Origin of the sequence: Rhizobium sp. MHM7A, from assembly GCF_005862215.1 — a bacterium.
GTDB classification, from domain to species: domain Bacteria; phylum Pseudomonadota; class Alphaproteobacteria; order Rhizobiales; family Rhizobiaceae; genus Rhizobium; species Rhizobium bangladeshense.
Map to the genome: position 1 here is coordinate 56,314 of NZ_VCHT01000003.1, position 222,721 is coordinate 279,034.

Annotated in this window: 221 protein-coding genes and 7 pseudogenes (2 of these 228 running past the window's edge); 91 read left to right on the forward strand and 137 right to left on the reverse strand. The window is 62.3% G+C overall.

From position 1 onward, the window contains the following. Both pepN and FFR93_RS13075 read left to right on the forward strand, forming a co-directional pair. Positions 1-1,444, forward strand: the 3' portion of a protein-coding gene (gene pepN, locus FFR93_RS13070; protein ID WP_138393536.1) for an aminopeptidase N. 1,205 nt of this gene lie to the left of the window's left edge; only the last 1,444 of its 2,649 coding nucleotides appear in the window; the start codon falls outside the window, past its left edge; the stop codon is at positions 1,442-1,444. Between the two features lie 190 nt (positions 1,445-1,634). Further along, a complete protein-coding gene (locus tag FFR93_RS13075; RefSeq protein ID WP_138393537.1) occupies positions 1,635-3,938 on the forward strand; it encodes an ATP-binding protein in 2,304 nt (767 codons plus the stop codon). Here the strand turns inward: FFR93_RS13075 and FFR93_RS13080 are convergent. The 12 genes and pseudogenes from FFR93_RS13080 to FFR93_RS13135 form a co-directional block, all read right to left on the reverse strand. Next, positions 3,935-6,892, reverse strand: coding sequence for a bifunctional [glutamine synthetase] adenylyltransferase/[glutamine synthetase]-adenylyl-L-tyrosine phosphorylase (locus FFR93_RS13080; RefSeq protein WP_064711085.1), 2,958 nt, complete (start codon positions 6,890-6,892; stop codon positions 3,935-3,937). The genes FFR93_RS13075 and FFR93_RS13080 overlap by 4 nt on opposite strands. Positions 6,893-7,028: 136 nt before the next feature. Continuing rightward, on the reverse strand, positions 7,029-8,441 hold the full coding sequence (locus tag FFR93_RS13085; RefSeq protein WP_138393538.1) for a HAMP domain-containing sensor histidine kinase: 1,413 nt from the start codon (positions 8,439-8,441) through the stop codon (positions 7,029-7,031). Beyond that, complete coding sequence (locus FFR93_RS13090) at positions 8,438-9,184, reverse strand: response regulator transcription factor (RefSeq protein ID WP_138393539.1); 747 nt, start codon at positions 9,182-9,184, stop codon at positions 8,438-8,440. The genes FFR93_RS13085 and FFR93_RS13090 overlap by 4 nt, the downstream gene beginning before the upstream one ends. A gap of 75 nt (positions 9,185-9,259) precedes the next feature. Further along, the gene (locus tag FFR93_RS13095) at positions 9,260-10,834 is read right to left on the reverse strand and encodes a Do family serine endopeptidase (RefSeq protein ID WP_138393540.1); all 1,575 of its coding nucleotides are present in this window, start codon (positions 10,832-10,834) and stop codon (positions 9,260-9,262) included. A gap of 129 nt (positions 10,835-10,963) precedes the next feature. Then, the gene (locus FFR93_RS13100) at positions 10,964-11,455 is read right to left on the reverse strand and encodes a cytochrome c-type biogenesis protein (RefSeq protein ID WP_138393541.1); all 492 of its coding nucleotides are present in this window, start codon (positions 11,453-11,455) and stop codon (positions 10,964-10,966) included. Further along, positions 11,452-13,446 (reverse strand): heme lyase CcmF/NrfE family subunit, encoded by a 1,995-nt coding sequence (locus tag FFR93_RS13105; RefSeq protein WP_138393542.1) that lies wholly within the window; start codon positions 13,444-13,446, stop codon positions 11,452-11,454. Before FFR93_RS13105 ends, FFR93_RS13100 begins: the two co-directional genes overlap by 4 nt. Further along, entirely contained in the window at positions 13,443-13,916 is a 474-nt protein-coding gene (gene ccmE / locus FFR93_RS13110; RefSeq protein ID WP_138393543.1) for a cytochrome c maturation protein CcmE, read from the reverse strand. Before ccmE ends, FFR93_RS13105 begins: the two co-directional genes overlap by 4 nt. Continuing rightward, a pseudogene (gene ccmI / locus FFR93_RS13115) lies at positions 13,913-15,074 on the reverse strand (c-type cytochrome biogenesis protein CcmI). The gene ccmE and the pseudogene ccmI overlap by 4 nt, the downstream one beginning before the upstream one ends. A 78-nt stretch (positions 15,075-15,152) precedes the next feature. Continuing rightward, complete coding sequence (locus FFR93_RS13120) at positions 15,153-15,578, reverse strand: hypothetical protein (RefSeq protein WP_138393545.1); 426 nt, start codon at positions 15,576-15,578, stop codon at positions 15,153-15,155. Between the two features lie 118 nt (positions 15,579-15,696). Beyond that, a complete protein-coding gene (locus FFR93_RS13125; RefSeq protein ID WP_064706664.1) occupies positions 15,697-17,100 on the reverse strand; it encodes a HAMP domain-containing sensor histidine kinase in 1,404 nt (467 codons plus the stop codon). Further along, entirely contained in the window at positions 17,090-17,761 is a 672-nt protein-coding gene (locus FFR93_RS13130; RefSeq protein ID WP_064706663.1) for a response regulator transcription factor, read from the reverse strand. Before FFR93_RS13130 ends, FFR93_RS13125 begins: the two co-directional genes overlap by 11 nt. 53 nt (positions 17,762-17,814) lie before the next feature. Then, on the reverse strand, positions 17,815-18,063 hold the full coding sequence (locus FFR93_RS13135) for a hypothetical protein (RefSeq protein WP_064706662.1): 249 nt from the start codon (positions 18,061-18,063) through the stop codon (positions 17,815-17,817). 489 nt (positions 18,064-18,552) lie between these two features. Between FFR93_RS13135 and FFR93_RS13140 the strand changes: the two genes are divergently transcribed. Continuing rightward, positions 18,553-19,776 (forward strand): MFS transporter, encoded by a 1,224-nt coding sequence (locus tag FFR93_RS13140; RefSeq protein WP_138393546.1) that lies wholly within the window; start codon positions 18,553-18,555, stop codon positions 19,774-19,776. Between the two features lie 172 nt (positions 19,777-19,948). Here the strand turns inward: FFR93_RS13140 and FFR93_RS13145 are convergent, their stop codons facing one another. Next, entirely contained in the window at positions 19,949-20,254 is a 306-nt protein-coding gene (locus FFR93_RS13145; protein ID WP_138393547.1) for a Dabb family protein, read from the reverse strand. Between the two features lie 53 nt (positions 20,255-20,307). Next, a pseudogene (locus FFR93_RS13150) lies at positions 20,308-20,960 on the reverse strand (hypothetical protein). A gap of 157 nt (positions 20,961-21,117) precedes the next feature. Between FFR93_RS13150 and FFR93_RS41900 the strand changes: the two are divergent. Continuing rightward, positions 21,118-21,249 carry a hypothetical protein gene (locus tag FFR93_RS41900; RefSeq protein ID WP_259663883.1) on the forward strand — a complete coding sequence of 44 codons (132 nt, stop codon included), beginning with the start codon at positions 21,118-21,120 and terminating at the stop codon, positions 21,247-21,249. A 38-nt stretch (positions 21,250-21,287) separates the two neighbouring features. Here the strand turns inward: FFR93_RS41900 and FFR93_RS13155 are convergent, their stop codons facing one another. From FFR93_RS13155 to FFR93_RS13170, 4 genes are all read right to left on the reverse strand, one after another. Beyond that, a complete protein-coding gene (locus FFR93_RS13155; RefSeq protein ID WP_064706659.1) occupies positions 21,288-21,848 on the reverse strand; it encodes a TetR/AcrR family transcriptional regulator in 561 nt (186 codons plus the stop codon). A 120-nt stretch (positions 21,849-21,968) separates the two neighbouring features. Then, positions 21,969-22,430 carry a nuclear transport factor 2 family protein gene (locus tag FFR93_RS13160; RefSeq protein ID WP_138393549.1) on the reverse strand — a complete coding sequence of 154 codons (462 nt, stop codon included), beginning with the start codon at positions 22,428-22,430 and terminating at the stop codon, positions 21,969-21,971. 78 nt (positions 22,431-22,508) lie between these two features. After that, positions 22,509-23,441 (reverse strand): pyridoxamine 5'-phosphate oxidase family protein, encoded by a 933-nt coding sequence (locus FFR93_RS13165; RefSeq protein ID WP_138393550.1) that lies wholly within the window; start codon positions 23,439-23,441, stop codon positions 22,509-22,511. Positions 23,442-23,499: 58 nt separating this feature from the next. Beyond that, positions 23,500-24,111, reverse strand: coding sequence for a glutathione S-transferase family protein (locus FFR93_RS13170; RefSeq protein ID WP_138393551.1), 612 nt, complete (start codon positions 24,109-24,111; stop codon positions 23,500-23,502). Positions 24,112-24,243: 132 nt separating this feature from the next. Here FFR93_RS13170 and FFR93_RS13175 point away from each other — a divergent pair, with 132 nt between their 5' ends. After that, complete coding sequence (locus FFR93_RS13175) at positions 24,244-25,137, forward strand: LysR family transcriptional regulator (RefSeq protein ID WP_064706656.1); 894 nt, start codon at positions 24,244-24,246, stop codon at positions 25,135-25,137. A gap of 9 nt (positions 25,138-25,146) precedes the next feature. Here FFR93_RS13175 and FFR93_RS13180 read toward each other — a convergent pair whose 3' ends face one another. The 3 genes and pseudogenes from FFR93_RS13180 to FFR93_RS13190 all read right to left on the reverse strand — a co-directional run bounded on the left by FFR93_RS13180 (position 25,147) and on the right by FFR93_RS13190 (position 28,170). After that, positions 25,147-25,515, reverse strand: coding sequence for a DUF983 domain-containing protein (locus FFR93_RS13180; protein ID WP_138393552.1), 369 nt, complete (start codon positions 25,513-25,515; stop codon positions 25,147-25,149). A gap of 178 nt (positions 25,516-25,693) precedes the next feature. After that, positions 25,694-27,093 (reverse strand): annotated as a pseudogene (locus FFR93_RS13185) (PLP-dependent aminotransferase family protein). A gap of 111 nt (positions 27,094-27,204) precedes the next feature. Then, positions 27,205-28,170 carry an SDR family NAD(P)-dependent oxidoreductase gene (locus FFR93_RS13190; protein WP_064711074.1) on the reverse strand — a complete coding sequence of 322 codons (966 nt, stop codon included), beginning with the start codon at positions 28,168-28,170 and terminating at the stop codon, positions 27,205-27,207. A 117-nt stretch (positions 28,171-28,287) separates the two neighbouring features. Here FFR93_RS13190 and FFR93_RS13195 point away from each other — a divergent pair, with 117 nt between their 5' ends. From FFR93_RS13195 to FFR93_RS13205, 3 genes are all read left to right on the forward strand, one after another. Beyond that, positions 28,288-29,235 (forward strand): AraC family transcriptional regulator, encoded by a 948-nt coding sequence (locus tag FFR93_RS13195; protein WP_138393553.1) that lies wholly within the window; start codon positions 28,288-28,290, stop codon positions 29,233-29,235. 144 nt (positions 29,236-29,379) lie between these two features. Further along, on the forward strand, positions 29,380-30,285 hold the full coding sequence (locus tag FFR93_RS13200) for a S1C family serine protease (protein WP_064706651.1): 906 nt from the start codon (positions 29,380-29,382) through the stop codon (positions 30,283-30,285). 102 nt (positions 30,286-30,387) lie between these two features. Continuing rightward, complete coding sequence (locus FFR93_RS13205) at positions 30,388-30,768, forward strand: VOC family protein (protein ID WP_138393554.1); 381 nt, start codon at positions 30,388-30,390, stop codon at positions 30,766-30,768. A gap of 7 nt (positions 30,769-30,775) precedes the next feature. Here FFR93_RS13205 and FFR93_RS13210 read toward each other — a convergent pair whose 3' ends face one another. Further along, the gene (locus FFR93_RS13210) at positions 30,776-31,738 is read right to left on the reverse strand and encodes a LysR family transcriptional regulator (protein ID WP_138393917.1); all 963 of its coding nucleotides are present in this window, start codon (positions 31,736-31,738) and stop codon (positions 30,776-30,778) included. A gap of 124 nt (positions 31,739-31,862) precedes the next feature. Here FFR93_RS13210 and FFR93_RS13215 point away from each other — a divergent pair, with 124 nt between their 5' ends. The 3 genes from FFR93_RS13215 (at position 31,863) to FFR93_RS40845 (ending at position 33,968) form a co-directional block, all read left to right on the forward strand. Then, positions 31,863-33,263: an MFS transporter gene (locus tag FFR93_RS13215; RefSeq protein ID WP_138393555.1), complete on the forward strand. Its 1,401-nt coding sequence runs from the start codon at positions 31,863-31,865 to the stop codon at positions 33,261-33,263. Between the two features lie 176 nt (positions 33,264-33,439). Beyond that, a complete protein-coding gene (locus FFR93_RS13220) occupies positions 33,440-33,757 on the forward strand; it encodes a hypothetical protein (protein ID WP_138393556.1) in 318 nt (105 codons plus the stop codon). A gap of 46 nt (positions 33,758-33,803) precedes the next feature. After that, entirely contained in the window at positions 33,804-33,968 is a 165-nt protein-coding gene (locus FFR93_RS40845; RefSeq protein ID WP_171049179.1) for a hypothetical protein, read from the forward strand. Here FFR93_RS40845 and FFR93_RS13225 read toward each other — a convergent pair. Then, on the reverse strand, positions 33,959-34,873 hold the full coding sequence (locus FFR93_RS13225; protein WP_138393557.1) for an SDR family oxidoreductase: 915 nt from the start codon (positions 34,871-34,873) through the stop codon (positions 33,959-33,961). The two genes, FFR93_RS40845 and FFR93_RS13225, sit on opposite strands and share 10 nt — an antisense overlap. Before the next feature lie 105 nt (positions 34,874-34,978). On the opposite strand from FFR93_RS13225, the pseudogene FFR93_RS13230 reads away from it, so the two are divergent. Further along, positions 34,979-35,431, forward strand: a pseudogene (locus FFR93_RS13230) (TetR family transcriptional regulator); the annotation flags it as partial. Between the two features lie 247 nt (positions 35,432-35,678). Here the strand turns inward: FFR93_RS13230 and FFR93_RS13235 are convergent. Continuing rightward, on the reverse strand, positions 35,679-36,155 hold the full coding sequence (locus FFR93_RS13235) for a YcgN family cysteine cluster protein (RefSeq protein WP_138393558.1): 477 nt from the start codon (positions 36,153-36,155) through the stop codon (positions 35,679-35,681). Between the two features lie 193 nt (positions 36,156-36,348). Here FFR93_RS13235 and FFR93_RS13240 point away from each other — a divergent pair, with 193 nt between their 5' ends. The 3 genes from FFR93_RS13240 to FFR93_RS13250 all read left to right on the forward strand — a co-directional run bounded on the left by FFR93_RS13240 (position 36,349) and on the right by FFR93_RS13250 (position 39,792). Beyond that, the gene (locus FFR93_RS13240; RefSeq protein ID WP_138393559.1) at positions 36,349-38,535 is read left to right on the forward strand and encodes a transglycosylase domain-containing protein; all 2,187 of its coding nucleotides are present in this window, start codon (positions 36,349-36,351) and stop codon (positions 38,533-38,535) included. Positions 38,536-38,663: 128 nt separating this feature from the next. Next, on the forward strand, positions 38,664-39,251 hold the full coding sequence (locus FFR93_RS13245; RefSeq protein WP_138393560.1) for a DUF1214 domain-containing protein: 588 nt from the start codon (positions 38,664-38,666) through the stop codon (positions 39,249-39,251). Then, a complete protein-coding gene (locus tag FFR93_RS13250) occupies positions 39,244-39,792 on the forward strand; it encodes a DUF1254 domain-containing protein (RefSeq protein ID WP_138393561.1) in 549 nt (182 codons plus the stop codon). Before FFR93_RS13245 ends, FFR93_RS13250 begins: the two co-directional genes overlap by 8 nt. A 41-nt stretch (positions 39,793-39,833) precedes the next feature. On the opposite strand, the gene FFR93_RS40850 is transcribed toward FFR93_RS13250, so the two are convergent. Then, the gene (locus tag FFR93_RS40850) at positions 39,834-40,001 is read right to left on the reverse strand and encodes a hypothetical protein (RefSeq protein ID WP_167358952.1); all 168 of its coding nucleotides are present in this window, start codon (positions 39,999-40,001) and stop codon (positions 39,834-39,836) included. Between the two features lie 946 nt (positions 40,002-40,947). On the opposite strand from FFR93_RS40850, the gene FFR93_RS13255 reads away from it, so the two are divergent. Next, positions 40,948-41,997, forward strand: a complete 1,050-nt coding sequence (locus tag FFR93_RS13255) for a DUF2336 domain-containing protein (RefSeq protein ID WP_171049180.1) — start codon at positions 40,948-40,950, stop codon at positions 41,995-41,997. Between the two features lie 18 nt (positions 41,998-42,015). On the opposite strand, the gene FFR93_RS13260 is transcribed toward FFR93_RS13255, so the two are convergent. The 4 genes from FFR93_RS13260 to FFR93_RS13275 form a co-directional block, all read right to left on the reverse strand. Further along, on the reverse strand, positions 42,016-42,360 hold the full coding sequence (locus tag FFR93_RS13260; protein WP_064706640.1) for a DUF1491 family protein: 345 nt from the start codon (positions 42,358-42,360) through the stop codon (positions 42,016-42,018). 61 nt (positions 42,361-42,421) lie between these two features. Then, positions 42,422-43,870, reverse strand: coding sequence for a methyl-accepting chemotaxis protein (locus tag FFR93_RS13265; RefSeq protein WP_138393918.1), 1,449 nt, complete (start codon positions 43,868-43,870; stop codon positions 42,422-42,424). A gap of 107 nt (positions 43,871-43,977) precedes the next feature. After that, positions 43,978-44,931, reverse strand: coding sequence for a peptidoglycan-binding domain-containing protein (locus tag FFR93_RS13270; protein ID WP_138393562.1), 954 nt, complete (start codon positions 44,929-44,931; stop codon positions 43,978-43,980). Continuing rightward, a complete protein-coding gene (locus tag FFR93_RS13275) occupies positions 44,903-46,444 on the reverse strand; it encodes a HAMP domain-containing sensor histidine kinase (protein ID WP_138393563.1) in 1,542 nt (513 codons plus the stop codon). Before FFR93_RS13275 ends, FFR93_RS13270 begins: the two co-directional genes overlap by 29 nt. A gap of 450 nt (positions 46,445-46,894) precedes the next feature. Between FFR93_RS13275 and FFR93_RS13280 the strand changes: the two genes are divergently transcribed. Next, complete coding sequence (locus FFR93_RS13280) at positions 46,895-47,383, forward strand: DUF5330 domain-containing protein (protein WP_138393564.1); 489 nt, start codon at positions 46,895-46,897, stop codon at positions 47,381-47,383. A 384-nt stretch (positions 47,384-47,767) separates the two neighbouring features. Next, positions 47,768-48,190, forward strand: a complete 423-nt coding sequence (locus tag FFR93_RS13285) for a SufE family protein (RefSeq protein WP_064706636.1) — start codon at positions 47,768-47,770, stop codon at positions 48,188-48,190. A gap of 373 nt (positions 48,191-48,563) precedes the next feature. Here the strand turns inward: FFR93_RS13285 and FFR93_RS13290 are convergent, their stop codons facing one another. Together FFR93_RS13290 and FFR93_RS13295 are read right to left on the reverse strand one after the other, a co-directional pair. Then, positions 48,564-48,995, reverse strand: coding sequence for a MucR family transcriptional regulator (locus FFR93_RS13290; RefSeq protein ID WP_011424588.1), 432 nt, complete (start codon positions 48,993-48,995; stop codon positions 48,564-48,566). A 456-nt stretch (positions 48,996-49,451) separates the two neighbouring features. Then, positions 49,452-49,667: a hypothetical protein gene (locus FFR93_RS13295; protein ID WP_064707049.1), complete on the reverse strand. Its 216-nt coding sequence runs from the start codon at positions 49,665-49,667 to the stop codon at positions 49,452-49,454. Positions 49,668-49,855: 188 nt separating this feature from the next. On the opposite strand from FFR93_RS13295, the gene msrB reads away from it, so the two are divergent. Further along, complete coding sequence (gene msrB, locus FFR93_RS13300) at positions 49,856-50,269, forward strand: peptide-methionine (R)-S-oxide reductase MsrB (RefSeq protein ID WP_138393565.1); 414 nt, start codon at positions 49,856-49,858, stop codon at positions 50,267-50,269. Positions 50,270-50,409: 140 nt separating this feature from the next. Here msrB and FFR93_RS13305 read toward each other — a convergent pair whose 3' ends face one another. From FFR93_RS13305 to FFR93_RS13320, 4 genes are all read right to left on the reverse strand, one after another. Then, positions 50,410-50,775 carry an SPW repeat protein gene (locus tag FFR93_RS13305; RefSeq protein WP_064706634.1) on the reverse strand — a complete coding sequence of 122 codons (366 nt, stop codon included), beginning with the start codon at positions 50,773-50,775 and terminating at the stop codon, positions 50,410-50,412. 15 nt (positions 50,776-50,790) lie between these two features. Further along, positions 50,791-51,039, reverse strand: a complete 249-nt coding sequence (locus FFR93_RS13310; RefSeq protein ID WP_138393566.1) for a hypothetical protein — start codon at positions 51,037-51,039, stop codon at positions 50,791-50,793. A gap of 66 nt (positions 51,040-51,105) precedes the next feature. Further along, a complete protein-coding gene (locus tag FFR93_RS13315) occupies positions 51,106-51,615 on the reverse strand; it encodes an Hsp20/alpha crystallin family protein (RefSeq protein WP_064706632.1) in 510 nt (169 codons plus the stop codon). 68 nt (positions 51,616-51,683) lie between these two features. Further along, a complete protein-coding gene (locus tag FFR93_RS13320) occupies positions 51,684-52,160 on the reverse strand; it encodes an Hsp20 family protein (RefSeq protein WP_138393567.1) in 477 nt (158 codons plus the stop codon). Between the two features lie 212 nt (positions 52,161-52,372). Between FFR93_RS13320 and FFR93_RS13325 the strand changes: the two genes are divergently transcribed. Further along, positions 52,373-52,594: a hypothetical protein gene (locus FFR93_RS13325; RefSeq protein ID WP_138393568.1), complete on the forward strand. Its 222-nt coding sequence runs from the start codon at positions 52,373-52,375 to the stop codon at positions 52,592-52,594. Between the two features lie 38 nt (positions 52,595-52,632). Here the strand turns inward: FFR93_RS13325 and FFR93_RS13330 are convergent, their stop codons facing one another. From FFR93_RS13330 to groES, 5 genes are all read right to left on the reverse strand, one after another. Continuing rightward, positions 52,633-54,843 (reverse strand): amylo-alpha-1,6-glucosidase, encoded by a 2,211-nt coding sequence (locus tag FFR93_RS13330; RefSeq protein ID WP_138393569.1) that lies wholly within the window; start codon positions 54,841-54,843, stop codon positions 52,633-52,635. A 14-nt stretch (positions 54,844-54,857) separates the two neighbouring features. Further along, positions 54,858-55,952: a glycosyltransferase family 4 protein gene (locus tag FFR93_RS13335; protein WP_138393570.1), complete on the reverse strand. Its 1,095-nt coding sequence runs from the start codon at positions 55,950-55,952 to the stop codon at positions 54,858-54,860. An 89-nt stretch (positions 55,953-56,041) separates the two neighbouring features. Beyond that, complete coding sequence (locus FFR93_RS13340) at positions 56,042-56,464, reverse strand: hypothetical protein (RefSeq protein ID WP_064711062.1); 423 nt, start codon at positions 56,462-56,464, stop codon at positions 56,042-56,044. A 95-nt stretch (positions 56,465-56,559) separates the two neighbouring features. Beyond that, the gene (gene groL / locus FFR93_RS13345; RefSeq protein ID WP_064706627.1) at positions 56,560-58,188 is read right to left on the reverse strand and encodes a chaperonin GroEL; all 1,629 of its coding nucleotides are present in this window, start codon (positions 58,186-58,188) and stop codon (positions 56,560-56,562) included. A gap of 50 nt (positions 58,189-58,238) precedes the next feature. After that, on the reverse strand, positions 58,239-58,553 hold the full coding sequence (gene groES, locus FFR93_RS13350) for a co-chaperone GroES (protein ID WP_064706626.1): 315 nt from the start codon (positions 58,551-58,553) through the stop codon (positions 58,239-58,241). A 277-nt stretch (positions 58,554-58,830) separates the two neighbouring features. On the opposite strand from groES, the gene FFR93_RS13355 reads away from it, so the two are divergent. Beyond that, entirely contained in the window at positions 58,831-59,103 is a 273-nt protein-coding gene (locus FFR93_RS13355; protein WP_064706625.1) for an usg protein, read from the forward strand. A 72-nt stretch (positions 59,104-59,175) separates the two neighbouring features. Here FFR93_RS13355 and FFR93_RS13360 read toward each other — a convergent pair whose 3' ends face one another. From FFR93_RS13360 to FFR93_RS13375, 4 genes are all read right to left on the reverse strand, one after another. Continuing rightward, entirely contained in the window at positions 59,176-59,877 is a 702-nt protein-coding gene (locus tag FFR93_RS13360) for a pentapeptide repeat-containing protein (protein ID WP_064706624.1), read from the reverse strand. Between the two features lie 121 nt (positions 59,878-59,998). Beyond that, positions 59,999-60,514 carry a GNAT family N-acetyltransferase gene (locus tag FFR93_RS13365; RefSeq protein WP_138393571.1) on the reverse strand — a complete coding sequence of 172 codons (516 nt, stop codon included), beginning with the start codon at positions 60,512-60,514 and terminating at the stop codon, positions 59,999-60,001. A gap of 109 nt (positions 60,515-60,623) precedes the next feature. Further along, positions 60,624-61,292, reverse strand: a complete 669-nt coding sequence (locus FFR93_RS13370; protein ID WP_064706623.1) for a hemolysin III family protein — start codon at positions 61,290-61,292, stop codon at positions 60,624-60,626. 158 nt (positions 61,293-61,450) lie between these two features. Continuing rightward, a complete protein-coding gene (locus tag FFR93_RS13375; RefSeq protein WP_138393572.1) occupies positions 61,451-61,870 on the reverse strand; it encodes a universal stress protein in 420 nt (139 codons plus the stop codon). A gap of 280 nt (positions 61,871-62,150) precedes the next feature. Here FFR93_RS13375 and FFR93_RS13380 point away from each other — a divergent pair, with 280 nt between their 5' ends. Then, a complete protein-coding gene (locus FFR93_RS13380; RefSeq protein WP_138393573.1) occupies positions 62,151-63,011 on the forward strand; it encodes a VOC family protein in 861 nt (286 codons plus the stop codon). 42 nt (positions 63,012-63,053) lie between these two features. On the opposite strand, the gene FFR93_RS13385 is transcribed toward FFR93_RS13380, so the two are convergent. Next, positions 63,054-63,392: a hypothetical protein gene (locus FFR93_RS13385; RefSeq protein ID WP_064706620.1), complete on the reverse strand. Its 339-nt coding sequence runs from the start codon at positions 63,390-63,392 to the stop codon at positions 63,054-63,056. A gap of 212 nt (positions 63,393-63,604) precedes the next feature. Here FFR93_RS13385 and FFR93_RS13390 point away from each other — a divergent pair, with 212 nt between their 5' ends. Both FFR93_RS13390 and FFR93_RS13395 read left to right on the forward strand, forming a co-directional pair. Continuing rightward, positions 63,605-64,771, forward strand: coding sequence for an AI-2E family transporter (locus FFR93_RS13390; RefSeq protein WP_064707046.1), 1,167 nt, complete (start codon positions 63,605-63,607; stop codon positions 64,769-64,771). A gap of 18 nt (positions 64,772-64,789) precedes the next feature. After that, positions 64,790-66,082 carry an FAD-dependent oxidoreductase gene (locus FFR93_RS13395; protein WP_138393574.1) on the forward strand — a complete coding sequence of 431 codons (1,293 nt, stop codon included), beginning with the start codon at positions 64,790-64,792 and terminating at the stop codon, positions 66,080-66,082. 56 nt (positions 66,083-66,138) lie between these two features. Here the strand turns inward: FFR93_RS13395 and FFR93_RS13400 are convergent, their stop codons facing one another. Both FFR93_RS13400 and FFR93_RS13405 read right to left on the reverse strand, forming a co-directional pair. Next, positions 66,139-66,948 (reverse strand): polysaccharide deacetylase family protein, encoded by an 810-nt coding sequence (locus FFR93_RS13400; protein ID WP_138393575.1) that lies wholly within the window; start codon positions 66,946-66,948, stop codon positions 66,139-66,141. A 101-nt stretch (positions 66,949-67,049) separates the two neighbouring features. Next, entirely contained in the window at positions 67,050-67,439 is a 390-nt protein-coding gene (locus FFR93_RS13405) for a DUF930 domain-containing protein (protein ID WP_138393576.1), read from the reverse strand. A gap of 256 nt (positions 67,440-67,695) precedes the next feature. Between FFR93_RS13405 and FFR93_RS13410 the strand changes: the two genes are divergently transcribed. Then, positions 67,696-69,804: a S9 family peptidase gene (locus tag FFR93_RS13410; protein WP_138393577.1), complete on the forward strand. Its 2,109-nt coding sequence runs from the start codon at positions 67,696-67,698 to the stop codon at positions 69,802-69,804. Positions 69,805-69,853: 49 nt separating this feature from the next. Then, the gene (locus FFR93_RS13415) at positions 69,854-70,372 is read left to right on the forward strand and encodes a DUF1697 domain-containing protein (RefSeq protein WP_064706615.1); all 519 of its coding nucleotides are present in this window, start codon (positions 69,854-69,856) and stop codon (positions 70,370-70,372) included. On the opposite strand, the gene FFR93_RS13420 is transcribed toward FFR93_RS13415, so the two are convergent. After that, positions 70,369-71,046, reverse strand: coding sequence for a TetR/AcrR family transcriptional regulator (locus FFR93_RS13420; protein WP_064706614.1), 678 nt, complete (start codon positions 71,044-71,046; stop codon positions 70,369-70,371). The genes FFR93_RS13415 and FFR93_RS13420 overlap by 4 nt on opposite strands. 220 nt (positions 71,047-71,266) lie before the next feature. On the opposite strand from FFR93_RS13420, the gene FFR93_RS13425 reads away from it, so the two are divergent. Next, positions 71,267-72,214, forward strand: a complete 948-nt coding sequence (locus FFR93_RS13425) for a homocysteine S-methyltransferase family protein (RefSeq protein ID WP_138393578.1) — start codon at positions 71,267-71,269, stop codon at positions 72,212-72,214. 22 nt (positions 72,215-72,236) lie between these two features. Further along, the gene (locus FFR93_RS13430; RefSeq protein WP_138393579.1) at positions 72,237-72,470 is read left to right on the forward strand and encodes a hypothetical protein; all 234 of its coding nucleotides are present in this window, start codon (positions 72,237-72,239) and stop codon (positions 72,468-72,470) included. A gap of 16 nt (positions 72,471-72,486) precedes the next feature. Here FFR93_RS13430 and FFR93_RS13435 read toward each other — a convergent pair whose 3' ends face one another. The 3 genes from FFR93_RS13435 to FFR93_RS13445 form a co-directional block, all read right to left on the reverse strand. After that, complete coding sequence (locus FFR93_RS13435; protein ID WP_138393580.1) at positions 72,487-73,938, reverse strand: MFS transporter; 1,452 nt, start codon at positions 73,936-73,938, stop codon at positions 72,487-72,489. A 385-nt stretch (positions 73,939-74,323) separates the two neighbouring features. After that, the gene (locus tag FFR93_RS13440) at positions 74,324-74,797 is read right to left on the reverse strand and encodes an SRPBCC family protein (protein WP_138393581.1); all 474 of its coding nucleotides are present in this window, start codon (positions 74,795-74,797) and stop codon (positions 74,324-74,326) included. Positions 74,798-74,835: 38 nt separating this feature from the next. Continuing rightward, positions 74,836-75,705 carry an NmrA family NAD(P)-binding protein gene (locus FFR93_RS13445; protein WP_138393582.1) on the reverse strand — a complete coding sequence of 290 codons (870 nt, stop codon included), beginning with the start codon at positions 75,703-75,705 and terminating at the stop codon, positions 74,836-74,838. Between the two features lie 103 nt (positions 75,706-75,808). Between FFR93_RS13445 and FFR93_RS13450 the strand changes: the two genes are divergently transcribed. The 5 genes from FFR93_RS13450 (at position 75,809) to FFR93_RS13465 (ending at position 81,802) form a co-directional block, all read left to right on the forward strand. Next, positions 75,809-76,702, forward strand: a complete 894-nt coding sequence (locus tag FFR93_RS13450) for a LysR substrate-binding domain-containing protein (protein ID WP_138393583.1) — start codon at positions 75,809-75,811, stop codon at positions 76,700-76,702. A 387-nt stretch (positions 76,703-77,089) separates the two neighbouring features. After that, positions 77,090-78,592, forward strand: coding sequence for a protein adenylyltransferase SelO (locus FFR93_RS13455; protein ID WP_138393919.1), 1,503 nt, complete (start codon positions 77,090-77,092; stop codon positions 78,590-78,592). Positions 78,593-78,749: 157 nt separating this feature from the next. Then, entirely contained in the window at positions 78,750-78,893 is a 144-nt protein-coding gene (locus tag FFR93_RS40855) for a hypothetical protein (protein ID WP_156665736.1), read from the forward strand. A 12-nt stretch (positions 78,894-78,905) separates the two neighbouring features. Next, entirely contained in the window at positions 78,906-81,245 is a 2,340-nt protein-coding gene (locus tag FFR93_RS13460) for a glucose/quinate/shikimate family membrane-bound PQQ-dependent dehydrogenase (RefSeq protein ID WP_138393584.1), read from the forward strand. Between the two features lie 92 nt (positions 81,246-81,337). Continuing rightward, positions 81,338-81,802 (forward strand): hypothetical protein, encoded by a 465-nt coding sequence (locus FFR93_RS13465; protein ID WP_138393585.1) that lies wholly within the window; start codon positions 81,338-81,340, stop codon positions 81,800-81,802. Positions 81,803-81,996: 194 nt separating this feature from the next. Here FFR93_RS13465 and bla read toward each other — a convergent pair whose 3' ends face one another. The 3 genes from bla to dmeR form a co-directional block, all read right to left on the reverse strand. Next, positions 81,997-82,902: a class A beta-lactamase gene (gene bla / locus FFR93_RS13470; RefSeq protein ID WP_138393586.1), complete on the reverse strand. Its 906-nt coding sequence runs from the start codon at positions 82,900-82,902 to the stop codon at positions 81,997-81,999. A 97-nt stretch (positions 82,903-82,999) separates the two neighbouring features. After that, positions 83,000-83,983 (reverse strand): CDF family Co(II)/Ni(II) efflux transporter DmeF, encoded by a 984-nt coding sequence (dmeF, locus tag FFR93_RS13475; protein WP_138393587.1) that lies wholly within the window; start codon positions 83,981-83,983, stop codon positions 83,000-83,002. A 94-nt stretch (positions 83,984-84,077) separates the two neighbouring features. Next, positions 84,078-84,350: a Ni(II)/Co(II)-sensing transcriptional repressor DmeR gene (gene dmeR, locus FFR93_RS13480; RefSeq protein ID WP_138393588.1), complete on the reverse strand. Its 273-nt coding sequence runs from the start codon at positions 84,348-84,350 to the stop codon at positions 84,078-84,080. Between the two features lie 319 nt (positions 84,351-84,669). On the opposite strand from dmeR, the gene FFR93_RS13485 reads away from it, so the two are divergent. Together FFR93_RS13485 and FFR93_RS13490 are read left to right on the forward strand one after the other, a co-directional pair. After that, entirely contained in the window at positions 84,670-85,164 is a 495-nt protein-coding gene (locus FFR93_RS13485; RefSeq protein ID WP_064711045.1) for a GNAT family N-acetyltransferase, read from the forward strand. A gap of 66 nt (positions 85,165-85,230) precedes the next feature. After that, positions 85,231-85,860, forward strand: a complete 630-nt coding sequence (locus tag FFR93_RS13490; protein ID WP_138393589.1) for a glutathione S-transferase — start codon at positions 85,231-85,233, stop codon at positions 85,858-85,860. A 23-nt stretch (positions 85,861-85,883) separates the two neighbouring features. On the opposite strand, the gene FFR93_RS13495 is transcribed toward FFR93_RS13490, so the two are convergent. The 3 genes from FFR93_RS13495 to FFR93_RS13505 form a co-directional block, all read right to left on the reverse strand. After that, positions 85,884-86,798, reverse strand: a complete 915-nt coding sequence (locus tag FFR93_RS13495) for a cytochrome c (RefSeq protein ID WP_138393590.1) — start codon at positions 86,796-86,798, stop codon at positions 85,884-85,886. A 192-nt stretch (positions 86,799-86,990) separates the two neighbouring features. Further along, entirely contained in the window at positions 86,991-87,431 is a 441-nt protein-coding gene (locus tag FFR93_RS13500; RefSeq protein WP_138393591.1) for a cytochrome c, read from the reverse strand. Positions 87,432-87,575: 144 nt separating this feature from the next. After that, complete coding sequence (locus tag FFR93_RS13505; RefSeq protein ID WP_138393592.1) at positions 87,576-88,211, reverse strand: LysE family translocator; 636 nt, start codon at positions 88,209-88,211, stop codon at positions 87,576-87,578. A gap of 129 nt (positions 88,212-88,340) precedes the next feature. Here FFR93_RS13505 and FFR93_RS13510 point away from each other — a divergent pair, with 129 nt between their 5' ends. Continuing rightward, positions 88,341-89,054, forward strand: a complete 714-nt coding sequence (locus FFR93_RS13510) for a YafY family protein (protein WP_138393593.1) — start codon at positions 88,341-88,343, stop codon at positions 89,052-89,054. A 74-nt stretch (positions 89,055-89,128) separates the two neighbouring features. On the opposite strand, the gene FFR93_RS13515 is transcribed toward FFR93_RS13510, so the two are convergent. Together FFR93_RS13515 and FFR93_RS13520 are read right to left on the reverse strand one after the other, a co-directional pair. Then, positions 89,129-89,974 (reverse strand): metallophosphoesterase, encoded by an 846-nt coding sequence (locus tag FFR93_RS13515; protein ID WP_138393594.1) that lies wholly within the window; start codon positions 89,972-89,974, stop codon positions 89,129-89,131. Between the two features lie 99 nt (positions 89,975-90,073). After that, the gene (locus FFR93_RS13520) at positions 90,074-90,676 is read right to left on the reverse strand and encodes a superoxide dismutase (protein WP_012483135.1); all 603 of its coding nucleotides are present in this window, start codon (positions 90,674-90,676) and stop codon (positions 90,074-90,076) included. Between the two features lie 213 nt (positions 90,677-90,889). Between FFR93_RS13520 and FFR93_RS13525 the strand changes: the two genes are divergently transcribed. From FFR93_RS13525 to FFR93_RS13535, 3 genes are all read left to right on the forward strand, one after another. Continuing rightward, positions 90,890-91,216 carry a hypothetical protein gene (locus FFR93_RS13525; RefSeq protein WP_138393595.1) on the forward strand — a complete coding sequence of 109 codons (327 nt, stop codon included), beginning with the start codon at positions 90,890-90,892 and terminating at the stop codon, positions 91,214-91,216. A 197-nt stretch (positions 91,217-91,413) separates the two neighbouring features. Further along, positions 91,414-92,067, forward strand: a complete 654-nt coding sequence (locus tag FFR93_RS13530; RefSeq protein WP_138393596.1) for a class I SAM-dependent methyltransferase — start codon at positions 91,414-91,416, stop codon at positions 92,065-92,067. Positions 92,068-92,126: 59 nt separating this feature from the next. After that, a complete protein-coding gene (locus tag FFR93_RS13535; RefSeq protein WP_138393597.1) occupies positions 92,127-92,858 on the forward strand; it encodes a sulfite exporter TauE/SafE family protein in 732 nt (243 codons plus the stop codon). A 12-nt stretch (positions 92,859-92,870) separates the two neighbouring features. Here FFR93_RS13535 and FFR93_RS13540 read toward each other — a convergent pair whose 3' ends face one another. Then, positions 92,871-93,221 (reverse strand): nuclear transport factor 2 family protein, encoded by a 351-nt coding sequence (locus FFR93_RS13540; RefSeq protein ID WP_138393598.1) that lies wholly within the window; start codon positions 93,219-93,221, stop codon positions 92,871-92,873. A 108-nt stretch (positions 93,222-93,329) separates the two neighbouring features. Between FFR93_RS13540 and FFR93_RS13545 the strand changes: the two genes are divergently transcribed. Beyond that, positions 93,330-94,592, forward strand: a complete 1,263-nt coding sequence (locus tag FFR93_RS13545) for a multidrug efflux MFS transporter (protein ID WP_138393599.1) — start codon at positions 93,330-93,332, stop codon at positions 94,590-94,592. A gap of 21 nt (positions 94,593-94,613) precedes the next feature. On the opposite strand, the gene nadE is transcribed toward FFR93_RS13545, so the two are convergent. From nadE to FFR93_RS13565, 4 genes are all read right to left on the reverse strand, one after another. Beyond that, the gene (nadE, locus tag FFR93_RS13550) at positions 94,614-95,447 is read right to left on the reverse strand and encodes an ammonia-dependent NAD(+) synthetase (protein ID WP_138393600.1); all 834 of its coding nucleotides are present in this window, start codon (positions 95,445-95,447) and stop codon (positions 94,614-94,616) included. A gap of 81 nt (positions 95,448-95,528) precedes the next feature. After that, on the reverse strand, positions 95,529-96,734 hold the full coding sequence (locus FFR93_RS13555; RefSeq protein WP_138393601.1) for an adenylate/guanylate cyclase domain-containing protein: 1,206 nt from the start codon (positions 96,732-96,734) through the stop codon (positions 95,529-95,531). A 29-nt stretch (positions 96,735-96,763) separates the two neighbouring features. Beyond that, positions 96,764-98,383 carry an MDR family MFS transporter gene (locus tag FFR93_RS13560; RefSeq protein ID WP_064706589.1) on the reverse strand — a complete coding sequence of 540 codons (1,620 nt, stop codon included), beginning with the start codon at positions 98,381-98,383 and terminating at the stop codon, positions 96,764-96,766. A gap of 73 nt (positions 98,384-98,456) precedes the next feature. Next, complete coding sequence (locus FFR93_RS13565; protein ID WP_064711037.1) at positions 98,457-99,671, reverse strand: HlyD family secretion protein; 1,215 nt, start codon at positions 99,669-99,671, stop codon at positions 98,457-98,459. Positions 99,672-99,806: 135 nt separating this feature from the next. On the opposite strand from FFR93_RS13565, the gene FFR93_RS13570 reads away from it, so the two are divergent. Continuing rightward, positions 99,807-100,709: a LysR family transcriptional regulator gene (locus FFR93_RS13570; protein ID WP_064706587.1), complete on the forward strand. Its 903-nt coding sequence runs from the start codon at positions 99,807-99,809 to the stop codon at positions 100,707-100,709. A 199-nt stretch (positions 100,710-100,908) separates the two neighbouring features. Here FFR93_RS13570 and FFR93_RS13575 read toward each other — a convergent pair whose 3' ends face one another. The 3 genes from FFR93_RS13575 to FFR93_RS13580 form a co-directional block, all read right to left on the reverse strand. Further along, positions 100,909-101,964, reverse strand: coding sequence for a methionine--tRNA ligase (locus FFR93_RS13575; RefSeq protein ID WP_281407903.1), 1,056 nt, complete (start codon positions 101,962-101,964; stop codon positions 100,909-100,911). A 14-nt stretch (positions 101,965-101,978) separates the two neighbouring features. Further along, positions 101,979-102,428 (reverse strand): class I tRNA ligase family protein, encoded by a 450-nt coding sequence (locus FFR93_RS41905; protein ID WP_281407904.1) that lies wholly within the window; start codon positions 102,426-102,428, stop codon positions 101,979-101,981. Positions 102,429-102,763: 335 nt separating this feature from the next. Continuing rightward, on the reverse strand, positions 102,764-103,651 hold the full coding sequence (locus FFR93_RS13580; RefSeq protein ID WP_138393602.1) for a branched-chain amino acid aminotransferase: 888 nt from the start codon (positions 103,649-103,651) through the stop codon (positions 102,764-102,766). A gap of 243 nt (positions 103,652-103,894) precedes the next feature. Between FFR93_RS13580 and FFR93_RS13585 the strand changes: the two genes are divergently transcribed. Then, the gene (locus tag FFR93_RS13585) at positions 103,895-104,938 is read left to right on the forward strand and encodes a zinc-dependent alcohol dehydrogenase family protein (RefSeq protein ID WP_138393603.1); all 1,044 of its coding nucleotides are present in this window, start codon (positions 103,895-103,897) and stop codon (positions 104,936-104,938) included. Between the two features lie 148 nt (positions 104,939-105,086). On the opposite strand, the gene FFR93_RS13590 is transcribed toward FFR93_RS13585, so the two are convergent. After that, on the reverse strand, positions 105,087-106,019 hold the full coding sequence (locus FFR93_RS13590; protein ID WP_064706582.1) for an AraC family transcriptional regulator: 933 nt from the start codon (positions 106,017-106,019) through the stop codon (positions 105,087-105,089). Positions 106,020-106,263: 244 nt separating this feature from the next. Here FFR93_RS13590 and FFR93_RS13595 point away from each other — a divergent pair, with 244 nt between their 5' ends. The 9 genes from FFR93_RS13595 to FFR93_RS13635 all read left to right on the forward strand — a co-directional run bounded on the left by FFR93_RS13595 (position 106,264) and on the right by FFR93_RS13635 (position 114,207). After that, positions 106,264-107,694 (forward strand): extracellular solute-binding protein, encoded by a 1,431-nt coding sequence (locus tag FFR93_RS13595; protein ID WP_138393604.1) that lies wholly within the window; start codon positions 106,264-106,266, stop codon positions 107,692-107,694. Between the two features lie 135 nt (positions 107,695-107,829). Beyond that, a complete protein-coding gene (locus FFR93_RS13600; protein WP_064706580.1) occupies positions 107,830-108,708 on the forward strand; it encodes a sugar ABC transporter permease in 879 nt (292 codons plus the stop codon). Further along, positions 108,705-109,538, forward strand: a complete 834-nt coding sequence (locus tag FFR93_RS13605) for a carbohydrate ABC transporter permease (RefSeq protein ID WP_064692241.1) — start codon at positions 108,705-108,707, stop codon at positions 109,536-109,538. The genes FFR93_RS13600 and FFR93_RS13605 overlap by 4 nt, the downstream gene beginning before the upstream one ends. Before the next feature lie 5 nt (positions 109,539-109,543). Beyond that, a complete protein-coding gene (locus FFR93_RS13610; RefSeq protein ID WP_171049182.1) occupies positions 109,544-109,747 on the forward strand; it encodes a DUF2160 family membrane protein in 204 nt (67 codons plus the stop codon). A 4-nt stretch (positions 109,748-109,751) separates the two neighbouring features. Beyond that, positions 109,752-110,792: an NAD(P)-dependent alcohol dehydrogenase gene (locus FFR93_RS13615; protein WP_138393606.1), complete on the forward strand. Its 1,041-nt coding sequence runs from the start codon at positions 109,752-109,754 to the stop codon at positions 110,790-110,792. Position 110,793: 1 nt separating this feature from the next. Then, the gene (locus FFR93_RS13620; protein ID WP_138393607.1) at positions 110,794-111,564 is read left to right on the forward strand and encodes an SDR family oxidoreductase; all 771 of its coding nucleotides are present in this window, start codon (positions 110,794-110,796) and stop codon (positions 111,562-111,564) included. A gap of 66 nt (positions 111,565-111,630) precedes the next feature. Beyond that, entirely contained in the window at positions 111,631-112,701 is a 1,071-nt protein-coding gene (gene ugpC / locus FFR93_RS13625; protein ID WP_138393608.1) for a sn-glycerol-3-phosphate ABC transporter ATP-binding protein UgpC, read from the forward strand. A 25-nt stretch (positions 112,702-112,726) separates the two neighbouring features. After that, positions 112,727-113,455, forward strand: a complete 729-nt coding sequence (locus tag FFR93_RS13630) for an SDR family oxidoreductase (protein WP_138393609.1) — start codon at positions 112,727-112,729, stop codon at positions 113,453-113,455. Positions 113,456-113,478: 23 nt separating this feature from the next. Then, positions 113,479-114,207, forward strand: a complete 729-nt coding sequence (locus FFR93_RS13635; protein WP_138393610.1) for an SDR family oxidoreductase — start codon at positions 113,479-113,481, stop codon at positions 114,205-114,207. 178 nt (positions 114,208-114,385) lie between these two features. Here FFR93_RS13635 and FFR93_RS13640 read toward each other — a convergent pair whose 3' ends face one another. Both FFR93_RS13640 and FFR93_RS42060 read right to left on the reverse strand, forming a co-directional pair. Next, positions 114,386-114,733, reverse strand: a complete 348-nt coding sequence (locus FFR93_RS13640; protein WP_138393611.1) for a YciI family protein — start codon at positions 114,731-114,733, stop codon at positions 114,386-114,388. Positions 114,734-115,093: 360 nt separating this feature from the next. Beyond that, positions 115,094-115,348 carry a DUF1127 domain-containing protein gene (locus FFR93_RS42060; protein WP_348640325.1) on the reverse strand — a complete coding sequence of 85 codons (255 nt, stop codon included), beginning with the start codon at positions 115,346-115,348 and terminating at the stop codon, positions 115,094-115,096. Between the two features lie 634 nt (positions 115,349-115,982). Between FFR93_RS42060 and FFR93_RS13650 the strand changes: the two genes are divergently transcribed. The 3 genes from FFR93_RS13650 to tam all read left to right on the forward strand — a co-directional run bounded on the left by FFR93_RS13650 (position 115,983) and on the right by tam (position 118,977). Then, positions 115,983-116,438: a cupin domain-containing protein gene (locus FFR93_RS13650; protein WP_138393612.1), complete on the forward strand. Its 456-nt coding sequence runs from the start codon at positions 115,983-115,985 to the stop codon at positions 116,436-116,438. 413 nt (positions 116,439-116,851) lie between these two features. After that, on the forward strand, positions 116,852-118,132 hold the full coding sequence (locus tag FFR93_RS13655) for a hemolysin family protein (RefSeq protein ID WP_138393613.1): 1,281 nt from the start codon (positions 116,852-116,854) through the stop codon (positions 118,130-118,132). 74 nt (positions 118,133-118,206) lie between these two features. After that, on the forward strand, positions 118,207-118,977 hold the full coding sequence (gene tam, locus FFR93_RS13660; protein ID WP_138393614.1) for a trans-aconitate 2-methyltransferase: 771 nt from the start codon (positions 118,207-118,209) through the stop codon (positions 118,975-118,977). 125 nt (positions 118,978-119,102) lie between these two features. Here tam and FFR93_RS13665 read toward each other — a convergent pair whose 3' ends face one another. The 7 genes from FFR93_RS13665 to speB form a co-directional block, all read right to left on the reverse strand. After that, the gene (locus FFR93_RS13665; RefSeq protein ID WP_138393615.1) at positions 119,103-120,140 is read right to left on the reverse strand and encodes an Ldh family oxidoreductase; all 1,038 of its coding nucleotides are present in this window, start codon (positions 120,138-120,140) and stop codon (positions 119,103-119,105) included. A gap of 13 nt (positions 120,141-120,153) precedes the next feature. After that, positions 120,154-121,335 carry an alpha-hydroxy acid oxidase gene (locus tag FFR93_RS13670; protein WP_138393616.1) on the reverse strand — a complete coding sequence of 394 codons (1,182 nt, stop codon included), beginning with the start codon at positions 121,333-121,335 and terminating at the stop codon, positions 120,154-120,156. 74 nt (positions 121,336-121,409) lie between these two features. Beyond that, entirely contained in the window at positions 121,410-122,207 is a 798-nt protein-coding gene (locus FFR93_RS13675; RefSeq protein ID WP_138393617.1) for an ABC transporter permease, read from the reverse strand. Continuing rightward, the gene (locus tag FFR93_RS13680) at positions 122,204-123,061 is read right to left on the reverse strand and encodes an ABC transporter permease (RefSeq protein WP_138393618.1); all 858 of its coding nucleotides are present in this window, start codon (positions 123,059-123,061) and stop codon (positions 122,204-122,206) included. Before FFR93_RS13680 ends, FFR93_RS13675 begins: the two co-directional genes overlap by 4 nt. Then, positions 123,058-124,092 carry an ABC transporter ATP-binding protein gene (locus FFR93_RS13685; RefSeq protein WP_064706565.1) on the reverse strand — a complete coding sequence of 345 codons (1,035 nt, stop codon included), beginning with the start codon at positions 124,090-124,092 and terminating at the stop codon, positions 123,058-123,060. The genes FFR93_RS13680 and FFR93_RS13685 overlap by 4 nt, the downstream gene beginning before the upstream one ends. 60 nt (positions 124,093-124,152) lie before the next feature. Then, entirely contained in the window at positions 124,153-125,235 is a 1,083-nt protein-coding gene (locus tag FFR93_RS13690; protein WP_064706564.1) for an ABC transporter substrate-binding protein, read from the reverse strand. A gap of 104 nt (positions 125,236-125,339) precedes the next feature. Further along, positions 125,340-126,398, reverse strand: a complete 1,059-nt coding sequence (gene speB / locus FFR93_RS13695) for an agmatinase (RefSeq protein WP_064706563.1) — start codon at positions 126,396-126,398, stop codon at positions 125,340-125,342. Between the two features lie 174 nt (positions 126,399-126,572). On the opposite strand from speB, the pseudogene FFR93_RS13700 reads away from it, so the two are divergent. Both FFR93_RS13700 and zwf read left to right on the forward strand, forming a co-directional pair. Continuing rightward, positions 126,573-127,439 (forward strand): annotated as a pseudogene (locus FFR93_RS13700) (LysR substrate-binding domain-containing protein); the annotation flags it as partial. Between the two features lie 185 nt (positions 127,440-127,624). After that, complete coding sequence (gene zwf, locus FFR93_RS13705; RefSeq protein WP_138393619.1) at positions 127,625-129,142, forward strand: glucose-6-phosphate dehydrogenase; 1,518 nt, start codon at positions 127,625-127,627, stop codon at positions 129,140-129,142. Between the two features lie 7 nt (positions 129,143-129,149). Here the strand turns inward: zwf and FFR93_RS13710 are convergent, their stop codons facing one another. From FFR93_RS13710 to FFR93_RS13720, 3 genes are all read right to left on the reverse strand, one after another. Further along, entirely contained in the window at positions 129,150-129,467 is a 318-nt protein-coding gene (locus FFR93_RS13710; protein ID WP_138393620.1) for a hypothetical protein, read from the reverse strand. A 119-nt stretch (positions 129,468-129,586) separates the two neighbouring features. After that, positions 129,587-130,042: an NUDIX domain-containing protein gene (locus tag FFR93_RS13715; protein WP_138393621.1), complete on the reverse strand. Its 456-nt coding sequence runs from the start codon at positions 130,040-130,042 to the stop codon at positions 129,587-129,589. Positions 130,043-130,128: 86 nt separating this feature from the next. Continuing rightward, complete coding sequence (locus FFR93_RS13720; protein ID WP_138393622.1) at positions 130,129-130,521, reverse strand: DUF937 domain-containing protein; 393 nt, start codon at positions 130,519-130,521, stop codon at positions 130,129-130,131. Positions 130,522-130,743: 222 nt separating this feature from the next. Here FFR93_RS13720 and FFR93_RS13725 point away from each other — a divergent pair, with 222 nt between their 5' ends. Then, entirely contained in the window at positions 130,744-132,303 is a 1,560-nt protein-coding gene (locus tag FFR93_RS13725; RefSeq protein WP_138393623.1) for a helicase HerA-like C-terminal domain-containing protein, read from the forward strand. 125 nt (positions 132,304-132,428) lie between these two features. Here the strand turns inward: FFR93_RS13725 and FFR93_RS40860 are convergent, their stop codons facing one another. Next, positions 132,429-132,647 carry a hypothetical protein gene (locus FFR93_RS40860; protein WP_171049183.1) on the reverse strand — a complete coding sequence of 73 codons (219 nt, stop codon included), beginning with the start codon at positions 132,645-132,647 and terminating at the stop codon, positions 132,429-132,431. Here FFR93_RS40860 and FFR93_RS13730 point away from each other — a divergent pair. Next, positions 132,634-134,232 carry an ABC-F family ATP-binding cassette domain-containing protein gene (locus tag FFR93_RS13730; protein ID WP_138393624.1) on the forward strand — a complete coding sequence of 533 codons (1,599 nt, stop codon included), beginning with the start codon at positions 132,634-132,636 and terminating at the stop codon, positions 134,230-134,232. The genes FFR93_RS40860 and FFR93_RS13730 overlap by 14 nt on opposite strands. A gap of 450 nt (positions 134,233-134,682) precedes the next feature. Further along, positions 134,683-136,209 (forward strand): ABC-F family ATP-binding cassette domain-containing protein, encoded by a 1,527-nt coding sequence (locus FFR93_RS13735; RefSeq protein WP_138393625.1) that lies wholly within the window; start codon positions 134,683-134,685, stop codon positions 136,207-136,209. Positions 136,210-136,348: 139 nt separating this feature from the next. Here FFR93_RS13735 and FFR93_RS13740 read toward each other — a convergent pair whose 3' ends face one another. From FFR93_RS13740 to FFR93_RS13750, 3 genes are read right to left on the reverse strand one after another with little or no spacing between them, the layout of a single operon-like run. Continuing rightward, complete coding sequence (locus FFR93_RS13740; protein WP_138393626.1) at positions 136,349-137,128, reverse strand: VOC family protein; 780 nt, start codon at positions 137,126-137,128, stop codon at positions 136,349-136,351. Positions 137,129-137,177: 49 nt separating this feature from the next. Next, a complete protein-coding gene (locus FFR93_RS13745) occupies positions 137,178-137,645 on the reverse strand; it encodes a DUF1579 domain-containing protein (RefSeq protein ID WP_064706554.1) in 468 nt (155 codons plus the stop codon). A gap of 43 nt (positions 137,646-137,688) precedes the next feature. Further along, entirely contained in the window at positions 137,689-138,417 is a 729-nt protein-coding gene (locus FFR93_RS13750; RefSeq protein WP_138393627.1) for a thioredoxin family protein, read from the reverse strand. Positions 138,418-138,505: 88 nt separating this feature from the next. Here FFR93_RS13750 and FFR93_RS13755 point away from each other — a divergent pair, with 88 nt between their 5' ends. Beyond that, positions 138,506-139,027, forward strand: coding sequence for a MarR family winged helix-turn-helix transcriptional regulator (locus FFR93_RS13755; RefSeq protein WP_138393628.1), 522 nt, complete (start codon positions 138,506-138,508; stop codon positions 139,025-139,027). Positions 139,028-139,423: 396 nt separating this feature from the next. Beyond that, positions 139,424-140,644 carry a cytochrome P450 gene (locus tag FFR93_RS13760; protein ID WP_138393629.1) on the forward strand — a complete coding sequence of 407 codons (1,221 nt, stop codon included), beginning with the start codon at positions 139,424-139,426 and terminating at the stop codon, positions 140,642-140,644. 419 nt (positions 140,645-141,063) lie between these two features. Here FFR93_RS13760 and FFR93_RS13765 read toward each other — a convergent pair whose 3' ends face one another. Further along, entirely contained in the window at positions 141,064-141,486 is a 423-nt protein-coding gene (locus tag FFR93_RS13765; RefSeq protein WP_064706550.1) for an organic hydroperoxide resistance protein, read from the reverse strand. 125 nt (positions 141,487-141,611) lie between these two features. Here FFR93_RS13765 and FFR93_RS13770 point away from each other — a divergent pair, with 125 nt between their 5' ends. Next, positions 141,612-142,100 carry a MarR family transcriptional regulator gene (locus tag FFR93_RS13770; RefSeq protein ID WP_138393630.1) on the forward strand — a complete coding sequence of 163 codons (489 nt, stop codon included), beginning with the start codon at positions 141,612-141,614 and terminating at the stop codon, positions 142,098-142,100. Between the two features lie 37 nt (positions 142,101-142,137). Here the strand turns inward: FFR93_RS13770 and FFR93_RS13775 are convergent, their stop codons facing one another. From FFR93_RS13775 to FFR93_RS13820, 10 genes are all read right to left on the reverse strand, one after another. Further along, a complete protein-coding gene (locus tag FFR93_RS13775; RefSeq protein ID WP_064706548.1) occupies positions 142,138-142,374 on the reverse strand; it encodes a hypothetical protein in 237 nt (78 codons plus the stop codon). Between the two features lie 126 nt (positions 142,375-142,500). Then, positions 142,501-142,737, reverse strand: a complete 237-nt coding sequence (gene rpsU, locus FFR93_RS13780; RefSeq protein ID WP_064706547.1) for a 30S ribosomal protein S21 — start codon at positions 142,735-142,737, stop codon at positions 142,501-142,503. A 56-nt stretch (positions 142,738-142,793) separates the two neighbouring features. After that, entirely contained in the window at positions 142,794-143,078 is a 285-nt protein-coding gene (locus FFR93_RS13785) for a hypothetical protein (RefSeq protein WP_064706546.1), read from the reverse strand. Between the two features lie 171 nt (positions 143,079-143,249). After that, positions 143,250-143,459, reverse strand: a complete 210-nt coding sequence (locus tag FFR93_RS13790; protein WP_064706545.1) for a cold-shock protein — start codon at positions 143,457-143,459, stop codon at positions 143,250-143,252. A gap of 257 nt (positions 143,460-143,716) precedes the next feature. Then, positions 143,717-144,451, reverse strand: a complete 735-nt coding sequence (locus FFR93_RS13795) for a L,D-transpeptidase family protein (protein ID WP_064706544.1) — start codon at positions 144,449-144,451, stop codon at positions 143,717-143,719. A 139-nt stretch (positions 144,452-144,590) separates the two neighbouring features. Further along, positions 144,591-145,397 carry a L,D-transpeptidase gene (locus tag FFR93_RS13800; RefSeq protein ID WP_138393631.1) on the reverse strand — a complete coding sequence of 269 codons (807 nt, stop codon included), beginning with the start codon at positions 145,395-145,397 and terminating at the stop codon, positions 144,591-144,593. Positions 145,398-145,534: 137 nt separating this feature from the next. Next, complete coding sequence (locus FFR93_RS13805; RefSeq protein ID WP_138393632.1) at positions 145,535-146,458, reverse strand: alpha/beta fold hydrolase; 924 nt, start codon at positions 146,456-146,458, stop codon at positions 145,535-145,537. A 118-nt stretch (positions 146,459-146,576) separates the two neighbouring features. Continuing rightward, a complete protein-coding gene (locus FFR93_RS13810) occupies positions 146,577-148,202 on the reverse strand; it encodes a cisplatin damage response ATP-dependent DNA ligase (protein ID WP_064711014.1) in 1,626 nt (541 codons plus the stop codon). Between the two features lie 171 nt (positions 148,203-148,373). After that, the gene (locus FFR93_RS13815; protein WP_138393633.1) at positions 148,374-149,384 is read right to left on the reverse strand and encodes a ligase-associated DNA damage response exonuclease; all 1,011 of its coding nucleotides are present in this window, start codon (positions 149,382-149,384) and stop codon (positions 148,374-148,376) included. 51 nt (positions 149,385-149,435) lie between these two features. Then, positions 149,436-150,239 (reverse strand): alpha/beta hydrolase, encoded by an 804-nt coding sequence (locus FFR93_RS13820; protein WP_138393634.1) that lies wholly within the window; start codon positions 150,237-150,239, stop codon positions 149,436-149,438. 122 nt (positions 150,240-150,361) lie between these two features. On the opposite strand from FFR93_RS13820, the gene FFR93_RS13825 reads away from it, so the two are divergent. Beyond that, positions 150,362-151,333: a glycerophosphodiester phosphodiesterase family protein gene (locus FFR93_RS13825; protein WP_138393635.1), complete on the forward strand. Its 972-nt coding sequence runs from the start codon at positions 150,362-150,364 to the stop codon at positions 151,331-151,333. 19 nt (positions 151,334-151,352) lie between these two features. Here the strand turns inward: FFR93_RS13825 and FFR93_RS13830 are convergent, their stop codons facing one another. Then, entirely contained in the window at positions 151,353-153,143 is a 1,791-nt protein-coding gene (locus FFR93_RS13830; RefSeq protein WP_138393636.1) for a PAS domain-containing methyl-accepting chemotaxis protein, read from the reverse strand. Between the two features lie 481 nt (positions 153,144-153,624). Here FFR93_RS13830 and FFR93_RS13835 point away from each other — a divergent pair, with 481 nt between their 5' ends. Beyond that, positions 153,625-154,347, forward strand: coding sequence for a LuxR family transcriptional regulator (locus FFR93_RS13835; protein ID WP_064706536.1), 723 nt, complete (start codon positions 153,625-153,627; stop codon positions 154,345-154,347). Positions 154,348-154,384: 37 nt separating this feature from the next. Here FFR93_RS13835 and FFR93_RS13840 read toward each other — a convergent pair whose 3' ends face one another. Beyond that, a complete protein-coding gene (locus FFR93_RS13840) occupies positions 154,385-156,682 on the reverse strand; it encodes an EAL domain-containing protein (protein WP_138393637.1) in 2,298 nt (765 codons plus the stop codon). A 251-nt stretch (positions 156,683-156,933) separates the two neighbouring features. On the opposite strand from FFR93_RS13840, the gene FFR93_RS13845 reads away from it, so the two are divergent. Further along, positions 156,934-158,301: a TIGR03808 family TAT-translocated repetitive protein gene (locus tag FFR93_RS13845; RefSeq protein ID WP_138393638.1), complete on the forward strand. Its 1,368-nt coding sequence runs from the start codon at positions 156,934-156,936 to the stop codon at positions 158,299-158,301. Positions 158,302-158,320: 19 nt separating this feature from the next. On the opposite strand, the gene FFR93_RS13850 is transcribed toward FFR93_RS13845, so the two are convergent. Together FFR93_RS13850 and FFR93_RS13855 are read right to left on the reverse strand one after the other, a co-directional pair. Beyond that, on the reverse strand, positions 158,321-158,785 hold the full coding sequence (locus FFR93_RS13850; protein ID WP_138393639.1) for a YbhB/YbcL family Raf kinase inhibitor-like protein: 465 nt from the start codon (positions 158,783-158,785) through the stop codon (positions 158,321-158,323). Positions 158,786-158,839: 54 nt separating this feature from the next. Beyond that, a complete protein-coding gene (locus tag FFR93_RS13855; protein WP_138393640.1) occupies positions 158,840-159,079 on the reverse strand; it encodes a hypothetical protein in 240 nt (79 codons plus the stop codon). A 236-nt stretch (positions 159,080-159,315) separates the two neighbouring features. On the opposite strand from FFR93_RS13855, the gene FFR93_RS13860 reads away from it, so the two are divergent. Beyond that, entirely contained in the window at positions 159,316-159,981 is a 666-nt protein-coding gene (locus tag FFR93_RS13860; RefSeq protein ID WP_138393641.1) for a glutathione S-transferase family protein, read from the forward strand. Between the two features lie 3 nt (positions 159,982-159,984). Here FFR93_RS13860 and FFR93_RS13865 read toward each other — a convergent pair whose 3' ends face one another. After that, entirely contained in the window at positions 159,985-160,881 is an 897-nt protein-coding gene (locus FFR93_RS13865) for a LysR substrate-binding domain-containing protein (protein WP_064706532.1), read from the reverse strand. 143 nt (positions 160,882-161,024) lie between these two features. Here FFR93_RS13865 and FFR93_RS13870 point away from each other — a divergent pair, with 143 nt between their 5' ends. Next, the gene (locus FFR93_RS13870) at positions 161,025-161,219 is read left to right on the forward strand and encodes a hypothetical protein (RefSeq protein ID WP_138393642.1); all 195 of its coding nucleotides are present in this window, start codon (positions 161,025-161,027) and stop codon (positions 161,217-161,219) included. Between the two features lie 67 nt (positions 161,220-161,286). Here the strand turns inward: FFR93_RS13870 and FFR93_RS13875 are convergent, their stop codons facing one another. Continuing rightward, positions 161,287-161,745: a DUF2231 domain-containing protein gene (locus FFR93_RS13875; RefSeq protein ID WP_171049184.1), complete on the reverse strand. Its 459-nt coding sequence runs from the start codon at positions 161,743-161,745 to the stop codon at positions 161,287-161,289. Between the two features lie 383 nt (positions 161,746-162,128). Here FFR93_RS13875 and FFR93_RS13880 point away from each other — a divergent pair, with 383 nt between their 5' ends. The 5 genes from FFR93_RS13880 (at position 162,129) to FFR93_RS13900 (ending at position 166,826) form a co-directional block, all read left to right on the forward strand. After that, the gene (locus tag FFR93_RS13880; RefSeq protein ID WP_138393644.1) at positions 162,129-163,007 is read left to right on the forward strand and encodes an SDR family NAD(P)-dependent oxidoreductase; all 879 of its coding nucleotides are present in this window, start codon (positions 162,129-162,131) and stop codon (positions 163,005-163,007) included. 175 nt (positions 163,008-163,182) lie between these two features. After that, positions 163,183-163,740 (forward strand): DUF2087 domain-containing protein, encoded by a 558-nt coding sequence (locus tag FFR93_RS13885; protein WP_138393645.1) that lies wholly within the window; start codon positions 163,183-163,185, stop codon positions 163,738-163,740. Between the two features lie 386 nt (positions 163,741-164,126). Beyond that, entirely contained in the window at positions 164,127-165,128 is a 1,002-nt protein-coding gene (locus FFR93_RS13890; protein ID WP_138393646.1) for an ATP-binding cassette domain-containing protein, read from the forward strand. A gap of 91 nt (positions 165,129-165,219) precedes the next feature. After that, positions 165,220-166,020, forward strand: coding sequence for an ABC-2 family transporter protein (locus tag FFR93_RS13895; protein WP_138393647.1), 801 nt, complete (start codon positions 165,220-165,222; stop codon positions 166,018-166,020). 2 nt (positions 166,021-166,022) lie between these two features. Then, positions 166,023-166,826 (forward strand): ABC-2 family transporter protein, encoded by an 804-nt coding sequence (locus FFR93_RS13900; RefSeq protein WP_138393648.1) that lies wholly within the window; start codon positions 166,023-166,025, stop codon positions 166,824-166,826. Positions 166,827-167,026: 200 nt separating this feature from the next. Here the strand turns inward: FFR93_RS13900 and FFR93_RS13905 are convergent, their stop codons facing one another. Further along, complete coding sequence (locus FFR93_RS13905; protein ID WP_138393649.1) at positions 167,027-167,647, reverse strand: glutathione S-transferase family protein; 621 nt, start codon at positions 167,645-167,647, stop codon at positions 167,027-167,029. A gap of 286 nt (positions 167,648-167,933) precedes the next feature. Then, positions 167,934-168,290, reverse strand: a complete 357-nt coding sequence (locus FFR93_RS13910) for a DUF4406 domain-containing protein (RefSeq protein WP_138393650.1) — start codon at positions 168,288-168,290, stop codon at positions 167,934-167,936. 138 nt (positions 168,291-168,428) lie between these two features. On the opposite strand from FFR93_RS13910, the gene FFR93_RS13915 reads away from it, so the two are divergent. Further along, positions 168,429-169,184 carry a DeoR/GlpR family DNA-binding transcription regulator gene (locus FFR93_RS13915; protein WP_138393651.1) on the forward strand — a complete coding sequence of 252 codons (756 nt, stop codon included), beginning with the start codon at positions 168,429-168,431 and terminating at the stop codon, positions 169,182-169,184. On the opposite strand, the gene FFR93_RS13920 is transcribed toward FFR93_RS13915, so the two are convergent. After that, the gene (locus tag FFR93_RS13920; RefSeq protein WP_138393652.1) at positions 169,185-170,192 is read right to left on the reverse strand and encodes an asparaginase; all 1,008 of its coding nucleotides are present in this window, start codon (positions 170,190-170,192) and stop codon (positions 169,185-169,187) included. Positions 170,193-171,254: 1,062 nt separating this feature from the next. Here FFR93_RS13920 and FFR93_RS13930 point away from each other — a divergent pair. After that, the gene (locus FFR93_RS13930; protein WP_138393653.1) at positions 171,255-172,466 is read left to right on the forward strand and encodes an MFS transporter; all 1,212 of its coding nucleotides are present in this window, start codon (positions 171,255-171,257) and stop codon (positions 172,464-172,466) included. A gap of 98 nt (positions 172,467-172,564) precedes the next feature. Here the strand turns inward: FFR93_RS13930 and FFR93_RS13935 are convergent, their stop codons facing one another. From FFR93_RS13935 to FFR93_RS13950, 4 genes are all read right to left on the reverse strand, one after another. Continuing rightward, complete coding sequence (locus FFR93_RS13935) at positions 172,565-173,563, reverse strand: NAD(P)H-quinone oxidoreductase (RefSeq protein ID WP_138393654.1); 999 nt, start codon at positions 173,561-173,563, stop codon at positions 172,565-172,567. 75 nt (positions 173,564-173,638) lie between these two features. Further along, complete coding sequence (locus FFR93_RS13940) at positions 173,639-175,456, reverse strand: EAL domain-containing protein (RefSeq protein WP_064706520.1); 1,818 nt, start codon at positions 175,454-175,456, stop codon at positions 173,639-173,641. A 159-nt stretch (positions 175,457-175,615) separates the two neighbouring features. After that, entirely contained in the window at positions 175,616-175,858 is a 243-nt protein-coding gene (locus FFR93_RS13945; protein ID WP_064706519.1) for a type II toxin-antitoxin system ParD family antitoxin, read from the reverse strand. Positions 175,859-176,038: 180 nt separating this feature from the next. Continuing rightward, positions 176,039-176,587 (reverse strand): HdeD family acid-resistance protein, encoded by a 549-nt coding sequence (locus tag FFR93_RS13950; protein WP_064706518.1) that lies wholly within the window; start codon positions 176,585-176,587, stop codon positions 176,039-176,041. 141 nt (positions 176,588-176,728) lie between these two features. Between FFR93_RS13950 and betI the strand changes: the two genes are divergently transcribed. From betI to betA, 3 genes are all read left to right on the forward strand, one after another. Next, entirely contained in the window at positions 176,729-177,364 is a 636-nt protein-coding gene (gene betI / locus FFR93_RS13955) for a transcriptional regulator BetI (RefSeq protein WP_246661311.1), read from the forward strand. A 1-nt stretch (position 177,365) separates the two neighbouring features. Continuing rightward, the gene (gene betB / locus FFR93_RS13960) at positions 177,366-178,829 is read left to right on the forward strand and encodes a betaine-aldehyde dehydrogenase (RefSeq protein WP_138393655.1); all 1,464 of its coding nucleotides are present in this window, start codon (positions 177,366-177,368) and stop codon (positions 178,827-178,829) included. Between the two features lie 213 nt (positions 178,830-179,042). Further along, positions 179,043-180,695, forward strand: coding sequence for a choline dehydrogenase (gene betA, locus FFR93_RS13970; RefSeq protein ID WP_138393922.1), 1,653 nt, complete (start codon positions 179,043-179,045; stop codon positions 180,693-180,695). Between the two features lie 12 nt (positions 180,696-180,707). Here betA and FFR93_RS13975 read toward each other — a convergent pair whose 3' ends face one another. From FFR93_RS13975 to FFR93_RS13985, 3 genes are all read right to left on the reverse strand, one after another. Beyond that, a complete protein-coding gene (locus tag FFR93_RS13975; RefSeq protein ID WP_064706514.1) occupies positions 180,708-181,178 on the reverse strand; it encodes a DUF6644 family protein in 471 nt (156 codons plus the stop codon). 9 nt (positions 181,179-181,187) lie between these two features. Further along, positions 181,188-181,574: a DUF6152 family protein gene (locus FFR93_RS13980; protein WP_138393656.1), complete on the reverse strand. Its 387-nt coding sequence runs from the start codon at positions 181,572-181,574 to the stop codon at positions 181,188-181,190. Between the two features lie 114 nt (positions 181,575-181,688). Then, positions 181,689-182,135, reverse strand: coding sequence for an Rrf2 family transcriptional regulator (locus tag FFR93_RS13985; protein WP_064706512.1), 447 nt, complete (start codon positions 182,133-182,135; stop codon positions 181,689-181,691). A gap of 421 nt (positions 182,136-182,556) precedes the next feature. On the opposite strand from FFR93_RS13985, the gene FFR93_RS13990 reads away from it, so the two are divergent. From FFR93_RS13990 to cysN, 3 genes are all read left to right on the forward strand, one after another. Continuing rightward, the gene (locus FFR93_RS13990) at positions 182,557-183,297 is read left to right on the forward strand and encodes a phosphoadenylyl-sulfate reductase (RefSeq protein ID WP_138393657.1); all 741 of its coding nucleotides are present in this window, start codon (positions 182,557-182,559) and stop codon (positions 183,295-183,297) included. Between the two features lie 111 nt (positions 183,298-183,408). After that, positions 183,409-184,362, forward strand: a complete 954-nt coding sequence (gene cysD / locus FFR93_RS13995) for a sulfate adenylyltransferase subunit CysD (protein ID WP_064692172.1) — start codon at positions 183,409-183,411, stop codon at positions 184,360-184,362. A gap of 1 nt (position 184,363) precedes the next feature. Beyond that, positions 184,364-185,860 carry a sulfate adenylyltransferase subunit CysN gene (cysN, locus tag FFR93_RS14000; protein WP_138393658.1) on the forward strand — a complete coding sequence of 499 codons (1,497 nt, stop codon included), beginning with the start codon at positions 184,364-184,366 and terminating at the stop codon, positions 185,858-185,860. A 204-nt stretch (positions 185,861-186,064) separates the two neighbouring features. On the opposite strand, the gene FFR93_RS14005 is transcribed toward cysN, so the two are convergent. Beyond that, on the reverse strand, positions 186,065-187,057 hold the full coding sequence (locus FFR93_RS14005) for an MBL fold metallo-hydrolase (RefSeq protein ID WP_138393659.1): 993 nt from the start codon (positions 187,055-187,057) through the stop codon (positions 186,065-186,067). A 137-nt stretch (positions 187,058-187,194) separates the two neighbouring features. On the opposite strand from FFR93_RS14005, the gene FFR93_RS14010 reads away from it, so the two are divergent. Continuing rightward, a complete protein-coding gene (locus FFR93_RS14010; protein WP_138393660.1) occupies positions 187,195-188,091 on the forward strand; it encodes a LysR family transcriptional regulator in 897 nt (298 codons plus the stop codon). 34 nt (positions 188,092-188,125) lie between these two features. Here FFR93_RS14010 and FFR93_RS14015 read toward each other — a convergent pair whose 3' ends face one another. Together FFR93_RS14015 and FFR93_RS14020 are read right to left on the reverse strand one after the other, a co-directional pair. Then, on the reverse strand, positions 188,126-189,025 hold the full coding sequence (locus FFR93_RS14015) for an alpha/beta hydrolase (protein ID WP_138393661.1): 900 nt from the start codon (positions 189,023-189,025) through the stop codon (positions 188,126-188,128). 224 nt (positions 189,026-189,249) lie between these two features. Further along, positions 189,250-189,987: a hypothetical protein gene (locus FFR93_RS14020; RefSeq protein WP_138393662.1), complete on the reverse strand. Its 738-nt coding sequence runs from the start codon at positions 189,985-189,987 to the stop codon at positions 189,250-189,252. Positions 189,988-190,099: 112 nt separating this feature from the next. Here FFR93_RS14020 and FFR93_RS14025 point away from each other — a divergent pair, with 112 nt between their 5' ends. The 3 genes from FFR93_RS14025 to FFR93_RS14035 all read left to right on the forward strand — a co-directional run bounded on the left by FFR93_RS14025 (position 190,100) and on the right by FFR93_RS14035 (position 194,228). Further along, positions 190,100-190,552, forward strand: coding sequence for a helix-turn-helix domain-containing protein (locus FFR93_RS14025; protein WP_171049185.1), 453 nt, complete (start codon positions 190,100-190,102; stop codon positions 190,550-190,552). Between the two features lie 138 nt (positions 190,553-190,690). Next, positions 190,691-192,979, forward strand: coding sequence for a PBP1A family penicillin-binding protein (locus FFR93_RS14030; protein ID WP_138393663.1), 2,289 nt, complete (start codon positions 190,691-190,693; stop codon positions 192,977-192,979). A 295-nt stretch (positions 192,980-193,274) separates the two neighbouring features. Then, positions 193,275-194,228: an NmrA/HSCARG family protein gene (locus tag FFR93_RS14035; protein WP_138393664.1), complete on the forward strand. Its 954-nt coding sequence runs from the start codon at positions 193,275-193,277 to the stop codon at positions 194,226-194,228. Positions 194,229-194,285: 57 nt separating this feature from the next. Here FFR93_RS14035 and FFR93_RS14040 read toward each other — a convergent pair whose 3' ends face one another. Further along, positions 194,286-195,206 (reverse strand): LysR family transcriptional regulator, encoded by a 921-nt coding sequence (locus FFR93_RS14040; protein ID WP_138393665.1) that lies wholly within the window; start codon positions 195,204-195,206, stop codon positions 194,286-194,288. A gap of 96 nt (positions 195,207-195,302) precedes the next feature. Next, on the reverse strand, positions 195,303-196,298 hold the full coding sequence (locus FFR93_RS14045) for a LacI family DNA-binding transcriptional regulator (RefSeq protein ID WP_064706502.1): 996 nt from the start codon (positions 196,296-196,298) through the stop codon (positions 195,303-195,305). Between the two features lie 547 nt (positions 196,299-196,845). On the opposite strand from FFR93_RS14045, the gene FFR93_RS14050 reads away from it, so the two are divergent. The 4 genes from FFR93_RS14050 to FFR93_RS14065 all read left to right on the forward strand — a co-directional run bounded on the left by FFR93_RS14050 (position 196,846) and on the right by FFR93_RS14065 (position 200,919). After that, a complete protein-coding gene (locus FFR93_RS14050) occupies positions 196,846-198,348 on the forward strand; it encodes a DegQ family serine endoprotease (protein ID WP_138393666.1) in 1,503 nt (500 codons plus the stop codon). A gap of 175 nt (positions 198,349-198,523) precedes the next feature. Beyond that, entirely contained in the window at positions 198,524-199,267 is a 744-nt protein-coding gene (locus tag FFR93_RS14055; RefSeq protein ID WP_138393667.1) for an SDR family NAD(P)-dependent oxidoreductase, read from the forward strand. After that, a complete protein-coding gene (locus FFR93_RS14060) occupies positions 199,264-200,172 on the forward strand; it encodes a sigma-70 family RNA polymerase sigma factor (protein ID WP_138393668.1) in 909 nt (302 codons plus the stop codon). Before FFR93_RS14055 ends, FFR93_RS14060 begins: the two co-directional genes overlap by 4 nt. Before the next feature lie 546 nt (positions 200,173-200,718). After that, positions 200,719-200,919: a hypothetical protein gene (locus FFR93_RS14065; RefSeq protein WP_064706498.1), complete on the forward strand. Its 201-nt coding sequence runs from the start codon at positions 200,719-200,721 to the stop codon at positions 200,917-200,919. 157 nt (positions 200,920-201,076) lie between these two features. Here the strand turns inward: FFR93_RS14065 and FFR93_RS14070 are convergent, their stop codons facing one another. From FFR93_RS14070 to FFR93_RS40865, 4 genes and pseudogenes are all read right to left on the reverse strand, one after another. Beyond that, positions 201,077-201,262, reverse strand: coding sequence for a hypothetical protein (locus FFR93_RS14070; protein ID WP_020920687.1), 186 nt, complete (start codon positions 201,260-201,262; stop codon positions 201,077-201,079). Between the two features lie 185 nt (positions 201,263-201,447). Further along, positions 201,448-201,876: a hypothetical protein gene (locus FFR93_RS14075; protein WP_064706497.1), complete on the reverse strand. Its 429-nt coding sequence runs from the start codon at positions 201,874-201,876 to the stop codon at positions 201,448-201,450. Between the two features lie 4 nt (positions 201,877-201,880). Continuing rightward, positions 201,881-202,741 (reverse strand): right-handed parallel beta-helix repeat-containing protein, encoded by an 861-nt coding sequence (locus tag FFR93_RS14080; protein ID WP_171049186.1) that lies wholly within the window; start codon positions 202,739-202,741, stop codon positions 201,881-201,883. Next, a pseudogene (locus tag FFR93_RS40865) lies at positions 202,737-203,363 on the reverse strand (hypothetical protein); the annotation flags it as partial. The pseudogene FFR93_RS40865 and the gene FFR93_RS14080, both read right to left, overlap by 5 nt. Here FFR93_RS40865 and FFR93_RS14085 point away from each other — a divergent pair. Further along, entirely contained in the window at positions 203,348-203,542 is a 195-nt protein-coding gene (locus FFR93_RS14085; protein ID WP_138393670.1) for a hypothetical protein, read from the forward strand. The pseudogene FFR93_RS40865 and the gene FFR93_RS14085 overlap by 16 nt on opposite strands. Before the next feature lie 90 nt (positions 203,543-203,632). Here FFR93_RS14085 and FFR93_RS14090 read toward each other — a convergent pair whose 3' ends face one another. Continuing rightward, positions 203,633-204,391, reverse strand: a complete 759-nt coding sequence (locus FFR93_RS14090; protein ID WP_138393671.1) for a hypothetical protein — start codon at positions 204,389-204,391, stop codon at positions 203,633-203,635. Positions 204,392-204,926: 535 nt separating this feature from the next. On the opposite strand from FFR93_RS14090, the gene FFR93_RS14095 reads away from it, so the two are divergent. Then, entirely contained in the window at positions 204,927-205,262 is a 336-nt protein-coding gene (locus FFR93_RS14095) for a hypothetical protein (RefSeq protein ID WP_138393672.1), read from the forward strand. Positions 205,263-206,014: 752 nt separating this feature from the next. Here the strand turns inward: FFR93_RS14095 and FFR93_RS14100 are convergent. The 13 genes and pseudogenes from FFR93_RS14100 to FFR93_RS14165 all read right to left on the reverse strand — a co-directional run. Then, a pseudogene (locus FFR93_RS14100) lies at positions 206,015-206,938 on the reverse strand (hypothetical protein); the annotation flags it as partial. After that, complete coding sequence (locus tag FFR93_RS14105) at positions 206,935-207,639, reverse strand: hypothetical protein (RefSeq protein ID WP_138393673.1); 705 nt, start codon at positions 207,637-207,639, stop codon at positions 206,935-206,937. The pseudogene FFR93_RS14100 and the gene FFR93_RS14105, both read right to left, overlap by 4 nt. A 122-nt stretch (positions 207,640-207,761) precedes the next feature. After that, complete coding sequence (locus FFR93_RS14110; protein ID WP_138393674.1) at positions 207,762-208,253, reverse strand: hypothetical protein; 492 nt, start codon at positions 208,251-208,253, stop codon at positions 207,762-207,764. Positions 208,254-208,387: 134 nt separating this feature from the next. After that, positions 208,388-208,924: a hypothetical protein gene (locus FFR93_RS14115; protein WP_138393675.1), complete on the reverse strand. Its 537-nt coding sequence runs from the start codon at positions 208,922-208,924 to the stop codon at positions 208,388-208,390. A gap of 796 nt (positions 208,925-209,720) precedes the next feature. Continuing rightward, a complete protein-coding gene (locus FFR93_RS14125; protein WP_138393676.1) occupies positions 209,721-210,287 on the reverse strand; it encodes a hypothetical protein in 567 nt (188 codons plus the stop codon). Positions 210,288-210,524: 237 nt separating this feature from the next. After that, positions 210,525-211,310, reverse strand: coding sequence for a hypothetical protein (locus FFR93_RS14130; protein ID WP_138393677.1), 786 nt, complete (start codon positions 211,308-211,310; stop codon positions 210,525-210,527). A gap of 21 nt (positions 211,311-211,331) precedes the next feature. Beyond that, positions 211,332-212,306: a phage major capsid protein gene (locus FFR93_RS14135; RefSeq protein ID WP_138393678.1), complete on the reverse strand. Its 975-nt coding sequence runs from the start codon at positions 212,304-212,306 to the stop codon at positions 211,332-211,334. Positions 212,307-212,321: 15 nt separating this feature from the next. Further along, on the reverse strand, positions 212,322-213,371 hold the full coding sequence (locus FFR93_RS14140) for a hypothetical protein (RefSeq protein WP_138393679.1): 1,050 nt from the start codon (positions 213,369-213,371) through the stop codon (positions 212,322-212,324). A gap of 36 nt (positions 213,372-213,407) precedes the next feature. Beyond that, on the reverse strand, positions 213,408-213,719 hold the full coding sequence (locus tag FFR93_RS14145; RefSeq protein ID WP_138393680.1) for a hypothetical protein: 312 nt from the start codon (positions 213,717-213,719) through the stop codon (positions 213,408-213,410). A gap of 15 nt (positions 213,720-213,734) precedes the next feature. After that, the gene (locus FFR93_RS14150; protein WP_138393681.1) at positions 213,735-215,825 is read right to left on the reverse strand and encodes a hypothetical protein; all 2,091 of its coding nucleotides are present in this window, start codon (positions 215,823-215,825) and stop codon (positions 213,735-213,737) included. Beyond that, on the reverse strand, positions 215,825-217,396 hold the full coding sequence (locus FFR93_RS14155) for a terminase (protein WP_138393682.1): 1,572 nt from the start codon (positions 217,394-217,396) through the stop codon (positions 215,825-215,827). Before FFR93_RS14155 ends, FFR93_RS14150 begins: the two co-directional genes overlap by 1 nt. Continuing rightward, positions 217,362-217,832: a terminase small subunit protein gene (locus tag FFR93_RS14160; protein WP_138393683.1), complete on the reverse strand. Its 471-nt coding sequence runs from the start codon at positions 217,830-217,832 to the stop codon at positions 217,362-217,364. The genes FFR93_RS14155 and FFR93_RS14160 overlap by 35 nt, the downstream gene beginning before the upstream one ends. Positions 217,833-217,849: 17 nt before the next feature. Then, positions 217,850-218,086, reverse strand: a complete 237-nt coding sequence (locus FFR93_RS14165; RefSeq protein ID WP_138393684.1) for a hypothetical protein — start codon at positions 218,084-218,086, stop codon at positions 217,850-217,852. Positions 218,087-219,695: 1,609 nt separating this feature from the next. Between FFR93_RS14165 and FFR93_RS14170 the strand changes: the two genes are divergently transcribed. After that, on the forward strand, positions 219,696-220,550 hold the full coding sequence (locus FFR93_RS14170; RefSeq protein ID WP_138393685.1) for a dienelactone hydrolase family protein: 855 nt from the start codon (positions 219,696-219,698) through the stop codon (positions 220,548-220,550). Positions 220,551-220,768: 218 nt separating this feature from the next. Here FFR93_RS14170 and FFR93_RS14175 read toward each other — a convergent pair whose 3' ends face one another. The 3 genes from FFR93_RS14175 to aac(3) all read right to left on the reverse strand — a co-directional run. Then, positions 220,769-221,314, reverse strand: a complete 546-nt coding sequence (locus FFR93_RS14175; protein ID WP_138393686.1) for a YidB family protein — start codon at positions 221,312-221,314, stop codon at positions 220,769-220,771. A gap of 174 nt (positions 221,315-221,488) precedes the next feature. Further along, positions 221,489-221,830 carry a hypothetical protein gene (locus FFR93_RS14180; protein WP_064706470.1) on the reverse strand — a complete coding sequence of 114 codons (342 nt, stop codon included), beginning with the start codon at positions 221,828-221,830 and terminating at the stop codon, positions 221,489-221,491. 107 nt (positions 221,831-221,937) lie between these two features. Further along, a protein-coding gene (aac(3), locus tag FFR93_RS14185) for an aminoglycoside 3-N-acetyltransferase (RefSeq protein ID WP_138393687.1) crosses the window boundary here: on the reverse strand, positions 221,938-222,721 show its 3' portion. The gene runs 32 nt beyond the window's last position; only the last 784 of its 816 coding nucleotides appear in the window; its start codon lies off the right edge, out of view — the gene reads right to left on this strand; its stop codon occupies positions 221,938-221,940.

The following is a 222,721-nucleotide window of genomic DNA, read 5'->3' on the forward strand; positions in this document are numbered from 1 at the left end:
CGGCCATGACGTCTTCAAGAAGGGTATGGATCTTTATTTTGACCGTCATGACGGCGAGGCCGTGACGATCGAGGATTTCGTCAAATGCTTCGAGGATGCGAGCGGGCGCGATCTCACGCAATTCTCGCTCTGGTACCATCAGGCCGGGACGCCGCTCGTCACCGCATCGGGCAGCTATGATCCGGTAGCCGGCACCTTCACCCTGTCGCTCGAACAGATGGTCCCGGCCACACCCGGCCAGCCGAAAAAGGAACCGATGCATATTCCGCTCAGCCTGGCGCTGTTCGGCGAAAACGGCGGCAAGATCGAGCCGAGCGCAGTCAGCGGCGCGGAATATGCCGGCGAGGTGCTGCACCTGACCGACCGCGCCCAGACAGTGGTATTCCACGGCATCGGCTCGCGCCCGGTTGTGTCGATTAACCGCAGCTTCTCGGCGCCGATCAACCTGCATTTCGATCAAAGCCCGGTCGATCTTGCCAGCCTCGCCCGGTATGAGACGGATCATTTCGCCCGCTGGCAGGCGCTGACCGACCTGGCGCTGCCGAACCTTCTCAAAGCCGCCCGCGACGCGCGTGAGGGCAAGTCCGTCGCATGCGAGGCAACCTTCGTCGAGGCGCTGATTGCGGCCGCCGCCGACGAGAGCCTCGAGCCTGCCCTGCGCGCACAGTCGCTGGCACTGCCGAGCGAAGCCGATATTGCCCGCGAACTCGGCAGCAACAACGACCCCGAGGCCATCCATGCCGGCCGGCAGGCGATCCTGAGACAGATCGCCGACGCCGGAAAGGATGTTTTTGCCAGCCTTTACGCTGCAACCACGTCATCAGGCGGTTTCAGCCCGGATGCCAAAAGCGCGGGCCTGCGCGCCCTGCGCAATAGCGCGCTTACTTATCTCTCGCACGCGGAACAGACGCCCGTCCGCGCCAAGGCCGCCTTCGACGCAGCCAACAATATGACCGATCTCAGCCACGCGCTGACGATCCTCGCCCATTATTTTCCCGAGAGCGCGCAGACGAGCGAGGCGCTGGCCGCGTTCCGCGACCGCTTTGCAGAAAACGCGCTCGTCATCGACAAATGGTTCTCGATCCAGGCCGGCATCCCAGGCGCCAAGGCCTTGGAAAGGGTTCGCACCCTGATGGAGAATTCGCTCTTCAAGCGGACCAATCCGAACCGGATGCGGGCGCTGGTCGGAACCTTCGCCTTTGCCAATCCGACCGGCTTTGGCCGTGCCGACGGCGAAGGTTACCGTTTCCTCGCCGATGAAATCCTCGAAATCGACGAGCGCAATCCGCAGCTTGCCGCTCGCATCCTTACCTCGATGCGCTCCTGGCGCTCGCTGGAGCCGACGCGCGCCGATCACGCCCGCGCGGCACTGATGAAGATCGAACAGGCGCCGAACCTTTCCACTGACGTGCGTGACATCGTGGAGCGCACGCTTAAAGCGTAATTTGCCGAACTGGCCGCCGCACAGGATGTGGCGGCCGGCTCGCCCGCGATTCGAATCGCGCAAAAATAACAGAATTTTAAATAGTTAACGGTTTTTTACCTTTGCCTCTGGACAAGGCGAATCACCCGTGATTCTCTAGCTCAGGTTCGGGCGAGCGGCGCGCGAATCACACGAGGGACAAGGCGAAGAGATGATGGACGTGCGGCGGGCAACCGTGGCCGGAGGACGGCTGCGTGTCGATTTTGACGGGCTGAGGGCCTGGCGAAACAGCCTTTCCCGTCAGGCGACATCGGAACCGCTCCTTCGTCATCTCCCGAAGGCGGAGCTCATTTTGAAGCGCACCATTCCGGCGCTGATCATCGCCTTCCTCTCCGTCGTCGCCGCCTCACATTTCTTCGGCATGATGAGCGAATATGGCCGGCTGGAAGCTTCCGCCCGCCACGCCACAGCGCTCTCGGCGGCGACCGCCTCGGCTGTGTTCGCGGATGTGTCCGATATCTTCGACCGCGGCGATATCGGCCAAGCCCAAACACGCCTCACCAAATACCTGCCGCAGGACCGGCTGGACAGCGGCGCTTTCGTGATGCTGGTACAGGCCAGCGGCAAGGTTTTCGCCGCGACGACAGCCGGGCTTCCGCATGTCGGCAGCAATGTCGGCGATTTCTTCCCGGAGGTCTCGGCGATCCGTCGCTTCGGCGATCGGGCGGGCGTCATCGAAACCACGATCGGCGGTGTGCCGCACTATGCCGAGATCACTTTGATGGGCAACGCCGGCGGCTATATCGTCGCCGCCACCTCGCTCGAGGAGATCGGCCGGCTCTGGCGCGAGGAACTCGCGCTCAACGTCACGCTGTTTGCCGGCATATCCTCGATCCTGCTCGTCATCCTCTACGCCTACTACACGCAGGTGAAGCGCGCCCGCGACGCCGACGATATCTTTCTGGAATCAAACCTGCGCGTCGAGACGGCGTTGTCGCGCGGCCGCTGCGGCCTCTGGGACTTCGATTTCGAGAACCGCGAATTCTTCTGGTCGCGATCGATGTACGATATGCTTGGCCTGCCGGCCTCCGACAAGACGATGGGCTTCGGCGAAGCCGCCCGGCTGATGCATCCGGATGACGGCGGGCTCTATGAGATCGCACGCGCCATCGCCAGCGGCCATTCCGGCCAGGTCGATCAGATCTTCCGCATGCGCCATGCCGGCGGCCACTATGTCTGGATGCGGGCCCGCGCCCAGGTGATCCGCAGCAATTCCGGCCGCATGCACCTGATCGGCATCGCCATGGACGTGACCGAACAGCACCGGCTCGCCCAACGCTATGCGGAAGCCGACCAGCGGCTCGCCGACGCCATCGAATGCACCTCGGAAGCCTTCGTGCTCTGGGACAAGAACGACCGGCTGGTCATGTGCAACACGCATTTCCAGCAGGCCTATGGCCTGCCGGACAGCGTGCTGGTGCCCGGCACCGAGCGCTCGATCGTCAATGCCGCCGCCGCCCGCCCCGTGATCGAGCGGCGGGTCGCCGATGCCGACGGCTCGGGACGCACCACGGAGGTGCAGCTTGCCGACGAGCGCTGGCTGCAGATCAACGAACGACGCACCCGCGACGGCGGCCGCGTCTCGGTCGGCACCGACATCACGCTGATGAAACGTCATCAGGAGCGGCTGCGCGAATCCGAACGCCGGCTGATGGCGACGATCGGCGACCTCTCCGCCTCGCGCCAGACGCTCGAGCTCCAGAAAGCCGAGCTTTCGACGGCGAACGCCAATTATCAGGCGGAGAAGGAGCGCGCCGAGGCCGCCAACAAGGCGAAGTCGGAATTCCTCGCCAATATGTCGCATGAGCTGCGCACCCCGCTCAACGCCATCCTCGGCTTCTCCGAAATCCTGCAGAACCAGATGTTCGGTCCGCTCGGGTCGCTGAAATACGACGAATATGCCCGTGACATCCACGACAGCGGCAAACATCTGCTGAACGTCATCAACGACATTCTCGACATGTCGAAGATCGAGGCCGGCCATCTGATGTTGCACCGCGAACGCATCGACCTCGTGCCGCTGATCGAGGAAAGCCTGCGCTTTACCGCCATTCCTGCTGCAGAAAAGAACATCGTCATCGAGCAGCGCATCTCTTCAGGCCTGACGCTGATGGCCGACCGCCGGGCGATGAAACAGGTACTGCTCAACCTGCTCTCCAACGCGGTGAAATTCACTGACAATGGCGGCCGCATCGCGGTGCGCACGCGCCGCGTCAACGGAGCCGTGGCCGTCACCATAGCCGATACCGGAATCGGCATCCCCCGCTCAGCGCTGTCGAAGATCGGCCAGCCCTTCGAACAGGTGCAGAGCCAGTACGCAAAGAGCAAGGGCGGCTCCGGCCTCGGGCTCGCCATCTCCCGCTCGCTCACCTCGCTGCATGGCGGGCGCATGAAGATCCGCTCGCGCGAAGCTGTGGGTACGGTGATCTCGCTGCGCATTCCGGATAACGCTTAGACTTTCACCGTATTCACGAATATCTTTCTCACCGCTTTCGAAAGCCGCTTCACTTCCCCTTCCAGCGTCCTGATGTCAGGGCAGTCGCCGGCACGGCAGACGAGCTCGATGAGGCCGGCAGGCGCGTCGTTCAGGTCGAACTCGCTCTCGATGCAGAGCCGGATCAGCTGTGAAAGACTGGTATAGAGCGCGAAGGCTTCGAGGCATGTGTCGAGGTCGGCCGCCGGCATCAGCCGGTCGCCAAGGATCTTAAGAGCCTCGCCTGTGCTCTTGCCGTTCACGGCAACGCCGGCGCCTCTGGTTGGCGCGATCAACGCCAGGTATTGGGCGATGAATTCGAGATCGATGACGCCTCCGGGTATCTGCTTCAAGTCCCAGGGGCCGGATGGCGGCTTTTCCTTGTCGATCAGTCCGCGCATCTCCGCAACGTCATGCGCCACCTTGGCGATGTCTCGATCGGCTGTCAGCACTTCGCGGATGATATGTTCCGCCTCTGCGATCAGGCTGTCATCGCCTGAGATCAGCCGGGCGCGGCTGAGCGCCATATGCTCCCAGGTCCAAGCCTCCTCACGCTGGTACTTGCGGAAGGCATTGATACGGGTGGCAACCGGCCCCTTGTTCCCGGATGGACGCAGCCGCATGTCGACTTCATAGAGAACGCCTTCGGCGGTCGGCGCCGACAGAGCGGCGATCAGTCTTTGGGTGATGCGGGTGAAGTAGCGCGTGGCGTCGAGCGGCTTTGGCCCATCGGACTCGGAAGCCGCGTCGTCATAATCATAGAGCAGGATCAGGTCGATGTCGGAACCGGCCGTCAGCTCGAAGCTGCCGAGCTTGCCCATTCCCGCAACGGCGATGCGGCCGCCGGGATAATCGCCATGCGCGGCCCGCATCTCGCTCGTCACGGCATCGAGCGCCGCTGCGATGATGAGATCGGCGAGATGGGTGAAGGCGCGGGCGGCCATGGCGCCGTTTATCGCGCCGGTGAGCAGGCGGATGCCGATCAGGAAACGCTGCTCGGCGGCGAAGATGCGCAGCCGGTCGAGCACCTCCTCATAATGGCGCGCCTGGACGAGCGATCCCTTCAGGCGCTCGCCGAGATAGTCGCGCGTCGGCAGCTCGGCCATCAAGCCGGGATCGAGCATGCCGTCGAAGACATGCGGCTTGGCGGCGATCACCTCGGCAAGCCGGGGCGCCGAGGACATGATGTTGACGATCAGCGACAGGAGCGCCGGATTGCTGCCGAGCAGCGAAAAAAGCTGGATACCGGCGGGAAGGCCCGAAATGAAGCTATCGAAGCGCAGCAGCGCCTCATCGGCGCGCTTGCTTTCGCCGAAGACGCGCAGCAGTTCGGGCGTCAGCTCCGTCAGCCGCTCACGCGCCTCCACCGATTGCGTCGCGCGATAGCGGCCGTAATGCCAAGTACGGATGATGCGGGAAATGTCGGATGGCCTGGTGAAGCCAAGCTTCTTCAGCGTCACCAGCGTATCCGGATCGTCGCCCTGGCCGGTAAAGACAAGGTTTCCGGTTTCAGTGGAAAGCTTGCTCTCCTGCTCAAATAGGCGGGCATACCGCCGCTCGACCGTCTTCAGAACGCCAACCAGCCTTTCGGAAAAGCTCGGCGTGTCGGAAAAGCCCATCATGAAGGCGATGCGCTTCAGGTCGGCATCGGTCTCCGGCAGAAGGTGAGTCTGCTCGTCGCGCACCATCTGGATGCGATGCTCGACGTCACGCAGGAACCAATAGGCCTCCGTCAGTTCGTCGCGGGTCTGCTCATCGATCCATTTCGCCTTGGTGAGTTCGCCGAGTGTCTCCTCCGTCGACCGGCCGCGCAGCGCCGGCATACGGCCGCCGGCGATCAACTGCTGCGTCTGAACGAAGAATTCGATCTCGCGGATGCCGCCGCGGCCGAGCTTGACATTATGACCCTTGACCGCGATCGCGCCATGACCCTTATGCGCGTGGATCTGCCGCTTGATCGAATGAATATCGGCGATCGCCGCGTAATCGAGATATTTACGGAAGACGAAAGGCGACAGCCCACGCAGGAACTCCGCACCGGCCGCAAGGTCTCCGGCCAGCGCGCGCGCCTTGATGAAGGCGGCCCGCTCCCAGTTCTGGCCCCTGCCCTCATAATAGATCATTGCCGCATCGACCGGGATCGCCAGCGGCGTCGAGCCGGGATCGGGACGCAATCTCAGATCCGTGCGAAAAACGTAGCCGTCCGCCGTGCGCTCCTGCAGGATGCGCACAAGCCGGCGCATCATCCTCGGAAAGACCTCGATCGCGTCATCCGGGTCGGGCACGATGCCGGCCTCTTCGTCGAAGAAGACGACGAGATCGATATCGGAAGAATAGTTGAGTTCGGACGCGCCGAGCTTGCCCATGCCGAGCACGATCAGGCCGGAGCCCTCGCTTGGTTTCACCGGATCGTGCAGCCGGAGTTTTCCCCCTTCATGCGCCGCGAGCAACAGATGGTCGATCGCAGCCGCGACCGAAGCTTCGGCAAGCGCGCTCAGCCAGGCCGTGGTCGTCCGGCTGTCGAAAATGCGCGAGAGATCGGCGAGCGCAACGAGAAAAGCGGCCTTGCGCTTGATGACGCGCAGCCTGCTCATCACCACGGATTCCGCCGGCGCCGCCCCCTCGCCGTCCGGCCGCCAGCAGCCCCGCGCCTCGGCGATCAGCGCTTCGATCTGCGGCTCCAGAGGTTCGCTGATGGCGCCTGCGAGGATGGCGGGGTCGAGATTGACAATATCGCGCAGGTAGGGCGACAGCGTCAGCACAGCGGCGATGAAATCACGCAGCCGCCCTTCCGCTTTCAGCATGGCGGCCACCGAGGGCTCGCTTTTGCTCGCTTCCTGAAGATCGGTCAGCGCCAGCTTCAGCTCCGTCTGGCTCAGCGGACGCAGCAGCCCTTCGGCGACATCCTTCAGGCCATGCGTCGATTTTGTCAGCATGCGCTCTCCCTGGCTCTACATAGCAGATAGCGATCACCAGAATCGCGGCCCGCCACCTTCGTTCCGGGTTAACTTAGGGTCCTGGCGGAAAACCGCCAATATACGATTAAATCGATCGAGTTTCGGCCCAAGCCGTTCAAGCAGCCTTGGCCGGGAAGATCATGCTGACGGTCAGTCCGCGCTGCTCGGGTTTGTCGGGGTTGGTGTCGGAGAGCTCCAATCGGCCGTTATGCAGCTCCATCACCGCCTCCACCAGCGAGAGTCCAAGGCCGGTGCCGGGCTTCGAACGGCTTTCGTCGAGGCGAACGAAGCGCTTCACTACGTCACCGCGTCGGTCAGCGGGGACGCCCGGTCCATGGTCGGCCACCGACAGGCAAATACCGTCCGGGCGGCGGGCAAGCTTCAGCAACACCTCGCCCGCCCCTTTCGTATCGGAGGAATATTTGATCGCATTGTCGAGCAGATTGAAGATCGCCTGGCCGATCAGCTCGCGATTGCCCTGCACTTCGATATCCGGCTCGATGCTGGAAGCAAGGCCAAGCCCAGCCTCTTCGGCAGCCGGTTCGTAAAGCTCGGCGCTGTCGGAAACGATGGCCGAAAGCTCCACCGGCGACATCTCCGCCGCGACCGATCCGGCCTCGACCCGGGAAATCATCAGCAGGGCGTTGAAGGTGCGGATCAGCTGGTCCGATTCGGAGATGATGCCTTCAAGCGCTGCGCGTCGCGTATCGCCGTCGGTCATATCGAGGGCATCGGCCGCCTTGTTGCGCAGCCGCGTCAGCGGCGTCTTGAGATCGTGCGCGATGTTGTCGGAGACCTGCCGCAAGCCTTCGTTCAGCTTCTCTATGCGTTCGAGCATGGTGTTCAGCGACATGGACAGCCGGTCGAACTCATCGCCGGATCCGCCGACCGGCAAGCGCTGAGACAGATCGCCTGCCATGATCTTCTTGCTCGCATCCGACATGCGGTCGATGCGTTTCAAGGCGTTGCGGCCAATGCCGAACCAGATGATGATCGCGCCGAGCCCCATGATTGCCAAAGCCACCATCAGCGCCTGGCGCACCAGCAGGCGGAAACGCTCGGGATCGCCGAGGTCGCGGCCGACGAGAATTCTCAAGCCGTTGTCGAGCACGAAAATATTGGCGATCGCCTTATGCCGGCGCTCGACACCACCACCATCTGTATAGCGCTGATAGGCGAAGGGGGCCGAGGTCCAGCCGACCTCCTCGAAGACACCAGGCTGCACCGAGGCGACATTGCCGGCGAGAATATCACCAGAGGGCCCGGCGATGATGTAGAGATTGGCGCCAGGCTGGCGGGCGCGCCGCTCCATGGTGCGCAGCAGAAGGTTCATGCCGCCCGCGTCATAGGCGCGCTGCACCTGCTCTACCTCCTGCCGGACGGCATCGCGGATCTGACCCGTCAGCAGCCGTTCCGACATCGCTGTCACATAGAAGACGAGCGTCGCGGCGCAGATGGCAAATAGCAGAATGTAGAGTGCCGAAAGGCGGACTGCAGTGGACTTGAAGAGCACCCTGAAGCGGCTCATCCCTCATCCTTGATCATATACCCCGCGCCCCGAATGGTTTTCAGGAGCGGCTGGCTGAAGTCCTTCTCGATCTTCGAGCGCAGGCGCGAGACGTGGACGTCGATGACGTTTGTCTGCGGATCGAAATGATAGTCCCAGACGTTTTCGAGCAGCATGGTGCGGGTGACCACCTGGCCGGCATTCTTCATCAGATATTCGAGCAGGCGGAATTCGCGCGGCTGCAGCGGGATTTCCTTTCCGCCGCGGCGCACCTCGTGGGAGAGCCGGTCGAGTTCCAGATCGCCGACGCGATAGACGACATCCTGCTCCGGGGTGCCCTTGCGGCGACCGAGCACTTCGACGCGCGCCAGCAACTCACTGAAGGCATAGGGCTTCGGCAGGTAATCGTCGCCGCCGGCACGAAGGCCGGTCACGCGGTCATCGACCTGGCCGAGGGCGGAGAGGATGAGGACCGGCGTATGGATGCCCTTGCGACGCAATTCGCTGATCACCGAAAGCCCGTCCCGGCGCGGCAGCATGCGGTCGATGACGATGACGTCGTAGGTGTTCTCAGACCCCATGAACAAGCCGGCCTCGCCGTCGCTGGCGTGATCGGCGACGATGCCCGCCTCACGAAAGGCTTTCGTGAGGTAGGCCGCGGCTTCGAGATCATCTTCGATGATGAGAATCTTCATGCGGCCGACATTACCCACCGGCTGCGTTTCGGCAAGGCTCAAAGCATCTTGCTGCGGAGCGGGGCTCATCGCGATCATCCTTGAAAGGTCAAAGGAATAGAGCCGCGCGGACCTTGGTCCGCACGGCTTCGGTTTTCCTGCGGATCAGCCCTGACCGTTAATCGGAAGCGCGACGAAGCGGCTTCCTTCGCTGGACTGGATCTGGAACAGCGCGCGTGTGCGGCCGTCCTTCTTGGCCTGGTTCAGCACCTTGACGACATCCGCAGCGGTGGAGACCTCCTGGTTGTTGACCGAGGTGATCTTTTCGCCTTCCTTGATGCCCTTGTCGGCGGCATCGGAGTCCGGGTCGATGCCGGTGATCGCCAGGCCCTTGCCGTCGTCGGAAGGACCGACCGTCAGGCCGAGATCGGCAAGCGCCTTCTCGGAGGCAGGCGCCTCAGGCTGCTGCGGCTGATTGTTGTCATCGGCGTTGGCATCCTTCTGATCGGCCGGCAGCGTGCCGAGTTCGACGGTGAGCGACTGGGCCTTGCCGGCGCGCCAGACCGAGAGTTCGACCTTGCTTCCCGGCTGCATCCCGCCGATGCGGCGGCTGAGATCGCGGGCATCCTTGATGGTCTCGCCGTTGAGCGCGGTGACGACGTCACCAGCCTTCATGCCGGCCTTGTCACCCGGCGACCCCGGCTGCGGGGCGACGACGAGGGCGCCGCTCGGCTCGGAAAGGCCGATGGATTCGGCGATGTCCTTGGTTACCGGCTGTATCTGGACACCCAGCCAGCCGCGCGAAACCTGGCCGTCCTTCATCAGATCGGCGACGACATCCTTGGCGGTCGAGGCCGGAATGGCGAAGGCGATGCCGACGCTGCCGCCCGAAGGTGAGAAGATCGCGGTGTTGATGCCGACGACTTCGCCGTTGAGGTTGAAGGTCGGACCGCCGGAGTTGCCGCGGTTCACGGCCGCATCCACCTGGAGGTAATCGTCATAGGGACCCGAGCCGATATCGCGGCCGCGAGCCGAAACAATGCCGGCCGTGACCGTGCCACCGAGGCCGAAGGGGTTGCCGACGGCGACAACCCAGTCGCCGACGCGGACGTTGTTGTCGTCGGCCCAGTTGACATAGGTGAACTTCTTGCCTTTGCCGTCGACCTTCAGCACGGCGAGGTCGGTACGCGGATCCCTGCCGATCAGCTTGGCATCGAGTTCGGTGCCGTCATTCATGACAGCGACGAAAGCCTGGCCGTCGGAAACCACGTGGTTGTTGGTAACGATATAGCCGTCTTCGGAGATGAAGAAGCCTGAGCCTTGAGCGACCGGCCGCAGACGGCCCTTACCGGGGCCATTCGGACCCTGGCCGAAGCGGCGCGAATGACCCTGCTGGTCATTCGGGTCCTGACCGAACTGCCGGAAGAACCGCTTCAGCGGGTGATCGTCAGGAAGGTCGTCAAAGCCGCGGCCATTGAAATCGAAGGAGAAGCCGTCATTGTTGTCGGCGACGGGATTGACGCGGTTTTCCACGCGGACGGACACGACGGCGGGTGAAACCGCATCGACGACGTTGGCGAAGCTCGGAACCGCGGGCGCCTGGACCTTGACGGCTTCAGCATAGGACCGGGTAATTTCGAGCGGAACGCCAGTTGCGAGCACAGCGGCCGCGATACCGGCGACAGTAGACGCCTTGAGCACGGTGGCGAGGGACGGACGTCCGTTGAAATTCTTGAGCATTGGAGCACCTTCTCTTGTTCTTAGATCTTCAGACCGGCAGCGCCGGATCAGTCGATGACAGAAGATATAGGACGCCGCACCTTACTGCGAACTGTCCGATCAATGAAAAGTTCGTAATGTTTGAAATGTTCAGTCACGGCCGCCGCCTGCGGACGGCTCTTTTTCGAGAAGCTCGCTGAGCTTCGCCTGCTCTTCCGGCGTAAGCTTGCTTCCGGTCGGCCGGCCTGCCCTCTTGCGCGCGAAGACGAGCAGCGACACGCCGCCGGCGAGGATCAGCAGCACCGGCGCGCCCCAGAGCAATACCGTCCTCACGCTGAACCGGGGCTTCAGAAGCACGAATTCGCCGTAGCGCGACACGATATAGTTGAGCACCGCCTCATCGCTGTCGCCATTCCTGATGCGCTCGCGCACCAGCAAGCGCAGGTCCTTGGCGAGCTCGGCATTGGAATCATCGATCGACTGGTTCTGGCAGACCATGCAGCGCAATTCTGCCGAAAGGGTGCGGGCGCGGGCCTCCAGCGCCGGATCCGCCAGCACCTCGTCGGGATTGACGGCGAAGGCGGAAACGGGTGCGAAGAGCACGAACAGGGCGACGATGAGACTGAAGAGAGGCCGCCTCATTCCGCCGGCTCCATGGCAGGGGCGGCCGGTTTTGCCTTGGCCTTTCTGCGCGGGGCGCCGACGCGCAGACGCCGGTCGGAAAGCGAGACGAAGCCGCCGACGGCCATGATCAAGGCGCCGCCCCAGATGCAGAGGATGAACGGCTTCCACCAGATGCGCACGACGATGCCGCCGTTGCTGGTGGCGTCGCCCAATGAGACGTAGAGCTGGCTGAGACCGAAGGTCAGGATGCCGGCCTCCGTCGTCGGCATCTGCCGGGCGGTATAGAGCCGCTTGGCCGACCAGGTGTCGGCAACCGTGACACCTGCGCGTCGAATGGTGAAGTGGCCGCGCTCCTCGGTATAGTTCGGTCCCCTGGCCGGCCGCATGCCGTCAAACTGCAGGCTGTAGCCGCCGGCTTCGACCGTCTGGCCCGGCTTCATCTCGACGACATGTTCACTCTGGAAAGTGGTGACTGCAACGATGCCGAGCACGCTGACGCCGAGCCCGGCATGGGCGAGCGCCGTGCCGAAGGCCGAGCGCGGCAGGCCTGACAGGCGTCGCCAGGCGAGAGAGCCCGCCACCTTGCCAATGCCGGCGCGATACCAGAGATCGGCAACTGCGCCGAGGATGAGGAACATGCCGGCCGCCAGCCCGAGCACCGACAGCACCGGCCCGCCATGCTCGAGATAGAAGAAGACCAGGGCGGCTGTGAAAGCGAGACCGGCGACAACGTAGAGCCGCTGCAGGGCGCCGAGCAGATCGCCGCGTTTCCAGGCAAGCAGCGGCCCGAACGGCACGATGACGAGCAGCGGCGCCATCAGCAGGCCGAAGGTCATATTGAAGAAGGGCGCCCCGACCGAGATCTTGTCGCCGGTCAGCGTCTCCAGAAGCAGTGGATAGAGCGTGCCTGTGAGCACCGTGCCGCAGGCGACCGTCAGGATCAGATTGTTGAGGACGAGGGCGCCTTCGCGCGAGATCGGCGCAAACAGCCCGCCAGCCGACAGCTTCGGCGCGCGCAGGGCAAACAGCGACAGCGCCCCGCCGATGAAGATCAGCAGGATGGAAAGAATGAAGACGCCGCGGGTGGGATCGCTGGCGAAGGCATGCACCGAAGTCAGCACGCCGGAGCGCACCAGGAAGGTGCCCATCAGCGACAGCGAGAAGGTCAGGATGGCAAGCAGCACCGTCCAGATCTTCAGCGCCTCGCGCTTTTCCATGACGAGGGCCGAATGCAGAAGCGCAGTGCCGGCAAGCCAGGGCATGAAGGAGGCGTTCTCCACCGGATCCCAGAACCACCAGCCGCCCCAGCCGAGCTCGTAATAGGCCCAGTAGGAGCCCATGGCGATGCCGAGCGTCAGGCAGGTCCAGGCAGCCAGCGTCCAGGGCCTGACCCAGCGGGCCCAGGCGGCGTCGATGCGGCCTTCCAGGAGGGCTGCGACGGCAAAGGAGAAGCAGACCGAAAAGCCGACATAACCCAGATAGAGCAGCGGCGGGTGGATGGCGAGGCCGATATCCTGCAGCACCGGATTGAGATCGCGGCCCTCTGCCGGCGCCGGATCGAGCCGCAGGAAGGGATTGGAGGTCAAGAGAATGAACAGGGTGAAGGCGAACGAGATCCAGGCCTGCACGGCAAGCACATTGGCCTTCAGCGTCTCCGGCAGATTGCCGCCGAAGATCGCGACGAGCGCGCTGAACAGCGCCAAGATCAACAGCCAGAGCATCATCGATCCCTCGTGATTGCCCCAGACGCCGGAATATTTATAGATCAGCGGCACCAGCGAATGCGAATTCTCCCAGACATTCTCGACCGAGAAGTCGGAGACGACATGGGCATAGGTCAGGACGGCGAAGGAGAAGGCGACGAGCAAAAACATCACCATCGAGCCGACGCTCGCCACATCCATCATCGCCGGGTCATAGCGGCGGGCGCCGATCACCGGCACGACCGAGACGATGAGCGCCGTCGCCAGCGCCAGCACGAGCGCGTAGTGGCCGATCTCGATGATCATTGCGTCGCCTTTGCCTCCTGCCCTTGCCCCTTGCCTTCCTGCCACAGCCCCTGCTGCTTCAGTTTGTCGGCCACCTCCTTCGGCATATAGGTCTCGTCATGCTTGGCAAGCACAGCATCGGCGGTAAAGACGTTGCTGCCGGCGGCAAACACGCCCTCGGTCACGACGCCCTGGCCTTCGCGGAACAGATCGGGAAGGATGCCGGTATATTTGACCTTCACCGCATTGGCGCTGCCGTCGGTGACGGAAAACTCCACCGTCGAACCGGCGCCGCGCAGGACGCTGCCCTCACCCACCAGACCACCGAGCCGGATGCGGGTCTCCGGCGCCACCGGCGTCTTGGCAAGATCGCCAGGCATGTAGAAATACGCCACAGACTGGCTGAAGGCGAACATCACCAATAACACCGCCGCAAGGATGAAACTCATCCCGCCTGCAATCACCACAAGGCGCTTCTGCTTGCGCGTCATTGCGTCATTCCCTCCGTGGCGATGCCAAGTTCCCTGCCAAGCGCCAGCAATTGCCGGCCCTGCTCACCGCGCGGCGGAAAGGCGGCAAGCCCCCGCTTCAAGGCATCGGCTGCGCGATCCTTATCGTTCAATACGGCGTAAGAGCGGACGAGCCGCATCCATCCCTCGAAATTGTTCGGATCCTCGCTGAGTTTGGCATCGAGGCTTTCGACCATGCCGCGGATCATCTGCTGGCGATCGCCGGCGCTCATGCTTTCAGCCGCCGCCACGTCTTCCGACGTCGGTCCGCCAGGCGCCGCCGGCTGGGCAGCCGCGCCGCCATTCTTGGCGATATGCTCATTGACCAGCGGCAGCCAGGGCGCATCGGCGGGCGATTGCTGCGCCAGCGCCTCGAAGGCCCGGCGCGCCTCGTCGGTTCGTCCCGCCTGCTCCAAGCTGAGCGCGATGTAGAAGCGGGCACGCGGATTGTCGGGCTCCAACGTCAGCGACTGTTCCAGCGCCTGGCGGGCCTCCTCCGTCACGACCCCTTCGGAGATCGTGATCAGCGTCTCGGCAAGGCCGTCGAACCGGATCGGGCTCGGGCCGAGAAGCCGTATCGCGTTGCGGTAGGCCACCTCGGCATCGGCCACCCGCATCGTGCGGAAATAGATCGGCGCCAGCACGTCCCAGCCTTTGCCGTCGTCGGGATTCAGGGCCAGATGCCGTTCCGCCTTGGCGATCAGCACCGCCACGTCGTTGCCGGGATTTTCCAGCCGCGCTTCCAGTGGCTGCGATGGCAGGTCCGGCCTGCCCGTCGTCAAATAAAGACAGAGCCCGAGCACCGGCAAGATCAAGAGGACGAGGACTTCGATGATGCGGTGATGCCTTATCGGTTTCTCTATCGTCTCCGGCTCGCCGGCAGAGACGGCGATCAGCCGCCGGCCGATCTCGGCCCTGGCGTAATCAGCCTCTTCCGGGGTGATCAGCCCGCCACCAAGATCGCGGTCGAGTTCGCGCAACTGGTCGCGATAGACTGCCGCCTCGCCGGCGCGCCTCCTCTGCGCCGCCCTCGCACCGCGCAGAAGGGGGTAAAGCAGGATGACGGCGACGGCTGCCGTCAGAGCGGCAACGAGAATCCAGAACAGCATATCGGCCCAAATACGTGAAGCGCACGGCCATTCCAACTGCCAAAGCCGGAATGACGAAGAATTGAGGCTATTCGCCGCAATTTAGGGCCTTTCCTGGTCGGAAACCATCTCAGCCGAGCGGCGACCAGCTGCCGTCTTCGTTGCGGCAGGCAGCACCCCGCGCCACAGTGTCCTTGCCGTCGACGGTCAGCGTATGGGTATATTGCCGGCAATTCTGCGAACCGACCTGATAGGGTGCTGCCGCCACCACCTTGCCCGTCACGTCGTTGCCGTTCCAGACCACCGGCTGGCCGACCGCCGCCCCTTCCAGCGCCCGATATTCCGCCTCAAGCGCCCGCTGCTTGTTGCTATCGCTCAAGCTCACGCCGCTGCGGCCGACGATGCCGCCCTGAAGCGCTGTGATGAAGGCGGCCGATGCGGACGGCTTGCTCGAAAAAATGCCGCGCGAAGCAACGCCCTTCATCGTCGTGCAGCCGGACAGCACGACAGCGAGAAGAAGGACAGAAACCATCATGCCTTGCGAGCGTAGAATCATTGCGTCGAACCGCGATCAGAGGTCAAATTCAGCCGATCGAAGTGCAGCGTCCCCGTGTCAGCATTAAGGCAAAGCATGCTATACGTTTGCCACTATCTTTGTGACATCAAGCAGTTGGTCATGCAACATCCTTTGTGACGCCAGGCAGGATTAGCTTCGCCTTCAGCCCGCCCCATTCGCCACGCGAGAGCTCGAGCCGCCCCTGGTACTCGTTGGAAATCTCGGTGACGATCGAAAGGCCGAGCCCGGTTCCGGGCTTGCTTTCATCGAGCCTGCGGCCACGCTTCAGCGCCTCACGGATCTGGTCGGGCTCAAGGCCGGGCCCGTCATCCTCGACGGCAAGCTCCACCCAGCGTCGGCGGGCGCTTGCCTCCGCCCCTTTCACGTCCTCGCCGGCCTCGACGGCCGAAAGCCGTACCCTGCTCTTGGCAAAACGCGCCGCATTTTCCAGGAGGTTGCCGACGGTTTCCTCGAGATCCTGCTGTTCCATGGCAACGGCAAGATGCGGCGGTGAGACAACGAGATCAAATTCGGTGTCGACATTCAGGCGGCGCATGACGCGCACCAGCCGCTCCAGCGCCGGCTCGGCGTCGGTGCGGGCCAGCACGGATTCGCGCTGCGCGGCGATGCGGGCCCGGTTGAGATAGGACTGCACCTGCCCCTGCATTGATTCCGCCTGGCTGCGCACCAGTTCACCGTGGGATTTTTCGAGAACGCGCGCCTCATTGAGGAGAACGGCGATCGGCGTCTTCAGCGAATGGGCGAGGTTGCCGACCTGCATGCGCGCCCGCTCCACGATGCGGCGGTTGCTGTCGATCAGCGCATTCACCTCGTTGGCGAGCGGCAGGATTTCGCGCGGGAAGTCGCCCTTCAGCTGCTCGCTCTCGCCGGCGCGGATGCGCTCCAATGCGGCACGCGCCTTGTCGAGCGGTTTCAGGCCGTAGAGGATCGCCAGCGCATTGACGATCAGGCTGCCGACGCCGAAGCCGGCGAGCGCCAGATAGAGGCTGTGGGAAAAGGTGCGCACATCGTCCTCGACGACGTCGACATTGCCGGTCACACGGAAGCGCGCCGCGCGCCCGTCCGTGTCGAGCACCACTTCGGTCTCGGCGACTTGCACGCGGTTCCCTGAGGCGTCGGTCACCTGGTAGTAGCGCTCGTAATTCTTGTCGAAAGGCGCCTCGACAACCGAGGGGACCGGAATGAGCGCCGAGCCGAGCGAGGGCGACACCAGCGGCGCGGTGGTATAGGTGCCGAGCGGCTCCACCACCCAATACCAGCCTGTCTTCGGCTGGGCAAAGCGCAGATCGCCGAGTTGCGGGCTGCCGCTCAACGCCCCCTGATCGCCGATCGTCACGGAATTGATGACGTTATAGAGCTGGGCCCGCAGCAGATCCTGGAAACCACGTTCCGCGCTCTTGCGGTAGAGTGTCGAGATCAGCAGGCCGATCACCACCAGGGCCACCGTCGACCAGACCGTGGTCAGCAGCAACACACGTGCGGTGAGTGACTTAATTCGCATGTTTCGGCGCTTGGATTCGGTAGCCGAGACCGCGCACCGTTTCGATCAGGTCGACGCCCATCTTCTTGCGCAGACGGCCGACGAAGACCTCGATCGTGTTGGAATCGCGGTCGAAATCCTGGTCGTACATGTGCTCGACCAGCTCCGTGCGCGAGACGACCTCGCCCATGTGATGCATGAGGTAGGCGAGCAGGCGATATTCGTGCGAGGTCAGCTTCAGCGCCGTGCCGTTGACCGTCGCCTTCGAGGACTTGGTATCGAGCCGTATCGGTCCGCAAACGATCTCGGAGGATGCATGGCCGGCGGCGCGCCGGATCAACGCCCGAATACGCGCCAACACTTCCTCGACATGGAAAGGTTTGGTGACATAGTCGTCGGCGCCGGCGTCGATGCCGGCGACCTTGTCGCTCCAGCGGTCGCGCGCAGTCAGGATCAGAACCGGCATGCCGCGGCCGGCCCCGCGCCATTTTTCCAGCACCGTCACACCGTCCATCTCCGGCAGGCCGATATCGAGGATGATGGCGTCATAGGGTTCGGTGTCGCCGAGGAAATGCCCTTCTTCGCCATCGAACGCCTGGTCGACGACATATCCCGCCTCCTTCAGCGTGTCGGCAAGCTGCCGGTTCAGGTTGACGTCATCTTCTACTACCAGGATGCGCATCGGTCCGCCTTCGTCCGCTTCAATCGATCGTCATTTGAATAGACCGATTCCGGTTACATCGGAACCTTTACCGTTACCTTGCGTGGACGCTGGCCATTGCCCGACACGAGAACGGTAATGATGCAGCTATCTCCCACCGGTTGCACGGACAGAAGCTGCCCGCCCGTCTGCTCGACGACCTGGGCTGCGGCGGCGCTGCAATCACCCGCCACGCGCAGGACGAGGGTGCCCGCGCCGTCCGGTGAGGGCGCCGATACCACCAGTCCGGCGGCCATTACTGCGACGCTCAGAGGAAAGGCCATGTCTTATGCTTTCAAGGGTAGTTCCAACTTGGTGCGAATATGTACTCACGCGACCTGAATGGCAAATGAATGCGCTGTAATACAGGGAGTTTAGAACCATTCTCGACCGTCTGGACATTTGGTTCCCGCCGGCGGAAACCGCCGTCACAGCAGGTAGCGGCGATCCCTCCCGCATTGCAAAACGGTGCTTCACCAGGCTGCATCAATAGCTTTGCCGTCGCTCTGGCTATCGACCGGCCGTAGGTCGCCTTAAACCGGCCGCCATCGACGAATCGCCTCTATCTTCCACGGGTCAAACGGCAATGCAGGGCATCGATACGGACACCTTATACGTGTGCCATCTCGTCCTTGAATTGCGTCGGCTTTCCTCTTGTTCTCCATCTGAGAAAACTGCAGGGCGGCAGCGCGAATCGACGGCGGCCGCTTTATCCGGCCGGTCGAAACTGTTATGCCTTTGCCGCTCCCGCATCTCAGGCCGTTTCAGCACCGATGCCCAATTCCTTCCGCTTCCGCTCGGCGCAGACGGTCATCGTCCTCGCCATCACCCAGCTCATCGGCTGGGGCACGACCTTCGACATGCTCGGGGTAATGGGCCGCATCGTGGCTCCGGATCTTGGCTTAGCAAACGAGGTGGCGTTTGCCGGCCTGACCATCATGATGATCGTCAGCGCCATCGTCGGCCCGGCGACCGGCCGCTGGCTGGCCCGCTATGGCGCTGCCCGGGTGCTTTCGGCGGCGTCTCTGATCTTTGCGCTTGGCCTCTCTCTGCTTGCAGCTGCAAACAGCATTATTCTCTATGCCGCCGCCTGGGTCGTGATCGGCGTCGGCGGCGCGCTCGGCCTGTTCGCGCCGGCCTATACTGCCGTCGTCGAACGCGAAGGGATCAACGGCAAGCGGGTCATCGCCATCCTGATGCTGTTCACGGGGCTTTCGAGCGCCGTCTTCTGGCCGATCCTCAGCCTGCTCAACGAGGCCTTCGGGTGGCGCCTGACCTTCCTTATCTGCGCGGCGCTGCAATTCTTCATATGCCTGCCGCTGCATCTTTTCGCCCTACCCAAACCGATCGCTGTCCAGGTCGACGGCGGCGCGGCCGACATCGCCCCAGTGCCGCTGTCGAAGGCGGCGCAGCGTAAGGCCTTTCTGCTGATCGCTGCCTCGACGACCATCACCACCTTCATCACCTTCGGCATCTCGCCATCGCTGCTCGAAATCTTCCGCCAGTCCGGCGCCTCGCCGGCCTTCGCGCTGCAGCTCGGTTCGGCCCGAGGCATCCTCGGCATCTCGGCGCGTTTCCTCGACATGCTGCTCGGCCGGCGCGGCAATCCGATCCTCAGCGCCGCCATGGGTATCGGCCTGATGCTGGCGGGCTTCCTGATAATGCTGGTCGTCAGTCCTTCGACGCCGGTGCTCGTTACCTTCATCCTGCTCTACGGCTTCGGCGCCGGCGTCATGACTGTTGCGCGCGCGCTCCTGCCGCTGGCCCTGTTCTCGCCGCGCGAATTCGGCCTGCAATCGGCCCGACTGTCGCTGCCGCAAAACCTTGGCAATGCCGTCGCCCCCGTCGTCTTCACGGCCATCCTCGATCGCGCCGGCACCGGCCCGGCGCTCTTCGCCGCAGCCGTCCTCGCGGCGTTGTCCCTGACCTTTGTGGCGATGCTGATGGCGTTGGTGCGCGGCGCGCGGGTCTCGCAGCCGAGCCCGGCCATTTCGTGAGGCATGGATTCGGGCCGTTCGCGAATCTTTTGAATCGCTTGCCCCGGCTTTTTCGAAACCTGCCTCCGGTGGCTCAGAACTTCATTCAACTGCCGACGGCTCGATTCCAGAAAATCGCTCATCTGCTTGATATATTAACAAGATCCAACTTGAGACCAATCGCCTGCCGAAATCAGAGCGGACGCGTGACGGCCGTGCGGCTGTCGTAATCGGCAGCGATGCGTTTTTCCCGGAGCGGGCGCACGCGCTCGATCGAGCGTTGGTAATCGGGGTGCGCTTTATAAGCAGCGAGTGCCGCCTCATCGTCGAATTCGCCATAGACCACAAGATCGACCTCGGTGCCCAGTTGATCGGTTTTCACATTGGTGCCGATTTCCAGCAGCCGCGCGTGTGGAATTCCGGTCAGGATCGAAAGTCCCGCCCTCACCTCTTCCAGATGTTCCTCCTGCACGGTGAAGAAGACGATATGGCGGATCACGCGGAAGCTCCTGTCAGATTTCAGAGGTCGGCCTGCGCGATAACACGCGCGCCTCAGGCCTTCAACCGCGGGGCCCACCCCGAGCGGCATCCGGACGCAGCGCCACATTGAAGGCCATGGCATAATCCGCGAGCTTCTCGGCCCGGTCGGTGCCGTTGACGATGCGGCGCGCATTTACCCAGTCCTCGGTCGTGGCATTCAGGTGATCGGCGAGTTTGTGGCCGGTAAAGCTGCCCTGCAGCATGCCTTCGATCAGGATCGTCACGGCCGCATCCATTTCCATCGCCCGACCGGGTTCAGCCACCAGATCGATGCCGGTCAGCGCGCTCATCGTCTCGTAATTGCGCTTGTGGGTGAGCTGCACCAGGCCGCGCCCGAGCCAGCAGCGGCCATCCTCATCCGGCCGCCAATAGGGCGTCGTCACCCAGGAGAGCCTGCCTGCGGCAAAGGCGGCCTCGAGGATCTCGACCGCGCGCATATCGCTTTCAGCCAGCGTCTCGCGCACCGGCTGCATCGTATAGGCAGTTTCATGATAGGCGGTCGCAAGGATATAGGCGAGCCACCGGAGGTCGGCCTGAGCGAACCGTTTTTGCCAGGCATCGAGGATCGCCGTCATACCCACTACCTGAGGCTGAGTCAGTTCTCCTTTGAAGAGCTCTTGCCGCACCGCATCAAAAAAGAATATCCGATCCATGTGGACAACCATTCCGCGCTTCCTGTGAATTTCATGGTTAAAAGCGTCTTAATCGATTAAAATAAAACTTAATCGTTTAAAGTTCCTAAGCCCCTGATTTACACGCCTTTTGTCTTGTGCAATGCATATTTTCGCCCCGAAGCCCTACCACCACAAGAGGAGACTTCCGATGCAAACGCCAGCCAACACACAAACCACCATTCCCCAGCATGTCGTCGACCAGATGGAAAATGAGTGGCGCCAGATTCGTCCTGAACGGGAAAATGCGCGCCCGGCCCAGCAGCCGCAACAACAGCGCTGAGAGATACAAGCAAAGCGGCTTGGATGTACGGCCTGCCCTCATCGCGTCGCAGTTTCAAGCCGGTTCGCCAGCGTTTCCAGCGACCGGGTGAACACTTTTCCATCTCGGAGCGCGCGCGACAGGACCAGCGCGCCTTGAATGCCGCAGACGCCTTCTTCAGCAAGCGTCTGCGCCTCTGTCTCAGAACAGCCAGCCCGCATAAGCGCCGAACGCAACGCGTCGATCCAGCGCAAGAAATAATCGCCGATCGCCGAAGAAAACCGCTCGCGCGTGTCGTCGAGTGCGAAGGCGCCCACGAGGCAGATGCGGCCGCCGGCGCGGAAATATTCATTCACATTGACCCACATCGCCGCAATCGCCTGACGGGCGTCGTCATCCCTCAGCGGCCGATAGATCGCCTGTTCGAACCAGGCATCCACATCGGCGAGCACGGCGCCGGCCATCTCCTCCTTGCCGCCGGGGAAGAAATGATAAAGGCTGCCCTTGCCGATGCCCGTGCGTTCCGTGATGCGGCTGAGAGTGGCGCCCTCATATCCGAGCTCGCGAAAGGTTTCCGCGAGCAGCGGTATGATATCGGCGCGTTCGTAGACGGTCTTCACCGGCCTGAATTCATCCTGTTCTAGAGCATCTCGCGCAAAAGCGTGCAGCGGTTTTGCGAGACATGCGGAAAATCAAACACCCAAAGCGCGGCGAACGAAGCTGAAAGATCGCGACGTCCTTTAGAGGCCGAGCTCGGTCAGGCCGGGATGGTCATCCGGCCGCCGGCCGAGCGGCCAGTGGTATTTGCGCTCCGTTTCCCGGATCGGCAGATCGTTGATGCAGGCAAAACGGCGCTGCATCAAGCCGGTCGCGTCGAATTCCCAATTCTCATTGCCATAGGAGCGAAACCAGTTGCCGCTGTCATCGTGCCATTCATAGGCAAAGCGCACGGCGATGCGATTGTCGGTAAAGGCCCAGATTTCCTTGATCAGCCGGTAATCCAGCTCCTTGGCCCATTTGCGGGTGAGGAAAGCAACGATCTCGGCTCGGCCGGTGATGAATTCGGCGCGGTTCCGCCAACGGCTGTCCGGCGCATAGACGAGCGAGACGCGCTCGGGATCACGGCTGTTCCAGCCGTCCTCGGCAAGACGGACCTTGCGGGTGGCAGTCTCGAGGCTGAAGGGCGGGACGAGGCTGGACATGCTCTCTCTCCTGTACTGATCTGTCATCATTGTACTCATCGGTACAATGACTTGCAAGCGGCATGATGCAGTCTCTTCTCAACGGTCGAGATTGCGGCCCCAGCGCAACGGCAGAGCATCCGGACGAAACACGATGTTTTCAGGCATAAACCGCCACAGCCTTTCGGCCCTTTCAAAGCTGGCGATCTCAGGGGAGGACAGTAATATTTCGGCGCTTCCGGTCATCTGCAGCATATCGCCGGTTTCGAAATCGACGAAGACCAGCCCGGCCGTGGGGTTGACGAGAAGATTGCCGAGCGTGTTGAAGAACCGATTGCCGGGAAAATCAGGGATGGTCAGCACGCCGTCGGCGCCGAGCCGCACGAAGCCGGCACTGCCGCCACGATGGGAGACATCCACCTGCCGCTCACCGTTGTCACGATCGACATAGGAGGCGACGAAAAACGTATCGGCGCTCTCGACCATGCGCCGAGCGCGGTCGTCGAGGTTGACGGAGTGAAGCGGTCGGATCGTTGTCGGCATATCGGGATCGCGGACGAAGGCGGCTGAGCGCGGCTGGATATATTGCGGGCAGTTGCCGAAGCTCTGGTCGACCCGCAGGCGGAAAGCCTCGGCATCCGTCCTGCGGATGACGCCGTTCAGCCGATTGCGCCTGCGGGTCTCAAGCTGTATGCCGAGCAGCGCGATCGCGTCTCCATCTTCCATGCCTGCATCGGCAGGATCGTCCGGATCGCGCCGCAGCTCGACGTCGAGAGCTTCCGGCACCGGCGAGGACATGAACCCCGGCCGTCCCGCCCGCACCGTCGCCCAAACATCGCCCCTGGCGTCGACCGCGCCGAGCACCACGAAAGGCAGCATTGGAAAGAAGGCGCGGTGCTGTTCCGGCATGGCCTTGCGGATGAAATTGCGCCCCGGCCCGTCCATGCGTTCGACCACGCCGATACTGCGCTGCATTGCAAGTTCACCCTCGTGCCAGGGCGATGCGGCATCCTGTCCTGTCTCGTTCAGCATCATGGCCTCCTTTCGGGATCATCGGGAGGCCGGGACGGCAATCCGCCCCGGCGGCTGTTCATGCGGCAAGACCGATCTTCGTCTTGCGAAAGCCGACGAAACCCGGCAGCGCCTCGACGCGCGCAAGCCATGCGCGGACGCTCGGATAGGCCGAGGTATCGACGTTGCCCTCCGGCGCATTGGCGATGTAACTGTAAAGCGCGATATCGGCGATGGTCGGCCTGTCGCCGAGCAGGAAGCTGCGGGCGCCGAGCTCCGCCTCGACCAGGGCGAGGATGCGGTGCGCCCGGGCAATCACCTCCTGCGTGCGGAAATCGGCCCCGAAGACGGTGATCAGGCGGGCCGCACAGGGCCCGTAGGCGATCTCGCCCGCGGCGACTGACAGCCATTTCTGTATCCGCGCCGCCGCAACCGCTTCCTCCGGCAGCCAGTCGGTGCGGCCGTATTTGCGCGAGAGATAGACGAGGATGGCGGATGAATCGGCAATGACCGTGCCATCATCATCGAGAACCGGCACCTGGCCGAACGGATTGAGCTTGAGGAAATCCGGCGCCTTGTGGGCGCCCGCCGCCATGTCGACCTCGACCAGTTCATAGGACACACCAAGCAGCGACAGGAAAAGATGGGCGCGATGCGAATGGCCGGACAGCGGGTGATGGTAGAGTTTCATGATGGCTCCTCTGTGAACGAACGCGATTGGCGATGGCTGCTCGGGACCATCGGCAGCGAATCTACGACCTTCCATTGAGATGCAGTAGAATGCTAATCTGAGAGAGGGATTTCCAATTTATGGAAGGACAGCATGGACCGCCTCGAAGCCATGACAGTGCTTCTCACCGTCGTCGAACAAGGCAGCCTGTCGGCCGCCTCCCGGCATCTGCGCTCGCCGCTTGCCACCGTCAGCCGCAAGGTTTCGGAACTGGAAGCGCATCTCGGCGCGCGGCTCTTGCAAAGAACCAACCGGAAGATCGCGCTGACGGAGGCCGGCCGCTCCTATGTCGAGGCGGCACGGGAAATTCTCAACCGGGTGGAAGAGGCGGAACGGACGGCGGCCGGCGAATACAGCGCACCGAAGGGTGAACTGACGATGACGGCGCCGATCGTCTTCGGGAGGCTGCATGTCCTGCCGGTCGTCGTGGATTTTCTGAAGGCCTATCCTGAAATCAATCTGCGGCTGATGCTGGGCGACCGGCTGGCGAACCTCGTCGAGGATCATATTGATCTCGCGCTCCGGATCGGCAACCTGGCCGACAGCAACCTGATTGCCACAAGGCTCGGCGCGATCCGCCGCACGGTCTATGCAAGCCCGGATTATGTCGCCCGGCACGCCGCAATCCGCGACCCCAGCAATCTTTCCGCCCATGACTGCATCACTTTCGAGGGCATGGCCTCCACGCGCAGCTGGACATTCGTGGAGGGCAAACGGGAGCTCGTCGTGGCAATCCGCTCAAGGCTTGCGGTCAACACCGCGGAGGCGGCCGTGGATGCCGCCGTCGCCGGTCTCGGCATCACGCGCGTGCTCTCCTACCAAGCCGCACAAGCCGAGGCCGCAGGCCTGCTGGTGCCGCTGCTTGCCGATTTCGAACCGCAGCCGGCGCCGGTGCATCTCGTCTACCCCTCGCAGGGGTTGGTGCCGCTGAAATTGCGCGCGCTCATCGATTTCACGACGCCGCGCCTGCGCGCGACGCTGAGATAGGCCGCAGCTTCAGGCTAGTTTGCCCTCTTCCGCCTTGTAGAAATACTGGCTTGCGACCAGCCAGCCCTTCAGCGGCCTGAGCGGCGGAATGCAGGTGGCGAGCATGAATGGGCCGGTGACAAGAAGCTGCACCCAGATCGGTGCCGAAAACGCCACCTCCAGCCAGACGCCGAGCAGCACGCTCGGAATGCAGGCGAAGCAGATGACGAAGAAGGCCGGGCCGTCGGCCGGATCTGCGAATGAGTAATCGAGGCCGCAGGCTTCGCACTGCGGCTGCAGCGTCAGGAAGCCCTTGAACATATGGCCATGTCCGCAGCGCGGGCAGCGTCCCCTGACGCCGGTCTGCATCGGAGGAAGCGCGGGATATTCGGTGTCCATGATGACTGTCCTATCTGGTGGCCCCATTCAATTCAGCGCAATGTATGCCTTCAATACAAATACATTGCCCGGGCGACACCAATCAATCTGTCAGATTGCCGCATAAGCCCGGTAACTAATCAGGGCAGGTCATTCGAGGAGCGGCCTGCCTGGGGCATGCCAGGCCGCGATCGCCGGATCAGAAGAACGAGGCCGCCATCTCCGGCGGGCCTTCGAGCGCATGGGCCATGAACTCCAACGCACCCCACAACTTCTCCCGTGCGATCGGGCCGCCGAGGCAGACCCGGACGACCTCGGGCGCGGTGCCCTCGACCGTGAAGGCATCGCTTGCCACCACACCGATGCCGGAGGAATGCATATGGCTGCCGAAGGTGGAACGGGTCCAGCCGTTGGTCAGAGGCAACCAGATATTGAAGCTGAGCGGATCGGCGCGGTAGCTGTCGGCAGGCAGGATGGCGGCGACCATCTGCTGGCGGGCGCCGGCCTCGGCGCGGATGAAGCGCAGGATCGCATCGGCCGTGCCGTCCTCGATCCAGCGGGTGGCGAGCGCCATATTCAACGGCGAGGCCATGACATTGTTGGCGCGCATGGCGCTGACGAAGGGCCACACCGCCCTGGTGTCGGGCGCCGCCACATAGGCAAGGCGCAGGCCGGCGCCGAGGCATTTCGCCAGGCCGCCGATATGCCAGGTCAGATCGGGCGCCGTTGCCGCAAGCGGCGCAGGCCCTTCCTCCGGAATGAAGCCATAGGCATCGTCTTCGACAATTGGCAGACGATATTTGCGGGCGACGGCTGCGATTTGCTCTCGGCGGAGAGCGGGGATCGTCAGCGTCGTCGGGTTCTGCAGCGTCGGATTGAGATAGAGCGCCTTCGGCTCCAACCTTTCGCAGGCCCCGGCCAAAGCATCCGGCAGGATACCGTCCCCGTCCATCGGCAGGCCGACAAGATTGAGCCGCAACTGTGCTGCGATCGAGCGCATACCGGGATAAGTGGTGACTTCTGAAAGCACGGTCTCGCCGGGCTTTGCCAGCAGGCCGAAGATCGCCAGCAGGGCCGGATGGGCGCCCGGCGTGACGAAGATCCGCTCCTGCGAAGGCATCAGGCCCCGGCGGCCGAGCCAGGCGGCGGCAGCCTCCTTGTCCATGCCGGAGCCGCCGAAGCCTTGATAGCGCAGAAGCGGGACGAGGCTCGCCGCCACTGCCGAGATGCCCTCACGCATGCGTGCGATCAACTCCGGATCGTCCGGCTCCGGCGGGAGGTTCATCGAAAAGTCGACGACGGACGCGCGGCGGGGTCGGGCGCGGTATCGCGCAAATCCTGGCGCTGCGTGAGCGCAGCGCCAGTGACGAAAGTGCCCCGGCCGACATGGGAATCCACGAGACCGCGCTTCTGCGCCTCGACGTAACCTCTCGCCACTGTCGTGAAATCGACGTTCAGCCGCTTGGCAAGTTCACGCTGCGGCGGCAGACGGTCACCGGCCATCAGATGGCCGCTGCGCAGATCCATTTCGATCAGATCGGCGATCGCCATGTAACGCGGGCTGCTGCTGCGGCTGAGATCTGGATGCCAGTCTTTCATTCGTGATCCGGTCATTCTGATAGGTACATTGACCGTATATTGTTGCATCTCATCGCTGTCACGAGAAAAGTCAGCCTCTGCGTTGGAGGCTCTGACGGCCGACCGGATGCATCATTGAATCGATGACGCCGCAAAGGCGTCGATGCCGGTCAGCCTCGCCGACAAGACCCACAGCCGTTCGGCCTGCTCGGGGTCGGTGGCGTGATCGCTCACACCGCCCGGCTTCCCATCGATCGCGCGGTCCGCAACATCGCAATCTTCGCAATAAAGGCCCCCCATTCCCTCGAGCTGAGGCGAGGTCGCCGCCCATAGCTGCGTGGCGGCGCCCTGCGATGGTGTCTTGAATGTCGGGTCGATGGGATTGCCATTCGCGTCGATCCAGCCCGCACCCACCATTTCCTCCCGTGAAAGATAGCGCTGCAGCGGCGTGAGGATCTTGCCCGGATGCAGCGAGAAGGCGCGGATGCCGGCGCCGCGCGCGAGCCTGTCCAGATGCAGGGCGAAAAGCGCATTGGCAGTCTTCGACTGGCCATAGGCCTGCCATTTGTCGTACCCGGCCTCGAACTGCACGTCGTCCCATCGGATTCCGGAGATCTGATGACCGCCTGATGAAACCGAAACGACACGGGCATTCCGCGAGATTGCCGGCCAAACGCCGTTCACCAAAGCGAAATGGCCGAGATGGTTCGTTGCGAATTGCGCCTCCCATCCATCGCCGACGCGGGTCTGCGGGCAGGCCATGATGCCGGCGCTGTTGATGAGGATATCGATGCCGCGGCCGGACGCGACGATGCGCTCGGCGAAGCGGCCGACGCTCTCAAGATCGGAGAGATCGAGCCGTTCGACCTGCACGCCATCGATGCCGGCGACGGCGTATCGCGCCGCTTCAATGTTCCTTGCGCCGATGATTACCTTAGCGCCGGCGCCCGCCAGAGCGCGCGTGGTCTCTAGCCCGAGGCCGGAATGGCCGCCGGTGACGATGGCGCACTTGCGGGAAAGATCGAGACCGGCCACAACCTCAACGGCGGTCGTGCGGGCTCCAAATCCGGAGCCGATAGGCACTTGTTTGTCGTTCATGATGATTGCCTTTGTTTCTGCTCGTTGTCAGGAGGACAGTCGCGAAAATAGGGTGTGGCGATCAGACGATCTATGCGTTAAAGTCCGCCATCTCTTCGCCATCGTCCGGATCTCAGCATGGACCCCTTATCCAACGTCCTCGCCCTGCTCAAACCGCGAAGCTATGTTTCCGCGGGGCTTGCGGCCGGTGGCGACTGGGCGATCGATTTTCCGCCTCCTGATGGCATCAAGTTCAACGCAGTCATTTCAGGCTCGTGCTGGCTCACCGTCGATGGTGTTGCCGAAGCCATCCGGCTGGAGGAAGGCGACTGTTTTCTGCTGACAAGCAGCCGGGCCTTTCGTCTCGCCAGCGATCCATCTGTCGAAGCGATTCCGTCCGACGTGATCTATTCGATTGCCCGAGACGGGATTGCGACTTGCAACGGTGGAGGCGAGTTCTTCCTGATTGGCAGCCGTTTTTCCTTTTCGGGAGGGAATTCGGACATCCTGCTCGCCATCCTGCCGCCAATCGTTCATGTGAAAAGGGATTCCGATCACGCCGCCGTGCTACGCTGGTCGCTCGATCGGATGACGCGCGAACTGCGCGACGGGCAGCCCGGCGGTTTTCTGATGGCGGAGCATTTCGCCCATGTCATGCTCATGCAGGTGTTGCGCCTCCATATCGCATCGCCGGACGCCCGCGGCATCGGCTGGCTTTTCGCACTCACCGACAGGCGAATCGGTGCGGCTCTCGGGGCCATGCATGCCGATCCGGCCCGCAAATGGACATTGCAGTCGCTGGCGGAACGGGCATCGATGTCCCGGTCCACCTTTGCTCTCCATTTCAAGGCAAAGGTCGGGCTGGCCCCGATGGATTACCTGACGCGCTGGCGCATGCTCGTGGCGGGAGACCGGTTGGCAAATTCGACCGAAGCAATTGCGAGCGTCGCCCTATCGCTCGGTTACGATTCCGAAAGCGCATTCAGCACCGCTTTCAAGCGGGTGATGGGGTGCTCGCCGCGACAATATGGTGACGCTCAGCAGGCCGATGATAAGATGCGGAACAATATTGGCGCTCAACCTTGATTGGTGCAGCCAGCAGCGGACGATCGCATCGGCGCGCCTAAATTCCGTTCGGCATAGTCTTGCAGCCGCCGACCATTCTCTTACCTATTCAAGGAAGAATGTGCCGGCCGTCAACCTTGCGCCGGCGCGCATCGGGATGAAAGCATGAATATCGATCCGATCCTGCGGTCAGTCGTGGCCGTCCGTTCCTCCATTCCGGAAGATGCCTTCACGGCGGAGACCCTGGGCACCGTCCGGGAGGGCAGCGGCGTGGTCATTCGCGACAATGGGCTGGTACTGACCATCGGTTATCTCATCACAGAGGCCGAGGAAGTCTGGCTGACGACCCGCGACGGCCAGGTGGTTCCCGCCCATCCGCTTGCCTATGACCAGGAGAGCGGCTTTGGTCTGGTGCAGGCGCTCGGCGTGCTGAAAGCCCCGACCGCCGATTTCGGCGATGCGGCCGCGGCCAAGCCCGGCGATCCCGTCGTGCTTGCCGATGGCATCGGCGAATATGTCCAGGCAAACATCGTGGCCCGGCAGGAATTCGCCGGCTATTGGGAATATCTGCTGGAGGAGGCAATTTTTACCGCACCGGCCCATCCCGCATGGGGCGGCGCGGCCCTGATCGGCGCAGATGGCAAGCTTCTCGGCATCGGTTCACTCCGCCTGCAGATGAGCCAGGACGGCGAGATCGCCGACATCAATATGGTCGTTCCGATCGATCTCTTGCCGCCGATCCTGGACGATCTCTTGAACCGCGGCCAGGTCAACAAGCCGCCCCGACCCTGGCTCGGCGCGTTCTCCGCCGAAAGCAATGGCGGCGTGGTGGTGATGAGCGTGGCGGAAGGCGGTCCGGCCGCCCAGGCGGGCCTGCGTCAGGGCGATATCATTTCGGAGATCCGCGACGAAGAGGTCGATGGCCTAGCCGATTTCTACCGCAAGCTCTGGAGCAGCGGCCCCGCCGGCGCCGAGATTCCGATTCGGATCCTGCGGAACGGCCGGGAAGCCTGGCTGCGGGTCAAATCCGCCGATCGCAACAGCTTTCTGAAAAAGCCGCAGTTGCAGTAGCATCGCATCGGCGCCTATGAACGAGGCAAGTTCGTTCGTTGACTTGGAGCGGTCGTTGAAAGATGCTGCCGTTCAGTCCTGGTATGAACGGAGTTGCGGCCCATGTTCGATCACATCTCCATCGGCGTCAAAGATCTCGAAAGAGCCCGCCGCTTCTACGATGCGGCGCTGGCGCCGCTCGGATATGAGCGCCTGTCGAATTCCGACGGCATGATCGGCTACGGCTCGGAAGAGGTCGGCCTCTGGGTGATGCAGGTTGCGCATCCTGTCGTCGCGGACATGCAATCCGGGCTGCATTTCTGCTTCGTTGCACCGAATGAGGCCGCGGTCGACGGCTTCTACGCGGCCGCGATCGCATCCGGCGGCTCCGATAATGGCGAACCGGGCATCCGGCCGGATTACGGCCGCTTCTATTACGCCGCCTTCGTCGTCGATCCGGACGGCTACCGCCTCGAAGCCTATTTCCATAAAGGCGAGATTTGACCGGCCGTCAGGCCGCAGCCCTTGAGATCGACACGCGGCACCCGGAAGCCTGAAGCGCCTCGGCGGCGACGTCGAGAAACAGTCGGCGGAACCAGAGTGCCCGGCCATCGGCCTGGTCGACCCGGCGATAAAGCATCGTCACCGGATCCGTTGGCAACGAAAGCGGCGGCTCGCAGATCGTCAGCCCATGCAGCTGCGCCATGCAGCGGCCGATCGATTCCGGCACGACGGCAATGGCGGGCATCGCACGCAGCGCCGTCGGCAGAGCGGAAAAGCGCGGCACGGTTGCCACCACACGCCTGCTGTGGCCGGTGCGGCCGAGGGCGATATCGATTGTCGTCGAGGCATTGCCCTCGAAGGAGACGGTGACATGCGCGGCGTTGGCAAAGTCCTCGATCCTGAGCGGCGCCTGCAATCTCAGTTGGGCCTGATCGTAGATGCAGATCGAAGTCTGATTGAACAGCGGCGCACGGATATGCCAGGAGGCCGGCTCGTCGTGCACCGAGACGCTGAAGTCGAAGACGCCCTCGTCCAGCCGGCGGGCGGCGTCGCGCTTGTCCGAAGCTATGCCTATCAGCCGGGCGCCCGGCGAGAGCTCAAGCAAGCGGGCGGCAAGGGGCCCGAAGAACGCCGATTCCAGATTGTCGCACATGCCGATCCGGAACTCGCCGTGCCAGATTGCCGGATCGAATTCGGCCTGCGGTCGGATGGCGCGTTCGATGCCCGACAGCGCATCCTCGATCGCCGGCGCGATGGAAAGGGCGCGCGGCGTCGGTTGCAGGCCGCGGCCGACGCGCACGAACAATTCGTCATCCAGCGCCTCGCGCAGGCGCCGCAAGGCGGCCGAGAGGCCCGGCTGTCCGAGTAGCAGGCGCTCGGCGGCACGGCTGACATTGCGCTCCTGCATCAGCACCGAAAAAGCGAGCAGCAGATTGAGGTCGATCTTTCGAAGTGTGGCGTCATTCATCATCACCAGTAATACCTGGCATGGCTACTATCAATTTGCAATAGGAAAGGAAGCTGTACATTTTCTCGTTCCCTGCCGCCCGGCAACCTCCCTCCGACGAGGCGGCAGCAAAGAAGGAACGATTTTGATGACACTTTCCAAATCGCGAAGCGGAGCGGGCTTGGCATTGCTCCTGCTCTGCACCGCCAATTTCCTCGACGCCATGGACGTCTCCACCATCGGCGTAGCCCTCCCCGCCATCCAGGCCGAGCTCGGCATGAAGGCAACCTCGCTGCAATGGGCCGTCAGCGCCTATGTGCTCGGCTATGGCGGCTTCCTGCTGCTCGGCGGCCGAGTTGCCGACGTCTTTGGCCATCGCCGGGTCTTTCTGTGGTCGCTGGCGGTCTTTGCCGCCGCCAGCATCGCCGGCGGCTTCGTCGACAGCGGCCCAACCTTGATCGCGGCGCGGCTGATCAAGGGCATAGCCGCCGCTTTCACCGCACCTGCCGCCCTGGCGCTGCTGCTCTCAGTCTTCGGCGAGGGAAGCGCGCGGGCAAAAGCGCTCGGTGTCTTCGCCTCCACCGGCGCGACGGGCTTCGTGCTCGGCATGGTGCTCGGTGGGGCGGCGACGATCTTCAGCTGGCGGGCGACGCTAGTCATGGGTGCGCCGGTGGCCATCCTGACGCTGGTTCTGGCGCCGCTGGCGTTGCCGGCCGACCAGAAGAGGACCGGAGTCCGGCCCGCCTTCGACTGGGCCGGCGCGATGACGATCACGCCAGGACTGCTGCTCTTCGTCTTCGGCATCACCAATGCCGCGGCGGTTGGCTGGCAGGCTTTTGCGACCTGGGCTTCGCTTGCGGCCTCGCTGGTGCTGATCCTGCTCTTCCTCGCCGTCGAAGCACGCCATGCCGATCCGATGGTGCCGCTCGGCATCTTCCGCAGGGCGAGGCTGCGGCATGCCAATGCGATTGCCGCCCTCTTTCAGGGCGCCTATGTCGGCTTCCAATTCCTGGCGACGCTCTATTATCAGAACGTCATCGGCTGGTCGGCCTTTACCACCGGTTTCTGCTTTGCCCTCGGCGGCGTCTTCGTGATGTTCCTGGCGCCGCGCTTCGCCACGATCGCGCAAAACCGCGGCGCCGCCGGACTGATGGCGGCGGGTGTCGGCCTGCAGGCGCTGAGCTACGTCTTCTGGGTGACGGCCTTCGGATCTGTCAATCCGATCCTGCTCGTCATCCTGTCGCAGATCCTGCTCGGCCTCGGCTATGCCCTGACCTACCCCTCCGTGCAGGTCGCAGCCCTTTCCGATGTCGAGGACGACAGGTCCGGACTTGCTTCCGGGCTGCTCTTCGCCTCCTTCCAGATCGGCGGCGGCATCGTGCTTGCGGCTGCCTCGGCGGTCTTTGCCGCCGCGCCGCAATTCGGATGGGATCCTTATGCCGCCGGCATCGCCTTCGTGGCGCTGCTTGCCGTCGCCGTCACCCTGCTTGCGGCCGCCGGGCCGCGGACATCCCTCGCCCGCCCGCCTGCCCACCAGGCGGCGGAATGATCGTCACGGCCCGCACCGCGAATGGTGCGGGCCGCGCCTGCGCCGGAGCCGCTGTCCGTTGCAACAATCCCGTTGCGTTGCCCTGGCGAAAGGCGCATTGTTTCAGCTTCGGCAGCCATTGCACGGGCGCTGCCGAGAGGGTGTCACACCCCCGCCCCGACGAAAGGAGGACTTCGATGTCTTCCACTTCCGATAAGCCATATCTGACGTCGTCCGATCTCGACATGCTTCAGGGCGTGCTCGATGCCGCCGGCTACAAAACAAGAATCCCGACCCGCGACGAAGAGACCTGCAACGCCGCAGCCATGCTGCTGATCAAATTGTTCCAGGAGGGCGTCAACTCGCCGGCCATGCTCTTGCGGGCGCTCGAATACCATTTCGGCAAACCGAAGAAGCAACCGAAACCGGTCACCCCCGTCTGCAACCGCTATGCGATCCAGGGATTGCCGCGCGAGCGCCGAGCCAAGCCGCCGGCCAATTCCGCCGGCCGGTGACGCGCGGGCAACGGCTTTCAATTCCGATCCAAAGGGAGATCCATCCATGGCAAAAGGTCAGCTGAGAAGCAATCGCGAGGCTCGCAAGCCGAAGAAGGACAAGCTGGCGACGAAGCCGGAGACCAGCTTCGCCGGCCAGATGAAGACGGCGGCCCAAACCGCGCCTCAGGGCAGCGGCGCCCCGAAGGGCGGCGGTCAGCCTCACCGGTAGCCGGTCACGTCAGCCGGTTTGCCCGGCTCCTGCACTTCCACCAGGTAGCGCCAGCAATCCGGCCGCGACCCGTCGATGTCGTCGAAACCATATGCCTTGGCCAGCTCGCCGCTCGACAGCGAGTGGCCGTTCCAGCGGGTGCGGTCAGGATCGGCTGCCAGGGCCGCGATCGCCCGGCCGACGAAGCGCGGAGTTTCGGAAATGGCGAAATGCGGCTGCGCCTTGGTGGCGTCGCGCCAATGCTCCTCGTCCACGCCGTAGGCCTCCAGCATCATTTCGGAGCGCAGCCAGCCCGGCGTGATCGAAACCGCAGTGGCGCCGTGTTTGGCCAGATCTTGCGCATGCGCCCAGGCCATGCGGGTGACGCCCGTCTTGACGAGGTCGTAGAAGGGCGAAAGCCGGTAATGCGTGGCGTTGTATTCGGCCGTGCCGTCGGTTACCTCCACCAGCAGCCCGCCCGGCCGCTCGATCATCAGCGCCAGCGCATAATGGGCTGTGATCAGGTGCGTCTCGATGCCGAGCCGCAGCATGCGCAGGCCCTTGTCCAGCGAATGCTCCCAAACCGCCTTGTCCCATTCGAACAGGTTTTCGCAGCCCCAGATGTCGTTGACGAGAATGTCGAGCCGGCCGGCCTCCGTTCGGATTTGCGCAACGAGCGCCTCGACCTGCTGCGGAACGAGATGATCCACCTGCACGGCAATGCCCTTGCCGCCCGCCGAAGTTACCAGCTCGGCCGTCTCCTCGATCGTTTCCGGCCGAGCATAGTCGGACTGTTGGACGCGCGTCGTGCGGCCAGTGACATAGACGGTGGCGCCGGCAGCGCCGAGTTCGACCGCAATGCCTCGGCCGGCGCCGCGCGTGGCGCCCGCTACCAAAGCCACTTTATCCCGCAAGTCCGCTGTCACTCCTCCATCCTCCACGCTAGAACGAAAACCGGCCGGTCGCGACCGACTCCAGTTGAATATAAACGAATGTTCGTTCATATTCAGAATGAAAGCAAGAGGTATTTGATGCCGCGCCGCCGCACCCTTTCCGACGAACAGCTTCTCGCCATGGTGCTGGCGCTGATCCATGCCGAAGGGCCGGATGCGGCGACTTTTGCCGCGGTGGCGAAAGCGAGCGGGCTTTCCGGCTCGACCCTGGTGCAGCGGTTCGCGACAAAGGCGGCTATGCTGCGCGCAGCCCTGCTCTATGCCTGGGACCGGCTGGATGCGCAGACGGCAAAGCTCGCAGACACCCTGCCGAAGACGCCGGACGGCGCCGTCGCGCTCCTTGTCGGCCTGTCGCAGGATTACGGCGATGATGCCGCCGCCTATGGCGAGGGATTGCTGGTACTGCGCGAGGATTTTCGCGATCCGGTGCTGCGCGCCCGCGGTGCGGCCTGGGGAACGGCGCTGACGGCGGCGATCGCCCGCTGTTTCGGATCGGCGGATGCGCCGGAGACGATCGCCCGGCTGATGCTGGTACTGCGCGAGGATTTTCGCGATCCGGTGCTGCGCGCCCGCGGTGCGGCCTGGGGAACGGCGCTGACGGCGGCGATCGCCCGCTGTTTCGGATCGGCGGATGCGCCGGAGACGATCGCCCGGCTGATGCTGGCACAATGGCAGGGTTCGCTCACCTGGTGGGGATTTGGCGCTGACGGTCCGGTGGCCGCCTATGTGGAGAGGGAATTGCGGCGCTTCCTGTCAGCAGTGAAATCCTGACGGCCGCTCACGCTTCTTCCTCGTCCTTTTCCGCGCCCACGGTCAGCGGCCAGTCGACGACGTAATCCTCGAGATCCTCGACATCGATCTCGTTTTCATTGATCGTGCGACCGCGCGCGGAAATGCCGGCGGCATGGACGGTCTCGGGATCGCCGGAGACAAGCGGATGCCACCAATAGAGATCGCGACCCTCGTTTATCAGCCGGTAGCCGCAGGTCGGCGGCAGCCAGGCGATCTCGGGCACGTTCTCCCTGGTCAGTTGCACGCAGTCCGGCACGAAATCCCAGCGGTTCTCATAGCTGGAGCAGCGACAGCTTTGGCCGTCGAGCAGCTTGCATCTGACCGAGGTGAAATAGATATCGCCGCGATCCCATTCCTCGAGCTTGTTGAGGCAACAGAGGCCGCAGCCGTCGCAGAGGCTTTCCCATTCGGCGGTGGTCATTTCGGCAAGCGTCTTGCTCTTCCAGAAGGGCAGATCGTTCATCGTCCGTTTCTTGCAACAGCGGCCCGCAAATTCACGTGACCGCCACTCTATCTCTCTTGTTATCCGCGACAAAATCAATCAATTCTTCAGCATGCTCCTGGTATCGGAGAGCTTTGGGCCTAGTGGCCTCGCGCTTTCGTCGCTTTCCGGCGACCGGACATGAGGCAAGCGCGATCAGGCGGGAATACAGGACGTGCAGGATCCGGACAACCCTGAAAAAGGGCCTAAAAAGGGAGCAGACACGCGAGCCGGTGACACAGCGGGCAGGCGGCCGACGAAGAGCCGCCACATTCTGCTGCGCATCGATTCGTGGATCGATTCGACCGTCTGGAATGCGGGCTTCCGCGCCGCCGAGATCTGGGAAGACACGACCATCTTCTTCCGCCGCTTTCGCGTGCGCGGCTGGAAGCGCATGGTCTTCGAACTTGCCGGCGAAGGGCTGACACTCGGGGCCGCCGGGGCGGTGATGATGCTGGTGCTTGCCCAGCCGGCTTTCGAGGCGACCAAGGAGGACTGGCGCAACCGCGGCGATTTTGCTGTCACTTTCACCGACCGCTACGGCAACGTCATCGGCCATCGCGGCGTCATCCACCAGAATTCCGTGCCGATCGACGAGCTGCCGGATTCCCTGATCAAATCCGTCCTTGCCACCGAAGACCGGCGCTTCTTCGACCATTTCGGAATCGATGTCGTCGGCCTCTTCCGCGCGATGGTCACCAACGCTCAGGCCGGCGAAGTCGTGCAGGGCGGCTCGACGCTGACCCAGCAGCTCGCCAAGAACCTCTTTCTTTCCAACGAACGCTCGCTCGACCGTAAGATCACCGAAGCCTTCCTGGCCCTGTGGCTCGAGGCGAACCTTTCCAAGAAGGAAATCCTCTCCACCTATCTCGACCGTGCCTATATGGGCGGCGGCACCTTTGGTGCTGCGGCAGCCGCGCAGTTCTATTTCGGCAAGAACATCACCGATGTGAACCTTGCCGAGTCAGCCATGCTTGCCGGCCTGTTCAAGGCGCCTGCCAAATATGCGCCGCATGTTAACCTGCCGGCGGCACGTGCGCGCGCCAACGAGGTGCTCACCAATCTCGTCCAGAGCGGGCTGATGACCGAGGGCCAGGTGATCGCCGCCAGGCGCTACCCGGCCACCGTCGTCGACCGCAACGAGGTGGAATCGCCCGATTTCTTCCTCGACTGGGCTTTCGACGAGGTCCAGCGGCTTTCGCCGCGCTTCCACCAGCATTCGCTGATCGTGCGCACGACGATCGACATGGGAATCCAGAAGGCGGCCGAGGATTCGGTCGAGACGTCGCTGCGCGAATATGGTGAGGCCTATCACGCCAAGCAGGGCGCCATGGTGATGATCGAGAACGGCGGCGCCGTCAGGGCGATGGTCGGCGGGCGGGATTACGGCGAGAGCCAGTTCAACCGCGCAACCCGGGCGCTGCGCCAGCCGGGGTCCTCGTTCAAGGTCTACACCTATGCGGTGGCGATGGAGAGCGGGATGACGCCGCAGACGACGATTGTCGACGCGCCGATCTACTGGGGCAACTGGAGCCCGCACAATTACGCGAATCGCTATGTCGGCCGCATCACTCTCGAGACGGCGATCGCCCAGTCGATCAACACCATACCGGTGCGGCTGGCCAAGGAGAAGCTCGGCATCCAACCGATCCGTGCAATGGCCAAGAACCTTGGCGTCGAAACACCGATCCGCGACGATGTCACCATCCCGATCGGGACATCCGAGGTGACGGTGCTTGATCAGGCGACCGCCTACGCCACCTTCCCGGCCGGCGGCTATCAGTCGCGCCGCCACGGCATTACCCAGATCCTCGATTATGACGGCGACGTCCTGTACGATTTCGATCGCGACGAGCCGCCGCCGAAACGGGTGCTGTCGGAACAGGCCGACGCCTATATGAACCAGATGCTGTCGCGCGTTCCCTATGTCGGCACGGCACGCAAGGCAGCGCTCGACAATGGTATCGTGACAGCAGGCAAGACCGGCACGACCCAGGCCTATCGCGACGCCTGGTTCGTCGGCTTCACCGGCAATTACACCTGTGCCGTCTGGTTCGGCAATGACGACTACACCTCGACCAACGAGATGACCGGTGGCTCGCTGCCGGCGATGACCTTCAAGCGCGCCATGGACTATGCCCACCAAGGCATCACGCTGCGCGCCATCCCCGGGATCGAAAACCCCCTGCCCTCAGAAAAGGAACTCGCCAAGACCGCCGCCGCCAAGCCGGCGGACGGATTGCCGCAGCTCATCCGGCCCCGCATGCTATCGGTTCAATCGACTGATATCCTCAAGAAGCTCGGAGAGAAGCTGAAGGAGGCCGCGCCGCTTACGCCACAGAAGGTCGCGAGCGCGCAATAGACGGCCCGAAGAACTGCGGCAGATGTCCCGCATCCGCCCGCCGCCAATCGGCGCCTATGTCGCCACCCGGCATTCCACCCCGCCAGAATCAGTGGTAACCCTGTCATCCCGTTTTCCAAGGTCATGACGTGTTTCGATTTCCCCTTTTCATCCTGATCACGCTGATCGTCGCCTTTGGCGGCGGGATCATGATTTCGCTTTACGCGCTGGATGCGACACAGGGTTTCGGAGCGATCAAGCTCGGCGCCTGGGAGGCCTTTCCGGCCTTGCAGACGGTCGATGCCGACCCTTATGCCAAGTCGCATCGAGCACGCGCCGGAAAACTTCTCTACGGCAGCGCGGAAGGGCTGACCTTCACGGCGAGCGTCGATGACGAAGGCGCACGGCTAAATGCCGGCTGCCGTTACCGCATCAGCGGGCAGACGCCGCCGGCCCGGCTCTGGACCCTGTTCACGGCTGACAATGGCGGCAATCCGGCGGCGGTGAAGACCGGCCTTCCCGCAGCGCTCAACTCCTGGACGGTGCTGCGCCAGCCCGACAGCAGCTTCGCGATCGAAATCTCCGCCGTAGCCCAGTCGGGCAATTGGCTGGCCCTGCCGCAGGCCGGAACCTTCCGTCTGGTGCTAACGCTGTTCGACACGCCGACCGCCGGCAGCTCCGGCGTCATCGACCTCGCCATGCCGAAGCTCACCAAGACCGGATGCGGCAATGCTTAGAATACTCTTCGCCGTCCTGACCGGACTTTTCGGCGCGGCGCTCCTGCATCTCGTCATCATCCTTTCCCTGCCGCACTTCACCGGCAGGGATGCGGCCACCCGCGTGGCGGCGGAAGGAGAACCCAACAATTTCCACCTGCTGACCGACCATTATGACGAAGCGGGCCTTGCCAATCGCGACCCTTTCGTGCGGACCGCCGTCTGCTCTTTTGACGTCGAGGATGCGCCGGTGCATTTCACCGCGAAGGGCAATGTGCCCTTCTGGTCGATCGCCATCTACGACAGCGCCTCCAATGAAGTCTTCAGCATGAACGACAGGACCTCGGTCGGCGGCGCGCTCGACGTGCTGGCAGGCAGCCCGATCCAGCTGACGGATCTGCGCAAGAACCTGCCGCAGGAGCTGGAGCAGGCTATCCTGGTGGAAATGGCAAGGCCCGACGGTTATGCCGTCCTGCGGACCCTGGCGCCACAGGCAAGCTTCGATGAGGCGGCGCGCAACTTCCTGACTGAAGCGGGCTGCGAGCAATTCACCATCCGCTAACTGCCCGCATTTCGGGCCACGCGCTGCGGTTGAAGAGGCGCTTACTTGTTATTGGCGCGCGGCGCGGGCGCCGGGCTATGTCTAGGGCTCTCGGCGAGCCGCTCGTAACGGACCCCGGTGAACCAGAGGATCTTGGCTTCGCGCGGTTCCTTGTCCAGGCGACGCGGCGCCCGCGGCCGCCGATCCGCCAATGCGACTACTATTGCCATTCTCGTCTCCATGCACTGCCCGAGACGGATGAACTTGCGATGGATTTCACCCTGCCCGCCACTCTGCGGGCCGGCGCGTCCTGCGGTGCCGGCATGACCGGACCGAGGGCATTCGCGCCTTTCCCACGGCACCTGACTGAAATACCGTGATGCGGAGTTTCGACGATCCAAACACTCAAATCGCGTCGTTCCTGTCCGAATTGAGACATATGACAGTTAACAGTTTACTAATATTCGGCGGATGCCAAATACAGTTTCCGTGACTTCTTCTTCAACGCGCGAGGAGTCGATTTGGTTTCATGCGGATTGCTGAAAGCCCCAAAGGCGGGCAGTTATGAAATACTAGAGATAATTCATGTAGTTGACGGCAGCGCAACGACCCATCTGCAGCAAGCGGCGCCGCTGTTGCAAATATGCGGCACAAAAATACTTGTTGCGGCACGTCTTGATCTGCTCAGGTTTGCCTTGCCGCGGTCACGCGTTTTAGAGGCGGATCGATGGCAGTTCCGCCAGGTTCGAAGCCGCTGCAAGCAACAGCCTGATCTTCATCTTCCTCTTTGCGGCATGTTTTGACTGCTTCCTGAGACGGACGCATCGGGAGCGTGAAGCCGAAGCTGCATGTCGACACCGCCTCCCCTTTGGCACGCTGATGAAGACAGCCGCGAAAGCCGCCGACCGCCGGACCCGATCAGGAGGGGACCGGGCTGTCTCGGCAGCGCACCGGCGGCAGAACGGCCGCAGCGCCATTTCAAAACGATGGCTTTCCGATTGCCGACCATCCTTTACACCCTTAGCGTGTACATTTCTGTAGCATTTTAATAAAATCTTCAGCATCCATTAACCGTACCGGTGTAGGATTTGTTCATATCGTGTGGTCCGACAGGCGTCCCCGCCAGCGCTATCGGCCCCATGGTTTCCCTTGGTTCTGCGTTTTCAGGGTGTGCTTGTGCGTGACCGGTTTCGAGACCTAGAGGGCCCGTTGGCCGTCAGGAAAAAGGACGTGGTGTTAATGGCGACCGTCAGCAGTTTCGAGAGCCTGTCTCGTCCGACACGATCCGAGCTGCGCCAATTCGCCGAACTTTTCACACCGCTGTTCCAGGCTTCCTCCGACGAGGCCAAGCGACAGGCGGTCGCCGCCCTTTCCCAATGCAAGACCATGCCGGCAGCCGTGGCGTTGTTCATAGGCAATCAGCCGATCGAAATCGCCGCGCCATTTCTTACCGCCTCGAAGGCTATCTCCGACGACACGCTGATCACCATCGCGCGCATGCAGGGTGCTGCGCATGTCAAGGCGATCGTCAGCCGCGATTCGCTGTCACCGAAGGTCATCGACGCGCTGGTGGCCTTGCGCCAGACCCAGCCGCGCGCCGCGGCACCTTCGGCGCCGACCACCGAACTGTTCGCCGTCCCGCTTTCGCCGGCTCAGGCGGAGAGCAGCGAGGCCGAAGCGCTGGAGGGGCAGCGCCTCGCCAATGAAGAGGCCTTGCGCGGGCGCATCCTCGATCTTGCCGGCCATCTCGGCCGCGACGATCAGGACAGGCTCGGCCTGCGCACCCTCACCGACATTCAGGAAGCGCTGCTGGTGCGCTTCGCCCGCTCGCGCGAGGCGACGCATTTCGCTACCGCGCTCGCCGACGCGCTTTCCGCCAGCCGCTGGCTTGCCGAGCGCATCATGCTCGACCTGTCCGGCCAGCAGCTCGCCACGACGCTGACGAGCCTCGGCATGGGCTTTCTCGACGCCGTCTTCGTGCTGGAAAAATTCTATCCGCATCTTGCCGAACGACAGCACAATGTGACGCGCGGCTGGATGGTGCTCGATGCGCTCGATCCGGAGGAATGCCACGAAAGGGTGGAGAGCTGGCGGCGCGCTGATCGCTACACCTACAAATCCGAAGCATCCGATTCACGCACATCTCGGGAAACGGACAACCACCGCTTCAGTCGCCAGCCGCCGGCGCAGCGCGACATGCGCGTGCTGGGACGGCGGTCCCGTTGAGCTGACCGGACCTGGCTCTCAACGATCACCCGCCAGCGGGATCACGTCGCCCAGTTCCTCCGCCTCCAGCTCGACGATCCAGAGGTCGGGGTCGAAGCGGCGTTCGCGCTCCAGCATCACCCGCACCGCTTCCGGCTCGCTGCGCGCGAGACGGACTTCGAACAGGCGGTCGCGGACCTCGTCTTCGCCGAAAGCGGTCTGCGGCGCCGGCGCATAGAGCGTTTCCAGGCCGTCGCGAAAGTGCTGGCGGATGAAGATCGCGCCCGCTTCCTCCGCGCCCCTCTTCTCCACAGCGGCGAAATCGCCGTTTGCGAAGACGCGGCGCAGTAGCGAGGACACGAAGATGTCGGCGCGTAATCTCATCGAGGCGATATAGACTGGGCCGCGGGCGCCGGCAATCCGCAGTCGAGCTTTGACGAATGCGTCAGACCTTGACTGCCAGCCGCAAGCCGCCCCAATGGCGGCCCCTGACGGTGATCGGCGCGGAGATATCCTTCATCATCACGAAATTGCCGCCGCCCATGTCGCGCCGATAGGTCTGGACGAGGAAAGCCGCGGTGCTGCGGCCGGCGGCAAGGCCGACGCGATCGGCGAAGATGCGGCGATTGCGGCAATTGGCCGTGTTCCAGACGACATCGCCCGGCCGCTGTGGTTGCGAGAACTTCCGGTTATGAGTTGGCAGGTATCCGTTTTCGTCGACTGCCGCACAGAAGGCAATGCGCTCGTCCAGGGCAACGACAGGCTCCTGAATCGGCGGCAGCAGGCGGTCGGCGAGTTCGGTGAAGGCGGCCATCATCTGAGCCGGATCGGTGCCCGGTATTGGCCGGTAGCGTCGGTCGAAGAGGGCGTCGAGACCGATCTGGCCCTCGGCGACGGCACGTTCGAAAGCGCCTGAAATCTGCCGCGCCACCGATTGCGCTTCCTCGATCCAACGGCTGTCGGCGGTCTTGACGCCGGCACTAGCCGTCAACTGGATCAGCGTTTCCGACAGGCCGACGACACTGTCGACGCGTTTAGCCGCCTGCTGCAGCCTGACATTCGAACCGGCGACCTCGCCAGACATTTCGCCGAGTTTCTGGACGAAGCCGGCGCATTGCTGGTCGACCGCCTCGGTGGTGTTGGCCATGACGGTCGAACTGTCGAGAATGCGGGTGATGACATGTTCCATGCTTTCGAAGGCACCGCGCATCGCCTCCGACTTGTCGCGCACGCCGGCGGCGCTGTCGCGCGCATCGCCACCGACCGCCGACAGACGGTCGATCTTCACCCGCAACTCATCCAGCGTGTCCTGAATGGAGCCCGTCGCCTTCGAGGTCTGCAGCGAAAGTGCGCGCACCTCAGCGGCGACGACGGCAAAACCCTTGCCTGCATCGCCGGCGCGCGCCGCCTCGATCGCGGCGTTCAGCGCAAGGAGGTTGGTCTGACGGGCAATGGTGCTGATCTCCTCGGCAATCTTGTCGACATCGGCAAGCGATTTCGAGAAGCCGGCGATTTCAGCGCCGATGACGTTGGAAGACTGAACCATATGGCCGATCTCGGCGACGGAGCCGGATAGGCGGTCGGCGGACTCCTTGAGCATTTGGCGCGCTTCGGCCGCGGTGCGGTCGGTCTCGCGCAGCGACAGGGCGACGGAGCGATTGGTCTCGGCAATCGAAAGCGCGGTGCTGGTGACGTGATCGAAGGCGGAGGCATGGCGCGCCGACATCGCCGCCATGTCCTGAATGGCGCCGGCAATATCGACGAGATCGATGCCAAGGGTGGAGGCTTCTTCGGCAAGGCGCTGCAGGATGTGGCGCAATCCCTCGCGATCACGGCCTTCCACTTCGACCGCCGGTTCTCCGGCCAGACCGTCTATCGCCTTCAGCGCATGCATGACCGACATCCCCCGCCCTCAATTGGCAAAGCTTCGGACAACATGGTTAATAAGTTGCAAACGACGCCGGCGTTTTAGACTTAGGTTGTAGTGCCTGCCGCGAATGCCTAAATCGCGCCGATTTCCTTCAATTTCTTCAGCACTGCCTCGTTCGGCTCGCCGTTTTCCGGAAGGTTGTAGTGCTTCTGGAAGTGCCGAATGGCAGCACGCGTCTGCTCGCCGGCCACACCGTCGACGCCGACATTGGCATAGGCCATGTTAGAAAGACCCTTTTGAATCTTCAGCACCAGGTCGACAGCGGCGAGCTCGTTTGATGGAAGCTGCTTCGCGGCTGCTGGAGCCGTCTTGACGGTCTTTTCGGCGCTGCGGATCGCTGCGGCGACCGGGTCTTCCGCCGCCGCCTGCGAGCTTACATCCTCGCGCGGCTTTTCCACGGGCACGGTCGAGGGGCCGGCAGCGTCCGTTTTCAGCGCAGCCAGCACCTCCGGCGTCGCCTCCCCGGTCTGGGCCATGCCGACGGTCTCCTGGAAGAAGAGGATGGCCGCACTGGTGCGGGGGCCGATGATGCCGTCAGCTGTGCCATTATAGAGGCCGCGGCGCACCAGCTGCTGCTGGATGTCCATGACGAGCTGGCTCGGCTGCTGAGCGGGTGCGGCCGGCGCCGGCGTCCCGCCGGTGGTGGCGGCATCCTCCGGCCGTTCGATCCGGAAGGTGGTGACGTCAGCCGGTTGTTCGTCGGCCGGGCGACGGGCACCGAGCACGTTAGGAGACTGCGGGTCGCGAGTGCGGAAAATCGGGTGCGGATGCAGCCCAGGCTGATACCAGAGCGCATTGGCCGCAACGAAGGAGAAGATGACGAAGAAGGCGATCGTGCCGCCGGCGACAGACGGATTGCGACCGATAACGCCGCCCAGTGCGGATGCCCCCTGCAGGCCGAGACCGCCCAGCGCAGATGCGCCCTGCAGGCCGAGGCCGCCGAGAGCGGCCGCACCCGAGACGACAAGGCCCGGCTGTTGTCGTCGCTTCTTCCCCTTAGGCGATTTTCGCTTGCGCGCGGCCATCGAAAAGCCCCTCTCTCAATTCTACTCCGGTACCGACCGCGTCCTTCAGCCGCGGCGGAAATTCGACAGTCGCGCCATGGTCGGCATTTTCGGCGCGCCGGGCGCCCGAGCCGTCCATCGCGATCTCGATGGTGATGATCGTACCCTCGCCCGGCTGGCTGGCAATCGCAAAATTCCCGCCATGCAGCGCCACCAGCCCCTTGACCAGCGAGAGGCCGAGACCACTGCCCTCGAAGCGGCGGGTGTAATCGTTCTGGATCTGGACGAAGGGCTGGCCGAGCATTGCGAGCTTGTCGGCGGCAATGCCGATGCCGGTATCACTGACCGTCAGCTTCAGGATGCCGTCACGCGCCGCCGCATCGACGGAGACGACGCCGCCGGCCTCGGTGAATTTCACGGCATTGCCGACGAGGTTGATGAGGATCTGCTGGATAGCGCGCTGATCTGCGACGACCTCGCCAAGCCCGCGCTGAATCCGGCTCGTCAGGGTGACGCCCTTGGTCTTGGCTTGCAGTGCCAGCATCGATTCGCAGGATCTGACGGAGCCCGAGATATCGAAGGCTTCGAGAATCAGTTCGTAGCGGCCGGCTTCGATCTTGCTCATGTCGAGCATGGTATTGACGACCGAGAGCAGATGCGCGCCGGACTCGCGGACGAGGCCGACATATTCACGCTGGCGGTCGTTTTCGAACTTGCCGAAATATTCGCCGATCAGAATATCGGAGAAGCCGAGAATGGCGTTCAGCGGCGTGCGCAGTTCGTGGCTGACCGCGGCGAGGAAGCGCGACTTGGCATCGTTTGCCGATTCGGCGTCGGCCGCACGGTTCTGGGCTTCGGCCCGCAGCTGCTGCTCGACGGACACGTCGCGCAGCTGGGCAATGACGGCGGCAAGCTCGCCATCGGCATCGCGTCGCGCCGTCATGTCCATTCTCAGGTAGGCGAACTGGCGCTGATCGCGCGAGACCGAGGGCCGGTCGAGGCGCAGATCGACGCTTGCAGCATCTTCGCCGCGCCTGAGGTCATCCAGCGCCTGCAGGAACAGGATGCGGTCGGAGACATGCACCTGCTCCAGAAAGCCCCTGCCCTTCGGCTCGCGCATCCAGGCAAGGAAATCGCGCCGGTCGCGGCCGCCTATGGTGGCGACGCTGCCGTGCGGATCCAGGAAGAAGACGAGGCCGGGGGTGACGGCGAGGAAGAAATCCTCTGCCGACTGTGTGGCAATGCCGGCGGACGAGCCCTGGCGGGCAAGCGCGATGCTGCCAACGGCGGAAAAGAGAAAAGCGGCGCAGACCATGGCGACGCCGGCCGGCAGCGCGACGGCGGGGCTGGTGACCGCCGAAAGACCGACAGGGGCGGCGACGAGTGCGGCCGAGGAGAGCAGCACGAGGCGCCGCAAAATCGCAAGCTCGCTCTGGCGCACGGCTTCGCCGCCACCCGTCCGGGAAAGCCAGCTTGTCGCCGCCCGGTCTACGAGGGCCGTCACCCAGCCGCCAATGTCACTCAATACTCGCACGCAATACCCGCCCACAAAGGCTGTCTGTCGATCCGGACAATAGGCCCCCGCGACTTAAGGAAAGGATAAGGCAAAAGCGCTGTTCACAGCCAGAAAGCGCAGAAATTCCCGTTTTGAAGCATCCGAGGGCTCCTTTGCTTTTTGTGGTTAATAGCCGGTAAGCGACGGATTTCCTTCATATTTCAGCACCGCGTTAACTCCTGTGGCAAGGCGAACCGGCAAAAGCCCTGCAATTGCAGGCAGGTGCTGCCCTGATGCTTAACGACAGTCACTCGCATTTGAATTAAATGCGGTTCAAATGCGCTTCGCTAAAATTTGAATTAAATTTGCCGCAAATGCGCGCGAGTTTCGAAAAGCGGCATTCGCAACTTGCCGGTAGGGTGAACGCACACCGGACAACCGGCCTGATTCGGCGACAGAACCGACGGGAAAACAGGATGGGCAACGACAATGTGGTTTCTGATCAAAGGATCCTTCTGGTTTGGCCTAGTGCTCGTGCTTCTTTCCGTCTTCAGCACGGAAGGATCGGACAAACTCGCCGACGGCCCGCAATTGCAGCTTTCCGATGCCTTCCTGGCGGCGAGCGGCGCCTATGACTATCTCACAGGCATGTGTTCGGAAAAGCCGGAGGTCTGCGCCAAGGGCACCGAGACCCTGACGGCGCTCGGCTACCGGGCCCGTGAGGGCGCCCGCGTCGCTTACGAACTTCTCGACAGCCAGTTCACGGACGAACAAACGACGACGGCAAGGCTCGCCGAACCGGCAAACCGGACGGCACCCGCCATGCCCTCCCTCGCCTCCCCTTCCGTTCAGGAGAAGGTGCGCGAGGCGAAGGCTGCGCTCAACCAGCCGATGCCTTACCGTCCGCCAGTCGACGATGAGTCCGAGACCGTGGTAACCGGCGCGATCCCGCTGCCGACGCCGAAGCCGGCGATCTGACGGGACTGCGGTCAGCCGCCCGCCGTCTTATGCAACTGTTCGACCTTAATACCGCAATGTCCGACCCGAGACTGCGTTTCGTTGGAATTTCTTGAGCTTGCATCGGTGGTCCGCATGACGCGGAAATGCCCCTGCCTGACGTGCCTGCCCTGTTTAATTTAGCATGTTGCTGCGCCGTGCGGATGCCCATCCCTCACGGCGTTTCTTTTTGCGATAACGATATCGCGCAACGTAAAGGCTAAAGCGCATGCAAACCTGGAAAGACTGCCGTGCGCTTTAGCGGTTCAAATTTGCCGACCTTTCACCTATATGCAGTTCTAGAGCATGTCCGGACGCAAAAATGCCGCGCAGTTTTGCTCACATGCCAACGGTGAAAGGCTTTTAATGGCATCCCTCGACCAGATCATCGACGACTTCGCCTTCCTGGACGATTGGGAAGACCGCTACCGCTATGTCATCGAACTCGGCAAGGCACTGCCGGAGCTCGCCGAGGAAAAACGCACCTCAGAAAACAAGGTGATGGGCTGCGCCAGCCAGGTGTGGCTGGTGACGCATACGTCGGGCGATCCGGAAAACCCGATCATGAGTTTCGAGGGCGATTCCGACGCCCACATCGTGCGCGGCCTTGTCGCGATCGTGCTTGCCACCTATTCCGGCAAGCCAGCTTCCGAGATCGCTGCTCTCGATGCCTTCGAGATCTTCTCCAAGATCGGCCTGGTGGAAAACCTGTCGTCGCAGCGCTCAAACGGACTGCGCTCGATGGTGAAGAGAATCCGGGAAGAGGCGAAAATCCGCGCTGCGGCTTGAACGCGATCATTCGGTTCAAACGAGCGTCACAGACCGAGCGATTCCAAGCTATCCTGCCGCCTCGTCGAGTATATTAACACTTCCTCAAAATATAGGAATACATTCTAGGCTGCACCGCCAAGCATTAGGTGCATTGCCTCGTAATAACTCGTCTTACCCTGCCTCATCCGCGATAGCCGCGAAACAGTCTGGAAGATTATTTTCCTCGCGGCGAGCGGGATGAATTTGGGCCTACTCGGATTAAAGTCCGAATTCCTGTCATTTTACAGATCAGGCGCTCGAAAACGGCTCGCGGCTCGGCATCATGCTTGCGGTACAGACAGAAAAGCCGGGCACAAGACCCGGCTTTTGTCGTTGACAGCTTTTGATAAGCTCAGCCGCGGCCGCGCTTGCGGCGCTGACCCAGGCCCATCTCCTTCGCCAGGCGCGAACGCGCTTCGGCATAGGCGGGCGCTACCATCGGGTAGTCGGTCGGCAGGTCCCATTTCTCACGGTATTCTTCCGGCGAGAGACTGTGATGCGTCATGAGGTGACGCTTGAGGGACTTGAAGTTGCCGCCGCATTCCAGGCACGTAATCTGCTCGTCCTGTACGGACTTGCGGACAGAGACTGCAGGCTTCTGCTTTTCGACAACGGCCGCAGCGGGCTGCGGTACGGATGTGTTGCTCAGTGCCGAATGCACGTCGGAAATCAGATTCGCCAGGTCGCTGACCGGGACAACATGGTTGCTGACATAAGCCGCGACGATGTCGGCCGTCAGTTCCACAAGCAGCTCCGGCGCATTGCCGGTCGCCATATCCGTCATATTTTTTCTCCTGTTAGCATGCTCAAATGATCTTTGACTGTCACGCCAAAGACCCGCCTCGTAGAAGCGAGCAGCAAAAGCACAGGAAGCAATCTTCTGTTTCGAAAAACGTGAAATCCACCCCTAGATTCCGAAGTCCGAGACCTGTTCTTATACTGCCTGACTGAAAACCACTACCGTCCTCTTCCAGGCGATGGCCCCAGTTAGACATTGAAAATCAAAACTGAGGGACTTGGAAGCAGAACGATTGTAATTCACAATCAGAATTCTACTTGCATTTTCAAATACCATCGTTTGGCCGAAAGGCCAATTATTATTTGTCGTTTTTCTTGAGAAAAAATGGCTGATGAAGAATTATAGGACTTTAGGCCAAGCTTTACTCACAGCTTCCTGTGCATAAGTTCGGCGTAAAATAGGTTAAGAGGCCAACAGCATCGGCTCAGAGAGTTGCCATGATCAGGCCAGCGAGCGGGAGAGACGCGTCAGCAGCCGGACGACCGAGCCGTGCAGGATGAAGAGCAGAAGCGTCAGCGGCCAGAGCAGGCAGGCGAGAAGCCCGGCGAGACGATGAAACGTCAAACCCGCATGATTGGCCCAGCCCTCCAGCAGAGTGACCGCCATGGCGGTCACGGCCACAAGGCTGTAGAGCAGGACGATTGCGGCTTCAAACACCAATGGCTCCTCAATGCACGTAACATTAACCCTAACAGAAAACCCTTAATAGATGTAAAAGCAGACGTCTTCCCTGACTGCTGCATGCCGCGATTCCCGCGGCACGGCGCCGGAGGCTTGATGAACCAAGGACGGCGCACCACATTTTCTCGCGAAACGGAACCGCCCTTCGGCGAAAGGAGCACGTCATGTCCGAAACTGCAACCACCGCCAAGATCCATAAAACCGACGCCGAATGGAAAGAGCAACTCACGCCGGAGCAATACCGCATCACCCGCCAACACGGCACCGAACGCGCCTTCACCGGCCCTTATTGGGATTCCTTCGAGACGGGGCTTTACCGCTGCGTCGGCTGCAACGCACCGCTTTTCCGCTCCGACACGAAATTCGATGCCGGTTGCGGCTGGCCGAGCTATTTCGAAGCGGTCACTCCGGAGGCAGTGACAGAGCATCAAGACACGAGCTACGGCATGGTGCGCACTGAAATCCGCTGCGGCACCTGCGATGCCCATCTCGGCCACGTGTTTCCCGATGGCCCGCCGCCGACCGGCCTGCGCTATTGCATCAACGGCCATGCCATGGCGTTCGAGCCGGGGGAGTAGGCGCTGAGTCACGGCAGTCCGCCGACCCTTGGCCCCGCGGAGGCGCCGTCATGGCCACCCGACACGTCCCTAGTCTCGACCGGCCTGATCGGGCACGGCAAAGAGAGCGGGCTCGGGAGGCCCGAGCCCGTCCGATCTCGTCATGCGGTCGACACCGGATGGTTATGACTGAACCAGATGCTGCCCGCCGCGAGGACCGCGACGACCAGGCCGACAATCACATGCGCCCACATGGCTGCTATCACGGCTGAAAAGCCGAGGATCCAAGGAGCAATCACGGCCCATATCCCGAGGACGAGGTTGCACCATTCCTCCGCCTCATAGAAGGCATAGAGGGCAGCGACGGCAATCACGGTGATGGCCGCGCCCACGATCCACGCGTTCCAGGCGGCAGAGGCCTCAGCGGCGAAACCGAAAAGCCAGGGCGAGATGAAAAGGCCAAGACCCGCAACGATATTGACGATATCGAAAGCGGTCCGGTTGTTGGAAGACAGAGACTTCAGCATCGATCATTTCTCCTTCTACTTGGTTGCATCATCAATCACCGCCTCCTGCGGGCAGAAGACGGCTGCAGCGGCAGCGCTTGAATCGCCATCGCCGCAGAGCTCGTTCATCGTGGAGTGAGAAGCCGGAAAAGAGATGCGGGCAACGCTATTCCATGGGAACTGCGGCCCCGTGAAAGGAAGACGGCTGCGCCGATAGTCGTTCGAGGCGCGGAAGCCGGAGATCGGTGCTATGTTTTCGAGGCGTGTATTTCTGATGATCTCCACGGTTTATCCTCCCCAACCTGGTGAAGGATGAGCAGCGGCCGGACAGCTGGCCGGCCGCCGCACTCGTCAGCTTCTGATGGCGATGCGCTTGACCTGTGACTGTGCCTTTTCGGTCTTGGGCAGAGTGACGGTGAGAACGCCGTTCTTGAAGGTGGCGTCGACCTGGTCGTCCTTGACCTCGGTGCCGAGCGGGATGCGTCGCTCGAAGCGGCCATAATAGCGCTCCGAGAACTGCTTCTCCCGGTCTTCCGTTTCAGAACGCTTTTCACCCTTCAGCGTCAGCACGCCGTCATTGAGGAAGACCTCGATGTCCTTTTCCTCAAGACCGGGTACTTCGGCCGTCACCTTGATCTGCTTGTCGGTGTCTGAGATCTCGACACTCGGCCAGCCTGCACCGAAGCCGCCGGCGCCACGAAGTGACGGAAGGCCGGAGCCGAAGCCGCGGAAGACGTCGTCAAACAGCCGGTTGACCTCGCGGTGGAGCGACAGGAAAGGATCCCGGTCGTCCTCGCGAAAAAGACTCGGCATCTGATTGCTGTTATTGCGGCCCCAGGGAATCAAATCACGAACACTCATGGTTTTACTCCTTTCTGATGGAGCACCAGACGACGCCTGGCGCCGTCTGGCCCCTACTATTGGAACGCTCAGGCCGCCTGCGTCTCGGCCTCGATCTGCTTGGTCTCGGATTTCGACACTGCGTGACCATTTCCGATCTCGATCTGGCGCGGCTTCATCGCTTCAGGAATTTCGCGCTTGAGATCGATGGTCAGCAGACCGTTGACAAGACCGGCATCAACAACCTTGACATGGTCGGCCAGTTCGAACCGGCGCTGGAACGAGCGCGCGGCAATGCCGCGATGCAGATATTGAACATCTTCGCCGTCCGCCTTCTGCCCCGAAACAATGAGCATGTTCTGCTCTTGAGTAACCGCCAGCTCGTCCTGCGAGAAGCCCGCCACCGCCATGGCAATGCGGTAATCGTCCTCATCGGTCTTGACGATATCGTATGGCGGCCAGTTGTCGATTGTCTCGGCGCGCCTTGTAGCCTCGAGCGCGTTCAACATCCGCTCGAAGCCGATGCTCGACCGGAACAGGGGAGAGAAATCGAGGTTTGTCCTCATAGCCATATCCTCCTTGCAAGCAACATGGATACAAGGAGACGCCAAGAGCGACCGGCGTCTCCTGGACCGTGCGTCAATCCCACTTTGGCGATCGACAATAATTATATAATTCAGTAGCTTACCATTTCAAGAGGATGGAACTTCTCAACCAAAAAATTGAATTTTTCGGAGGCGCTACCATATCTCGGCGAAACTTGAGCGAGTTAATGGCTATGACAATGACTTCAGCCGAGGTCGTCGCCGTCCTCGGGCCCGCCGACAAAACGCTGGTGGCCGAGATCATCGCGACAGGTGCAACGCAGGCCGAGCTTGCCGAAGCATTTGCGTGGGCCAACAATGACGAGGCCCTGATGGGTGAAGGCCGGCATTTGCCGACAGGCAGGGTTGCCGCGCTTGTTGATCTGCTGAGGTTCGATGAAGAGGAACCGGATTAGGAAAGGCGGGAGACCCGCCCTCCCTAGACCGTCCTTCACTAGGCCGTGGTGAGCACGCGGACATCGCCCTGGCGATTGATCACGTCGACCACGACCTGGTGTCTCGACCGGCGGATGGCCACGTCAACCGAGCCATTGCCGATCAGCAGACGGCGCAAGATCACCTCATCGAGGAAAGAAGGAAGCCGCGGCACGCTGAAGCTGATCTGCAAGCTATTCGGATCGAAGTCGAGGCCGAGGCAGGATTGCAGCAGCGACAAAGGGGCTGCTGCCGCCCATGCTTGCGGCGAGCAGGCGACCGGATAAGAGGTCGGTCCCCGCGCGCGCTGACGTGGCAGGCCGCAGAGGAGTTCGGGAAGCCGCCGCAGGTCGATATAGGTCGCAGCGGCAAACAGGCCCTCGAAGATCTGCGCGGCCTCGGCCCGATAGCCATAGCGGGCAAGGCCACTGGCGATCAGGGCATTGTCATGTGGCCAGATCGAGCCATTGTGGTAGCTCATGGGATTGTAACGTGCTTCGGTCGAGGGAATGGTCCGGATGCCCCAGCCACAGAAAGACGGGGCACTCATCAGGGTGCGGGTCACCTGTGCGACGCGTTCAGGATATGCAATACCGGTGAACAGAGCATGGCCCGCATTAGAGGAGCGGACCCTGCAGGGCCGTTTATCGCCGTCGAGGGCCAGCACATAGGTGCCCAGCTCCTCATCGAAGAAGCTCACGTCAAAGGCGCGGCGCAGTCCCTCCGCACGCGCGAGAAAGCTCGCCGCGCGTTCCGGCTTGCCCCTTCGCCGGAAGATTTCAGCAGCACTTTGCCAAGCGCCGTAGACATAGGCCTGGACTTCGGCGATCGCGATCGGGCCTCGGGCCAATGTACCATCGGCATGGAAGACCGAGTCGTGGCTATCCTTCCACGCCTGATTGATCAGTCCTTCTTCCGTCAGCCGTCCGTATTCGACGAAGCCGTCGCCATCGCGATCCCCATGTTCGTCGATCCACGTCAGCGCCGCTTCGATATGCGGCAGCAGACGGTCGATGGTCGTAAGATCACCGGTTCGTTTAAGATAATCGCCGGCCAGCATCACGAACAGCGGCGTCGAGTCGATGCTCCCGTAATAACGCCGGAATGGAACCTCGCCAAGTTCGGCCATTTCGCCGCAACGCACCTCGTGCAGGATCTTGCCCGGCTCGGCGTCCGAGGCGGGATCGACTTTCGTCGCCTGATTGGCTGCCAGGTGACCGAGAACCCCGCGCGCAATCTCCGGATCGAGCCAAAGTGTCTGAAGCGCCGTGATCAGGGCGTCACGGCCGAAGACGGCGCTGAACCAGGGAACACCGGCATAGGGATAGGAGCCTTCCGCCTTGTCGGTGATCAGCATGTATAGGTCGGAGATGCTGCGCCGAGCGACCTCGTTGAAGACCTCATTGGATGTTGCGATCGACGCCGCGCGCGAAGAAGAGGCGCGTAACGCACGGCGGGCGTCCCGCAGGGCCAGGAAGAAGGAAAGGCGGCTCAGTCGGTCCGCGGAGGCCTGATCGCAGCCGATCTGGATGAAGAGCGATTTGGTCTCGTGCGGCTCAAGATCGAGATCATAGGTGACAAGATCGTTCCGAATTTCGGCGGGTTCGGGCATGAAGGAGAGGCGCGTCGTCCGCTTTCGCTCGTCCAGGCCAATATAGGCAAGCAGGACGCGATCCTGCTCCATGACGGCAGGAAGGTGGCGCCCTCTTTTTGCCCTTGCGGTGCCGCGGACTTCGAAAAGGTCGGCGAAATCGGCCTCGAAGGCGATCTGGATCCGGACATATTGCCGACGGTCGTCATAATTCCTCACGGCCAGCCGTTCATAACAACAGGCATTCCACAGAAAGCGCGACCGGCGCAGATGAATGAGGTCATGCCCCAGAACCAGTCTTCCGTTGTCATCGAATTGATCAGGATTGGTCAGATCGCAGGTCAGCGTGGCGTTGTCATCCCGCAATGTCGACGACAGCAGCATCGGCCGTTGTCCGTTGATCGTCAGGAAAAGATGAGAGAGATAGCGGGTGTCCCGGTGGAAAAGACCTTCCGGACTGCCGGGACCGGAAAGAGCGTCGCCATTATGGTCGAAGACGGCGAATGTATCACCGTGCTTCAGGGTGCGCGGCCGGCGCTCCTGCAGCGATGCGGCGGCCGGAATGAAGAACTGAGCGACCGGCGCCGCCAGGCCTGAGAATGCTGTGGCGGGGTTGCTGTCCGCAGACGCGTTCGACATGTCTCCTCCTTGACTCAGGCGACAGCCTGCAGGTCCAGCGCTTGACCATTCGACCGGCGGATGGGCGCGGCTTTGGTGCGAACGCCCGGCAGGTTGCGGTAAATGTCGAGATAATCCCACGCCATTCGTTGTGCGGTGAAGCGCTTTTCAAACGCGGCCCGCACTTTGCGTCGATCGAGGCGGAGCGCCCATTCGACGTTTTCGGCCGCCTCAGTGACGCTGTCGACCAGGATGCCGGAGACGCCATTTTCAATGACCTCTGGAACCGAGCCACAGCCGAAAGCGATGACCGGCGTGCCGCAGGCCATGGCCTCGATCATCACCAGCCCGAAGGGCTCCGGCCAATCGATCGGGAAGAGCAGTGCGCCTGCATTTCCAAGGAAGTCAGCCTTCTCAAGTTCATTGATCTCGCCGATGAATTCCACATGCGAATGGCTCTTTATCATTGGCTCGATTACGTTTTCCCAATACGCCTTGTCGGCGTTATCGATCTTTGCGGCAATCTTCAGCGGCATTCCGACCTTTGCCGCGATCTGGATGGCGCGGTCGGGGCGCTTTTCCGGAGAAATACGGCCAAGGAAGGCAAGGTAGTTGCCCTTTGGTCTCTCGGTGAAGGGAAGAAGATCGGCCGGCAGACCATGATAGACCGTTCCGCGCCAATCGACCGGTGGCATCGGGCGGCGCTGATCATTGGAAATCGACACCAGCGGTATATCAGGGAACGTCGTGTAGAACGGCTTGAGATCCGGCAGATCGAGGCGCCCGTGCAGCGTGGTAACCGTACGGTCGGCGAAATCGCGGATCAGCGGAAAATGCAGGAGATCGATGTGGAAATGTAGCACGTCGAACTCATGCGCCCGCTGGCGGATCTCCTCCAGCATCACGACCTGGTGCGGCAGATGTTCCCTCACCGCCGGATTGAGCCGCAAGGCGACGTCCGCACACGACACGAGTGTCGCACGGGTGACGGAATCGCCGCTGGCAAAGAGCGTCACCTCGTGTCCCTGTGCGACGAGTTCTTCCGTTAGATATGAAACGATTCGCTCCGTTCCCCCGTAAAGCTTTGGCGGAACGCTCTCGGCGAGCGGTGCAATCTGGGCGATCTTCATCGGCAAAACCTCCTCAGTTGAGCAAAGAGTCGTCGGTAAAAATCATGCCTGCATCCTCAGGGGGCATGCGCGGCAGGTCAGATAGAGGGTCAGGTTTCGAATAGCTGTCGGCGCCGTCCCCCTTTCCAGTAGCTGCACATGCTAAGCGCCGGAAGCAGGCGTGCCGGCAGTTTTCGCCGACGGGTTTTTCGGCCACTCGGGGAATCGGACGAAGCCTGGCTTCCAGGTAGCCGATCGCCCTTGTCCAAGGTCTTCAGCGCGTCAAGAATCTCGTCATAGGAAACGGCACTTTCAGCGCCGGGATAAAGGCGAAGAGCAGGTGCGGATTCGATCGCGAAGATATCGGATGCCCATGAAGCGAGAATGGCCCGCTTCTCGTCATTGTTGATGTCGTCGGCCGCGAGCACATCGCGCGGGTGACTGAAGTGCTTCGCCGGTTGAAGCAGATGCGCCGCGCTGATCGCAGCCAGGCCATTCTGCTGTATGGAATTACTGATGCTTTCCTTTCTCATTGCTTGGCTCCATTGATGTCGACCGATGGAACTTGGTTCATTCGATAGTGCGTAGAGAGGCCCGCCCCGGGGGCAGAGCGGGCCGAGCGATCGCGTTAGAAGTCCATACCGGCGCCGGCGGGCATGGCCGGAGCGGCTTCCTTCTTGGGCTTCTCGGCAATCATGGCTTCCGTCGTCACCAGCAGCCCGGCAACGGAGGCAGCGTCCTGAAGTGCGGTGCGCACCACCTTGGCCGGATCGATGACGCCCTGCGCATAGAGATCCCCATATTCGCCGGTCTGAGCGTTCCAGCCATAGGAGAATTCGCTCTTCTCCCGCAGCTTACCGACGATGATCGAACCTTCCGCGCCGGCGTTTTCGGCGATCTGGCGAACGGGGGCCTCGATCGCGCGACGGACGATGTCGACGCCGACGCGCTGGTCGTCATTGGCGGTCTTGACAGCGTCGAGCGCCTTGACCGCGCGCAGAAGGGCGACGCCGCCGCCCGGCAGAATGCCTTCCTCGACCGCTGCACGGGTGGCATGCAGCGCGTCGTCGACGCGATCCTTCTTTTCCTTCACCTCGACCTCTGTCGAGCCGCCGACCCGGATGACGGCAACACCACCGGCGAGCTTGGCGAGACGTTCCTGCAGCTTCTCGCGGTCGTAATCGGAAGTTGTTTCCTCGATCTGGGCGCGGATCTGAGCGGTGCGACCATCGAGCTCCGTCTTCGAACCGGCGCCGTCGATGATGGTCGTGTTTTCCTTTTCGATCGCCACCTTCTTGGCGCGGCCGAGCATATTGAGCGTCACATTCTCGAGCTTGATACCGAGATCTTCGGAGATGACGGTGCCGCCGGTCAGGATGGCGATGTCTTCGAGCATGGCCTTGCGGCGGTCGCCGAAGCCGGGCGCCTTGACGGCAGCGATCTTCAGGCCGCCACGCAGCTTGTTGACGACAAGCGTTGCGAGGGCTTCGCCTTCGACGTCTTCAGCGATGATGAGGAGCGGTTTGCCGGATTGAACGACGGCCTCGAGAACCGGTAGCATCGACTGCAGATTCGACAGCTTTTTCTCGTGAATGAGGATATATGGATCCTCCAGTTCGACCCGCATCTTGTCCTGGTTGGTGACGAAATAGGGACTCAGATAACCGCGGTCGAACTGCATGCCTTCGACGACTTCGAGTTCGGTTTCGGCGGTCTTGGCCTCCTCAACGGTGATGACGCCTTCGTTGCCGACCTTTTCCATGGCTTCCGCCAGGTAACGACCGATCTCGGAATCACCATTGGCGGAAATGGTGCCGACTTGAGCGATTTCGGAATTGTTGGAGATCTTGCGGGCGTTGTTCTTCAGTTCCTTGACGACAGCCTCGACGGCGAGATCGATGCCGCGCTTCAGGTCCATCGGGTTCATGCCGGAGGCGACCGCCTTGGCGCCCTCCTTGACGATTGCCTGGGCGAGCACCGTGGCAGTCGTGGTGCCGTCGCCAGCGAGATCGTTCGTCTTCGATGCAACTTCTCGCAGCATCTGAGCGCCCATGTTCTCGAACTTGTCTTCGAGTTCGATTTCCTTGGCGACGGAAACGCCGTCCTTGGTGATGCGCGGCGCCCCAAAGGACTTGTCGATCACGACGTTTCGGCCTTTCGGGCCGAGCGTCACCTTCACTGCATTGGCCAGCACATCGACCCCACGCAGCATGCGTTCACGGGCATCGCTATGAAACTTGACTTCTTTCGCAGCCATTCTGTCACTCCTTCAATAGGCAGCTTTTTGACTAATGCGCGGACATCGCCTTAGGCGGCGATCTTTTCGGCGGCCTGGGCTTCGATGATGCCCATGACATCGCTTTCCTTCATGATCAGCAGGTCTTCGCCGTTGATCTTGATCTCCGTGCCGGACCACTTGCCGAACAGGATGCGGTCGCCGACCTTGACGTCGAGCGCCTGAATCTGGCCGGCATCGTTGCGTGCGCCGGGGCCGACGGCGATAACCTCGCCTTCCTGCGGCTTTTCCTTGGCGGTGTCGGGAATGATGATGCCGCCCTTGGTCTTTTCCTCGGAATCGACGCGACGGACGAGAATGCGGTCATGAAGCGGTCGGAACGACATGTTTTCCTCCAATGGACAAACAATAACGATGTTGTTCCCCTGGCCGGACCGGATGACCAGTCCGGGCGGGTGCAAACCTCTGTCGAGCGTTTTGCGCGAATGATCTGGTTTTGCGATTTTTCAATTTCAAGAGGGCGCCACGAAAAAATTAGCACTCACCCGGCGCGGCTGCTAACATCCTGGAAAGGAACAATAAACATGGCAGCCGCGTTCAGAAATCCGTTGATGGCCGCAAAATTTTGCGCCACCTTTCGAGCGTCATGAACGGAGATGAAGCATGCAATTTTCATCAGATCTGGACCGTCAGCTGAACGGCTATGGGCTGACCACTGCGCATATCCTCTACCACATTCCTGATTTTGAATCCGTGCTGCAAACCTACGTCTGGCAGGATTACGATCTTGCCCCGGACTTTCCGGAAATGCACAAGTTCCTCGATTTCTGGCAGTCCACGCTCGACGGCCCGCTGCATTCTGTTCGCTACACCCACCAGCGGCTGATCGGACCGAACGAATGGCGCCGCGTAATGGGCGAGTTCAAACTGCACTAGCAATATTCGGCCAGCCAGGCATTGCTGCCATAGGCTTTTCAACCGCGGGCATTGCCGCGAAGGCCCGAGCAATCACTCATGCTCGGCGGGACATGGCCAGGTGGCCGGCGTCGAGAGGCCGGACGGCAGCTTGGTCGAGGCATCGCCGCAAGCCAAGTCGATCTGCGCCTGTTCGAGCCCGGCGGCAGACGAGAGGTCAAGGCCTTCGATGCGGGTCAGGAACATGAAGGCGCGGTCGAACGTCGGCGGGCCTTCGAAGGTGGCCTTGGAGAGATCAACGCGGGAGAGATTGGCGAAAGAGAATTTCACCCCCGTCAGTACCGCCTTGTCGAAATCGGCGCGGCCGAGCTCTGCCTTTTCGAAACTCGCGCCGGTAAGCCGGGCCCCGGCGAAATTGGCGCGTTGCAGTTCGGCGCCGGCAAAGGAGGCGCCGTCCGCAGCAACATTGGCGAAGCTGGAGCGATAGGCTTCGATCTTGGCGAAATTGGCGCCTTCAGCATGTGCACCCTCGAGCGAGGCGCGCACCAGCGTCGCCTTTTCGAGGTTGGCGGACTTGACGTTGGCGCCGGCGAGATCGGTCAGCGAAAAATCCGTGCCGGCGAGATTGGCGCCTTCGAGATCACTGCCCTGCAACATCAGGTTTTTCTTCGAGCATTCCTGCCAGTCGAGCTTTGGCGAGGCCGTGCTCCCGCAATCGGCGGCGCGCGTGGGGATTGGAGCAGAAGCGAGAAGAAGAAAGGCAAGGAGGCCGAGCGGCGATCGATGCGTTGCCATTGTACTATTCACCTCCATGACCCTTCAGGCTTCATTTCGAAGCAGGCTGCCTTCCACTTTTCTACACAGCTCAGGCTGCAATAAAAAGATGGCGAGCGCCGTTCACGAAGGATTTGACCGGTCAATCCGTCCGCCCGGGCAGACGGAGTTCCATGCAGGTCAGATCCAGCCAGCGGCCAAACTTTGTGCCGACCTCTGAAAACCTGCCGACGACGCGGAAGCCGAGCTTTTCGTGCAGCCGGATCGAGGCCACGTTGTCGGCCTCAATGCCTGCGATCATCACATGGACATTGGCGGCCGCGGCACGCGTGATCAGCTCGCGCATCAGGGCCTCGCCGATGCCGGCGCCGCGACGGTCCTTGTCGACATAGACGGAATGTTCGACCGTGTGGCGATACCCCTCGAAGGCGCGCCAGTCGCCATATGAGGCGTAGCCCGCGACCGCGCCCGAGATCTCGGCGACGATCACCGGAAAGCCGCGCGCCCTGCGCGCGTTCAGCCATTCCCGTCGGTTTTCGAGATCGACGAGCGTCTCATTCCAGATCGCCGTCGTGTGCTCGACGGCATGATTGTAGATATCCCGGATATTGGGAAGATCGGCTTCGGTGGCGTCGCGGAGAAGGACGGCGTCTGTCATGGTGGCCCGGTTCGGAGTGATTGCGACGGTTGGCATACGCCGCAGTTCAGAAGATGTAAACGCCGGGTGCGACAGAAGGGACGGCTTGCTGGATAGCCTCGGCCGCAGCTCAGAAGCCTGGCATTGGCAGGCTGAAACAGGTGAAGACGGCTGAATAATGCACGGCCGCGGCAATGACGACAAAACCGTGCCAGATGGCGTTCTGGAAGCGCAGCTTCTCCCAGACATGGAAGATGACGCCGAGCGAATAGATGACGCCGCCAATGACGATCAGCAGCATAGAAGCTGAGGGAATGCGCGCGGCGACAGGCCCCGCCACCAGCACGCCGCTCCAGCCCATGGCGAGATAAAGTAGGATGGCGAGACGGTCGTAACGTCCGGGAAAGGCGCATTTCAGCACGATGCCGACAGCAGCGAACAGCCATATCGCCACCAGCATGAAGAGGAGCAGCGGATCGTCGGCGCCGCGTTCGAGGAATGGCGTATAGGTGGCGGCGATCAGGATGAAGATCGCCGAATGATCGAAGCGGCGCAGGAACCATTTGGTGCGCGAGACCGGCCAGACATTGTAGGAAAAGGAGATGGCAAGCGTCAGCACCAGTCCGACACCATAGATCCAGGCGGCGGCGAGCGCGCCGTGGGAGCTCCAGACCGTGGCGTAGAAGATCAGAACGGTGGCGCCGATCAGCGCCAGAACGAGACCGACGCCGTGAACGATGCCGTCGGCGATCAGCTCATATCTGTCGTAAGCCCAGCGAATGCCGTTGAACTCGGCCATGCGCGCCAATCCGTTTCTTACCCGACCTCGATGGTGGCACCGAACGGACGGAGGCGCAACCGCGGCACATCGGGTCGGCGGTAAATCTTCGTGACAGACCGCACGAGGTCTGCTCCTCAGCGGCGCGAAAGATCACTCGACAATGGAGCGGCACAAATTCAGATCTTCTGCCGCTCGACCAGGACGGAGCACTTGGCGTGACGCACGACACGGTCGGCCGTGGCACCGATAAAGTAGTTGGAGAAGTCCGGAATATGCGAGGCGAGGATGATCAGGTCAGCGTGGTGGCTTTCGGCGGCCGCGATGATGGCCTTGGCCGGCGGTCCGCTGCGGATGTCAATCGTTGCCGCGACCCCGGTTGCAGCGACCAGCGCTTCCAGCTTGTCGCGGCCGTCCTTCATGGCGTCCTCGAGCATATTGGCCGGCAATTCGATCGCGACGTAGGTCGGCACATCCTCGACGACGTTCAGCGCGATGATCTCGCCGCCCGCGTCGAGCAGCGACGCGGCCTTGCGGAGAATGTTTTCTCCCCTGTTGAGACTGCTGAGCGCGATCGCCACGATGATCTTCCTGTACATGGCTTCCCTCCATGACTGAGATGCACAAGCTTGCTCCTATGAAGATATGGGCGCGTTGATCCCGATCAAGCGGGCGCAGGTCATCGTCAACGCCTGCTCAACGCTTCATCCTCAAAAACGAGCCTTCTGTGAACAATCGAGATAGGCCATATAGGGGTTAAGTACGGCAACCGAGGAGATCAGGCGAATGAACCGGCGACGCTTCCTCGGGTTTGCTACGGGCGGCATGGTTGCCGCCACCGCCGGTACGCCCTTAACTGCAGAGGCAGGAGAGCAATTAATGACAGAAGAAACATCCTATGCGCTGACGCGGCCTGCTTATATCGACCAGGCACATCTCGTCGTCACCGACCTCGGACTGGTTTCCGGCTTCTATCAGTCGATGCTCGGCCTGAAGGTCATCGAGGAGACGGCGAGCGGCGAGGTGCTCGGGGTCGGCGCTCTGCCGCTGCTGACGCTGACGACGGCTGGGAATGCCGCGACCGCGCCGCGCAATGCCGCCGGCCTTTTCCACACCGCTTTCCTGATGCCCAACCGCAACGAACTGGCGCGCTGGCTGCGCCATGCCGCTCACAACAACGTCGCGCTCGACGGCGCCTCAGACCATCTCGTCAGCGAGGCGATCTATCTTTCCGACCCCGAAGGCAACGGCATCGAGATCTATGCCGACCGGCCGCACGAGGAATGGAAGTTTCACCAGGACGGCATGGTGGAGATGGCGACGCAGCGCCTCGACCTGCAGGCGCTTTACAACAGCGCGCCCGACGATCGATGGGAAGGCATGGCTGAGGGAACGGCGATCGGCCATCTGCACCTGCAGGTCGGCGATATTCCCCAAGCCGACGCCTTCTACCGCGACGTGCTCGGCCTCAAGCTGATGGCCCGTTATCCCGGCGCAAGCTTCTTTGCGACAGGCGGCTACCACCACCATCTGGCTGCCAATATCTGGAATAGCCGAGGTGCCACCGCCCGCACCGACAACATGACCGGGCTTTCTGACTACCGGATCCGTTTCAACGACAAGGCGGCGCTTGATGCAGCGGTCTCCAGGCTCGACGCGCTGGAAGTAAAGAGCGAGAAGCGCGATGGCGGCGTCTTTCTCCGGGATCCCTGGGGCATCGGCCTGACGCTTTCGGCCTGAGCCTTGGAAGGCTATTGACCTTCTCTGTCCCGGCTGCGTCGTTCAGCCGCCGCTTCCGGGCGGCGTTGGCGAGCGGTCCGTCGCTTCGGGCGGCCGTGCGGGGCCGGAGACCGGATCATCGTTGAAGGCCCCAGGGCCGGACGGCTGCGCATTGATCGGATCCGGCTTGGTCGAAGCTGTCGCCGTCGGATCATTGTTGCTGGGATCGGGCCAGATCGCAGCGCTCACGCCGGCAATGACGAGAACGGCCGCGCCCGCCACAAGGACAGTCCAAACCCGCCACCGCCGCTGATCGGCGGCTTTGAGCCTCGTCTCGTCCTCATAGGGAGGATCGGTCGAATAGGTCTGCGTGGTTTTCGTCTGATCGGGATCTGCAATCATGGGCTATCTCCTTCTGACGTCGAACGCCAGCGACTGCGAGGTTGTTCCGGCGCAGGATCAATTCGGCACGGTTATCGACGAAAGGGCGGACGCCTCCGCGATCAACCAACCTGCCTGCAGGCGGACCCCCGACGGCGCCATGAGCCGGCGGAACCGGAACCGCATCAGCGCGTTCTTGTGGCGAAGCAATGGGGCTTCGGGAACCTCACGGAATGGGCATCGCCAACGGCATCCGCAAGCACGCAAAGAAGATCGCCATCGGCGAACGCCAAACCAGCGCCTGGGCCAAGTCGTTGCAGGAGGCAGCGGAGGAACTGCCGTCCCCGCCAGTGCATCGACTGGAAAAGGACGGGCTCGATATCAGCATGGCCTGGGCGATCATCGGGATCTTCGGCATCCTCGGCCTTGCCGCCGTCTACATGATGTCGCTGATCCTCATTCCGATCACCCTTGCCGTGGTCGTCGGAATGATCCTCGGCATCGCCGCCGAGAATCTGAGCAAAATGGGTGTGCCCAGGCTCGCAATCGCTTTCCTTCTGTCAAGCGGAGTCGCTTTGGTCATCGTCCTGCTGGTCAGCTCGCTTGCCGATCCGCTAACGACGCTTGCCAATGAAGCCCCGGCTTTCGTCGAAAGGACGATAAGCCGGATCATGCCTTACCTGGAGCGCATCGAATGGCTGCACATCACGCCGGCGACCTTCGAAAGCGGGCCGATGTCGATCGGCGCCCTGCTCGAAAACACCGGCAGCGTACTGCATCTGGTGACAACAAGCCTGACACCGGCGCTGATACAAGGGCTGATCTTCTTCGCCGCACTGCTCCTCTTCCTCGCCAGCCGGGTCAATCTGCGCAAGACGATCATCATGACCTTCCGCACCCGCCCGCAGAGGCTGGCCGCGATCCGCATCATCAATGCCGTCGAGCAGGTGCTCGGCTTCTACTTCGCCACAGCCTCGCTGATCTATGTCGGGCTTGGCGTAGTGATGACGGTCATCGCCTATGCAAGCGGGTTGTCGGCGCCGGTGCTCTGGGGCTTCTTCGCCTTCGTATCGAGCTTCATTCCCTATCTCGGCATCACACTGATGACGTTATCCGTCGCCATCGCGGGCATCATCACCTATGACGGCTTCATTGTCGGCCTGATACCGGCCGCGGCCTTTTTCACCGTGCACCTCGTCATGGAGAACCTCATCTTCCCGGCGGTGATGGGGCGGCGGCTGGAAATCAACCCGTTTGTCGTCTTCCTCGCCATCCTGTTCTGGACCTGGATGTGGGGCGCCGTCGGCGCCATGCTGGCGCTGCCGCTGTCACTGATCGCCATGACCATCATCGAGGAATTGCTGATCGAGGAAAGGCCGCAGCCGCAATTGCCTAAGTGATCAAGCGAGGAGACATCCGTGGCGTCCGATCTCCATCTCGACGAATCCGATCATGACCAGGTGGTCAGCGGCCGTTCGCTTTGGAGAAAAAGTGCCATACGTCCGCAATGGCGGCCGATGGCCGGGAGCCTTTCCACAGATGTCGCGGTGATCGGTGGCGGTATCACCGGCGCGCTAATCGCAGATCACCTGACGGCGCGCGGCTTCTCCGTTGCTATCATCGACCGCGAGGCGCCGGGCTTCGGCGGCACCGTCGCCAGCACCGCAATGCTGCGATGGGAAATCGACAGCACGCTCACGGAACTCGACGCTTATTACGGCTTCGAACGGGCGGCTGGAATTTACCGCCGCAGTGCCGCTGCCGTCGCCGGCCTTTCGAAGCTGATCGCTGCGAAGGGAATCGCCTGCGGCTTCCGGCCGCGCAACACGCTTTATCTCGCCTGCAATCTGGAAGGCGCCCGCGACCTAAGGGAAGAGCGCCTGCTTCGCCGGCGGGCCGGCCTGCCCGGCGTCTATCTCGAGCATCCCGATCTCTTCACGCAATTCGAGCTCGACCGGGATGGGGCAATCTATTCGCCTGGTTCGGCGGAGGCCGATCCGCTGCTGCTCACCTGGGCTCTGATTGCGATGGCCATCCGGCGCGGGGCACAACTGATGGGCGCCTCCGTGACCGCGCTGCACAGCGAGGGCGATTGCGTCACAGCCGAGACGGACGGCCCCTATGTCATAGAGGCGCAGCATGTCGTGCTGGCGACAGGCTATTCGATGCCGGGCCTCGACATGCCGAAGCTGCACCGCACGAGTTCGAGCTGGGCATTCGCCACCGTGCCGCAGGATCCCGCCACGTTCTGGCGCGACAGGGCGCTGATCTGGGAGGACAACCATCCACACCTCTACATGCACACGACTGCTGACAATCGCATCGTCGCCGGCGGCGAGGACGACGTTACGACCGACGCCGCAGCGCGGGATCGAAAGCTGCCGGCCAAGATCAGCGCCATCCAGGAGAAATTGAAGCGGCTATGGCCGAAAGCCGATACCCGCGTCGCGCACGCCTGGGCCGGAACCTTCGGCGAAACTGCCGACGGCCTGCCGCTGATCGGACCCCTGCCCGGAATGCCGCACGTGTTCGCCGCCCATGGCTATGGCGGCAACGGCATCACCTTCTCCTATCTCGCCGCCCAGATGATCGGGGCGATGATTGCAGGGATCCACCGCGAGTGGTTCGAAGATTTCGCGCTCGACCGGGAGGGGCCGGGGATACGGCGGTTTGGCGAGGATAGGTTGGGCATCGGGGATGAGTTGAGATAGAGGTTTCGCATTGGCTGCTGTGCCATGATACCCCCGGCACAGCTTCAGCCGTAGATCTACTCCGTTGTCTTGTCGTCGCCGGTATCCTCGACCTCGTCGAGGCGGACGAACTGCACGCCTTTGGCCTTGAGATCGACCAGCGCCTTCGCCACTCCCTCGCCCGCCGCATGGGTCGGCTGATTGATGTGGGAGATGACGACATCGCCGTCCCTGGCGGAGGCGATGCGCTTTTCGGTGATAGCGGCGCCGAGCAGCGAGCCGCCGTCGCCGTTCACGGAGTAACCCGCGATGCGGTAGCCCATGGCGCGGATCTCGCCGATCGCGGACAGATCGTACTCGGCTGTGGAACCGCGGAACAAGTGCGGTGCGGGAATGCCGGCCGCAATCATGGCGGCGGCGCCGCCTTCGACCTCCCGCCGCACCGCCTGCGGCGAGCCGGCCGAGGCAATGCCATAAATCAGCGTCGGCCTGTCGACGGCCGGAATATGGTTCAGGCCGTGGTTTTCGAGCTCGAAGAGATCGGGATTCTGCAGGAGGACTGCAAGGGCCTGCGGGTTGCGCTTCAGCCAGCGGGCTGTGACGAAGATCGTCGAGGGAATGCGCTCGCGCACCAGCGTCGAAAGGATGCGTTCGTCCGCCTGCCCCATGCAGGCATCGAAAGTCAGCGCGATGCGGGCATGGCCTTGTATGTTGGAACGGGCGATATGCAGATGCGGCTCGACGAGCTTTACGGCCGGCGGCTTCGGCGGCGGAGCAGCCGGTGCCGGAGTGGCCGCGGCCGGCGGCACTAACGGCAACTGGTCCGCAGATGCAGCAGCCGGCATGGCGGCCAGAAGGAACGCCGAAGCGAAAAGGATGCGGTTCATATCGGGGCTTCTACAATTCGAGTCCATCGACTTTAGCGGCTGCTTTTGCATACGCCATGCGGCCGGATGTCACCGCACTCGCCCGAACACATGCAACAGCATCAATCGTAGAGATAATATTTGCCCCACTTATCGCGCGGCACCTTCTCGCCGATCTGGTAGTCGAGCTGGCGCACAGTGATATGCTGCGGGCCGGTGATGCAGGTGAAGGAGAGATGGTACCAGTCCCCCTTGCTGCGGAAGACCGCGCCCGGCGCATGCAGGGAATTGTCGCCGGCGATCGGATCCTTGAACGTATAGGCGATCACCTTATCGGGCTTGAAGCCGGCGCTGTCCTTCGTGATGCGGCTCATCGCCTCAGTATCGCAGCTCTGTTCCAGGCGGGTCGCGGGGTCGAGTTTTTCCAGTTGCTTCTTGATTGCGGGATCGACGGCAAAAGCGGGAGCAGCCAAGCTGGCCAGGGATACAAGCAGGAGCAGACGTTTCGGCATTGCGGAGAAATTTCCTTGCTATTGTACAGTCTTCATGCGGCCAGCGGCAGCTTGCCGGAGGGCTGGGCACGTGCAAATTTCGCTCTGAGATAGCGGACTTTCTTAAATATTGTGGTGACATCAAGGCAAGCCGGGCGGAGCTGGCCCTCGCCGGTGAATGGTCGTCCGCACCCCCTTGGCGCAGCCTTGCCGCTTGATCCGGCAGCGGCGCGCCTCTATCTCTTGCCAACCCGACCTTCCCACCGGAGCCAATTCCTTGTCCGTTTTCAAGAGCCTGCCGACACCGCCCGCCGCACCGAAGAAGCCCGTTTCCGATACGCGCCACGGCATTACCCGCACGGACGACTATGCGTGGCTGCGCGCCGACAACTGGCAAGCAATGTTCAAGGATCCGTCGATCCTCGACCCCGAGATCCGCCGGCATCTGGAAGCCGAAAACGCCTATATGAATGCGGCGATGGAGGACACCAAGCCGCTCCAGAAGGCACTGTTTGCCGAAATGCGCGGCCGCATCAAGGAAGATGACAGCTCGGTGCCGGTGAAGGACGGCGCCTATGCCTATGGCACATCCTACGTGACCGGCGGCGAGCAGCCGCGCTATTTCCGCATTCCCCGCGACGGCGACGTCGCCGACGAGACGATCCGCACCGTGCTCATCGACGGCGACAAGGAGGCATCAGGCAAGGCCTATTTCCGCCTCGCCGGCCTCGACCATTCGAGCGACCACAGCCGCGGCATCTGGGGCTATGACGACAAGGGATCGGAGTTCTTCACGCTGAAGGTGCGCGACCTCGCGACCGGGGAAGACCTCGAGGACCGAATCGAAAACACCGGCGGCGGCGGCGTCTGGGCGCCGGACGGCAAGAGCTTCTTTTATTCGGCGCTCGATGAGAATCACCGGCCATCGAAAATCTTTCACCACATTGTCGGCCGGCCGCAGTCGGAAGACCGGCTGGTCTATGAGGAAGTCGATGCCGGCTTCTTCATGGGCGTCGGCGGCTCGCTGCTCGACGACTTCATCTATATCGACATTCACGACCACGAGACCAGCGAATACCGGCTGCTGTCGACCAAAGACCTCATGGCCGAGCCGAAGCTGGTGGCGGCGCGCGAGGAAGGCATCGAATATTCGCTGACCGAGGGGGGCGACGTCTTCTACATTCTCACCAATGACGGCGGCGCCAAGGATTTCAAGATCATGGAAGCGCCGGTGAACAATCCGGGCAAGGAAAACTGGCGCGAAGTCGTCGCTCACAAGCCCGGCACGCTGATCATCAGCCACATGGCCTATGCCCGCCACCTCCTGTGGCTGGAGCGCAAGGACGGGCTGCCGCAGATCATGATCCGCGACCGGGCGAGCGGCGAGGAACATGCGATCGCCTTTGCCGAGGAAGCCTATTCGCTGGGGCTTTCGGGTGCGGCGGAATATGACACCGATGTCATTCGCTTCTCCTATTCCTCGATGACGACCCCGTCGCAACTTTACGACTACAACATGGTGACGCGCGAGCGCACGCTCTTGAAGACGCAGGAAGTGCCATCCGGCCACAATCCCGGCGACTATGTCACCCGCCGCGTCTTCGCGCCGGCATGGGACGGCGAGACGGTGCCGATCACCCTGCTCTACCGCAAGGATACGCCGCTCGACGGCTCGGCACCATGCCTGCTCTATGGATATGGCGCCTACGGCATCACCATTCCGGCCGGCTTCAACACCAACTGCCTGTCGCTCGCCGACCGCGGCTTCGTCTATGCCATCGCCCATATCCGCGGCGGCAAGGACAAGGGCTTTGCATGGTACGAGGACGGCAAGATGGAAAAGAAGACGAACAGCTTCAAGGACTTCGTCGCCGCGGCCGACTATCTGAATCAACAGAAGTTCACATCTTACGCGAAGATCATCGCCGAGGGCGGATCGGCCGGCGGAATGCTGATGGGCGCTGTCGCCAATATGGCGCCGGAGAAGTTCGCCGGCATCATCGCCGCCGTTCCCTTCGTCGACGTCCTCAACACCATGCTGGACGACACCCTGCCGCTCACTCCGCCGGAATGGCCGGAATGGGGCAATCCGATCGAAAGCAAGGAAGAATACGAGCGGATCGCAGCCTATTCGCCCTATGACAATGTCGGTGCCAAAGCCTACCCGCCGATCCTGGCGCTCGGCGGCCTGACGGACCCGCGCGTCACCTATTGGGAGCCGGCCAAGTGGGTGGCGAAACTGCGCGACAGGACGACCGGCGAGGCGCCGATCCTGCTCAAGACGAACATGGATGCCGGCCATGGCGGCGCTTCCGGCCGGTTCCAGCGGTTGGAGGAGATTGCATTCGAGTACGCGTTTGCCATCAAGGTGGCGGGGAAGATGTGAGCGTTGAGGGCGTGCCGTGCCACACGGCACAAGGTCAAGGGAGAGAGAAATGCCCGTCTACATCGCCCTCCTCCGCGCCGTTAACGTCGGCGGCACCGGCTCACTGTCGATGGCTGAACTCAAGGAGATCTGCGAGGGCCTCGGCTTTAACGACGTGAAAACCTACATCCAGAGCGGCAATGTGCTGTTCCGCTCGGATGAGAAAGAAAAGGCAGTCGAGGAAAAGCTCGACGAGGCGCTCAGCAAGAAGATGGGCAAGCCGCCGGGCGTGATGGTGCGCAGCCGGAAGGAACTTGAGGCAATTGCCGCCGAAGCGCCCTTTCCCGATGCCAAGCCGAATTTCCTGCTCGTCTACTTTCTGCCAGAAGCGGTACCCCGCGATGCGCTGGAAAAGATGGTTGCGCCTGACGGCGAGGAAGCGCAGCTCGCCGGCCGGGAAATCTATGTGCACTATCCCAACGGCTCCGGCCGCTCGAAGCTGAAGCTGCCGGCATTGAAGCCCGGAACGTCTCGCAATCTCAACACAGTGCGCAAGCTCGCCGAACTGGCGGCTGAGATGGACGGCTAAGGCTGACCGCTGCCGGCCGCGCCAAAGGCTTGGCCCCGCCTGACGGCCGGGAGGGGAGGCTCGACAGCCGGCAAAAAGAGCATTCGCACGAAGGTCCGCAGCATCAGCACCTGCTCGGCCAGAGTGTTCGGCTCCTTCAGCGTCTTCGAGAGGACGATACCGCCTTCGAGCACAGAGGAAACCATATCGGCGAGTTGGTCGACATTGACGGGCTCGCGCGGCGGGTAGACTTCCATGATTTCGCGCAGCATGCGGCCGAAGCGCCGCCGCCAGGCAAGAACCGCATTGCGGTTTGTCTCCTGGATCTCCCGGTCGAACAGCCGCTCATAATAGCAGACGGTCGCCACCAGGCAGCCGGGATGGCCATTCGGCAGATCCGCAAGCAGCTCGGAAAGGAGTTTCAGGCCGAGCAGGAAGGATTGCAGCGGATCGTCCATCAGATCGCGCGCGCGGCCGAATATCTCGTCGTAGATGCGCTCGTCGTTTTCGATGTAGCGGTTGAGCAGCGCCTTGGCGAGCTCGTTCTTATCCTTGAAGTGATAGAAGAAGCCGCTCTTGGTGATCCCGGTTTCGGCGATCAGCTCCTCGATGGAGGTCCCGCCAAAACCCTTCTGCAAGACTGCCGCTTCGGCCACATCGAGGATGCGGCTGCGCGTTTCCTCTCCCTTTCGCATATCCCCTCCTGTACCTGCGGTACAGTTCCGAGCGCCGCAGGGTCAGACCCGTATCCGTCCGCGCCAGCATCGGCCTCGCCAAGCAGTTGATTTCCAACCGGTAAAACCGAAACAGCCGCCAGTATACCTCAAGTCGTCTAGTTTGGCAGCCGATTAAGCGGCAGAACATCACTCATCGACGGCAGCCAGTCCAGGCGCCGCGACGGGAGAAACTTCAACAATGGCAAAGTATAGACATGACTTGCCGCAGCTGAAAGGCGGCACCTTCCTGACCGATGGCGGCATGGAAACAACGATGATCTTCCACGATGGCATCGCGCTTCCACATTTCGCCTCTTTCGTACTGCTGGCCTCCGAAGACGGTCGGCAGCGCACGCGGAACTACTATCGCCCTTACCTCAATATCGCACGGCAGCACGGCACCGGCTTCGTGCTCGACACCGCCACGTGGCGGGCAAACCCGGACTGGGGGCGAAAGCTCGGCTATACGAGCGAAGCATTGAATGCGGCGAATGAGCAAGCCGTCGAGCTGCTTGCGGGCTTGCGCAACGCCTATGAGCAGCCAGGGCAACCGATCGTCATCAGCGGCGCTATCGGTCCGCGCGGAGATGGCTACAAGGCGGGCATGATGAGCGCGCACGAGGCGGAGGACTATCACGGCTTCCAGATCGAGACCTTCGCCGGCACCGAGGCGGATATGGTGAGCGCCTTCACGCTGACGAATATCGACGAGGCGATCGGCGTGGTGCGTGCGGCAAAGTCATTCGCCATGCCCTGCGCCATCTCCTTCACGCTGGAGACGGACGGCAGGCTGGTGACGGGCCGAAGCATTCAGGAAGCGATCGAGACCACGGATGCGGCCACCGGCGGAGCAGCGGCGTACTACATGATCAACTGCGCTCACCCGACGCATTTCGAATCCGCCCTCGACCCTTCAAGCACTTGGGCAAAGCGTATCTTCGGCATCCGCGCCAACGCCTCGACCATGAGTCACGCGCAGCTGGACAATAGCGAGACGCTGGACGCGGGCGATCCCGACGATCTCGGTCGGCGATACCGCAAACTTCTTGATCGCATGCCTGAGCTGCGCGTGCTCGGCGGTTGCTGCGGCACCGACCATCGCCATGTCGCGGCTATCTGCGAGGCATGCCTGCCGCAGGCGGCGTGAGACCGGCAGGGAGGGCTGGACGATGAGGATGGTGGGGATGGTGCGGCGTGAGCGAGGCTGGCGTGATCTGTGGCTTGCGATCACGCGATGGCGTAGGCCCGCCGAGGCCGAAGCGGCGGTAGAAGTAGCGCTGCGAGACATCGATCTTGCAGCCTTCGGCGGCCTCGACGGACCAATTGCCTACGGGATCGAGGCGGACCGGCGCGAAGGCCGGCCATCGCGACGCCAGCGGCTGCGGCCGCTGCTCGACATCTGAGGAAGGAAAGGCGGCGTCAGGCTCCGGCGGCGCCTTTCGTCCGTCGCGCCTTATAGCCGCTGATCTCCTCGCCGGCAGCCGGCGAGAAGCGCAGGTTCCAGACGGTTGCAGTGATCGAGATGATGGTGACGACGAGGAAGGCGGTGGAGAAATCGCCGAGATCAGGCGTTTCGGTGCCTGACAAGGCCATGGAGCCATGCAGCGCCAAGGCCCCGATACAGATACCGAGCGACAGCATCAGCTGCTGGAAGGTGGTGTAGAAGCTGGTGGCCGAGCTCATCCGCTCCCTTTCGATCTCGTCATAGGCAATGGTGTTGTAGGCGGTGAACTGGAACGATAGGAAAAACGCGCTGAGCACCAGGACGACGAAGATCAGCGGCATCGGCCAGTCCGGCCTGAAGGCGGCGCAGAGGGCGTAGCCGGCCGTGCCGAGGATGCCGTTGAGAACGAGGCTTCTGCGGAAGCCGAGCCGGCTGAAGACAAGCTTCGCCATCGGCTTCATGGCGAGCGCGCCCAGCGCGGTGGCGATGACGATCTGGCCGGCGGCGGCCGCCGATAGGCCGAAGCCGATCTGGAACAGCAGCGGCAGCAAGAAGGGCTGGGCGCCCTGCGTAATGCGCGTCAGCGAGCCGGCGATAACGGAGGTACCGAAGCTCGGCACCTTCATCAGCGAGAAATCCATGATCGGCGAAGGATGTCTGCGGGCATGTTTGAGATAAGCGATGCCGAAGATGAGACCCACGGCGATCAGGAAGATCGAAAAGGCCCCCTCACCTTCATGGCTCGACATTTCGAAGCCGAAAAGCAGCGAGCCGAGCGAGATGCCGGAGAGGATGAAGCCGAGCGTATCGAAGGGGCCGGTCGCCTTGCCCTTCACCTCATCAATATAGATCGAGACGAAGATCATGCCGATAATGCCGATCGGCACGTTGATGTAGAAGATCCAGCGCCAGTCAAGATAGGTGACGATGAAGCCGCCGAGCGGCGGGCCGACGATCGGGCCGATCAGCGCCGGCACCAGCAGCCAGGACATGGCGCTGACCATATCCTTGCGAGCGACGCTGCGCATCAGCACCAGGCGGCCGACCGGCATCATCATGGCGCCGCCCATGCCCTGCAACAGCCGCGCCAGCACCAGGAAGGGCAGTGTCGGCGCGAGCGCACAGAGGATGGAGCCGATGACGAACACTGCAATGGCGGCGCGGAAAACGGTGCGCGAGCCGAAGCTGTCGGCCATTCGGCCGCTTGCGGGAATGAAGATCGCCAGGCTCAGGAGATAGGAAGTCAGCGCGATCGACATGGCCGGTGCGGTGACGGCGAAATCGCGCGCCATGGTGGGCAGTGCGGTCGCCAGCACGGTGGCGTCGATATTTTCCATCAGCATCGCACTCGCGACGATCATCGCGATCATGCGGAAATTGGGCGCGGCGCGCGGAACCGTCGGCGCCTGGTAAATCTGATCCGACATCTTCCTGAATCACTCGCGGTGGCGCGGCGGAGCAGAGGAAGCAGCAAGGCCGCGGGGGATGACATGGCGCATGGCCAAGGGAGACGATCTGCTATACGCCCCTGATCATGGCGGCGCTATGTCCTTTATGGCAAAGCAGCTTTGACGAGAGGTAAAGGCGGATCACGATTGCTTGCATCGGCGCGATCTTCGTGACGGGGCCTTTCATGCCCGCCAAGAGGAAGTATCGAGCGCAGGATATTAGTATGACCTTTCCGCAAGGACCGCAGGCGCACCGGCTTCATCGGCGCAGCGATGCGGCAGCTCGAAGCTGCCGCATTGGGGACCCGACATCGGTGATGGAATATCTCCTTGTCTGTGGCTTGAGATGAACCGTGGCGCGGGCTCAGAGCGCGCCGTCGGCGAGCAGCTCGCGCGTGCGCTTGAGCGTCGACTGCAGGGCGGCCTTGTAGCCCTTGTCGCTGTCGAACTGCGCCTGCTCGGCCTGCTCCTCGGGACCACCCGCCTGCTTGTCGCGCAGGCCCAGGTAGCAGTAGAATTTGAGCTGAAGCTGGCCGGCCTCGTCCTCGAACAGCTCATTGATGATGACGCCTTCGCGCGGACCGATCGCCTGGAAGAAGGTGACCTTGCGCTGCGGCTCAAGCGTGATGATCTCGCGCAGATCAGCGCCGCCGATGGTGGCTTCACGCACGAAATGGGTTGCGCTCTCCTCCATCACATCGCAGCGCGTGCAGAGGCCGGCAGGCAGGAACAGGCGCGCGTCACGCGCCTTTCGTTCCAGGCCCTTCCAGACCTGCTCACGGGTTAACTCAATTTCGCCGGGGCGGTTCACCGGCACGGTGGCGGTTGAATAGATCATGATGGATCTCCTTCTCGTCGGATCGGGGTGCCCGGCCTTCAGGCGGCGGTCGCAATCGCGGCCGCGAAGTCGCGATAGGAGTGCAGCGGGCGGCCCAGCATCTGGGTCAGGCGCTGGACGTCGCCGGCTTCAGGGATCATGCCGTCGCTGAGGTAGCGCTCGGCCATCAGCCGCATTTCATAGGCCATCCACTTCGGCATGAAGCTCGCCACGTTCCGCTCGAACCCGCTTGGATCATCGCCACCATAGATGATCGGGCGGCCCAGCAGGTCCGACCAGATCTTGGCCACATCGGTACCCGCCAGCGTGTCGGGGCCGACCAGGTTGATGGTCTCGATCGGCAGCTTGCCGGGCGCGGTATCGCGACGGATCAGCTCGATCGCGGCGACCTCGGCGATGTCGCGGGCATCCACCATGGCGATGCCCTTGCTGCCGATCGGCATCGGATAGACGCCGTGACTCAGGATCACGTCCTTGATCATCAGCTCATTGTCGATGAAGTAGGTTGGGCGCAGGACGGTGGCGCTGAAGCCCATCTCTACGAGCATGCGCTCGGCGCCGAATTTCACGGCGAAATGCGGCACGTTCACCGCGCGATCGGCTTCGAACACAGAAAGATAGACCACCCGCTCGATCCCCGCTTCGCGGGCGATATTGAGCGTGATGATCGCCTGGGTGAATTCGTCGCCAGTGACGGCGTTGAGAAGGAACAGCGTGCTTACGCCGTTGAAGGCGCTGCGCACCGCATCGATGTCTAGCAGATCGCCCTGGACGACTTCGACGCCGGCCGGAACATTGGCCCGTGAAGCGTCGCGGGTCAGTACGCGCGCCTTTGCGCCGCGCTGGACGAGTTGGTCGACGACATGGCGCCCGACGCGGCCGGTGGCGCCAGTAACGAGAATGGTCATGGGGGTCACTCCGGTTGGTTTCAGTTGACACCCTCCAAATTAATGATCCAAATTATTCCCGATAGACGCTGTATTTGGACGCAGTGTCTCGCCGGTGGAACACATGGACCTGCTCGCGCTTGCCGATTTCAATCTCGTCGCCCGCCATGGCGGATTCGGCAAGGCCGCACGGGCGGCGAACCGTCCGAAGGCGACGCTGTCCCGACGCGTGGCGGAGCTGGAGGCAGATCTCGATCTGCGCCTGTTCGAGCGAGGTGCGCGCACGCTGAAGCTCACCGAGGAGGGGCGCGCTCTGTTCGAACGGACTGGCGCGCTGCTGACCGAGCTTGATGAAACGGCGAAGGCGATCGCCTCGGGCGGGCATAGCCCCAGGGGACGATTACGGATTAGTGCGCCGCTGCTGTTTTCCCAGACAGCGCTGGGAAAGCTCGCAGCGGGATTCGTCCTGAAATACCCCGAAATTCAGCTTGAGATCACGACGGAAGACCGGGCCGTCGACATGATCGAAGAAGCCTACGACTTGGTCATTCGCGTGAATCCGCAGTCGGATGAAAATCTCGTCGGGCGCGTTTTCCTGCGTGACAGGTTGGTCGTGGTGGCAAGCCCCAACCTGCCGCGTCCAGTTGGCCGCGAGCCCGTTCCTGCCGTGATCCGGGGATCGATGACGCAGGCCGAATCGTGGGAGGTCGCGACGCCCGCGGGCAAGTCGCGCCTGGCGACCAAGCCGGTTCTGAGCCTCTCGTCGTTGATCATGGTTCGCGATGCCGTTCGCGCCGGTGTGGGCGCAGCGCGTCTACCCCTCTCCCTGGCCAACTCCGATCTGGCCGCCGGCACGTTAGTCAGCTGGGGCGAAGTGGAAGAGTTTGAGACCAGCCTTTGGGCACTCTATCCGACACGGCGGCTACTCAGCGCGCGGGTCTCGGCGTTTCTGGACTATCTGGAAGCAGCCTTTCCGCAGGGAACGCCTGAAGAACTTGCCGCCTATATTGAACCATGAGCGGGGCACTCCTCCTCGAGCGATCGCCTATGCGGGAAGGCCTCGTGTTCAACTCCACCGGGACGCGCGCGGCGCAAGACAGCATCGTTCACTGGAACTGCCCCAGGTGGCGGCGCCGTGTGGCCGGCGCGCTCGAAACAGCAGTCGCGGTCATGATCGCCGTTCAGGGCTACTCGCGATATCGGCCTGCTTTTCGGCGCGGTGATCATCGTCGCGGCAGCTTTTACTGTCCTACGCCACCGTGATGCTTGCCCCCACTTTGAGCCTTCGTCGGCTTGATCGTCCTGGCGGGCATCGCCTGACGAACGGAAGCTTGCCCCGGGGCCTGAAGACCTGGCTTCACGGGAGCGGCTTGCGCTGCGGCCACCCCGGCCCTACCTATGAATGATGACCTCGACCTCACAGAAAATCAGGTCCGGCGCGGCCTTTCCGTTCGACAACAGCTATGTCGGCTTGCCCGAGCGCTTCTTTGCGCCGCAAGCGCCGACCCCGGTGACCGAACCCTGGCTGATCAAGCTCAACGAACCGCTTGCCGCCGAGCTCGGGCTTGACGTCGAGGCGCTGCGCCGCGACGGGGCGGCGATCTTTTCCGGCAATCTCGTTCCCGAAGGGGCCGAACCGCTGGCGATGGCCTATGCGGGGCATCAGTTCGGCGGCTTCTCGCCGCAACTCGGCGACGGGCGGGCGATCCTGCTCGGCGAAGTGGTCGCCCGCAGCGGCCAGCGTTTCGATATCCAGCTGAAGGGTGCGGGACCGACGCCTTTTTCACGGCGCGGCGACGGGCGGGCGGCCATCGGGCCGGTGCTCAGAGAATATATCATCAGCGAGGCGATGTTCGCGCTCGGCATTCCCGCCACGCGGGCACTGGCAGCCGTGACGACGGGCGAGCCGGTCTATCGCGAAGAGGTGCTGCCGGGCGCGGTCTTCACCCGGGTCGCCGCAAGTCATATCCGGGTCGGAACGTTCCAGTATTTCGCGGCAAGGGGCGATACAGACGGCGTGCGGGCGCTCGCCGACTATGTGATCGAGCGGCACTATCCCGCGCTGAAGCAGGCGGAGGAGCCCTATCTCGCGCTGTTTTCGGCGGTGTCTGAGCGCCAGGCTGCGCTGATCGCCCGCTGGCTGCATGTCGGCTTCATCCATGGCGTGATGAACACGGACAATATGACGGTTTCCGGCGAGACGATCGACTTCGGCCCCTGCGCCTTCATGGATGCCTATGATCCGGCGACCGTCTTCTCGTCGATCGACCAACATGGCCGTTATGCCTATGCCAATCAGCCGGCCATCGGCCAGTGGAACCTCGCGCGGCTCGGCGAAACGCTGTTGCCGCTGATCGACGCCGAGCCGGACAAGGCGGTCGACAAGGCGAATGCAGTGATCCGGGCCTATGGCGAGCGGTTCCAGGCTGCGTGGCTGGCCGGCATGCGAGACAAGATCGGCCTTGCCGGAGACGAAGACGGCGATCTCGACCTCGTCCAAGCGCTGCTGTCGCTGATGCAGGCGCAGGGCGCCGATTTTACCCTGGCGTTCCGGCGGCTGTCCGATCTTGCCGGCAACGACGCCGCAGAACCAGCCTTTGCCGACAGCTTCCGCGAGCCGGAGGCCTGCCGTCCCTGGCTCGCGCAGTGGCGCGAGAGACTATCGCGTGATCCGCAGACACCCGCCGAACGCGCCATCACCATGCGCAGCGTCAACCCAGCCTTCATCCCCCGCAATCACCGGGTCGAACAGGCGATCGAGGCCGCGGTCGAGAACGGCGATTTCTCGCTGTTCGAGGCGCTGCTCTCGGTGCTTTCGAAGCCTTACAAGGATCAGCCGGAATTCGCCGCCTATATGGAGCCGCCCAAGCCGGAAGAACGGGTGCTGCAGACCTTCTGCGGGACGTAAGGGCGGCTCGCCAGCATCGCAAGCGTAGCCTCCCCGCATTGGCCGGATCGGACCCGCCGATCGGACGAAAAATTCAGTCGATAACGGACTGACATTTCCGACATGGGAACTATTTTCTGCACCGAGGGTTGAGAACGCTCTTGCGAGGGATCTGCCTATGAAGAAGAACAACCTTCTGATCACCGCTGGCGCCGCAATCGTCTTGATCGTCATTCTCCTGCTTTTCACCGGCATCGGCACAGACGAACCGCCGACCCCCGGACAGCCATCCCCGCACGCGCTTGACCAATCCCAGCAGTGATTAGGAACCGCCATGGCTATCATCGTCACTTCCATCCTATTCATCATCATCGGGCTTGCGCTCGGCGGCGGCGGCCTCTGGCTCGTGACGCTCGGCGGCAGCGTCTTCTATCTGTTCGCCGGCTTGATGTTTCTCGTCACTGCCGGGCTGCTGCTGATGCGCAAGGCGGCGGCGCTCTGGGTCTATGCGGTGCTCGTCGTCGCCGCACTCGCCTGGGCGGTCTGGGAGGTCGGCTTCGACTGGTGGCAGCTAGGCCCGCGCGGCGGGGTCATCATTCTTCTCGGCCTCTGGCTGCTGACGCCCTGGATCCGCCGGCCGCTCGGCTTTCGCAGCCCGACGGGCATCGCCTACGGCGCCAATCCCTGGCCGCTCGCCGTGCCCGTCATTCTCGCCATCCTCGTCGCCGTCTATTCGATGACATCAGACCCGCATGATCTGGCCGGCGAACTGCCGAAGGATCAGGTCGCGGCCAGCCCCGCCGTCGGCGGCAGCGTGCCTGATGGAGAATGGCACCAGTATGGCCGCACCCCCTTCGGCCAGCGCTATTCGCCGCTCGACCAGATCACCGCCGAGAACGTCTCGACGCTGAAGGAGGTCTGGAGATATCAGACCGGCGACGTCAAGCGGCCGGAGGATATCAGCGAGACGACCTATCAGGTGACGCCGCTCAAGGTGAAGGACACGCTCTATCTCTGCACGCCGCATAACTGGGCGATCGCGCTCGACGCCAAGACCGGCAAGGAGAAATGGAAATACGACTCGAACTCGGGCATGAATCCCAACCGTCAGCATCAGACCTGCCGCGGCGTCACCTATTATGCCGATCCCGATGCCGCCGCCGGCCAGCCCTGCGCCGAGCGTGTCTACCTGCCGACCTCGGACGCCAGGCTGATTGCGCTCGATGCGGCCGACGGGAAGGTCTGCACCAGCTTTGCCGATCAGGGCGTGCTGCACCTGGAAACCGGCATGCGCTTCAATCCGGCCGGCTATTATTATTCCACCTCGCCGCCGGTCGCGGTGGCCGGCAAGATCATCGTCGGGGGGGCGGTGAACGACAATTATTCCACCGAGGAGCAATCCGGCGTCATCCGCGCCTTCGACATCAAGACCGGCGCGCTGGTCTGGAACTGGGATTCCGGCAACCCTGATGTGACGACACCGCTCGCCGAGGGCCAGACCTACACGACCAACTCGCCGAACAGCTGGTCGGTCTTCAGCGTCGACGAGTCGCTCGGCATGGTCTACATCCCGCTCGGCAATCAGGTGCCGGACCAGATCGGCATCAACCGAAGCGACAATGTCGAGAAATTCTCCTCCTCGATCGTCGCGCTCGACATCGCCACCGGCCAGCTGCGCTGGGTGCGCCAGACGGTGCATCACGATCTCTGGGACATGGACGTTCCGGCGCAGCCGGCACTGATCGATCTGACCAAGCCCGACGGCACCGTGGTTCCCGCCCTCGTCGGCCCGACGAAGCAGGGCGATCTCTATGTGCTGGACCGGCGCAGCGGCGAGCCGATCATCCCGATCAAGGAGATCCCGGCCCCCGGCGGAGCGGTCTCTGGCGACCACACTGCCCCGACGCAGCCGATCTCCGACCTCACCTTCTCGCCCGAGCCGCTTAAGGAAAAGGACATGTGGGGCGTGTCGCTGTTCGACCAGCTCCTCTGCCGCATCGATTTCCACCGCTATCGCTATGAAGGCCGCTACACGCCGCCGTCGCTCGAAGGGACGATTGTCTATCCCGGCAATTTCGGCACCTTCAACTGGGGCTCGGTGGCGGTGGATCCGGAGCGGCAGATCATGTTCGGCATGCCGACCTATCTCGCCTTCACTTCCCGCCTGGTGCCCGCTGCCGATATTCCGCCGAGAGGCCAGGACGAGAAGGGCAGCGAACAGGGGCTCAACCGCAATGACGGCGCGCCCTACGGCGTCTTCATGGGACCCTTCCTCGGGCCTCTGCAGATCCCCTGCCAGGCGCCGCCATGGGGCTATGTCGCAGGCGTCGACCTGCGCACCGGCAAGATCGCCTACATGCATAAGAACGGCACCGTCCGCGATATGACGCCGCTGCCGCTGCCCTTCAAGCTTGGCGTGCCCGGCATCGGCGGCCCGATGCTGACCAAGGGCGGCGTCGCCTTCCTCGGCGCGGCGGTCGACAACTATCTGCGCGCCTACGACGTAACGAACGGGCACGAACTCTGGCGGACGCGGCTTCCCGCCGGCGGCCAGGCGACGCCGATGACCTATACGACCGATGACAACAAGCAATATGTCGTCATGGTCGCCGGCGGCCACGGCTCTGTCGGCACCAAGCCCGGCGACTATGTCATCGCCTACACGCTGCCGTGATGGGGGGCTGCTTTTCTCGAGTGGAAGAGCCGGCGCAAGTTCTAGGCAGGGTTGCCGCGCCATTGTCTCCCCGTTTTATGGGGAGATTTTTTATGGAAATCAGTAGCAATATTCGCAATTACTATGGGATCGGCGGCCTTTTCGATCAGCAGCCCAAATCCAAGAATCAACAGACGACGGAATTCACCACAACCGCCCGCAGTGGCGGCCCCGGTCTCGAACCAAGCAGCACGCCTCTGTCGATCGCCAACACTGTCTGGGCTCTTCTAAGCACCGAAGGCCCCTATATCGATGCACCTTCGGACAAGGAGGCAGCGGCGAGCGCGGCGCACCAGTCCCTGATCGACGAGTTTTCCGAATGGGGCAACATGACGCCGGCGGAGTATATCCGAGCCCGCTACCTGGAGCAGCACGATCTCACCGAAGCCGATCTGGCCGCCATGCCTGCTGACCAGCGCGCGGCAATCGAAAAGGAGATCGCAGAGCAGATCAAGCGCGAGATGGCCGGCATCGAGACTGACGGCAGCGAAACGACGGATGACATCGCCGCCGTCTGAGCGGGAGCGTTTCGCGCAGCTGTCCCACACGTCGTCGGTGTGACGAACGCCGAGGCGTCCAAGGGGGGCGGCCATGGGTGTGGGCTTTAACGTGCCAACAGTTGCAGCGTGGTCACTTGGGAGATAGTTGTAGGGAAGGTCTTTCTCCGGCTCAAACCGGACAGCTGTCGATCATGCCCTCCGCATTACCTGCGTCACACCATCTCGGTGATCATCTTGCTGACTTCGGCAAAGATCGGATTGAGATCCTTCACCGGCGCGGTCGCCTCGGCGATATAGACGGCCGCGACGATCGGGCCGCGGTCGGGCGGCCAGATGACGGCGATGTCGCCGAGAGAGCCGTTCGGACCGGTGCCGGTCTTGTCCCCCACCTTCCAATCCTGAGGCAGGCCCGCCCGCAGCCGCTCTTTGCCTGTTGAACTTGCCACCAGCCAGGCGATCAGCCTGTCCGAAGAGGCTTCGGTGAGCACCGAGCCGAGCGTCAGATTTCCGAGCGTGTCGAGCATTGCGTCCGGCGTCGTGGTGTCGCGCGGATCACCCTTTCTGCCCTCGTTGAGCGTCGGTTCGGTGCGGTCGAGGCGCGTCGTGCCGTCGCCGATCGAACGCAGCCAGTCGGTCAGCGCCGGCGGGCCGCCGAAGCTTTCGAGCAGCAGGTTGCCGGCCGTATTGTCGCTGACGGTCACCGCCGCCTCGCAGAGTTCGGCGATCGTCATGCCGTCGACGCCGGCGTGTTTTTCACTGAGCGGCGAATAGTCGACCAGCTTGTCCCTGCCGTAAGTCACCCGCCGGTCGAGCTTTTCGTCGCCTTTGTCGACGCGGGCCAGCACGAAGCCGGCGGCCGGCGCCTTGAAGGTGCTGCACATTGGAAAGGCCTCGCTGCCACGATAGCCGAAGGAAATGCTCGTCTGGGTGTCGAGCACCGAGACGCCGAGACGGCCGCCGGTGCGTTTTTCCAGCGCGGCAAGCCGCCGCTCGATATTGTCGTCGCCCTCCCCGGCACTCTCCTGCGCATCGGCGGGAAGCGCCAGTGCGGATAGACCCAAGGCTGGCAAGCAGAGTGCCGAGCCGATCAGCGTGCGGCGAGTAAGACTGATATCCATGAAATCCTCCGGCGAGTCGGTGACAGAGCTAAGGACCGATTGCGGCGGCATCTCGTCCGCTCGACAACCTTGTTCGTCCGCGCGGCAACTTCGCCAATCAGGCGGCGCGCGTGACCTCGACCGTCACATGCGACAATTCTTCGAGCGCCGAAAGCCTGCCCTTGTAGAAGGCCGGTTCGCGCGGCTGCGACGTGACGACGGCAACGATCGCCGCGTGATGGCCGGGGCCGACCTGCCAGACATGCAGATCGGTGATCCGGTCCTCCTCGGTCTCGATGGCCTCGCGGATTTCGCCCGGCAGCGTCTCACCTTCCGGCACGACGTCGAGAAGCACGCCGCCGGACGATTTCATCAGGCTCCAGGACCAGTTGGCGATGACCAGCCCGCCGACGATGCCCATGATGGGATCGAGCCAGAGCCAGCCATAAAGGCTGCCGAGGGTGAGTGCCGCGATGGCGAGCACGGAGGTGAGCGCATCGGCCATGACATGCAGATAGGCGGCGCGGATATTATTGTCGCCGGCCTCTGTGTGGTGGTGGGCATGGTCGCCATGGCCACCATGGGCGTGGTGGTGTGCGTGGTGCCCATGCGCGTGATGGCCATGCGCCTGACCGCCGCCCGCCAGCAGCCAAGCGCTGGCGAGGTTGACGGCAAGTCCGATGACGGCGACCGCGATCGCCTGGGCAAAACCGATCGGCACCGGATTTGAGAGGCGCAACAGGCTCTCCCAGGCCATCAGCAGGGCGATCAGGGCAAGGACAATCGCGCTGGCGAAGCCGGCGAGATCGCCGAACTTGCCGGTGCCGAAGGTGAAGCGCGGATTGCGCGCCTGCCTGCGGGCGAAGAGATAGGCAAGTGCGGAGATCAGGAGAGCGCTGGCATGGGTTGACATGTGCCAGCCGTCGGCGACGAGGGCCATGGAGCCGTAGACGGTGCCGGCGGCGATTTCGGCGACCATCATCACCGCCGTCAGCGCGATCACCAGCCAGATGCGCCGCTCGTTGCGCGCGTGATCGGCGCCGAGGAACACATGCTCGTGCTCCAGGTGGTTCATCGCAGCTTTGTCGCTTCCGGCACTCATTACAGGCTCCTTCGTCACGCTGGAGCGATTCGGCTTTCAGAGCCGCCCCAAGTTTCTGTTTGTCTAGTTTCCTGAGAAATCCGCCTCGCTGGCTCTAGCGGATATAGGTTCTCAAGACTTCGGATATTTCCTCGACCGCCTCAGCCCTCGCCCTATCGTCCTCGGCATTCAGAACATGTTCGCGCAGGTGATCATCCAGCACCTCGCCGGTCAGCCCGGTCAGGGCGCCGCGGACGGAAGCGAGCAGCTGCAGGATTTCGCCGCAGGGGCGCTGGGCCTCCAGTGCCCGTTCGACCGCCTCCATCTGCCCTTTCAGACGGCTGATGCGGGCGATGAGCTTCTTCTTCTGCAGGGTGGTGTGCGACATGGAAGGTTCTCATTTTAGTATAGGGGGGTACCCTATCATGAGCATGGAGCCAAGCGCAAACGTCGGCTTTTTTCGCTTTCGGCCCCGGATGAACAGCTGGACCGGCGGATCGATGACCCTTCGGCGATCTGCCATTGACAAACGCCGCGTTTGCGACGATTGATGCTCCATGATCAAAAACGTGCACCAGAGCCGCTCGTATTTTTGGCTGTACCTGTAAAGGGCGGCCGGACAGATCATATTGTCAACAAGCCGCCGTCAGGCGGCTTTGTTGTATCGGCAGCGTCCTGACGGCAGATTATCGAAGGACGCGAAGACCATGACCGACATCGAAGACAGCGAAATTTCACTGATGCGCCCATCGGTGGTGACGATCCGCACCGCCAAGCCGCGCGATCTGCCAGAGCTCAACGAAATGATCGCCCTGCTTGCCGCCCATCACGGCGATGCGGCCGCTGCGACGCCCGAGCAATTGGAGCGCGACCTGTTCGGCCCGCTTCCCTGGATTACCGCGCTTGTGGCCGAGACCGGCGAAGGGCTGATCGGGTACGCCATTCTCGTGCCGCTCTACAGGGCGCAGGAAGGCAAACGCGGTATGGACCTGCATCATCTCTTCGTGCGCGATGGCCATCGCGGCCACGGCACCGGCCAGCTGCTCGTCGACCGGGCGCGCGAGACCGCGCGCAATGCCGGCTGCGGCTACCTCTCCGTCAGCGCCGCGACCGGCAACGTGCTGGCGCACCGCTTCTACGAACAGATGGATTTTACCCCGCGTCCCGTTACCGGTATGCGTTACATGCAGTCGATCGCCTGAAGCGCTTCGCGATCCTTCAAATTCGCTCGGCCGACGCTTCAAGTCTTTGTCCTATAAGGAACTTTCATGCCTGATTTCAAACTCCATTGCTTCGCTCTCTCGGGGAATTGTTACAAGGTCGCGCTCTTCTTTGCGCTTGCCGGCATCGAGTGGGAAAGCGTTTTCGTGGATTATCTGGGCGGCGAAACGCGAACCGAAGAATGGCGGAAAACCGTAAACGAACAGGGCGAGGCGCCTGTGCTCGAACATGGGCACACGAAGATCAGCCAATCGGGAATCATCCTGGATTATCTATCGGAGGTGACAGGGCAGTTTGGGGCGCAGACAGCCGAAGAGCGGCGAGACATCATGCGCTGGATTCTCTTCGATAACCACAAATTCACCAGCTATTACGCGACGCTGAGGTTCATCTACGGCCTCCAGAAGAGCGGCGAGACACCGGTCGCCGAGTTTTTAAGACTGAGGGCCAAAGCTGCCTATGCCATTGTCGACGAACACCTGACAGGCCGGGCCTTCATGGTCAGCGACCGGCTGACGATCGCGGACCTCTCTTTGGCAGGCTATGTCTTCATGCCGGAGGATACCGGGATCGATCACAGCGCTTATCCGGCCATCGCAGCCTGGAAAGACCGGATCAGCAACATGGCCGGCTGGCGCCACCCCTATGATCTGATGCCAGGCCCCACCTCCCTGTAAAGAGGCGTCGGTTTTGCAAGGCGCTAACGCCCCGGCACCACCTTCAGATAGGCGGCGATCGCCTCGCGGTCGCTGGCCGGCAGGCGGGCGATATTCTGTTGAACGTCGACCATCTGGCCACCGACGGAATCGAAATCGGGCGTGAAGCCGGTCTCGAGGTAGTTGACGATGTCCGCCTCGCTCCAGCCGCCGATGCTCTCGGAGGCCGGGGTGATATCGGGTATGCGGCCCTTGCCTTCCGGATTGGGCGCGCCGGCGAGCCACTGATCTGCCTGGAAGCCGCCGAGCCCATCGCGCGGCGTGTGGCATTCGCCGCAATGGCCGGGGCCTTCGACGAGATATTGCCCGCGCTTGATCTTGTCGTCGCCCCTGGCGAGCGCGACGCGCGGCTGATCGTTGAGATAGAGAAATTTCCAGCCGCCGAGCGCCAGGCGGACGTTGTAGGGAAAGGGCAGTTCATGCGGAGGCGTTACGTTGGCGCTCTTCGGCAGCGTCTTCAGGAAGGCGAAGAGATCGTTGACGTCCTTGTCGCTCATGCGCGCATAGGAACCATAGGGAAAGGACGGATAGAGATGCTCCCCGCCCCGGCCGACGCCGCGCTTCATCGCGTTGCCGAACTCGGCGAGCGTCCAGGCGCCGATGCCAGCCTTTTCATCCGGCGAGATGTTGGGCGCGTGGAAAGTGCCGAAAGGGCTCTTGAGCGCCAGACCGCCCGACAGCGTCAGCCTGGCATCGCCTTCGGAACCGGGCGCAGCATGGCAGCTGACGCAGCCGCCCGTCCAGAAAACCATCTCGCCGTTTGCCGTGTCCGGCGCACCGAGGTTGGCCCAGTGGCTCTCCGGCAGCGGATCGGGCGCGGTGACAAGATAGAAGGCGCCACCGCCGAGCACGGCGACGCCGATCAGACAGAGCAAAAACCGGATGAACCTACGGACCATACGCCGCCTCCCCTTTGAAGACATTCCTCTCCGGTCGATCCGCGACCGGTCCGCATGAGCGGACAATAATGCGATCCGCGCCGGCGGCCAGTGCAGCGCGAATCGAGTGTCCAGATCATTTTCGCTTTTGCGCAATTCCAAACACAAAACCGCTCCGCAGTTTTGCTGGACTTGCTCAGACAGGCCTATCGCTCACTTACTAAGCCGATAGGCCTTGTGACAGCCAGCGCAATTGGCGCCGAGTGTATTGACCGCAGCGCCGACGGCTGCGGCATCAGCCGGCAGCTGAGCGAGAGCGGTTTCGGCATCGGCGGAGAGCTTTTCGGAACGAGCCTTGAAGTCCTCCATGTTCTCCCAGATTTTCGGGCTGGCCCCAGGGTCGTTCATATCGCTGCCGGGCTTGAACTGGTCGGGGAAGGCCTTGGCAGTCGTCGCAATCGTCGTCAGCGCCGCCTTCACTGCCTCGGCATCATAGGGCTTGGAGCCTTTCGCGATGGCTGAAAGCGCGCCGGTCGATCCACCCATCTGCTTCATCTGCGCGACGCGCGAATCTTGCGTGCCGTCGGCGGCCGTCACCGAACCCACGGCCAAGCCGGCCATCGCTGCGGCGGCAGCTACTGCTTTCCAGTTCATATTTCCTCTCCATTTCTCTGCGTTGTTCCTGGGGCCAAGACGGCCAGTGGCCAATCTGCACCGGCAGAATGACAAAAATCCATGCGTCCAGGCGGTCACGTTTTGCCGGAGGGTCATAAAAACAATGTGATAAGCACTGGCGACTCATGCAGTTTTCCAACCCTGCCAAAGGCTGAAGGCGGAGACTGTAACCAGCAGCAGCCCGGCGAAGCGGCCGACAAAGGCCGTGGCGTCGGGATTTGCGACCAGCAGGTCGCGGCTGCGGCCGGCTGTCATTGCCAGCGTGCCGTAAACGGCGAACTGTGTGGCGACTGTCATGGCGCCCATGATCAAACCCTGGATCCAGACCGGACCGTATTCCGGCCTCAGAAACTGCGGGTAGACGGCGAACATGAAAATATAGGCCTTGGGATTGACGAGGCAGGTGACGGCGCCCTGACGGAAAGCGCGCCAGGCGGAGCGCGCCGTCGCCGGCCCGACCGCCTCCACAGTGATCGAACTGCGCATCAGCGAAACGCCGATCCAGATCATATAGGCAACGCCGGCAAAGAGCAGCAGGTTGAAGAGCTGCGGCAGCATGGTGACGAGCACGCCGACGCCGGCCGCACCATAGGCGGAATGCACCGCACCGCCTGCCATGATTCCGCCTGTGGCAGCCAGCCCGCGGCGGACGCCGCCCGTCAGCGAATTGGCGAGGACGAAGAGCATGTCCATGCCCGGCACGATGATGATGCCGAAGAGAAGGGTGAAGAAGAGCCACAGGTTCTCATGGTAGTTCATGTCAGTTACCGCCTTCATTTCCGCGGGCCATTTTCGAAAGACCGCGATTGATTTCAATCCGATAGGCGGCTCTATACGCAAACCCAACTGACAGTGTATTGTCAGGAGCGTGGGAGATGGAGGCAAAAGATGCGCAAGGCGTCACGGCTTTTCGAGATCATTCAGATCCTGAGGCTCGCCAGAAAACCGATGACGGCGGCTGTTATGGCCGAGACGCTCGAAGTGACCGTGCGCTCGATCTATCGCGATATCGCCGCCCTTCAGGCAATGCGGGTGCCGATCGAAGGCGGACGCGGCATCGGCTACATCATGCGGCCGGGCTTTGACCTGCCACCCTTGATGTTCTCGATCGAGGAGATGGAGGCGCTCGTTCTGTCGCTGGCGTTGCTCGAACGGACGGCCGACGAGGAGCTGAAGCAGGCCGCCCGCCGGGTCAACCGGAAGATATCAGGCGCCGTGCCGGCACCGTTGCGCCAGGCGCTGGACAACAAGGCGCTTTATGCCTGGGGCTCGACCGCGCAGCCGGCTGCAATCGACCTTGCGATCGTGCGCCGGGCGATCCGCGACGAACGCAAGCTGACACTCGCCTATCGCGACGAGCTCGGCCGCGCCAGCGAGCGGACGATCCGGCCGATCGCGTTGATCTATTATTCGCAGACCGCCAATATCGTCGCCTGGTGCGAGCTGCGTCAGGCGATCCGCAATTTCCGCAGCGACCGGGTGGAGCGCTGCGTGGCGAGCGAGGATTTCTTCAAAGGCGATGGCGACAGGCTGCGGGAGTTGTGGACGAGCGGCTGGACGGAGAAGGCTGTGTCGGGTAGCGCGCAAGCGTTTGGTGGATGAACCCTCGCGGCGCCTGCCTGCGGGCAGGACCTCGATGTTGTAGGAGCGGGCTAGCTCAGGAAATCTTCCAAGCTCTAGTAAGCAAGCGTGCGGCTCTGCTCTCGGCCGAAGCCGCGGATTTCGATGCGGTCGGGGTGGAGCTCGACGATGGCGAAGGCGTTTTCACTTTCTGTGTCGACCACGCCCTTGAAATTGACGAAGTGGCAGGCGCCGGCCTTGCCGTAATTGCCGACATGGTCGTGGCCGTTGAGATAGGCGACGACATGACTTTGCGAGGCGAGCAGCGCGACGACGCGCTCGCTGTCCCACATGCCGTGCTCGCCGGCGGGATAGACGGGATAGTGGTTCATGATGATGACCTTCTCGCCGGCCGCTGCAGCCTTTGCGATTTCATCGGCCAGCCAAGCGAATTGCTTGTCGCTCAGCGCGCCATTCCAGCGATGAGCATTCGCTACACCTTTGGCTTGCAGCTCCGCCAAAATCTCGGCAGCCAAAGCGCGATGAGGATGGTTATCCGGCGGCGCGAAGGTGCTGACCTCGTTGCCGTCGAGCACGACGAAGCGCCAGCCGGGACGGGAAAAGCTGTAATAAGGCGACGGCATGCGAAGACGGGCAGCTACTTCGGAAAGGTGCCCGGCTGAGACGGAGAAATCGTGATTGCCGAGCAGGAACAGCGCCTCGTGCCTCAATTTACCATAGACCGGCAGGATATCGTCGAAGCTCGCGAAGCTGCGGTCGATGACGTCGCCGAGCGTCATGACGAAACTCAACTCCTCGCCGTTGAAGACCTCGATCGCCTCGGCGACCTTGACGAGGCTGTTGGCGTAATAGCGGTCCATCGCCACATGCGGAGCGATTGCCGCATATTGCGGATCGGCGATGATGCCGAAGCGGAGCGGAGGAGAAGCGGAGGAGGACATGGGGCGTGATTAGGAGCGGCGGATGACAGGGCTGTGAAGGCCGATAGAAAGAAAACACCCGGCGTTTGAGGCGCCGGGTGTCGAATTGGATCAAAGCGCTTACTTCGTTGCTTCTTCGTAGCGTTCCAGGACGTAATCCCAGTTGATCAGGCTGTCGATGAAGGCCTCGAGATATTTCGGGCGCGCATTGCGATAGTCGATGTAATAGGAGTGTTCCCAGACGTCGACGCCGAGGATCGGGGTGGCGCCGTGAACCAGCGGATTCTCGCCGTTCGGCGTCTTGGAGATTTCGAGCTTGCCGTTCTTGACCGAAACCCAGGCCCAGCCCGAGCCGAACTGGGTGGCGCCGGCATTGGCGAAATCAGCCTTGAACTTGTCATAGCCGCCGAGATCGGAGGCGAAGGCCGCTTCCAGCTTGCCCGGCAGCTTGTTGCCGCCGCCGCCCTTCTTCATCCACTTCCAGAAGTGGATATGGTTGTAGTGCTGGGCGGCGTTGTTGAAGAGCCCGGCATTGGTGCCGAAGGACTTCTTCACGACCTCTTCGAGCGAGAGATCCGACAGGCCGGCTTCGGCGGCGAGCTTGTTGCCGTTGTCGACATAGGCCTTGTGATGCTTGTCGTGGTGAAACTCCAGCGTTTCCTTCGACATGAACGGTGCAAGCGCTTCGTAATCATAGGGAAGTTCAGGCAATTCGAAAGCCATGTCAGATCTCCTCTTGGCAATAGATTGCGTCATCGGCAGGTGAGGCGGAACATAGGAGGGGAAAGGAGGAGAGGCAACCGGCGAAATATCAAAAAACGACCGGACGGAGGAAAATTTGCCTCAGTTTCAGGGCGAGATTCTAGCGCGCAAATCGCCCGCCATGCCGCCGCCAAAACCGCTTACACCGGCGACAAACATTATTGGAGATCCGATATGAACAGGAATATAATCCCGCATCTCGTCATTGCCGCGCTTCCGTTTCTTGTCACTGCGGCGCATGCCTCCGCGGACGAGGCCTGGAAACAGCTGGCCGCCGACGTGGAAGCCAAGTGCAGGAAGGCCGCGGTCGCGATCGAGAAGCCGAATGCCGTTGTCGATCCCTTCGGCACCTCGCATTACGGGCTGGCCCTGGTGACGGGAAAGCCGAAGGGGGCCAAGGGGCTCGTCGTACAGATCTGCGTCTATGACAAACAGGAGAAGTCGGTCGAGATCGGCAGCGCGATGGATGCTAAAGAGTTCGGGCTCACGCCAGCGAAATAGCCGGTCGCGGCAATTGTTTGTGACTACGGTCACAATTCCGAGCGGAACCCAGGCTCGCCCCCGCGAGTTGAAGTCCTGGGCTTTTTAGAGCAGGGCGCGTCTAGGACAGGCGCCAAGGCGCACTATGTTTGCGACAAACGCATGATCTTTCTGAGGACGATTCCGATTCTCGAGGTTGTGCGCAGGGAGGTTTAAGCATGTCGGAGCTTCGCAACCGGGCGGAAGATCAGCAGAAAATCTATCAGCGCTGGGCACCTGTTTATGATCGTGTCTATCGCGGCATCTTGCGCGACGGCCACCGCAAGCTTGCCGCGCTTGCCGCTGCGGCCGGCGCCGATATTCTGGAAATCGGGGTCGGCACCGGCCTGACGCTCGCCCACTATCCCAGCCGCTGCCGGGTGACCGGCGTCGACATCTCCGAACATATGATCGCACGGGCGCGCGAAAAGGTGCGTCGCGAAAACCTGCAGCATGTGCAGGCGCTCGAGGTGATGGATGCGCACGCGCTGCGTTTTGCCGACAAGTCTTTCGACGTGGTCTGCCTACCCTTCGTCATCACGCTGATTCCCGAGCCCGAGCGGGCGCTTGACGAATGTGCCCGGGTGCTGCGGCCGGGCGGTGAGATCATCCTCGCAAGCAAGCTCAGCGACGGCGCCGGTCTGCAGGGCGCGATCGAGGCGGCGGTGGCGCCGCTGGTGCGTCACATCGGCTGGTCTTCCGCCTTCCGCATCCACCGGATCGTTGCCTGGGCCGAGCGCCGCGGCGATTTTTCAACGACCGATATTCTGCCGGTCTTTCCGAACGGCTTTTTCAAGATCGTCCGGCTGAAGCAGCGCGGCTTTTCCTCCTGAGACCAAAATTTTTTCCCGCATCGCCGATTCTGATGCTACCGTTCGCCTGAGGGGACTGCATGACATCGGATATCTTCTTTTTCATCGCCGTTGGCTTCTGCGCGCAGATCGTCGACGGCGCGCTCGGCATGGCCTTCGGCGTGCTGTCGACGACGAGCCTGCTGGCTTTCGGGGTGCCGGTGGCCAATGCCAGCGCCATGACGCATGTGACGGAAATGTTCACGACGGCGGCGTCAGGCCTGTCGCATGCCTATCATCGCAATGTCGACTGGCGGCTGGTGGCGCGTCTCGCTCCGGCCGGCATGATCGGCGGCGCGATCGGCGCCTATCTGCTTGCCAATATCGACGGCAAGGTGATCGAGCCCTTCGTATCGGCCTATCTGATCGCAATCGGCCTCCTGATCCTCTACAAGGCCTTCCGACCGCAGATCAGGCGCGAGGTGCGCGACTGGGCCGTGCCGCCCGTTGGCCTTTTCGGTGGCCTGCTCGATGCGATCGGCGGCGGCGGGTGGGGCCCTATCGTCACCAGCACACTGGTCGGGCGCGGCCATGATCTGAAACGGGTGATCGGTTCGACGAATTTCACCGAATTCGCGGTGACGCTGACGATTTCGATCACCTTCGTCGTGACGCTCGGCTGGTCTGAGCTCAATTCGGCGATCGGCCTCATCATCGGCGGCGTCATCGCCGCGCCTTTCGGCGCCATCCTCGTCAAGCGGCTGCCGGTGCGGGCACTGATGGTGGCGGTCTCGATGGTCATCATCACAACGTCAGCGATGCGGCTCTTCTAGCCCGCCCCGGAACTACAGATTCCGGCCGAAATAGACCTCCACCGCGGCGATCCTGTCGCCGCGAAAACGAAGGCTTTCCATGTTGGCGAAGCTCGTGCCGTCCAGTTTTTCGGCGCGGTAACGCGCAACAGCCTCGTCGCCCTTGATCGCCAGGAATTCGATGTGGATCCCGCGGAAGAGCGGCTCCTTCGGCCAGCAACGCTCGAAATAGGCGGTCCTGTCGATATGATCGTCGCGCGTGCTGGAGAAGGTGAAATCCTCCGTCAGCATGGCGCCGGCAATATCCTTGCCGTCGGCGACATAGGCGGCATAGAGGTCTCGGACGGTCTTCTCGCGAGACGGGCCATTGCGTTCATGGCAAATCCTCCCTTTAACCGATTGCGTTACGCAATCAGTTAGGCTCTAGCACTTTTAGCTGAGATGATCCAGATTGCGGCGCAACTGCGCTGCAGGATCGATGCCGAGGCAAGAATGACAGACACCCAACGGGAGGCCAGCGCCAGGCCGGGCTCGATCTACTGGAAGCGCAACCTCGCCGTCTCGCTGATCGGCTCCTTCACGACAATCGTGGCGATGACGCTGCTGCTTCCCTTCCTGCCGCTTTATGTCGAGGAGCTCGGCGTGACCGACCATGCGGCGATCGTGCAATGGTCGGGTATCGCCTATGGCGCCACCTTCCTTGCCGCGGCCCTCGTTGCGCCGCTCTGGGGGCGGCTCGGCGACATCTACGGCCGCAAACTGATGCTGGTGCGCGCCAGCCTCGGCATGACGCTGGCGATTTCGCTGATGGGCATGGCCGGCAATGTCTGGCAGTTGGTGGCACTGCGCCTGTTCGTCGGGCTTGCCGGCGGATATGCTTCCGGCTCGATGGTACTGGTGGCGACGCAGACGCCGAAAGACCGCTCCGCCTGGGCGCTCGGCATGCTCTCCTCCGGCATCATGGCCGGCAATCTCGTCGGGCCGCTCATCGGTGGGGCGCTGCCGCCGATCATCGGCATCCGCGGCACGTTTCTCGCCGCCGGCGGCATGATCTTCGTCGCTTTTCTCGCCACTATCTTGCTGATCAAGGAAGAGAAGTCGCCGGCCCGCAGCCGGTCGGCCAAGGCCAGCGGTGGCTGGAAATCCATTGCCGACAAGCGGCCCGTCATCGCCATGCTGGCGACGGGGACGCTTCTGATGTTCGCCAATATGTCGATCGAGCCGATCATCACCGTCTATGTCGCTCAGATCGTGCGCGTCGAGACGCAAGTCACCATGCTCTCGGGGCTCGTCATGTCGGCCGCCGCCCTCGGCAGCATTCTTTCGGCCTCGTGGCTCGGCAGGCTCGCCGACAGGATCGGCCACTGGCCTGTTATAGCGGGCGCGCTCGCCGTCGCCGGCCTGCTATTGATCCCGCAGGCCTTCGTCACCAGTTCCTGGCAGCTGATCATCCTGCGTTTCCTGATGGGCGCAGCCCTTGGCGGGCTTCTGCCCTGCATCGCCGCCGTCATCCGCCATAGCGTGCCGGACAGCGCTGCTGGCAGCATTCTCGGCCTTTCCGTCTCCTCGCAATATGTCGGTCAGGTGGCGGGCCCAATCCTCGGCGGCTTCGTCGGCGGGCATATCGGCATGCGGGCGGTTTTCCTCGGCACCTCGCTGCTGCTTGTGGCGGGTGCGGCTTATGCCTGGGCGGTGCGGCTGAAGAATGCTGAGGCATCAAACATCCGTGCCTCGGCAGATCAGCTCGACGCCTGAGCGGGCGATCGCCTCCAGCTCTCAGAGTGTGTTGACGGCGACCGGCAGGGCTCGCTTATGAGCCGTCGCCCGATAGGCGGCAAGGATGCGGCGGCGGGCGATCTCGCCGACCGGCTTGCCTTCAAGGAAATCGTCGATCTCGTCATAGGTGACGCCATAGGCCTCCTCGTCGGGACGCAGCGGCCGCTGATCCTCGAGATCGGCCGTGGGCACCTTGAACACCAGTTCGTCCGGAGCGCCGAGCCGCTTTGCCAGCAGCCGGACGCGGCGCTTATTGAGGCCGGCAAGCGGCAGGATATCGGCGGCGCCGTCGCCGAACTTGGTGAAGAAGCCCATGACTGCCTCGGCCGCGTGATCCGTACCGATGACGAGCCCGCCGAGCGCGCCGGCCAGAGCGAACTGGGCGATCATCCGCTGGCGGGCCTTGATATTGCCGAGGATGAAATCCTGCCGACCGGCATCGGCGAAGGCGAGACCGCCGTTCTGCGCGGCGGCCAACACAGCATCCGCCGGTTCCTTGATGTTGACCACCATCGAGCGGTCGGCGCCGATCGTTGCGAGCGCCTTCGCTGCATCGGCCTCGTCCGCCTGGATCCCGTAGGGAAGGCGCACGGCTATGAATTCCGCCGAGTGGCCGCTGTCACGCAGCTCGCGCACCGCCCTCTGGGCAATCAGCGCCGCCGTCAGTGAATCGACGCCGCCGCTAATGCCGAGCACGTAGCCGCGCATGCCGGACGCCACAAGATAATCCTTGAGAAAGGCGGTTCGCCGCTCGATCTCATGCTCCGGGTCGATCTCGGCGGCAACGCCGAGTTCCCGGATGATCTCGCCTTGTTCGTCTGACAGCACGGTCATGGGATTCTCCTGGTTGTTTTGGGATTCGCGGCACTATGGCGGAAAGATGTAGGAAGGGTAAGGTGCTTGGCACCGCCACGCCTACCGCACAATCCTAAACAGCTCCACCGGCTCCCCAAATCCCTTCAGCCGATGCGCGCCGGTGGAGACGGCATCCCCTGCCCCGGCCTCCTTACGGAACGGCGATGACATCAGAATGGCCTCTCCCAGGTCGCTGCAGGCGGTCTGGATGCGGCTGACCAGATTGACGTCGCCGCCAATGACGGTGAAGTCGAGGCGCCGGCCGGAACCGATATTGCCGTAGCTGACCTCGCCATAATGCAGCGCGATGCCGGCCTTCACGCCGATATCCTGATACTGGAAACGGTCGATCTCATCGAGGATGGCGCGGGCCGACGCCAGGGCGGCGCCGCAGGAGTGGACGGCATCGTAGCCCGGGAAGAAGGCCAACACGGCATCGCCCATGAATTTCAAGAGTTCGCCGCCCTCGCTGGTGATCGCCGGCACGATCCGGTCGAAATAGGCGTTCAGCAGGCCGAGGACGGTGCTGCCCGGCAGCTGGTTCGACAGCTCGGTAAAACCTCTGAGATCGCAGAGCAGCAGGGCCGCCTGCATCGACTCGATCTCGCCGCGGCGAACGCGGCCGGCCAGAATCCGGCTTGCCGTCAGCGGGCCGATATAGGTGTCGAGCAGGCTGAGCTCGACCTGGCGCAGAATGCGCAGCTCGCTGGTATTGCGCAACGCCGGCAGGATGCGTTCGATCAGTTGCTGCTCGGAGGCGGAGAAACCGCCCGGCCGCCTGGTGGCGAAGACGGCGGCACTGACCGGGCCGTCACTATTGCAGAGCGGCGCGATGATGAGCTGCATCAGGCCGCGGTCGGCAAAGACGTCAATATGCTGCCAGCGGCCGTGCATGCTTTCGCCGGCGCCGACGACCAGTGGTTCCCGGGTGTCCATCACCTTGTGCAGCGGTGTGTTTGCTATCGCAACCCGGGCGCCGTGTTCACGGTCGTGGATCTCTACCGGCTCTCCGGGCGCCCAGGCGATGGTGCGGCCGATGAACTCGGGATGCAGCGTCATCAGATGCAGGGTCAGCCTGTCGAGCGGCAGGCCAAGCGCCTGAAGCCTGCGGCCGAGGCCGGAGATGAGGCCCGCTTCGTCGAGCGCGTGGCATTCGTCGCCGGAGAGCCATTCGATAATCGAGAGCAGCGCGCCGGTGCTGGCGGCATCGCCGGCACGCAGTCGCTGCAAGCGAACGAGATCGGGAGCGTGGATTGCAGTTGTCATGGCATTCTCCTCCTTGAAGTGAGCGGGCGCTAGTGGGCGCCGCCGCCGGAGAGTCGACCGGGTTTCCTGAGAAGCAGGCTTGCCAGCAGGGCGACGACGAGGGCCACACCGAGCAGGAAAAACGTGTCGCTGAAGGCCATGATATTGGCCTGCTTGCGGATTTTGAGCGCGATGGCAACGACAGCCTTGTGGCCGGCGAGAGCCTGGTCGGCGACGCCGTGATTCATGAAATAGGCCGTCAGCCTGGCGATGCGATCGCGGGTGGCTTCCTCGAAGACGGAGACCGAGTTGGTCAGGATGTTCGAATGGAACTGTTCGCGCTTCGACAGGAAGGTCTGCAGCGAGGCAATGCCGACCGCGCCGCCGAGATTGCGCATCATGTTGAAGAGAGACGACGCCGAACCGGCATTCTCCTGCTCGATACCTGATGTGGCGATCGCCGAAAGCGGTGTGAAGACGAGCGCCTGGCCGACGGCACGCACGATGTTCGGCCAGAAGAGCTGGTCGCTCGCATAATCTCCGGTCATGTGCACGTTCATGAAATTCGAAACGGCAAACAGGGCGAAGCCGACTACGATCAGCAGACGGACGTCGAAACGCCTCATCAGGCGCGGCACCAGCGGTATGAGCAGCAGCTGCGGAATGCCGGTCCATGCGAGGACCATGCCGATCTGCTCGGAATTATAGCCCTGGATGCGGGCGAGATAGATCGGCAGCACGAAGACCGAACCATAGAGCGCGATGCCGAGCAGAAAGTTCGCGACGATGCCGAAGCCGAAATTGCGCCGCGCCAGCAGACGCAGGTTCAGGAGCGGATTGGCCGTCTTCAGCTCGATGACGATGAACAGCGTCAGCGAGACGGCGGCGACGACCGCCAGGCGGAGGATGAACTCGGAGCCGAACCAGTCCTCCTTGTTGCCCTCCTCCAGCACGGTCTGCAGCGCTGCCAGGCCGATCGCCATGGTGACGATTCCAGGCCAGTCTCCTTTGGCGAGCAGCTTCAGGTTCATCGGCGCCCGGTCGAGGGAGGCAAAAAGCAGGCCGACCATCAGTGCGCCGGGCACGAGGTTGACATAGAAGATATATTCCCAGCCCCAGTTCTCGGTGAGATAGCCGCCTATGGTCGGGCCGATGGCCGGTGCGAAGGTGGCCGAAAGGGCAAAGAGCGCCAGGCCGATCGGCTGTCTGGCCTTAGGCAGAAGCGTGATGATGATGGTGAAGGCCATCGGGATCAGCACGCCGCCGGAAAAGCCCTGAATGGCGCGCAGGACGATCATCTGCTCCAGATTGGCCGCAAAGGCGCAGGCGACCGAGAAGATCAGGAAGAGGATCGCATTGACGAGCAGATAGTTGCGCAGCGAGAAGACCCGCGTCAGCCAGCCGCTCAAGGGAATGACGACGATCTCGGCGATCAGATAGGAGGTCGAGATCCAGCCGCCGTCATCCGTGCCGGCGCCGATGGCGCCCTGAATATCGGCAAGCGAGGCGTTGACGATCTGGATGTTGAGCACCGCCATGAAGGCGCCGAGAGTGGAGCCGATGACGGCCATCCACATCCGGAGCGGGCTGATGGCGACGGGTTGGACGGGCGCCGCGACGGCGGGACGCCCGGGGGAATTGCTGTCGGCGGCGATCTGAAGAGTGGCCATGGTTGATCTCTTTCCGGTTCTCACGGGAACCCTCTCTGGGCCGGGTCGGCGATCATTCGGGGACGGCGGAAGATTACCCGGCCGGACTGGGCAATCCCTCCCCGGCCGAGGAGGTCCGGGCGGCCCTGGTATCGATTTCAGACTCGACCGACATGCCGGAGCGCAGGAGACCGCTCAGAGCATGGTCGTCGATGAGGATCTTGACTGGGATGCGCTGGACGATCTTGGTGAAATTGCCGGTGGCGTTGTCAGGCGGCAGCAGCGAGAATTCGAGGCCGCTTGCCGGCGATACGCTGTCGACATGCCCCCTGATCGCCTTACTGGGAAAGCTGTCGACCTTGATCTCGACCGGCTGGCCGGGGCGGACATGGGTCAGCTGCGTTTCCTTGAAATTGGCGACGACATAAACCGCATGCAGCGGCACGACCGCCATCAGCTGCGTGCCCGAAGTGACATACTGGCCGACGCGGATCGAACGGGCGCCGACCGTGCCGTCGACGGCGGCGACGATGTGAGTATAGGAGAGGTTGAGCTCGGCCTGGCGCGCGGCGGCAGACGCGCGGTCGCGCTGGGCAATGGCCTGTTCGCGCTGGCTTTGAAGAACCGGCACCTTGCTCTCAGCCGCAACGAGAGCCGCCCGGTCGCGCTCGACAGCGGCGGCTGCCTGGTCGCGGGCCGACTGGGTCTGTTCGGCGCGGGACTGCGTGCCGGCGCCGCTGGTGATGAGCCGGGCCGAACGGGCGGCATCGGAGACGGCGAAATCCAGCGAGGCCTGCGAGGCATCGATGGTTGCCTTGGCCTGGCCGATGACCGAGTGCTGCAGGGCGATCTGGGCATCGATATTGGCAATGGCGGCTTCGGCCGCCTTGAGATCGGCCCTCGCCTGCGAAAGGGCGGCCTGGAAGTCGCGGTCGTCAATGCGGGCGAGGACCTGGCCAGATTTCACCGGGTCGTTGTCGTTGACCAGCACTTGCTTGATATAACCGGCGACCTTCGGGGCAACGATGGTGTAGTCGGCCTTCACATAGGCATTGTCGGTGGATTCGATGAACCGGCCGACCGTCCAGTAGCGATAGCCGAAATCGCCTGACCAGGCGACGCCGGCAAGCAGAGCGGCGGCAATGACCGCGCGCTTGACAGTCCTGCGGCCGGTTTTCACCGGCACGCCCGCGGCCGGCGCCGCGACGACAGGCGCTTCGCCGGCCGGGGCTTTCGGCGCTTCGGCCGCGGGTGCGGCATCGGCCTGCCGGGCAGTGTCGAAAACATCCTTGCGGGGCAACTCAACCATCGTGCGTCTCCTTCAATACTGGCCCCGATGAGAGACCTTGTTCAATTGAAGGGAAAATGCACCCTGCCGTTCACCCTGATAATCTGCTTATATCGGGAAGGATCATCAACTCTGAGCGGATAATCCGAGGGTAATATGGATCGGCTGACAAGCCTCACAGTGTTTGGTCGCGTGGTGGAATGTGGCGGTTTTTCCGCCGCCGCACGTCGGCTCAACATGTCCGTCACGATGGTCGGCAATCATGTGCAATCGCTGGAGGATCGGCTCGGTGTGCGCCTCCTCAACCGCACGACGCGCAAGGTGAGCCTGACGGAAACCGGCAAATATTATTATGAACGCTCCTCGCAGATCCTGGCCGAACTCGATGAGGCAGACCGGACGGCCGGCGCACTGAGCACGACGCCGCGCGGCACGCTGAAAGTCTATACCAGCGGCGCCATAGTGCGTTTCCTGCTGCCCGTCGTCAGCGAATACATGGCGCTTTATCCGTCGATCTCGCTCGATTTCAGCACCGGCGAACGGATGGTCGACATGATCGAGGATGGCTACGATCTGGTGATCCGCACCGTGCCGCCGCCGGATTCCTCACTCGTCGCACGCAAACTGACACCCTGGCGCCACATGCTCGTCTGCTCGCCGGCCTATCGCGACAGCCACCCGATGCCGCAAAGGCCGACCGAGGTCGCCGACCACAATTGTCTCCAATATGCCTATTATCCCTATGGCGAGGAATGGCGCTTCGAGGATGGCCAGGGCAGGCAGGAAAGCGTCAAGATCGGCGGCAACACCGTCTCCAATAGCGCCGAGATGTTGCGTTTCCTGACACTGAACGGTCAGGGCATTTTCCTCGCGCCCAGTTTCGTGGTTTTCGACGACATCGCCGAAGGGCGGTTGGTGAAGATCATGCCGGACTACCGGCCGGTCGAATTCAGCATCAACGCCGTCTATCCCAACCGCAGCCATCTGGCGACGAAGGTCCGGCTGTTCATTGATTTGCTGGCCGAGAGGTTTGCGGAGCATCGGAAGTGGATGACGTAAGGGAGAGCGCGCCGGACTATAGGCCGGCCCTCGCAGCAAGAAAATGCCCCTCACCCTAACCCTCTCCCCGTTCTGACGGGGAGAGGTGACGTGCCCTGCGAGAACTGAGGGAGGAACGGAGACGTTACGGCATGTCCCTTCGCCCCGCGTGCGGGGAGAAGGTGGCGGCGGCCGGATAAGGGGCGGGCTGCCTCTTCGCCTAATTCAGCTTGGGGAAAACCGGCACGATCTTGACGTCGGATGGCGCTGCGCCGCCCAGAATGTCGATTTGTCTGGTCAGCGTCTCAGCCGTCTCCGGAAGGAACGGCGCAAGGAGAAGAACGATCTCGCGGAGAAGGCCGCCAAGTGCGGCGAAACTGGTGAGCAGGCGCGTTTCCAGTTCAAACCGCTCCGCCTCGGCAGCCGGGTTCAGCGCCTTGACGATCGCCCATGGTTCCAGTTCCACCACGCGCTTATTGGCGTAGGAAACGAGATCGAAGACGGCCGCCAGCGCTTCATGGAACGAAGCCGTGTCCATCGCCCTTTTCACCGCAAGCCTCGTTGCCGAGACTTTCCCTTCATCGGTTTCGTCGAGCCTCACACAAACGACGATTTTCTGCTTTGCCGCAATCGACAATATCCGGTTGAAGAGGTTCCCGAGCTGGGAGATCAGTTCGCCGTTATAAGCCGCTTCCAGGCGTTCGACGGTAAAATCGCCGTCCTCATGCGCGCGTATGTGCCTCAGCAGGAAATATCGGAGGGCATCGGCGCCATAGTCTGCCGCGAGCGGCAGCGGATCGACGGCGTTGCCGTTCGACTTTCCGATTTTCCGGCCGTCGACCGTGACGTAACCATGGACATGGATTGTCGTCGGCAGCGGCAATCCGGCCGAAAGCAGGATGGCGGGCCAGTAGACGGCGTGGAACCGAGTGACACCTTTTCCGACGAGGTGCTCGCGTCGGTGAGCGTCGAGCCAGAATTGACGCAGCGCTGCGGTTTCGGCCTCTTCACCATATCCGAGGGCGCTCAGATAATTGCCAAGAGCGTCGTACCAGACATAGATGGTCTGCTCCGGGTCGCCGGGCACCGGAATGCCCCACCCCCTCGCCCGTTCGGAGCTGCGCGAGACGCTGAAATCGTTCAGGCCGGATTTGATCAGGGCAAGGACTTCGTTGCGCCGCGAAGGCGGATTGATCCGCAACTCATTCGTCTCGATGGCAGTGCGAAGTCGCCGCTCATAGCGGGAGAGCCGGAAGAACCAGTTCGTTTCGCTCACTTCTTCCGGCTTGGTCAGGTGCTCCGGGCAGCAGCCGCGGCAAGTTCGCCATCTGAATAGAATTGTTCGCAGCCGGTGCAATAGAGGCCGGCATAACTTTTCCTGTAGAGGTCGCCCGACGCTTCGCAGGCCCGCCAGAGCCTTTCCACGGCCGGGCGATGGCGTGGGTCGCTGCTCGTGCGAATAAAGTCGTCGGCATCGATGTTCAATGCCGTTTGCAGCTCGTGGAATCGTCGGGCGTTGTCGGCAACGAACGCCGATGGTTCGCATCCGGCCCTTTCGGCAGCGAGAACATTCTTCAGACTGTTTTCGTCCGACCCGGTCTGCAGCCGCACAGTCCAACCCTCGGCCTTGCGATATCGGGCAAGCGCATCGGCCTGGACGAGTTCAAGGGCAAAGCCGATATGCGGGCTGGCATTGACGTAAGGGATGGTCGTTGTGAGATAGAGAGACTTATCAGTCATCGGGGGCCTTTCCTGGAAATTCAGGCGGGCCGCCGGAGACAAGAAACCCGCCGGTTTGGCGGGGGCTGTTTCCTCAAGCAAAAGCGCAAGTCATCCATCCCCCGTCAGCAGGGGCGCATCATGCTCTTGTGGATGTCGATCTCGTTGCTCATCACCCAGCTAGAGCACGAGGCCGCGATCAGGTCAACTGCGGCGCGTAGGGTGAAGCAGGCGTCACATAGAATTGCTTCGGCTGCGCCGAACCGCTCCAGCCCTGCGCTTGCGCTCCGGGCGTTCGCAGTTGCAATCGATTCACCGGATCGATTGCTTCGGCTGCGCCGAACCGCTCCTCACCCTCACTCTTCGCTCTCACTTCTGCCGTGGGCCCAGTCCATGTAGAGCTCCAGCGTCTTGCGGGTGACGGGGCCTTCCTGGAAATCGCGGTCGTCCAGGCGGGTGACGCCGACGACCTTGGAATAGTTGCCTGTTGTGAATATCTCGTCGGCCTTCATGAAATCCTCGACGGAGAGCGTCGCTTCCACGACGTCGAAGCCGGCCTTGCGCAACAAGCCGATGACCCGGGCGCGGGTGATGCCGGCGAGGAAAGTTCGGTTAGCGGCCGGCGTCATCACGATGCCGTCGCGCACCAGGAAGACGTTCGACGAGGCGGTCTCGACGACATTGCCGTTCAGATCGCGCACCAGCGCATTGTCGAAGCCGCGGCTGCGCGCCTCGGTGATCATGCGGCCACTGTTCGGGTAGAGCGAACCGGTCTTGGCCTCGGTCATTGCGGTTTCCGGAGAAGGGCGCCGGTAGGGCGAAACGGTGAGGCTGGTGCCGCCATGGCGGCCCATCGGCGCCTCGAACAGGCAGAGCGCGAAGCGGGTCGATTCGGCGTCGACGGAGACGACGCTGCCGGGTGCACCATGTTCGCCCCAGTACATTGGCTTGATGTAGATCGCCGTCGCGCCATCGAATTTGGCAACGCCTTCCCAGGCGAGTGCGGCGATCTCCTCGGCCGACTTCACCGGCTTCAGGCCCATGGCGAGCGCTGAGCGGTTGACGCGCTGGCAGTGCAGGTCGAGATCCGGGGCGATGCCGTCGAACCAGCGGGCGCCGTCGAAGACGGTGGAGCCGAGCCACATGGCATGCGAGGTCGGCCCAATCAGCGGCGGATTGCCGGGGAGCCATTCCCCGTCGACATGTGTCCAGGTGGTTGAACGCGGTGATGTATCGACGGCCATGCTACCCTCCCTATCAAGTCGCGAAAGCAAAAGCCGCAGCGGCAAGCCCGGTCAAGGGCAAATCCGGGCGGGAGATGCGGAAGCAATAAAATGCCGGAGGACGCCGCCGGGTCGCAATATTCGTGCGCGGCGACGGGAGCTTCGGCGATGCGTGCATCAGCAAAAATGATGGAATGAATGTTGGATCGGCCGGCTGCCGCATGCGATGATAGCAATCGCGGAGAGACAGCAAGGAAGACGCCGATGAAAGCCATGTTTTACGAAGCCTTCGAGAAGGCGCCGGAGATCCGCACCCTGCCCGATCCGACGCCTTCGGAGGACGGCGTCGTCATCGCGGTCGGCGCAAGCGGGCTCTGCCGCAGCGACTGGCACGGCTGGATGGGCCACGACCCCGATATCCGCCTGCCGCATGTGCCGGGGCACGAGCTTGCCGGGCGGGTCGTCGCCACCGGCCGCGGCGTGATGCGCTTCAAGGTGGGCGACCGGGTGACCGTGCCCTTCGTTTCCGGCTGCGGCCACTGCTCGGAATGCCATTCCGGCAACCAGCAGGTCTGCCCGAACCAGTTTCAGCCGGGCTTCACCCATTGGGGCTCCTTCGCCGAATATGTGGCGATCGACTATGCCGACACCAATCTGGTGCACCTGCCCGATACGATCGACGATGCGACGGCGGCAAGCCTCGGCTGCCGCTTTGCCACCTCGTTCCGCGCCGTTGCCGACCAGGCCCGCACCGGCCCCGGCGAATGGATTGCCGTGCATGGCTGCGGCGGCGTCGGCCTCTCTGCGATCATGATCGCCACCGCGCTCGGCGCAAATGCAATCGGCGTCGACATATCCGAGGAAAAGCTCGCCTTCGCGCGCGAATGCGGCGCGGTGGCGACGGTCAATGCATCTGATGTCGCCGACGTGGCCGAGGCGGTGCGCGAGATCACCAAGGGCGGCGCGCATGTCTCGATCGACGCGCTCGGCCATCCCGCCACCTGCTTCAACTCGATCAACAACCTTCGCCGGCGCGGCCGGCATGTGCAGGTGGGGCTGATGCTCGGGGAATACGCCACCCCTCAGATCCCGATGGCTCAGGTGATCGGCCACGAGCTCGAAATCTACGGCAGCCACGGCATGCAGGCCTGGCGCTACGACGCGATGCTGTCCATGCTGGCGGCCGGCAAGATCGCCCCGCAGAAACTGATCGGACGGCGCGTCAGCCTCGAGGAAGCCGTGCCGGCGCTCATGGCGCTCGACAAGGCGGAGGCGACAGGGATCAGCGTAATTACGCGGTTTTCATAGGGAGCGTTTTCCCCTCCCTGCCGGGACGAACACGCGAGGAAGCAATAACTTCCTCCGTCAGGTCGGAAAGGAGTAGGTATGAGTCAGGGCATATGAAGTCGCAAGAATAATACATCTTCCCTCCTCTCTAAGTAGCATCGATTGATCGCTAGACTGGCTGCACAGGCACATGATCTGTCGCGGTCTGAGGTAACGGAACGGTTCTGCGGTTGGTGGACAGTTTCCGGTATTTTGTCGGTGTTAAGTTGTGGTGGCGGAGAAACACTCGGTTGAAATTCGACAGATTGCGATAGCCCACCTCGAAGCAGATGTCCGTTATTGGCAGAGAGGTATCGGTCAATAGCTGACCCGCCTTCCAGATACGAAGCTTGTTGATGTGGTCGGTGAAGGTGTGGCCGCTGTTTTTCTTGAAGAATCGCGAGAAGGCGCTGTCACTCATGCCGACCATGCGAGCCATATCAGGCAACCGGATGTCCTCCGACAGATTGGCAAAAAGATACGCGAAGACCTGTTGTAGGGCTTCCAGCGAACCATAGCTCAGGTCCGGCACATAAGCCTCTGAAGACAGCGTATCGAACTCGTCAGTGTCCCGCAGCAGTGAGAGCAATGACAGGAAGGTCGCAAGCCGCACCGAGCCGGTCTGGAACTCCATGTCGAGTATCAGCGCCTCCGCCTGTTCCCGCGCCCGGCCCTTGAAGGAGAGCCCCCGCTGTGCGCGGGCGAGAAAGTCACGCAGCCCCGCCAGTTCCGGCAGGAAGGCCGAAGCCTGCTCCAGCTTGGCCGGCGGAAACTGGATGACGATGTCACGTCCTGGAATGCGCTCATTCGGTCCGAGCGGCGTCACCCAGTCGTGCGGCAGGTTGCTGCCGATGACGGAAATATGGCCCGGCGTGAACGCGCCGACATGATCGCCCGCAAGTAGGACGCCGCTGGCGTTGGGAATATAGTGGATCTCCACCTCCGGGTGGAAATTCCAGACGTTGCGTTCCCACGGATAGTCGTCGCGGCGCCAGAGGAACGACTCGTCCGCCCCGGTCAAGACATATTCAAATCTCGCGACCTTCGGCGAAATAACTGACATTGCGGATATCCTCCAGTGCTTCCCCGCCATGCTCGCTGCACCGACAATCAATATTCGATTGTGCAACGCACACAAAAATTCATGAAGATATTCGGCATTTCGCGCATGAGAGTATCAGTATCGCGCAACGGCCGCGCTTGTGTCCACCCCTTCTTTCTACAAGTATTGAGGTCCGTTGAGCGTGTCGGAGGAGAGTTGAGAACGCACAACCGGACCGATTTTGCGATCCAAATGGAGGAGAACAATGAACAGTTTCGTCAAAGCCGTGGGCGTCGGCTTCATTTCGCTTGGCCTTTGGAGCTCGACATCTCTTGCTCAAGATTCCTGGTGGAAGACTGCCGCCCAGCCCTATCAGGGCGCGACCATCCGGGGCATCTCGGAATCGACCCCAGCGTCGAAATATGTCGAGCAGGTGCTCGGTCCCAAGTTCACCGAAGAGACCGGCATCAAGGTCGAATTCGAGGCAACATCCTGGGACCAGATGTACGACAAGGCGATCAAGGACATGGAGGCCAATACCGGCATCTATGACTTCGTCTATATCGAGCAGGACATCGTATATACGTATCTGGCCCGCAACTTCCTGGTCGATATCACCAAGTCGCTCGCCGATAATGCGAAGATCGCTTCGCCGGACTTCAAGCCGGAGAATTTCACCACTTTCCTGAACTATTTCAAGGATCCGAAGTCGGGCAATGTCATGGGCGTCCCCATGGAGGCATTCATCAAGCCTTACCTCTACCGCAAGGATCTTTTCGATGATCCGGCAATCCAGAAAGCCTACAAGGATTCCACCGGTGCGGATCTGAAGCCCGCGACGACACATGACGAGTATACCCAGATCGCCAAGTTCTTCACCGAATATGGCGCAGACAAGGAGCTCTGGGGAACCACCGTACAGGCCTCGTCGAGCCACCCCGCCGCCTTCTACGAATTCTTCGAGTCGATCGCGCCGACCTTTGGCGTGTACAACTGGGGCATCGACGGCACGACCTTCGCGGCCACCGAAGCTAACGGCGGCCAGATGAACTCCGCCGCCGCTAAGAAGGCGCTCAACTACTGGGTCGGCCTGCTGAAATACGCGCCGCCGGAATCGACGTCGTCCACTTGGGACGAGGTTGCCGGGACATTTGCCGCCGGCCGCGCAGCCCAGGGCCTCGTCTACGGTGAAAACGCTGCCTGGATCGCTACCGACGAAAGCAAATCGACGGTCGTCGGCAAGGTTGGAGTGTCATTGCCTCCGGTCGAGGCGGGTGTCATGGAAGCAGCCGAGTCCGGCAAAGGATATATCGGCTATTACGATGGTGGCGCGTTCGGTATCCCGCATTCGTCCAAGAACAAGGACGCGTCGCTGCTATTCCTGCAGTATATCGGTCAGGCTTCAGTGCAGACCGACTGGGCGCTGGCCGGCTCTCGCATCGTCATGAACTCGACCTACGACGATCCCAAGATCGTCGATCAGGACAAGAAGATGAACGGCTATTACACGCTGATGCGCGAGGACGGAAAGCTGTTCGCCGGAGCTCCGCCGTTCCCGTTCCACTCGCAAGTTCTGCAGGTAGTCGCGCCGTTCATCTACAAAGCGATCGTCGGTGAGATCAAGCCGGACGATGCGCTGGACCAGGCCGCCACCGCAGCCGAAGCTGAACTCGTGAAGCTCGGCTACCGCAAATAAAGACCGCACCTCCCAAGCGGTTGGCGGTCGCCTTCAGCAAGGTGGCCGCCCCTTTCCTGACTGCGGTTTGCGGGCCTGCCCGCGACGCTGGTAGTCAGGCGAATAAGAGTCAAGGACGATCTGACGGAGCGCAGGATGAGACAATCCAACATCGGATGGCTGTTTCTAACACCGGCCACGCTAATCCTGTTCATTGTCGGGTTCGTTCCCTTCATCTACATTCTCTATGTTGGCTTCTTCGACTGGAACACCAACGCAGTCGACCCCACCCTGCGCTGGGCCGGCCTCCAAAATTATCGCAGCCTCGTTTTTGACACGACATTCCTGAACTCGCTTGCGCGCACGCTGGTTTTCGCATTCTTCGTCGTCGTGAGCGAACTGTTGTTAGGCTATGTCCTGGCCCGCGCGCTGATGGCAGACCGCCTGTGGGGCCGGCAGTTCTTTCGCACGATCCACACACTGCCGATCGTTGTCGCGCCCATTGCAGTCGGCGCTACCTGGCGGCTGCTTTGCGTTCCCGGCTTCGGTATCGTGCCCTATTACCTGAAACTGTGGTTCGGCATCGACTACAACATCTCGACCAATGCCTATCACGCCTTCGGCACGGCGATCATCATGGACCTGTGGCACTGGACGCCGTTCGTTACGCTGTCGCTCATGGCGGGACTGACCGCCTTGCCGAAAGAACCGCTCGAACAGGCGCAGATCGACGGCGGCAACAAGCTGCAGATTTTCTGGTACGTGATCGTTCCGATGTTGAAGCCGGTGCTGCTGACAACCGTCTTCATCCGGCTGATGGACGCATTGCGCTCGGTCGACGAAATCTGGATGCTGACCAAGGGTGGTCCGGCTGAGGCGACCCGGTTCATCGGCCTTCATATCTGGATCAACGTCTTTCCGAAGACTGATTACGGCTATGGCGCGGCCATGTCGCTGCTGACGCTTTACGTCACGATCGTTCTGAGCTGGCTGCTGTTCGTCGCCATGACCGGCCGCAAGGGAGGTGCACAATGAAACGCTCCGGTATAGCCTCCTTCGTCCTTTGGGTATGCCTGACCATTCTGACACTGCTTCCCGTCTGGTGGATGCTGGTCGTTTCCATGCGCCCCCGCGTGAAGCTTTATTCGAAGTCGTTCCTCATCGACGATCTTTATTGGAACAATTTCCTGGCGGTGCTGAACAGCTCGACCTTCCTGCAGTATCTCTGGAATTCGCTGATCGTGGCGACATCGAACGCAGCGCTGGTATGCGCGCTCGGCCTGCTCGCGGCGTTCGGGCTGTCGCGTTACAAAATCGGCGGCGGTGACAACGTGTTTTTCTGGTTGATCACCAACCGCATGGCGCCGCCAGCCGTGTTTCTGCTGCCGCTCTTCCTGCTGTTCACCAAGTGGTTTGTGTTCGGTGATTTCATGCTGTTCGACACGAAGATTGGCCTAATCCTGCTCTATTGCGTCTTCAACCTGCCCTTCGCCATCTGGCTCTTGAAGGGCATGCTCGACGGGATTCCGCAGGAACTTGACGAAGCGGCGCGGGTCGACGGTGCGACAACCGGCCAGGTGCTGTCCAACGTCATCCTGCCGCTGGCGCGGCCGGGGTTGGCCGTCACCTTCATCCTGACGTGGATTTTCGCCTGGAACGAGTACCTATTCGCAGCGACCCTAACGTCGTCGGCTGACGCCAGGACCGTGACGACAGCGCTTGCTGAATATGTCTCGGTCACCGGAACGAACTGGGGCGAGATGGCGGCGATGGCGTTCCTGACCACGCTCCCGGCCCTAATCGTGCTCGGCTTCGTTCAGAAGCACATCGTGACCGGCCTCACGTTCGGCGCATTGAAAGGGTAAAGATAATGGCTGGCGTTCAATCCCAGAAAACCCAACGCGACGGATTCCTGCCTATCCGAACCAACGGCTTCGACAGGGGCTTCATCTCGGTCGTGATCCTGATCCTGGTGCATCTTCTATGGATGCGCTTCCTGGAGGGCGTGTTGCCCCTATGGGTGGCGACGGTGCTCTGCCTGGCGCTGGCCGTGTTCATTATCCGAAAGGGCTGAAAACATGAGATCACTCGTCCTCGAACGCAAAGACGAACTGCGCATTCGCGACCTGGACCCGAAGGAGGCGCTCGGTCCCACCGACGTGCGCATCGCCATCAAGACCGTTGGCGTCTGCGGATCGGACGTTCACTATTACACTCACGGCGCGATCGGCCCTTTCGTTGTGCGCGAGCCGATGATCCTCGGCCACGAAGCCGCCGGCATCATCGAAGAGGTCGGCAGCGCCGTCCAGAACCTGAAAGTAGGCGACCGCGTTTGCATGGAGCCCGGCATTCCCGACCCTCAAAGTCGCGCGTCGCGACTGGGTCTCTACAATCTCGATCCCGCGGTGCGCTTCTGGGCGACGCCGCCGGTCCATGGCGTACTGAGACCGAGCGTGGTCCACCCGGCCGCCTTCACCTTTAAGCTTCCGGACAACGTTTCCTACGCCGCTGGCGCTATGGTCGAGCCGCTGGCTGTAGGCTTTCAAGCAGTCTCCAAGGCGAGGCTGACGCCCGGTGCGATCGCGCTGGTCACGGGTGCCGGGCCGATCGGCATGGTGACGGCGATCGCGGCGCTGTCGGCTGGCTGCGCCAAAGTTATCGTTACCGACGTTGTCGACGAAAAGCTCGACGTGGCGCGCAGGCTCGGCCCTGCCATCATGACCGTCAACGTACGCTCCCAGGACCTGAAGAGTGTCATAGCCCGCGAAACCGACGGCTGGGGCGTCGATGTCATCTTCGAATGTTCCGGCGCGGCCGAAGTGATCGCAGACACGGCGCACCATGCTTGCCCCGGCGGCGCCATCGTCCTTGTCGGCATGCCCCTGAAGCCGGTACCGCTCGATGTGGTCATCGCCCAGACCAAGGAGCTGCGCATCGAACACGTGTTCCGCTACGCCCATGTCTATCCGCGCATCGTCGCGCTATTGGGATCGAACCAGATCAATGTCGATGCGCTGATCACCGATACCTACGCCTTCGAGGATTCTGTCGAAGCGTTCGATTACGCCGTGCGACCGAAGCCGTCCTCCGTGAAGATTCAGATCGAGCTTGGGAAGTAGCATGTACCTGCGGAAGCTGGATCTCAGTGGAAGAGTGGCGGTCGTCACCGGCGCGGGGCGCAACATCGGCTATGCCTGCGCTGATGCCTTATCGGAAGCGGGCGCGCATGTCGTACTGACTGATCTTGATGAAGAGCTCGGTCAGTCGGCCGTCTCGAAGCTCGCCGCGATGGGGCGAAAGGCCGAATTCATTCGTCTGGACGTGACCGATTCCGGCGAAACCGACCGTGTCGCGGCGGCGATCGCGACCAAGCTTGGTCGCGTGGACATTCTGGTCGCCAATGCCGGCATCGCTTCGCACAGTCCGGCGGAGGCGATGTCAGATGAGGATTGGCTCAGAGTCCTGAACGTGAACCTCAACGGCGTGTTCTGGAGCAATCGCGCTTTCGGAAACCTGATGCTGAAGGCGGGCAAGGGCTCGATCGTCAATATCGGTTCGATGTCCGGCATCATCGCCAACCGGCCGCAGCCGCAAGCTGGTTACAACGCCTCGAAGGGTGCCGTTCACATGCTGACGAAGTCGCTTGCAGCCGAATGGGCCGAGCGGGGCGTGCGCGTCAACGCCGTCGCGCCAACCTATATCGCGACGGACATGACGAAGACCGCCGTCGCGAGGACCGGGTGGGACAAGGACTGGATGGACATGACGCCGATGAAGCGGATGGGCGAAGTCGAGGAAATTGCGTCTGTCGTCCTGTTCCTGGCCTCCGATGCCGCCAGCCTGATGACCGGCAGCATCGTCGTTGCCGATGCAGGATACACCTCATGGTGAAGCTGCCCGTGGACCCGTCCCGAATGATCGGCGGCCATGCCGCCACAACTGACTAAGGATAGACACATGGCAACGATCGAGCTCGACAAGGTCGACAAGCATTACGGCTCCTATCACGCACTGCGCAACATCTCGTTCGATATAGCCGACGGTGAGTTCGTCGTACTGGTCGGTCCTTCCGGTTGCGGCAAGTCCACGCTGCTGCGATCGCTCGCCGGCCTTGAGGAGATCACCGAGGGCACGATCAAGATTGGCGGACATCGCGTCGACAACATCGCCGCCAAGGACCGTGATGTGGCGATGGTGTTCCAGAATTACGCGCTCTATCCGCACATGACCGTTCGGGAGAACATGGCCTTCGCACTGAAGTTGCGCGGCGAAAATCTTGCGGATCGCAATGCCAAGGTCGACAAGGCTGCCGAGATGTTGCGGCTGACGCCCTATCTCGACCGGTATCCGAAGGCGCTCTCCGGAGGTCAGCGGCAGCGTGTTGCCATGGGGCGCGCGATGGTTCGCAGCCCGAAGGCGTTCTTTTTCGACGAGCCTCTGTCAAACCTGGACGCTGCGTTGCGCGTAGACATGCGTTCGGAGATCAAAGCGCTTCACCAGCGCCTTGGCGCTACTTCCGTCTATGTCACGCATGACCAGATTGAAGCCATGACGATGGCGGACCGTATTGTAGTGCTTCGTGACGGCAAGGTGGAGCAGATCGGTGCGCCGCTGGAGCTTTACGACCGGCCAGCAAATATCTTCGTCGCCGGCTTCATCGGATCGCCGGCGATGAACATGCTACCAGCCACGATCGATCTCTCTGCGAACTCAGCGCGGCTCGCCGACGGGTCAGCCCTTACGCTTCCAAAAGGCACGCGGGCAAGTAACGGCCAGGAGGTGATATACGGCGTCCGTCCTGACCAGTGGCTACTGTCGAACGGAGATACGGGGGTACCGGCAACTGTCGAGTTGATCGAGCCGACGGGTGCCGAAATACTCGTGGCAGTCCAATTGGCGGGCAAGCGGATCTTATGCGCCTTTCGCGAGCGCCACGCGTTGAGGCCGGGCGACAGGATAAGGCTCGACGTCGATCCTGCCGCGGCTCATGTGTTCGACAAGCAAACCGAGCAAAGACTCCCGTTCTGAGCAACAGGCATCGGAAGGATCAACCATGTCGGACTTTACAGGAAAAACGGTAATCATCACCGGTGCCGGCAAGGGTATCGGTCGCGCCTGCGTTGAACTGCTCACCCACCGTGGCGCTCGAATCGTAGCCTTGTCGCGTTCGCAGGCCGATCTGGATGATCTGGCGGCAAAGTTCGGCGCGACCATAATATCAGTCGATCTCGCCGACAATGCAGCAGCACGCGCCGCCATGAAGAAGGCGAGGCTGGCAGACGCGCTGATCAATTGCGCGGGAACCAACGTGCTTGAAAGCGTCATCGATATGACCGAGGAGGGCTATGAGCAGGTCCTCGGCATCAACCTGCGGGCCGCGCTGATTTGTGCGCAGGAGTTCGCGCGGGCTCGCATTGCAAACGGCGGCGGTGGTACGATCGTGAATGTGACCTCGATCGCCGGACATCGTGGTTTCGTGGATCACGTGGCTTACGCCGCTTCGAAGGCGGGACTGGAAGGCGCGACACGTGTCATGGCCAAGGAACTCGGCGCCTATGGAATCCGGGTCAATGCAGTGGCGCCTACGGTTACCATGACGGAGCTTGCCGCCAAGGCGTGGTCCGAGCCTTCCAAACGTAACCCGATGATTGTTCGCCACCCGTTGGCGCGCTTTGCAGCGGTCGACGACGTCGCGCGCTCGATCGCACTGCTTATTTCAGAGGACGCCCCGATGATCACTGGCGCAGTACTGCCAGTCGATGGCGGCTTCCTTGCTGTCTGAAAACCAAGAGGCGAGACAAGACGATGACTAAATCACTCGAAGGAAAGATCGCTGCGGTAACCGGCGCAGCTTCCGGTATCGGGCTGGCGACGACCCGTGCCCTGGTCGATGCCGGCGCCAAGGTCGTGATGGTCGACTATAACAGACAGGCGCTGGAAACGTACGCTGCCGAGTTCGGCGACGCCGTAGTCATGCAGGTAACCGATCTTCTGGACGCCGCAAGTTGTGCGGCCATGGTGCCGGAAATCCTGGCAAAGGTCGATCATCTCGACATCCTGCACTGCAATGCAGGGTCCTACATTGGCGGGGATCTTATCGATACCGATACCGCGACAATCGATCGGATGCTGAATCTCAACGTGAACGCCGTCATGAAGAACGTCCGCGACATCGCTCCGCATATGATCGAGCGCGGGACCGGGGACATTTTGGTCACTTGCTCCGTAGCCGGCCATGCGCCGATCCAGTGGGAGCCGGTCTATTCCAGCTCCAAGTGGGCGATTACCAGTTTCGTCCAGATCATGCGCCGGCAGTTGAAAAACCACGGCATCAGGGTCAGCCAGGTCTCGCCCGGCCCGGTCGTTTCCGCTCTGCTTGCCGATTGGCCCGCGGAAAACCTTGAGAAGGCAAAGGCCAATGGGAGTCTGATCGAGCCCTCAGAGGTCTCCGATGCCATCATCTTCATGCTGACCCGCCCGCGAAACGTCACGATCCGGGACATGATTGTCTTGCCGACAAATTTCGACGTGTAGGTACATCCGCAGTGTTTTCCTCCGCGGGCGTCGTGTTGCTCTTCCCTCCGCAGTGATCTTCGCCCGGCTCTTCCGGGCGTGTCTCGTCAAGAGCATGAACAATCCAGCGAGAACGATTCATGTTACCTAATCAGAACGTCGGGGGCATGTCCGATGGAATTAGCGGGACACCTCGAATCTAAAAGCCGGCGGTCTCGCGCACCTCGATCGCCCCCATCCGAGCGAGCGGGTCCCGCCCCGCGATCTCCATTGCCTCCGCAAGGTTCTTCGCTTCGATGAGCAGGAAGCCACCCAGATGCTCCTTGGTCTCTGCGAAGGGCCCGTCGGTCCAACTTGCCTTGCCGGCCCGAACGCGCAATGTCTTTGCGGTCTTTGGGTCGGCAAGAGCATTGGAGGCGAGATAGTGGCCTGATCGTTGGAGTTCTTCATTGGAAGCCAAGGACTCCCGGTCGATCTCGGCCCATTCCTCCTTGCTGGCGGCATCAGCAAGTGTTTGATCGATGTAGAAGAGACAAAGGTAGCGCATCCGGTTCCTCCATGGTGCTGCCGATACTAGTCGCATTTGGACACCGCGAATCGACAAAGAGCAAAATAATGCTGTACGCTTTCCGGTGAGAGCTGCTTGCTGCTCTGCGTGAGCAGTGCCTCATAATGCCTCGTGTTCGCTTCGCTTTCCTTGCTCGCCATTCTTCTTGGATATTATCTCTCCGCTTGAGCAAGCGGATAGGAGGTGACCTCCGACCCATCAATCCTAGAGGCGCGAGCCGAAGAAGAGGATACAAGGGAACGGCCGCATTCCGTCTCGCCGGCACTGTCACGCGCCGACTACGGGAAGAGGGCGACATGAAGCGGCGCAGCTAAAGGCAAACGCACTCATACCGGCGGGTCAGCCATCGCGGACGGATTCTGGATCCAGCACTCTGATCGTCTGGGTGGAGCGGTCATTCTCCGATCTTTCCAGTGGAGACTCTGGGGGCGCCAAGCCGATGTCACGGAGCAGGCGAGAGTTAAACCGCGAGAGCTCGTTCAAGCTTCGGCGGTACCTTCGCTGATGTTTCAGCATCCAAACGGCTTGCAAAGTGCGCACGACACTGAAGTGCGGCGACTGTTCGACTTGTTCGGAATGCATAGTGGCAGCCATACTTGTCCCTCCTTTGACTGGTCACGGCGCTCCGTCTTAATCGAACAGGATCGGCCGAAATCGACACGCTGGTTTCCGGTGCTTGATCCGAGCGGGTGGCAAGACGGTGCGCGGACCATGGCCGTGGTTTGATGAGTGACACGATCTTGAGGGAATAGCGCCGGCCGACCCGCAGGACTTCGTGAAGGTGCTTTTCATGATGAAGGCGGCGGGCTTACCCACGTTGGGTTTTATCGAACTTCACAGCAAACGATGTTCCGGCAGGCCTGACCATTGAGGGCGCTGCGTTACAAGCAATGACATTGCTGGTTGGCCCAATTACGTGATGAGCCGTTGCACGTGCTCGAATGGTATGTGTGACGAGCCCATCGCGGCGAGCCGGCCGCAGGATCATCAAGGGGGCGGCAGGCCCGTGTCATTTTCACGCAGGCTGCCCCGGATCAGGGACCTTGCGGAAACGGCCCGCCGCACCGATATCCGCCGCGACGGCTTCACCAGGCATTTCCCGTACCGAAGTCACCCGCGATCTTGTCCCCGGCAACAGGGCAGTTGCCAAAGGCGGCGCAAAGGTCTAACGGCTGCGCCGGCAAGAAGGCGCCTACAAGAAAAGCCTCGCTAAGAAGAAGAAAGAGACATGATGTCCAACTCATTTGTGAAAATACCTGCCGAAAAGCGATATTTCGTGCTCGGCGACCAGATCGAGCGGCGGCTTCGGCTCCGCGGAACCTGGCTCAACATCTTCGACGTAACCGTGCCTTCAGGCAGCCGGACTCCGAAACATGCGCATGCGAGCCCGGAAGTGTTTCGCATCCTCGAGGGCCGCCTGACGATCTGGCGGCTGACCGACAGCGGTCCCGAAGAGATCGAGGCCGGCGCTGGCGACATCATCACAATCCCGCCCTTCATGGTGCATGGCTATGCCAACCGCGGAACCGTTCCGGCGGTCTTTTCGGCGATCGTCGACCGCGAGATGGCCGAATTCATCGAAGCGGAAGGCACGAGCGAGCCGCTGAAAGCCCCCTCGCCCGAGACCATCGCCCGGATTAGGGCCGCTGCCAATGCTTATGGGATCACCATTCTGGCGGCTTGACATTTTGAGAGCGTGATGCCGGAACGCTCTTGCGTCTTCGGCATCACGCATGAATGCAATTCCCCTGAAATTCCCCGGTGGACGGCCTGTTTGCCGCCATTTTTCGAAACTGTCACATCAAGGCGCTATAAGGAATTCGCCCAGCGCCTCTTGCGCCGGGCCTATTTCACCGCCAAAATTGCGCCATGCCTGATAGCGACCCATCCAGTACAAGCTCCGCCCGGTCAAACCGGAAAGCCGCCGCAGAAGATGCTGGCGCCTGTCGTAAACGGTGTGACGATGTCTGCCTCGCCTCGCACCCAGCCGGGCTCACAGAAAGCTTTGCCGATGGGTAATGCGCATATATAGCGTCTCTGCGAAAGCCCCGCCGCCTCGCCTTATGCGGCATCAAAACCTCAACGAATAGGGTCCCTGTGTTTCTGGAAATTGGAATTGTGGCGCTTCTCACCATCTTGAATGGTGTGCTCGCCATGTCTGAGCTCGCCGTCGTGTCTTCTCGAACGGCCCGCCTGAAGGTTCTATCCGACAATGGGAGCAAGGGTGCAGCTCAAGCAATCAAACTTGCCGAAACCCCCGGCCGATTTCTCTCCACGGTTCAGATCGGCATCACGCTGGTCGGCGTTCTCTCCGGCGCTTTCTCAGGCGCCACGCTCGGGGGCCGCCTGGCTGGATGGCTGGAAGGTCAGGGGGTGTCGTCGACTGCCGCCGACGCCATTGGCGTCGGTTCCGTCGTCGTGGCAATCACCTATCTTTCCCTGATCGTCGGCGAGCTTGTTCCAAAGCAGATCGCATTGCGGGAACCAGAAGCGGTTGCGGCGAGGGTCGCGCCCGCCATGGCGCTGCTTTCAAAAATTGCGCTGCCTCTCGTGTGGCTTCTCAACGCCTCGGGAAATCTTGTGCTCAAGCTCCTCGGCCAAACAGGAAAAGTCGGCGACAACGTCTCTGACGAAGAGATCAAGACCGTTCTGGCCGAGGCGCAGTCGGCGGGTGTTATCGAAAGCGAGGAGTCCGCGATGATCTCAGGCGTCATGCGGCTGGCGGACCGCACCGCCCGGGCGCTGATGACACCGCGACGGGACGTCGAAATTATCGATATCGATGACAGCCTCGATGAAATCCGGGCGCAGTTGCACCGAACGAAACGGTCTCGATTGCCGGTTCGCAAAGGCAGCTCCGACGAGGTGATCGGCATCCTTCCGGTCAAGGATTTTTACGACTCGATGTCCGAACACGGCAGTGTCGACATCAAGGCTCTGACGCAGGACGTTCCGGTCGTTTCAGACCTTGCAACCGCCACCAGCGTGATCGAAGCCATCAGGAAGTCGCCTGTTCACATGGTGCTGGTGTTTGACGAATACGGCCATTTCGAGGGGATTGTTTCGTCAGGCGACATCCTGGAAGCGATCATGGGCGCGCTCCAGGAGGGGCCGATCGATGAGCAGGCCATCGCGCGTCGAGACGACGGTTCCTATCTCGTATCCGGCTGGACGCCGATCGACGAATTCGCCGAGTTCCTGAATCTCAAGCTCGAAGACGATCTCGAATATCAGACCGTGGCCGGCCTGGTGCTGGAGGAGCTGAAACACTTGCCGGAATTGGGGGAGAGCTTCACGAGGGATGGATGGCGCTTCGAGGTCATCGATCTCGACGGCAGGCGCGTGGACAAAATCCTTGTGACCGAAGATCGCACCTGAGCTCGACGGCCGCAACTTCGACAAGATCCGCATGCGCAACAGGAAAACGTGGCCCGACATCAGGAGATAGCGCAATGGCGTGGTCCGCCGGCCAATATGTGAAGTTCGAGGACGAGCGCACGCGACCGGCGCGCGATCTTCTGGCGCAGGTGCCGCTGCAGAGTCTCCGTCGCGCCGTCGACCTCGGCTGCGGACCGGGCAATTCCACCGAACTCATTATCGAGCGATATGGAGCTGCCGGCGTCTCCGGCCTCGACAGCGACATAAATATGCTGGAAGCGGCGCGCAGGCGGCTGCCGGGAACGGCCTTCGTGGAAGCCGATCTCGCCAGCTGGCAACCCGCCGAACCGGCCGATTTGCTGTTTGCCAATGCGGTCTTCCAGTGGCTGCCCGATCATCTGGACATCTTCGACCGGCTGCTGGACGGGCTTTCCGAAGGCGGCGTTCTTGCCGTGCAGATGCCCGACAATCTCGGCGAACCCTCGCATCTGGCGATGGAAGAGACCGCCCATGCCGGGCCCTGGAAGGCTGCCTTCGCGGCGAAGGGCGTGCGCCGCAGCCCCCTGCCCCCGCCGTCCGCCTATTACGACAGGCTGATCGCCAAGGCCTCGCGCGTCGACATCTGGCACACCATCTATAATCACCCGATGGCCGATGCGGGGGCGATCGTCGAATGGGTCAAGGGAACCGGGCTGATGCCCTATCTCGCCCATGCCGGCGACAGCCATCGCGAGGCCTTCCTTGCCGATTATCTCGAACGTGTCGAAACGGCCTATCCTAAGCTGTCGGACGGGCGGGTGCTGCTCAGATTTCCGCGGATTTTCATGGTGGCGGTGAAGAAATGACCGGCTGCGCCCGGCATGCTCTTCGCACTCTTGCGCTCACAGTTCGCAGGGATTGCACATGAGATTCCGAGGTCGATGGATCCGTCATTGCCCCGAAACCGCTGCGCATTTCCAAACGACGTGCTTTATTTAACGGCGGCCAGTCCGCCAGCCAGCAGCGCATCCAGCTGGGCGATCTCCGCTGCAGTCAGGCTGATCCCTTCGGCTTCCGATTTGATCCGCGCGGCGAAGCGGCGCTGCGATGGCAGCCGCGCGCCTTGTCCGACGATCGTTTCGAAGAGGATTTCGGCGCGCGCGAACGGATCGCCGGGGCGGCCCCTGGCGAAGTTCTGGGGTGATATTGCAATGATCAGTTCGCCATGAAACGGCGCCAAGGTCGTCGTTCCGAGGTAGTCCAGAACCTCGGGGCTGGTGAGATCGCCGATCATGATTCCGGCGAGCAGTTCTATCATGGTGGCGATGGCGGACCCCTTGTGGCCGCCGAAGGGCATCATTGCGCCTTCGAGCGCAGCAACCGGGTCAGTGGTGGGATTGCCTTCAGCATCGATCGCCCAACCGTCCGGCAGTTGCTTGCCAGCGCGGCGGTGCAGTTCGATCTCACCGCGCGCCGCCACCGACGTGGCAAAATCGAACACGTAGGGCGGCTGGTCCTTGCGAGGCCAGCCGAAGGCAAATGGATTGGTGCCCAGCAGAGGCTTGCTGCCTCCGGATGGGGCAACCGTCGCATAGCTCGGGCACATCACCAATGCTGCCAGGCCATGCGCGGTCAGTGCCTCGACCTCGGGCCACAGGGCCGAGAAGTGCGAGCAATCATTGATGACCATGGCGGCGATGCCAAGCCGCCTGGCGCGTTCCGCCAGGGCGGGTACGCCAAGTTCAAACGCCGCACTGGCGAAACCGCCCTGCGCGTCGACCCTGACGATGGCGCTGCCGTCATCCGGCGCAAGGACAGGAGCGGCATCGGGCTTCACCTTGCCCGCCTTTACCGTGCGCAGCGCACCCTCGATGCGGTAAATTCCGTGCGACTTGCAGGCATCGCGCTCACCGGCCACGATGACATGGGCCAAAGCCACCGCCTGGATCTTGTTCAAGCCTGCGCGCTCGAAGATGGCGACGACTCGATTTTGCAGCGCTTCGACGCTCATCCTAACGGCTTCAGTCACACAATTCTCCATTCTAGATCAAGTTCGGCTTTCGCCCTCCGGCCTTTGGCCGCCAGCGACACTCTGGCAAGTCTTCGACCGTCCTGCAGCCCAGTTGCGCCATCGTTGCCGTCAGTTCGGCTTTCAGGACGTTCATCAAATGATCGCCGCCGCGACGCCCGATGGCGGCGGAAGCAAACAGGAAAGCCCGGCCAATCAGGACGAAATCGGCGCCGAGCGCCAGCATCCGGGCGATATCGAGGCCGGAGCGCACGCCTCCGTCGGCGAGCAGCAAGGTCTTGGGGCCGAGTCGTGCGCGGATTTCACCGATGACCTCCGCCGCCGACGGCGCGGCGTCGAGTTGGCGTCCCCCATGATTGGAGAGGATCAGACCATCGCCGCCCAAGGACATGTATTCCTCCGCTTCGTCGGCGCGAAGCACACCCTTGACCAGGATCTTGCCTGGCCATGCGTCTCGGATTTTCTTGAAGCGCTCGCGCGTGACGTGACCCGTCATCACCCTGCCGACAAATTCGGCCGCTGCGGCAAGGCTCGAGCCCTTCGGGTAGTAGGGCGAGAGATTGGCGAAGTCGGGAGCGCCGTTTTGCAGAATGCCCATCGCCCATGACGGCCGCATCGCGACCTGCATGATCGTTGAAAGGTCATAGACCGGCGGGATGGTCAAACCATTGCGGATGTTGCGCTCGCGCCGGGTGGACGCCGGAATGTCGACAGTCACGACAAGAACGTCGTAGCCCGCTCTGCGCGCCCGATCCACCATGTCGTCTTCCATGGCGGGATCATTGGGTGGATAGAACTGGAACCAGCTGTGATCACCGCCTGCAGGACGGATCGTCTCAAGCGAGGTGTTGGCGAAAGTGCTTAGGATATAGGGAACGTTATGCTGTCTGGCAGCCTGTGCCAGCGGCAGCTCCGACCCGGGCCACAGAAGGCCGGCCAGCCCAAGCGGCGCGACGGCAAATGGCGCGTCGAAACGATGACCGAACAGGCTTGCCCCGGTATCGGGCTCGTCGGCGTCGGCGAGGTAGCCCGGCATAAGCACAACCTCTTCCATGGCCGCCAGATTGCGCCGCACGGAAGCTTCGCGCCCGAGTCCGCCGGCGAGATAGTCCCAAGCGAAACGCGGCATGCGTCTTTGCGCGGCCTTTTCCATGTCGGCGACGCAGGGGAAGCGTCGTTCTAGCGCTGAGTCCATCTCGGTGCTTCAATATTCAGGAGAAAAGGACAGCGGAACGCACTGGCGTTCCGTGGCGGGATGGGTTGCCTCGATCACGGTTCGCTTGACGTCATCGCGCCCAGCAGTTTCGGCAGGTCACCGAAGCGCGCGACGAGGCTGAAGACGATCGCTGCCGTCGCCACGAACAGGACCGTCACCGCCGCCATGGTCGGCGTGTAGCCGTAGCGCAGCGAATTGAAGATTTTGATCGGCAGCGTTTCCATCGTGAAACCGACCGTCATGTAGGCAACGATGTATTCGTTGAGCGACAGCACAAAGGCAAAAGCGTAGCCTGACACGATGTACGGCGAAATCAGTGGCAGAACGATGGTTCGGAACACGGTGCGATCGTCGCCGCCCAAGGTCGAGGCGGCCTCTACCAGCGAGCGGTCGATCGCCGAAAAGCCGAGCGAAATGGTCACCAGCGGCAATGTGACGAAGAAGATGGCGTGGCCGATCACCGCCGTCCACGACTGCCCGTAAAATCCGGTCGTGGCCCAGAAAGTCAGCAGGCCGAGCGCCGTGATAACCGGCGGCAATGTAAAGGGCGCCACGCCGAGCAACTGGAAGAGATTGGCCCAGGGCGCGTGGCGGCGCCATAGGAACCAGGCGAGCGGCAAGGCGATCAGCACTGCCAGCGCCGCCGACGACAGCGCGAGCACAAGTGACGCGATCAGCGCGTTGCGCCATTCCATGTCGAGAAATATCTGACCATACCAGCCGGGCGAGAAGCCTTGCGGCGGGAAGGTGAGGCTCTGCCTGGCGTTGACCGACACGCCGGCGACGACGATCAGCGGCAGAGCGAGAAACAGTCCGACGACCCCGAAAAGAACGTTGCGGAGAATAGTCATTTGATCGCCCCTCCTCGGCGGCCAACGAGCAGGGTCAGCGCTACAAGGGCCAGTGTGACCAACACCAGGAAAACCGCCATGGCAGCCGCGAAGGGCATGTTCGATTGATAGATCGCCTGGTCGGTAATGTGCACGGAAAACGTCCAGTGCTGCGGGCGGCCGAGCAGTTGCGGCAACAGATAGGACCCGAGCGCGAAGATGAAGACCATGATCAGCGTGGCGACGATCGTATCGCGCAGTGCAGGCACAACTACGGTGAAGAATGCCTTGACCGGCGAAGCGCCGAGCGTACGCGCGGCCTCCGAAAGCGTCGGATCAAGCCGCACCAGAGCGGGATAGAGGACTAGGACCGTGTAGGGGAAGGCCTGGTAGACCATGCCGGTGACAACGGCCCCGATGCTCGGTGTCAGGGCGACTGCCTGCTCCATGAGGCCGAGCCACACGAACAGGTTGGTGATGCCGGCCGTGCGCGAAAACAGCGTCGACCAGGCGAAACCGATGATTACCTCAGAAAGGGACAGGATCGAAAGGAGTGCGACCAGCCAGACCACCTGGGTGCTCCGCTTCATACGGATGAGCAGATATGTGAAAGGCAGGGCCAGAACGACACACATGACGGCCACCGCAATCGCAAGGATCAGCGAGAAGCTGAGCACCCCGCCAAAGAAGGCAGAGAGGAAGCGGACATAATTGTCGAAGACAAAATCAGGCGTGTAGAAGGCGCCCTGCTGGCGCTTGAAGAAGCTGACGGAAATCATGGTGCCGAAAGGCACGACGAAGAAGACGATCAGCATGATCGCCGGGAAGGCTAGCGGGGCATAGTCGCCAAGCGTCTGGGGGGCTTCGCGTCTCATTTGTCGAGCACCACGCAGTCCCTGTCGGTGAGCGCAATGCCCACCGTCTGGCCAACCGCCACATCGGGGCGCTCGCGCGGCGTCGAGACCGCAATGAACTGCTGACCGCCGACATTGACAAAGGTTTCGACGACGCCGCCGAGATCGCGCACGAAGGTGACCTCGCCCGTCAGTGCACCGGCCTTCGGCGGGCCCAGGCGCACGTCTTCCGGCCGGATCGAGAGCGTGGCGCGCTCGATCCCTGGCGACAGCGACAGGTCGGCGACCGGCTGCCCCAATATGCTGACCGCGCCGCCCTCTCGCCTGGCCTCGACCAGATTTGTCTGGCCAATGAAATCCGCGACGAAGCTGTCTGCCGGTCTGCGATAAATCTCGGTCGGCGACGCCGCCTGGCGTATCTGACCGCCGTTCATGACCACGACCGTATCGGCCATGGTCATCGCCTCGCGCTGATCGTGCGTGACGGCGATCGTGGTGATGCCGAGCCGCTGATGAAGCTGGCGAAGCTCCACCTGCATGGCTTCGCGCAGCTTGGCATCAAGCGCCGACAGCGGCTCGTCGAGCAGAAAGAGTTTTGGCGAAATCGCCAGTGCCCTTGCAATTGCGACGCGCTGCCGCTGGCCTCCGGAAAGTTTCGACACGGCGCGATCAGCGTAGCCTGGCAAATAAATCATCGCCAGCAGCTCTTCGACACGCTTCGCCTGCTCGTCCTTCGGACGGCCGCGAATGCGCAGTGGGTAGGCGATATTCTCGCCTACCGTCAGGTGCGGGAACAGCGCCAGCGACTGGAACACCATGCCAAGTTCACGCTGGTGCGTCGGCGTCCTGGTGATGTCTTTCCCGTTGAGCGTGATGCGGCCCGATGTCGGCAGATCGAGACCTGCGATCATGCGCAGCAAGGTCGTCTTGCCGCAGCCGGAGGGGCCGAGCAGACAGACGAATGCGCCGTGCGGCACCGTCAGGTCGACATTGTCGACGGCGCGAATGACGCTGAAGTCCTTGACGATATTCTGAAGCGTGAGTCCCGACATATGCCTCTTCCCAACCGAAAGGCAGGCCCCTGAACGGGGCCTGCGAAAGCACGATGAGCGTCAGCTGGCGATCATTTCCGTCCACTTCTCGTTCAGCCAGTCGGCCTTGGAGATGTACATGTCGTAGTGTGGAATGATCGGTTCGATGTCGGAAGAAACCGCCGCGAATTCCTTCTCGTTCAGGTCGGTCGTTTCGCGCTTGACCGTTGGCGAGGTGCCCACCTTGCGTGACAGCACGGCCTGGATGGACGGCTGACACATATAATCGATGAAGATATGCGCCTCTTCCGTCTTCTGCGACGCCTTCGACAGCGCCCACGAGCCTGCGTCCTGAATGCCGCCCTCCTTCGGGAAGGTCGAGCGAACGGGTTGGCCGTCCGCGGCGGCGAGGCCGGTCACGTCGTGATAATACTGTCCCATCGGAATTTCACCCGACTTTAGCGCCTGTTCGAACTGCGCCTCGTCGCGATACCACAGGCGGACATTCGGCTTCAGCTCGGCGAGCTTGGCGAAGACCTTGAGGATGTTCTCCTCAGTGTCGAGCGCCTGGGCGCCGCCGAAATAGGTCTTTGCCGTCACGTCGAGCAGGAAGGAGTTGGAGACGAGCGCCAGCAGACCGAGCTTGTCGGCATTGGCCGGGTCCCACAGCGCTGTCCAGCTGGTCGGCGCTTCCTTGTAAACATCGGTGTTGGTGACCAGGGTGATGAACCATGAGACCGCGCCGATGCCGGCGACGCGGCCATCCGGGTATTTGTTGATGAAGCGCTCAAGCAGGTTGCTGGAATTCTTGATCTTGGCGAGGTCGAGCGGAGCCCAGAGCTCTGTGGCCTGACCCTTGCGCATCGACACCTGCGACATCATGGAAACGTCAGCCGGCGCCTGGCCTGCCTTGGCTGCCTGCTGCATCTGCACCAGCCAGGCCTCGCCGGTCGGCTCTGCGACGGATTCGACCGCTATGCCGGTCGCCTTGGTGAACTCCGGAAAGATGTTCTTGTCGAATGAGTCCTTGAAATAGCCGCCATAAACACCGACCTTCAGCGACTTGTCCTGAGCGCGCAGCACATTGGGCATTGCCAACATGGCTACACCAGCACCTATTCCGACGCCGAGCACGGTGCGGCGGTTCATTGTCAATTTCGTCATCGTCTTTCTCCTAACCGATGCGGCACGCCGCTTCCCTCTTTCAATGTATTCGAGGCCTTTGCGGCCTTCTTTTCGTTCCTGGCCTTGAGCTGCGGCCAGGCCCGTCAGGTGGCACGGCGGATTGCCGGGCTGAACGCCATCAGGCTCAATATTTCGAACAGCATCTGCGCGCCGGCATGGGCTGTGTTGGTGGTGGCGTCATACTGGGGCGCGACCTCGACGACATCGCCACCGACCAGGTTCACGCCCTTGAACCCCCGGATGAGCTCCAGCGCCTCGCGGGTGGTGAAGCCGCCGATCTCCGGCGTTCCGGTGCCCGGCGCGAAAGACGGATCGAGGCTGTCGATGTCGAAGGAAAGATAGGTCGGCCCATCGCCGATGACGGCCTTCGCCTTTTCGATGATTGCAGGGATGCCCATTGCCGAGATCTCCTCGGCATGGATCACCGTCATGCCCGAGGCGTAAGAAAACTCCCAGAGATATTCAGCCGAGCCGCGAATGCCGATCTGAATCACGCGCGTCGGGTCGAGCACACCGTCGAGCACGGCGTTGCGGAACGGCCCGCCGTGGTGGAACTTGGTCAGGTCGTAAGCACCGCCGGTATCGCAATGGGCGTCGATATGGATCATGCCGACCGGCCGCTCCTTGCCGACGGCCCTCAGAATCGGATGAGTGATCGAGTGGTCACCGCCTACCGAGAGCGGCAGCACACCTGCGGCAACGATCTGCGCGACGCGTTTTTCGATATCTTCATGCGACAATTCCAGCCGGTAACGGCTCTGAAACGCCACATCGCCAATGTCTGCCACGCGCAGTTCCTGAACCGGCGCGCAGCCGAGCACATGGTTATAAGGCCCGATACGCTCAATGGCGCGCAACGCGCGCGGTCCGAAGCGCGAGCCCGGGCGGTTCGTCACGCCCAGATCCATCGGCACGCCGAGGATCGCGACCTGCAGATCACCGAAATCCGGATTCTCGTTGTCGACCTGCATCAGCGGGGCGGAGAGGAATGTCGGGATTCCCGAATAGGGCGCGAGCCGGGTGCCGCTCTTGTTGAAGATCTTCTCCGCGACCTTGCGGAACTCAGGATGGTGCAGCTCACCGCCGTGGCTGTCGCCATATCTCGCTCGGAGTTCGGAAAGCTTGGTTTCATTCCAGGACATGACGGCCTTCTTGAGGGTGACGATGTTGCGATCAGGATGGCAAATCGGTCCTCGGCTGCAGCTTTGCCGCAGAGGCCGATGGCTTCTCTCAGTGATTGAACGGCAAGCTCGCTGGAAAAGCAATTGATATTAATCTACAGTTTCATGCAAGTTTTTCTCACAGGTCTTTGTCTCATGTCCAGCCGTCTGCCGCCCCTCAATCCGCTACGCGCGTTTGAGGCAACCGCCCGCCATGGATCAGTTTCCGCGGCGGGTCGCGAGTTGAATGTCACCCACGGCGCGATCAGCCATCAGATACGCACATTAGAGGAATCCCTAGGCGTGCGCCTGTTCGAACGGGGCGGCAAATGGCTGAAGCTTACAAGCCAGGGCGCGTTGCTGATGCCGGTCGTTTCCAACGCATTTTCGGACATCGCAGCAGCGAAAGCCGCGATGACCCGGCCCGCGACCGGCGGCACGCTGCGCGTGACCTGTGTTGCGGCAGTACTGTCGCTGTGGCTTATCCCGCGGCTGCAGGAATTCACCGATCAATATCCCGACATCCAGCTCGACCTGCGCGCCTCGAACGACCCGAACAATCTGAGCTCCCCGAATGTCGACCTGTGCATTCTCTACGGCGGCGGCAACTGGCCCAATTATTGGTCGCGCCTGTGGAGCCGGATGGAGCTCTTCCCTGTCGTCAGCCCGGCGCTCATGAACAGGCGTCCACTGCGCTCCCCGCGCGACCTGCGCGACCATATGCTGCTGCACGCCGATCGCGGCAATGAGTGGAACACCTGGCTGACCGCCGCCGGCATTGCGCTGCCGGCGCGCCAGCACATGATGAGCGACGCGCGCCTTTCGATCGAGGCCGCCATGCACGGTCATGGCGTTGCGCTCGGAGACAACATCACCACCGCACATATGATTGCGCGTGGCGAGCTGATCGCGCCATTCGAACTTAGGGTTCCGGCCAACGACGCGGTCTATGTGGCCTGCCGAACGGAGGCTCATGCTACGCCAATCGTTCGCGTCTTCATCGACTGGTTCTATGCTTCGCTCGTCCGCAACTGAGTATGGTCGAGGGGAGCTGGGCTGAGCGCCAAACGGGACATCGCCGCACTCCTTGCAACCTACCTGGCCGCGGCACCCGCGTCGCCGTCAAATGCCTGTTACCCCTCGCCGCCTATGTTGCGGCGAAACCGGCAGGCATTATAGTCGGCCGCACAATCTCGGAGATGAGACACATGCACGCTGCCCCTACCCCGCCGGTCACCCTCGTCATCTTCGGCGCGACGGGCGACCTGACGCGCCGCCTGCTGGTGCCGGCGATCATCAACCTGACGCGCCAGCGCCTCGTCGGTGAGGATCTCAATATCCTCGGCATCGGCATCGAGCCGGGCGACGACGAATTCCTGCGCGGGCGGCTCGATGCCTTTCTCAATCATCTGAACGGCGAGGAACAGACGGAGAAGGACGAGGCCTGGGAGAGCCTGCGCCAACGCATTTCCTATATGTCGGGCGATTTCACCAGGGAGGATGTTTTCGTCGAGATCGGCGAACGGCTGGGACCGAACGCCAATGCCGCCTTCTACCTCGCGGTGCCGCCGTCCTTCTTCGGCACGATCGTCGAGAAACTTGCCGCCCATGGGCTGACCGATGAAAGCGACGGCGTCTTTCGCCGCGTCGCCATCGAGAAGCCGTTCGGCACCGATCTCGCCTCGGCGCGGGCGCTCAATGCGCAAATCCTCGCCCAAGTCGACGAAAGCCAGGTCTACCGGCTCGACCACTTCCTCGGCAAGGAGACGGTGCAGAACCTGATGACGGCGCGTTTCGCCAACATGATCATCGAATCGCTGTGGAACAGCCGCTATATCGACCATGTGCAGATCACCGCCGCCGAGATCGTCGATGTCGGCAGCCGCGGCAAATTCTATGACGCCACAGGCGCGCTGCGCGACATGGTGCCGAACCATCTCTTCCAACTGCTGGCGATGATCGCCATGGAGCCGCCGAACAGCTTCGATGCCGAAGCTATCCGCAATGAGAAGAGCAAAGTGTTGAAGGCCTTGCGCATCTATACGCCCGAGGAGGCAAAGACGCATGGCGTGCGCGGCGCCTATGCGGCCGGCCCGCTCAATGGCGTCGAGCTTCCGGCCTATCGCGACAGCAGGGACGTCTCACCCGACAGCCGGACCGAGACCTTCGTGGCGCTGAAGCTCTATGCCGATACCTGGCGGTGGGCGGGTGTGCCCTTCTACCTCAGAACCGGCAAGGCAATGACGGCGCGCGACACGGAGATCGTCATCACCTTCCAGCCGGTGCCCTTCGCGCAGTTCCGGGAAACCGAGGTCAATCGACGCCTGCCGCCGAACCGGCTGGTGATCCAGGTGCAGCCGGACGAGGGCATGAGCATGGAGATCTCGATCAAGTCGCCGGGGCTTTCGGTCGATACGACGCCGGTGTCGCTCGACTTCCGCTATGCCGACAAATTCGACATTGGCAAGACCACCGGATACGAGTCGCTGCTCTACGACCTCTTCATCGGCGACCAGACGCTGTTCCAGCGCGCTGACGGCATCGAGGCCGGCTGGGCGGCGGTGCAGCCCTTCCTCGACATCTGGAGCAAGGACCCGAGCACGCCCGAAGCTTACGCGCCTGGCAGCATGGGGCCAACCTGCGCCGACGAGCTCATCGAGCGCGACGGACGCAAATGGCATGAACTCGGCGTCATCCTGCACCACGAGAGCAAGAAGGACAAATAGAGCCCGCCTACTGACCTTCGCGGCATGCGGGGCTGACGGAGGCGCCGCTATTGCCGCCCTGCGTGGCAAGCGCGCCGCGTGCCTTGCGCGGCGGGCAGCGCGCCCAGTCGACGGGACCGGCCGGGACACCGTTGTCGATGCTGCCGGTTTCGATCGAGTCGAGCGGGATGATCAGCCCGCTTTGCGTCTCGGCGCCCGGCGCGGTGCCGAGCGGCGGCGTGCCATCGATCCGGCCGCTGGCATCCATGCCCATGTTCGACTGGGCCAGAACCGGGGCGGAGAGGCTGAGGAGAGCGATCGACGTTGCTGCAATGAACCTGCGCATGATGCTGTTCCTTCTGGTGTCGGCGATGCAACAGAAACAGCGATCCTGCGCCCCTTGTTCCCTATGGAGCGAGTACGGACGATCAAAGTTTGGCGAGCAGAACAAAACCGTCCTTGGGCTCAATCACGCCAGCGCGACAGCACCGTCTCGAGACCCGTGGGATAGAGTTCAAGGGCGGTGTCCCGCAGCATGTCGCGGCCGAACCAGCGTGCCGTCGCCGCCGTCTCATCCAGCTCGCAATAGCGGATCTCATCGCACTCGTAGAGGGTTTTATCCGCCAGTTCGATATCGGCCGCGAAGATGAATTCGTGGCCGAGTGCGCCATGGTGTTCGAAGATGTTTTCGAGAAGATGCCAGGGGCCGACGATGCGGATTTCCGTCCCGAGCTCCTCCCGGATTTCGCGGTGCAGGGCCCGTTCGCGTGTCTCGCCGAATTCGATCGAGCCGCCGAGCGGCCGGACACCCTTGATGCGGCCGTTGTCATCTTCCACTTCCGCGGCTAGCAGCCGGTTCTCCCGCCAGGCAAGGCCGATCACTTTCACCCTGATCTGCTGCGGCGGGCGCCAGACGGTCATGCAGTTCATCCATCTTGAGAGCTCAGGGAGCGACAAAAGTAAAGCCCCGCAGCGTTGCCACGGGGCTCTTGCCGTTCTGTCGTCGTTCAGACGAACTGGCTGAGGCCGGGGACGGAGGCGACGACTTCGTCGACAAGCTCTTCGCCAGCATATTGCTTGGCGATCGCGATGGTCTCCTTGGCGAGCGAGGTGATCTCGCCCATGCCGAGGCCCTCGCCCATCAGCTGCTGGCCGAGCCCCATGATGCCGCCACCGCCGAGCGAAGTCATCAATCCGCCGAGCAGGCCGCCGCCGCCCTCACCTGCGCCATTGAACTGGGCGACGAGATCGGCGCCGCCGGGAATTGCTTCGATCATCCGCGCGACCGGGCCGTCAGCGGCCTCGCGCTGCAAGAAGCCGAGCATCATGCCGAGCGCCTTCTCCGCCTGCTCCGGGGCAATACCCACGCGATCGGCGATTTCAGTCACAATTTCATTCATCGTCAGCCTCCTGTCATTTTGACGTTAACGTCAACGTTAGTCGAGATTCGAGCGCAACTCAAGCCAGGGTTACCACGAGGCTTTCATCCGCTTTTGCTTCCGAGACAGACAGTTGTCCGCATCCGGCTGCCTGCTTATAACAGGGAAACGATGGTTCGATGAAGGCGGCGTAAGGCCAGGCCTTCTCAGCAAATGGCGGCAGAGCCGAAGGGAGCACTGGGGATGATCGAGGACGGCAGGATTTTCATCGGCGCGAGCCGCAATCCCGACGACAGCATCAACAAGCCGGAATATCTCGACCTGAAATTCGGCAATCGCCACGGCCTCGTCACCGGCGCCACCGGCACCGGCAAGACGGTGACGCTGCAGGTGCTGGCGGAAGGCTTTTCCCGGGCCGGCGTGCCGGTCTTTGCGGCCGACATCAAGGGCGATCTGTCCGGCATCGCCGCCAGGGGCGAGCCCAAGGACTTCCTCACCAAGCGGGCCGAACAGATCGGTTTTGCCGATTATGAGTTCGACCAGTTCCCGGTGATTTTCTGGGATCTGTTCGGGCAGAAGGGCCACCGGGTGCGCACCACCGTCGCCGAGATGGGGCCGCTGCTGCTCGCCCGGCTGATGGATGCCTCCGAGCCGCAGGAAGGCGTCATCAACATCGCCTTCAAGATCGCCGACGAAGCCGGGCTGCCGCTGCTCGACCTCAAGGATTTCACCTCGCTCCTGAATTATATGGGCGAGAACGCCTCCGAGCTCTCCAGCCAGTACGGCCTGATCTCCAGGGCCTCGGTCGGCTCGATCCAGCGGGCGCTGCTCGTGCTCGAACAGCAGGGTGCCGAGCATTTCTTCGGTGAGCCGGCGCTGAAGATTTCCGACATCATGCGCACCAGCAACAATGGCTACGGCCAGATCTCGGTGCTTGCCGCCGACAAGCTGATGATGAATCCGCGCCTTTACGCCACTTTCCTGCTCTGGCTGCTGTCGGAACTGTTCGAGGAACTGCCTGAAGTGGGCGATCCGGAAAAGCCGAAGCTCGTCTTCTTCTTCGACGAAGCCCATTTGCTCTTCAACGACGCGCCGAAGGTGCTGATCGAACGGGTCGAGCAGGTGGTGCGGCTGATCCGCTCCAAGGGTGTCGGCGTCTATTTCGTGACGCAGAACCCGCTCGACGTGCCGGAAACGGTGCTCGCCCAGCTCGGCAACCGCGTCCAGCATGCGCTGCGCGCCTATTCGCCGCGAGAACAGAAGGCGGTGAAGACGGCCGCCGAGACATTCCGCCCGAACCCGGCCTTCGACTGCGCCGCCGTCATCACCAATCTCGGCACCGGCGAGGCGCTAGTCTCGACGCTGGAGGCCAAGGGCGCGCCGTCGATCGTCGAGCGCACGCTGATCCGCCCGCCGTCCGGCCGCGTCGGCCCACTGACCGATGGCGAGCGCCAGCAGGTGATGGACAAGAGCCCCGTTCTCGGCGCCTATGACGAGGACGTCGACCGCGAATCCGCCTTCGAAATGCTGACGGCGCGCGCCAAAAAGGCGGCTGAAGCCGAGGCCGCCAAGCGGGCGCAGGCAGAAGCGGCAGAGCAGCCGGGCACGACCTCCGGCTGGAGCCTGCCGGGCTTCGGCGGCGATGAGGACAACCGCCCGGGCCGTGGCCAATCGCGCGGCAGGTCTTCCGGCTACCAGCGCGAAACGGTGATGGAGGCGGCGATGAAGAGCGTCGCCCGAACGGTCGCCACCCAGGTCGGCCGGGCACTGGTGCGCGGGATCCTGGGGAGCTTGAAGCGGTAGGTTCGGCGGTCTTGCAGAGCCACGGGTCTCCGCCTCTCCCATCGGTCCTCCGCAGGCATGGCTACATGCCTCGCCCTCTCCGTTCACTTCGTTCTGGTATGACATGTCCCCTCTCGCCCCGCTTTTCAAGGGGAGAGGGTTGGGGTGAGAGGTAATCTCAGGACGAAGCCGGCCGAGAAACCGGGCGGCAAGTTCGCCACTTTATCTTGAACCTTCGGCGTTTCTTCCCTAAATTGCCCGCCAAAGACCATTTCAACAGGATGTGTGCCGCAATGGATTTCAACCCGATCGCAATGCCAGTTCGCCTTGCCAACGGGGAAATCCATATCCTTGCCTGCATCCATCACTCTCTCGCAAATTTCCTGGGCCACGCCTGACGGGCGCCCGCTTTTTTCCGATCTCGATCTCAGTTTCGGCAGGGACCGCAGCGGTCTTGTCGGGCGCAACGGCGTCGGCAAGACGACGCTTCTGAAACTTGTCTCCGGCGATATCCGGCCGCATTCCGGGTCGGTATCGATCAACGGCAGCCTCGGGGTGCTGCGGCAGAGCGTTCAGGTCGCGGCCGAAGAGACCATCGCCGATCTCTTCGGCGTGACCGGGCTGCTTGCGCTTCTTCGTCGCGCCGAAGCCGGCGAGGCAACGGCCGACGAGCTTGCCTCGGCGGACTGGACGCTGGAGGCGCGCCTCGCAGCCGCGCTCAACCGGACGGGGCTCGACGCGGAGCCGCAGACGCCGCTTGCCGCACTCTCCGGCGGGCAGCGCACCCGCGCCGCGCTTGCCGCACTTATCTTCAGCGAGCCGGATTTCCTGCTGCTCGACGAACCCACGAACAATCTCGACCGCGAAGGCCGCGAGGCGGTGATCGCGCTGATTTCAGGCTGGCGGGCCGGCGCGGTCATCGTCAGCCATGACCGGGAATTGCTCGAAAGCGTCGATCAGATTGTCGAGCTGACGTCGCTTGGCACGACGCGCTACGGCGGCAACTGGAGCCATTACCGCGAGCGTAAGGCTCTTGAGCTTGCCGCCGCACAGCATGATCTTGCCGATGCCGAAAGACGCATGGCGGAGGTTGCCAGGAAAGCGCAGGCGAATGTGGAGCGTCAGGCACACAGGGATAGCGCCGGGCGGAAGATGGCCGCCAAGGGCGGCATCCCGCGCATCATGCTCGGCGGCATGAAGGAGCGGAGCGAAACCACAGGGGGCGACAGTGCGCGTCTTGCCGAACGAAGGCGCGCCCAGGCCCTTGAAGAGACCAAGGCGGCGCGCGAGAAGATCGAGATCCTCCAGCCATTGTCGGTGAGCTTGCCGGCGACGGGGCTGCCGGCCAGCAAGATCGTGCTGAAGTTCGACGGTGTGACGGCAGGCTATCAGCCTGATGAACCCGTCATCTCAGACCTCTCCTTCGACGTGACGGGTCCGGAACGCATCGCCATTACCGGGCCCAACGGCTCGGGCAAGACGACGCTGCTCGCGCTGATCACCGGCGAGCTCAAGGCGTGGGCCGGCACGGTCGCCGTGATGACCGGTTTCGCGATGCTCGACCAGAAGGTCGGCCTTCTCGATCCATCGGCCTCCATCAGGGACAATTTCCGCCGGATCAATCCGCAAGCCGATGAAAACACCTGCCGGGCCGCGCTTGCCCGCTTCATGTTCAGGGCCGATGCGGCGCTGCAGACGGTTTCGAGCCTCAGCGGCGGTCAATTGCTGCGCGCCGGCCTTGCCTGCACGCTCGGAGCCGCACCGCCGCCGCTGCTGATCCTTGACGAGCCGACCAATCATCTCGACATCGACTCGATATCGGCGGTCGAGGCGGGTCTCAGCGCCTATGACGGGGCGCTGATGGTCGTCAGCCATGACGAGACGTTTCTCGAAAATATCGGCATAACGCGGCGGCTGGAATTGCGGAGCGGCGGTGGTCCGGCGGGGTGATTTCCGGATAACGGTAGCGCCTTCCGCCGGTAGCACCTGACGCCGACACACCCGCCTCGTCCTTCGAGGCCCTTGCGGGGCCACCTCAGGATGGGGCTCTCGTGAGAGCCGAGCGTGGCGCCATCCCAAATCGGCGTGCCTGCGCCTCCCTTGCCTCTTTTTGCGGGCAATGGTATTCCCATCCTGCAACCTTTTCGAGAAAGGAGGATCACGTCATGCAGTATTATTTCCGGCATCATCGCCAGCGTGGTCCCGTCGACGCCCTGCAAATGCGTTTGCAGGGCTGACCAGAGACGCTTTTACATCTCTTCCTGGTCTGCCCTTCGTGGCCGATGCGCCGCCGTCAGATGACTGCGCGCATTCCTCTCATTCCCGGGCCCGAAAGACGCAATCCGTGATGGCCTGATGCCACCGATTGCGCCTACCCCCGGTCAGGACCAGAGAACGAACATGACCCTCATCAATATCCGCAATCTCGGCGTGGCGCTGGGCAATCCGCTGTTTTCCAACCTCAATCTCGTCGTCAATTCAGGCGACCGCATCGGCCTCGTCGCCGCCAACGGGCGCGGGAAATCCACCCTGCTTGCCTGCATTACCGGCGCGCTGGAGCCGAGCGAGGGCGAGATCACCAGGGCGCGCGGGCTCACGATCGGCCATGTCGCGCAGGATGTGCCGGCCGCACTTTCCGACACGCCATTCCATGATGCGGTGCTGCAGGCGCTGCCGGCCGATCAGGCCGAAAGCGAGAGCTGGCGCGTCGACGTCGTGCTGGAATCGCTCGAGGTGCCGGAGGCGATGCGCGGCCGGCCGGTGAAGCAATTGAGCGGCGGCTGGCAGCGGCTCGCCATGATTGCCCGCTGCTGGGTGACCGAGCCCGACGTGCTTCTGCTCGACGAGCCGACCAACCATCTCGACCTCGAAAAGATCGCGCAACTGGAATGCTGGCTGAATGCGCTGCCGCGCGACGTGCCGGTCATCCTATCCAGCCACGACCGCGCCTTCCTCGATGCGACGACCAACCGGACGCTGTTCCTGCGGCCGGAGCAATCGCCGGTCTTTGCGCTCCCCTATAGCAGGGCACGCGCCGCCCTCGACGAGATCGACGCCTCGGAGGCACGCCGGTACGAGCGCGACATGAAGGCGGCGGAGCAGCTGCGCAAGCAGGCCGCCAAACTCAATAATATCGGCGTCAATTCCGGCAGCGACCTGCTCGTCGTCAAGACGAAGCAACTGAAGCAGCGGGCGGAGAAGCTGGAGGATGCGGCAAGACCGGCGCACCTCGAACGTTCGGCCGGCGCCATCCGCCTGTCCAACCGCGGCACGCATGCCAAAGTGCTGGTCACATTGGAAGACGCGGCGGTGACGACTCCGGATGGGACGCTGCTGTTCAGAACCGGCCGGCAGTTCATCTGCCAGGGCGACAGAATCGTGCTCCTCGGCCTCAACGGCGCCGGCAAGTCACGGCTGGTATCGATGCTGAAACAGGCGATCGAGAAGACGGAAATGGCGCAGGACGGCATCAAGGCGACGCCCTCGCTGGTTCTCGGCTATGGCGACCAGGCGCTTGCCGATCTTGCCGACAAGGATACGCCGATCGGCACGATCATCCGCCGCTTCGATGTCGGCGACCAGCGGGCGCGGGCACTGCTCGCCGGCGCCGGCATGACTATCGACATGCAGGGAAGACCGATCGGCCAGCTTTCCGGCGGCCAGAAGGCGCGGCTCGGAATGCTGGTGCTGCGGCTGACGGAGCCGAACTTATATCTGCTCGATGAGCCCACCAACCACCTCGATATCGAGGGGCAGGAAGCGCTGGAGAACGAATTGACTGCGCATGAGGCGAGCTGCCTACTGGTATCGCACGACCGCAGTTTCGTGCGGACGGTCGGCAACCGCTTCTGGCTGATCGAAAGGAAGCGGCTGGTGGAGGTGGAGAGCCCGGAGGGGTTCTTTGCTTCTGTGGGATCGCGGGGATGATGGGTGTCTGGCACTGCCCCTCACCCTAGCCCTACCGCGGTCGAGCCATTGGTTCCGACCCGTGGCTCGACCTCCGTCGGTGGCGGCAGCCGGATGAGGGCTGGCCACACGATGCACCGTCAACGACACACCGAAAACATTACCGCTTCGGCGCCACCAGGCAGAAGAAGGCGCCCTGGGGGTCCGTGGCCTGAATGATCCAGCTGCCGCCGGGGACCTCCATCGGGCCGTTGACGACCTTGCCGCCGCCCGAGGTGACGCGTTCGATCGCAGCGTCAAGCGCCGGCACGATGAAGTAGTAGCACCAGAAGGGCATCGGCATGCTGTCCGGCTTGGTCATCATGCCGCCGGTCTGTCGGCCGTTATGGGCGAAGAGGTAATAGACACCCATCGGCCCCATATCCATCTCGCTGTCCTTCGTCCAGCCGAAGAGCTTGGTGTAGAAGGCAAGCGCATCTTTGCCGTTGCCGGCATAGAGTTCGTGCCAGCCGATGTTGCCGGGCGCGTCGGGGGCGAGTTCCGGCCAGGTCTGTTCCATCGGCGCCGGCGTCATGATGCAGATGACGGCACCATCCGGATCGGCGACGACGGCGAAACGGCCGATGGTCGGGATATCCTGCGGCGGCCGGCGGACCGCGCCGCCATTGGCGGCGAAATCCCTTGCCGTCTGATCGACATCGTCGACGCCGACATAACCCGTCCAGTTCGGCGGAATGCCCTGGCCTTCAAGCTCGGCGGGAAACTCCATCAGACCGGCGACGCCGATGCCGTTCGCCTCGAAGACCGTGTAGGTCGGCATGCCCTCCACCTTCATTTCCGAGGTGGTCCAGCCGACGACGGAACTGTAGAATTTCGCGGCGGCCGAGGTGTCGGGGGTCATCAGCTCACACCAGATGAACTTTCCATGCGTCTTGGACATCACTCTCTCCCTCTTCTGACGCCTTTCGCTGCGTAGGGCGCCCTGATTGTCAGATTTTGCGGGTGTAATGCGCTTCCATGAACTGCTTCCAGGAGCCGTCGGCCTGCTTGGCGCTGGAGGTGAAAGTGCGGCGATGGTCATCGATGAAGGTGATCCGCTCGCGGTAGTCGGCGAGGCCCTCGCCGTTGAAGTCGGGTCCCGTCGTATAGAGGTCGAGCACATTGCCGGAGGCGTCGACCTCGCCCTCATAGACCCACATATAATCCATCATGCTGCCGATCCAGCTGCCGACATACTTGCCTTTCTCGGCGTTGTAACCGAGCGTCAGGATCGTGGTGGCCTGCTTGCCATCCGGCATGGGGCCGGTTCCTTCGGCGACGAACCAGATGCCGTGCAGCGAACGGACGGTCTCCGTCCAGTCCTTGCCGTCGGACATTTCGGGAGCGGTGACGCTCCAGTCGCCGACCAATCTCTCCAAAAAGGAATGCTCCTTCAGCACTTCGGCGGTCTTCATCATCCTCTTCTCCCTTCGAATGACGATATTCCAGACATTTGAATGCTCAGTGACAGCAGGACTGCGCCTTGGCGGCATCCTCATATTCGTCATGCCGGCGGACGAAATCCATTATGGCCCCCTCGTTGCGGCCCTTCGGCGCGCGGTCGAGGATCATCAGAGTGCCGATCAGTTCTTCCGGGCCGCGGGCGTAGCTCGAATAGGTATGAAAGATCTCGCCCTTGTCATTGCGGTAGAAGGCGCTGAGGCCAGGCAGTTCGTCATGGGCCTCGGCCGGCTCGATGGCAGTGAAGTTATAGAAGACCTTGTCTTTGGCAAGATCCTCCTGGCTGAAAGAAACGTGATAGTCGAAATTGAAATCGCTGCCGAAGGACGAGACCCATGGAAATTTCCAGCCCATGCGCCTCTTGTAGGCGGCGATCTTGTGGAGCGGCGCACGGGAAACGGCGACCCAGGTGACGTCGTGGTTGTTGAGATGCGGCAGGGCGCCATCCACATGATCAGACAGGAAGGAGCAGCCGGTGCAGCCGGCCTCCCAGTCCGGCCCAAGCATGAAATGATAGATCAGCAGCTGGCTGCGACCATCGAAGAGATCGGCGAGCGATTTCCTGCCTTCGGGCGTGTCAAAGATGTAATCCTTGTCGACCTTCACCCAGGGCAGCGCCATGCGCTCGGCGTTGATACTGTCGCGCAGCCTCGTCGCCTCCTTTTCCTTCAAGAGCAGGGCGCGGCGGGCCTCAAGCCATTTCTCGCGGGAAACAACCTCATTCTGCATGGGATGCGCCCTCCTCCGGCGCCTGCCGGTGAAGCCGGCTCATCTCCTTCTCCTTGACTAATTACATTGATATCAATAGAAAATAGTCATGTCAAATTCGATCGAGATTCCCTTTTCCACGACGCTGATGGTGCGCGACACCTGCCTCTGCCTGCATGTGCAGCGGGCGGCGCGAGCGCTTGCCCGGCTGTTCGACGATGCGCTGCGGCCGGCCGGGCTTACCAACGGACAGTTTTCGCTGATGATGTCACTGAACCGGCCGGAACCGCCGCCGATGGGGCCGGTCGCCGCCCTGCTCGCCATGGACCAGACGACGCTGACGGCGGCGCTGAAGCCGTTACAGCGCAAGGGCTGGGTGGTGGTAATGGAGAACCCCAGGGACCGGCGCGGCCGGCTGCTCAGCCTTACCGCCGAAGGCAAGGCCGCACTGGCGCGGGCGCTGCCGATCTGGGAGAGCACGCATGCCGTTCTCGACCGCACGCTGCCGGACGGCGGCGCGGCGCGGCTCCGGCAGGACCTGCAGGCGCTGTCGGGGGTGACGGTGGAAACGCCGAAACGGTCTGGGTCATCCCGCCGCCCACTTCGAAGCGGGCGTACTATGGGGGCATAAGGCGAGCTGGAGTGATCCGCCGCTGTTCAAACTTGCATGCTGATACCCGGGTAAGCCCCACGGCTCATCGATTTGTGGCGAGGACGGCCCCTTACCCCGGGATGGACATTGAGGATTCCAATCGCTTGATCACTGCCACAGGACACCGTGTTGAACACGGAGGTCTGAGCGATTAGCAGTGGACAAGATTGCATGCCTGTTGTCCGGCAAGGCTGGTGATCCGGGCTCGAACAGCCGTTTTTGCTGGAGGAAGCGGCCACCGCAGGATTTTCTCGAACTCCTGTCGCCGTTCATGTACATCTCCTGCGCGGGTTCCCATTTACCCTACTATGCTCCTACCGGGCGGAATGACGAGAATCGCAATGGTTCTTCAAGGAAACTCTCGGAGTGACATGCATGGCCGAGCCGCATGATTTCGATGTCCTGTCGCCGCATTTCCACGCGAATCCGTTCCCCACGCTCGACCGCATGCGAGCCGAGGGCGCTGTTGTTCGCATGAAGTTGCCGATCCTCGGCCGCACGAGGTTCACAGTCACACATGACGCCTGTGCAGCACTGTTGAAGGATTCCGAGAGCTTCGCGCGCGACCCGGCCAATGCGGGGAGCAGGACCCAGGCGCGAATCCTGAAGTGCCTCCCGAGAACGATCGGCCTTCTGGCATTGAACATGATCGGCTACGACGACCCCGAGCACCGCCGTCTGCGCGGTCTCGTCGACCAAGCATTCCAGCGTCGATCGATTGAGGCCATGAAGCCGATGATCACGCATATCGCCGATCGGCTCCTCGATCGGATGGAGGGAAAGAGGGAGGTCGATCTCATGTCCGAGTTCTGCCGGGACCTGCCGCTTTCAGTGATCTGCGCGGTGCTCGGCCTGCCGGAGCAGGATCACGATCACTTCAAGAGTTGGCTCGGCGGTCTGAAGGACACTGCCAATGTCGGCGCCATCATCCGTGCCATTCCCGGCGTTGTTCGTGCGGTGCGTTATCTTCGCCGCGTCTCGCGACCGGGAGGTGGAGCCTTGTCTGACGGCCTAGTTGCCGCATTGTGCGATGCCGACATGGATGGGCTGAGGCTCAGTGAGGACGAACTTGTCTCGATGATCTTCCTGCTCTTCGGAGCTGGGCAGGAAACCACCACGCATCTGATTGCCGGCGGCCTTTTCACACTGCTGTCGCACGAGGATGAACGGCTACGGCTGCAGAATGATCCAAGCCTGATGCCGACCTGCGTCGAGGAATGCCTGCGCTACGTCTCGCCGGTGCAGATGACCAAGCCGCGCTTCGCCAGACGCGACATGAATTGGCAGGGACAGCAATTTCGTCGTGGTGACATGATTGCCGCTTTTATCGCCGCGGCCAATTGCGATCCTGCCAAGTTCGAGAACCCGCACCGTTTCGACATCACGCGCCACCCGAATCCGCATCTCTCCTTCGGTACCGGAGTGCATTTCTGCCTCGGCTTCCAACTCGCACGGGTAGAGGCCGCAATCGCGTTCGAACGTATCCTTACGCGCTTTCCAAGCTTGAGCCTGAATGGCAACCCAGCAAACATCAGGTGGCGCAAGCGCCTTGGGATTCGCGCCCTGGCACACCTGCCCGTGGAGATGGCGGCGTGAAGATAGCTCATGGATCGGCTGGAATCGGGTGGTGGGCTGATCGTGACCGAGTCCTGACGCACCACCCCGTGCGCAATCGCTGCAGGGAAAAAGCGGGGGCATAATCGTCGCTGACAGGATGGCGAAATCCGCTGCCTTCGACCTCGGCGTAAGGCGTGACGGCGGGTGCCTGCAACCATGGTCAGCCTTAATGTGCGAAGGCCCGACCGAGCCGCGGGCCTCAACCCGTCCTGTGGATCCCTGTCTGACGGGGCGAGAGGACTGCCATGGCGAGGGGGACGGTGTGGTCTCTGCCAGTTCCCATCGCCCCCCGCAAGCGGAGATCCGAAGATCGGGTTGAGACGAGTGGCTCAACCCAGCAAGGTATCGGCAGGCGGACGAGGGGCCGCCTCACCGATCTTCCGTGGTCGTTACTCCAATCAGGCGACGGTGACCGGAACTTCGGTCGAGGTGCGCATGGCGTGGCTGTAGGGGCAGACGATATGGGCCGCGGCTGCGAGCTTTTCGGCAGTTTCACGGTCAAGACCGGGAATATTGACGGAGAGCGCCACTTCGATGCCGAAGCCGGTGCCGTCCTCGCGCGGGCCGATGCCGACCTTGGCGGAGACTGTCGTCTCTTCCGGAATCTTGACCTTCTGCTGGCCTGCGACAAATTTCAGGGCACCGAGGAAACAGGCGGAGTAGCCGGCAGCGAAAAGCTGTTCGGGATTTGTGCCGGTTGCGCCGTCGCCGCCAAGTTCCTTGGGAACGGTCAGCGTCACGTCCAGAACGCCGTTTTCGGAAACGGCGCGGCCGGCGCGGCCGCCGGTGGCAGAGGCTTTTGTCGTATAGAGAATAGGCATGACGATCTCCTTTAGTTGGCCCTTCTATCGGGTTGGATTTTTATTATCGCACAATTAAATTGCACGCAAGTGAATTTTGCGAATTGCGTTTCGCAGGTGGTAAGAGGACAATCACAACCTCGGGGATGACGGATATGAAAGCGCAGACAGCAAAGACAATGGAGATACCTGAGGAGGAGAAGCGGCTGGAAAAGCAGCTGTGCTTTGCGGTTTATGCGACGGCGCATGCCTTCACCCGTGCCTACAAACCGATCCTCGACAGGGTGGGCCTCACCTACCCGCAATATCTCGTGATGCTGGTGCTGTGGGAACGCAGCGCCCTGCCGGTGAAGACGATCGGCGAGCAGCTGGATCTCGATTCCGGCACGCTGTCGCCGCTACTGAAGCGGCTGGAACATGGCGGGCTGATCAAACGCATCCGCGATCTGCGCGACGAGCGGCAGGTGATCGTGTCGCTGACGCCAAAGGGCGAAGCGATGAAAGGAGACGTCGATACGATCATGACGGCGATCGGGAAAGCCGCCGGCTGCACGCTCGAGGAAATGGCCGAGATGCGTGACATGCTGCATCGACTGCGGACCAATCTCGGGCGGGCGGGAGCGGCCGACGGTTGAAAGCCCCTGCCCCAGACCCATTGGGGCTATGGCGGGATCAAGAGCGCCGCTTGGCGACCTTCGCAGTTGAGCGCCGCTTTTTTGGAGGCGCAGGTGAGGCTTCCGCTTCCTCGGCGGCCTGCTGCAGACGCAACGCCCGCAGCTTCTCCGTCTTCTTGTCGCGGGCTGACGCCTCGGCCGCGATGATGGCGCGCGCCGTGTGATCGGTCGCTTCCGCCTTGTCGCGGGGCGAGAGTTTGGCGGGGTTGAAGAATTCTCCCTTCGTGGCGGTCATGTGCCCCTTTCTCAGGTCGTGGCGGCTTTTGATCCATTCTCTATGCATTAAGAGGCCGAAAATGGCCCCGAAAGCCGTGGTTCCCGGCTGGCGGTTTGCGCCAGCGACCGTGATCCACGTTTGGAATCAGCGGGCGCGGAGCGCCTTTTTCGGCGCCGGCAACAGCCCTTCGCGCTGCAGCTTCTTGCGGGCAAGCTTGCGCTGGCGGCGAACGGCCTCCCCCTTTTCGCGGGCACGCTTCTCCGACGGCTTCTCATAGGCGCTGCGGGCTTTCATTTCCCGGAACAGGCCTTCGCGCTGCATCTTTTTCTTAAGCACGCGCAACGCCTGATCGACATTATTATCCCTGACGAGTACCTGCAAACGAATATCCTTCCTATCGCGGCGATGCCGCTGTTAAATGATGAAAACTGGCGGGGCTACTTGCCCATGCGGATGCCCGAAAACTTCAGCCACGGCTCGGCGCCGCCGGCTTTGGCAGCCGCCTCGGATGAAGCCCGCCGTGGCGACTCTCCGAGGTCGATATCGTCCTCGGTGATGCGGCGCTCGAAGTTCTCGCCCGGGAACTGGACGCGATATTGCACGTGCCCGTGATCGTTGGGCAGAATGCTGGCGATCCGGCACCGCCGGTCGGCCTCTGTCGTGCGGGTCAGGCCGGATTTCAGCACGATCATGTCGCCGACTTTATAGCTTGGTCTGCTCATTCAGCGTCCCTCGACTCTTCGGCTGCTCGATTTGAAGAAAACAAAAAGGCCGGGCTTGAACCCGACCTCTTCCAGTCATTCAGCCACCAAGCTGCCTTTGATGGTCAGCGCGCTGCCAGTACATCCGTGGTCAGCTCGCCGCGATCTGTGGTCAGCCCAGGTGAATGACAATCATGCGGCCTGAAGGTTGTCGGCTGCGTTCTTGCCGGACCGCTTGTCGCGGACGAGATCGAAGCGGACCTTCTGACCTTCGGTAAGCTCGCGCATGCCGGCGCGTTCGACCGCCGAGATATGGACGAAAACGTCCGTCGAACCATCATCGGGCTGGATGAAGCCAAAACCCTTGGTGCCATTGAACCACTTGACGACGCCTGAATTCATAACGATCTCCTTTTCAACCGTTAGAGTGCGCCCGGGGAAGGATTTCCGCGGACAGTATCGATGTTGAGAGAGATCTGACGAAGCGCGTTCAGCGCACGGACAAAGGTCGCAAGCAATATTCGATAGGCCCCATGTAGGGGGTTTATCGAATTAAGCAATAAATTTTCAAAAATAAATTCTGTTTCCGTGCGGCGAAAGAGAAAGCGCTTGCCGGAAATCTGTCTGGGGCGGCCGGGTCGCGGCCGCCCCCGCGAGATTCATTGCCAGACGACGATGGGCGCCTTTGTGGGAACGCGATCATAGAGATCGATGATATCCTGGTTCAGGAGCCTGACGCAGCCCGAGGAGACGGCCTTGCCGATCGAGCGCCAGTCCGGATTCCCGTGCAGGCGATAGAGCGTGTCCTCTCCATTCGAGAAGATATAGAGAGCGCGGGCGCCGAGCGGGTTCGTCAAGCCCGGTTCCATGCCGCCGTTCTCGATCGAATATTTGACAAGTTCCGGCTGGCGGGCGACCATCTCGTTCGGCGGCTTCCAGCGCGGCCATTTCTGACGCCACTGGATGACGCCCGACCCCTGCCAGGCGAAGCCCTCGCGGCCGATGCCGACGCCGTAGCGCATCGCCATGCCGTCGGCCTGGACGAGATAGAGAAAACGCGACGGCGTATCGACAACGATCGTGCCGGGCGGCTGGCCGGTGGGATCGAGGACACGCTGGCGATAGTAGCGTGGATCGATCTGCTCGTAGGGAACGGCGGGAATGAGGAAGCCGCCGTCCTCGACGGGGCCGTACATGACGGCAAGCTCCGGACCGCTCGGCACACTCGATGCTCCCGGCGACCGGAACAGGCGCATGGGCGAGCGGTAGATGATCGACGTGTCGCCCGATGTCACGGTGTTGGCGGAGGAGGCGCAGCCGGTGAGCGCGGAGGCTGCCGTCATTGCCGAAAGGGAAAGAAAGCTGCGGCGGGAAAGATGTCTATCGAAGCTCATGACGCGGGACTGATTTCCTTTGATGCGTGACGCCGGGGTGGCGACACCTAGAAATCTATCGGCTTGCACCAAATAAACCATAGCTTCACGCAGACGTGTTCCGGCGAGAGCCGACGATATGGCCCCCGCTGTTGCAGCGCTACATCACAACGATCTCGGCCTTGGCGGGAAGGCGATCGTAAAGGTCGATGACGTCCTGATTCAGCATGCGCACGCAGCCGGACGAAGTCGCCTTGCCGATCGACTGCCAGTCGGGCGTGCCGTGGATGCGGTAGAGCGTATCCTGCCCATCCTTGAAGATATACATGGCGCGCGCGCCGAGCGGGTTCTGAAGCCCGGGGTTCATGCCGCCATTTTCCGCGGAGAAGGCGCGAACTTCCGGCTGGCGCGAGACCATTTCCACCGGCGGCGTCCAACGCGGCCACTTCTGCTTCCATTGGATGACGCCGCGCCCCTGCCAGGCGTAGCCTTCGCGGCCGAGGCCAACACCGTAGCGCATGGCCTTGCCGTTACCTTCGATGAAATAAAGGTACCGCGTCTTGGTATCCACGACGACGGTGCCGGGGCGCTCGTTCGTCTGGTAATCGACTTCCTGGCGCAAAAACTGCGGCTGGACGCGGCTGACCGGGATCGCCGGCAGGGTGAAATCCTCGTCGCGCTGCTCGCCATACATCGCCGTATGCACGGGGTTGGCCACCGGCAGGCCGTAGGTCTGGTGGAACTGGGTCTTGTAGAGTTCGCGCGTCTGCGGCACCGGCTGATCGGGGATGGGCCGCACCCGGCTCGGATCGACGCCCGGCGGCTGGTAAAAGACCGGCGAGGTCTCCTGGACGAAGCGGGCGGGCGAATCGGCAGCGACATCGGGAATGAGGATGTTGCAGCCGCTGAGCGGCGCGACAGCGATCATAAGTCCGGCAATCGGAAAAGCCCGGTGCAGAAAATTCATGGAACCACCCTTATCAACGATCGGCGAGACGGCGATATCTGCCGCCAGGATGGCACCCGCGGCTGGCGCGAGGCTGGTGTTGAGGCAGGAAAAGCCGGGAGATTAAATCGACCAGAGATTTGAAGCGGCGACAGAGCTTACGCCGCGACCCCGTGGAAGAAGCGAATGCTCTGTTCGATCTCGGCCGGCAGCGCCGAGGTGTGGTTACCGGCGACAGTGTCGGTTTCAATATGGGTGCCGGCGGCGCGGGCGCGGCGGGCGAGCAGATCGGCGCGGTCGTTGAAATGCGCCTCTTCCGTGCCGTGAACCACCCGGATGGGGCATTTGAAGCTGCGGGCGTAGCACAGCGCCGAACGCACCTCGAATTCATGCGTATTGCTGTCGTCGAAGCGAATGTCCTGGGGATAGCGGCTGAAAAAGCGGAAGGCATTGGGATTGCCCGAAATCGGTGCGGCGGCGCGGAATTTATGGGTGCTCATCGCCGCCAGCATGGTCAGCGTGCCGCCGATACTGTGGCCAGCGATGAACAGGCGCCCGGGGTCGACGCCCGGCAGATGTGCCAGGCGTTCGGTGGCGGCAAGAACGTCGTCGACCTCATCGTAGAAGCCGGAGAAATTGCCCCTCTGGCCGTTTTCACCGCGCAGCGACGGCATCATCACGACATAGCCGGCATCCATATAGGGCTTCATCAACTGCCAATGGCCGGTGCCTATGGCATTGCCGCCATGCAGGAAGAGCACCGCCGGCCTGGCGGTGCGCTCGCGCTTGTACCTGGAAACCCAGGCCGCCAGTTCCAGCTCGCCGCCGTAACCGGAGCGATAGAAGATCTTCTCGGCATCGGCAGGCGCAGTCAGAGGCTCGTATTTGTCCGGCGCCGGGCCCTTCTTCAGGAGTTTCGTGCGGAAATGGCGGCGGACCTCGGCATAGTCGTGCTTGGCAAGGCGCGGCTCGTCCGGAACATCGAAGGCGGCCGCCATGCGCGGCAGGACGAGTGCGCCGGCAAGCCCTGCCAGAACGGCGCGGCGTTGGCGGAAGAAGGAATTTTGTTCATGCGAGTTCATAACGCAGCACCCAAATCACTTCCCCGACACGCCAGATTTGCATCGGAAACCCGGTGCCGCCAATACACATGATGTTGAAAATATTGCCCTGCGTCATTGTTGCGCAGGAGCGCGAAGCTCAGCCCGGCTTTGCATCGATCATGGCGATCAGCGTGCGCAGGCGGTCGGCCTCGTAGGAGGGTTTGTCGGGACGAAGGCGGGCGATGCGGGGAAAGCGCATGGCGACCCCCGATTTGTGCCGCGTCGAGCGGTTGATGCCCTCGAAGGCCACCTCGACGACAAAGCCGAAATCCCTGTCGGCGCGGACGGCGCGCACCGGCCCGAAACGCTCGGTCGTGTTGTTGCGCACGAACTTGTCAAGCAGCTCGAGTTCGGCGTCGGTGAAGCCGAAATAGGCCTTTCCCACCGGCACGAGTTGTTCGCCATCCTCGTCATCGGCCCAGACGCCGAAGGTAAAATCGGAATAATAGCTGGAGCGCTTGCCGTGGCCGCGCTGGGCGTACATCAGCACCGCATCGACATTATAGGGATTGCGCTTCCACTTGAACCAGGGACCTTTCATGCGGCCGGCCTGGTAGATGCTGTCGCGCCGCTTGATCATCACGCCCTCGATAACCGGATCGGGCGGGGCGGCGCGCAGCGCATCGAGCTCGTCCCATGAGGAGAAAGGGACGAGCGGCGAGAGGTCGAACCGATCATGGGGGGCGCGCTCGATGATATCGGAGAGACGCTCGCGGCGATCGACATAGGTGCGGCCGCGAATATCCTCCTCGTCGTCAAAGAGCAGGTCATAGGCGCGGATGAAGGCGGGATAATCGTCGAGCATCTTCGCCGTCACCGTCTTGCGGTTCAGGCGCTGCTGCAGGTCGGAGAAGGTGCGCGTCGGGCTGTTGGAGCGGGCGGTGCCGCCGACCAGCAGCTCACCGTCGACGACGCCGGAAAAATTGATCGCCTCGAGAATATCGGGAAAGGCGCCTGATATGTCGTCACCGGAGCGCGAATAGATCTTGCGCCTGTCGCCGGAGCGGGAAAGCTGGACGCGAATGCCGTCCCATTTCCACTCGGCGGCATAATCGGCCGGCTTAAGACCTGCCAGGTCCCCCTCCTCCACCGCATTTGCGAGCATGACGGAATGGAAGATCGCCGGTGTCGCCAGAGCCGGTTTCTCGCCGTCGCCTGCAAGCCAGTGGAACAGCGTCTCATAAGGCGGCTGCAGGCCATGCCACAGGGTTTCGATCTCGGCGACATCCTTGCCGCCGAGATCGGCCAGCGCCTGCTTGGCGAGACGGGCGGAAACGCCGATGCGCAACGCGCCGGTCGCAAGCTTGATGAAGGCGAAACGGCCGGAGGAATCCAGCCGGTCGAGCAGATCGCGGACATAGCCACGCACTTCAGTGCGGCCGAGCCCGTTCATGCGGGTGACGACCTCACCGAGGCGCGGCTGAGCCAGGGCCGAGCGGTCGATATCCCGCTCATTATCCCAGACGAGCGAGATGGTTTCGGCGAGATCGCCGACATAATCGTATGAATAATGAAACAGAACCTCGTCCATGCGCTCCAGCACCAGGTCGCGCAGCATGGCAGGCTTGACGTTGCGCACTTCGAGCGTGCCGGCGATGGCGGCAAGACCGTAGCCGCGGTCCGGATCGGGCGTGTCGCGGAAATAGTCGGTCAACAGCTTCAGTTTGCCGTTGCGGCTGGGCGTCAGGACCAGGCGGTCGAGCAGGTCGGCGAAAGCTTTCATATTGGCCTCCCCATTCCGGCATGAAGAAGCCCCATGGGAACTCCCTCATTCCTGCGTCCTCGGGGCCTCGTGGACGCAGGAATGAGGGAGCGTGGAGCCGGCATCAGTGCCACCTCCAGAGTGGCGGTAAGATCGTCTAAGGTGGGCTTTGGATGCATTCTCCAGCTCATCTCAATCCGCCTCATCCTCATAACCCACGAGATGCAACGGTTTCGCCTTGATGCCCTGCAGCTGGCACCAGCGCACCAGCGCCTCCTCGCGGCCATGGGTCACCCAGACTTCGGCCGGGTGCAGCTCCCGGATCGTTTCGGTCAGTTCCGGCCAGTCGCAATGGTCGGAGATGACGAGCGGCAGTTCGACGCCGAGCTGTTTTGCGCGCTGACGCACCATCATCCAGCCGGAGGCGAAGGCCGGCAGCGGCTCGTTGAAGCGGCGCGCCCAGCGGTCGGCAAAGGCCGATGACGGGCCGATGACGATGGCGCCTTTGAAGGCTGACTTGTCGCGGCTTTCGATCGTGGCGGGCTGCAGCTCGCCGAGATCGATGCCCTCACCGACATAATAGTCGCAGAGCTTTTCCATGGCTCCGTGGATATAGATCGGCTCGGCATATCCGGCATCGCGCAGCAGCCGGATGACACGCTGGGCCTTGCCCAGCGCATAGGCGCCGACGAGATGGGTGCGCTCGGGAAATTGCCGGAGCGAGGCCAGCAGCTTGCCGGTCTCGTCGATCGGATCGGGATGATGGAAGACGGGCAGGCCGAAGGTCGCCTCGGTGATGAAGACATCGCAGGCGACCGGCACATAGGGCGCGCAGGTCGGGTCGGGGCGGCGCTTGTAATCGCCGGAGACGACAATGCGGGTGCCGTTCTTCTCGATGGCGATCTGGGCCGAGCCGAGCACATGGCCGGCGGGATGAAAACTTACCTTGACGCCATTGACCAGCAGCTCTTCGCCGAAACCGGCAATCTGCTCGCTGGCGCAAAAGCCGTCGCCGTAACGCAGTCGCATGATCTCGAGCGTCTGGCGGGTAGCAAGCACGTTCACATGGCCCGGCCGGGCGTGATCGGAATGCCCATGGGTGACAAGCGCCCGTTCGACGGGCCGCACCGGATCGACATAAAAGCCGCCCTCGGGGCAATAGAGTCCCTCCGGGGCGGGATAAAGCAGCGCATCAGCTCTCATGAAACAAGAGATAGCGGCAAAGAGGCGCGAGGCCAGAGGAAGCGACCGTCATCACCTTATCCCGTCGAGGAAGGATATGATTGCGGCGTTGAACTCCGCCGGCCGCTGCAGCGGAGCGAAATGGCTGACGCCGGGCAGGTAGATCATCTGAGCATTCGGGATAGTGCTTGCAAGATATTCGGCATGCTCGGCTTTGATGAATTCGTCGTTTTCGCCAAGCACGATCGCCACCGGAAGGCGGATGCGGCCGAGGTCGTCCGCCTGATAATTCGGCTCCGTTCCCATCATCAGGCTGACAGCTTCGACGAAGGAATTGAAATCGTCCGGCGTGGCCGACAAGGCAGCATAGTCCTTGGCGTGGCGGGCGAAACATCGGTCGATGACCGGGGTCGCAACGAATTCCAGCGTGCCGCTCGGATCCATGTTGCAGGCGAAGAAAAAGACGCCCTCAACACGCGACGGAGCCGTCATGGCGAGGATCAGCGCGATGCAGGCGCCGTCGCTCCAGCCGACGAATGCCGCCGTCTCCAGGCGCAGTTCGTCCATGACCGCAAGCACGTCCGCGGCCATCAGCTCATAGGTATAGGGGCTGGCATCGCGGGTGCTTCGGCCATGGCCGCGGCTGTCGATCAGCACGACGCGGCGGCCGCTGCCGAGCAGCACCGGGACCTGATAGCCCCAATTGCCGCTATGGCCGAGACCACCATGCAGCAGAATGACGGCAGGGCCAGTCCCGTAGCTGGCATACCAGATGCGGGCGCCGGCCCGCCCGACGTGGCCTTCGACGGAAGCCGGCGGCAATGGGGCGGCCCCATGCGCCTCGAAATGGATGAGTTCGTCGTCCCGTCGTTCCATGGCGATGCCAATCCTTTCCGGCGAATAATCCCGCGCATAGAAAAGCCGGAAAACAGCCCAAGAACAACCAGAATCGCTTTCTAGCTGCTTCCTCTATCGATGCAATCGGGAGGAGCAGAAAGGTGGGCAGGAAGCTTTTCTATTGCGCGGCGGCGACCGCGCTCGCAGCCGCCGGCGTCTATCTCAACAATACCAGCCTCATTGCCGAGCATCGGCCGGGAAAGCCGGTGCTGCTCGCCCATCGCGGCATCGCCCAGCGGTTTGACGAGACCGATCTGAAGAACGACACCTGCACGGCGAGCCGCATGCTGCCGCCGAAACACGACTATCTGGAAAACACCATCCCGTCGATTCAGGCGGGCTTTGCCGCCGGCGCCGATATCGTCGAGATCGACGTGCATCCGACGACAGACGGCGAATTCGCCGTTTTTCACGATTGGACGCTCGACTGCCGCACCGACGGCCACGGCGTGACGCGCGAGCATTCCATGGCTGAGATGAGGACACTCGACATCGGCTACGGCTATACCGCCGACGGCGGCAAGACCTTTCCGTTCCGCGGCCGGGGCATCGGTATGATGCCCACGCTGGCGCAAGTGCTTTCGACCTTTCCGGATCGGCGCTTCCTCATCAATATCAAGAGCCGCGATCCGTCCGAGGGAGAAAAGCTCGCAGCTTTGCTGAACGGGCTTGCGGCGACACGACGGGCCGGCATCATCGTCTATGGCGGCGACGAGCCGATCGACGTGCTCGACCGGCTGACACCCGATATCAAAACCGCCTCGCGCAAGAGTCTGAAAAGCTGCCTTTTCGATTATATTGCCTACGGCTGGACCGGCGTCGTGCCCGAGGCCTGCAAACATCGGATGATGCTGGTGCCGATCAACATTGCGCCCTGGCTGTGGGGCTGGCCGGACCGCTTTCTCAACCGGATGAAGGATGCGGGCACTGAAGTTTTCGTGCTCGGTCCCTATCGCGGCGGCGATTTTTCTACCGGCGTCGACGATCCCGCGCAACTGGCGCGCCTGCCGCATAACTATGCGGCAGGCATATGGACGAATGAGATCGAGGAGATCGGCAAGCTGATGAAATGAGGCGGAGCCGCCCTGCGCCTCAGAACTCCTCCCAATCGCCGCCGGCGACTGCGGCATTGCCGTGGAAGGCAGCGCTCACCTTCGCAGCCATTGCCCGCGGCGCTGATGCAACGGGCCTGGAAGCGGCGGTGGCCACGGCGGGGCGTTGCTGGCGTGCGGCCGCACCGCCGATGTTGAACTGTCCCAGCAGCTGGAACAGTGCGTCTGCCTCCCTGGCAAGACTGTGGGCGGCAGCCGTCGATTCCTCGACCATCGCCGCATTCTGCTGCGTACCCTGGTCCATGGTGTTAACGGCCGTGTTGATTTCCTTCAATCCAGTCGCCTGCTCCTTGGAACTTTCGACGATCGCAAGAACATTGCCATTGACCTGCTGAACCTGGCCGACGATCTCTTCGAGGGCCTTGCCGGTTTCGCCGACCAGCATCACGCCGTTCTTGACATGTTCGTTGGAGGCCCTGATGAGCTCCTTGATCTCCTTTGCCGCTTTGGCCGATCTCTGAGCAAGCTCACGAACTTCTTGCGCCACCACAGCAAAACCCTTGCCGGCATCGCCCGCGCGGGCGGCCTCGACACCGGCGTTAAGCGCCAACAAATTGGTCTGGAACGCGATTTCATCAATCACGCCGATAATATTGCTGATCTCCGCGGACGATGTCTCGATCTTCCCCATCGCATCGACGGCGCTGCGGACCACCTCCCCGGAACGCTCGGCGTTCTCGCGGGTCCTTCGCACCAGTTGGCCGGCTTCCTGGGCACGATTGCTGGAATCGGAGACCGTCGTGGTGATCTCTTCAAGGGCGGCTGCGGTTTCCTCGACGGAGGCGGCCTGCTGTTCGGTGCGCTTCGACAAATCGTCCGAGGCGGAACGAACCTGCTGGGCTCCGGCAGCAATGCCCGTTGCGTTTTGGGCGACGACCTGCATGGCTGTGCGCAGCTTGCCAACCGCGGCGTTGAAATCGGTCCGGAGTTTTTCCAGTGTCGGAATGAATGGTGTAGCGACTTCCTGAGTCAGATCGCCGCCGGACAGCGCCATCAAGGATGCCGCCAGTTGATCGACATTGTTGACGCGGGCGGTGACGTCGGTCGCGAATTTGACGACCTTGAACACCTTGCCGTTCATGTCGAGAATCGGATTGTAGGTGGCCTGGATATAGATCCTTTTGCCGCCCTTGCCGATGCGCAGAAACTCATCGGCCACGTATTCGCCAGCCGACAGACGCTCCCAGAACCGTCTATAGTCGTCACTGTTTGCGTAGGTGCTTTCGCAGAACATGGAATGGTGGCGACCCTGGATTTCGGCAAGCTGATAGCCGAGCGCCGACAGGAAATTCTCGTTCGCCGTTAGAATCTCGCCTTTCGGCGTAAACTCGATAACCGCCTGGGCGCGCGACAGCGCACTTATCTTACCGGCATCCTCGGCGCTCTGCATTTTCTGCTTGGTGATATCGGTCGCGAATTTCACCACTTTGTACGGTTTCCCGCCACTGAAGACGGGATTGTATGAGGCTTCGATCCAGATTTCCCTGCCGCCCTTGCCGATGCGCTTATACTGGCGCTGATCGAACTCGCCTCGGCCAAGCTTCGCCCAGAATTCGCGATATTCGGCCGACGCGGCTTCTGCCGGCTCGACGAACATCCGGTGGTGCTGGCCGACGATCTCGGACAGTTCGTAACCGAGCGCGGTGCAGAAATTGGCGTTGGCCGTCAGAATCTTGCCGGTGAGGTCAAATTCGATGATTGCCTGCGACCGGCTCATTGCCGCCAGTACGGCCTTGGCATCCGAGCCGAAGCTGAATCCTAGTGTCTTCATGCTGTTCCCCCTAACTCAGGTCTGAGCGATGACTGCCGCGACCCACCACGGGGCTTGCGCTGGACGAGCAACCTGAAAATAGAATCCTATAAATTCTTTAAGCATCCTTTAACCCGGCCGTCGCGAATCGGGGCACCGCAGCTCCGGCCGGGACTGAAGAAGAATCAATTAGAATCAAGCGCTTGCCTTGAGACCTCGATCGGTTCGCTTGGGCACAAGATGTTCCGGCAAGCATTTCGAGCACCAGGACAGCGTTTTTTCACCTCAAGCCTGCCCTGAAAATCCGGAGATGGCTTAACTCTTTGTTAAGCATCGACCGCCCTCTATGTTCGTATTCCCGGTCGTCAGGGGACTTTCTGTTTTTCCGCTGCAGGTGCATATTTCACCGTCCTTCGAGCGTGCAGAATCACTTCCGATACGAGCGAATTGCTGGACACGTCAGCCGCCCAAACGCCGGATGCGATTGTTGATCGGAGAAGACATGAAGCTCGAGGACGAGTTCAATCGCATCGAGGAAGTCGCGGCAGGCTTCAAGACGCATTACGAAGTCTTCAAATATATGAAGGGTCTCACTCAGGATCTGGGAATGACTGCTTTCCTGATCATGACGCTGCCCGCGGTCGACTTCGTCGAAATAGGCGCGACGAAGATCATCACCAACTGGCCGGCGGAGATGGTCGACTATTACGACGCCCATAACCTGATGGCGGACAGTCCGGTCATCCGCCGGATGCTGAGATCGACCAGCCCTTTCAACTATGATGTCGAGGCGATCAATACCGATCGCGGTGAAGGCAAGAAGTCCACGGTCATCGACTTGTTCAGGCGTTACGGCATGGAAAAGGGAGCCTATTTTCCTGTCCATGATGCCGCGGCTGGACGCGGTGCGATATCGATTTCAGGGTCCCGGAATTTCAGCATGATCGAAATGGCGAAGATCCTGTTTATCGCCACGCTCATCTACGACCGCCTCTCGCAGCTGACATTGAACGAAAAACACAAGCCGATTGCGTTTACGGCGAGCGAGGTTGACTGCCTGAGGCTGACGGCCGGGGGCAGGAAGAGCAGTGAAATTGCCAAGCTTCTCGATCTGTCGGAAAATGCGGTCAACAATCACATCGGCAGCGTGATCAAGAAGCTGGGATGCACGACGAGAACGCAGGCGGTCGTCAGCGCTCTGCGTCTCAACATCATCCGGGTTTAAGGTCTCGGGGGGACGGACGGCAAGCTGAGGATCAAGTTCAGAGAAACTGCGCCTGCAGCAACAGTGTAGCCTCGTCCGGCGAAACAGGCTTGGAGAAGCGGTAGCCCTGCACTTCCTCGCAGTGCGCCTGCCGCAGGAAATCCATCTGGGCATCGGTCTCGACGCCTTCGGCGAGAACCGACAGCTTCAGCGTCTGCGCCAGCGAGATGACGGCCGAGGCGATGGCGATAGCGGTCTTGTCGCCCGGCAGGGCCTCGACCAGCGAACGGTCCATCTTCAGCCGGTCGAAGGGGAAGGTCTTCAGGGCCGCAAGGCTGGAATAGCCGGAGCCGAAATCGTCGATCGACAGGCGCACGCCAAGCGCCCGGAGCTGCTCCATCATGGCGAGCGCGCGATCGACATCCTGCATCACCACGCTTTCGGTAACCTCGAGCTCCAGCCAGCGGGATTGCAGGCGGTTACGCTCCAGCGCCTCGGCGACATGGCTCGCAAAATCCGGATCGGCGAACTGCTTGGCCGAAACGTTGACGGCGATCGTCAGCGGCGTCAGGCCCATGTTCTGCCAGCTGCGCGCCTGGCGGCAGGCCTCGTTCAATACCCAGAGGCCGAGGGGAACGATGAGGCCGGTCTCTTCAGCGAGGGGAATGAAATTGATGGGCGGCACCCTGCCCTTGGCCGGATGCTTCCAGCGGACCAGCGCCTCGACGCCGGTGATGCGGCCGCTGGCGACATCGACCTGCGGCTGATATTCCAGGAACAGCTGATGCCCGGTGATCGCCTGGTGGAGCTCCTCCTGTTCGCCTCGCGGCATGCCGACCGGCGCGCTGTCGCCATCGTGATGCTGCAGCGTGTTGCGGCCGAATTGCTTGGCCCGGTACATTGCGCGGTCGGCATTCGCAAGCAGCTCCTCCGAGGTGGTCCCGTCCACTGGAAAGGCGGCGACGCCGATGCTCGAGGTGATGGTGATGTCACCGCCCTCGCCGCGCATCGGCCGAGTGATCGCCTTCTGCAGGTCGCGAAGCCGGCGGGTGATGCCGGCATCGTGGCTCGACTGGTGGACGAGCACGACCAGGAATTCGTCGCCGCCGAGCCGCACCACCATATCCGACGCGCGGATGCTGTTGACCATGCGGGTGGCGATCTCCTTCAGCACCTCGTCGCCGGCGGCGTGGCCGCGGCCGTCATTGACCTCCTTGAAATTATCCAGATCGATATAGGCGACGGTGACCTTGCGGTTGTTGCGCCGGGCCTGGTCGAGAATGCCGGCCAGCCTTTCCTTCAGAAAGGCGCGGTTCGGCAGGCCGGTGAGATCGTCATGATGCGCCATGAAATGGATGCGATCGTCGACGCGCTTGCGTTCGATGGCGATGCCGGCAACGTGAGTGGCAAGCGCCACCAGCGTCATTTCCTGCTCCGTGGGACGGCGCACCTCTCTGGAATAGAGAGCAAAGGTGCCGAGCACATTATTCTCAGAGGTGGCGATCGGCGTCGACCAGCAGGAGCGAAAGCCGAAAGGGGCAACCAGCGCGCGGAAATCTTCCCAAAGCGGATCGCTCAGCACGTCCTCGACGATGACGGGCTCGCCGCGCCAGGCGGCGGTACCACAGGAGCCGACCTTGGGGCCGATGGTGACACCATCGATGAGCCGGCTGTAGCCGCCGGGAAGATTGGGAGCCGCACCGTGATAGAGCTTGGTGCCCTCGCCGTCGAGCAGTAGAACCGAGCCATCGATACCCGTCAGCTGCGCCTCGATCATCAGCACCAGCGCCTCGAGGATCATCGGCAGCGGTTCATTGCGGGCGATCATCTCAAGCAGTTTCGCCTGGCCGCGATGGAGATCCTCCTGCAGCTTGCGCTCTGTGATATCGCGGGAAACGCCGATCAGGCCGACGATCGCGCCGCGATCGTTGCGCAACGGTATTTTCGAGGTCAGCCGGCATACCGGCTTGGCGGCGCCGGGAAGGACGACCGTTTCCTCCATGTCGATGCGGGCCTCACCGCTCGCCATGATCTGCTGCTCTACATCGAAATAGCGGCGCGCCGCGTCGAATTCGAAGAGGTCGAAATCACGCTTACCGGCGAACTCTTCGACGCTCCCGAGGCCGAGGCTGGCGGCGGTGACGGCGTTGGCGAAGACAAAGCGGCTGTCACGATCCTTGACGTAGAGGAAGTCCGGGAGTTCGTGGATAATCGCCTTCAGGCGCAGGTTCTCCACACCTTCCGAGAGGTGCTGGGCGGTAGACGCCATCATCGCCTCGGTGGCGGCAACGAGACGCCGCGTTTCGGCCGACAGGGAATCAGCCGATTCCCATCGCGCGGCACTCGGTTCGTGCATGACGCCATTCTCTCCCAGCGGCTGAAGGCCCATCCCGTAACATCCATTTATTTTCCCTCCAAAGTAGTCCGCATTCCCTTCGGCTTGCTTAAATGGAAGGGTGAACAAGCCAACAAGATAAGCGGCGAGATCCTGCCATCGGCCTCTGCCGCAACAAGAATTTCCGACAGGTGTGGAGGGCTTGTGCCAAAAGAAGACAGGCGGGCTGGCACGTTTTCTGCTACGGGCGTGCCATGACAGGAGAGCCCGGAATGCCCCTTCGCCGCGACATGCTTCTCTTTCTCGCCGCCTCGGCGGTTGCGGGCGGGACGGCGCGCGCGATTGCCTCGCCGCTGACAGCGGCCAGCCAGCCCGATCTGCGCGGTGCGATCGACGCGGTGGAATATCGCGCCGTTCCGGGAAGCGGCGACCGCAAGACCCGTCAGCTCGAACAGATGATCAAACAGGCCGCGGCCGAGAATGTGCCGGTCTTCCTGCCGCCTGGCACCTACCGCGTTTCCAATCTCACTCTGCCGGACAATACCCGCATAACGGGCGTGCCCGGCGCCTCGCGGATCGTCTATACCGGCGATGGTCACCTGTTTGCGGCCGAGAACATCCGGCGCATCGAACTTTCCAACCTCGTCATCGACGGCGGCAACCGCTGGCTCGGCGATTATGCCGGCGGGCTCCTTCAATTTACCGGCGTCGACGAGGTGCTGATCGACAATTGCGAGATCGGCGGCAGTCGCAAGCATGGCCTGCAACTGGAGCGCTGCGGCGGACGGATCGAACGCAGCCGCATTTCGGGCGCCGCCCAATCCGGGCTTTACGCAGTCGATTCCGCCAATCTTTCGATCGTTGCAAATACGGTCTCGGAGTGCGGCAATGGCGGCATCCTCGTACATCGCTGGAAGAAGGCGGAGGACGGGACGGTGGTTTCCGGCAACCGGATTTCCAACATACGGGCCAATGACGGCGGCACCGGCCAGAACGGGAACGGCATCAATGTCTTTCGCGCTGATGGAGTGATGGTGGTGAACAACCACATTGCCGACTGCGCTTTTACCGCGATCCGCGCCAATTCGTCATCGAACATCCAGATCAGCAGCAACCAATGCCGGCGCTCGGGCGAGACCGCGATCTATGTCGAATTCGCCTTCGAAGGCGCCGTCGTATCCGCCAATATGATCGACGGGGCGGCGAACGGGATATCGATCGCCAATTTCGACGAAGGCGGCAGGCTCGCAAGCGTCACCGGCAATGTCGTGCGCAATCTGACACTGAACGGCCCCTACACCCACGAGGTCGGCTTCGGCATCGGCATTGCGGCGGAGGCCGATACGCTGGTGTCGGGCAATGTGATCGAGGGCGCGCCGCGCTGGGGACTGCAGATCGGTTGGGGCGCCTATCTCAGAAATGTCGTCGTCAGCGGCAATGTAGTACGCAAGGCGCCTGTCGGATGCGCCGTCTCGGTCGCCGAGGGCGCCGGCACCGCCGTCATCACCGACAATGTCTTTCAGGAGACGGCCGAAGGAGCCGTCCTCGGCTTCGAATGGGACCGAAAAGTCTCCGGCGAGATGGCGAGCGGCGGTTCACCCTACAGGCAGCTGACTGTCGAACGGAACCGCATTTCCTGACACACGGCTCCGCCTCTGGTCATTGCGTCTGGTAGGTGCCAGTGACGGTCGCTTCCGCCAATGCATGTTTCCTTGCCTCCGCCCACATCGCACTGATGCCGGCCGCAGCCGGGATGGAAAGCTTGGGCACGTCGAGAGCCGCGAGGCGGAAGATGTAATGGTGCGGGCGATCGCCCCGGGGCGGTTGCGGGCCGTCGTAACGGGCATTGCCGAAGTCATTCCTGTAGAAGCGGGGAGCTGTTTCCGGCGCCGTATCAGCGCTTTCGGAAAGTGCGCTCCACTCGGCCGGGATATTGGCGATGCCGCAGTGGCGGAAGGTGCCGTGCGGAGCATCCGGATCCTCGACCACCAGAGCAAAGCTCCTCGTCTCATCGGGGGCGCCGCTCCAGGCAAGCGGCGGAAACAGATTCTCGCCGTCCCGTGCATATTTCTTCGGGATCGGCTGATCCTCGGCGAAAGCCTTGCTGATCAATGTCAAAGTCATGACATTCTCCTTTGCTGATCGAGGGGCTCCCTTTCACATCGGGGTCGCTCATGGTCAGGGGCGACCGCTTCCCTTTTTATGCTCGCTCTCCTGATTTCGGCCGCGCACCATGGCGCGATCGTCATTGCCCGGGTCAGGGTCGGCCTTCAAACCGCTGCCTTTCCGAACGGCTTCTTTCGCCTGCTCGTTGCGTTGCAGATCTGCCTTGGCGTCGAAATCCTCGCCGGCATTTGCAGTTTTCTCGCGCTTCTCGATGACACGAAGCTGCTGTTCATGCGTCTTCCTGCCTGCCATGGGTTCCTCCTTTGCCGGCACGCTGCGCGCGGCCGATCGCTTCAGGCGCCTTGACGGCGCCGTCTCAGGGCCCAACCCGCCGGCCCCCTCATTGTTCCCCCGGTCAGGGCAATTGCGCCCGTTGACCGGAACGGCCCCTGCCGCATCAAAAGCTTTCATCGTCCCATCAGTGGCGAGGGCTTTTCGGTGGGAGATCCGGCGTTTACGGTTTCTACGAAACATCAGGGGATATGGGCATGCTGACAATCTATGGAGTCTACCGATCGCGAGCGTCACGCGTCTACTGGATGGCAGAGGAGCTCGGGCTCGAGTTCCGCTCCGTGCCGGTGCTGCAGGCCAGGCGGCTTGCCGACCCACTGGCCGAAGAAGCGCCGCTCAACACGCATTCGCCTGATTTCGAAGCCCTCAACCCAATGGCGCAGATCCCAAGCATTCGCGACGGCGACCTCGTCTTGCACGAGTCGCTGGCGATCAATCTCTACCTCGCGCGCAAGCATGGCGGACCACTTACCGGCCAAACCGTCGAAGAAGACGGATTGCTGACGATGTGGACGATCTGGGCGGCCTCACAGGTCGAACCGCATTCGGTGAAGATCGTGCTGACCTATGATAACGAGCTCGAAAACAGTGAGGACGGCAAGCAGACGATTGCCGCCGCCTGCTACGGGCTGCGCAGGCCGTTTGCCGCGCTCGAAAGCCATCTCGGCGGCCGGCAGTGGATCGTCGGCGATCGCTTCACCGTCGCCGATCTCAACATCGCGGAGGTGCTACGTTATGCCCAGACCGAGAGGGACCTTTTCGACGCGCATCCGAACATCAAGGCCTGGATCGAACGCTGCCAGGCTCGCCCGGCCTACAAGGCAATGCAGGCAGCACGCGCGAAGGAGCCGATCGAGGTTTGACACCTACTGGAAAAGCGTCAGCGTGCCGGCCATTTCCTCGCGGATCCACGCCTTGAAATCCCTGACCTTCTTCGGCTCGCGCGCACCATCGGCGGTAATGAAATAATGGCCGAAGCCGGTCTTGGCGCGAATGCCGAAGGGGGCCACCAGCCGGCCTTCGGCAAGCGCAAAGTGGGCAAGCGTCTGCCAGGCGAGCATGACGCCCTGGCCGGCGATTGCCGCATCGAGGCAGAGCGAGGCATCGTTGAAGACGTGGCGCGTCGAGGGCGATGCGCCTGACAGGCCTGCCTCGCGCATCCAGACCTCCCAGCTGAACATGGCGCGGCCGTCGATGACCGCTGGCAGGGCCAGGATATCGACGGGTTCACGCAGTTTCGCCGCCATCTCGGGCGAGCAGACAGGGAAGACCTCCTGTTCCAGCAGCAGTTCAGCCTTCACGTCGGGCCATCGGCCATTCCCGACGCGGATGCCGATATCGACGTCGCCGAGGGCGGGATTGACGAGATTGGTCGTTGCATCGAGCCGCAGCTTGATCTCGGGATGACGCTCAGCGAAGCGATCGAGGCGGCAGACAAGCCAGCGGGCGGCAAAGACCGGCGCCACCGAGATGGTCAGGATCGTATCGTCCTTGCGTTGCGCCAGAGACACTGCGGCCGAAAGACGGGCGAAGCCCTCGTCGAGCGCCGAAAGCACCGGCCGGCCGGCTTCCGTGGCGATCATTCCTCGGGCGGTGCGCTCGAAAATCACCTGGCCGAGCTGGGCCTCGGCCTTGATCACTTGCTGGCTGACGGCGCCAACCGAGACGCCCAGTTCGTCGGCGGCCGCCTGCAACGAGCCGAGACGGCCGACGGTCTCCAGCGCGCGCAGGCCGTTGAGATGGACGCTATTCAGGTTCTTCATATAGTTTTTCTATAAGACAGCCATCGTAATCTCAATTGAAAATTCGCACACGGCGGCCGACATTGCCAAAATCGAGGAGCCCATTCCGTACCAGCGGCCGGGTGGTCACGATCTCGTAGCCGTTGGAGAAAGCGAGGCATGCCATGTCGTTGCTGAAGTTTTTCTTGAAGCCCGCCCGTGCCATGGGCCGCGTGGACATCGTTCCAAGCTGGAAGGACGATCCGCTGCGCCACCCCGAGGTCGAGCGCATGTCACTGCGCGACATCGCCGATCTGCCGCTGCGAGTGGAGACCGAATTTTATGCCGAGGCCGAACCGCGGCTGGCGAAATGCGCGTGAGCACCGCTCCCACGCTTTCGCTGGATTAGAGAAACCGGGGGCGTCGGCTGTGGATGCATGCTGTTCATCATCTCGTCGTGCCCGGATCCTCGCTGACGCCAACGCGGTGGCGATAGACCATTTCCCAGCCTTTCCAGCCGTTGAACAGAAGAAGGGCGGTGGCGACCAGAGACAGGACCAATCCGGTCGGTACGATGAAGTCGGCGCCTTCGGCCAGTCGCCGCCAGAGGTTGAAGGCCTCGATCACGACGAGCACGACGTTGCCGATCATGTGGAACCAGGCATCGCGCAGGTCGCGGATGCGGCTGTCGCCGAAGAAGTCGATGAAGCCAGCAACTGCCGCCAGCGCCGCCATGACAAGTCCGGCACCGAGCATCCAGTTGGTTGCAGCTGCCCAGGCCGGATCGCCCGACCGGGCGTAGACGATGTCGAGAACCAGCGTGCCGACGAAGGCTGCGACCGGGAACGGGATCAACATCGGGTGGATCGGATGACCGGCAATGCTCAAGGTGCTTTTCGGGTTCATCTTATCGTCCTCCGACCTTTTGCAATGCGTCTTCCCCGCGGTGGTATGATCGCTCTTGATCTCGTACTGCGGCGACGCCTCGGTGGCCCGATGGCGATGGCCTGTCGTCGAAATCCCGGGTGTGGATCGCAATGATTGGCCGGAGACCTGCCCGGCCTCCATGCCGCACAACTCACCAGATTCCAGCAGTATCTAACATCCGAACCGCCCTGATTGTTCCCGTCATGGCCGACCAGCTGAAACCTGCGGCTGTGGAGAAGAAACCTGCATGCCTGGCTGCGGTCAGGTGATGGCGCCCCTCGCAAAAAGCGATCGCCCGGGACAAGCCTCTCTGCCAATATGCGCTTATCCGCGTCGAGACAGCCCAAAAGAGGAGGCCCCATATGAGAGACGTCGTCGCTTTGGTCACCGGCGGAAGCCGCGGCATAGGCCGTGGCATTGCCCTGGCTTTGCTTGCCGAAGGCCTCACGGTGCACGTTACCGGCAGGACGCGCTTCGAGGCAGAGGCAGAGCAAGCCGGCTCGAGAGGCTCGCTCGAAGGGCTCGAGCGGGAAGCGGCAAAGCTGCCGGGGCGCCTCATCGTCCATCGTTGCGATCACGCCAGCGATACCGACACCGAGCGGGTGGCGGAAGATATCCGGGCCGGCGGCAGGCTCGATATTCTGGTCAACAATGCCTGGCCGGGTTACGAAAACATGGTCGAAGACGGGGAGTTCACCTGGCCCAAACCGTTCTGGGAGCAGCCGGCCCGGCGGTGGGAGGCGATGATCGGCACCGCTCTGCGGGGTGCTTTCATGATGTCGCGCGCTGTCGCTCCGTTGATGATCTCGGCGCGACGCGGCCTGATCGTCAACATCTCCTTCTGGGCCGCCCAGCTATACGAAGGCAATGCGATCTATGGCATAGCCAAAGCCGCCGCCGACAAGATGGCCGCCGATTGCGCGCATGAGCTGCGCCCTCACAATGTCGCGGCGATCGCGCTCTATCCGGGGCTGGTCCGCACCGAAGCGGTGCTTGAGAACGCCGAGTATTTCGACATGAGCAACTCGGAATCGCCTCAATTCATCGGCCATGTCATCGGCGGGCTGTGGCGCGACCCGCTGCTGATGTCGAAGTCCGGGCGCGTGCAGATCGCCGCGGCATTGGCGCGCGAATACGGCATCGCCGATGTCGACGGCTACAGGCCGGTTCCCCTGACTGCCGCCGACTTTGTCCGCGATGCCGGGCCATCGGCCGGCCCCACCGAACTGCAAGACAGTTGAAATATCGAGGGCGCGATGATAATTGCTGCGCCGGGTCTGCAGTTCACCCAGGCATCGCCGTTCTCCGGAACACGCTAAACCTGACAATGATTGAGATATGGACACCGATCCCGTGCCATGTCGGAAGGGCGATCACCGATAATCCATCCGGAACGGCACGACCAAAGGATAGGTCATGTCCAGAAAACTCATTCCGCTCCAGGTGAGCGACGCATCCGCATTTGCGAAATCGCTGCGCCTGCAGCTCTCCGCCCATGAGGGTCTTCCCTCTCACCTCCAGTTCCTCAACATGCTGGCAAAGGCTGCCGGTCACGGCAATTACCAGAGCCTGCGTGCGAAAGCCGATCCCGCTGACAGCGAGGCCATCCGCCCGACGGCGGTGCCCGTCGCCGATCCCGAGATCGACCGGAAGCATATCGACCGTGTTCAACGCAGCTTCGACGGAGAGTTTCGCCTGATGCGCTGGCCGTCGCGGCGCACGGATCAAATTACGGCGCTTTGGCTTCTCTGGTCGCAGCTTCCCTCGGCAATGGAAATGTCCGAAAAGGAGGTCAGTGCTCTTCTTCGCGACAGGCACCTGTTTGGAGATCACGCTTTGCTGCGGCGGGAGCTCTGCGAACTCGGCCTGATGAGCCGGACGCGCGACGGCAGTGTCTATCGACGCGTCGAACGGCCAATGCCGATCGATGCAGCGACGATCCTGCGTCAGCATTCCGAACGTCAAGCAAACTGACGCCGATCTCTGCGGAGGCGCCTGATCGAAGACGGCCTTCTATCACGGCGCCTCATTCTCCTTTCGCATCATCGTCGCCGGCCTGCCGGCTGCGGCGGGAACGGAGATTGCCGAAGCCCGCCTAGCGATCGGCATCCGAGGTGTTCCATCGGTCGGCAAGGACGATGATCGCGGTGGCCGCGGCGACGATCAGCAAGGCGTAGATCTTGTCCATGGGTTCAAATGTAGCGCAGGCGCGGATCGGTCTAAAAAGGTGGTGGCGACATAAGGCCGAAGTGATCGGTCGAAACGCAACTTCAGCTTGAACGAATCCCATCTCGCGCTAGCCTGCATTTGCAAGCCCGATCGCTGTCCGAGTCGGCTCGCTCCACATCGAGGGAAAAGATATGCCGGCTTTGATCGAAGCACGGGGCGTCAGCAAACGCTTCCGGCAGCACAAGCGATTTCCCGGTCTGATCGGCGCCTTCAAGACGCTGGTGACGAATGAATACACCGAGGTCGTGGCCGTTTCCGAAATCGGCTTCGATATTGCGGCCGGCGAGGCCGTCGGCTATCTCGGCCCGAACGGCGCCGGCAAATCGACGATGATCAAGATGATGACCGGCATCCTGGTGCCGAGCGCCGGCACGATTTCGGTGCTCGGCCGCACGCCGCATCTCTCCCGCATGGACAATGCTCGCGAGATCGGCGTCGTCTTCGGCCAGCGCAGCCAGCTGTGGTGGGACCTGCCCCTGATCGACAGCTTCACCCTGCACCAGCGCATCTATGATATTCCGCCTGCCCGTTACGCCGATAATCTGCGCCACTTCAGCGAGCTGCTCGACCTCACCCCCTTCCTCGACCGGGCGGTGCGCCAGCTCAGCCTCGGCCAGCGCATGCGCGCCGAGATCGTGATGTCGCTGCTGCACGATCCGAAGATCCTCTTTCTCGACGAACCGACGATCGGTCTCGACGTGGTCGCCAAGGATGCCGTGCGCCGCTTCCTCTCCGAGATCAACCGCGAACGCGGCGTCACCATCATCCTCACCACCCATGACCTGCAGGACATCGAGACCATCTGCCCGCGGCTGATCATGGTCGATCACGCCAGGCTGATCTTCGACGGGGAATTGCGCAGCCTTCGCGCAGCCCTTGGCTCGGCCCGGCGGCTGACGCTGGAGTTTGCGAGCGACCCCGGCCCCTTGCCGCTCAGGATGGCATCGCTCGTCAGCGACGAGGGACTGCGCAAGGAATATCTGATCGAGCGCGAAGACGTCTCGCTGGTCAAAATCCTTTCGGAGGTCGGCAGTGACCGTGACCTCAAGGATGTGGCGCTGCACGAGCCCGATATCGAAGAGGTGATCCGCACCTTCTACCAGCGCCGCAACGCCATGGCACGGGCCTCATGAGCGCGTATCTCACCTTCACCCGCGACCCCCCGGGCGCCGACACCATGAGCGCTTATCTTGCCTTCACCCGCAACGCCCGGGCGCCGAAACCATGAATGCGTATCTTGCCTTCACGCGCAGCGCCTTCCACGCGCAGCTCGCCTACCGCAACGAGGTCTGGGCCAATATTTTCGGCAAGCTCGTCCAGGTCGTCGCCCGCGTCGCAATCTGGCTCGCCGTCTATGCCGGCGCCGGCGCGACGGTCGTCGACGGCGTCTCGCTGCAGCAGATGGTGACCTACGCCCTGCTCGGCGGCGCTGTCATGGGCGCCACCCGCCCCGAAAGGATCATCGGCGAGATCGGCCGCTCACTCAAGACAGGCGATATCGCCGTCTGGCTGCTGAAGCCGCTCTCCTATCCGCTCTATCTCTTCGCCAATGAATGCGGCAGCTTTTCCTACCGTCTGACGACGCAGGTCATCCCGACCGTCGCCTTCACGGCCTTGTTCTATGGCATGCTGGCGCCGGCAAGCCTGTTTCACGGCCTGATGTTTGTCGCCTTCTGGGCGCTGTCCTTCGTGCTGATTTTCCTGATGTCGGCGCTTTTCGGCCTGATCGCCTTCTGGCTGATGACGAGCTTCTCGCTGGACTGGATCCTCGGCGCCCTGCTGCATCTGTTCTCCGGTGTGCTGGTGCCCTTCTGGTTCTTTCCCGAGCCGCTGGCGACGATCGCCCGTCACCTGCCCTTCGCCTGGGTCGTGTATTATCCCAACGCCGTCTATCTCGGCAGGCTTTCTGTCGCCGACACCTGGCTGCATCTCGGCCTTGGCCTCGGCTGGGCCGGACTGTTCCTTTCGGGCGTGCTCTGGCTCTGGCGCATGGCGTCGCGCCGCATCACCGTGCAGGGGGGATGACCATGTTCCTTCATCACCTCCGCGTCATTCCCCACTTGGTGCGCATGCATGTCCGCTCACAAATGGAATATCGAGGCGCCTTCTGGCTCGACCGGCTTGCGCAGATCCTTTCCTATGGCAGCGTCTTCGCCACGATAGGCATCCTGCTTGCCCGCTTCGAGACGCTTGGCGGCTGGACCTGGCCGGAGCTGGCGCTGCTCTTCAGCTTCCAACTGCTCGCCTATTCGCTGGGTGCGGCGATGAGCTTCGTGCAACTGCGCGATCTCGAGGAACTGGTTCGGCTCGGCACCTACGACACTCTCCTGGTCAAGCCGTTCAGCCCCTGGGCCTATCTCGTCTTTTCCGGCCTCAATATCGGTTATGCCGGCCATATCATCCTGGCGGTGCCGCTGCTCTGCTGGGCGGTCCTCTCCGCCGACTTCGCCTGGTCTGCCTCGTCCGTGGCGTTCCTGCTTGCCGCGATTGCCAGCGCGACTCTGCTCACCGGTGCGATGATCACCATGATCGGCGCGACGGCGCTGATGTGGGTGCGGTCGAACCACCTGTTCTCGATCTTCTTCGGCTTCTGGGAACTGACGCGTTACCCTCTCAACATTTTCCCGGGCAGCATCCAGATCGTCCTCATCACCGCCGTCCCACTGGCGCTGACCAGCTCGGTCCCGGTCGGCGCCCTGCTTGGCAAACCGATCCCGATCCTCGGCGATTGGGCCGGACCGGTGGCGCTCGCCGCCGGCCCGGTTTGGGTGCTGCTCGCCATGGCCCACTGGCGCTACGCCACCCGCAAATACCAGGGCGCCGGCGGTTGATGGGGCTGGAGATGGCGCCGCTTCGGGCGTAGCTGCTGAGGGCGACGATCTGGTCGGCGGCCCCGTCTGGGACAACAGACTTACCCATGCGGCCGAAGCGCGGGCCAAGGATCCAAGCCGCCCAGTCTTCTGATGTATTTGGCCGAGCGGAGACGCAATAGCCGATCCAGCGTGACCGACGAGCTTAACATCCCTGCATATCAGCCCCGGTCGTAGGCCAGCGCCCGCTGGACTGCTGGGCGCAGCATCATGCGGGCGTGGTGGTCGCTGACTTTTGCGAAGCGGGCGGGATCGACGCCGTCGGACGGCAGCCAGTCGGTCATGACGAAGAGATAGGGGTCGGCGAGCGAATAGGTCTCACCCATCACCCACGGGCCCTCGAAGATCGTCTCTTCGATCAGCGAGAAACAATCGGCCATGTTTTGCGGTACCTTGGCCTTCATCGCCTCGAGTGCCGCCGGCTCGTCGGCCCAGCGCGAGCCGCGTCGGCGATGGGCATGGTTCACATGCACGGTCGAGCAGAGATAGCTGTTGAAGGATTGCAGCCGCGCCATTTCGAAAGCATCGCCGAATGGCGCGAGCTTGGCGGCCGGGGCGATTTCAGCGATGAAGCCGAGGATCGCCGGCGTCTCCGTCAGCACGCCGCGATCGGTGACGAGCGCCGGCACACGGCCCTTCGGATTGATCTTCAGATAATCCGGCGAACGCTGCTCGCCATCGCTGAAGCTGAGCTTTTTCGTTTCGAAGGCAAGGCCGGATTCTTCCAGGGCAATCAGGCTTGCGAGCGCGCAGGTTGCCGGCGCGTAATACAGTGTCAGCATGGTTCTCGACTCCCTTTCGGCTATGGTTATAGCGCAGGCGTAGGCGCGCCGGAATTGGGAGATTCGGTTTTGCGATCCCTTCGAAGGCCATTTGAAGCGGCGTGTCCGTAGCGCCCCTCATCCGCCTGCCGGCGCCTTCTTCCCATCGTGACAGGGAGAAGGGGATATGCCGCACGCCCTCCATTCCCACTCACCTCTCGCAAGCCACGTCCCTCGCCCCGTCAGGGGGGAGAGGGTTAGGGTGAGGGGCAGATCTTGCGCCCAACTTTCCTTCACATTGCGCCGCTCACCCGCAGCCCGGCACATCCTCCAGCCGGTGCCAGACCGGAATGCGGCGTTCCCTGGCGATGCGCACGTCGTTGTCGGCGCCCTTGGAATCGCCGGGCAGGCGCAGTACGCCCTCGCAGAGCTGCAGCAGCCGGCCGGCGACCGGATGGAAGATTTGCTCGTAAAGCGCATCGCCGACCGCTCTGCCGCCGGCGGCATGCCAGATCGGCAGCGCCACCCATTCGCCGATCATCGGCACATGGCCGGCCTTGAACAAGGCGTAAGAGGGCTCCTCCAGCCGCTTCAGGTTGGCGGCCATCTTTTCCGGGTCGTCGCCCGTTCCGGACCGATAAGGCCCGGCAATCAATATCAGCATGATCCACTCCATCACTTCGCATCTGCGCGAGATCCCCGCCTCATGCGCGGGATCTCACGAAAATGCACGATCTTCCTTGAATGTCGAGTCATTTCGTGCAAGATCATGCCATCTCATTCATTTTCGTGCGGAGGGACGATGCTGACGACGCAACGCAAGGCCCTGATCCTCGACATATTGCGCCGCGACGGCCAGGTGATCGCCAAGCGCGTTGCCGAGGATTTTTCGCTTTCTGAAGACACGATCCGACGCGACCTCAGGGAAATGGCGGCGGAGGGACTGCTCAAACGCGTGCATGGCGGCGCGATGCCGCTTTCACCCGATCTGCCCGATTTCACCGCGCGGGCCAGCGTCTCCTCCGAGATAAAGGCGCGACTGGGAGCCAAGGCAGCGGCGATGGTCAAGCCGGGGCAAATGATCTTCCTCGACGGCGGCACGACGACGGCGGAAATCGCCAGGCAACTGCCGCGCGACATGCCGCTCACGGTAGCGACCCACAGCCCGACGATCGCTGCCGAGCTGGAACACCATCCGACGGCCGAGGTGATCCTTACCGGCGGCCGGCTCTATAAACATTCCATGGTGGCGACGGGCGCGGCAGCGATGGCGGCGATCTCGCAGCTGCGCCCGGATCTCTTCTTTCTTGGCGTCACCGCCGCGCATCCCGTGCACGGGCTTTCCACCGGCGATTTCGAGGAAGCGGCGATCAAGCGCCATATCGCGCGTTGCTCGGCCGAAACGCATGTGCTGCTGACAGAGGAGAAGTTCGACCTCGTCTCGCCCTGCCCCGTCCTCGGTATTGCCGAGGTCGCGGGTCTGATCGTGCCGGCCGAGATGATGTCCGAGCGGCTCAAGCCTTATCGCGATCTCAACGATACGATCGCCGCGGCATGATCATGCCGAGAAGACGGAGGCCGCTCTGATATCGCCGACATGGATGCCGTTCCAGTTGCGCATCGCGGTTGCGGCAAAGGCGGTCAGCGCAGCATGCACCGTCTCTTCCGTCTCGAAGAAGCGGGCGAGCGTCGCCGCCACCATGGCCTCGGCGGCGCGGGTGGCGCCATCCTCGCATTTAAGCGCAATGGCGATGCCCTTTTCCGGGATCGCGGCGCAGAAGACGCCTTCGGCGCCTGTCTTGACGAAGATGCGGCCGGGGGCGATCTGCATCAGTTTCGTGCAGGCGCGGCCGGTGCCGGCGACATAGAAGGGCTCTGCCATGCAGGCTTCGATCAGGCGGCGGGATGCCTTGGCGCGCAAGGGCTCCAGGCCGATGCCGGTCGCCATCCTGGCAAAGCCGTGCGCCAGGCTGCGCAGTGGCACGGCATAGGTCGGGATGGAGCAGCCGTCGGTGCCGCAGCTCTCGGCACCGAGCACCGCGCCGGTCAGGCTTTCCATCGCCGCACGGATCTCGACCTGCAGCGGGTGCTCGTAACCGACATAGCCCTTCGGATCGATATCCCGGTGGCAGCAGGCGCAGATGAAGCCGGCATGTTTTCCCGAGCAATTGTTGTGCAGCGCCGTCGGCGCCTCGAGCGTGCGGGCCTGCTGGATCAGCACCTTCTGGTTCATCGACCAGTGGGCGCCGCATTCGAGTGCTTCGGCGCTCCGGCCGGCGCGCGACAGCATGGAGGCGGCAAGCACCACATGTTCTTCCTCGCCGTTATGCGAGGCGCAGGCGAGCGCCAGCTCCTTGTCGCCGAAGCCATAGGCGTCGGCCGCACCGCTTTCGACGAGCGGCAGCGCCTGCATCGCCTTGCAGGCCGAACGCGGAAAGACGGCCGCCTCGATGTCGCCCAGTGAAAAGACCAGCTTGCCGTCGCCATCGACGACCGCCACCGCGCCGCGATGACGGCTCTCGACGAGCAGGCCTCGGGTGACTTCGACGGTGACGGGATTGGTCATGAGTTCTCATCCGGATGCGGGCGGGATGCGGCAGGCATACCGCGTCGGGGCGCGAAAGCCAACTGGGTTTAGGGCTGACTGTGTTGTGGTTGCGCGGGTTCCTGCTAACGGCGCCGCCGACACGTCGGTGGGATGTTTGGCGGAGGCTTTACTGACATTCCGCCGTCCCAGGCATCGAGCCTGGGATCCATGGTCGCAGCCGATGGAAATCAAACATGAATGCTGGTGGCCGCGCAAGTCGGAGGAGAGTGGGGGCGTCCGCGCTTATTCCCTTTCAACTACTATTTTCCGGAGGACACCGCCACTGTCGGGAACCTGGACCTCGATGGTTTTGCTCTTGCCTGCGGATTCCACTTTGCCACAAACTGCGATCGCAGCCCTCATGAGGCCTCTGTCGGTCAGGCGTCCTCTCTCAGTGGGGATGGATGGCTTAAAAGTGTCTGTAGCTTCTCTCGCCGATTCCCATGTCATCTGGAAACCACATCCGTTCATCACAACATTCCGAAAGAAGTGCTGAACGAGCGGCCGACCGTCAGGGGTGGTGTGCGTGCAACTTGCAACGGCGAAAGAAAGCGCGACAGCGCCAACAATGCGAAATTTCATCGTCCCCATCCAATGTATCAACCCCGGCGAGCACTAAGATCAGAAGATCGGTAGAGTCAACCGGCCAGAGCACGGCGCGCATTTACACCGGAGCGACTCCATGATTCCGTCATCCCAGGCCTTGAGCCACTGATCGGGGCGGGTGTCGATGCTCGGGTCAAACCCGAGCAGGACGGAGGGTGGGGTGGGCTCCTGCGGCAAATACGTGAGGTGCGGCGGAGTAGCAAGTGGCTGCGCCAATTCTCCAACCGGACAGTCGCGCCTCCTGCCGGTCGGGTCCCTAGCCTCCGTCATTCCAAGCCTTGAGTCTGGAATCCAGCCGGAGCTCGACCTGCAGCTCCGTCGGACGGCCGTCACGTCATCTAATACTCATTACATAAACTGACCGAAGCGATCGAAAACTATCGTTTCTCTGATGTGTCCGATGCAGCTAAGAGTGGTGCATCAGGAACCGCTCCCATGTCATCCAGTTTTTCCCTCATCCTGCGCGACAACAGGATCCGCATTCCCGCCGTGACGCTCGTCGCGCTCGCCTTCACCTATGCTTCGACCGCGCCCTACCAGTCGATCATCGGCATCAACGAACTGGGCTTGAGCAATGGCGCCTATTCGGCGCTGGTGTTCTTCTCGGCGATCGTCAACGTCGTGACCAGTCTGACGCTCGGCATCTGGTCGGACAGGCTGAAGGAGCGGCGGCCGCTGGTGCTCTCGCTTTCGGTCGCCGGCATGCTCGGCTTCGGGTCGATCGCGCTCATTCATAGTCCGGCAATCTTCATCTTTTCGACGCTGTTGCTGGTGCCGATGAGCAATTCCACCTATTCGCTGCTTTTCGCCAGCCTGCGCGCCAGGACCAACCAGATGGAGCGCGGTCAGGGCGCGGCGGTGACGGCCACGGTGCGGGCGCTGTTTTCCGGCTCCTGGGCGCTGGCGCCGGGGCTGATCGGCCTTTATCTCGCCAATTCAGCATCGATGACCCCGGCCTATGGGATCGCGGCGATTGCCAGCTGCATCTGCTTCTGCCTGTATTTCTTCTTCGCCCCCGGCAACGGCACCGCCGGCCCGGCCCCCGATCCGGTCAGCTTCGTCGCTTCGCTGAAACGGGTCTTCATGCCGAACGTGCTGATCCGCGTCGTCGTCATGGCGATGCTGTTCGGACTGCAGCGGCTGAACGCCATGCTGCTGCCGCTGATCATCACTCATGCGGCCGGCGGAAGCGTGGTCGACGTCGGCTTCATCGCCGGGCTGACAGCGCTTCTCGAAATGCCGTTCATGATGATGTGGGGCATGGCGCAACGGCGCTTCCGCACCGCGCATGTGCTCGCCTTCGGGGCGCTGGTCTATTGCGCCTATTTGCTGCTGCTCGGATTTGCTTCCACGCCCTGGCACATATATGCGCTGCTCCTCCTTAATGCCTGCGGCGCGGCGGCAATCCTCAGCGTGCCGATCACCTATCTCCAGGACCTGATCGCCGACCGACCGGGGCTCGGAACCTCGCTCATGTCGCTCAACACCTTCATCGGCACCGGCATCGCCGCCGGGCTGTTCGCCCTCGGCACATCGCTCACCGATTATTCCGGCACCGCCTTCGTCGGCGCCGGCGCGGGGGTGGCGGCGATTGCAGCCCTGCTCTATCTTGAAAGCGAACGGCGCCAGGCGCGGCAGCCGGCCTGATGCGCGGTCGGCGTGTCGAGCGCACTATCTCGGCGGCGCACTGGCTTATCTGCTGATCGCGCTGCCCGGCATTCTCGCCATCGGCATCGCGCTGACGCTCAGCCGATGCGCAGCATGACCTTACCGATATGACTGCCGTCTTCCAGCAGCCGGTGCGCCTCGACAACATCCTCGAAGGCAAAGACCCGGTGAATGACCGGGGCGACGGTGCCAGCCTCCAGCAGCGGCCAGACCTCGGAGAGCAGATCGTCGCGGATGGCGCGTTTTTCCTCGGCCGTGCGCGGGCGCATGGTCGAGCCGGTGACCGTCAGCCGCTTGACCATGATCGGCGAGAGGTTGACCTTTTCGGCAACGGCCCCGCCCAGGAAGGCGATGATCGACAGGCAGCCGTCCTTGGCAAGCGAGGCGATGTTGCGCTCGAAATAGGCGGCACCGATCATGTCGAGGATGATATCGACGCCGTGACCAGTCTCGGCCTTGATCACCGCGGCGAAATCCTCGTTCCTGTAGTTGATGGCGCGTTTGGCGCCGAGCCTTTCGCAAGCATCGCATTTTTCCTTCGAGCCGGCCGTGGCGTAGACCTCGGCGCCGAAGGCGCGGGCAAGCTGGATCGCGGTGGTGCCGATACCGCTCGTGCCGCCATGGATCAGCACGCTCTCGCCTTCGGTCAGTCCGGCCATCTGGAAGAGATTGGCCCAGACGGTGAAGAAGGTCTCGGGAAGGGCCGCGGCCTTCAACGCGTCGTATCCCTTGGGAAAGGGCAGGATCTGACCGACCGGCAGGAGGCAATATTCGGCATAGGCGCCGCCGTTGGTCAGCCCGCAGACCTTGTCGCCGACGGCATAGCCGCTGACGCCGGGCCCGACGGCGACGATTTCACCTGCCAGCTCAAGGCCGAGGATCGGGCTCGCATCCTTGGGCGGGGGATAGCTGCCCTGACGCTGGGCGATATCGGGACGATTGACGCCGATCGCCTCGGCACGGACGAGGACCTCGCCCTCGCCGGCCACCGGCAGCGGACGCTTGCCGATCGCCATCACATCAGGCCCGCCGAAGGCCTTGAGATCGACGAAACGCATTTCCTGAGGCAGTGACATCGTGACCCTCCTGATCCCGAAGGATCGGAATAGATCAGCCCGGCGGGCTTGGGAAGGCTGGAAGCGGCAAGGGCGTCAATTCGCCTCGCCCAGCAAATGGAAGGCGAGGCCTTCCTCGCTCTCCTTGGCGGACGACTTGATGACGGCGATTTCGGCGCTGACGCGGTTGATGTCGTCGATGACGAGACCTTCCGGCAGTTCGAGAACGCCGATCGAGCAGCGCATCAGCGGGAACAGGGCTTCAGCGCCGGTGCGGTCGTGGCCGAGGATGCGGCCGGCGGCGCGGTGCTCGTCGGAATAGAGATCGAGCACGTCATCGTGAAAGTCGCTGATCAGCCGGTCGAGGATCTCGGTCAATTCCTCCTTCGTCCAGCCGACGACGCCGATAAAGAAATCGTCGCCGCCGACATGGCCGAGGAAATGGCGCTCGGCAAAGAAATAGCGGCGCATCAGCGCGGCAAAGAGTGAGATCGCGTGGTCGCCGAGATGGAAGCCATAGGCATCGTTGAAAGGCTTGAAATTATCGAAATCGCAATAGCAGAAATGGCGAACCGCATCGCCGTCGCGGCCGGACTGGCGCATGAAATCGCGGATGGCGTGGTTGCCCGGCAGGCCCGTCAGCGGATTCTGGTCCTGGGCGGTCTTCAGCTGTTTCTCATTGATGACCTTGATGAGCGAAGCTGCGGAAACGACGCCGGCATAACGCATGTTGTCGGTCAGGATCAGGCAGTTGTTGCCCTCCATATTGGCGAAGATCGCCATCAGATGCTCGGCGTCGCTGTCGAGGCCGACGATCGGCGCCATCTCGACGAAATGCGAGATGGAACGCTCGTACATCTTGTTCTTCAGGAGGTCGCGGCCAAAGGGCTGATAGATATATTCCTTGAGGTGATGCTCATGGATAATGCCGCGCGGCTCGCTATTGGCGTTGAGGACGGGAAAGAACGCCTGGCGCGGATTACGGCGGAAAAGCTCGAAGACGCTGTCGATGCTGTCGTTTTCGTAGACCGTCGGCAGGAGCTCGATCTGCCTGCGGATGAGGATCTCGTCCAGCGACTGGCTGCCCCGCTTGCTCTTGCCGAGCTCCTGCAGATGCGGGAAAGACGGCGCCAACTCTGATATATGCGTCGTCGGGCGGGAGATGAACCAGCCCTGGACGAGATCGACGCCATATTCGCGGCAGGCGATGAATTCCGCCTCGGTCTCGATGCCTTCGGCAATGACGCGCGTGCCGAGCACATGGGCGATGTTGACGATGCTTTTCAGGAGGTGGCGCTTGCGGGCGCTGCGATCGATCGCTGCGACGAAATGGCGGTCGATCTTCAGATAGTCCACGGCATAGTCGCAAAGCAGTTTCATCTCGCCATGACCGACGCCGAAATCGTCGATCGCCAGCTTGAAGCCGGCCTTGCGCAATTTCGAAACCAGGGCGGCAAATTCCGGCACGCTGGTATTGTCGAAACGTTCGGAGAATTCGAAACAGATGGAGGATGGCGGAATACTCGCTGTCCGCAAATGTTGCAGCAGGCTCTCGACCAGGCGCTCGCCATCTGGGATCAGCCTGACATCAAGATTGAGAAACAGCGTCGAGGTGGAGAAATTCGACAGCGTCGCGAACTTGGCGAGCCCGCGGCTGGCGACCATCTGTTCGAGCTGCAGCAGTTGGCCGGCCCGATGCGCCTCGTCGAGAATATCGGCCGGCGTGTCGTAACCGATGCGATCCTGGCCACGCATGAGGGACTCGTAACCGAACACCGTGCCGGTGCCGGCTTCGACGATCGGCTGGAAAGCGTTCTCGACCACGAGCTTGGCAAGAGTTACGATCTGATCGCTGGCATAGCGGCGGAGCACGCCGGGCTCGACGGCGGCAGCCAAAGATATTCCAGTCTTCATTGTGGGACGATCTCCACTGCGACTTGTTCTTCTTGGTCAGGAACTTGCCGCAGAAGGATCAACGAACCCTTTCGCCAATATGAAAGTTTTGTGAAAGACGCGAATCCTCTCCACGCGTTAAGCGTTCATTCGAATTCACCAATACAAGCAGGCGCTTGTTCAGGCGGAGCGACGGCGCTGCTCCTCATGATCTGCGAACATGTCGGCGACACATTTGCCGCCGGAGGCGACACTCTCGTCATCAAGGAGGTCCGCCTTGATTTCGCCGAGCTTGCGGGCGGTATCCCAGAGACGAAGCGCCTCGCGAACGACCTCGCTGCTCGAGGCGTATGCGCCCGTGTCGACGGCGGCACGGATGCCCGCTGCCTGCTGCGGAGAGATGGAAACGGTGACCATCGGCATGAACTTCCTCCCTTTTTTTCTTCAGGCAGTTACCCTGCCTTTGGGGGACGCATGACCTTTTCGGCATTCCAGGCGGTTGCGCCGGTGCTTTGGTGCATTCGCACCGGAACTGTCCGCATAATCCCTAAAGTCTAATCCCCCGCTGTGTTCTTGTCAAAAAAGAAACGGCTTTCCACCGTTTCAGCTGCGGATGCCAAGGCCGAAGGCGATCATCGTCCAGCCCTGAAGGATGAGATCAACGGCGAGGAACAGGCCGAGGACCCAGAGGCTGTTGACCGGCCAGCCGAGCGCTATGACGAAACCGGCGAGCGCGGTGATGACGCCGCTTGCGACGATCCAGCCCCAGCCTTTGGCCGGCTTCATCTTCCTTCCGACCCAGGTGCGGAAGACGCCAGCGATGACGAGGGCGAGCGACAGAAACAGCGTCAGCGCCGCCGATGTCAGGATCGGATTAACGAAGGCTGAGATGCCGGCAAGCACATAGAGCAGGCCGCTCAGCGCCCAGAAGAGCACGTGATCCCAGCCGCGCACCTGGAAGGAGTGGACGAGATAGATCACGCCGCCGAACAGCATCAACATGCCGACGTAATAGACGGAAACGACGGTGGCGAGCATCAGGTTGCCGAGTGCGATCAGACCGCAGATGAAGAGCAGCACGCCGAGGCCGACGAACCAGATCCATTTCGACTGCAGCTGCGCTGTCGGCGTTTCGTCGAAGATATCCGCCATGAACGCACCTCCCCTTGCGTTGAGATATGTTGCAGCAATGGCCGGGGGAAAGATGCTGCCACACACGAGATCAAGAAAGATTTTTATTGATTGATCAGTCAATCAAGAATAATATAGCGCCATCTTCAGGGAGTGGCGGTTTTGCCGAAGGTCGGAATGGAGCCGGTGCGCCGCAAGGCGCTTGTCGACGCGGCGCTGCGGGTGATCGGCGATCACGGCTCGCTTGCCGTTACGATGTCCGATATCGCCCGCCAGGCCGGCGTCTCGCCTGCCCTTGCGCATCACTATTTCGGCAGCAAGGAGCAATTGCTGATCGAGACGATCCGCTCGCTCCTCAGGCAACTGCGTCACGATGCAGTGGCGGCGCTGAAAGACGCCAGGACGCCGCGCGAGCGGCTTTCGGCGGTGATCCGCGTCAGCTTCAACGCCGACCAGTTCGCGCCGGAAACGATTGCCGCTTGGCTTGCCTTTTATGCCGAAGCGCAGCGTTCCGAAGAGACGCGGCGCTTTCTGGTGATCTATGCCAGGCGGCTTCGTTCGAACCTGCTTGCCGATCTCAAGGCGCTGCTGCCAGCCGACGCCGCAGAACGCATCGCCGAGGGCGCTGCGGCGATGATCGACGGGCTCTATATCAGGCAGAGTCTGAAATCGGCGCCGATCGGCATCGAAGCCTCGATCGCGCTGACGGAAGATTATGTGAATGCGCTGCTAGCCGCCGCCTCCCCTTTTGCCCAGGGGGGAAGAAACGACCACATCGAACACCCCAAGGACAAATGACATGAAAGCCCAACCGAAAGCCTCGCACTTCATCGACGGCGAATATGTCGAGGATAGCGACGGCGCCGTCATCGAGAGCCTCTACCCCGCCACCGGCGAGGTGATCGCCCGGCTGCATGCGGCAACGCCTGCGATCGTCGAGAAGGCGGTTGCTGCGGCCAAGCGCGCCCAGCCGGAATGGGCGGCGATGAGCCCGATGGCGCGCGGCCGCATCCTCAAGCGGGCCGCCGAGATCATGCGCGAGCGCAACCGGGAGCTTTCCGAGCTGGAAACGCTCGACACCGGCAAGCCGATCCAGGAGACTGTTGTCGCCGACCCGACCTCGGGCGCCGATGCCTTCGAATTCTTCGGCGGCGTCGCGCCGGCCGGCCTCAACGGCGCCCACATCCCGCTCGGCCAGGATTTTGCCTATACCAAGCGCGTGCCGCTCGGCGTCTGTGTGGGCATCGGCGCCTGGAACTATCCGCAGCAGATCGCCTGCTGGAAGGGTGCGCCGGCGCTGATCGCAGGCAATGCCATGGTGTTCAAACCCTCCGAAAACACGCCGCTCGGCGCCTTGAAGATCGCCGAGATCCTGCACGAGGCGGGACTGCCGAAGGGGCTCTACAACGTGATCCAGGGCGACCGCGATACCGGGCCCCTGCTCGTCAACCATCCCGATGTCGCCAAGGTATCGCTGACCGGCTCGGTGCCGACCGGGCGCAGGGTCGCGGCGGCCGCCGCCGGCAGCCTCAAGCACGTGACGATGGAGCTCGGCGGCAAGTCGCCGCTCATCGTCTTCGACGATGCCGATCTCGATTCGGCGGTCGGCGGGGCGATGCTCGGCAATTTCTATTCGACCGGCCAGGTCTGCTCGAACGGCACGCGCGTCTTCGTGCAGAAGGCTATCAAGGCGGAATTCCTGAAGCGGCTGAAGGCTCGCACCGAGGCGATGCTGATCGGCGACCCTATGGACGAGGCGACGCAGATCGGCCCGATGGTCTCCTGGGCGCAGCGCGAGAAGGTGATCGCCTATATCGAGAAGGGCAAGGCCGAGGGCGCGACGCTCATTGCAGGCGGCGGCATTCCGAACAACGTCTCGGGAGAAGGTTACTACGTACAGCCGACCGTCTTTGCCGACGTCACCGACGACATGACGATCGCCCGCGAGGAGATCTTCGGTCCAGTCATGTCGGTGCTCGATTTCGACGATGAGGACGAGGTGATCGCGCGCGCCAATGCCAGCGAATTCGGCCTTTCCGGCGGCGTCTTCACCGCCGACCTCACCCGCGCCCACCGTGTCGTCGACCGGCTGGAAGCCGGCACGCTCTGGATCAACACCTATAATCTCTGCCCGGTGGAAATCCCCTTCGGCGGCTCGAAGCAATCCGGCTTCGGCCGGGAGAATTCGCTGGCAGCGCTGGAGCATTATTCCGAGCTGAAGACGGTTTACGTCGGCATGGGGCCGGTGGCGGCGCCTTATTGAAAACACCTGTGCCATCCCTTGCCCTCACCCTAACCCTCTCCCCGCGCGCGGGGAGAGGGCACGTGCCCAAAGCAACCTCGAAGGTAGGGGAAGCCGGTGCGGCATATCCGCTTCGCCCCCTTTACGGGGAGAAGGTGCCGGCAGGCGGATGAGGCGCCGGTTCTGAGAACACAAGAAGCAGCCGGATCACGGCAGCTCAAGGAAAACAACAAGATGCAACAAGCAGATTTCGTCATCATCGGCTCCGGCTCGGCCGGCTCGGCGCTGGCCTATCGCCTCTCCGAGGACGGCAGGAACAGCGTCGTCGTCATCGAGGCGGGCGGCAGCGATTTCGGGCCCTTCATCCAGATGCCGGCAGCGCTTGCCTGGCCGATGAGCATGAAGCGCTATAATTGGGGCTATCTCTCAGAGCCCGAGCCAAACCTCAACAACCGGCGCATCACCGCGCCGCGCGGCAAGGTGATCGGCGGCTCCTCCTCGATCAACGGCATGGTCTATGTGCGCGGCCATGCCGAGGACTTCAACCGCTGGGAAGAGCTCGGCGCCAGCGGCTGGGCCTATGCCGACGTCCTCCCCTATTTCAAGCGCATGGAACATTCGCATGGCGGCGAGGAGGGCTGGCGCGGCACGGACGGGCCGCTGCATGTCCAGCGCGGCGGCTTCACCAATCCGCTGTTCGGGGCTTTCATCGAGGCCGGCAAACAAGCGGGCTTCGAGACGACCGAGGATTATAACGGCAGCAAGCAGGAAGGCTTCGGGCTGATGGAGCAGACCATCTTTGCCGGCCGCCGCTGGTCTGCCGCCAACGCCTATCTGAAGCCGGCGCTGAAGCGCGACAATGTCGGGATCGTCTACGGCCTGGCGCGCCGGATCGTCATCGAGGACGGGCGGGCGACCGGCGTCGAGATCGAGTGCAAGGGTAAGGTGGAGGTAATCAAGGCGACGCGCGAGGTGATCGTCTCGGCCTCCGCCTTCAATTCGCCGAAGCTTTTGATGCTGTCCGGCATCGGCCCGGGCGCCCATCTTCAGGAGATGGGCATCGAGGTGAAGGCCGACCGGCCGGGCGTCGGCGCCAACCTGCAGGACCACATGGAATTCTATTTCCAGCAGGTGAGCACCAAGCCGGTGTCGCTCTACTCCTGGCTGCCATGGTTCTGGCAGGGCGTGGCGGGCGCCCAATGGCTGCTTTCGAGGGGCGGGCTCGGCGCCTCCAACCAGTTCGAGGCCTGCGCCTTCCTGCGCTCGGCACCGGGGCTGAAGCAGCCCGACATTCAGTATCACTTCCTGCCTGTGGCGATCAGCTATGACGGCAAGGCGGCGGCCAAGAGCCACGGCTTCCAGGTGCATGTCGGCTACAACCTGTCGAAATCGCGCGGCAGCGTGACGCTGCGCTCGCCCGACCTCAAGGCCGATCCGGTGCTGCGCTTCAACTATATGAGCCATCCGGAAGACTGGGAGAAATTCCGCCACTGCGTGCGCCTGACCCGCGAGATCTTCGGGCAGAAGGCCTTCGACACCTATCGCGGCCCCGAGATCCAGCCGGGTGAAGGGGTGCAGAGCGACGATGAGATCGACGCCTTCCTGCGCGAACATCTGGAAAGCGCCTATCACCCCTGCGGCACCTGCAAGATGGGCGCAAAGGACGATCCGATGGCTGTGGTCGATCCGCAGACGCGGGTGATCGGCGTCGACGGCCTGCGCGTCGCCGACAGCTCGATCTTCCCGCACGTGACCTACGGCAACCTCAACGGCCCCTCGATCATGACCGGCGAGAAAGCGGCCGACCATATCCTGGGCAAACAGCCGCTGGCCCGTTCGAATCAGGAGCCGTGGGTCAACCCACGGGCTGCGATCAGCGACCGGTGAACAGTCTCGGCGTCAAAGAAATCCGATCCATCGCCCGGCCAATACGGCAGCGATCCAGAATACGGCCGACAGGGCTGCGGAGAAGCGCAGGCCGGGCCGGACGCGTCCGGTGGCGGTGAGCGTTTTCCACCCTCGCCCGACATGAACCGCAAGCAGGTTGAGAAGGCCGAGCCCGATCAGCCCGAGCTTGGCGAGGAAGGCAGGATTTTCGGCATATTCGACCGCCCGCACGCTGAAGAGGCAGAAGCCGGTCGCGATCGCCAGGACGAGGCCGACGCCGGCCGAACGGGAAAGAAATGGCGCGACGACCTCGACAGGCACTTTGCGGAAGAAGCCGGCAAGCCTGAGATCGAGCGGCAGAATGGCGCCGACCAGGAGGCCGATCGACAGAATGTGAGCGGCATTGACGACCATATAGAGCGTCGCGGAGCGCCGCAGCGCCATGGCGGGCGCCGTGGCCGACAGCCATTCGAGAACATCCATGACGACGGGTCAGTTCGTCCGGATGCGGTCGGGATAGATATCGTAGCGCTTCTCGCCGATGGTGATGCGCACCGCCTTCATCCGCTTCTCCTTCGGATCCTGCGAACGATTGCCGAGCGCGATCACCTGGTCGCCGGGCTTGGCAACGCCCTCGACGAAACCGGAGCGTTCGGTCTGGCGCGGATTGCCGAGTTCGACGCGCCAGACGCCGTCATCGGCGGTGGCGACATCGAGCGTCGGATGCGGCCCGCCCATCGATATTTTCTCGATGGTGCCGCGAAGCTCGATCTGGTCCGCCTCGGCCCACGACCAGCCATGATGGGCGGCAGCGCTCGTCGCAAGGGCAACCGACAGACCGACGGCAGCCAGCACATGCTTTGTCGAAAGTGCAAACATCGGATCTTCTCCCTACCGGATGGACAGGCAGGTGGAGCATCGCAGCGGCGAGAAAAGGCATTTCACCAAATCTTGAAGAAGAGACGTCCCGCCGGCTTTCCTCAAGCCCCGGGCTCAGGCGAGCAGGCGGGTGACTTCGGCGCCGTGCGTCGGGGCGACGGCGTCGGCGATGGTCGTCGAGAACAGCACCTTGCGGGTGGCGTCTGCCACCTTGGCGAAAACATGGCGGATTTCGCAGTTCTGTTCGCCGTCGCAATCGTCGCATTTGCGGTAGGCGGTGATCGACAGGCACGGCAGCGGTGCGATCGGGCCATCGATGATGCGCAGGATTTCGCCGAAGGTGATGGTGTGGGCGGGCTTGAGCAGGAGATAGCCGCCCTGCTTGCCCCGGCGGCTGACGACGATGCCGTGGTGTTTGAGATCGAGCAGGATCTGTTCGAGGAACTTCTTCGGGATCTTCTGCTGCGCTGCAATATCGGAAATCATCACCGGTTCGTCGGCATCGGCATCCGCCAGAACCGTCAGCGCCCGCAGCGCGTATTTCGCCTTTTGCGTAATCATCTCAGACCGTCGACACACACAGGCGGCGCGCATTTTCGCGCCGCTTCACGAGTTCATTCGCCTCTATGGCACAACCAGCATGAACGGAATTTGAACGCGCCGGCAGAAAGCCTTGAGGGACAAGCATTTTTGGCCTTGTTCTTCGCCCTCGGCCAATGTCCTGCAATCTACGCCTAAACCGGGCGCTCTGCATCTTTTTCAGCATCACTTCAGATTTCGGATTGACAGGCTGCGTGTAAGTCTACTAATTCGATAGACATTGAAGCTGCCGACGCGGATTTCGCTCGCGGGCGGCTGCTTTTCTGCATTGCGGCAGCTTCGGAGAGATATTTGCTCTTCCGGCCGCAGCTTTCGAAATCCCTTTTTCTGTCCGATCCAGGCTTGAACTGCGATACTCCCGGCAACTAAGGACAGGATTTCCATGACTGCTATCAATCCGAATGCAGAAGCCGAGGCGCTGAACGACAAGCTGGCAGGCCTCGACCTGGCCGGGCGTCTGTCGCTGGTGGCAGGCCTGGGCGGCCGCGTGGTGTTCACCACCTCGCTCGGCATCGAGGATCAGGTGATCACCGCTGAAATCGGCACGCACCGCCTGCCGATCGACATCGCGACGCTGGAAACCGGCCGCCTGTTTGCCGAGACGCTGGCGCTGATCGACGAGACGGAAGCCCAGTACGACATCCATATCCAGCGCTTTTCGCCTGAGAAGGCCGATATCGACGCTTATGCCGCGCAATACGGTCTCAACGGTTTCTACGAAAGCGTCGAAGCCCGGCATGCCTGTTGCGGCGTGCGCAAGCTGAAGCCGCTTGCGCGTGCGCTCGAAGGGGCGACGGTCTGGATCACCGGGCTGCGCCGGGGGCAATCGACCAACCGAGCCGAAACGCCCTTTGCCGAATATGATGCCGAACGGCACCTCCTGAAGGTCAATCCGCTCGCCGATTGGGACATCGAAGCGATCAAAGCTTTCGTTTCCGAAAAAGGCGTGCCGGTCAACCCGCTGCATGCCCGCGGCTATCCCTCGATCGGCTGCGAGCCCTGCACAAGGGCGATCAAGCCCGGCGAGCCCGAGCGCGCCGGCCGCTGGTGGTGGGAGCAGGACGAGAAGCGCGAATGCGGCCTGCACGTCGCCGAAGAGGCGGCGGCGATCGCCGCACAATAACCATCTTCACGGCTTTCCGGATCAGGGCGCGGCGATCGCCGCAGGCCCCGAAGAGCCACAATCGACAAAAGCTTGCGGGCAGCCGCAAGGATCGACAGTCTGGAGTAAGACATGCCCGATAGCCGTCCGGATACGGAACTCAGCAATCCCCAGAGCGCCAAGGCACCGCTCGACCCGCATCTGAAGGCGCTGGAAAACGAATCCATCCATATCTTCCGCGAAGTGGCGGCCGAATTCGAGCGTCCCGTCATGCTCTATTCGATCGGCAAGGATTCCTCGGTGCTGCTGCACCTGGCTCGCAAAGCCTTCTACCCGGGCCGCGTGCCCTTCCCGCTCCTGCACGTGAACACCGGCTGGAAATTCCGCGAGATGATCGCTTTCCGCGACGAGACCGCGAAGAAGTACGATCTCGATCTGATCGAGCATATCAATCCGCGCGGCGCGGCTGAGAACATCACGCCCTTCACCCATGGCTCGGCGGCCTTCACCGACATCATGAAGACCGAAAGCCTGCGCCAGGCGCTCGATGCCGGCCAGTTCGACGCTGCTTTCGGCGGCGCCCGGCGCGACGAGGAGGCAAGCCGCGCCAAGGAGCGCATCTATTCCTTCCGCACCCCCGACCATCGCTGGGATCCGCGCAACCAGCGGCCGGAACTCTGGAACATCTACAACGGCATGATCCGCAAGGGCGAGAGCGTGCGCGCCTTCCCGCTGTCGAACTGGACCGAGGTCGATATCTGGCGCTACATCCAGGCCGAGGACATTCCGCTCGTGCCGCTCTACTACGCCCGCAAGCGCAAGTTCGTGGAGCGCGACGGCATGATCATCCTCGCCGAGGATCCGCGTCTCGAACTGCTGCCCGGCGAAGTGCGCCAGGAAGGCATGATCCGCTTCCGCACGCTTGGCGATTTTCCGCTGACCGGAGCCATCCGCTCCGAGGCGAGCACGCTCGAAGAGGTGATCGCCGAACTCGAAATTGCAACGGTGTCCGAACGCCAGGGCCGCGCCATCGACCGCGACCAGTCCGGCTCCATGGAAAAGAAAAAGCGTGAAGGATATTTCTGAGATGACCGCAGCCAACACAGCCGTCTCGGCCGCAACCGTCGCCAGCCTGCCCGCCGCCGAGCCGCAGAAGGCTCAGCGCGACTCGCGCCCGCTGCGCCTCATCACCTGCGGCAGCGTCGACGACGGCAAGTCGACGCTGATCGGCCGCCTGCTCTGGGACACCAAGGCCGTCAAGGAAGACCAGGCCGCGACGCTGCAGCGCGATTCCACCGGCAAGCAGAACGACCTCGGCCTGCCCGACTTCGCGCTCTTGCTCGACGGCCTGCAGGCCGAACGCGAACAGGGCATCACCATCGATGTCGCCTATCGCTATTTCTCGACCGACAAGCGCTCCTTCATCGTCGCCGACACGCCCGGCCACGAGCAATATACCCGCAACATGGCGACCGGCGCCTCGACCGCGGATCTCGCCATCCTGCTCGTCGACGCCCGTCTCGGCATCCTCGAGCAGACGCGCCGCCACGCGACGATCGCCTCGCTGCTCGGGATCAAGCAGTTCGTGCTCGCCGTCAACAAGATCGACCTGACGGGCTACGACCGCGCCGGCTTCGACAAGATCAGCCACGAATTCCGCGAATTCGCGCTGTCGCTCGGCGTCAAGCAGATCACCGCCATTCCGATGTCGGCGCTGAAGGGCGAAAACGTCGTCTATTCCGGCCAGGGCGCCATGCCCTGGTACACTGGCCCGACGCTGGTGGAAACGCTGGAGCTTGCGACCGTGCGCTCGTCGCAGACGGTCGGCTTCCGCCTGTCGGTGCAGCGCGTGTCGCGGCCGGGCGAGAGCTTCCGCGGCTATCAGGGCACGGTTGCCGGCGGCTCGGTCAAACCAGGTGATAGCGTCATGATCCTGCCGTCGGGCATGGTCGCCAACGTCTCCAAGATCGTCACCTTCGATCTCGTGCGCAACGCCGCCGTCGCCGGCGACGCGATCACGCTCGTGCTCGACCGCCAGGTCGACGTGGCGCGCGGCGATATGATCGTCTCGATCGACGCGCAGCCCCAGGTCGGCCTTTCCTTCGACGCGCAGATCGTTGCCCTCCAACCCGAGGGCATCGAGCCCGGCAAGCGCTACTGGCTGAAGAGCGGCAGCCGCCGCCAGCGCGTGCAGGTGCAGCCGTTGAGCCAGCTCGAATTGAAGACCGGCACGTGGAACCCCGCCCAGCGGCTCTACATGAATGCGATCGGCAAGGTGCGCCTTGCCTTCGACGAGGCAGCGATCTTTGATCCGTACGAGCAGAACCGGCAGTCCGGCTCCTTCATCCTGATCGATCCGGAGACCAACAACACGGTCGCCGGCGGCATGGTGACGGGCAAGCGCGCCGAACTCGGCGGCCTGCACAATGGCGAAGCCCGCGTCATCCTCTCGCTTCCGGCCGACCTTGCCGAAGAGATCATGGCCAGCGAACTCTTCGCCAGCCGCCGCCATGAGGCCGAGGTCCGGAGGATGACGGCAGCCGAAGCCGCCGACCTCTGGTCGAGCGCCGCCAGCGATATTTGATTGGCAAGGAAGGGGCCAGCTGGACTGGCCCCTCACCGAACTGAATTCGCTGGTTGGATGGCCGCGCGCCTATCCGCGTTGACTGCGCAGCCCTGCCACATTGCTTGAGCGTGACGACGAATGCCGTCGGGGCGGTACCGACAGATCTGGTGCCCATGGCCGTTCCAGCCTCGCGCCGGGGAGCGGGATCGGCGGCAGTGGAGCTCAGTTCTGTGACGCCCAGTCCGCCACCTGCCAGCGCATCTGCCCGCGGTCGGCGACAACACGGCCGAGGCCCGGGAAGGGCATGTGCGTGGCGGCGATAAGCGCGCCTTCCGAAGCGGCGCGGGGAAAAAAGCGGTCGCGCATCGCTTTGGCAGCTGCGGGGTCCTGCTCGAACAGGAAGAACACATTGGTCGCCCCAGGATGCACGACCGGAAAGATCATATCCGAAACCATGATGAGGCTATGCCCGTCATCTTCGACCCGCACGCCGATATGGCCGGGTGTATGGCCGGTAAGGTCGACAATGGAGACGCCCCGCATAATCTCACGCTCGCCGTCAATCGCCTGGAGTTTCGGGTAAAGGCGCACGACCTCCCCCGCCATCTGGAAGCTCGTCTGCAGATAGTCGGGCGCGCCACTGCGCTTGGCCGGGTCAGTCCAATGGGCGACGTCGCGACGGTCGATGTAGAGTTCCGCCCCGGGGTAGTTGTTCTTGCCCCCGACAATCAGACCGCCCATGTGGTCCTGATGCATATGCGTCACGATCACCGCGTCAATCTGGTCGCGCTGCAGGCCAAGCGCGCCGAGCGCCTGGGGCAGTGCGCCGGTCTGCCCGATCGAGCCCGCCGGACCGGCATCGATCAGAATGCGGCGCTCGCCATCCTCGATAAGATACTGGTTGAAGAGGAACCTGACGCCGCTCGGCCGGGCGGTGAATTGCGCGGTTGCCGCCTGCTCGACCTCGGCCGCGGAGCGTCCCGGAAAATAGTTGTAGGGCATATCGGCATACCCGTCGGTCAGGGCCGTCACAGTGAAGCGGCCGATACGGATCTGTGCTAGCGGCGTAACGCTGACCGGCGTCTTAGCGGTACCCTGCGTGGCAGCAAGCGCCGGCGCGGGAGCGGCACCGAGCAGGCTTGCCGCGAGAAGGCTCCCTCCGGTGAGGCCTAGTGGAAGAGCGCTGACAAAGGCGCGACGTGACAGTTGAGGCATGACGCCTTCCTCCGAATCGTTGGAAAGATGGGGAGCCGGCCGGCGTCCCCCCAGGACGACGTCAAGCTATGATATCTAGCACTGATAGAGTATCCTGCCATTGAGAGAGCTTTCCTCTCAGATTCCGGAAGGATTAGATGGATCGGTTTGAAGCAATGTCGGTGCTGGTGGCGGTGGTGGAGGCAGGCAGCCTCTCGGCCGGGGCGCGGCGACTGCATGCACCGCTCGCCACGGTCAGCCGCAAGGTCGCCGATCTTGAAAAGCACCTGGGCGTGCGCTTGGTCCGGCGCACCCGCCGCGGCCTCGCCGTCACGGAGGAGGGGCGCGCCTTCGTCGCCGCGTCACGTCGCATTCTGGAGGAGCTGGAGGCGGCGGAGCGGCAGGCCAGCGGCGAATATGGCGCGTTGCGTGGCGGGCTGCACGTGACCGCACCGATTGCCTTCGGCGAGCGCCATCTGCTGCCAATTGCGCTGGACTTCCTGAAGGAGCAACCCGAAATCAACCTGCGTCTGACCTTGGTCGACCGGCAGCTAAGTCTGGCGGATGAGCACGTCGATGTGGCCCTGCGGATCGGGCATCTGGCGGACAGCGCGCTTATCGCAACGCGCGTAGGCGCCGTTCGCCGGGTGATCTGCGCGAGCCCGGACTATCTCGCCCGCCGAGGGGTGCCGCGTCAGCCGGATGACCTCGCCCAGCATGACGGCATCAGCTTCCAGGGCTTTGCGACGGCGCCGGAATGGCGCTACCGCCGGGACGGCGCGGCCTTTTCCGTCGAGCCGCGCTCCAAGCTCGCGGTCAATACGACGGAGGCTGCCATCCAGGCCGCACTGGCCGGCATCGGCATTATCCGCGTGCTGTCTTACCAGATTTCCGATCAGTTGCGCTCCGGCGCCCTGCAGGAACTGCTGACGGATTTCGCACCGGAACCGCTGCCGGTGAACGTTATCCATGGACCAGCCGAGCCCTTGCCGCCGAAGGTGCGGTGCTTCCTCGACTGGATCGTGCCGCGCCTGCGCGCGCGGATGGCTCCCTAGCCTCTCGGCTATCCAGACGCCGTCGATAGCGGTCTCAGGCGATCTCGTGGACGGCGAGGATCGCATCGGCGAAGGCTTCAGGGGCTTCGAAAGGAAATGCATGGCCGCAATCGAACGCCTTGTGCCGATAAGGCCCCGTGAACATGACTGAATGATCGGCCGTGCCATCCGGCTTGAGAGGGTCCTGGGTACCATCAAGGGTGATCGCCGGAATGACGATTTGCGGCCTTGTTGCCAGGATATCTTCCAGATCCTGAAGTTCGGGATCGCCACTCTCGGTTCCGAGAGCAAACCGGTAGGAGTGGAGAACGACGTCCACGAAGTCCGGATTTTCGAAGGACGCGGCAGACCGGTCAAAGGTGGCGTCATCAAATTCCCACTGCGGCGACCATTGCTCCCACAGCATCCGGCAGAGTTCGCGGCGATTGTGTTCAAGGCATTCGCGGCCGCGTTCGCTTTGGAACAGGTGTTGATACCACATCGCATGTTCCAGCGACGGCGCAACGGAGTGACGCTGCCTGTTGACGTCGATGACATCATAGCCAGCGTAGGAAACCAGCCCGTCAACCCGCTGCGGCCACAATGCCGCGGCGACGCAGGATGCCAAGCCGCCCCAGTCAAATCCGGCAAGCAGCGCGTGCGGCAGAGCCAGTGCGTCGAGCAGCGAAATCAGGTCTTTGCCCAGCGCCGCCTGCTGGCCGCTGCGCATGGTTCTTGGCGACAGAAACCTCGTAGGGCCAAAGCCGCGCAGGTACGGGACGATCACCCTTGCGCCTCGCGCGGCCAGGATTGGCGAGACGTCCCGATAGGCATTCACGTCATAGGGAAAGCCGTGTGAAAGCACGACTGGCCAGCCATCGGCAGGGCCAATCTCGACGTAGGCGATCTCCAACGCGTCGGTGCGGATTGTCTTGAGAGATTGAGAAAAAGCCATTTGGAGCCTCATGCCGTGGAAGTTGACTGCCATAAAGGTTCAGGCGCGTTTCAGTTCCGCATGATCGCTTCCATATGGCCCAATGTCTTGCCTTGGCGCAATGCCGGCGTCGCCGGCGACGCCATCACCTGGTGCTCGACCGCCCGGTCGAAGCGCGCTGCGACATGTTCGTCCTGATCGACGTCTAGTCGCAGGCCGGAGACTGCCGAGCCTGCTGACGGAGGTCAGCGCCCCGCGGGCTGTGGTTCAATCACGACGTCGAGCAAATCATTCGAAACGGCGACCCGATCGAGGATGGGCCGGTTGTCCGCGCCGGTTGTGTAAACCCTGCGCTTCGTCGGGATCGTCAAACCAGCAAAACTTTCGTGGTCGCTTGCATAGTTGGCGCTCGTGGTGCCGCCCATGATGTCGACGCTATAGTCATGGCGGCGCAACAGGCCATTCGATTCGAAATAGAATGTCTGAGCGGTGGAATGGCTCGGGACGCTTAAGGGGAATGTTACCCTCAGCCGGCGCCAGATTTCATCCTCTTCCTGCCATGGCTCAATCTCCTCCGTCTCGAACCCGGGGAGCCTGAAGAGAAACGGCGTAGTCAAATAGGTCCACATGGCATAGCCGGTGAAATAGATAAGATGCTGTCGGTCCCACGCTGTGGCGATCGTGTGCCCCTCAAAAGACGAACGCGGTGCGACCCGATGCTCAATGACTTCGCCGCTGTCGGCCACGATCGCTGTACGCTCCGCCTCCCAAACGCAATGGTACCCTTTCTCCAGGAAGGGGGTGAATTCAGTGTACGGACGACGGGTCGAAACCATAGTGTGGATGTCGGCATAGGCATCCGGCCACCCCTTCACATGCCAGACCGCGCCACCAACTTTGATGTGTGCACGCAATTGCTCGATCCGCTGCCATAGTTCAAAGCCGCCATGAGCCTGAATTGCGAAATCCAATAGGTCGGTCACTCCAAAACCCTCCAGTCTTTAACGCTCACAAAGGTTTAATTTTGAAACCTATCGACTCATAACGCCAAATGGTTTAACTTTGCAACCATAATTCGGAGAAAGGCGGTGGAACTTGAAGGGCAAGCGAACTGACATGGGGGGTGCCCAGTGCGGAATTGCGCGTTCTCTCCAGGCCGTCGGTGATTGGTGGTCCCTCCTCATCGTTCGCGAGGCCTTCAAGGGGCGTCGGCGATTTTCCGAGTTTCAAAAGAGTCTGGGACTCGCGAAGAACATTTTGTCGGTTCGCCTGCGGAAGCTCGTAGAAGAGGGCATACTCACGGTCGAGCCGGACCCTGATTCCGCACTAAGTCGTCTCTATCTGCTGACGCCAAAAGGGCGTCAGCTGTGCGTGATCCTTGTCGCGCTCTGGCAATGGGGAGAGGAACATTGCTTTGCCCCCGGGGAGCTGGACTACGGCATAGTCGACAGTCTGCACGGACAACCCTTGCAGAAGCTGGAGCTTGTAGCCGGCGACGGTCAACCTTTGGACCCCCACCAGTTTCGCATTGAAGCCAGGGGTCGTTAATAGAAGCTCGGCTTCGAGTCTTCGACGCGCGGATCCGGGCGGTGCGCAGCGGTTGCGGTTGCGGCCTTTTGCGGTGGAACACGCAGCATCACCCGGCTATAAGGGGTCCTGCTGCGTTGGCCTTTTTAGCGGTAACCGATGCCCAATTCTCCCGAATCCTCAGGTGAAAGCGTTAGCAGCTCGAGCGCGGGCCGCGATCAGATACAAGATTCGGCAGCGCAAGCGGCCGTCTCGGCGTCTCCGGGCCCCGCCCATCTCGACGAGCCGCAGCCGCCCCGCGGATCCTTTGATCAAACTCGACGGGCCGCGGGCGATCTGTGGCGTGCCCTGCGCCAGGATTTGGAGGAAAGTTCTGCGAAGACCAAGGCGTCCGCTTCGTTTTTGAAAACAACGCTAAGCAGGTCGATGCGGCTGGAGACCACGTCAGCTCCAGCCGGGTGGATCAAGAGCGCCCTCGCCAAGGCCGGGCGCGGTGTTGGCGACTGGCGTAGCAATCCGCGTGAACATCGCTGGCGCCGCTTTCTGGCGGGCTGGCGGAAATTCGCGATCGGTGCGGCTCTGCTTGTCTGCCTCCTCGTAGGATGCGTGCTGGTATGGGCACTGAAAGACGTGCCCTGGAGCGAAATCCGCGATGGAACGTTGAAGCCGGTCGTGGTGCTGGAAACCGCCGACGGTGCGCCGCTGGTGAGACAGGGACCTTATCAGGGGCCATATGCCCGATACGACCAGTTTCCACCCCAGTTGATCGATGCCGTGCTGTCGATCGAGGATCGCCGGTTCATGGATCATTTCGGCGTCGACCCCAGGGGCATCGGGAGGGCGGTTCTGCGGAATTTGCAGGCTGGCTCCGTGGTGGAGGGTGGCAGCACGATCACCCAGCAACTCATCAAGCTGCAATATCTCGACAGCGACCGAACCATAAAACGAAAGATACAGGAAGTCGTCATTGCATTCTGGCTGGAGTGGAAGCTCGGCAAGCAGGAAATCCTGACGCGCTATCTCAACAGCGTCTATCTTGGCGCCGGCGCCACCGGCATGCCTGCCGCCGCGCGGATCTATTTCAACAAGGACATCGGCGCCCTCAACCTGCCGGAGTCGGCAATGCTGGCAGGATTGCTGCGGGCGCCGAGCCAATGGAATCCCATCGACAATTTCGAAGGCGCCAGGCAGCGCACCATGGTCGTTCTCGACGCGATGGCGGCCAATGGCAAGATCACCGCGCCACAGGCGGCGGAGGCCAAGACGAGCTTTACCAGCCTGCATCCGACGACGCCGACGCCGCGCTCCGGAAGCTGGTTTGCCGACTGGATTTCGCCGCAGGCAAGCGAAATCGCCGGCTCATCGCCAGGTTCGACCACCGTGCGCACCACGCTGGTGCCGCAGTTGCAGCAGATCGCCGAGCGGGTCGTGAAAAGAGCCCTGGACAGTGAAGGAAAGGCGGTCGGCGCATCGCAGGCGGCCTTGGTTGCGATGACGCCGGACGGCGCCGTCGTTGCGATGGTCGGCGGGCGCGACTACAAGGCGAGCCAGTTCAACCGCGCCGTGACTGCGATGCGCCAGCCGGGTTCCACCTTCAAACTATTCGTCTACTACGCAGCGTTGAAGGCCGGGCTCACACTGTCTGACCAGGTTCTGGACGCGCCAATCGACATCAATGGCTGGTCGCCGGAAAATTCCGGTGGCAGCTATCGCGGGTGGGTAACGCTTGCCGAGGCGTTCGCGCGATCGCTCAATGCCGCGTCAGTAGCGCTTGCTGAAGAGGTCGGTCTGGGCAATGTGATTGCCGCAGCGCGCGAACTCGGCATCGATGCGCCGCTGGCCGATACGCCGTCTTTGGCGCTCGGCACGTCCGAAGTGAATCTGCTTGACCTCACCAGCGCCTATGCGTCCGTCCAACTCGGCAGGGCGCCTGTCAAACCCTGGGGCATCATCGACTTTCAAGCGGCAAGGCAGCCCAAGGCCTTTCGAGTTGGCGCACAATCAAAGCCGGATGTCGATCTTTCGCCCTACCAGTCCGATCTCCTCGGGCTCCTGCAGCTGGTGGTCGAACGCGGCACGGGACGTGGAGCCGACCCCGGCACATTTGCGGCCGGCAAGACCGGCACCAGCCAGGACAATCGTGATGCCTGGTTCGTCGGTTTCACGGAATCGCTCGTCGTCGGTGTCTGGGTTGGCAATGATGACGACACGCCGATGAAGGGGGTGACGGGCGGCGACCTGCCAGCGCACATCTGGCGGGACTTCATGCGCGCGGCGACCACCGAACCGGCGCTGAACGGAGTGCGGTCGACCGATGCAGACATCGATGGCCAGGGCGCACCGCAGTCCTGCAACATCACCGCCTGCTCGCGCAGCTACCGCTCCTTTAGGCCGTCCGACTGTACCTATCAGCCATATTCCGGCGGCCGACGCCTTTGCGAAAAGTGATGTGATCCCGCAGCGACCGGTCTTGCCTCACGCCCGGTGTTCCATCGGCGACAAACGAGATCGCCCAACTCTCTCTCCGACAGACGGCCGCAACGAGATCAACACCGACTCCGTCAGCGCCTGACCCGGATTTATCCATAAAACGGCATTATCCTATGCGTTCCGGCGATATTCATCAATAGAATCCGTTTCGATAGGGTACCGCGTCAAGGTCGGGCTGTGGGGTAAGGACCCTAAGTCTCAGCCTTTTTTAAATGCCTGCCTATTCAGCGGCGAACGAAGGAAGGATGAAGCCATGTCTACGGACAACAAGCCACTGATCGCGGTCACTGGTGCAACGAGCAAACAGGGGCGCAGCGTCGTCGCGACACTTCTTGAGAGCCAACGTTTCCGCGTCCGTGCTTTCACTCGAAGAAAGGATTCGCCTGAAGCTTTACGCCTGGAGAAACTCGGGGCCGAAATCGCTATCGTGCCTCTCGAACTCGGCCACCAGAAGGAGCTCGTTGCTGCATTCAAGGGCGCGGATGGCGCGTTTCTGATGACGCCGCCGATCGCCCCGCCGGCGACTATCGAGGCTCCCCTTGGCCGGCAGCTCGCGGATGCGGCCGTTGAGGCCGGCGTCGGTCATATCGTTTTCAGCACGCTGGAGAATGTCGACAGGATCGCCGGTGGGACGAAATATGCGCCGCATTTTACCGACAAGGCGCTCGTTGCAGACCACATTCGCAGCCTGCCGATTTCTCATTCCTTCGTCATGCTGGCATTCTTCTACACCAACCTTCTCGAATATTATGTGCCGCGCATGGAAGGCGACACCCTGCTCCTGCCGATTTATCTTCCTGAGGATTTCGCAGCGCCTTTTGTCGATCCGCTGACGGCGACCGGGCCTGTTGTCCTCGAGATCTTTTCAAACCCCGAGCGTTATAACGGCAAAACGCAGCCGATCGTCGGCGATATTATTTCCCCGCGGGAAATGGTCGAGACCTTCCAGCGCGTGACCGGCCGCAAGGCCGAGTATCGAAATGCTTTCACCAGAGACGGCCTGCTGCACTATTTTCCGGAGTTTGCCGCCAACGAACTTCTCGTTCGAGAGATTCTCGGCATGGTCGAATATGCGGTCGAGTATGGCTATTTCGGCAAGGAACACGATCTCCAATGGAGCCGCCGGCTGAATCCCGAGGCGCTCAACTGGGAGCAGTTTCTGCGGACGACGGGATGGCGCGGCGACAAGCGGTCTTTCGGAGGGTGAAGCATGTCTCGCGAAGCATGGCGCCTGTCTTCGACGATCGAATGCTTGCCCTAAGACCTACGACCGCCGGATCCCCGGCAGCCTGGCAACCTCAGCGGCAAGAAAGTCGACGAGCAGCCGGACGCGGGCAATGGCGGCACGCTCCGGAGCGATCAACAAGCTCAGCGGCACCGGCGAAGGCCGGTAATCTCCGAGCACGACTTCGAGCCGGCCATCGTGAAGAAGATCGTGAACCAGCCAGAGATGGGTAGGACCAATGCCGCGCCCGGCGGCAAGAGCCTCGCGCGCCGCAAGCCCGTGGTCGACGCGCAGCCGGCCACGGACAGGGATCATCAGGCTTGTACCATCGGGAGAGGAAAGAAGGAGCTTGTCGCTGCCTGCCACGTTGGACATCACGACAGTTTCGTATCGCGACAGATCGGCCGGCCGCTCCGGCCGTCCCCGGGCGGACAAATAAGCCGGAGCGCCGACCAGCAGCCGCTGGCTTTCTCCAAGCGCGTGAAGTTTCATTGCGCTGTCGGCCAGAGGCCCGAGACGGAGCGCCACGTCGACGCCTTCGCGGACCAGGTCGATGCGCTGGTCCGTCAGGTTGAGGTCGACGCGGATGTCGGGATGCTTGTCCTGGAAGTCGAAGATCATCCGCGTGATATGCATCACGCCAAGCGCTGCCGTGCAGGAGAGCCGAACAGCGCCGGCTGGGGCGTCACGGGCGTCTCTGGCTTCTTCAGCGGCCTGTTCGACCAGGCGCAATATCTGAAGGCAGTTGGTATAATAGCGACTACCTTCGTCCGTGAGGGTGACGCGACGCGTCGTGCGGCTGAGAAGCGGCACGCCGACAGCCTCCTCAAGTTCGTTGAGGTGCCGCGTCACGCTGGATTGGCCGACGCCCAGCTCCTTTGCGACCATCGACAGGTTGCCGCGCTCGGCGACGCGGACAAAGGTGCGCATCCTGTCAAGAGATAGTCCCGCCTTATCCATTTTTCAGCACAGTGGTTGCCATCCGGTTCCTATACGGAACAATCCTACCGTGCCCGGTCGGGGCTCAGCAAGGCTCAGCTCCACTTCCATGCCCGACTACCGCGTCGAGCCGCGCGGGACGATCGAGAAGCCGCAGTCGACCCTGTCTTCCTCGAGCGGCTCGTCGTGGATGGCGTGCAGCAGCATGTCGGCGACGCGGTGGCCGATGTCCTGGCGCGCTATGTGCACCGTCGTTAGCGACGGCTCGAGGAAAGGCGAAAATTCCAGGTCGTTGAAGCCGCAGATGCCGACATCCTCCGGCACGCGGATGCCGCGCGCCTTGCATTCGATGAGGACGCCGAAGGCCAGTTCGTCGCTCTGGGCAAAGACGGCATCGACATCGGGCACGCGCTCGAGCAGGCGGGAGAACAACTCCCTGCCGAGGCCGATGCGGCTCGGCGCATCCCCGCCGATGATGAGATCCTCCAGGAAAAGGCCGGCTTCCCGCATCACAGCCTCATAACCCTCGATGCGCCGGCGCGAGCGGACGTCGGCGCCGCGGCCGATGAAGGCGATCCTGTTATAGCCCCTCGACAACAGGAAGCGGGTGGGCTCGGCGCCGGCCGTATAATGATCGAGGCCGACGACCAGCCTTTGCGGCTCCTGGCTGAGATCGGTGATATGGGCGATGGGACAGGGGGCGCTCGCCATCAGCGGCAGGAGGTCGCGATAGGATTCGGCGCCGGCGATGATGACGCCGGCCGGCTTCTGGGTCAGGATGGATTTCAGCAGGCCGGCTTCGCCCTCGGCATGGTGCAGCGTGCTGGAATATTGCACGGTGAACTCCGTGCCGCGAAAGCGATCCTCGATACCGATCATTAGGCCGGCGAAGCCATATTGGTGCAAGGCGGGGGTGATGACGCCGACGATGCCGTTATGGCGGCCGGCCAGCGCCCGGGCGGCAAGATTGGGGATATAACCCATCTCCTCGACCGTGCGCAGGATTTCTTCCCGCAGATCCTCCGAGACGATTTCGGGATTGCGCAATGCACGCGAAATGGTGATCGGGCTGACGCCCACCTTCCTCGCCACATCGCTCAGCTTCACCTGCATTCCGTGCTCGGCTTTCCTCCCCCCTGCACCGAATTCTTCGCCGGCGAGATTCACCTGCAGCCGATTCCCCAAAAGAAGAAGTAATTTAGAGTCTACTAACTTCTATATTCGCAACAGGTTCCTGAGATACGCTTCCACCAAGGCCGCCGGATCAACTGCTTTGCAATACGGGCTCAAGCGGCCCTCGGATCACCGTAGTGCCCTGAAAAAGCGCAGCAATCCTGGCGGTGGAGACGGCCTCTACCCGGCGAAACGCCCGGGCGATCGCCGGGAGCAGCGGCGCGCGCCAAGCCTTGGAAGGAAAGATCAAACACATGTAATTTCTTACAAATCGGCAACATAAACATGATCAATGTTTAATTTGTAAAGCCGTTTTGCCTGGTCATATTAATGCCAGCGCGAATTCTTCTTCCTCTCCCCGCTCGTCGGATCCCCGACGACCCGCGCCAGGCGAATGGGGGAATTGCGCCCCCCTCTCCCGACGCCAGGTCCGAGACACGGAACCACGACGCCATCAAAGCCAACGCTCTCGCAAGGGACCATCGCCATGTCACGCATCCACCGCAAACATTACGCCGCAGCGCTCGTCGGGGCCGCCGTCATTTCCGGCGCCGCCAGCCTCCCCTTCGCCGTGAATTCCTCCAACGCCTTTGCCGCACCTTCGGATACAGGCGGAATTCTCGCCGCGAGCGGCTCCTTCGCCTCGATCGTCGACGCCGACAAACCCGCCGTCGTCACCATCACCACGACGATGAAAGCAAGCGATACCAGCGCCGACCAGGAATCGCCGATGGACGAACAGTTCCGCCAGTTTTTCGAGGATCAGGGCATCCCGCTGCCGCGCCCGGCGCCGCAGCACCGTGGTTCGGAGCATGCGATGGCGCTCGGCTCCGGCTTCATCATCAGTCCGGACGGCGTGATCGTCACCAACAACCATGTCATCGACAACGCTTTCGACATCAAGGTGACGCTCGACGACGGCACCGAACTGCCGGCCAAGTTGATCGGCACCGACGCCAAATCCGACGTCGCCGTCCTGAAGATCGAGGCTGGCAAGCCGCTGCAGACCATCGCCTGGGGCGATTCAGACAGGCTGAAGCTCGGCGACCAGATCCTTGCGATCGGCAACCCCTTCGGCATCGGCACCACGGTGACGGCAGGCATCGTTTCGGCGCGCGGCCGCGACCTGCATAGCGGCCCCTATGACGATTTCATCCAGATCGACGCGCCGATCAACCACGGCAACTCGGGCGGTCCGTTGGTCGATCGCGAAGGCAAGGTCGTCGGCATCAACACCGCCATCTATTCGCCGAACGGCGGCAGCGTCGGCGTCGGCTTCGCCATTCCCTCCGACGAGGCCAAGGCGATCGTCGCCAAGCTCGAGAAGAACGGCTCGATCGATCACGGCTATCTCGGCGTGCAGATCCAGCCGGTCACGAAGGATGTGGCCGATGCCGTCGGCCTCGACAAGACAGGCGGCGCCCTGGTGGCCGCCGTTTCCGCCAATACCGCTGCCGCCAATGCCGGACTGAAGCCCGGCGATATCGTCACATCGGTTGGCGGCGAGACCGTCAAGACGCCGAAGGACCTGTCGCGCCTCGTTGCCGATCTCTCCCCTGGAACGCACGAAGCCCTGGGTGTCTGGCGCGACGGCAGGACGATCGATCTCAACGTCACCGTAGGCGCCAATGCGGACGGCCAGAAGCAGGCCGAGGCCGAAAGCCCGCAAGCGCATGGCCAGGCCTTCGGCCAGCCGAGCCTCGGCATCGGCCTTGCCGACCTGACGCCCGACGTGCGCCAGCAGCTGAACCTGCCGCGCTCCGTCAGCGGCGCGGTGGTCGCCAGCGTCAATCCGGACAAATCGGCCGCTGCCGCCGGCATCCAGTCGGGCGACGTCATCGTCTCGGTCAATGACCGGCCGGTGCGCAATGCCCGAGACGTCAAGGCGGCGATCGCCGAAGCCGGCAAGGCCGGCCGCAAATCGGTGTTGCTGCTCGTCGAACGTGACGGGAGTAAAACCTTCATCGCTGTGCCATTTGCCGCGGCCTGAGGCATCCGGTGTGGCGAAAGCTGCGATGAAAAAGAAAAGCTCGTGAAGATCCAGCCGGCTTTTTGACGCCGGCTGCCACAAATCGCAGATGGCGATGACTCTTTTCACCTCCTTGAAACGTCGTTGTCGCGACCGTCGTCGAGCGGTCGAAACCGACCCGAATGAGGACTGATAAATGGATCTGGAAGGAAAGCGAATTGTGGTCGTCGGCGGGAGCCGGGGCTTGGGGAGTGGGCTCGCCGAGGCATTCGTTGCTCGCGCGGCCGAAGTCACCGTGGTCGCCCGAAACACGACGGCTGTGCAGGGACCGGCTGAGCAACCGCCCGTCACCGCCATATCAGCTGATGCAACTGATGCCGACGCGGCGTGGCGGATCATGGAGCAGGCGCGACCTGATGTCGTCATCATGAATGCCGGTGCGCAACCGCCCATGGAGCGGATCGACCGGATTGGCTGGGAGGCATTCGCGACCAACTGGAATGTAGACGTTAAGGCCGCGCTGTATTGGGTACAGGCTGCCTTGACCGTGCCGATGGCGCCGGGCGGGCTCGTCGTCCTGGTCTCCAGCGGAGCCGCCGTGCAGGGGTCGCCGCTGTCGGGAGGTTATGCCGGCGCCAAGCGCGCGCAGTGGTTCATTGCAAAATATGCCGATGGCTTGTCGGCGGAACTCGGCCTGGGTTTGCGGTTCCGGGTCATCGTTCCCCGGCAGATGTTCGTTGGAACCGGTGTAGGTGACACCGGCATCGGGGCCTATGCTGCGAAGGCGGGTCGGACATTTGCCGAACAGGCCGCTACCTGGCCGGACATGACGCCGCGGGCTTTCGGTGATACGGTCACCGAACTGATCGGCAAATCCGGCCTCGCCGAGGCCATGGTCTATGCCGTGCGTGGGGATACGGGTGTGACGGTCATCGAATGACGGAAGACCCAGCTCTCGGGGCCGCAGAGAGGAAAACTCTGCTCGCAGACCTGGCCAGGGAAGCGGACGCGCTTCGCCCCCAACTGCATCGCTATGCTGCGCGTCTGGTGGGTTCGGTGATCGACGGCGAGGACGTGATTCAGGACGCGTTTGCCAGGGTATTTGCGACGGCTGGCTCGATCCCGCCGGGCACGCCGCTGCGACCGTGGCTATTTCGCATCGTCCACAATCGAGCCATAGATGCCCTGCGCCAGCGCAGTACGCGCCGGTCGGAGCCGCTTGAGATGGCCTTTGATCTCGCCGATACCAGCGCCGTCGGCCTGGAGGACGCGCTCATCCGGCGGGACACGGTGCGGGTCGCCCTGGGTCATTTTGCAGATTTGCCGGTGCCGCAACGCAGCGCGGTGATCCTCAAGGATGTGTTGGGAGAGTCGCTTGCGGATATCGCAGCGCTGCTGGAACTGAGTGTCGATGCGGTCAAGGCCCATCTGTCGCGCGGTCGGGCGAGATTGCGCGCGATCTCAGACGTGCGGTCCGAGGTTGCGCCGTCGCCAAGTCCCGAGGCCCTGAACTTTGCAGCGCTCTTCAACGCCCAAGATTGGGACGCGCTGCGTCGCTTGCTGGCCGACGACGTTCGGCTTCGTCAGGCGCGACGGCCGGAAATCTCGGGTGCCGCCGACGTCGGTCGATTTTTCACCTATTATGCCGAATATCCGCCGGTCAGGGTCGAACCGGCCTGGCTGGAAGGCCGGGAAATATTGCTGGTATCGGCCGAACCGTCGGGCGGTCCTTCCTATTTCATGCTGCTCGAATGGCGCGGGAAAAAAATAAGCCTGATCCGCGACCATCGTTATGCGACCTATCTCATGGATGGTGCTGATGTCATGACGGCCGCATCGCGGTGACCGATACTGGTCGAGACGAGCTTTCTCGCGGTCCGCTATACGCCGCCAACCGCGGACATTTCGTAAAACATGACTATTTCCGCCATGGGCCTGTCAGCTGTCATGGCTCAGAATGTGGAACCGCCCAATTTTAGCGATTCCACATCTGCGTTGGCGACCGGTCGCGAAGACGGACTTTTCTTCGTGGCTGTCCGGCTTCGGCACAGAGCTGCGCCCTGCCCTCGCAGCACATGGTAAATGGCGGCATTTTCCACGAAAAACCGAACGGACCGCCGGTTTTTCGTACCGGAAAGCGACACCAAAACAAGAACTTGCTCCATTGCCTGACGGCGGCTCCGGCGGGCGATAAACTGCCGCTGGACGAATTAACCCTACTGACTTACCTTAATATCAGCATCAACTTGAATACACCCCACCCTGTGACATCGTGTTTTCATGACAGCTAGTTTGTTCCGGGACAGCTCACCGGAACCACGGCCCGCCTTTCCCTGGAGAGACCGGCTTCATGCATCAAGGGGCGCAGAAACATTAAATGGAGGGTATGCCATGAGCAATGTCCTGGAATTTCGTGCCAAATGCCCGGATGACAAAAGTCTGACCGACTGCCGCGAGGCGCTTGAACCGCAGGTGATGAAGATTGTCGCCGAGGCCGTCGGCAGGGGTTATCCGGCTGCAGAAGCAGCCATGGTCGTCGCCGACATCGCCGACGACTATATCCTGATGCTGTCGCGCGAGCTGCGGCATTGATGGCGGCGTGCGCGGATCCGCACGCCGACAAGCTGGAAACAAGGGGATTAGTGGACCGCGCAGCGCCTGCCGGGGTAGCAGGGGTACAGGAGACGAGACCGGCCGCGCGGCCCGGCGATCAAAACGCCGGATAGGGCCGGAAGTTCCGGCTCCGGCGCTATCGCCATTTCGGCAGGCGCGGCGGCGCGTTCGCCTGAATCTCGTGCAGCGGCGCATGAGACCCGAGCAGCTTCTTCAGCTTCTTCTCCTCCGCCGGGCCAATCCCAAACTTGCGGCAATGCTCGGCAACATCATGTTCCCGGGGTCCGGGAATACGAACTTGGCGATTGCTCATGCTCTTCATGTTCGTTTCCTCCTTGCAAAGGATAACAAACAGGCGCCAATTTTGTTCGTTAGCAAAGTCTAATTTTAACAAGGCGGGGAAGACGGCAATATATCCGCCTGCTCACGCCGTTTTTGCTACCTTCAACTTGCCGGCATTCGACGTCGATCGCCAGGCGCAAGAGAGCGCAAAGCTTGGCGCACCGCTCAGCTGATCTTCAGCCAATGCCTGAGCGCCGCCACCGCGCCATCGCTGGCATAGGCAATAATCCCGCCGGTCGTCAGCCCGGCGAAGGCGATCAACCCTGAAATACCGTAGCCGATCGATTTCATCCGTTTCCATTCTTCCAGGGCCGGGCCGACCGTCTCCTGGTTCCTTTCGACGGTTTCCTTGAGCGTCCTCATCTCGGCGCGGATCTGCTCATCCGCTCCGCCGCTGATCGCCACCCTCGTGTCGAGATGGGCGATCTGCCTGGCCTGTTCGTCGAGCCGCTTGTGGATCACCGCACGGCCGTCATGCGCGTTGGCCTTTTCGTCGGCCATCTCCTGGCGCAGCAGCGCGACGTTTTCCTCGATGCCGGTCAGCCTTCCCTCCACGCGCCCGAGGGCGCGCAGGATATCGTCATTGGATGTCATGGCATCACGCACTTTCAAAACAGCCGATATCGTTGACCCCCTGCGGCACTGCGTTTCCGAACAGATCTCTGGGTCCGGGGTCAATGCCATAGAGGCTATTAATGTTCTGACCGCCATTGCGGCAGACGGATGCGCCCTGGGTCTTGTAAGATCCAAGGGCGAGAGGATCGAAACCGCCGATATTTCCAACTGGGAGAGGTCCGACCAGCGATGGATTGGCGGTCTTGAAGCTTGCCGATCCGGCAACGGTTTCCTGAGCGGGGTATGCCGTCCGCCAGTTGGAGAACGTCGTATAGGTGGCCGAGCCCCACTTGAGAGAGGTCGAGGGCGAGGAATAGCAGTTGCCGATACAAAGGTAGGCCGGCGTCAGGCTGGTCGAGGAGTTGATGACCTTCGAGCCGGTGCCCGTCATATAGACGATATTGTTCGCAAAATAGCTGGCGGAGAATTGATTGGGGTTGCTGAAGAGATAGAACCCGTTTGCGGAGGCCAGGCCATTGTAGATCGTGTTGTTGTGGATGTTGTTGTTCGGCGCGGCGCGGCTGCTTTCGGCAGTGCCGACAAGGACGCCGCCTTTCGATGCCGGCGCCTGGGTGCCGTCGTTCTCACTGATGTTGAAACGGATGGTGTTGCCGCTGAGGCCTTTGATGGTGGCATCGGAAAACTGGTAAATCTGATAGCCGGAGCCATAATTGTCGTGGCTGTAGCAATACTGGACGGTGCAGCCCTGGCAGCCGCCGTCGATGTCGAATCCACCGCCATCTGAGGTTCCAACGCCAGTCTTGTTGTGGTGGCTTTCACAGAACTGGATGGTCGAATTCAGGCATTCATAGAACCAGATGCCAACCGGTCCCGAGGCGGCCAACGACGAAATCGCCCACGGCCGAACTGTCGGCCTTACTCTGGATCCTGGCGGCGAACTTGTTGGTGAAAAAGGCGGCACCGGAACACGTGATGTTGACGCTATAGCCGTTCTTGAGGATGAGCGTGGTCGAGCCATCGATCGTCTCCGAGCCGGCGGGATCAATCGTCACGTCCCCGCCATCGGCGATGACGCAATAGCGCCAGTTTGCGCCGAGCGTTGCTGCTGCGCTGAGGGTCAGCGTCGCTGCCTGGGTGAAGCGATGAACCGCATTGTCGTCGGAGGCAAGTGCCGTGTAATCGCCTGATTTCGCGGCATAGATCGACGCTTTATCGAACGCGACCTCGACGCCGTTCTGGGTAAATCCCAGCAGCCCGCCGCCCTTCAGATAAAGGCCGGTCTGGGGATTGGTGGCGAAACCGATGCCGGGCGCCGAAACCGTGCCGCTTGCCGCTTTGAGTGGCGCGGTCATCGGCGCCGAGCCGTCGCGCGGCAGCGAATTGGTGATTTCGTTGCCGAGGTCGGTGGTCAGCGCGTTCCATGGCGCGGGGTCGATGACCTGGCCGACGGAGGGCGTTGTTCCGGCGGGTTTGGAATAGACGCCGGTTGATGGATTTCTGGGCATTCATCGTCTCCAAAGAAAAGGCCCCGCATTGCGAGGCCATTGTGGTTTTGGTGAAGGCGGTTGGGATGGGCGGCCGCACCTTGCACGGGTTTGAGCGCACGGAGATCGGCAGCCTCGATCGGCCACCTCAAGATAGCGGACATGGCAACGCAGCCGTTTCTGCTAAGGCGGGCACTTGAATTTGTCCGTCGTTGAGGTCGGGCAACGGGCAAAAGCGGCTCCGAAAGAGAGATCCCTGTCTTTCCGCTTAATTTCTAAACTGCGTCGGACTATCGTCTCTTGAACAAGAGATCGGCTCCATAGACATCCGCGCGGGTGCCAGTCACCCCAGTGTTGCGGCCCTCAAAGCGAGCAGCCAGATCAAAGCCCATTTCGTCGGCTATTTCCGCTAACGACGCTTCTGAAATGGTCTGGTGGGGATAACGTATCTCAACGTTGTCGAATCCTTCAGGAACCGGGCCCGCCCCGTTATCGAAAAGCCGGGACGACTGGATAGTGAAACGCTTTTTGCTAGAGAAGGCATTCCGCGCCAAATAAGCGCAACGAGTTGTCCTGCTCAGAGCCTCGCGCCACAGTGTCTCTGGATCGGAAAGATATTGAAGTGTCCCACTGCTGTAGAAAACATCGAACTCTGGCGGCAGTTGGTCGGAGAAAGATATTTCCGGCCTCAAGGCCTGCGCGGCGTCCGCCATCGACTTGGTCTCTACGACCGTAAACGACCAGACTGGGTACTGCTCTCGCAGCACGGCGCACATTTCGCCAGCGGATCCGCCGAAGTCGACGAACCGGCCGGCAGGGATATCCATGGCGGGCAGGAGATCTGCCGGTGGTTGGACATAAGACTTCTCCTCGCCAATCAACCGCCGCGATCGTTCTATCCGGAACGCTGAAAGACGCATATCCCCATACGCGGGCGCCGCCGCCGCCGCTTTGCTCCATGATTTGTACAATCTCTCACGCGTCCGCCAGTTATTCACGGCTGCAACTGCGGAGCTAGGTAGAACCTGTTTGACGAGACGCTTGAGCATGGAGGACCTGCGTTGGATTGGTGGCAAGTGACAGTCGAGGATGAAGTGATCGTCTACAGCACCAAAGGGCGCTTCGCTACGGTAGTTTTATCACCGCGCCATCGCGGTACCAACAAGTCTCCTATTTGCGGGACGCTCACAGGTTTGTTTGTTCCGGCGCGACCACCGACGCCCGAACCATCACGCGGGAGCTAAATTGGTGATTTCATTGCCGAAGTCGGTGATCAAAGCGTTCCATGGTACGGGTCGATGACCTAGCCGACGGAGGGCGTCGTGCCCGCGGACTTGGAATAGATACCGGTTGATGGTTTCTGGGCGTTTATCATCTCCGAAGAAAAAGGCCCCGCGAATCGCGAGGCCTTCAAACCTATAGTATCGGTTGCGGCATGCCGACCGATCACCAGCCAAACAAACCTTCACGCACAACGATCACGATCGCCACGATCCTCGCCGCCGTCGTGGCGCTTGCCTCATGGTACCCGCTCCAAAAAACTCTCCTCCGGCGGGTGATCGACAGTTTCCGATCGACTTGACCATGTTCCTTACGGGCGTTTTGACGGCAGGATGGCTCTGTTTCTTCATCGCACGGAGGGATGCGCTTCACGCTTTCCGGCCGTCCGATCTTTCGATCGGCTGGAGTCGAAACGATTTTCCGGCCGTTTTGAAATATGCCGCCCATATCCTTGTCAGGGCGCCGTTCGCCATGTTTCTGTTGCCCATCCGCGGATGGAAGCAGGCGCGGGCGAAGGGCGAGGGAACGATCTTCAGCGTCATCAACTGCCTCTTGGTCGGCGTGCTTGGTTTCATGGTGACGCTCGCAACATTGCTGCTGGTCGCCATACCGATCCAGATCGCCTTTGAGGGCGGCTGATATCATGCCCCAGGTTCGCAAGCTCTAAGGAAAAATTGATGAGGAAATTCATATCGATGACACTGGGGACGATGATGGCGATTGGCGGAGCATCAGTCGCTGGTTACATGTTCCTGTATATGAGCCAACCGGTCAAATTGATCATATGGGCTATACCGGTAAGCGTGATGGCATTGGGGGTTGCCATCTTGTGGGAAGATATACGGGGATAGCCATCACCACCCGCCACCGCCATTTTGCTGCTGCGGCTGCTGAGAAAGCAATAAAGCTCGGACGAGTGCCTCCGCCTTCGGTTGGCGGACGGCTTCCTTCGGGGCCGCATCCAACGTGGCCTGATAAAGCGGCGAACGTTGTCGAACCATTCGATCAACCGCAGACAGCGCCCGCGATGTCAGTATGTTGGACAATTCCTCACTGCCTTGGCCCAATACCGTTGGCACCAATGCACCCAAAGACGCGCCGCTGGCGGCCGTGCCGGCGCCACTGGCGCTGCTCGCAGCCGCTCCCGCGGCGCCGCCAACCGCCGTGCTCAGCATGCGAGCCACGCCACTTCCGCCGTCTAGAAATTTCCCTATCCGACGCGTGACGTTTTGAGCCGTGCTTCCTCGGGCAATAGGTTCGAGCGCTGCTAATTCCTCGGGAGAAAAACCGAATATCTCCTTGTCCTGAAGAAGAGTGGAGGCGACACGTTGACGAATCGCATCTGCACTATTTGTAGCAGAAGTGCTTGGTGCAGCACCGAAATCTGGGATCTGCAGGCCGGTGGCAACCGGGATGGTCCAGACATTGATCGCCACCAGCGTGCCGCCATATTTCATGTTGCCGCCGACCGGCAGAACCGTCGCCGCGCCGCTGACGGCGTCGGTGGCGAGGTACCAGACATTGGTCGAATTCTTTTCGATGAACCACAGCCGCGAGCGATAGGCGGTGACGGCGCTGAGCAGCGAGGCGTCCGGAATCCCGGTGATCATCGTCGAGGCGACATAGGCCGTGGCGGCCGAGCCCTTTTCGAGCTGCGCGTTGGTGACCGTTCCCGTCACCGTGAGCGTGAGGGTGCCGGCCGCCAGCGTGAAGGTGAGCGACACGCGGTTGCCGACGCCCGTTCCGTTCAGCGTGCCGGCGAAAGCGCCGGAGAGCGTGACGGAACCGGTGCCGAAGAAGCTCAGGGTGTATGCGGTGTTGCGGACGGCGACATTCTGGGTGGCGAGCGTTGCCGTGCCCACCAGGAAATTGTTCGTCCAGGAGCTGCCGTTGAAGATCAGCGGCGTGTCTAGGCCGTTGACGAGACGCAGGAATTCCTGGCCGGCCGGGTTGGTATACTGCTGCACCGACCAATGGGCGCTTGCGAGACCCGAAACGACAGGCGCACCGGCCGCACCGCCTGATGTCACGTCGAAGATCTTGTCGCCGGCGGCGGCAAACAGCCTGTTGGTCGCGCCGGAATAGGGAATGACCGTCTGCACGTCGGCGCCGAGGCCTGTGGCAAAGGCGAGGAAACCGTAGCGGGCGCGCACGCGGTTGGCCTCGGGAAAGAAATTGTCGAGCTGGAAGGCCGCATCTTCAGGCATGTCAGCCATCTCGACATCGGTTCGCCAGCCGCCGATCGGCGCGATCCAGTCTTTGCCGGGCGAAACGCGGCGGGTGCGGCCGTTCGGAGGGACGGGTCTGCGGGTCATGGCGTCACCGTGATCGTGCCGGGCCAATAATACTCAGGCGCCTGCCCCCTCGCCGGCAGCGAAAGGTCGACAGGCCCAGCGGCGCGGTCGGCGCCGATGGCGGCTTCCTTGGATCGTTCGAAAGAGGCGAGCTCCTCGCCATAATCGAGGCCCTTTGCCCGCTTCCAGCGCCAGATCAGCGAGAGTTCGAGCAGCTCTTCGGGAAAACGTGCCGTATCCGTGTCGTTCGCCCAGTTGGCGGCGGTGGCCGCGCCGCCATTCACCGCCACCCAGAAGCCGGAGACATAGGCGTACTCGATCGTCTCACCGGCAACATTCGGATAGATGTCGAGCCTGCCCGCCGCCATGCGCCAAATCTGCGGCACCGGGTTGGCATTGAGGATCGTGTGGCGCTGCCAGGTCTGCGGTTCCACCGGGCCGTTCAGCGCCCACAGGCGCGAGACGTTCCAGATCCGCGCATTGGCGGCGAAGCGGTCCCAGTCGGCAGGCGGATCGGCCGGCTCGGGGGCAGCACCCGTCGCCTGGAATTGCCGCCGCACCATCAGCGCCGACCAGTCATGGGCCCGCACCAGGTCGCGGCCGGCGCGGTTGGAAAGGATGCGCAGCTGCATGATCTGCGGATCCGCCGAGGACATCACGGCCGCCGGCGGATCGAGGTCGATCTCCGCGCAGACGTTCTGAATGATGGTCAGGAGCGACATGCGGGGATCTCCGGTTCGGGGCAGTTGCGGTGGGTGAATTTGCGGAGTTCGGTAGCAAATGCCACCAAACCAATTTGCGGCATTGGCAGCTTTGCGCCAACAGCAGTCATTTAGGACGGGTTTCAGCGAGGCACCGCACCGAACACGACGTACGCCCTCTCGCGATAAATGAATTTGACGATGGCAGCGGTGTGCGCAGGGGAACATTCAGCCTGAGCAAATTTGTCAGGTAATGAAGTTCCAGTTGGAAGAGGACGCACTCCAAAGACGTCAAGTCGACTTGACCGCTTGATCCGGTCTAGCTGCAATGTGTGGTTCCGAACAATCGCGAAAATGAAGTGGCCCTCGTCGACGGCCAATGCTTGGGCGCGAAGCTGAGCATTAAGTCTTTCCGCTACATCGTCTCGGGTGGACAGTTGGTCTTGATAGGGCTGTAGAACACACACGGCTTCGACGTCCGGCCCCAGGAGGGGTCCGATCATGACCGGCTCGCCCATCGGCGCTTCTCGAAGAGCATCTTCGAGGGATGATGCTGAAGCATATTCCGCATACGGCATCGCGCAAAGCACAGCCAATAGAATACGCCTTACCGACATCTTTCGCAGTGCAGACATCGCGAGTTGTCTCCCTTGTGACCTTCTCGCCGATCTTGCATGGTGCACATGAATAAATCGTGGCAATGACCGTTTAGGGCCGATAGCGGAAGCAACCAGATTGTTCAACGAAGTCCCATGTGGGCAAGGGGTTATTAGTCCATCAGAGTTTTTGCCTCTTCGACGGATCCGATAGTTCCATCATAAGAAAACAGGCGAACGACACCCTTTGCCAAGGACTGAAAGACGGTTGCAGACGAGCCGACTTTCGAGTGCACCATTGCGGTGACAGTAAGCAGTCCACCGCATGGGAGTTCGCTATCGCACCGCCGAATGCCGTCTACGATTGCCGCGGTGTACTCTTGGGAGAACGCACACACTATGTCCCCCTCGAATTTGTTGAGCGATGCATCCCACGTCGCCGACGGGCCGCGGGCTGATGCCGGGATGCGAACTTGTACAACGTCTGAATCGTCAACGCAGAAATCCGCCCCTAGCAAACCATACTCATACATGCCGCCGCGTGGACGGAAGTATTCGATGGTCGCTGAAGAATGCCGTGGGTTTCCTTTTCCACCTGCGAAAGAAGTAACACCCCCAACCTGAACGTGAGGAAACGACGGAAGGTTTGGCCGTTCATCCACCCATAAGCGAATACGGAAAGTGGGCTGATCAAAGCTGTACTTAGCCACCGAACTTCCCATTCTTTCGTCAACCGACCGAAGAAATACACTCGCGCACATATGTCTGCAATGGGCGGTGGGCCCACGGGGTGAGGGTAGGCTCACGGGGTGAGCGCACCGCCAATAGCCGACCTTGACAGGCGGCCGCTTTGTGCCAGTAGCGGCCATGATTGAGAGTCAGTTGCCCAGCTTTTGAAGGATATCTTCAGCCAATTCGGAAACGCCTTCTCGGAATTGGTCTGTGCTACGTTTCGTCGCAAGCCGCTCCAAATCGCCACGGAGCACAGCGGCTATATCCGGCGGAAGTCGGTTAGCAACCAGCAAAAGCATAAAGTATTGGTGGATCGCGTCGCTTCCCTGCAGCACTTGGCGCAATGCAGGTAAAGCTCCGGCTCCTGTCGAAACTAGGAGATCAGCAACCGGCCTCGCTACCGGCCAGTTTCCATCGGCAACCCAACTGACGAGGTCGTCAAGGAACGGGGCAATTGCCGGAAACCGGCCGCCGCGAGCTGCGCCACCGCATCAAGATCAAATTTGTCTTCGGGTAATCGCATCTCATCCCCGTTAAAACTGACCAATTCTAACGTAACTTACCTGCAGTTGGAAGCGAAGGATCGTCGTCAGCAAAGGGCCGACTGCGGGCCATTGGTGGCGACTGCTACCGAAGTCTGTGAATTTGCTTGAAGGTAGTGCCGTGTGGTCCCCTCCTCCGACCCTTCGGGCCACCTATGCCTGGGCCGAGCCATGGGCTCGATCCCGGTAGGTGCCGGCAGGCGGATGAGGGGCTGCTTGCATCAGCGCTTCGTCAGGCCACCTGCCGTGCGCGGCCCCTGCCTTCGCCTTCCCTTTCGAGCGCCTCGAAGCGCAAGGCCATCTCCTTCATCTGCTCCTGCAGGCGGCTGACCTCGGCCTTCAGCCGTTCGTTTTCGGCGGCAAAGGCAGAGGCAGCGCTGGAGTTCTCGGCGGTCGCGAGATAGGCGCGGGCAGCGGCGGTCAGCTCATTGGCGCCCATGCCGACCTTCTGCTTGGCCGTGTCGGAAAGGGCCGCCAGCTGCTCGACCGTATAGATGTTGATCGCCTCCAGCTCCTTGATCTGGCTGGGCTTCAGATAGGGCCATTGCGCAAGCGGCGTGCCGGTCAGCTGCTCTCGGGCGGCAGCGCCGTCCTTGAAGCGCTTATAGGCATCGGCAAAACGCTGTTTGTCGTTCTCGGTCACCTCGCGGTAGACCTCGGTGTGCTTGTCGCCGGCAATGAAGATGCGGACGAACTGCTTGTCGGCGAAGATCGGCCGTCCCTCCTTCTCGGTCAGAAAGGTTTGCTCGACCGGCTCGAGGCTGAAGGAGGCATAAATTCCAGTGTTGCTGTCGGGCATGGTGCTTGCTCGCTGTTGATGGCGGGGAGATGTGGATGGGCGCGGAAGCGCGTGATGTGATGTCGTGCCCGTGGCCTGCCCCTCACCCTAACCCTCTCCCCGCTCGCGGGGAGAGGGGACGTGCCCTGCGAGAGGCTTGCGAGGGACGGAGAGGGTTGCGGCTAGCCCCCTTCGCCCCGTTTACGGGGAGAAGGCGCGGGCAGGCGGATGAGGGGCGCGCCACGGCAGGCTTTGACTTTAATTCACCTTCGACAGGAAGGGCCGCATCAGCGTCGCTTCGAGCACGCTCGTCGCGGTGATGGTAATGCCGGTGCCGTTGGCCGTCGCATTGGCCGAGAGCGTGATGCTCTGGACGACGCCGTTCGGGGAGTAGCTGACGGCCGCGATCGTCGTTCCGCCCGGAATGCCGGTGCCGGCGACGGCCGCGCCGATGAACGGACCGGAACCGGCATTGAGGCCGGAAAGGTTCGTCAGCAGGTTGGAGCCGTTGACCGTCGTAGCCGCAAACGTCTGGTTGGCGGCGGCGAAGTTGACGTTGGCGATGGCCTTGGTGCCGACGGTCGCCGAGGCAGGCGCGCTCGCCTGGCCCGCCGTGATGGTGGTTTCGGCTACGACGAGGGCCGCCGTTGCGCTCGCCACCTGGGCCGGCGCCTGGCCGTTGCGCTGCAGCCAGATGTAATAGATGCCGGGTTGGAGCGTGATGGCGCCGGCCGGCCCACCCGTCAGCGTCGGCGGCTGGGCCGCACCGGAGAAGACGCCGCAGCGCTGGCCGACGACGGCGGCGGCCGTGGTCAGCAGCGAAGCGACATAATCCCGGCTCCACTGGAACCATTGGCCGGGCTGCAGGGTCGTCTGCGCGGCGAGCACGAGCTGGCAGTAGACCCATTCGGATTCACGGTCGCCGCCGGCAACCGTGCCGAGGGCGAAGTTCGGACCGGGGATACCGGATCCGGCGACGATCGGGCCTTCGACGACGAACGGGTTCGCGCCAAGACGATCGGTCTGGGAAATTGCGATGGTCATGGAGTTGATCCTTTCGTTCGATCAGGCGAACAGCACGCCCTGCAGGAAGGCGTTGTTCATGGTGAGGTTGCCGGCGAAGCCCATCAGCTGCACGAAGGCGTCCTGGTTGGTGTTCATGCGCTCGTCGCCGATCAGCGCCATGTCGCGGTCGCGGTGCGGGCGGTAGAACAGGTATTTGGTGTTCAGGAAGAACATCTGGTTCGAAGGCGCGCCGCCGCCGAAGCCGCCGTCGAAGATCACGTCGGCGCCCATGTATTGCAGCGACTGGAAGCCGGCCATGCCCTTGTCCGCCGAGGTGATGCGCTGGATCGCCTGCAGCGATTCCCAATAGAGGCGGAAGAAGTTGTTGTCGGCGACGACGAGGTCGGGCGCATCGGAGCCACGCACGCAGGACATGTAGAGCCGGTTCATGTAGCTCTGGATGTTGGCGTTGGTGGCGGCCGCGCCGCCATCGGCCGAGGCCGAGAATTTCTGGTTGCGCCAGAAACCCCAGGTGGCGCGCGAGATGCCGCCGACCGTGCCAGAGGTCGGTGAGGTCGAGATCAAGAGCTGCAGGCCGCCGATCTGCCGCCCGCCATCGGCCGTGCCGTCGGAATAGCAGTCGAGCGCGATGTTGTTCTTCAGCGTCGTCTCGGCGTTCTCGATGCGCTGCTCGAGCAGATCGAGGATCGCATCCTCGCCGGAGTTCTGCAGCTGTTCGAGGCCGGACATGGAGACGGCGACCGCGGCCTGCTTCAGGTCGTATTCGGCGGCGGTAATGACGTCGGAGGGCTGGACGTTGAGGATGTCATAGCCAGAATAGCGCTTGAACGTGCTGTTTTCCTGGTACTGCAGTTCCTGGACGATGGTGCGGCCGCCGGAGACGGGCTTCTTGCGGCCGCGGCTGTTGAGACGGGTGAGAAGACCGTTGTTCTTCGTCACGTCGTCGGCGACCGTGCCGCTGCGGTTGCGCAGCGTGGTGGTGACGATTTCCGAGAGGTTGGGCGAAATGGGCATTGATCGTTCCTTTGATCAGACTTGGCCGCGCGAAAAGCGCATGGCGTCGCGCAGCGAGTCTCGGATTGACGTGGGCTGGCCCCTTGCCGCATCGCGGGTCGGACCCGGCGCGGAAGAGCCAGAGATGGATCGCGAGGCGCGGCGGGCTTGATCTGCCGCTGCGGCCCTCTGGGCTTGCTGCTGGTGGACGGGAGCCGGCGCAGTCTGGCTGATCAACTGCTGGCGAATGTCCGGGCGCATCCAGCATGCGGCGTCGTAGGCGTCCTGAAGCGTCGATGCCCGCCCTGCATTGATAAGGGCGACCATGTCGTCGAGAACGTCTTCGGCGTGCGCATTGGCCGGATCGGAAAGAAAGGCATCGACCTGAGTTTCGGTGTCCCTCTTCCTCAGAACATGTTCGACCGTGGCCTCGACGTTGATCGGCCCGGTTTGGCGTTGGGGCTGCTGCCCTGCCTGCTCATGGCGCTGCATGGCCTCCCCCGCCCGGCCATTGACCAGGGCGTGAAGATTGACGCCGGCCACCTTGGCGACATGAAGCACGGTGTTGACGGGATCGCGGATCAGCGCGTTTTCCCATTCGATCGCCCGTCGCATGACATCGGCATGGGTCATGCCGGCCTGGCGGACGATCGGGGTGAACTCCTCGAGCCCCTTGTAATCCTGCAGCACGCGGAAGCCGCGATCGACCTCCTGCTCGCGCTTGACGATCGCAGCCTGCACCTCGTTCGGCAGGCTTGAAAATCGCGCCTTGGCTTCCGCCGACCAGCCGGGCGGCACCCGGTTACCGGTGACGGCGGGCTGCTGGCGGCTGTCGATCTCGCCGGTCTGCTGCGCCGCCTGAGCCCCGGAGGGCGCCTGCCCTGTCCTGGCGGCAGCGGTCTGCTCCTGCCCCTTGGCCAGGAAGCGGCCGCTTTCGCCGTCGCGCGGCTGGCCCGGCAGATCGCCCGGCCCGCCTTCGACGGTGTCGATCGCCGCCTTCAGGCTGTCGCGGATGCTGACAGGCTGCTCGGCCGCGCCAAAATCTTCGCTGCCGTTGCCGGCCTCGTTGAGGTCTTCCATATCCATCTTGGGGATTTCCTATGTCGGGGATTGATGCCCGTTTCAGGCGTTGTATTCGGCGTAGACCCGCCGCAATTCATTGCGGATCGCCTTTCGATCCGCCTTCGGCTTCTCGATCGGCCGCGGCGTCTCATTGCCGATCTCGACCACGCCGGCCGCCCGGTAGGCGGAGCGCAGCTTGGCTTTCGAGGTGTAGTGCCGGCCGTCATGCATCGACTGGATCTCGATCGTGTCGCTGACGAAATGCGGCGCCGGCAGGTCGGATTGGGCGAGGTTTTTCACCGGCATGCAGTTGTGCGGCCATGCGTCGAGCGCGTGCCAGCCGCCGCAGACGCGGCAATAACGTTCTCTCATCTCTTCCCCTCGAAACTATTGATAGGCCGGCTGCGCCTGGAACTGCTGCAGCGCCTGAGCCGCCGCCTCGCCGCGCGCCTGCTCCAGCGTGGCGCGATGTTCGATCTCGGCTTGCGCGACGCCGAGTTCGGCCTTGCGCTGTTCGGCGCCGGCCTTCACTTCAGCCGTCTTCAGCTTGAGCATCTCGGCGGGCGAAGGCTGTGGCTCCGGTTTCGGCGCGCGGGCTGCCTCGGAGAGCTGCGCCCCCACCTGCTCCAGCATGCTTTCGAGCTGACGGCCCGCGCGGAAGCCGCGGGCGGCAAAGAGCAGCGTTTCGACCATGACCGGCACCAACAGCGGGTTCTGCTGCGCCATGGCGCCGGCCTGCTGCATGAAGCCGCCGACCATCTGGACGAATTCCATGCGGCGCTGCTTTTCGCCGTCCTCATCAGGTTCGATCGTCGAATCCGTCTCGATGTCGATCTGAAAGCCGCGAATGCTGTCGTTGCGGAGCAACTGCACCACCTCGTCGATCGTCGGCTGCCCCATCATCTGCTGCAGCTGCGGCGGCAATTCGGGCGGCGCCGGGGGCGCCTGGGCGGGCTGCCCCATCTGCTGCGCCCGCATCGCCGCCTGCTGGGCCGCCATCTGCATCTGCTGCATCTGCATCTCAACCTGCTGCTTCTCGGCCATCGTCGGAAGTCTGATGCCGCTCACCAGCATCAGCGTTTCCGGCTGGAATTGATCGCAGATAATTTCGCCGGCGAGGCGGATGATGTCGCGGGCGAAACGGGCAAGCTCCGCCTGGCGGTCGCGGATGCGGATCGAGCCCCACTGGCTCTTGATGCGCTGCGCGGTCGCCGTCTCCGAGGCTTGGGTATCGCCGCGCACGATGTCCGATATTCCGGTGATCTGGTAGACGTCCTCGATCAGTTGCTTGCGCGCCGCCATGCAGGCGACGATCACCTTCTGCACCTCGTCGATCGGCAGCGTCACAACAGCCTTCGAGCCGCCCTTGTCGGTGAAAGCCGCCCATTCCGGGATCGGCACCATCACCATGTCGTTTTCAGGCCGCATCGCCTTCTCGATCGCCGGCGAGATCGCGCCGTCGCCGGAGGGGTAGAAGACCTTCAGCCGCAGCTGGTCGGTCAGCTTGTTGATGCGCCTGGTCAGAAGGTCGATCTCGTCGCATTGCTGCTGGTAATAGACATAGTCGGGAACCGGGACCAGCGAGCTCGTCGACATGGTGCCGTAGGCCGGGCGCGGGCAAGGCCAGAAATGGGTGAGATCGAGCGGCGGCTCGGAGACCTCAAGCGCCAGGGGCGAACCGTCGGCGATCCAGACGGTATAGTTCTCGCTCTTGCACCAGATCTCCCAGACATGGGTCTTGCCTTCGTTCTCGGCGCGCTCGGCCTGGCTTTCGCCCTTGCGGCTGCCGGCGGCCTGCGCCGCCCCCGACACCATGGCCTCACGGCCAAAACGCTTTTCCATTTCCTCGTCGGTCATCGGCACGCGCCGCGCCACCCAGGTCACATCCTTCCAGCGGCGTGCCGGCGAATGCAGGAAATCCGACCAGTGGACATAATCGATGCAGACGCGCTCGTCGGCGATCGTTTCGAGGGTGGCGCCGGCCATCTCTCCGGATAAGCCAGCGGCCGGCGGGTCCGACGGCTCGACATCCATGTCGAGCGGTTCGAAATCGGCCTCGTAGCGCAGCCACACCGTGCCGCGGGCGCAGAGCAGGAAATCGTCGCGCACCGCCCGCATGATCGAATCGAGATCGGCCTCGTCGCCGGCATAGGCGAGATTGCGTTCGACGAGTTCGGAGGCAATGCGCGCCACCGGCTCGGCATCCTTGAAGCGGCGCTCGACGACCGGCTGCGGCACGCGGGCATAGACGGCCGGCTGCAGCACCGCGGTATTGGCCCAGAGCATGGGAAAGTGGCGCTTGGCCGCGCTCGTCTGGTCCGACTGCTGGTCGAGATAGATCTTCTCGATCTTGACGCAGCGGTCGTGCCAGGACTTGAAGTAGCGCTGGGCGCGTTCGAGCTCCTGCTGCCAATGGGCGCCGACCTTTGCCGGATCCCAACGCTGCCCGCCTTCCAAAGCCGTTGTCTCGTCTTCCATCAAACACGCTCGCTACGTCTAGGGGTGGAGTCGGCAAATTCGTTGAATGTCATCGTCTGGAATGTCGGCGGCGGCTTACGCTCGGGCTTCAGCGGTTCCGGCGCCAGCCCGGTGAAGATGAGGGCGAGACCGCCGAAGGCATCGGCGCCGTGCGAAGCCCAGTTGTGCAGCGGCTCGTCGCGGAAGACGCCGAGATCCTCGTCCCAGTCCTTGCGATAGTTGCGCAGGCATTTGATGCCGTCGGCGCAGCCGGCCTGGTCGAACTCGACCTTTGCCAGGATGCGCCGCGTGCCGTTGATGCGGTCGTGGACATAGGCGCGCTCGACCTTGCCGACCGTGCCGAGACCACGTGCCTTGACCTCTTTCAGCATGATTTCGATGCGGGTCATGCCGCCGCGCGTCCATTCCCTGACCTTGATGTCGTGCGGCATGTTATGGACGCCGTAGACATAGCCATGTTCGCCGCCGCGCCGCTCCAGCTCGTCGAGCATGCCGTCCATGCCGGTGCCGCTATGCTCGAAATAGCCGATCATCCTCACGCGGCCGGGCAGCACCTGGAACAGCCAGACGCTGTTGGTATCATCCATGCCGATGTCGGAGATGGTGTGGACCGGGTAGCCTTCGACATGCGGGAAGACACCGATACGCTCCTCGGCGTCGGCCACCGCCATCTGGTCGGCATAATAGGCGCCTTCGACGCTTGCCTCGAAAGCTTCATCAGGCGTCGAGGGATATTCGCGCTTCATGTCTCCGAGCTGGGTTTCGGCCTTCTTGACATACCAGGCCTTCTGGCCGGCCGTCAGCTCAATCCCCTGTTCTGCGAGCTGGCCAAAATATTTCACGAAAGCGTCGCTGATGATGACGCCCTCGGGCGCGATCGAATATTGCGGCTCCTTCCACCAGGGAAAGAAGTGGAATTTGAAGTCGAGCTCGGTCAGGACAAGCGCCTGGCGCTGCTTGATCTGGGCATCCTCGCAGAGCGAATAGAAATGCCCCTCCTGGCCTTCCGCCGTGCTTTCGACGAAGACCAGCTGGCCGGCCTGCACCGTATTCAACGCGCCGGTCCGGACTTCCCGCGCCTTGTCGGGATATTTGGCGCAGAGCTTTCCATATTCGGAGATGTGCAGATATTGCAGCGTGCCCGAGCGCAGCGACGTACCGACGCGGATGCTCGAATTATTGGCAAGCAGCAATTCGCTCTGGTTGGTCCTGACAACAGGCACGGCGTTGCGGATGCCTTCCGGCAAGTTGTCATAGGGATATTTGATCTTGTCCCGGAAGATCGTCTGCACGTCGCCGAGCGTATGGGCGATGGTGCCGGCTCTTATATCCCGGTTGAAGACGCAGGCATCGAGCATGAAGATCTGGATGAAGGTGGTCAGCCCCAGCTGGCGGGCCTTCAGCAGCACGTTGAGATAATGCATGTCCTCGAAGAAGGTCATCTGCGTCCAGTTCATTTCGAACCTGACGCGTTTGCCCGCCTTGTCGGTGATCCAGTAGAGATTGTTCAGCCGCCAGCGCCAGTCGGAAAACCGGTCAATCGCCGTTTGGAAGTCCGCGGGTTTTGCCATTGACCGCCTCCAGCAATTGTGAGACTTCGCCGGTCGCGCCCTGTTCGGCCTCGACCTTGGCGCCGTATTTCTTCGGCCGCAGCTTCTCGGCGACCCATTGGCGGGTGGCGATGCGCAGCTGCGAGCGCCGGATCGCCTCGCCGTTCTCCTGCCAGCCGGTGGTCTCGCCGCTGGCATTCTTCTTTTCGATCCAGTCGTCGCTGCTGTTGTCGGCGATCTCGACCATTTCGTCGACGAAGCTGTCGGCCATGATCTCGCGTGCCAGCGCATATCGCGCCCGAAACGCCGCCTTGTCCTCGTCCGCCAACCAGGAAAGCACCGTCGATTTCGCCGGCATATCCTCGTCCCGGCAGATCGAGCGCAGGCTTTCCCTGTCGGCGATGCGCGCGCAGATCTTCTCGGCCAGCGCCTGGCTGAACTTGGTCGGCCTGCCCATCGGTCCGCGTCTGAGGCTCAGAATAAGGCAATGATGTTGGCGGCCGTGGTCCCGGTCAGCGCCACGATCGCGGCATGAACCGGCAGGATCGTCCCGGCCGGCACGCTCTTGAAAATCACCGGATCCACATCCCGCCGCGAAGCAATCGCCACATCGCCGGCCGTGCCGATATAGAGCGCACGCGCCCCGACAATGGCGGTATCGTTCGGCGTCACCACAGCGGCCCGCGAGGCCGGAGCAATCGAGGGGTCCATTGCAATTCTCCTTGGATGGGGTGGGTGTCGGATGCGGCCGCATCAGGCTGACCGTTTGCGTCTGGCGGAAACGGCCCTCCCGCCTCCGTCATCCCAGTCCTTGAGCCTGGGATCCATGCCCTCTGCTGATGGAGGCAGGGTGGTTCCTCGGGTCAAGCCCGAGGAGGACGGAGCAAGGGGTGAGCTCGGTGGTAGATCCACGGTGGTGGCGCTGGCTGGCTCCACGCCGGCTGATTTAGCCGGAGCATTACCCCACCCTCCGTCATCCCAGGCGTTGAGCCTGGGATCCATGCCCGCTGCAGGTGGACGCAAGGTGGATCCTCGGGTCAAGCCCGATCCTCGGGTCAAGCCCGAGGAGGACGGAGCAAGGAGGAGCGCTGTGCCACACCCGCGTTGATGTTCGCCGACGCCGGCCGGGACGGCCTTAACGAATGACGCGCGATCAAAGCGCCGCCGGCCTTCACCGTCGACATCACCTTTGCATTCAAATTTCGCAGCTTGGATTTACGGTAGTGATAACTGATGCGGGGGGGGGGTGATCAAGAACTGATTACGCCTTTCCCGCCAGTCCGAAATCGAGCCGGCTCGTGCCAGATTCCTCCACCCCGCGCCGACGCCGGATTTGGCGAAAACGTCCCCCCACCCTCCGTCATCCCAGGCCTTGAGCCTGGGATCCATGCCCGCTGCCGCTGGTGGAAGCCGAAGTGGATCCTCGGGTTAAGCCCTGGGATGACGGAGCAAGGGGTAGGCTCCTTGGCAAATGAGCGGGGGCTGACGCGCTGATTGGTTCGCAAGGCGTTGCGAACAGCGCACAAGTTCAAAGGGCCGCGCGACGTGACCGCCCAGCTCCAGATTTCAGATTTCGCAGCTTGGATTTACGGTAGTGATAACTGATGCGCCGGGGGTGATCAAGAACTGATTAAGCCTCTCCCGCCGGTTCGAAATCGGCTCGTGTCAGATTCCTCCACCCCGCGCCAACGCCGGATTTGGCAATCCGCGCCCCCCACCCTCCGTCATCCCAGGCCTCGAGCCTGGGATCCATGGCCGCTGCTGGTGGTGGAAGCCGAAGTGGATCCTCGGGTCAAGCCCTGGGATGACGGAGCAAGGGGGTAGGTTCCTTGGCAAATGAGCGGGCGCTCAGACGCTGATTGCTTTGCGAGGCGTTGCGAATGGCGCACAAGTTCGAAGGGCGGCGCCGGCCTTCACCGTCGACATCACCTCTGAATTCAAATCTCGCAGCTTGGATTTACGGCAGTGATAACTGATGTGCCGGGGGGTGATCAAGACCGATTACGGCTCTGCCGCCAACTCAAAATCGAGCCTGCTCGTGTCAGATTCCTCCACCCTGCGCCGACGCTGGATTTGCCAAATCGCCCGCCCCACCCTCCGTCATCCCAGGCCTTGAGCCTGGGATCCATGCCCGCTCCCTTGGTCGAGGCCGACGTGGATCCTCGGGTCAAGCCCGAGGATGACGGAGCAAGGGGTGAGCGCTGTGCCACCCGCAGGCCTCTTTTGAAATGAGGCCTCCTCCATCCAATCGTGGCAGCAAGCCCAACCGCTTTGCCAAGCTTCAGCTTCGGGGTACAAATAACATGCCGTCGGTCAAACGATGGAGGCGTCGGTGAAAACTGCAGGACTTCTTCTTTGCCTCGTGGCTTTTCTTGGCCTGCCCATGTCCGGGAACCCGGCGGGTGCCGAGGAATTGGTGCGGTTCGAAAGCGCGCCCGTGAAGCTCAGCGCTTTTCGAATCCGCAAGGCTCTCGAACAGGGAGAAATTCTTTCCCAACCACCGGGCATGCCGTTGCTCGGATATCTGTCCCGCCCTCCGGGTGATGGCCCCTTCCCGGCGGTCGTCATAATGCATGGATGCGATCACATGCGTCTGAGCGTCAAGGACCTCTGGCCGAAACGGCTGGTCAGATGGGGCCACGTCGTGCTTGTTGTCGACAGCTTCACCACCCGCAACCTCAAGGACACGTGCCGAAGCCATCTTCCCGAGCGCGTCTTCGACGCCTACGGCGCCTTGGACTTTTTGTCGAAATCAAGCTTCGTCGATATCAGGCGCGTCGCGCTGATGGGCTTTTCGGCGGGCGGCACCGCGACGCTGGACGCAACAAAAATCGGCGGGAACGAGCAGCTTATGGAGCGCAAGTTCAAGGCGGCGGTCGCCTATTATCCCGCCTGCGACGTTAATCGGGGCGATCCGTCGGTACCGACTTTGATCTTGATTGGCGAACGAGACAATTGGAGCCGGGCAGAACGATGCCAGAAGAGCCTTTCCCGCCTCCGCGACGATGCCCCGCCCGTCGAACTCGACGTTTACAAGGGCATCTATCACAATTTCGATGCTCCGGAGTTCACGGCGGGAAGGAGAGTGCTGGGCCATATCGAAAAATACGACCCCGACGCCGCGGCAAAGTCCATCCGCAGCGTTTATGCCTTTCTTCGCAAATACCTTCAGTGAAGGTCGACCGGCGGTCTGGCTCTGCTCATCCGCCAACCGCGATTTTGGCACCTGGGCACCCCCATTCCGTCATTCCAGGCCTCGAGCCTGGAATCCAGGCCCGCGGCCGGTGGAAGTCCGCGCGATGGATCCTCGGGTCAAGCCCGAGGAGACAGTGTGTGAGGCGATCTCTGCGGCAAATCCATCGAGGGCGATAATAGCGCCCCGAACTCGAGCGCCTAAACGCCGCTCGGCCGCCCTGAGGTTGTCGCCTGGCTCGCCGAAGACATGAACGCCTCCTCCTCGCTCGGCACCTTCCCCTCCGGGGTCAGATCGTCGACCGCTTTGGGAAGGTCGCGGCTCAGCCGGCCGAGGATCTCCTGATGCGAAAGGCCTGTATTGCGGGCGATCTCTTCGAGGACGTCAGGGCCGAGGGCTGTGGCCAGTTCGCCGTCATTGATGTCGGCATTCTGCCCCCGGCGCACCCAGGATTCCATCTTGTCTCCCTGGCCGTTCTGCTGGAACGTCTTCAGGAGATCGCCGAGGCCGCCGCTGACGATGCTGCCGGAGCTTAGTCCGCCGAGAAGGCCGCCCAAGCCGCCTAAACCACCGCCGGAGCCGGCCAGCCCGCCGAGGATGCCGCCGAGACCGCCCGTCTGCTGGCCTCCCGCCCCGGCTTGTTGCGGGTTCTGGAGGCCTCGCAGGAGCTCCTTGATCTTGTCCCTGTTCTGGTAACCGGCAACGGCAAGAACGGCGAGAAGCGCCTTCATTTGACCGCTCATCATGATGATATCCTCCAATGGTGTCCGGGTTGGCTCGGCTTTTGATGGAAGCGCGAAACCGCTGATCTTCTGTGTCTGGCAATCGCTTTCACGACGGCAGCCACGCTGACGCCTCGGCAGCATGTTCGCAGCCGATGACCCGTCCGCCCGGCCGCATTCGTTCAGAACGGCGGTCGGTCAGAGTTCCGGGCAACCGCGGCGGTTGGCAAAGACCATCCGTTCCGGCCCGCGGCGCGTCATTCCCTCGACGACGATCCTGCGCGGCGACATGCGGACGATGTGCGCCCGGCGAAGTCCTTCGCTGCGGGCGATGTCGAGCGCATCATCGGGGTCGCAGCGGCGCGGCCCGCGGCGGTCGTAGCCGTCATAGCGGTCAAAATCACGATTGCGATCGTAAACGCCGACCCCACCGGGGCCGATGCGCAATTCCATGTCCTGCGTGGCGGCGATGGTTGGCGCGATCGTCAAGCCGCTCATCGCGGCGAGGCCGACCAAGACGAACTGAAGCGTTTTCTGCATGAATTCCTCCCATGGAGTTCTGCTTATCGCCATATCAACATTGCCATCGGGATTTTGTTCCGTGAGGCAGGAGAAGCTGGTCGCGCGGGAGTCAAGGCGCAGCCGCTTTAACTCTCGTGCCGAACATGAAGCTCCAACCAGGCGACGGCGAAGCTGCAGATGGAAGCCGCATCCACCAGGACCGACGGCGCTTCTCCGATCAGGCCCTGCGCTCCCGCGCCGCTTGCCAGAAATGCGCGGACGATCTCGCCGAAATAGTCGCTTGCGAGGTCAGGGACGACCGGATCGCCGGTGTCGAACTCCTCGATCATGCGCCACACCACGCCGGCCGACGTGGCGAAGGGCGCCTCATATCGGCGCAGGCGCTTGTTCGGGATATCAGCCAGATGCTCGGCATGGTGGAGAAGGGTCATCGTGTCGAGCGGCGCACCCGCCATCAGCACCTTGCCGCCGGCCTCCACGAGTTTGGCGAGCGGAGAGCCCTCGCCATAGCCATAGTCGAGCGGATGATCGGCCGTCAGCCAGTCGGCCCTTGCCCCGATTGCCGCGACCGAGGCGCCCGGATTGCCGCTGCGTCGCGCCCCTGGCCTCGTTCGAAGGAATTCAGGGAATATGCCATTGTCGCGGATGGCCCTGGAGGTCGCGGGATCGAAGGGTGCGATGTGGTCGCGCCATTCCGGCGGAACGCGTCCGTCCTCGTCGAGCAACTCGTCATAGGCGCCGTTCCAGTCCGTATAGGCGACGATGGTGCCCGAAAGCCCCACGACATCGCCCAGCGCATCGATGAACATGTCGGGACCGTTGAGCAGCCGCCCCAGCCTGCTCATGGCGGCATGCACCATGACCATGTCGCCGGCGCGAAGGCCGAGCTTCTCCAAGTCCTTGATGAGC

Bases quoted from the DNA above. Each gene is read 5' to 3' on its own strand.
- FFR93_RS13075 (WP_138393537.1), top strand. From the start codon at position 1,635: ATGATGGACGTGCGGCGGGCAACCGTGGCCGGAGGACGGCTGCGTGTC.
- FFR93_RS13080 (WP_064711085.1), bottom strand. From the start codon at position 6,892: ATGCTGACAAAATCGACGCATGGCCTGAAGGATGTCGCCGAAGGGCTG.
- FFR93_RS13085 (WP_138393538.1), bottom strand. From the start codon at position 8,441: ATGAGCCGCTTCAGGGTGCTCTTCAAGTCCACTGCAGTCCGCCTTTCG.
- FFR93_RS13090 (WP_138393539.1), bottom strand. From the start codon at position 9,184: ATGAGCCCCGCTCCGCAGCAAGATGCTTTGAGCCTTGCCGAAACGCAG.
- FFR93_RS13095 (WP_138393540.1), bottom strand. From the start codon at position 10,834: ATGCTCAAGAATTTCAACGGACGTCCGTCCCTCGCCACCGTGCTCAAG.
- FFR93_RS13100 (WP_138393541.1), bottom strand. From the start codon at position 11,455: ATGAGGCGGCCTCTCTTCAGTCTCATCGTCGCCCTGTTCGTGCTCTTC.
- FFR93_RS13105 (WP_138393542.1), bottom strand. From the start codon at position 13,446: ATGATCATCGAGATCGGCCACTACGCGCTCGTGCTGGCGCTGGCGACG.
- ccmE (WP_138393543.1), bottom strand. From the start codon at position 13,916: ATGACGCGCAAGCAGAAGCGCCTTGTGGTGATTGCAGGCGGGATGAGT.
- FFR93_RS13120 (WP_138393545.1), bottom strand. From the start codon at position 15,578: ATGATTCTACGCTCGCAAGGCATGATGGTTTCTGTCCTTCTTCTCGCT.
- FFR93_RS13125 (WP_064706664.1), bottom strand. From the start codon at position 17,100: ATGCGAATTAAGTCACTCACCGCACGTGTGTTGCTGCTGACCACGGTC.
- FFR93_RS13130 (WP_064706663.1), bottom strand. From the start codon at position 17,761: ATGCGCATCCTGGTAGTAGAAGATGACGTCAACCTGAACCGGCAGCTT.
- FFR93_RS13135 (WP_064706662.1), bottom strand. From the start codon at position 18,063: ATGGCCTTTCCTCTGAGCGTCGCAGTAATGGCCGCCGGACTGGTGGTA.
- FFR93_RS13140 (WP_138393546.1), top strand. From the start codon at position 18,553: ATGCCCAATTCCTTCCGCTTCCGCTCGGCGCAGACGGTCATCGTCCTC.
- FFR93_RS41900 (WP_259663883.1), top strand. From the start codon at position 21,118: ATGCAAACGCCAGCCAACACACAAACCACCATTCCCCAGCATGTCGTC.
- FFR93_RS13160 (WP_138393549.1), bottom strand. From the start codon at position 22,430: ATGTCCAGCCTCGTCCCGCCCTTCAGCCTCGAGACTGCCACCCGCAAG.
- FFR93_RS13165 (WP_138393550.1), bottom strand. From the start codon at position 23,441: ATGCTGAACGAGACAGGACAGGATGCCGCATCGCCCTGGCACGAGGGT.
- FFR93_RS13170 (WP_138393551.1), bottom strand. From the start codon at position 24,111: ATGAAACTCTACCATCACCCGCTGTCCGGCCATTCGCATCGCGCCCAT.
- FFR93_RS13175 (WP_064706656.1), top strand. From the start codon at position 24,244: ATGGACCGCCTCGAAGCCATGACAGTGCTTCTCACCGTCGTCGAACAA.
- FFR93_RS13180 (WP_138393552.1), bottom strand. From the start codon at position 25,515: ATGGACACCGAATATCCCGCGCTTCCTCCGATGCAGACCGGCGTCAGG.
- FFR93_RS13190 (WP_064711074.1), bottom strand. From the start codon at position 28,170: ATGAACGACAAACAAGTGCCTATCGGCTCCGGATTTGGAGCCCGCACG.
- FFR93_RS13195 (WP_138393553.1), top strand. From the start codon at position 28,288: ATGGACCCCTTATCCAACGTCCTCGCCCTGCTCAAACCGCGAAGCTAT.
- FFR93_RS13200 (WP_064706651.1), top strand. From the start codon at position 29,380: ATGAATATCGATCCGATCCTGCGGTCAGTCGTGGCCGTCCGTTCCTCC.
- FFR93_RS13205 (WP_138393554.1), top strand. From the start codon at position 30,388: ATGTTCGATCACATCTCCATCGGCGTCAAAGATCTCGAAAGAGCCCGC.
- FFR93_RS13210 (WP_138393917.1), bottom strand. From the start codon at position 31,738: ATGATGAATGACGCCACACTTCGAAAGATCGACCTCAATCTGCTGCTC.
- FFR93_RS13215 (WP_138393555.1), top strand. From the start codon at position 31,863: ATGACACTTTCCAAATCGCGAAGCGGAGCGGGCTTGGCATTGCTCCTG.
- FFR93_RS13220 (WP_138393556.1), top strand. From the start codon at position 33,440: ATGTCTTCCACTTCCGATAAGCCATATCTGACGTCGTCCGATCTCGAC.
- FFR93_RS40845 (WP_171049179.1), top strand. From the start codon at position 33,804: ATGGCAAAAGGTCAGCTGAGAAGCAATCGCGAGGCTCGCAAGCCGAAG.
- FFR93_RS13235 (WP_138393558.1), bottom strand. From the start codon at position 36,155: ATGAACGATCTGCCCTTCTGGAAGAGCAAGACGCTTGCCGAAATGACC.
- FFR93_RS13250 (WP_138393561.1), top strand. From the start codon at position 39,244: ATGCTTAGAATACTCTTCGCCGTCCTGACCGGACTTTTCGGCGCGGCG.
- FFR93_RS40850 (WP_167358952.1), bottom strand. From the start codon at position 40,001: ATGGCAATAGTAGTCGCATTGGCGGATCGGCGGCCGCGGGCGCCGCGT.
- FFR93_RS13260 (WP_064706640.1), bottom strand. From the start codon at position 42,360: ATGAGATTACGCGCCGACATCTTCGTGTCCTCGCTACTGCGCCGCGTC.
- FFR93_RS13265 (WP_138393918.1), bottom strand. From the start codon at position 43,870: ATGCATGCGCTGAAGGCGATAGACGGTCTGGCCGGAGAACCGGCGGTC.
- FFR93_RS13270 (WP_138393562.1), bottom strand. From the start codon at position 44,931: ATGGCCGCGCGCAAGCGAAAATCGCCTAAGGGGAAGAAGCGACGACAA.
- FFR93_RS13280 (WP_138393564.1), top strand. From the start codon at position 46,895: ATGTGGTTTCTGATCAAAGGATCCTTCTGGTTTGGCCTAGTGCTCGTG.
- FFR93_RS13285 (WP_064706636.1), top strand. From the start codon at position 47,768: ATGGCATCCCTCGACCAGATCATCGACGACTTCGCCTTCCTGGACGAT.
- FFR93_RS13290 (WP_011424588.1), bottom strand. From the start codon at position 48,995: ATGACGGATATGGCGACCGGCAATGCGCCGGAGCTGCTTGTGGAACTG.
- msrB (WP_138393565.1), top strand. From the start codon at position 49,856: ATGTCCGAAACTGCAACCACCGCCAAGATCCATAAAACCGACGCCGAA.
- FFR93_RS13305 (WP_064706634.1), bottom strand. From the start codon at position 50,775: ATGCTGAAGTCTCTGTCTTCCAACAACCGGACCGCTTTCGATATCGTC.
- FFR93_RS13315 (WP_064706632.1), bottom strand. From the start codon at position 51,615: ATGAGTGTTCGTGATTTGATTCCCTGGGGCCGCAATAACAGCAATCAG.
- FFR93_RS13320 (WP_138393567.1), bottom strand. From the start codon at position 52,160: ATGAGGACAAACCTCGATTTCTCTCCCCTGTTCCGGTCGAGCATCGGC.
- FFR93_RS13325 (WP_138393568.1), top strand. From the start codon at position 52,373: ATGACAATGACTTCAGCCGAGGTCGTCGCCGTCCTCGGGCCCGCCGAC.
- FFR93_RS13330 (WP_138393569.1), bottom strand. From the start codon at position 54,843: ATGTCGAACGCGTCTGCGGACAGCAACCCCGCCACAGCATTCTCAGGC.
- FFR93_RS13335 (WP_138393570.1), bottom strand. From the start codon at position 55,952: ATGAAGATCGCCCAGATTGCACCGCTCGCCGAGAGCGTTCCGCCAAAG.
- FFR93_RS13340 (WP_064711062.1), bottom strand. From the start codon at position 56,464: ATGAGAAAGGAAAGCATCAGTAATTCCATACAGCAGAATGGCCTGGCT.
- groL (WP_064706627.1), bottom strand. From the start codon at position 58,188: ATGGCTGCGAAAGAAGTCAAGTTTCATAGCGATGCCCGTGAACGCATG.
- groES (WP_064706626.1), bottom strand. From the start codon at position 58,553: ATGTCGTTCCGACCGCTTCATGACCGCATTCTCGTCCGTCGCGTCGAT.
- FFR93_RS13355 (WP_064706625.1), top strand. From the start codon at position 58,831: ATGCAATTTTCATCAGATCTGGACCGTCAGCTGAACGGCTATGGGCTG.
- FFR93_RS13360 (WP_064706624.1), bottom strand. From the start codon at position 59,877: ATGGCAACGCATCGATCGCCGCTCGGCCTCCTTGCCTTTCTTCTTCTC.
- FFR93_RS13365 (WP_138393571.1), bottom strand. From the start codon at position 60,514: ATGACAGACGCCGTCCTTCTCCGCGACGCCACCGAAGCCGATCTTCCC.
- FFR93_RS13370 (WP_064706623.1), bottom strand. From the start codon at position 61,292: ATGGCCGAGTTCAACGGCATTCGCTGGGCTTACGACAGATATGAGCTG.
- FFR93_RS13375 (WP_138393572.1), bottom strand. From the start codon at position 61,870: ATGTACAGGAAGATCATCGTGGCGATCGCGCTCAGCAGTCTCAACAGG.
- FFR93_RS13380 (WP_138393573.1), top strand. From the start codon at position 62,151: ATGACAGAAGAAACATCCTATGCGCTGACGCGGCCTGCTTATATCGAC.
- FFR93_RS13385 (WP_064706620.1), bottom strand. From the start codon at position 63,392: ATGATTGCAGATCCCGATCAGACGAAAACCACGCAGACCTATTCGACC.
- FFR93_RS13390 (WP_064707046.1), top strand. From the start codon at position 63,605: ATGGGCATCGCCAACGGCATCCGCAAGCACGCAAAGAAGATCGCCATC.
- FFR93_RS13400 (WP_138393575.1), bottom strand. From the start codon at position 66,948: ATGAACCGCATCCTTTTCGCTTCGGCGTTCCTTCTGGCCGCCATGCCG.
- FFR93_RS13405 (WP_138393576.1), bottom strand. From the start codon at position 67,439: ATGCCGAAACGTCTGCTCCTGCTTGTATCCCTGGCCAGCTTGGCTGCT.
- FFR93_RS13415 (WP_064706615.1), top strand. From the start codon at position 69,854: ATGCCCGTCTACATCGCCCTCCTCCGCGCCGTTAACGTCGGCGGCACC.
- FFR93_RS13420 (WP_064706614.1), bottom strand. From the start codon at position 71,046: ATGCGAAAGGGAGAGGAAACGCGCAGCCGCATCCTCGATGTGGCCGAA.
- FFR93_RS13425 (WP_138393578.1), top strand. From the start codon at position 71,267: ATGGCAAAGTATAGACATGACTTGCCGCAGCTGAAAGGCGGCACCTTC.
- FFR93_RS13430 (WP_138393579.1), top strand. From the start codon at position 72,237: ATGAGGATGGTGGGGATGGTGCGGCGTGAGCGAGGCTGGCGTGATCTG.
- FFR93_RS13435 (WP_138393580.1), bottom strand. From the start codon at position 73,938: ATGTCGGATCAGATTTACCAGGCGCCGACGGTTCCGCGCGCCGCGCCC.
- FFR93_RS13440 (WP_138393581.1), bottom strand. From the start codon at position 74,797: ATGATCTATTCAACCGCCACCGTGCCGGTGAACCGCCCCGGCGAAATT.
- FFR93_RS13445 (WP_138393582.1), bottom strand. From the start codon at position 75,705: ATGACCATTCTCGTTACTGGCGCCACCGGCCGCGTCGGGCGCCATGTC.
- FFR93_RS13450 (WP_138393583.1), top strand. From the start codon at position 75,809: ATGGACCTGCTCGCGCTTGCCGATTTCAATCTCGTCGCCCGCCATGGC.
- FFR93_RS13455 (WP_138393919.1), top strand. From the start codon at position 77,090: ATGACCTCGACCTCACAGAAAATCAGGTCCGGCGCGGCCTTTCCGTTC.
- FFR93_RS40855 (WP_156665736.1), top strand. From the start codon at position 78,750: ATGAAGAAGAACAACCTTCTGATCACCGCTGGCGCCGCAATCGTCTTG.
- FFR93_RS13460 (WP_138393584.1), top strand. From the start codon at position 78,906: ATGGCTATCATCGTCACTTCCATCCTATTCATCATCATCGGGCTTGCG.
- FFR93_RS13465 (WP_138393585.1), top strand. From the start codon at position 81,338: ATGGAAATCAGTAGCAATATTCGCAATTACTATGGGATCGGCGGCCTT.
- bla (WP_138393586.1), bottom strand. From the start codon at position 82,902: ATGGATATCAGTCTTACTCGCCGCACGCTGATCGGCTCGGCACTCTGC.
- dmeF (WP_138393587.1), bottom strand. From the start codon at position 83,983: ATGAGTGCCGGAAGCGACAAAGCTGCGATGAACCACCTGGAGCACGAG.
- dmeR (WP_138393588.1), bottom strand. From the start codon at position 84,350: ATGTCGCACACCACCCTGCAGAAGAAGAAGCTCATCGCCCGCATCAGC.
- FFR93_RS13485 (WP_064711045.1), top strand. From the start codon at position 84,670: ATGACCGACATCGAAGACAGCGAAATTTCACTGATGCGCCCATCGGTG.
- FFR93_RS13490 (WP_138393589.1), top strand. From the start codon at position 85,231: ATGCCTGATTTCAAACTCCATTGCTTCGCTCTCTCGGGGAATTGTTAC.
- FFR93_RS13495 (WP_138393590.1), bottom strand. From the start codon at position 86,798: ATGGTCCGTAGGTTCATCCGGTTTTTGCTCTGTCTGATCGGCGTCGCC.
- FFR93_RS13500 (WP_138393591.1), bottom strand. From the start codon at position 87,431: ATGAACTGGAAAGCAGTAGCTGCCGCCGCAGCGATGGCCGGCTTGGCC.
- FFR93_RS13505 (WP_138393592.1), bottom strand. From the start codon at position 88,211: ATGAACTACCATGAGAACCTGTGGCTCTTCTTCACCCTTCTCTTCGGC.
- FFR93_RS13510 (WP_138393593.1), top strand. From the start codon at position 88,341: ATGCGCAAGGCGTCACGGCTTTTCGAGATCATTCAGATCCTGAGGCTC.
- FFR93_RS13515 (WP_138393594.1), bottom strand. From the start codon at position 89,974: ATGTCCTCCTCCGCTTCTCCTCCGCTCCGCTTCGGCATCATCGCCGAT.
- FFR93_RS13520 (WP_012483135.1), bottom strand. From the start codon at position 90,676: ATGGCTTTCGAATTGCCTGAACTTCCCTATGATTACGAAGCGCTTGCA.
- FFR93_RS13525 (WP_138393595.1), top strand. From the start codon at position 90,890: ATGAACAGGAATATAATCCCGCATCTCGTCATTGCCGCGCTTCCGTTT.
- FFR93_RS13530 (WP_138393596.1), top strand. From the start codon at position 91,414: ATGTCGGAGCTTCGCAACCGGGCGGAAGATCAGCAGAAAATCTATCAG.
- FFR93_RS13535 (WP_138393597.1), top strand. From the start codon at position 92,127: ATGACATCGGATATCTTCTTTTTCATCGCCGTTGGCTTCTGCGCGCAG.
- FFR93_RS13545 (WP_138393599.1), top strand. From the start codon at position 93,330: ATGACAGACACCCAACGGGAGGCCAGCGCCAGGCCGGGCTCGATCTAC.
- nadE (WP_138393600.1), bottom strand. From the start codon at position 95,447: ATGACCGTGCTGTCAGACGAACAAGGCGAGATCATCCGGGAACTCGGC.
- FFR93_RS13555 (WP_138393601.1), bottom strand. From the start codon at position 96,734: ATGACAACTGCAATCCACGCTCCCGATCTCGTTCGCTTGCAGCGACTG.
- FFR93_RS13560 (WP_064706589.1), bottom strand. From the start codon at position 98,383: ATGGCCACTCTTCAGATCGCCGCCGACAGCAATTCCCCCGGGCGTCCC.
- FFR93_RS13565 (WP_064711037.1), bottom strand. From the start codon at position 99,671: ATGGTTGAGTTGCCCCGCAAGGATGTTTTCGACACTGCCCGGCAGGCC.
- FFR93_RS13570 (WP_064706587.1), top strand. From the start codon at position 99,807: ATGGATCGGCTGACAAGCCTCACAGTGTTTGGTCGCGTGGTGGAATGT.
- FFR93_RS41905 (WP_281407904.1), bottom strand. From the start codon at position 102,428: ATGACTGATAAGTCTCTCTATCTCACAACGACCATCCCTTACGTCAAT.
- FFR93_RS13580 (WP_138393602.1), bottom strand. From the start codon at position 103,651: ATGGCCGTCGATACATCACCGCGTTCAACCACCTGGACACATGTCGAC.
- FFR93_RS13585 (WP_138393603.1), top strand. From the start codon at position 103,895: ATGAAAGCCATGTTTTACGAAGCCTTCGAGAAGGCGCCGGAGATCCGC.
- FFR93_RS13590 (WP_064706582.1), bottom strand. From the start codon at position 106,019: ATGTCAGTTATTTCGCCGAAGGTCGCGAGATTTGAATATGTCTTGACC.
- FFR93_RS13595 (WP_138393604.1), top strand. From the start codon at position 106,264: ATGAACAGTTTCGTCAAAGCCGTGGGCGTCGGCTTCATTTCGCTTGGC.
- FFR93_RS13600 (WP_064706580.1), top strand. From the start codon at position 107,830: ATGAGACAATCCAACATCGGATGGCTGTTTCTAACACCGGCCACGCTA.
- FFR93_RS13605 (WP_064692241.1), top strand. From the start codon at position 108,705: ATGAAACGCTCCGGTATAGCCTCCTTCGTCCTTTGGGTATGCCTGACC.
- FFR93_RS13610 (WP_171049182.1), top strand. From the start codon at position 109,544: ATGGCTGGCGTTCAATCCCAGAAAACCCAACGCGACGGATTCCTGCCT.
- FFR93_RS13615 (WP_138393606.1), top strand. From the start codon at position 109,752: ATGAGATCACTCGTCCTCGAACGCAAAGACGAACTGCGCATTCGCGAC.
- FFR93_RS13620 (WP_138393607.1), top strand. From the start codon at position 110,794: ATGTACCTGCGGAAGCTGGATCTCAGTGGAAGAGTGGCGGTCGTCACC.
- ugpC (WP_138393608.1), top strand. From the start codon at position 111,631: ATGGCAACGATCGAGCTCGACAAGGTCGACAAGCATTACGGCTCCTAT.
- FFR93_RS13630 (WP_138393609.1), top strand. From the start codon at position 112,727: ATGTCGGACTTTACAGGAAAAACGGTAATCATCACCGGTGCCGGCAAG.
- FFR93_RS13635 (WP_138393610.1), top strand. From the start codon at position 113,479: ATGACTAAATCACTCGAAGGAAAGATCGCTGCGGTAACCGGCGCAGCT.
- FFR93_RS13640 (WP_138393611.1), bottom strand. From the start codon at position 114,733: ATGCGCTACCTTTGTCTCTTCTACATCGATCAAACACTTGCTGATGCC.
- FFR93_RS42060 (WP_348640325.1), bottom strand. From the start codon at position 115,348: ATGGCTGCCACTATGCATTCCGAACAAGTCGAACAGTCGCCGCACTTC.
- FFR93_RS13650 (WP_138393612.1), top strand. From the start codon at position 115,983: ATGATGTCCAACTCATTTGTGAAAATACCTGCCGAAAAGCGATATTTC.
- tam (WP_138393614.1), top strand. From the start codon at position 118,207: ATGGCGTGGTCCGCCGGCCAATATGTGAAGTTCGAGGACGAGCGCACG.
- FFR93_RS13670 (WP_138393616.1), bottom strand. From the start codon at position 121,335: ATGGACTCAGCGCTAGAACGACGCTTCCCCTGCGTCGCCGACATGGAA.
- FFR93_RS13675 (WP_138393617.1), bottom strand. From the start codon at position 122,207: ATGACTATTCTCCGCAACGTTCTTTTCGGGGTCGTCGGACTGTTTCTC.
- FFR93_RS13680 (WP_138393618.1), bottom strand. From the start codon at position 123,061: ATGAGACGCGAAGCCCCCCAGACGCTTGGCGACTATGCCCCGCTAGCC.
- FFR93_RS13685 (WP_064706565.1), bottom strand. From the start codon at position 124,092: ATGTCGGGACTCACGCTTCAGAATATCGTCAAGGACTTCAGCGTCATT.
- FFR93_RS13690 (WP_064706564.1), bottom strand. From the start codon at position 125,235: ATGACGAAATTGACAATGAACCGCCGCACCGTGCTCGGCGTCGGAATA.
- speB (WP_064706563.1), bottom strand. From the start codon at position 126,398: ATGTCCTGGAATGAAACCAAGCTTTCCGAACTCCGAGCGAGATATGGC.
- zwf (WP_138393619.1), top strand. From the start codon at position 127,625: ATGCACGCTGCCCCTACCCCGCCGGTCACCCTCGTCATCTTCGGCGCG.
- FFR93_RS13710 (WP_138393620.1), bottom strand. From the start codon at position 129,467: ATGCGCAGGTTCATTGCAGCAACGTCGATCGCTCTCCTCAGCCTCTCC.
- FFR93_RS13715 (WP_138393621.1), bottom strand. From the start codon at position 130,042: ATGACCGTCTGGCGCCCGCCGCAGCAGATCAGGGTGAAAGTGATCGGC.
- FFR93_RS13720 (WP_138393622.1), bottom strand. From the start codon at position 130,521: ATGAATGAAATTGTGACTGAAATCGCCGATCGCGTGGGTATTGCCCCG.
- FFR93_RS13725 (WP_138393623.1), top strand. From the start codon at position 130,744: ATGATCGAGGACGGCAGGATTTTCATCGGCGCGAGCCGCAATCCCGAC.
- FFR93_RS40860 (WP_171049183.1), bottom strand. From the start codon at position 132,647: ATGGATGCAGGCAAGGATATGGATTTCCCCGTTGGCAAGGCGAACTGG.
- FFR93_RS13735 (WP_138393625.1), top strand. From the start codon at position 134,683: ATGACCCTCATCAATATCCGCAATCTCGGCGTGGCGCTGGGCAATCCG.
- FFR93_RS13740 (WP_138393626.1), bottom strand. From the start codon at position 137,128: ATGTCCAAGACGCATGGAAAGTTCATCTGGTGTGAGCTGATGACCCCC.
- FFR93_RS13745 (WP_064706554.1), bottom strand. From the start codon at position 137,645: ATGATGAAGACCGCCGAAGTGCTGAAGGAGCATTCCTTTTTGGAGAGA.
- FFR93_RS13750 (WP_138393627.1), bottom strand. From the start codon at position 138,417: ATGCAGAATGAGGTTGTTTCCCGCGAGAAATGGCTTGAGGCCCGCCGC.
- FFR93_RS13755 (WP_138393628.1), top strand. From the start codon at position 138,506: ATGTCAAATTCGATCGAGATTCCCTTTTCCACGACGCTGATGGTGCGC.
- FFR93_RS13760 (WP_138393629.1), top strand. From the start codon at position 139,424: ATGGCCGAGCCGCATGATTTCGATGTCCTGTCGCCGCATTTCCACGCG.
- FFR93_RS13765 (WP_064706550.1), bottom strand. From the start codon at position 141,486: ATGCCTATTCTCTATACGACAAAAGCCTCTGCCACCGGCGGCCGCGCC.
- FFR93_RS13770 (WP_138393630.1), top strand. From the start codon at position 141,612: ATGACGGATATGAAAGCGCAGACAGCAAAGACAATGGAGATACCTGAG.
- FFR93_RS13775 (WP_064706548.1), bottom strand. From the start codon at position 142,374: ATGACCGCCACGAAGGGAGAATTCTTCAACCCCGCCAAACTCTCGCCC.
- FFR93_RS13785 (WP_064706546.1), bottom strand. From the start codon at position 143,078: ATGAGCAGACCAAGCTATAAAGTCGGCGACATGATCGTGCTGAAATCC.
- FFR93_RS13790 (WP_064706545.1), bottom strand. From the start codon at position 143,459: ATGAATTCAGGCGTCGTCAAGTGGTTCAATGGCACCAAGGGTTTTGGC.
- FFR93_RS13795 (WP_064706544.1), bottom strand. From the start codon at position 144,451: ATGAGCTTCGATAGACATCTTTCCCGCCGCAGCTTTCTTTCCCTTTCG.
- FFR93_RS13800 (WP_138393631.1), bottom strand. From the start codon at position 145,397: ATGAATTTTCTGCACCGGGCTTTTCCGATTGCCGGACTTATGATCGCT.
- FFR93_RS13805 (WP_138393632.1), bottom strand. From the start codon at position 146,458: ATGAACTCGCATGAACAAAATTCCTTCTTCCGCCAACGCCGCGCCGTT.
- FFR93_RS13810 (WP_064711014.1), bottom strand. From the start codon at position 148,202: ATGAAAGCTTTCGCCGACCTGCTCGACCGCCTGGTCCTGACGCCCAGC.
- FFR93_RS13815 (WP_138393633.1), bottom strand. From the start codon at position 149,384: ATGAGAGCTGATGCGCTGCTTTATCCCGCCCCGGAGGGACTCTATTGC.
- FFR93_RS13820 (WP_138393634.1), bottom strand. From the start codon at position 150,239: ATGGAACGACGGGACGACGAACTCATCCATTTCGAGGCGCATGGGGCC.
- FFR93_RS13830 (WP_138393636.1), bottom strand. From the start codon at position 153,143: ATGAAGACACTAGGATTCAGCTTCGGCTCGGATGCCAAGGCCGTACTG.
- FFR93_RS13835 (WP_064706536.1), top strand. From the start codon at position 153,625: ATGAAGCTCGAGGACGAGTTCAATCGCATCGAGGAAGTCGCGGCAGGC.
- FFR93_RS13840 (WP_138393637.1), bottom strand. From the start codon at position 156,682: ATGCACGAACCGAGTGCCGCGCGATGGGAATCGGCTGATTCCCTGTCG.
- FFR93_RS13845 (WP_138393638.1), top strand. From the start codon at position 156,934: ATGCCCCTTCGCCGCGACATGCTTCTCTTTCTCGCCGCCTCGGCGGTT.
- FFR93_RS13850 (WP_138393639.1), bottom strand. From the start codon at position 158,785: ATGACTTTGACATTGATCAGCAAGGCTTTCGCCGAGGATCAGCCGATC.
- FFR93_RS13855 (WP_138393640.1), bottom strand. From the start codon at position 159,079: ATGGCAGGCAGGAAGACGCATGAACAGCAGCTTCGTGTCATCGAGAAG.
- FFR93_RS13860 (WP_138393641.1), top strand. From the start codon at position 159,316: ATGCTGACAATCTATGGAGTCTACCGATCGCGAGCGTCACGCGTCTAC.
- FFR93_RS13865 (WP_064706532.1), bottom strand. From the start codon at position 160,881: ATGAAGAACCTGAATAGCGTCCATCTCAACGGCCTGCGCGCGCTGGAG.
- FFR93_RS13870 (WP_138393642.1), top strand. From the start codon at position 161,025: ATGTCGTTGCTGAAGTTTTTCTTGAAGCCCGCCCGTGCCATGGGCCGC.
- FFR93_RS13875 (WP_171049184.1), bottom strand. From the start codon at position 161,745: ATGAACCCGAAAAGCACCTTGAGCATTGCCGGTCATCCGATCCACCCG.
- FFR93_RS13880 (WP_138393644.1), top strand. From the start codon at position 162,129: ATGAGAGACGTCGTCGCTTTGGTCACCGGCGGAAGCCGCGGCATAGGC.
- FFR93_RS13885 (WP_138393645.1), top strand. From the start codon at position 163,183: ATGTCCAGAAAACTCATTCCGCTCCAGGTGAGCGACGCATCCGCATTT.
- FFR93_RS13890 (WP_138393646.1), top strand. From the start codon at position 164,127: ATGCCGGCTTTGATCGAAGCACGGGGCGTCAGCAAACGCTTCCGGCAG.
- FFR93_RS13895 (WP_138393647.1), top strand. From the start codon at position 165,220: ATGAATGCGTATCTTGCCTTCACGCGCAGCGCCTTCCACGCGCAGCTC.
- FFR93_RS13900 (WP_138393648.1), top strand. From the start codon at position 166,023: ATGTTCCTTCATCACCTCCGCGTCATTCCCCACTTGGTGCGCATGCAT.
- FFR93_RS13905 (WP_138393649.1), bottom strand. From the start codon at position 167,647: ATGCTGACACTGTATTACGCGCCGGCAACCTGCGCGCTCGCAAGCCTG.
- FFR93_RS13910 (WP_138393650.1), bottom strand. From the start codon at position 168,290: ATGCTGATATTGATTGCCGGGCCTTATCGGTCCGGAACGGGCGACGAC.
- FFR93_RS13915 (WP_138393651.1), top strand. From the start codon at position 168,429: ATGCTGACGACGCAACGCAAGGCCCTGATCCTCGACATATTGCGCCGC.
- FFR93_RS13920 (WP_138393652.1), bottom strand. From the start codon at position 170,192: ATGACCAATCCCGTCACCGTCGAAGTCACCCGAGGCCTGCTCGTCGAG.
- FFR93_RS13930 (WP_138393653.1), top strand. From the start codon at position 171,255: ATGTCATCCAGTTTTTCCCTCATCCTGCGCGACAACAGGATCCGCATT.
- FFR93_RS13935 (WP_138393654.1), bottom strand. From the start codon at position 173,563: ATGTCACTGCCTCAGGAAATGCGTTTCGTCGATCTCAAGGCCTTCGGC.
- FFR93_RS13940 (WP_064706520.1), bottom strand. From the start codon at position 175,456: ATGAAGACTGGAATATCTTTGGCTGCCGCCGTCGAGCCCGGCGTGCTC.
- FFR93_RS13945 (WP_064706519.1), bottom strand. From the start codon at position 175,858: ATGCCGATGGTCACCGTTTCCATCTCTCCGCAGCAGGCAGCGGGCATC.
- FFR93_RS13950 (WP_064706518.1), bottom strand. From the start codon at position 176,587: ATGGCGGATATCTTCGACGAAACGCCGACAGCGCAGCTGCAGTCGAAA.
- betB (WP_138393655.1), top strand. From the start codon at position 177,366: ATGAAAGCCCAACCGAAAGCCTCGCACTTCATCGACGGCGAATATGTC.
- betA (WP_138393922.1), top strand. From the start codon at position 179,043: ATGCAACAAGCAGATTTCGTCATCATCGGCTCCGGCTCGGCCGGCTCG.
- FFR93_RS13975 (WP_064706514.1), bottom strand. From the start codon at position 181,178: ATGGATGTTCTCGAATGGCTGTCGGCCACGGCGCCCGCCATGGCGCTG.
- FFR93_RS13980 (WP_138393656.1), bottom strand. From the start codon at position 181,574: ATGTTTGCACTTTCGACAAAGCATGTGCTGGCTGCCGTCGGTCTGTCG.
- FFR93_RS13985 (WP_064706512.1), bottom strand. From the start codon at position 182,135: ATGATTACGCAAAAGGCGAAATACGCGCTGCGGGCGCTGACGGTTCTG.
- FFR93_RS13990 (WP_138393657.1), top strand. From the start codon at position 182,557: ATGACTGCTATCAATCCGAATGCAGAAGCCGAGGCGCTGAACGACAAG.
- cysD (WP_064692172.1), top strand. From the start codon at position 183,409: ATGCCCGATAGCCGTCCGGATACGGAACTCAGCAATCCCCAGAGCGCC.
- cysN (WP_138393658.1), top strand. From the start codon at position 184,364: ATGACCGCAGCCAACACAGCCGTCTCGGCCGCAACCGTCGCCAGCCTG.
- FFR93_RS14005 (WP_138393659.1), bottom strand. From the start codon at position 187,057: ATGCCTCAACTGTCACGTCGCGCCTTTGTCAGCGCTCTTCCACTAGGC.
- FFR93_RS14010 (WP_138393660.1), top strand. From the start codon at position 187,195: ATGGATCGGTTTGAAGCAATGTCGGTGCTGGTGGCGGTGGTGGAGGCA.
- FFR93_RS14015 (WP_138393661.1), bottom strand. From the start codon at position 189,025: ATGGCTTTTTCTCAATCTCTCAAGACAATCCGCACCGACGCGTTGGAG.
- FFR93_RS14030 (WP_138393663.1), top strand. From the start codon at position 190,691: ATGCCCAATTCTCCCGAATCCTCAGGTGAAAGCGTTAGCAGCTCGAGC.
- FFR93_RS14035 (WP_138393664.1), top strand. From the start codon at position 193,275: ATGTCTACGGACAACAAGCCACTGATCGCGGTCACTGGTGCAACGAGC.
- FFR93_RS14040 (WP_138393665.1), bottom strand. From the start codon at position 195,206: ATGGATAAGGCGGGACTATCTCTTGACAGGATGCGCACCTTTGTCCGC.
- FFR93_RS14045 (WP_064706502.1), bottom strand. From the start codon at position 196,298: ATGCAGGTGAAGCTGAGCGATGTGGCGAGGAAGGTGGGCGTCAGCCCG.
- FFR93_RS14050 (WP_138393666.1), top strand. From the start codon at position 196,846: ATGTCACGCATCCACCGCAAACATTACGCCGCAGCGCTCGTCGGGGCC.
- FFR93_RS14055 (WP_138393667.1), top strand. From the start codon at position 198,524: ATGGATCTGGAAGGAAAGCGAATTGTGGTCGTCGGCGGGAGCCGGGGC.
- FFR93_RS14060 (WP_138393668.1), top strand. From the start codon at position 199,264: ATGACGGAAGACCCAGCTCTCGGGGCCGCAGAGAGGAAAACTCTGCTC.
- FFR93_RS14065 (WP_064706498.1), top strand. From the start codon at position 200,719: ATGAGCAATGTCCTGGAATTTCGTGCCAAATGCCCGGATGACAAAAGT.
- FFR93_RS14070 (WP_020920687.1), bottom strand. From the start codon at position 201,262: ATGAAGAGCATGAGCAATCGCCAAGTTCGTATTCCCGGACCCCGGGAA.
- FFR93_RS14075 (WP_064706497.1), bottom strand. From the start codon at position 201,876: ATGACATCCAATGACGATATCCTGCGCGCCCTCGGGCGCGTGGAGGGA.
- FFR93_RS14085 (WP_138393670.1), top strand. From the start codon at position 203,348: ATGGATTTCTGGGCATTCATCGTCTCCAAAGAAAAGGCCCCGCATTGC.
- FFR93_RS14090 (WP_138393671.1), bottom strand. From the start codon at position 204,391: ATGCTCAAGCGTCTCGTCAAACAGGTTCTACCTAGCTCCGCAGTTGCA.
- FFR93_RS14095 (WP_138393672.1), top strand. From the start codon at position 204,927: ATGTTCCTTACGGGCGTTTTGACGGCAGGATGGCTCTGTTTCTTCATC.
- FFR93_RS14105 (WP_138393673.1), bottom strand. From the start codon at position 207,639: ATGTCGCTCCTGACCATCATTCAGAACGTCTGCGCGGAGATCGACCTC.
- FFR93_RS14110 (WP_138393674.1), bottom strand. From the start codon at position 208,253: ATGTCTGCACTGCGAAAGATGTCGGTAAGGCGTATTCTATTGGCTGTG.
- FFR93_RS14125 (WP_138393676.1), bottom strand. From the start codon at position 210,287: ATGCCCGACAGCAACACTGGAATTTATGCCTCCTTCAGCCTCGAGCCG.
- FFR93_RS14130 (WP_138393677.1), bottom strand. From the start codon at position 211,310: ATGACCATCGCAATTTCCCAGACCGATCGTCTTGGCGCGAACCCGTTC.
- FFR93_RS14135 (WP_138393678.1), bottom strand. From the start codon at position 212,306: ATGCCCATTTCGCCCAACCTCTCGGAAATCGTCACCACCACGCTGCGC.
- FFR93_RS14140 (WP_138393679.1), bottom strand. From the start codon at position 213,371: ATGGATATGGAAGACCTCAACGAGGCCGGCAACGGCAGCGAAGATTTT.
- FFR93_RS14145 (WP_138393680.1), bottom strand. From the start codon at position 213,719: ATGAGAGAACGTTATTGCCGCGTCTGCGGCGGCTGGCACGCGCTCGAC.
- FFR93_RS14150 (WP_138393681.1), bottom strand. From the start codon at position 215,825: ATGGAAGACGAGACAACGGCTTTGGAAGGCGGGCAGCGTTGGGATCCG.
- FFR93_RS14155 (WP_138393682.1), bottom strand. From the start codon at position 217,396: ATGGCAAAACCCGCGGACTTCCAAACGGCGATTGACCGGTTTTCCGAC.
- FFR93_RS14160 (WP_138393683.1), bottom strand. From the start codon at position 217,832: ATGGGCAGGCCGACCAAGTTCAGCCAGGCGCTGGCCGAGAAGATCTGC.
- FFR93_RS14165 (WP_138393684.1), bottom strand. From the start codon at position 218,086: ATGGACCCCTCGATTGCTCCGGCCTCGCGGGCCGCTGTGGTGACGCCG.
- FFR93_RS14170 (WP_138393685.1), top strand. From the start codon at position 219,696: ATGGAGGCGTCGGTGAAAACTGCAGGACTTCTTCTTTGCCTCGTGGCT.
- FFR93_RS14175 (WP_138393686.1), bottom strand. From the start codon at position 221,314: ATGATGAGCGGTCAAATGAAGGCGCTTCTCGCCGTTCTTGCCGTTGCC.
- FFR93_RS14180 (WP_064706470.1), bottom strand. From the start codon at position 221,830: ATGCAGAAAACGCTTCAGTTCGTCTTGGTCGGCCTCGCCGCGATGAGC.